The sequence below is a fragment of the Pantoea sp. X-Soil-MYKO-1785 genome (genome assembly GCF_059730675.1).
On record NZ_AP036000.1, the window covers coordinates 3833135 to 4063820 of the forward strand.

The 230686-nt window shown below is 57.6% G+C and carries 204 protein-coding genes, 3 tRNA genes, 3 rRNA genes and 2 riboswitches (2 of these 212 cut by a window edge); of the genes, 85 read left to right on the plus strand and 125 right to left on the minus strand.

Annotated elements, in window-relative coordinates; genetic code table 11:
* From dam to pilM, 9 genes are all read right to left on the minus strand, one after another.
* Positions 1-543: the 5' portion of an adenine-specific DNA-methyltransferase gene (gene dam / locus AC6I8D_RS18245; RefSeq protein WP_312054376.1), read on the minus strand. Its footprint begins 273 nt before the window's first position; only the first 543 of its 816 coding nucleotides appear in the window; its start codon is at positions 541-543; its stop codon lies beyond the left edge, outside the window.
* 95 nt (positions 544-638) lie between these two features.
* Positions 639-1676: an SPOR domain-containing protein gene (locus AC6I8D_RS18250; RefSeq protein ID WP_497820553.1), complete on the minus strand. Its 1038-nt coding sequence runs from the start codon at positions 1674-1676 to the stop codon at positions 639-641.
* A gap of 72 nt (positions 1677-1748) precedes the next feature.
* Entirely contained in the window at positions 1749-2837 is a 1089-nt protein-coding gene (gene aroB / locus AC6I8D_RS18255) for a 3-dehydroquinate synthase (protein ID WP_312054373.1), read from the minus strand.
* Positions 2838-2875: 38 nt separating this feature from the next.
* Entirely contained in the window at positions 2876-3397 is a 522-nt protein-coding gene (gene aroK / locus AC6I8D_RS18260) for a shikimate kinase AroK (RefSeq protein WP_003852989.1), read from the minus strand.
* A 363-nt stretch (positions 3398-3760) separates the two neighbouring features.
* The gene (gene hofQ / locus AC6I8D_RS18265; RefSeq protein ID WP_497820554.1) at positions 3761-5032 is read right to left on the minus strand and encodes a DNA uptake porin HofQ; all 1272 of its coding nucleotides are present in this window, start codon (positions 5030-5032) and stop codon (positions 3761-3763) included.
* Positions 4971-5354 carry a HofP DNA utilization family protein gene (locus AC6I8D_RS18270; protein ID WP_312054371.1) on the minus strand — a complete coding sequence of 128 codons (384 nt, stop codon included), beginning with the start codon at positions 5352-5354 and terminating at the stop codon, positions 4971-4973. The genes hofQ and AC6I8D_RS18270 overlap by 62 nt, the downstream gene beginning before the upstream one ends.
* Positions 5344-5847 carry a HofO family protein gene (locus AC6I8D_RS18275; protein ID WP_312054370.1) on the minus strand — a complete coding sequence of 168 codons (504 nt, stop codon included), beginning with the start codon at positions 5845-5847 and terminating at the stop codon, positions 5344-5346. The genes AC6I8D_RS18270 and AC6I8D_RS18275 overlap by 11 nt, the downstream gene beginning before the upstream one ends.
* Positions 5840-6382, minus strand: a complete 543-nt coding sequence (locus AC6I8D_RS18280) for a PilN domain-containing protein (RefSeq protein ID WP_497820555.1) — start codon at positions 6380-6382, stop codon at positions 5840-5842. The genes AC6I8D_RS18275 and AC6I8D_RS18280 overlap by 8 nt, the downstream gene beginning before the upstream one ends.
* Positions 6382-7188: a type IV pilus biogenesis protein PilM gene (gene pilM, locus AC6I8D_RS18285; protein WP_312054367.1), complete on the minus strand. Its 807-nt coding sequence runs from the start codon at positions 7186-7188 to the stop codon at positions 6382-6384. Before pilM ends, AC6I8D_RS18280 begins: the two co-directional genes overlap by 1 nt.
* Before the next feature lie 116 nt (positions 7189-7304).
* Here pilM and mrcA point away from each other — a divergent pair, with 116 nt between their 5' ends.
* Entirely contained in the window at positions 7305-9848 is a 2544-nt protein-coding gene (gene mrcA, locus AC6I8D_RS18290) for a peptidoglycan glycosyltransferase/peptidoglycan DD-transpeptidase MrcA (protein WP_312054366.1), read from the plus strand.
* 89 nt (positions 9849-9937) lie between these two features.
* On the opposite strand, the gene nudE is transcribed toward mrcA, so the two are convergent.
* Positions 9938-10504: an ADP compounds hydrolase NudE gene (gene nudE / locus AC6I8D_RS18295; protein ID WP_497820556.1), complete on the minus strand. Its 567-nt coding sequence runs from the start codon at positions 10502-10504 to the stop codon at positions 9938-9940.
* 390 nt (positions 10505-10894) lie between these two features.
* Here nudE and AC6I8D_RS18300 point away from each other — a divergent pair, with 390 nt between their 5' ends.
* From AC6I8D_RS18300 to pckA, 5 genes are all read left to right on the plus strand, one after another.
* Entirely contained in the window at positions 10895-13030 is a 2136-nt protein-coding gene (locus tag AC6I8D_RS18300) for an intracellular growth attenuator family protein (protein ID WP_312054362.1), read from the plus strand.
* Between the two features lie 53 nt (positions 13031-13083).
* Positions 13084-13734, plus strand: a complete 651-nt coding sequence (yrfG, locus tag AC6I8D_RS18305) for a GMP/IMP nucleotidase (RefSeq protein WP_312054360.1) — start codon at positions 13084-13086, stop codon at positions 13732-13734.
* A 13-nt stretch (positions 13735-13747) separates the two neighbouring features.
* On the plus strand, positions 13748-14149 hold the full coding sequence (gene hslR, locus AC6I8D_RS18310) for a ribosome-associated heat shock protein Hsp15 (RefSeq protein WP_312054358.1): 402 nt from the start codon (positions 13748-13750) through the stop codon (positions 14147-14149).
* A gap of 50 nt (positions 14150-14199) precedes the next feature.
* Positions 14200-15066: an Hsp33 family molecular chaperone HslO gene (gene hslO / locus AC6I8D_RS18315; RefSeq protein WP_312054356.1), complete on the plus strand. Its 867-nt coding sequence runs from the start codon at positions 14200-14202 to the stop codon at positions 15064-15066.
* 352 nt (positions 15067-15418) lie between these two features.
* Complete coding sequence (pckA, locus tag AC6I8D_RS18320; protein WP_497820557.1) at positions 15419-17038, plus strand: phosphoenolpyruvate carboxykinase (ATP); 1620 nt, start codon at positions 15419-15421, stop codon at positions 17036-17038.
* A 37-nt stretch (positions 17039-17075) separates the two neighbouring features.
* Here pckA and envZ read toward each other — a convergent pair whose 3' ends face one another.
* A complete protein-coding gene (gene envZ, locus AC6I8D_RS18325) occupies positions 17076-18443 on the minus strand; it encodes a two-component system sensor histidine kinase EnvZ (RefSeq protein WP_031375655.1) in 1368 nt (455 codons plus the stop codon).
* Entirely contained in the window at positions 18440-19159 is a 720-nt protein-coding gene (gene ompR / locus AC6I8D_RS18330; protein WP_001157751.1) for an osmolarity response regulator transcription factor OmpR, read from the minus strand. The genes envZ and ompR overlap by 4 nt, the downstream gene beginning before the upstream one ends.
* A 72-nt stretch (positions 19160-19231) precedes the next feature.
* Here ompR and AC6I8D_RS18335 point away from each other — a divergent pair, with 72 nt between their 5' ends.
* The 5 genes from AC6I8D_RS18335 (at position 19232) to AC6I8D_RS18355 (ending at position 24842) form a co-directional block, all read left to right on the plus strand.
* Positions 19232-19474: a hypothetical protein gene (locus AC6I8D_RS18335; RefSeq protein ID WP_497820558.1), complete on the plus strand. Its 243-nt coding sequence runs from the start codon at positions 19232-19234 to the stop codon at positions 19472-19474.
* Between the two features lie 221 nt (positions 19475-19695).
* A complete protein-coding gene (gene yjbE / locus AC6I8D_RS18340) occupies positions 19696-19938 on the plus strand; it encodes an exopolysaccharide production protein YjbE (RefSeq protein ID WP_312054351.1) in 243 nt (80 codons plus the stop codon).
* Between the two features lie 186 nt (positions 19939-20124).
* Positions 20125-20601: a transcription elongation factor GreB gene (gene greB / locus AC6I8D_RS18345; protein ID WP_312054349.1), complete on the plus strand. Its 477-nt coding sequence runs from the start codon at positions 20125-20127 to the stop codon at positions 20599-20601.
* A gap of 100 nt (positions 20602-20701) precedes the next feature.
* Positions 20702-23029: a Tex family protein gene (locus AC6I8D_RS18350; RefSeq protein ID WP_312758883.1), complete on the plus strand. Its 2328-nt coding sequence runs from the start codon at positions 20702-20704 to the stop codon at positions 23027-23029.
* 127 nt (positions 23030-23156) lie between these two features.
* On the plus strand, positions 23157-24842 hold the full coding sequence (locus tag AC6I8D_RS18355; RefSeq protein WP_497820559.1) for a sugar phosphorylase: 1686 nt from the start codon (positions 23157-23159) through the stop codon (positions 24840-24842).
* Here AC6I8D_RS18355 and AC6I8D_RS18360 read toward each other — a convergent pair whose 3' ends face one another.
* Positions 24843-25112 (minus strand): YdgH/BhsA/McbA-like domain containing protein, encoded by a 270-nt coding sequence (locus AC6I8D_RS18360; protein WP_312054344.1) that lies wholly within the window; start codon positions 25110-25112, stop codon positions 24843-24845.
* A 168-nt stretch (positions 25113-25280) separates the two neighbouring features.
* Positions 25281-26057, minus strand: a complete 777-nt coding sequence (gene bioH, locus AC6I8D_RS18365) for a pimeloyl-ACP methyl ester esterase BioH (protein WP_497820560.1) — start codon at positions 26055-26057, stop codon at positions 25281-25283.
* 34 nt (positions 26058-26091) lie between these two features.
* Here bioH and gntX point away from each other — a divergent pair, with 34 nt between their 5' ends.
* Together gntX and nfuA are read left to right on the plus strand one after the other, a co-directional pair.
* Positions 26092-26772 carry a DNA utilization protein GntX gene (gene gntX, locus AC6I8D_RS18370; RefSeq protein WP_312054342.1) on the plus strand — a complete coding sequence of 227 codons (681 nt, stop codon included), beginning with the start codon at positions 26092-26094 and terminating at the stop codon, positions 26770-26772.
* 58 nt (positions 26773-26830) lie between these two features.
* Positions 26831-27406, plus strand: a complete 576-nt coding sequence (gene nfuA, locus AC6I8D_RS18375) for a Fe-S biogenesis protein NfuA (protein ID WP_031375648.1) — start codon at positions 26831-26833, stop codon at positions 27404-27406.
* A 38-nt stretch (positions 27407-27444) separates the two neighbouring features.
* Here the strand turns inward: nfuA and malQ are convergent, their stop codons facing one another.
* The 5 genes from malQ to glpE all read right to left on the minus strand — a co-directional run bounded on the left by malQ (position 27445) and on the right by glpE (position 34063).
* The gene (gene malQ / locus AC6I8D_RS18380) at positions 27445-29514 is read right to left on the minus strand and encodes a 4-alpha-glucanotransferase (RefSeq protein ID WP_497820561.1); all 2070 of its coding nucleotides are present in this window, start codon (positions 29512-29514) and stop codon (positions 27445-27447) included.
* Positions 29515-29522: 8 nt separating this feature from the next.
* Positions 29523-31928: a maltodextrin phosphorylase gene (gene malP, locus AC6I8D_RS18385; RefSeq protein ID WP_312054339.1), complete on the minus strand. Its 2406-nt coding sequence runs from the start codon at positions 31926-31928 to the stop codon at positions 29523-29525.
* Between the two features lie 158 nt (positions 31929-32086).
* Positions 32087-32845, minus strand: coding sequence for a DeoR/GlpR family transcriptional regulator (locus tag AC6I8D_RS18390; protein ID WP_312054338.1), 759 nt, complete (start codon positions 32843-32845; stop codon positions 32087-32089).
* Between the two features lie 40 nt (positions 32846-32885).
* On the minus strand, positions 32886-33707 hold the full coding sequence (glpG, locus tag AC6I8D_RS18395; RefSeq protein ID WP_497820562.1) for a rhomboid family intramembrane serine protease GlpG: 822 nt from the start codon (positions 33705-33707) through the stop codon (positions 32886-32888).
* 29 nt (positions 33708-33736) lie between these two features.
* Positions 33737-34063: a thiosulfate sulfurtransferase GlpE gene (gene glpE, locus AC6I8D_RS18400; RefSeq protein ID WP_069729423.1), complete on the minus strand. Its 327-nt coding sequence runs from the start codon at positions 34061-34063 to the stop codon at positions 33737-33739.
* A 241-nt stretch (positions 34064-34304) separates the two neighbouring features.
* Between glpE and glpD the strand changes: the two genes are divergently transcribed.
* The 9 genes from glpD (at position 34305) to mdcH (ending at position 43306) form a co-directional block, all read left to right on the plus strand.
* On the plus strand, positions 34305-35810 hold the full coding sequence (gene glpD, locus AC6I8D_RS18405; protein WP_312054334.1) for a glycerol-3-phosphate dehydrogenase: 1506 nt from the start codon (positions 34305-34307) through the stop codon (positions 35808-35810).
* A gap of 430 nt (positions 35811-36240) precedes the next feature.
* Complete coding sequence (mdcA, locus tag AC6I8D_RS18410) at positions 36241-37896, plus strand: malonate decarboxylase subunit alpha (protein ID WP_497820563.1); 1656 nt, start codon at positions 36241-36243, stop codon at positions 37894-37896.
* Positions 37896-38759, plus strand: a complete 864-nt coding sequence (locus AC6I8D_RS18415) for a triphosphoribosyl-dephospho-CoA synthase (protein WP_497820564.1) — start codon at positions 37896-37898, stop codon at positions 38757-38759. Before mdcA ends, AC6I8D_RS18415 begins: the two co-directional genes overlap by 1 nt.
* 8 nt (positions 38760-38767) lie before the next feature.
* Complete coding sequence (mdcC, locus tag AC6I8D_RS18420) at positions 38768-39067, plus strand: malonate decarboxylase acyl carrier protein (RefSeq protein WP_031375640.1); 300 nt, start codon at positions 38768-38770, stop codon at positions 39065-39067.
* On the plus strand, positions 39060-39893 hold the full coding sequence (locus AC6I8D_RS18425) for a biotin-independent malonate decarboxylase subunit beta (RefSeq protein ID WP_031375639.1): 834 nt from the start codon (positions 39060-39062) through the stop codon (positions 39891-39893). Before mdcC ends, AC6I8D_RS18425 begins: the two co-directional genes overlap by 8 nt.
* Positions 39893-40693 carry a biotin-independent malonate decarboxylase subunit gamma gene (gene mdcE / locus AC6I8D_RS18430; RefSeq protein WP_312758874.1) on the plus strand — a complete coding sequence of 267 codons (801 nt, stop codon included), beginning with the start codon at positions 39893-39895 and terminating at the stop codon, positions 40691-40693. The genes AC6I8D_RS18425 and mdcE overlap by 1 nt, the downstream gene beginning before the upstream one ends.
* A gap of 132 nt (positions 40694-40825) precedes the next feature.
* On the plus strand, positions 40826-41785 hold the full coding sequence (locus AC6I8D_RS18435; RefSeq protein ID WP_312054325.1) for an AEC family transporter: 960 nt from the start codon (positions 40826-40828) through the stop codon (positions 41783-41785).
* A 1-nt stretch (position 41786) separates the two neighbouring features.
* The gene (locus tag AC6I8D_RS18440; protein WP_497820565.1) at positions 41787-42407 is read left to right on the plus strand and encodes a malonate decarboxylase holo-ACP synthase; all 621 of its coding nucleotides are present in this window, start codon (positions 41787-41789) and stop codon (positions 42405-42407) included.
* Positions 42404-43306 carry a malonate decarboxylase subunit epsilon gene (mdcH, locus tag AC6I8D_RS18445; protein WP_312758870.1) on the plus strand — a complete coding sequence of 301 codons (903 nt, stop codon included), beginning with the start codon at positions 42404-42406 and terminating at the stop codon, positions 43304-43306. The genes AC6I8D_RS18440 and mdcH overlap by 4 nt, the downstream gene beginning before the upstream one ends.
* Here the strand turns inward: mdcH and AC6I8D_RS18450 are convergent.
* The 8 genes from AC6I8D_RS18450 to AC6I8D_RS18485 all read right to left on the minus strand — a co-directional run bounded on the left by AC6I8D_RS18450 (position 43287) and on the right by AC6I8D_RS18485 (position 55808).
* On the minus strand, positions 43287-44222 hold the full coding sequence (locus AC6I8D_RS18450) for a LysR family transcriptional regulator (protein WP_031375635.1): 936 nt from the start codon (positions 44220-44222) through the stop codon (positions 43287-43289). The two genes, mdcH and AC6I8D_RS18450, sit on opposite strands and share 20 nt — an antisense overlap.
* A 311-nt stretch (positions 44223-44533) precedes the next feature.
* Positions 44534-46981: a glycogen phosphorylase gene (gene glgP, locus AC6I8D_RS18455; RefSeq protein WP_312054318.1), complete on the minus strand. Its 2448-nt coding sequence runs from the start codon at positions 46979-46981 to the stop codon at positions 44534-44536.
* A gap of 19 nt (positions 46982-47000) precedes the next feature.
* Entirely contained in the window at positions 47001-48434 is a 1434-nt protein-coding gene (gene glgA, locus AC6I8D_RS18460; protein ID WP_312054316.1) for a glycogen synthase GlgA, read from the minus strand.
* Between the two features lie 62 nt (positions 48435-48496).
* Positions 48497-49789 carry a glucose-1-phosphate adenylyltransferase gene (gene glgC / locus AC6I8D_RS18465; RefSeq protein ID WP_031375633.1) on the minus strand — a complete coding sequence of 431 codons (1293 nt, stop codon included), beginning with the start codon at positions 49787-49789 and terminating at the stop codon, positions 48497-48499.
* A gap of 10 nt (positions 49790-49799) precedes the next feature.
* Entirely contained in the window at positions 49800-51782 is a 1983-nt protein-coding gene (gene glgX / locus AC6I8D_RS18470) for a glycogen debranching protein GlgX (RefSeq protein ID WP_497820566.1), read from the minus strand.
* Positions 51779-53962 carry a 1,4-alpha-glucan branching enzyme gene (gene glgB / locus AC6I8D_RS18475; protein ID WP_312054313.1) on the minus strand — a complete coding sequence of 728 codons (2184 nt, stop codon included), beginning with the start codon at positions 53960-53962 and terminating at the stop codon, positions 51779-51781. The genes glgX and glgB overlap by 4 nt, the downstream gene beginning before the upstream one ends.
* A 365-nt stretch (positions 53963-54327) precedes the next feature.
* The gene (asd, locus tag AC6I8D_RS18480) at positions 54328-55437 is read right to left on the minus strand and encodes an aspartate-semialdehyde dehydrogenase (RefSeq protein WP_312054312.1); all 1110 of its coding nucleotides are present in this window, start codon (positions 55435-55437) and stop codon (positions 54328-54330) included.
* A 35-nt stretch (positions 55438-55472) separates the two neighbouring features.
* Entirely contained in the window at positions 55473-55808 is a 336-nt protein-coding gene (locus AC6I8D_RS18485) for a hypothetical protein (RefSeq protein ID WP_312054430.1), read from the minus strand.
* On the opposite strand from AC6I8D_RS18485, the gene AC6I8D_RS18490 reads away from it, so the two are divergent.
* Positions 55699-56250: a YhgN family NAAT transporter gene (locus AC6I8D_RS18490; protein WP_312054428.1), complete on the plus strand. Its 552-nt coding sequence runs from the start codon at positions 55699-55701 to the stop codon at positions 56248-56250. The genes AC6I8D_RS18485 and AC6I8D_RS18490 overlap by 110 nt on opposite strands.
* A 71-nt stretch (positions 56251-56321) precedes the next feature.
* On the opposite strand, the gene gntU is transcribed toward AC6I8D_RS18490, so the two are convergent.
* The 4 genes from gntU to AC6I8D_RS18510 all read right to left on the minus strand — a co-directional run bounded on the left by gntU (position 56322) and on the right by AC6I8D_RS18510 (position 60135).
* Positions 56322-57662, minus strand: coding sequence for a gluconate transporter (gntU, locus tag AC6I8D_RS18495; RefSeq protein ID WP_010253270.1), 1341 nt, complete (start codon positions 57660-57662; stop codon positions 56322-56324).
* A 2-nt stretch (positions 57663-57664) separates the two neighbouring features.
* Positions 57665-58201 carry a gluconokinase gene (gntK, locus tag AC6I8D_RS18500; protein ID WP_233986880.1) on the minus strand — a complete coding sequence of 179 codons (537 nt, stop codon included), beginning with the start codon at positions 58199-58201 and terminating at the stop codon, positions 57665-57667.
* Between the two features lie 140 nt (positions 58202-58341).
* Positions 58342-59337: a gluconate operon transcriptional repressor GntR gene (gene gntR / locus AC6I8D_RS18505; protein ID WP_312758862.1), complete on the minus strand. Its 996-nt coding sequence runs from the start codon at positions 59335-59337 to the stop codon at positions 58342-58344.
* 102 nt (positions 59338-59439) lie between these two features.
* Positions 59440-60135: a pirin family protein gene (locus AC6I8D_RS18510; RefSeq protein ID WP_312054305.1), complete on the minus strand. Its 696-nt coding sequence runs from the start codon at positions 60133-60135 to the stop codon at positions 59440-59442.
* Between the two features lie 499 nt (positions 60136-60634).
* Here AC6I8D_RS18510 and AC6I8D_RS18515 point away from each other — a divergent pair, with 499 nt between their 5' ends.
* Positions 60635-61918, plus strand: a complete 1284-nt coding sequence (locus tag AC6I8D_RS18515) for an HAAAP family serine/threonine permease (protein WP_312758860.1) — start codon at positions 60635-60637, stop codon at positions 61916-61918.
* Between the two features lie 60 nt (positions 61919-61978).
* Positions 61979-63346, plus strand: coding sequence for an L-serine ammonia-lyase (locus tag AC6I8D_RS18520; protein WP_497820567.1), 1368 nt, complete (start codon positions 61979-61981; stop codon positions 63344-63346).
* Positions 63347-63425: 79 nt separating this feature from the next.
* Here the strand turns inward: AC6I8D_RS18520 and AC6I8D_RS18525 are convergent, their stop codons facing one another.
* Positions 63426-63869 carry a helix-turn-helix domain-containing protein gene (locus AC6I8D_RS18525; RefSeq protein WP_312054300.1) on the minus strand — a complete coding sequence of 148 codons (444 nt, stop codon included), beginning with the start codon at positions 63867-63869 and terminating at the stop codon, positions 63426-63428.
* Positions 63870-64531: 662 nt separating this feature from the next.
* Between AC6I8D_RS18525 and AC6I8D_RS18530 the strand changes: the two genes are divergently transcribed.
* Positions 64532-65026, plus strand: a complete 495-nt coding sequence (locus tag AC6I8D_RS18530) for a GNAT family N-acetyltransferase (protein WP_312054298.1) — start codon at positions 64532-64534, stop codon at positions 65024-65026.
* A gap of 422 nt (positions 65027-65448) precedes the next feature.
* Here the strand turns inward: AC6I8D_RS18530 and ggt are convergent, their stop codons facing one another.
* Entirely contained in the window at positions 65449-67200 is a 1752-nt protein-coding gene (gene ggt / locus AC6I8D_RS18535) for a gamma-glutamyltransferase (RefSeq protein WP_312054296.1), read from the minus strand.
* A 206-nt stretch (positions 67201-67406) separates the two neighbouring features.
* Here ggt and AC6I8D_RS18540 point away from each other — a divergent pair, with 206 nt between their 5' ends.
* Positions 67407-67688, plus strand: a complete 282-nt coding sequence (locus AC6I8D_RS18540; RefSeq protein ID WP_312054427.1) for a DUF2756 domain-containing protein — start codon at positions 67407-67409, stop codon at positions 67686-67688.
* Here the strand turns inward: AC6I8D_RS18540 and ugpQ are convergent.
* From ugpQ to AC6I8D_RS18590, 10 genes are all read right to left on the minus strand, one after another.
* A complete protein-coding gene (ugpQ, locus tag AC6I8D_RS18545; RefSeq protein WP_312054293.1) occupies positions 67685-68428 on the minus strand; it encodes a glycerophosphodiester phosphodiesterase in 744 nt (247 codons plus the stop codon). The two genes, AC6I8D_RS18540 and ugpQ, sit on opposite strands and share 4 nt — an antisense overlap.
* Complete coding sequence (locus tag AC6I8D_RS18550) at positions 68425-69498, minus strand: sn-glycerol-3-phosphate import ATP-binding protein UgpC (protein WP_312054292.1); 1074 nt, start codon at positions 69496-69498, stop codon at positions 68425-68427. Before AC6I8D_RS18550 ends, ugpQ begins: the two co-directional genes overlap by 4 nt.
* Before the next feature lies 1 nt (position 69499).
* On the minus strand, positions 69500-70345 hold the full coding sequence (gene ugpE / locus AC6I8D_RS18555) for a sn-glycerol-3-phosphate ABC transporter permease UgpE (RefSeq protein ID WP_312054290.1): 846 nt from the start codon (positions 70343-70345) through the stop codon (positions 69500-69502).
* The gene (ugpA, locus tag AC6I8D_RS18560) at positions 70342-71229 is read right to left on the minus strand and encodes a sn-glycerol-3-phosphate ABC transporter permease UgpA (protein WP_312054288.1); all 888 of its coding nucleotides are present in this window, start codon (positions 71227-71229) and stop codon (positions 70342-70344) included. The genes ugpE and ugpA overlap by 4 nt, the downstream gene beginning before the upstream one ends.
* A gap of 57 nt (positions 71230-71286) precedes the next feature.
* Positions 71287-72603, minus strand: coding sequence for a sn-glycerol-3-phosphate ABC transporter substrate-binding protein UgpB (gene ugpB, locus AC6I8D_RS18565; protein ID WP_312758849.1), 1317 nt, complete (start codon positions 72601-72603; stop codon positions 71287-71289).
* Between the two features lie 623 nt (positions 72604-73226).
* On the minus strand, positions 73227-73940 hold the full coding sequence (gene livF, locus AC6I8D_RS18570) for a high-affinity branched-chain amino acid ABC transporter ATP-binding protein LivF (protein ID WP_312054284.1): 714 nt from the start codon (positions 73938-73940) through the stop codon (positions 73227-73229).
* A gap of 1 nt (position 73941) precedes the next feature.
* On the minus strand, positions 73942-74709 hold the full coding sequence (gene livG, locus AC6I8D_RS18575; RefSeq protein WP_312054282.1) for a high-affinity branched-chain amino acid ABC transporter ATP-binding protein LivG: 768 nt from the start codon (positions 74707-74709) through the stop codon (positions 73942-73944).
* Complete coding sequence (locus AC6I8D_RS18580; protein WP_497820568.1) at positions 74706-75977, minus strand: high-affinity branched-chain amino acid ABC transporter permease LivM; 1272 nt, start codon at positions 75975-75977, stop codon at positions 74706-74708. The genes livG and AC6I8D_RS18580 overlap by 4 nt, the downstream gene beginning before the upstream one ends.
* Positions 75974-76900, minus strand: a complete 927-nt coding sequence (livH, locus tag AC6I8D_RS18585) for a high-affinity branched-chain amino acid ABC transporter permease LivH (RefSeq protein ID WP_312054279.1) — start codon at positions 76898-76900, stop codon at positions 75974-75976. Before livH ends, AC6I8D_RS18580 begins: the two co-directional genes overlap by 4 nt.
* Before the next feature lie 133 nt (positions 76901-77033).
* Positions 77034-78146: a branched-chain amino acid ABC transporter substrate-binding protein gene (locus AC6I8D_RS18590; RefSeq protein WP_089561860.1), complete on the minus strand. Its 1113-nt coding sequence runs from the start codon at positions 78144-78146 to the stop codon at positions 77034-77036.
* Between the two features lie 397 nt (positions 78147-78543).
* On the opposite strand from AC6I8D_RS18590, the gene panM reads away from it, so the two are divergent.
* Entirely contained in the window at positions 78544-78939 is a 396-nt protein-coding gene (gene panM, locus AC6I8D_RS18595; protein WP_312054275.1) for an aspartate 1-decarboxylase autocleavage activator PanM, read from the plus strand.
* A 62-nt stretch (positions 78940-79001) separates the two neighbouring features.
* Here panM and rpoH read toward each other — a convergent pair whose 3' ends face one another.
* The 4 genes from rpoH to ftsY form a co-directional block, all read right to left on the minus strand.
* The gene (gene rpoH, locus AC6I8D_RS18600; RefSeq protein WP_031376708.1) at positions 79002-79859 is read right to left on the minus strand and encodes an RNA polymerase sigma factor RpoH; all 858 of its coding nucleotides are present in this window, start codon (positions 79857-79859) and stop codon (positions 79002-79004) included.
* A 241-nt stretch (positions 79860-80100) separates the two neighbouring features.
* The gene (ftsX, locus tag AC6I8D_RS18605) at positions 80101-81087 is read right to left on the minus strand and encodes a permease-like cell division protein FtsX (RefSeq protein WP_312054273.1); all 987 of its coding nucleotides are present in this window, start codon (positions 81085-81087) and stop codon (positions 80101-80103) included.
* Complete coding sequence (ftsE, locus tag AC6I8D_RS18610; protein WP_031376707.1) at positions 81077-81745, minus strand: cell division ATP-binding protein FtsE; 669 nt, start codon at positions 81743-81745, stop codon at positions 81077-81079. The genes ftsX and ftsE overlap by 11 nt, the downstream gene beginning before the upstream one ends.
* 5 nt (positions 81746-81750) lie before the next feature.
* Positions 81751-83421 (minus strand): signal recognition particle-docking protein FtsY, encoded by a 1671-nt coding sequence (gene ftsY / locus AC6I8D_RS18615; RefSeq protein ID WP_497820569.1) that lies wholly within the window; start codon positions 83419-83421, stop codon positions 81751-81753.
* Positions 83422-83654: 233 nt separating this feature from the next.
* Between ftsY and rsmD the strand changes: the two genes are divergently transcribed.
* Entirely contained in the window at positions 83655-84254 is a 600-nt protein-coding gene (gene rsmD, locus AC6I8D_RS18620; protein WP_312054270.1) for a 16S rRNA (guanine(966)-N(2))-methyltransferase, read from the plus strand.
* Positions 84244-84516 (plus strand): DUF1145 family protein, encoded by a 273-nt coding sequence (locus AC6I8D_RS18625; protein ID WP_312054269.1) that lies wholly within the window; start codon positions 84244-84246, stop codon positions 84514-84516. The genes rsmD and AC6I8D_RS18625 overlap by 11 nt, the downstream gene beginning before the upstream one ends.
* 28 nt (positions 84517-84544) lie before the next feature.
* On the opposite strand, the gene AC6I8D_RS18630 is transcribed toward AC6I8D_RS18625, so the two are convergent.
* On the minus strand, positions 84545-84901 hold the full coding sequence (locus AC6I8D_RS18630) for a DUF2500 domain-containing protein (RefSeq protein WP_312054268.1): 357 nt from the start codon (positions 84899-84901) through the stop codon (positions 84545-84547).
* Positions 84902-85053: 152 nt separating this feature from the next.
* On the opposite strand from AC6I8D_RS18630, the gene AC6I8D_RS18635 reads away from it, so the two are divergent.
* On the plus strand, positions 85054-85683 hold the full coding sequence (locus AC6I8D_RS18635; RefSeq protein WP_312054267.1) for a lysoplasmalogenase: 630 nt from the start codon (positions 85054-85056) through the stop codon (positions 85681-85683).
* 84 nt (positions 85684-85767) lie between these two features.
* Positions 85768-88050, plus strand: coding sequence for a zinc/cadmium/mercury/lead-transporting ATPase (locus AC6I8D_RS18640; protein ID WP_312758840.1), 2283 nt, complete (start codon positions 85768-85770; stop codon positions 88048-88050).
* A gap of 51 nt (positions 88051-88101) precedes the next feature.
* Here AC6I8D_RS18640 and tusA read toward each other — a convergent pair whose 3' ends face one another.
* Complete coding sequence (gene tusA, locus AC6I8D_RS18645) at positions 88102-88353, minus strand: sulfurtransferase TusA (RefSeq protein ID WP_031375242.1); 252 nt, start codon at positions 88351-88353, stop codon at positions 88102-88104.
* A gap of 204 nt (positions 88354-88557) precedes the next feature.
* Between tusA and AC6I8D_RS18650 the strand changes: the two genes are divergently transcribed.
* Complete coding sequence (locus AC6I8D_RS18650) at positions 88558-89223, plus strand: 7-cyano-7-deazaguanine/7-aminomethyl-7-deazaguanine transporter (RefSeq protein ID WP_312054265.1); 666 nt, start codon at positions 88558-88560, stop codon at positions 89221-89223.
* 118 nt (positions 89224-89341) lie between these two features.
* The gene (locus AC6I8D_RS18655) at positions 89342-89896 is read left to right on the plus strand and encodes a DcrB family lipoprotein (RefSeq protein ID WP_031375244.1); all 555 of its coding nucleotides are present in this window, start codon (positions 89342-89344) and stop codon (positions 89894-89896) included.
* A gap of 78 nt (positions 89897-89974) precedes the next feature.
* Here AC6I8D_RS18655 and iolE read toward each other — a convergent pair whose 3' ends face one another.
* The 3 genes from iolE to iolD all read right to left on the minus strand — a co-directional run bounded on the left by iolE (position 89975) and on the right by iolD (position 93933).
* Positions 89975-90871: a myo-inosose-2 dehydratase gene (iolE, locus tag AC6I8D_RS18660; RefSeq protein ID WP_312054426.1), complete on the minus strand. Its 897-nt coding sequence runs from the start codon at positions 90869-90871 to the stop codon at positions 89975-89977.
* Positions 90872-90918: 47 nt separating this feature from the next.
* The gene (gene iolG, locus AC6I8D_RS18665; RefSeq protein WP_497820570.1) at positions 90919-91929 is read right to left on the minus strand and encodes a bifunctional inositol 2-dehydrogenase/D-chiro-inositol 1-dehydrogenase; all 1011 of its coding nucleotides are present in this window, start codon (positions 91927-91929) and stop codon (positions 90919-90921) included.
* 63 nt (positions 91930-91992) lie between these two features.
* The gene (iolD, locus tag AC6I8D_RS18670) at positions 91993-93933 is read right to left on the minus strand and encodes a 3D-(3,5/4)-trihydroxycyclohexane-1,2-dione acylhydrolase (decyclizing) (protein WP_312054262.1); all 1941 of its coding nucleotides are present in this window, start codon (positions 93931-93933) and stop codon (positions 91993-91995) included.
* A gap of 546 nt (positions 93934-94479) precedes the next feature.
* On the opposite strand from iolD, the gene AC6I8D_RS18675 reads away from it, so the two are divergent.
* Together AC6I8D_RS18675 and AC6I8D_RS18680 are read left to right on the plus strand one after the other, a co-directional pair.
* Entirely contained in the window at positions 94480-96393 is a 1914-nt protein-coding gene (locus tag AC6I8D_RS18675) for a bifunctional 5-dehydro-2-deoxygluconokinase/5-dehydro-2-deoxyphosphogluconate aldolase (protein ID WP_312758835.1), read from the plus strand.
* Between the two features lie 305 nt (positions 96394-96698).
* Positions 96699-97541 carry a MurR/RpiR family transcriptional regulator gene (locus tag AC6I8D_RS18680; RefSeq protein ID WP_046289370.1) on the plus strand — a complete coding sequence of 281 codons (843 nt, stop codon included), beginning with the start codon at positions 96699-96701 and terminating at the stop codon, positions 97539-97541.
* An 83-nt stretch (positions 97542-97624) separates the two neighbouring features.
* On the opposite strand, the gene iolB is transcribed toward AC6I8D_RS18680, so the two are convergent.
* Both iolB and AC6I8D_RS18690 read right to left on the minus strand, forming a co-directional pair.
* Positions 97625-98443 (minus strand): 5-deoxy-glucuronate isomerase, encoded by an 819-nt coding sequence (gene iolB / locus AC6I8D_RS18685; RefSeq protein WP_312054256.1) that lies wholly within the window; start codon positions 98441-98443, stop codon positions 97625-97627.
* A 136-nt stretch (positions 98444-98579) separates the two neighbouring features.
* Positions 98580-100085: a CoA-acylating methylmalonate-semialdehyde dehydrogenase gene (locus AC6I8D_RS18690; protein ID WP_312054254.1), complete on the minus strand. Its 1506-nt coding sequence runs from the start codon at positions 100083-100085 to the stop codon at positions 98580-98582.
* A gap of 437 nt (positions 100086-100522) precedes the next feature.
* Here AC6I8D_RS18690 and AC6I8D_RS18695 point away from each other — a divergent pair, with 437 nt between their 5' ends.
* The gene (locus AC6I8D_RS18695) at positions 100523-101338 is read left to right on the plus strand and encodes a TIM barrel protein (protein ID WP_497820571.1); all 816 of its coding nucleotides are present in this window, start codon (positions 100523-100525) and stop codon (positions 101336-101338) included.
* A gap of 128 nt (positions 101339-101466) precedes the next feature.
* Here AC6I8D_RS18695 and AC6I8D_RS18700 read toward each other — a convergent pair whose 3' ends face one another.
* The gene (locus AC6I8D_RS18700) at positions 101467-102684 is read right to left on the minus strand and encodes an MFS transporter (RefSeq protein ID WP_312054250.1); all 1218 of its coding nucleotides are present in this window, start codon (positions 102682-102684) and stop codon (positions 101467-101469) included.
* 283 nt (positions 102685-102967) lie between these two features.
* On the opposite strand from AC6I8D_RS18700, the gene AC6I8D_RS18705 reads away from it, so the two are divergent.
* The gene (locus AC6I8D_RS18705) at positions 102968-104023 is read left to right on the plus strand and encodes an AI-2E family transporter (RefSeq protein WP_312054248.1); all 1056 of its coding nucleotides are present in this window, start codon (positions 102968-102970) and stop codon (positions 104021-104023) included.
* On the opposite strand, the gene AC6I8D_RS18710 is transcribed toward AC6I8D_RS18705, so the two are convergent.
* A complete protein-coding gene (locus AC6I8D_RS18710) occupies positions 104012-104698 on the minus strand; it encodes a FadR/GntR family transcriptional regulator (protein WP_497820572.1) in 687 nt (228 codons plus the stop codon). The two genes, AC6I8D_RS18705 and AC6I8D_RS18710, sit on opposite strands and share 12 nt — an antisense overlap.
* 138 nt (positions 104699-104836) lie before the next feature.
* On the opposite strand from AC6I8D_RS18710, the gene uxuA reads away from it, so the two are divergent.
* The 6 genes from uxuA (at position 104837) to AC6I8D_RS18740 (ending at position 112156) form a co-directional block, all read left to right on the plus strand.
* Positions 104837-106021 (plus strand): mannonate dehydratase, encoded by a 1185-nt coding sequence (gene uxuA, locus AC6I8D_RS18715; RefSeq protein ID WP_497820573.1) that lies wholly within the window; start codon positions 104837-104839, stop codon positions 106019-106021.
* Between the two features lie 338 nt (positions 106022-106359).
* Positions 106360-107943 (plus strand): EAL domain-containing protein, encoded by a 1584-nt coding sequence (locus AC6I8D_RS18720; RefSeq protein ID WP_497820574.1) that lies wholly within the window; start codon positions 106360-106362, stop codon positions 107941-107943.
* Positions 107927-108094 carry a hypothetical protein gene (locus AC6I8D_RS18725; protein ID WP_164092189.1) on the plus strand — a complete coding sequence of 56 codons (168 nt, stop codon included), beginning with the start codon at positions 107927-107929 and terminating at the stop codon, positions 108092-108094. Before AC6I8D_RS18720 ends, AC6I8D_RS18725 begins: the two co-directional genes overlap by 17 nt.
* A gap of 374 nt (positions 108095-108468) precedes the next feature.
* Positions 108469-109974 (plus strand): glycine betaine/L-proline transporter ProP, encoded by a 1506-nt coding sequence (gene proP, locus AC6I8D_RS18730; RefSeq protein WP_312758826.1) that lies wholly within the window; start codon positions 108469-108471, stop codon positions 109972-109974.
* Between the two features lie 126 nt (positions 109975-110100).
* Positions 110101-111078, plus strand: coding sequence for a porphobilinogen synthase (hemB, locus tag AC6I8D_RS18735; protein WP_312054243.1), 978 nt, complete (start codon positions 110101-110103; stop codon positions 111076-111078).
* Positions 111079-111187: 109 nt separating this feature from the next.
* Positions 111188-112156, plus strand: a complete 969-nt coding sequence (locus AC6I8D_RS18740; RefSeq protein ID WP_312054241.1) for a GGDEF domain-containing protein — start codon at positions 111188-111190, stop codon at positions 112154-112156.
* 41 nt (positions 112157-112197) lie between these two features.
* Here AC6I8D_RS18740 and AC6I8D_RS18745 read toward each other — a convergent pair whose 3' ends face one another.
* Positions 112198-113220 (minus strand): alpha/beta fold hydrolase, encoded by a 1023-nt coding sequence (locus AC6I8D_RS18745; RefSeq protein WP_497820575.1) that lies wholly within the window; start codon positions 113218-113220, stop codon positions 112198-112200.
* A gap of 374 nt (positions 113221-113594) precedes the next feature.
* Between AC6I8D_RS18745 and AC6I8D_RS18750 the strand changes: the two genes are divergently transcribed.
* A complete protein-coding gene (locus AC6I8D_RS18750; RefSeq protein ID WP_312054239.1) occupies positions 113595-114092 on the plus strand; it encodes a helix-turn-helix domain-containing protein in 498 nt (165 codons plus the stop codon).
* On the opposite strand, the gene AC6I8D_RS18755 is transcribed toward AC6I8D_RS18750, so the two are convergent.
* The gene (locus tag AC6I8D_RS18755) at positions 114093-114752 is read right to left on the minus strand and encodes an epoxyqueuosine reductase QueH (protein WP_031375263.1); all 660 of its coding nucleotides are present in this window, start codon (positions 114750-114752) and stop codon (positions 114093-114095) included.
* Positions 114753-115021: 269 nt separating this feature from the next.
* Here AC6I8D_RS18755 and AC6I8D_RS18760 point away from each other — a divergent pair, with 269 nt between their 5' ends.
* Entirely contained in the window at positions 115022-116410 is a 1389-nt protein-coding gene (locus AC6I8D_RS18760) for a sugar porter family MFS transporter (RefSeq protein ID WP_312054237.1), read from the plus strand.
* Between the two features lie 15 nt (positions 116411-116425).
* On the opposite strand, the gene AC6I8D_RS18765 is transcribed toward AC6I8D_RS18760, so the two are convergent.
* Positions 116426-117106, minus strand: a complete 681-nt coding sequence (locus AC6I8D_RS18765; RefSeq protein ID WP_497820576.1) for an SDR family oxidoreductase — start codon at positions 117104-117106, stop codon at positions 116426-116428.
* 15 nt (positions 117107-117121) lie between these two features.
* Here AC6I8D_RS18765 and AC6I8D_RS18770 point away from each other — a divergent pair, with 15 nt between their 5' ends.
* Positions 117122-117364 (plus strand): hypothetical protein, encoded by a 243-nt coding sequence (locus AC6I8D_RS18770; protein ID WP_497820577.1) that lies wholly within the window; start codon positions 117122-117124, stop codon positions 117362-117364.
* Entirely contained in the window at positions 117361-118380 is a 1020-nt protein-coding gene (locus AC6I8D_RS18775; protein WP_312054233.1) for a LacI family DNA-binding transcriptional regulator, read from the plus strand. The genes AC6I8D_RS18770 and AC6I8D_RS18775 overlap by 4 nt, the downstream gene beginning before the upstream one ends.
* A 31-nt stretch (positions 118381-118411) precedes the next feature.
* On the opposite strand, the gene AC6I8D_RS18780 is transcribed toward AC6I8D_RS18775, so the two are convergent.
* Positions 118412-119239, minus strand: coding sequence for a hypothetical protein (locus tag AC6I8D_RS18780; RefSeq protein ID WP_497820578.1), 828 nt, complete (start codon positions 119237-119239; stop codon positions 118412-118414).
* 1 nt (position 119240) lies between these two features.
* Positions 119241-119438, minus strand: coding sequence for a hypothetical protein (locus AC6I8D_RS18785; protein ID WP_031374840.1), 198 nt, complete (start codon positions 119436-119438; stop codon positions 119241-119243).
* Between the two features lie 286 nt (positions 119439-119724).
* Between AC6I8D_RS18785 and AC6I8D_RS18790 the strand changes: the two genes are divergently transcribed.
* On the plus strand, positions 119725-120711 hold the full coding sequence (locus AC6I8D_RS18790; RefSeq protein ID WP_497820579.1) for an aldo/keto reductase: 987 nt from the start codon (positions 119725-119727) through the stop codon (positions 120709-120711).
* Between the two features lie 9 nt (positions 120712-120720).
* Here the strand turns inward: AC6I8D_RS18790 and AC6I8D_RS18795 are convergent, their stop codons facing one another.
* Positions 120721-121905, minus strand: coding sequence for a BaiN/RdsA family NAD(P)/FAD-dependent oxidoreductase (locus tag AC6I8D_RS18795; protein WP_497820580.1), 1185 nt, complete (start codon positions 121903-121905; stop codon positions 120721-120723).
* 243 nt (positions 121906-122148) lie between these two features.
* Here AC6I8D_RS18795 and pitA point away from each other — a divergent pair, with 243 nt between their 5' ends.
* A complete protein-coding gene (gene pitA, locus AC6I8D_RS18800) occupies positions 122149-123651 on the plus strand; it encodes an inorganic phosphate transporter PitA (RefSeq protein WP_312054424.1) in 1503 nt (500 codons plus the stop codon).
* Positions 123652-123688: 37 nt separating this feature from the next.
* Here pitA and uspB read toward each other — a convergent pair whose 3' ends face one another.
* Positions 123689-124024 carry a universal stress protein UspB gene (uspB, locus tag AC6I8D_RS18805; protein WP_031374844.1) on the minus strand — a complete coding sequence of 112 codons (336 nt, stop codon included), beginning with the start codon at positions 124022-124024 and terminating at the stop codon, positions 123689-123691.
* 417 nt (positions 124025-124441) lie between these two features.
* Here uspB and uspA point away from each other — a divergent pair, with 417 nt between their 5' ends.
* Positions 124442-124879 carry a universal stress protein UspA gene (gene uspA, locus AC6I8D_RS18810; RefSeq protein ID WP_031374845.1) on the plus strand — a complete coding sequence of 146 codons (438 nt, stop codon included), beginning with the start codon at positions 124442-124444 and terminating at the stop codon, positions 124877-124879.
* A 50-nt stretch (positions 124880-124929) separates the two neighbouring features.
* On the opposite strand, the gene rsmJ is transcribed toward uspA, so the two are convergent.
* Positions 124930-125682 (minus strand): 16S rRNA (guanine(1516)-N(2))-methyltransferase RsmJ, encoded by a 753-nt coding sequence (rsmJ, locus tag AC6I8D_RS18815; protein WP_497820581.1) that lies wholly within the window; start codon positions 125680-125682, stop codon positions 124930-124932.
* An 8-nt stretch (positions 125683-125690) separates the two neighbouring features.
* Positions 125691-127733: an oligopeptidase A gene (prlC, locus tag AC6I8D_RS18820; RefSeq protein ID WP_312054222.1), complete on the minus strand. Its 2043-nt coding sequence runs from the start codon at positions 127731-127733 to the stop codon at positions 125691-125693.
* Between the two features lie 424 nt (positions 127734-128157).
* On the opposite strand from prlC, the gene AC6I8D_RS18825 reads away from it, so the two are divergent.
* Both AC6I8D_RS18825 and AC6I8D_RS18830 read left to right on the plus strand, forming a co-directional pair.
* A complete protein-coding gene (locus AC6I8D_RS18825; protein WP_312054221.1) occupies positions 128158-129000 on the plus strand; it encodes a 23S rRNA (adenine(2030)-N(6))-methyltransferase RlmJ in 843 nt (280 codons plus the stop codon).
* Positions 129001-129063: 63 nt separating this feature from the next.
* Positions 129064-129882 carry a CPBP family intramembrane glutamic endopeptidase gene (locus AC6I8D_RS18830; RefSeq protein WP_497820582.1) on the plus strand — a complete coding sequence of 273 codons (819 nt, stop codon included), beginning with the start codon at positions 129064-129066 and terminating at the stop codon, positions 129880-129882.
* Here AC6I8D_RS18830 and rnz read toward each other — a convergent pair.
* Positions 129879-130790: a ribonuclease Z gene (rnz, locus tag AC6I8D_RS18835; RefSeq protein WP_497820583.1), complete on the minus strand. Its 912-nt coding sequence runs from the start codon at positions 130788-130790 to the stop codon at positions 129879-129881. The two genes, AC6I8D_RS18830 and rnz, sit on opposite strands and share 4 nt — an antisense overlap.
* A 128-nt stretch (positions 130791-130918) precedes the next feature.
* Between rnz and gorA the strand changes: the two genes are divergently transcribed.
* Positions 130919-132271: a glutathione-disulfide reductase gene (gene gorA / locus AC6I8D_RS18840; RefSeq protein ID WP_312054217.1), complete on the plus strand. Its 1353-nt coding sequence runs from the start codon at positions 130919-130921 to the stop codon at positions 132269-132271.
* Positions 132272-132370: 99 nt separating this feature from the next.
* Here gorA and AC6I8D_RS18845 read toward each other — a convergent pair whose 3' ends face one another.
* The 4 genes from AC6I8D_RS18845 to AC6I8D_RS18860 all read right to left on the minus strand — a co-directional run bounded on the left by AC6I8D_RS18845 (position 132371) and on the right by AC6I8D_RS18860 (position 136412).
* Complete coding sequence (locus AC6I8D_RS18845) at positions 132371-133267, minus strand: alpha/beta hydrolase (RefSeq protein WP_312758810.1); 897 nt, start codon at positions 133265-133267, stop codon at positions 132371-132373.
* 168 nt (positions 133268-133435) lie between these two features.
* On the minus strand, positions 133436-133774 hold the full coding sequence (locus AC6I8D_RS18850) for a hypothetical protein (protein WP_312054214.1): 339 nt from the start codon (positions 133772-133774) through the stop codon (positions 133436-133438).
* Positions 133775-133794: 20 nt separating this feature from the next.
* Positions 133795-135141, minus strand: coding sequence for a cation:proton antiporter (locus AC6I8D_RS18855; protein WP_312054213.1), 1347 nt, complete (start codon positions 135139-135141; stop codon positions 133795-133797).
* 62 nt (positions 135142-135203) lie between these two features.
* Complete coding sequence (locus tag AC6I8D_RS18860; RefSeq protein ID WP_312054211.1) at positions 135204-136412, minus strand: MFS transporter; 1209 nt, start codon at positions 136410-136412, stop codon at positions 135204-135206.
* A gap of 93 nt (positions 136413-136505) precedes the next feature.
* On the opposite strand from AC6I8D_RS18860, the gene AC6I8D_RS18865 reads away from it, so the two are divergent.
* Complete coding sequence (locus tag AC6I8D_RS18865; RefSeq protein WP_312054209.1) at positions 136506-137465, plus strand: LysR family transcriptional regulator; 960 nt, start codon at positions 136506-136508, stop codon at positions 137463-137465.
* Positions 137466-137514: 49 nt separating this feature from the next.
* Here AC6I8D_RS18865 and AC6I8D_RS18870 read toward each other — a convergent pair whose 3' ends face one another.
* From AC6I8D_RS18870 to AC6I8D_RS18910, 9 genes are all read right to left on the minus strand, one after another.
* Positions 137515-138018, minus strand: coding sequence for a TIGR00645 family protein (locus tag AC6I8D_RS18870; RefSeq protein ID WP_031377731.1), 504 nt, complete (start codon positions 138016-138018; stop codon positions 137515-137517).
* 54 nt (positions 138019-138072) lie between these two features.
* Positions 138073-140748, minus strand: coding sequence for a two-component system sensor histidine kinase KdpD (gene kdpD / locus AC6I8D_RS18875; protein ID WP_497820584.1), 2676 nt, complete (start codon positions 140746-140748; stop codon positions 138073-138075).
* Between the two features lie 16 nt (positions 140749-140764).
* Positions 140765-141331: a potassium-transporting ATPase subunit KdpC gene (gene kdpC, locus AC6I8D_RS18880; RefSeq protein WP_312758802.1), complete on the minus strand. Its 567-nt coding sequence runs from the start codon at positions 141329-141331 to the stop codon at positions 140765-140767.
* A 10-nt stretch (positions 141332-141341) separates the two neighbouring features.
* The gene (gene kdpB / locus AC6I8D_RS18885; protein ID WP_312054203.1) at positions 141342-143390 is read right to left on the minus strand and encodes a potassium-transporting ATPase subunit KdpB; all 2049 of its coding nucleotides are present in this window, start codon (positions 143388-143390) and stop codon (positions 141342-141344) included.
* Positions 143387-145075, minus strand: coding sequence for a potassium-transporting ATPase subunit KdpA (gene kdpA / locus AC6I8D_RS18890; protein ID WP_497820585.1), 1689 nt, complete (start codon positions 145073-145075; stop codon positions 143387-143389). The genes kdpB and kdpA overlap by 4 nt, the downstream gene beginning before the upstream one ends.
* The gene (gene kdpF / locus AC6I8D_RS18895; protein WP_010253443.1) at positions 145075-145164 is read right to left on the minus strand and encodes a K(+)-transporting ATPase subunit F; all 90 of its coding nucleotides are present in this window, start codon (positions 145162-145164) and stop codon (positions 145075-145077) included. Before kdpF ends, kdpA begins: the two co-directional genes overlap by 1 nt.
* A 108-nt stretch (positions 145165-145272) precedes the next feature.
* Positions 145273-146439 carry an HD-GYP domain-containing protein gene (locus AC6I8D_RS18900; protein WP_312054199.1) on the minus strand — a complete coding sequence of 389 codons (1167 nt, stop codon included), beginning with the start codon at positions 146437-146439 and terminating at the stop codon, positions 145273-145275.
* Positions 146440-146626: 187 nt separating this feature from the next.
* Positions 146627-147583, minus strand: coding sequence for a 2-hydroxyacid dehydrogenase (locus AC6I8D_RS18905; RefSeq protein ID WP_312054197.1), 957 nt, complete (start codon positions 147581-147583; stop codon positions 146627-146629).
* Positions 147564-148955, minus strand: a complete 1392-nt coding sequence (locus AC6I8D_RS18910) for an MFS transporter (protein WP_312054195.1) — start codon at positions 148953-148955, stop codon at positions 147564-147566. Before AC6I8D_RS18910 ends, AC6I8D_RS18905 begins: the two co-directional genes overlap by 20 nt.
* A gap of 420 nt (positions 148956-149375) precedes the next feature.
* On the opposite strand from AC6I8D_RS18910, the gene AC6I8D_RS18915 reads away from it, so the two are divergent.
* Positions 149376-150293: a sugar ABC transporter substrate-binding protein gene (locus AC6I8D_RS18915; RefSeq protein ID WP_497820586.1), complete on the plus strand. Its 918-nt coding sequence runs from the start codon at positions 149376-149378 to the stop codon at positions 150291-150293.
* A 45-nt stretch (positions 150294-150338) separates the two neighbouring features.
* Here AC6I8D_RS18915 and AC6I8D_RS18920 read toward each other — a convergent pair whose 3' ends face one another.
* Complete coding sequence (locus AC6I8D_RS18920; protein ID WP_312054192.1) at positions 150339-150839, minus strand: GNAT family N-acetyltransferase; 501 nt, start codon at positions 150837-150839, stop codon at positions 150339-150341.
* A 72-nt stretch (positions 150840-150911) separates the two neighbouring features.
* Here AC6I8D_RS18920 and AC6I8D_RS18925 point away from each other — a divergent pair, with 72 nt between their 5' ends.
* On the plus strand, positions 150912-152744 hold the full coding sequence (locus AC6I8D_RS18925) for an ABC transporter ATP-binding protein (RefSeq protein ID WP_497820587.1): 1833 nt from the start codon (positions 150912-150914) through the stop codon (positions 152742-152744).
* Here the strand turns inward: AC6I8D_RS18925 and AC6I8D_RS18930 are convergent.
* Entirely contained in the window at positions 152741-153865 is a 1125-nt protein-coding gene (locus AC6I8D_RS18930) for a GNAT family N-acetyltransferase (RefSeq protein WP_497820588.1), read from the minus strand. The genes AC6I8D_RS18925 and AC6I8D_RS18930 overlap by 4 nt on opposite strands.
* Positions 153866-154007: 142 nt before the next feature.
* Here AC6I8D_RS18930 and AC6I8D_RS18935 point away from each other — a divergent pair, with 142 nt between their 5' ends.
* The 3 genes from AC6I8D_RS18935 to AC6I8D_RS18945 all read left to right on the plus strand — a co-directional run bounded on the left by AC6I8D_RS18935 (position 154008) and on the right by AC6I8D_RS18945 (position 156576).
* Complete coding sequence (locus tag AC6I8D_RS18935) at positions 154008-154907, plus strand: LysR family transcriptional regulator (RefSeq protein ID WP_497820589.1); 900 nt, start codon at positions 154008-154010, stop codon at positions 154905-154907.
* 99 nt (positions 154908-155006) lie between these two features.
* The gene (locus AC6I8D_RS18940) at positions 155007-155948 is read left to right on the plus strand and encodes a glutathione S-transferase family protein (RefSeq protein ID WP_031377158.1); all 942 of its coding nucleotides are present in this window, start codon (positions 155007-155009) and stop codon (positions 155946-155948) included.
* Positions 155949-155970: 22 nt separating this feature from the next.
* Complete coding sequence (locus AC6I8D_RS18945; RefSeq protein WP_497820590.1) at positions 155971-156576, plus strand: alpha/beta hydrolase; 606 nt, start codon at positions 155971-155973, stop codon at positions 156574-156576.
* 16 nt (positions 156577-156592) lie between these two features.
* Here the strand turns inward: AC6I8D_RS18945 and AC6I8D_RS18950 are convergent, their stop codons facing one another.
* The gene (locus AC6I8D_RS18950; protein WP_497820591.1) at positions 156593-157411 is read right to left on the minus strand and encodes a sugar phosphate isomerase/epimerase family protein; all 819 of its coding nucleotides are present in this window, start codon (positions 157409-157411) and stop codon (positions 156593-156595) included.
* 139 nt (positions 157412-157550) lie between these two features.
* A complete protein-coding gene (gene crcB / locus AC6I8D_RS18955) occupies positions 157551-157928 on the minus strand; it encodes a fluoride efflux transporter CrcB (protein WP_031377156.1) in 378 nt (125 codons plus the stop codon).
* Positions 157929-158020: 92 nt separating this feature from the next.
* Positions 158021-158096, minus strand: a riboswitch (Fluoride riboswitch).
* Between the two features lie 127 nt (positions 158097-158223).
* Between crcB and AC6I8D_RS18960 the strand changes: the two genes are divergently transcribed.
* On the plus strand, positions 158224-159165 hold the full coding sequence (locus AC6I8D_RS18960) for a nucleoside hydrolase (RefSeq protein ID WP_497820592.1): 942 nt from the start codon (positions 158224-158226) through the stop codon (positions 159163-159165).
* Here the strand turns inward: AC6I8D_RS18960 and AC6I8D_RS18965 are convergent.
* On the minus strand, positions 159150-160178 hold the full coding sequence (locus tag AC6I8D_RS18965; RefSeq protein ID WP_497820593.1) for a zinc-binding alcohol dehydrogenase family protein: 1029 nt from the start codon (positions 160176-160178) through the stop codon (positions 159150-159152). The two genes, AC6I8D_RS18960 and AC6I8D_RS18965, sit on opposite strands and share 16 nt — an antisense overlap.
* A 138-nt stretch (positions 160179-160316) precedes the next feature.
* Here AC6I8D_RS18965 and AC6I8D_RS18970 point away from each other — a divergent pair, with 138 nt between their 5' ends.
* Both AC6I8D_RS18970 and AC6I8D_RS18975 read left to right on the plus strand, forming a co-directional pair.
* On the plus strand, positions 160317-161219 hold the full coding sequence (locus AC6I8D_RS18970; RefSeq protein ID WP_497820594.1) for a GntR family transcriptional regulator: 903 nt from the start codon (positions 160317-160319) through the stop codon (positions 161217-161219).
* Between the two features lie 169 nt (positions 161220-161388).
* The gene (locus AC6I8D_RS18975) at positions 161389-162741 is read left to right on the plus strand and encodes an MFS transporter (RefSeq protein WP_312054179.1); all 1353 of its coding nucleotides are present in this window, start codon (positions 161389-161391) and stop codon (positions 162739-162741) included.
* A 21-nt stretch (positions 162742-162762) separates the two neighbouring features.
* On the opposite strand, the gene AC6I8D_RS18980 is transcribed toward AC6I8D_RS18975, so the two are convergent.
* The 4 genes from AC6I8D_RS18980 to AC6I8D_RS18995 all read right to left on the minus strand — a co-directional run bounded on the left by AC6I8D_RS18980 (position 162763) and on the right by AC6I8D_RS18995 (position 167100).
* Positions 162763-164154: a hypothetical protein gene (locus AC6I8D_RS18980; RefSeq protein WP_312054177.1), complete on the minus strand. Its 1392-nt coding sequence runs from the start codon at positions 164152-164154 to the stop codon at positions 162763-162765.
* The gene (locus AC6I8D_RS18985) at positions 164147-165058 is read right to left on the minus strand and encodes an alpha/beta fold hydrolase (RefSeq protein ID WP_312054175.1); all 912 of its coding nucleotides are present in this window, start codon (positions 165056-165058) and stop codon (positions 164147-164149) included. The genes AC6I8D_RS18980 and AC6I8D_RS18985 overlap by 8 nt, the downstream gene beginning before the upstream one ends.
* A 63-nt stretch (positions 165059-165121) precedes the next feature.
* Positions 165122-166036 carry a LysR family transcriptional regulator gene (locus tag AC6I8D_RS18990; protein ID WP_312054173.1) on the minus strand — a complete coding sequence of 305 codons (915 nt, stop codon included), beginning with the start codon at positions 166034-166036 and terminating at the stop codon, positions 165122-165124.
* A gap of 2 nt (positions 166037-166038) precedes the next feature.
* Positions 166039-167100 (minus strand): dipeptidase, encoded by a 1062-nt coding sequence (locus AC6I8D_RS18995; RefSeq protein WP_409519777.1) that lies wholly within the window; start codon positions 167098-167100, stop codon positions 166039-166041.
* A 191-nt stretch (positions 167101-167291) separates the two neighbouring features.
* On the opposite strand from AC6I8D_RS18995, the gene AC6I8D_RS19000 reads away from it, so the two are divergent.
* From AC6I8D_RS19000 to AC6I8D_RS19025, 6 genes are read left to right on the plus strand one after another with little or no spacing between them, the layout of a single operon-like run.
* Positions 167292-168887: an ABC transporter substrate-binding protein gene (locus AC6I8D_RS19000; RefSeq protein WP_312054170.1), complete on the plus strand. Its 1596-nt coding sequence runs from the start codon at positions 167292-167294 to the stop codon at positions 168885-168887.
* On the plus strand, positions 168887-169897 hold the full coding sequence (locus AC6I8D_RS19005) for an ABC transporter permease (RefSeq protein WP_312054168.1): 1011 nt from the start codon (positions 168887-168889) through the stop codon (positions 169895-169897). Before AC6I8D_RS19000 ends, AC6I8D_RS19005 begins: the two co-directional genes overlap by 1 nt.
* The gene (locus AC6I8D_RS19010) at positions 169894-170793 is read left to right on the plus strand and encodes an ABC transporter permease (protein WP_312054166.1); all 900 of its coding nucleotides are present in this window, start codon (positions 169894-169896) and stop codon (positions 170791-170793) included. The genes AC6I8D_RS19005 and AC6I8D_RS19010 overlap by 4 nt, the downstream gene beginning before the upstream one ends.
* The gene (locus AC6I8D_RS19015; protein ID WP_312054164.1) at positions 170794-171633 is read left to right on the plus strand and encodes an ABC transporter ATP-binding protein; all 840 of its coding nucleotides are present in this window, start codon (positions 170794-170796) and stop codon (positions 171631-171633) included. It begins immediately after the preceding gene.
* The gene (locus tag AC6I8D_RS19020; RefSeq protein WP_312758764.1) at positions 171630-172370 is read left to right on the plus strand and encodes an ABC transporter ATP-binding protein; all 741 of its coding nucleotides are present in this window, start codon (positions 171630-171632) and stop codon (positions 172368-172370) included. The genes AC6I8D_RS19015 and AC6I8D_RS19020 overlap by 4 nt, the downstream gene beginning before the upstream one ends.
* Positions 172367-173890, plus strand: coding sequence for a serine hydrolase domain-containing protein (locus AC6I8D_RS19025; RefSeq protein WP_312054162.1), 1524 nt, complete (start codon positions 172367-172369; stop codon positions 173888-173890). The genes AC6I8D_RS19020 and AC6I8D_RS19025 overlap by 4 nt, the downstream gene beginning before the upstream one ends.
* Before the next feature lie 21 nt (positions 173891-173911).
* On the opposite strand, the gene AC6I8D_RS19030 is transcribed toward AC6I8D_RS19025, so the two are convergent.
* From AC6I8D_RS19030 to mntP, 11 genes are all read right to left on the minus strand, one after another.
* Positions 173912-174748: a fumarylacetoacetate hydrolase family protein gene (locus AC6I8D_RS19030; protein WP_312054160.1), complete on the minus strand. Its 837-nt coding sequence runs from the start codon at positions 174746-174748 to the stop codon at positions 173912-173914.
* A gap of 113 nt (positions 174749-174861) precedes the next feature.
* Positions 174862-175683, minus strand: a complete 822-nt coding sequence (locus tag AC6I8D_RS19035; RefSeq protein WP_312054159.1) for a M55 family metallopeptidase — start codon at positions 175681-175683, stop codon at positions 174862-174864.
* Positions 175680-176741 (minus strand): DmpA family aminopeptidase, encoded by a 1062-nt coding sequence (locus AC6I8D_RS19040; RefSeq protein WP_312054158.1) that lies wholly within the window; start codon positions 176739-176741, stop codon positions 175680-175682. Before AC6I8D_RS19040 ends, AC6I8D_RS19035 begins: the two co-directional genes overlap by 4 nt.
* A gap of 2 nt (positions 176742-176743) precedes the next feature.
* On the minus strand, positions 176744-177625 hold the full coding sequence (locus AC6I8D_RS19045) for an ABC transporter permease subunit (RefSeq protein ID WP_312054157.1): 882 nt from the start codon (positions 177623-177625) through the stop codon (positions 176744-176746).
* A gap of 9 nt (positions 177626-177634) precedes the next feature.
* Complete coding sequence (locus tag AC6I8D_RS19050; protein WP_312054156.1) at positions 177635-178555, minus strand: ABC transporter permease; 921 nt, start codon at positions 178553-178555, stop codon at positions 177635-177637.
* Positions 178556-178639: 84 nt separating this feature from the next.
* Positions 178640-180184, minus strand: a complete 1545-nt coding sequence (locus AC6I8D_RS19055) for a glutathione ABC transporter substrate-binding protein (protein WP_312054154.1) — start codon at positions 180182-180184, stop codon at positions 178640-178642.
* A gap of 22 nt (positions 180185-180206) precedes the next feature.
* On the minus strand, positions 180207-182069 hold the full coding sequence (locus AC6I8D_RS19060; protein ID WP_312054152.1) for an ABC transporter ATP-binding protein: 1863 nt from the start codon (positions 182067-182069) through the stop codon (positions 180207-180209).
* Positions 182070-182085: 16 nt separating this feature from the next.
* Positions 182086-183051, minus strand: a complete 966-nt coding sequence (dgcA, locus tag AC6I8D_RS19065; protein ID WP_312054150.1) for an N-acetyl-D-Glu racemase DgcA — start codon at positions 183049-183051, stop codon at positions 182086-182088.
* 1 nt (position 183052) lies between these two features.
* On the minus strand, positions 183053-184060 hold the full coding sequence (dgcN, locus tag AC6I8D_RS19070) for an N-acetyltransferase DgcN (protein ID WP_312054148.1): 1008 nt from the start codon (positions 184058-184060) through the stop codon (positions 183053-183055).
* Positions 184061-184309: 249 nt separating this feature from the next.
* Entirely contained in the window at positions 184310-184387 is a 78-nt protein-coding gene (gene azuC, locus AC6I8D_RS19075; protein WP_122983632.1) for a stress response protein AzuC, read from the minus strand.
* Between the two features lie 119 nt (positions 184388-184506).
* Positions 184507-185082, minus strand: coding sequence for a manganese efflux pump MntP (gene mntP, locus AC6I8D_RS19080; protein ID WP_031377046.1), 576 nt, complete (start codon positions 185080-185082; stop codon positions 184507-184509).
* 317 nt (positions 185083-185399) lie between these two features.
* Here mntP and AC6I8D_RS19085 point away from each other — a divergent pair, with 317 nt between their 5' ends.
* Positions 185400-185642, plus strand: coding sequence for a DUF1158 domain-containing protein (locus tag AC6I8D_RS19085; protein WP_312054145.1), 243 nt, complete (start codon positions 185400-185402; stop codon positions 185640-185642).
* Here AC6I8D_RS19085 and pdxR read toward each other — a convergent pair.
* On the minus strand, positions 185632-187104 hold the full coding sequence (gene pdxR, locus AC6I8D_RS19090; RefSeq protein WP_497820595.1) for a MocR-like pyridoxine biosynthesis transcription factor PdxR: 1473 nt from the start codon (positions 187102-187104) through the stop codon (positions 185632-185634). The genes AC6I8D_RS19085 and pdxR overlap by 11 nt on opposite strands.
* 59 nt (positions 187105-187163) lie before the next feature.
* Between pdxR and AC6I8D_RS19095 the strand changes: the two genes are divergently transcribed.
* The 4 genes from AC6I8D_RS19095 (at position 187164) to AC6I8D_RS19110 (ending at position 192250) form a co-directional block, all read left to right on the plus strand.
* Complete coding sequence (locus AC6I8D_RS19095) at positions 187164-187619, plus strand: carboxymuconolactone decarboxylase family protein (protein ID WP_497820596.1); 456 nt, start codon at positions 187164-187166, stop codon at positions 187617-187619.
* The gene (locus tag AC6I8D_RS19100) at positions 187616-187849 is read left to right on the plus strand and encodes a hypothetical protein (RefSeq protein WP_497820597.1); all 234 of its coding nucleotides are present in this window, start codon (positions 187616-187618) and stop codon (positions 187847-187849) included. The genes AC6I8D_RS19095 and AC6I8D_RS19100 overlap by 4 nt, the downstream gene beginning before the upstream one ends.
* A 278-nt stretch (positions 187850-188127) precedes the next feature.
* The gene (mqo, locus tag AC6I8D_RS19105) at positions 188128-189741 is read left to right on the plus strand and encodes a malate dehydrogenase (quinone) (RefSeq protein WP_312054141.1); all 1614 of its coding nucleotides are present in this window, start codon (positions 188128-188130) and stop codon (positions 189739-189741) included.
* 124 nt (positions 189742-189865) lie between these two features.
* Positions 189866-192250, plus strand: coding sequence for a phosphoketolase family protein (locus AC6I8D_RS19110; protein WP_497820598.1), 2385 nt, complete (start codon positions 189866-189868; stop codon positions 192248-192250).
* On the opposite strand, the gene AC6I8D_RS19115 is transcribed toward AC6I8D_RS19110, so the two are convergent.
* Positions 192247-192834: a LysE family translocator gene (locus tag AC6I8D_RS19115; protein WP_089561892.1), complete on the minus strand. Its 588-nt coding sequence runs from the start codon at positions 192832-192834 to the stop codon at positions 192247-192249. The genes AC6I8D_RS19110 and AC6I8D_RS19115 overlap by 4 nt on opposite strands.
* Positions 192835-192968: 134 nt before the next feature.
* Between AC6I8D_RS19115 and AC6I8D_RS19120 the strand changes: the two genes are divergently transcribed.
* On the plus strand, positions 192969-194456 hold the full coding sequence (locus AC6I8D_RS19120) for an aminotransferase-like domain-containing protein (protein WP_497820599.1): 1488 nt from the start codon (positions 192969-192971) through the stop codon (positions 194454-194456).
* Here the strand turns inward: AC6I8D_RS19120 and AC6I8D_RS19125 are convergent.
* Entirely contained in the window at positions 194423-195046 is a 624-nt protein-coding gene (locus AC6I8D_RS19125; RefSeq protein ID WP_312758751.1) for a glutathione S-transferase family protein, read from the minus strand. The genes AC6I8D_RS19120 and AC6I8D_RS19125 overlap by 34 nt on opposite strands.
* Before the next feature lie 108 nt (positions 195047-195154).
* Between AC6I8D_RS19125 and AC6I8D_RS19130 the strand changes: the two genes are divergently transcribed.
* Positions 195155-196003 (plus strand): PhzF family phenazine biosynthesis protein, encoded by an 849-nt coding sequence (locus tag AC6I8D_RS19130; protein ID WP_312054134.1) that lies wholly within the window; start codon positions 195155-195157, stop codon positions 196001-196003.
* Between the two features lie 45 nt (positions 196004-196048).
* Here AC6I8D_RS19130 and AC6I8D_RS19135 read toward each other — a convergent pair whose 3' ends face one another.
* Complete coding sequence (locus AC6I8D_RS19135) at positions 196049-196807, minus strand: SDR family NAD(P)-dependent oxidoreductase (RefSeq protein ID WP_312758749.1); 759 nt, start codon at positions 196805-196807, stop codon at positions 196049-196051.
* Between the two features lie 115 nt (positions 196808-196922).
* On the opposite strand from AC6I8D_RS19135, the gene AC6I8D_RS19140 reads away from it, so the two are divergent.
* The 3 genes from AC6I8D_RS19140 to AC6I8D_RS19150 all read left to right on the plus strand — a co-directional run bounded on the left by AC6I8D_RS19140 (position 196923) and on the right by AC6I8D_RS19150 (position 200490).
* Positions 196923-197822, plus strand: coding sequence for a LysR family transcriptional regulator (locus AC6I8D_RS19140; protein ID WP_497820600.1), 900 nt, complete (start codon positions 196923-196925; stop codon positions 197820-197822).
* A gap of 45 nt (positions 197823-197867) precedes the next feature.
* Positions 197868-198881, plus strand: a complete 1014-nt coding sequence (gene yhjD / locus AC6I8D_RS19145; protein WP_312054130.1) for an inner membrane protein YhjD — start codon at positions 197868-197870, stop codon at positions 198879-198881.
* Between the two features lie 277 nt (positions 198882-199158).
* Positions 199159-200490 (plus strand): MFS transporter, encoded by a 1332-nt coding sequence (locus AC6I8D_RS19150; RefSeq protein WP_312054128.1) that lies wholly within the window; start codon positions 199159-199161, stop codon positions 200488-200490.
* Positions 200491-201134: 644 nt separating this feature from the next.
* On the opposite strand, the gene ilvC is transcribed toward AC6I8D_RS19150, so the two are convergent.
* On the minus strand, positions 201135-202610 hold the full coding sequence (gene ilvC / locus AC6I8D_RS19155) for a ketol-acid reductoisomerase (RefSeq protein ID WP_312758747.1): 1476 nt from the start codon (positions 202608-202610) through the stop codon (positions 201135-201137).
* 162 nt (positions 202611-202772) lie between these two features.
* Between ilvC and ilvY the strand changes: the two genes are divergently transcribed.
* Positions 202773-203654: an HTH-type transcriptional activator IlvY gene (gene ilvY / locus AC6I8D_RS19160; protein ID WP_312758745.1), complete on the plus strand. Its 882-nt coding sequence runs from the start codon at positions 202773-202775 to the stop codon at positions 203652-203654.
* On the opposite strand, the gene ilvA is transcribed toward ilvY, so the two are convergent.
* The 6 genes from ilvA to ilvL all read right to left on the minus strand — a co-directional run bounded on the left by ilvA (position 203655) and on the right by ilvL (position 210214).
* Positions 203655-205202 (minus strand): threonine ammonia-lyase, biosynthetic, encoded by a 1548-nt coding sequence (ilvA, locus tag AC6I8D_RS19165; RefSeq protein ID WP_312054126.1) that lies wholly within the window; start codon positions 205200-205202, stop codon positions 203655-203657.
* 1 nt (position 205203) lies between these two features.
* Positions 205204-207054 (minus strand): dihydroxy-acid dehydratase, encoded by a 1851-nt coding sequence (gene ilvD / locus AC6I8D_RS19170; RefSeq protein ID WP_497820601.1) that lies wholly within the window; start codon positions 207052-207054, stop codon positions 205204-205206.
* 62 nt (positions 207055-207116) lie between these two features.
* Positions 207117-208046, minus strand: coding sequence for a branched-chain amino acid transaminase (locus AC6I8D_RS19175; RefSeq protein WP_031377328.1), 930 nt, complete (start codon positions 208044-208046; stop codon positions 207117-207119).
* An 18-nt stretch (positions 208047-208064) separates the two neighbouring features.
* A complete protein-coding gene (gene ilvM / locus AC6I8D_RS19180) occupies positions 208065-208322 on the minus strand; it encodes an acetolactate synthase 2 small subunit (protein WP_008926359.1) in 258 nt (85 codons plus the stop codon).
* On the minus strand, positions 208319-209965 hold the full coding sequence (gene ilvG / locus AC6I8D_RS19185) for an acetolactate synthase 2 catalytic subunit (protein WP_497820602.1): 1647 nt from the start codon (positions 209963-209965) through the stop codon (positions 208319-208321). The genes ilvM and ilvG overlap by 4 nt, the downstream gene beginning before the upstream one ends.
* Positions 209966-210115: 150 nt before the next feature.
* On the minus strand, positions 210116-210214 hold the full coding sequence (gene ilvL, locus AC6I8D_RS19190; RefSeq protein WP_082097622.1) for an ilv operon leader peptide: 99 nt from the start codon (positions 210212-210214) through the stop codon (positions 210116-210118).
* Between the two features lie 330 nt (positions 210215-210544).
* On the opposite strand from ilvL, the gene AC6I8D_RS19195 reads away from it, so the two are divergent.
* A complete protein-coding gene (locus tag AC6I8D_RS19195) occupies positions 210545-212065 on the plus strand; it encodes a YifB family Mg chelatase-like AAA ATPase (RefSeq protein WP_497820603.1) in 1521 nt (506 codons plus the stop codon).
* A gap of 25 nt (positions 212066-212090) precedes the next feature.
* Here the strand turns inward: AC6I8D_RS19195 and AC6I8D_RS19200 are convergent, their stop codons facing one another.
* Entirely contained in the window at positions 212091-212429 is a 339-nt protein-coding gene (locus AC6I8D_RS19200; RefSeq protein ID WP_094121630.1) for a MaoP family protein, read from the minus strand.
* A gap of 120 nt (positions 212430-212549) precedes the next feature.
* Here AC6I8D_RS19200 and hdfR point away from each other — a divergent pair, with 120 nt between their 5' ends.
* On the plus strand, positions 212550-213383 hold the full coding sequence (gene hdfR, locus AC6I8D_RS19205; RefSeq protein WP_312054117.1) for an HTH-type transcriptional regulator HdfR: 834 nt from the start codon (positions 212550-212552) through the stop codon (positions 213381-213383).
* Between the two features lie 118 nt (positions 213384-213501).
* On the opposite strand, the gene AC6I8D_RS19210 is transcribed toward hdfR, so the two are convergent.
* The 8 genes from AC6I8D_RS19210 to btuB all read right to left on the minus strand — a co-directional run bounded on the left by AC6I8D_RS19210 (position 213502) and on the right by btuB (position 221908).
* Positions 213502-213577: transfer RNA gene (locus AC6I8D_RS19210), tRNA-Trp, on the minus strand.
* An 8-nt stretch (positions 213578-213585) separates the two neighbouring features.
* Positions 213586-213662 (minus strand) — tRNA-Asp (locus AC6I8D_RS19215).
* An 87-nt stretch (positions 213663-213749) separates the two neighbouring features.
* Positions 213750-213865: ribosomal RNA gene (gene rrf / locus AC6I8D_RS19220) — 5S ribosomal RNA — on the minus strand.
* A 131-nt stretch (positions 213866-213996) separates the two neighbouring features.
* A 23S ribosomal RNA gene (locus tag AC6I8D_RS19225) occupies positions 213997-216900 on the minus strand.
* A gap of 230 nt (positions 216901-217130) precedes the next feature.
* Positions 217131-217205 (minus strand) — tRNA-Glu (locus AC6I8D_RS19230).
* A gap of 89 nt (positions 217206-217294) precedes the next feature.
* Positions 217295-218836, minus strand: a 16S ribosomal RNA gene (locus AC6I8D_RS19235).
* The 16S, 23S and 5S rRNA genes sit together here with 3 tRNA genes alongside, the layout of an rRNA operon.
* Positions 218837-219231: 395 nt before the next feature.
* Entirely contained in the window at positions 219232-220083 is an 852-nt protein-coding gene (murI, locus tag AC6I8D_RS19240) for a glutamate racemase (protein WP_312760531.1), read from the minus strand.
* A complete protein-coding gene (gene btuB / locus AC6I8D_RS19245) occupies positions 220028-221908 on the minus strand; it encodes a TonB-dependent vitamin B12 receptor BtuB (protein ID WP_497820604.1) in 1881 nt (626 codons plus the stop codon). The genes murI and btuB overlap by 56 nt, the downstream gene beginning before the upstream one ends.
* 70 nt (positions 221909-221978) lie before the next feature.
* Positions 221979-222161: riboswitch (cobalamin riboswitch) on the minus strand.
* Between the two features lie 110 nt (positions 222162-222271).
* On the opposite strand from btuB, the gene trmA reads away from it, so the two are divergent.
* Entirely contained in the window at positions 222272-223375 is a 1104-nt protein-coding gene (gene trmA, locus AC6I8D_RS19250; protein WP_312057266.1) for a tRNA (uridine(54)-C5)-methyltransferase TrmA, read from the plus strand.
* Positions 223376-223420: 45 nt separating this feature from the next.
* Here the strand turns inward: trmA and AC6I8D_RS19255 are convergent, their stop codons facing one another.
* Complete coding sequence (locus AC6I8D_RS19255; protein ID WP_312057265.1) at positions 223421-223774, minus strand: YijD family membrane protein; 354 nt, start codon at positions 223772-223774, stop codon at positions 223421-223423.
* 14 nt (positions 223775-223788) lie between these two features.
* Positions 223789-224436 (minus strand): HTH-type transcriptional repressor FabR, encoded by a 648-nt coding sequence (gene fabR, locus AC6I8D_RS19260; protein WP_003851200.1) that lies wholly within the window; start codon positions 224434-224436, stop codon positions 223789-223791.
* 192 nt (positions 224437-224628) lie between these two features.
* On the opposite strand from fabR, the gene sthA reads away from it, so the two are divergent.
* Positions 224629-226029 (plus strand): Si-specific NAD(P)(+) transhydrogenase, encoded by a 1401-nt coding sequence (gene sthA, locus AC6I8D_RS19265; protein WP_233986297.1) that lies wholly within the window; start codon positions 224629-224631, stop codon positions 226027-226029.
* Here sthA and oxyR read toward each other — a convergent pair.
* Positions 226012-226929 (minus strand): DNA-binding transcriptional regulator OxyR, encoded by a 918-nt coding sequence (gene oxyR, locus AC6I8D_RS19270; protein WP_031377635.1) that lies wholly within the window; start codon positions 226927-226929, stop codon positions 226012-226014. The two genes, sthA and oxyR, sit on opposite strands and share 18 nt — an antisense overlap.
* A 125-nt stretch (positions 226930-227054) precedes the next feature.
* Between oxyR and AC6I8D_RS19275 the strand changes: the two genes are divergently transcribed.
* Complete coding sequence (locus tag AC6I8D_RS19275; protein ID WP_312760526.1) at positions 227055-227789, plus strand: glutathione peroxidase; 735 nt, start codon at positions 227055-227057, stop codon at positions 227787-227789.
* A 119-nt stretch (positions 227790-227908) separates the two neighbouring features.
* Here AC6I8D_RS19275 and argH read toward each other — a convergent pair whose 3' ends face one another.
* The 3 genes from argH to argB all read right to left on the minus strand — a co-directional run.
* A complete protein-coding gene (gene argH, locus AC6I8D_RS19280) occupies positions 227909-229282 on the minus strand; it encodes an argininosuccinate lyase (protein WP_497820605.1) in 1374 nt (457 codons plus the stop codon).
* A 90-nt stretch (positions 229283-229372) separates the two neighbouring features.
* On the minus strand, positions 229373-230590 hold the full coding sequence (locus AC6I8D_RS19285) for an argininosuccinate synthase (protein WP_031377640.1): 1218 nt from the start codon (positions 230588-230590) through the stop codon (positions 229373-229375).
* A 24-nt stretch (positions 230591-230614) separates the two neighbouring features.
* Positions 230615-230686, minus strand: the end of a protein-coding gene (gene argB / locus AC6I8D_RS19290; protein WP_497820606.1) for an acetylglutamate kinase. It continues 705 nt past the right edge of the window; only the last 72 of its 777 coding nucleotides appear in the window; its start codon lies off the right edge, out of view; the stop codon is at positions 230615-230617.

Genomic DNA, 230686 nt, shown 5'->3' on the forward strand with positions numbered 1-230686 from the left:
ATCACAATATACCACCGAGCCTTTAGCGGCATTGGTCAGGGTAACATCGTACGATTCACAGACAAACGTCGCTTTTTGCGCGCGCTCGGCAAACCATAACAGTTCTGCTTCCGGAAAGTAGGGTTTGCGATAGCGGCCAAACGGCACGTTGAATTCACCACGCAGGTTATAGCGGCATAAGCCGTTGTAACAGTGACGATTCAGATAGAGGAAAAGCAGCGCGCGCTGATAGGCATCGGTGCTGAGATTAAATTCGGTACGACGCAGGTAATAGCAGGCTTCGTTGTTCCCTTCCGGGGTAAACAGCAGCTGCGCGTCACGAATAAAATCCGCCGTGCGCGTTTTGACAATGTTGTAGAGATTGATCAGATCGCTGTTGATATCGGCAAGATGGTAGCGATCGAAGTCGGTATTGAGAAACACCGATCCCGCACCAACAAACGGCTCAATCAAGCAGTCGCCTTGCGGCAGGTAGCGATGGATCTCTTCTACTAAGGGAAATTTCCCCCCTGCCCATTTCAGGAAAGCGCGATTTTTTTTCATGCTGTCGTGGTTATTACATCTTATTGTGAGGCTGTGGCTGGACCGACAGCAGATCTGCGCTTAAAACGGGGCCAGTAACGCTGGCCCCACATCAATTATTGACTGGCTTCTTTCTTAACCTGGCTAACCGGTTTAACCCACGGATTCTGTGCCCGGACTTCCGCTGGCAGCGATGCCACAGCGCGTTTGGCATCCGCCGGTGTTGCGTATGATCCACTCACCAGCACGTACCACGACTGACCGTTGCGGGTGGTTTTGTAGACGTGATACGCACTCAGATTCTGTTTTTTCGCCCAGGCATTCAGGCTTTCCGCTTTGGACGCGCCGCTCAGTTGCAGCGTATAGCTGCCGCCTGGCAGTGATTTACTGGCTGAACCGCTGCTGGCTGCGGCCGTACTGCTGGCCGCGGTATTGCCGGCTGGCGTACGGGCCGGCGTGGTATGCGTCCGGCTGTCACTGGTCGCAGGCTTCGAAGCGGTCTTATGGCCGGCATCGTGCGCAGGTCGCGTCGGCGACGTCGTTTTGTTCGGCGTCTGACGGCTGACCGGGGCAGTGACCGGATTTGCTGCAGTGCCGGCATTGCCACTGACGGTGGCGGGCGCAGTCGGCAGCGAGCTGCCATTTTGCGCGCCGGTCGCGGCACTGTCGACCTGCTGCTGCTGATTCGTCAGCGCGCTGTTGAGATCGCCTGGTAAGGTGACGCGCTGCTGATTGGCTGGCGTATCTACCGGGGCTGCCTGAGTTGGCGTTGAGGCCACCGGCGGCATTGAGACATCGCGCTGCGGATTGCTGGCGGCATCACCACTGGCCGGCGCACTGTTTTCCGCCGCCGTCGGCGAAGTCTGTCCGCCCGACATTGAGGAGGAGCCGGTCAGATCGATATTTTTCTCGCTGTTCGATCCACCGCCAGTGGCGGGCGCATTGCTGCCGGTCGCAGGTTTTTTATCGTCCGGGCCATTCAGCGCCGAACCAATGCCCAGCACCAGTAACAACAGCACCAGAATGCCCACACCCATCATGATGCGCTGGCGCGAAACCGGTATTTTGGCTGCGGTAGACGCCTTACGTGGGCGCGAGGGACGACGGTCACTGGCGTCAGGTTTTAACTCGTCTTCCGGTTTGAACTCATCCATTATGCCTCCTCCGTAAAGCGGCATTCCGCACTGCGCACCCGGCGCGCCGCGTCACCACTTAACTGCTTAATTTCAAGATTTCTGGCAATCGTTAATTGCAGCCAGCACCATATCATGCGCCACGCCGCCACGCACTTCAGAGCGGCCAATCGACAGCGGAAGCACCAGCCGTAATTCACCCGCCAGCACTTTCTTGTCGCGCATCATATGGGGCAGGTACATCTCTGCGCTCATCTCCTGCGGACCGTGCACCGGTAAACCGGCACGCTGCAGCAGCGTGATAATACGTTCAGTCTGCTGTGGGCTGAACTGGCCCAGACGTTCAGCGGTACGCGCGGCCATTACCATGCCTGCAGCAATCGCTTCACCGTGCAGCCAGTTGCCGTAGCCCATCTGCGCCTCAATGGCATGACCGAAGGTATGGCCGAGATTGAGCAGTGCACGCTGTCCGGTTTCCCGTTCATCGGCAGCCACCACCTCCGCTTTCAGTTCACAACAGCGACGGATGCAATAAGCCAGTGCCGATTCATCCAGCGCCAGCAAGGCGTCAAGATTCTGCTCCAGCCACTGGAAAAACGCACCATCAAGAATAATGCCGTACTTAATCACTTCGGCCAGACCGGACGCCATTTCACGTGCCGGCAGCGAGCGCAAACACGCGGTATCAATCACCACCGAAGCGGGCTGATAAAACGCGCCAATCATGTTTTTGCCGAGCGGATGGTTTACGGCTGTTTTGCCGCCAACCGAAGAGTCAACCTGCGACAGTAAGGTAGTCGGCACCTGAATAAAGCGCACACCACGCTGATAACTGGCTGCAGCAAAACCGGTAAGATCGCCAATCACGCCACCGCCTAAGGCGATTAGCGTGGTATCACGACCGTGCGGTTTTTGCAGTAAAGCGGTAAAGACCTGATCCATCACGGCCAGCGTTTTGTACTGCTCGCCGTCGGGTAAAATCACCTGATCCACTGTCACACCCGCCGCCGTCAGCAGCGCTGACAGTTTGTCGAGATAAAGCGGAGCCAGCGTCTGGTTAGTCACCACCATGGCGTTTTCGCCCGCGGTCAGCGGCCAAAAAGAAGCCGGATCGTTAAACAGTCCGGCGGCGATAGTGATGGGGTAACTGCGTTCCCCCAGTGAGACGGTGATCTTCTCCATGATGCTCGATACCTGTTAAAGAGCCTTCGAACGTTGGATCAACTTTTTTCCAACATGTGGATAATCTGATTCGCCACCACTTTCGCACTTTGATCATCTGTGCGAATAGTCACATCGGCGATCTCTTCGTAAAGCGGGTTACGTTCGCCAGCCAGCGCTTCAAGCACTTCACGCGGCGGTGAATCCACCTGCAGCAACGGACGTTTTTTGTCACGCTGGGTGCGCGCCAGTTGCTTTTCGATGGTGGTCTCAAGATAAACCACGACGCCGCGGGCGGAGAGACGATTACGCGTTTCCCGGGATTTGACGGAGCCACCACCTGTTGCCAGGACGATGCCTTGCTTTTCAGTCAGTTCGTTAATGATTTTTTCTTCGCGATCGCGAAAGCCAGCTTCGCCTTCGACGTCAAAAACCCAGCCCACATCCGCTCCGGTGCGTCGCTCAATTTCCTGATCGGAATCGAAGAACTCCATGTTGAGTTGCTGAGCCAACTGACGACCAATAGTGCTTTTGCCGGCACCCATCGGCCCAACCAGAAAGATATTGCGTTTCTCTGCCATTTTGTCGGTATTACTAAGAATTCGTTAATGATACCCCGCGTTCAGCATTTGCTGGCGGGACAGGAACTGAGACCTCATGAGCGTTAGCAAGAGTCAGACGAAAAATTATCTCAACACTCAAGGCTGTTTGGCAACCGATTATATTGCCTGCAGCTGATCCATTTCTGAATTGGCCTGTGGTTCGCGAAACTGTAACGCGCCAGCGCTGCGTCTTTACAACGCTGCTCACAGAGGAATTTTCTGATCTGTTTGCTGGGATTTACCCAACATAGACGGTTACACCGTATTGAAAATCGCTAAACCTTGTAAGCTAATTCCTGCCCTGCGTCAATTCGGAAGGCCTTCTGGGACGCATTTTCCGTTTTATCCAGCCGTAAGCGCTGCTTCCCTGACCAATCGCGGCGTAATGAAGATGACCAGCTCCCTTTTTTTGCGCTGCTCTGATTGCTGACGAAACAGCCCGCCGATCAGCGGCAGCTTACCCAGTAACGGCACCCGGTTTTCGCCCCGGGTTCGCTGCTGTTGAAAAATGCCGCCCAGCGCCAGCGTCTGCCCATCCCTGACCGTGACCTGAGTTTCAATTTCCTGTTTATCAATCGAGAGCACCTCGCTATCACCGGTCCGGATGCTGCGGCCCGGCATGTTCTGGCTGATGTGAATATTGAGCTGGATACGGCCATTGCCGGAAATGCTGGGCGTGACTTCCATGCCCAGTACCGCTTCTTTAAATTCAATACTGGTGGCGCCGCTGTTGCCCGCCGACACTTCATACGGAATTTCGGTGCCCTGTTTGATCGAAGCCGTTTGCTGATGGGAGGTAAACAGACGCGGGCTGGCGATAATTTCGATCTGGTTCTCCTGTTCCAGCGCACTTAACTCCAGGTCCAGCAGCTGTCCACCGATGCGTGCCAGCGCCACTCCGACACTCACGCCAGGCGAACTTAGCGCCAGCGGAATCGCCAGCTGCGGATGATGAAGCGCCTCAGTCACCGCCGCCTCGCCCGCCTGTAATCCCCAGTTCACGCCGAGCTCATGTAAATGCTCTTCGCTGATGGTGACGATATGCGCCGCCAGTTCAATCTGCTCCAGCGGCAGATCCAGCGCCTTAAGCCAGCGCTCTGTCTGCTGTAACGCCGCCGCCGTATCACGCAGTAACAGCGTGTTGGTGCGTTTATCGACCGTCACGCTGCCACGCGGAGTCATCAGTGACTGACGCTCAGCCAGCAGGCTGCGGTGTATCTCGCTGGCACTGGCATACTGCAGCAGCACCGCGCGCTGTTGCAGCGGCAGCTGTTGCAACCGCTGCTGCTGTTCTTCATCGCGGGCTTGCCGTTGCGCCTGCTGCCAGCTTGCCGGATAGACCAGCAGCACATTCTCGTGCTCAACCAGCGTCAGCTTTGCCATGCGTGCCACCAGCTCCAGCGCCTGCTGCCACGGCACGTTATCCAGCCGCAGCGACAACGATCCCTCAACCTCCGGCGCAATAATCAGGTTGATCTGCTGGTAGTCTGCCAGGGCCTGTAAAATGCGTTCAACCGGCGCATTATCAAAGGCCAGGCTGAGGCGCTGCTCGTCAGCGGCCCAGGCCGGCGACAGGCAGCTTATTGCCAGCAATAACGTCATAATCCTTCTCATGCGGGCTTCCTTTTAAATAAAATGAATGGCGTTGCCCACTGCAGCTGTTTTTTATCGCCAGAGTCAGGCTGCGCCGGTCGATGGCGATAAGCTGCCACGGCGTCAGGGCAAAAGGTTGTTCGGCGCGTATCGCCCTCACCTGCCCCTGCGGCGTAATCAGCCAGCCGTGAAAACGGGATTCCCGGCCAACGATTCCCTGCAGCCGCCAGCCGGTCAGCGGTTCCACCGCTGGCAGGCAGGCGGCCCCGGCAAGCGGCTGAAACGGATCGCGGGCCGGCGCGCTGCCGCAGCACAGCAACAGAATCAGCAGGCTACGGCGCATCGTCAGGCTCCAGCCAGAGTTGCGCCACCAGATGCTGTGGCTGAGCCAGCAGCAGGAAATGCAGCGGAAACGGAGCCGCCGCCTGCGCAAGGTCAGCAAACAGCGGCTGAAATTCCAGCCATTGCAGATGCAGCGTCAGGGTGCGTGGCTGGATATCGGGCTGCCACTGTTCAAGCTGGTCGCGTCGTGAAGTGAGGAGAATTTCAATCGCCTGCCCTGATGTCGCTGATGCTCCTGACGCAGGGCGCGCTGCGGGCGGTATCAACTCTGCCTGAAGCCGCGCATTCGGCGGATTCTGCTGCCACTGCTGCTGGCGTAGCTGCAGCTTCTTCGTCAGTGGCTTCAGCCGCTGCTGTTCCGCCGCCAGCGCCGTGAGTTCCGGCCGCAGCCACACCAACCAGCTCAGCATCAGTAAGCCGACAGCCACTGCCGCCAGCGTGCCGTAGCGGGCAATGCCCTTCAGCTGCCACCAGCCCGCCCACCACTCACTCACCGCCAACCGCCCGCAGCTGCGCCCGCAGGGTAAAATGATATCCCCCGCCAGGCTGACGCTGAACGCGGCCCTGCGCGACCCGGCTGAACAGCGCCAGCGCTGCCAGTCGTTGACGAAATTGCCGTATCGCCTGCATATCCTGCGCCTGGCCGTCCAGCGTGAACTGTCTGTCGCGTTTCTCCAGCCGCTTCAGCCAGGCGGTCTCAGGCAGCAGCACGGGTAAATCCAGCCAGAATTGCTGCCAGGCGGCCCGCTGCATCGCCTTTTCCTGCTGCTTATTATGCCGCTTTTGCTGAGCCGCCAGCTGTTCCATCAGCGCTTTCTGCCGGGATAAGCGTGCGAGAATATCGTCCAGCGCCAGCTGCACCGTGGCGGTTTCCGCTGCGGCCAGCTGCTGCAGTGCCTTTATCCGCCACAACGGCAGAATCACTATCAGTATCAGACTGACGGTGACCAGCAGCAGTACCGTCAGGCTTTGCCGCTGCTGCCGCGCTGCGCGTCGCTGTCGCCAGGGCAGCAAATTGACCGCCACCATCAGCAATCCTTAATCCGCAGCGCCAGACCGGTCGCCAGCGCGAAGGCACCTGGATTGGCGGGTAACGGCGGCTGCTTATACTGGAACAGATCAAAGGGTGAGAAGGGCGTCACGGCTGCAGGCCAGGTCACCGGCTGCGAGGCACAAGCCAGAATTTGTGAGGCCTGCGGAAATGCCTGCTGTTGCAACGCCTCAATAGACACTGCGTCTCCCGCATCCGCAGCGGTTTGCCCATCGCTCCACAGCCAGCGCTCATCCTGTTGCAATAGCAGCACGCTTCCGGCAGGTAACCGGGCCTGTTGGGCCAGCCGCTTCAGTGCCCCGGTGGTCAGTTCAAACACCTGAGGCGTTAGGCCAGCCTGCAATAGCGGCGCGGCCCACTGGTCGATCACCTCCAGCCGGGCGGCGGTAACGCAAAGCTGACCGCCGACGTCGTCATGCCGGTAATCCAGCGCCAGCGCGTCAGGCTCCAGCGGGAAAAGACGCCGTGCTGCCGCCTGCACATAGTGCCCCAGAGCCGGCTCGTGCAGTGGCTGTGACGGAAGCGATAACCGGCGCTGTAATACCAGCTGAACCGGCAAACCGACACGCAGCGAATAGCGCCGTGGCAGGCGCTGCCGCCAGGCGGTTAAGACCGCCAGTAATTCAGGCGAAGATTGCAGCATGCCGTTTCTTAACGTATCTTGCGGCAGCCGCTGCTGCCACCAGTGGCGTAGCTGCCAGCCATCGCGTTGAGGCTGGAGGGCCAGGGCACAAATCTGCCTATTCTGAATATCCAGCCCAATTTGCCAGGTATGAAAAGCCATGCGCGCGATCTCCTTATCGTCCGGGAAAATGGACATATCAAAGCGTCTGGCTTGCCTTTATACTACCGCGCGGTTGTTTATAAACTGCTCAAACGACAACAGATGGGAAATTCCAGGTGAAGTTCGTAAAGTATTTATTGATCCTTGCAGTGTGTTGCATGTTGTTGGGAGCAGGCTCGATTTATGGTTTGTACAAATACATAGAGCCCCAGTTGCCCGATGTGAACACGCTGAAAGATGTGCGGCTGCAAACGCCGATGCAGGTTTACAGCGCTGAGGGCGAATTGATCGCTCAGTACGGTGAAATGCGCCGTATTCCTTTAAAGCTGCAGCAAATCCCGCCTGAGATGGTAAAAGCGTTTATTGCGACTGAAGATAGCCGTTTTTATGAACATCACGGCGTCGATCCGGTCGGCATCTTCCGTGCCGCCAGCATTGCGCTGGTGTCGGGCCACGCCTCGCAGGGCGCCAGTACCATTACTCAGCAGCTGGCACGTAACTTCTTCCTGAGTCCGGAACGCACCCTGATGCGTAAAATAAAGGAAGCGTTTCTGGCAATTCGCATTGAGCAGCTGCTGAATAAAGATGAAATTCTTGAGCTCTACCTCAATAAAATTTATCTCGGCTATCGCGCCTACGGCGTCGGTGCTGCCTCGCAGGTCTATTTTGGTAAGCCGGTCGATCAGCTGTCGCTGAGTGAAATGGCGATGATTGCCGGTCTGCCGAAAGCGCCGTCGACCTTCAACCCGCTTTACTCGCACAGCCGCGCCTTATCACGTCGCAACGTGGTGCTGGCGCGCATGCTGGATCAGCACTACATCACCCAGCAGCAGTATGAAGAGGCACGTAATACGCCGCTGGTGGCGAAGTATCATGGTCCGGAAATCGCCTTCTCCGCCCCTTATCTCAGCGAGATGGTGCGCCAGGAGATGGTGAAACGCTACGGTGAAAATGCCTATACCGACGGTTACAAGGTTTACACCACGGTAACCCGTCGCCTGCAGCAGGCGGCGCAGACCTCAGTGCGCAATAACGTAATGGCCTACGACATGCGTCACGGCTATCGCGGCCCGACCAGCGTGCTGTGGAAAGTCGGCGAACCGGCCTGGGATCAGACGCAGATCGAGAAAGCCCTGAAGACGCTGCCGGTCTACGGTCCGCTTCAGCCGGCGGTGGTTACCGAAGCACGCAGTGATGAAGCGACCGTGATGATGAAAGATGGCAGCAATGTCTCGCTGACGTTAGCGGGCGTTCGATGGGCGCGTCCTTATAAATCTGACACCGTGCAGGGCCCGACGCCGAAAAGCGTTAGCCAGGTGTTACAGCCTGGTCAGCAGATTTGGGTGCGCAAGGTCGACGATGCGTGGTGGCTGGGTCAGGTTCCGGATGTGAACTCCGCGCTGGTCTCACTCGATCCAAATGATGGCGCAGTACGTGCGTTGGTCGGCGGGTTCGATTTCAACCAGAGCATGTTTAACCGTGCCACTCAGGCGCTGCGTCAGGTGGGGTCGAACATCAAACCTTTCCTGTATACCGCCGCGATGGATCGTGGCCTGACGCTGGCTTCGATTCTTAATGATGTGCCGATTTCACGCTGGGATGCCGGTGCAGGTGCTGACTGGCGTCCGAAAAACTCCCCGCCAACCTATGATGGTCCGATTCGTCTGCGTCAGGGCTTAGGCCAGTCGAAGAACGTGGTGATGGTACGTGCGATGCGGGCGATGGGCGTTGATTATGCCGCAGAGTATCTGCAGCGCTTCGGCTTCCCGGCGCAAAACATCGTGCATACCGAGTCGCTGGCGCTGGGTGCGGCCTCGTTTACCCCGCTACAGGTGGTGCGCGGCTACTCGGTAATGGCTAACGGCGGATTCCTGGTCGATCCTTACTTCATCACCCGAATCGAGAATGAACAGGGCGGCGTGGTATTCGAAGAGAAACCGAAAATTGCCTGTCCACAGTGCAATCTGCCGGTGATCTACGGCGATACCAAAAAAGCGCTGGCGCTGAACGAAGAGAGCGTTGAGAACGTCGCGGCTTCTGATAAAAACCAGAATCAGGCGGTGCCACAGCCAGAACTGGAGCAGGTACCCACTCCGCCTGAGCAGGGCAACTATGCGCCGCACGTGATCAACACACCGCTGACCTTCCTGATCAAGAGCGCACTGAACTCGAATATCTTCGGTGAGCCAGGCTGGATGGGCACCGGCTGGCGTGCCGGTCGCGATCTCAAGCGTAATGACATCGGCGGCAAAACCGGCACCACCAACAGCTCGAAAGATGCCTGGTTCTCCGGTTACGGTCCGGGCGTGGTGACGTCGGTATGGATTGGCTTTGACGATGCCCGCCGCACTTTAGGGCGCAGCACGCTGTCAGGCGCGATCCCCGATCAGATTTCAGGCTATGAAGGCGGCGCGAAGAGCGCGCAGCCAGCATGGGATGAATTCATGAAGAGTGCGCTGGATGGCGTGCCGGTGCAGCCGTTAACGCCGCCAGAAGGCATTGTCACGGTGACCATCGATCGCAGTACCGGCAAGCTGGCCAACGGCGGCGGCAACACCCGTCAGGAGTACTTCATCGAAGGGACTCAGCCAACCGAATATTCGGTACATGATGTCGGCACCACCATTATGGATAATGGCGAGAGCCACGAACTGTTCTGATGTGAAACGCAGATCATAAAAGGCCGACAGTTGTCGGCCTTTTTTTATGCAAAACGGTTTATGCAAAACGTTTACTCAGCGCCTTTGACTCAGTAAATAAGACGCCTCTGCTTCACCAGCCATTCGCGCGCCATAAACAGCGCACTGACATTACGTGCCTCGCGGAAATCAGGCTCCTGCAACAGCGACAACATGTCGCTCAGCGGCCAGCGATGTACAATCAGCGGCTCTGGCTCATCCCCTTCCAGCTTTTCGGCATACAGCCCTTCGGCGATCACAATATTCATTTTGCTGGAAAAGTAGGAGGGTGCCATCGTCAGCTTGCCCAGCGGGGTCAGCTGACCCGCGCCAAACCCCACTTCTTCTTTAAGTTCGCGGTCGGCGGCCTGATTAACCGTCTCACCGGCATCGATCAGTCCTTTGGGAAAGCCTAGCTCGTAGCTTTCCAGCCCCACTGCATATTCCTGAATCAGAATAAGGTGGTCATCAATGATCGGCACAATCATGACCGCCTCACGTTCTGACGGTTTCATCCGCTCATAAACGCGCCGCGCACCATTGCTGAAGGCCAGATCGACCGATTCGATGGTAAACAACCGTGAACGCGCCACGGCGGTTACATTGAGGATGTCAGGTTTTTTTAACGGGTTTTTCATATCAGCCTCAAACTTTACTGCGCCGGCTCTCAGGAACGAATTAGCATACCTAACCGCAGACAATTGTGCGACAGTCAGACCACGAGGTTATCGTTACACCGTTTATGGCGGGTGACTCGCCCCCTGGGGTTATCAGTATGAAAAAATTTGCATTAGTCAATACGCCCCGATCAGTTTCAGATAATACCGATATTTAATTCAGTCTCAGACGGTTACCATTCGGACAAGGCAGGGTTTAACAAATGCTAATTTAATGATTTTCAGTACTATTTTTTTGTATGCTTGACTCGTCAGAGTTGTTTAACCCCCCATAATTTGTCTTAAATAATGGGCGTATCCGGGAGCGTAAGTTTAAAGTGAAGGCAGCATTTTGGCTGAGTTGAGCAGAGTATGAGCACAATCTTTACGATATTGGCCATAGTGCTAACCTGTTCAATTCTGGCAGGCATTGGGTTTTGGTACGCTATGCGGCATCGTCCGCCGTTGGCGAAACCACTGCCATTTATCAGTCCGCCCTGCCGCAAACTGTCTGATCAGGAACGTAAAGCGGTCGATAAGTATGTCGCTGCGCTGGAAAAGCAACCGCGCACCACCGTTACCAGCGACAAACGCGCCGCGCCTGAACGTCTGACCCTGACCGCACAAAGTAATAACGTCTATCCGGTCACCCGCGCGATTACCCGCTATGGCCTGTCGACCGACGATCCGCATAAATGGCGCTACTACCTCGATGAGGTCGAAGTTCATCTGCCGCCGCTGTGGGAGCAGTACATCACCGATGAAAACTACGTTGAACTGATCCGGACCCAGTCAATCCCGCTGGTGATCTCCTTAAACGGTCATTCACTGGTCGATTACGCCGTTGATCAGCAAAGCCTGCCGACGCTGATGCGTCCGGTCTCAACCAATGCGTCAATCCGCAAAGCGGAAACCGAGAGCGTTGAACTGCTTAAGGTGCGTAAAGAGACGCCGGAAGAGTATCGTCTGTCACGCCCGGATGGCACGCGTGAAGCGGTCATTATCTCGCTCGCCCTGTTGTTATTCTTCTTCAGCCTGCTGGTGCCGGCCACCCTGATGATCTGGCTGGTGCTGGCTGGCGCCGCGATGATTGCCGCCAGCCTGTGGCTGCTCTATCGCGTTCCCGGTGAACGCGGCCTGCGTGATATTCACTGTCTGCGCGGCGCGCCGAAGCGCTGGGGTCTGTTTAGCGAGTCCAATCAGGAGCAGAGCAACATCACGCTGGGGATTATCGATCTCGCCTACCCGCCGCACTGGCAACCTTATGTGGCGCACGATCTCGGTCAGGTTACCGACGTGGAAATCTACCTGAACCGCCAGGTAGTGCGTCAGGGCCGGTTCCTGTCGCTGCAGGATGAGGTGAAAAACTTTCCCATTCAGCGCTGGCGTAAAAATGTAGTGCTGGCCTGTGGTTCGCTGGTGGTACTGGCTCTGCTGGTGACGTGGATCCCGCTCAGTATGCCGATCAAACTCAGTCTGGCCTGGGCCAAAGGCACTGATAGCCTGGAAGTAAACAGCGTTGATAAGCTCAGCAGCGTGGCATTGAATATCGGTGACAACCTCAAGGTCACGGGCACCGGCATGTGTTCGGTGCCTGACAACTATCAGAGCAACCGCACTTACGCCTTTATGCCGTTCGACTGCTCGGCGGTGTACTGGAATAACGCGACGCCTCTGCCGCAGCCGCAGTCGGACATCATCGACAAGGCCACAGCCCTGCTGGATACCACCAACCGGCAGCTGCACCCGGAAACTAACACCGATCCTAAACTGAACCCGCAGCTGGCCTCAGCGATTCAGAAATCCGGCATGATCCTGCTGGATGATTTCTCCGATCTGGTGATGAAGACTCAGGATTTATGTAATCAGCCGCAGGATTGCGTACGGCTGAAGAACGCGCTGGTTAATTTAGGCAACGCGAAAGACTGGGAAGCATTGGTGCGCCGAGCCGATTCGGGTCAGCTGAACGGCATGAATGTGCTGCTGCGCCCGGTCAGTGCCGAGGCGCTGGAAAATCTGGTGAATACCGCCACCTCAACCTTCTTCTTTCGTGAAACCCGGCGCGCAGCGGAAAATCTTAACAGCCCACCGCCAGGCGGTTTCCTGATTGTCAGCGATGAGGGTCGCCAGCTGGTGAATCAGCCTCAGCCGACCGTTTCCCTGTTTGACCTCGATCCGCCGTCTCAGTGGCGCGAGTTGCAGCGTATGTCCGCCATGCTGCTGCATACGCCGTTCAGCGCCAGCGGCATCATCACCAGCCTGTCGACCGATGCCAACGGTACGCGCCACATCGCGCTGCATAATGAACCGGATGCGATGGCGCAGTGGCGTTATCTCGGCACCGCCCTGCTGCTGCTGGTGCTGGTCGCCTGCGCCGTGATTAACGGTCTGCTGGCGCTGCGCCGCATGCACCGTAATCGTCAGCGGATGATCGACATCCAGCACTATTACGACAAGTGCTTCAACCATAACCTCGGCACTTTGCAGGGCGTGCGCTCGTTATTCTGAGCCCTGCCCTTTTGTGCTACCCTGTCGCCCGGTTTTTTACAGGGTGAGACACCATGATCGTCGACTGGTCTGAGATTGATACCGTACTGCTGGATATGGACGGCACGCTGCTGGATTTGGCGTTTGACCGTCATTTCTGGCTGGAGCATGTGCCTGCAGTCCTCAGCCAGCAACGCGGCATCACGCCGGATGAGGCGCAACAGATCATCGCGGAAAAGTATCAGGCCGTAGCCCATACGCTAAACTGGTATTGTCTGGATTACTGGGCGCAGGCACTGGCGCTGGATATCCGCACCATGACCTGGGAACTGCGCAGCCGCGTGACGCTTCGTGCCGATACGCTGCCGTTTCTGCAGGCGCTGCGACGCGCAGGCAAGCGCACCATCCTGCTCACCAATGCGCATCCTTACAATCTGGACGTCAAACTGGCGCAGACAGGTTTAGCGCCACACCTTGATTTATTACTTTCTACCCATACCTTTGGGTATCCGAAAGAAGACCAACGTTTATGGCAGGCGGTACAACAGCACACTGGCTATTGCGCACGGCGTACGCTGTTTATCGATGACAACGAAGTGATTCTGGATGCGGCGACGTTAGCCGGCATCGGCTGGTGCTTAGGCGTAAGTAATCCCGATTCGGGCCGTCCTGAGCAAATCTTCGAGCGTCACGTCGCGGTGAGCGATTACCAGACGCTGATCTGAGTCAGGAGCAGCAATGAAAGAGAAAAGCAGCGAAGGCGTGCGCCTCGATAAGTGGCTGTGGGCAGCCCGCTTTTACAAAACCCGTGCGCTGGCGCGCGAGATGATTGAAGGCGGCAAGGTGCACTACAACGGTCAGCGCAGCAAACCCGGCAAGCTGGTGGAGTTGAATGCAGAGCTGACACTCCGCCAGGGCAACGATGAACGGACGGTAGTGGTCGCGGAGATCAGCAATCAACGTCGCCCGGCCAGTGAAGCCCAGCAGCTCTACCGGGAAACGGATGCCAGCATCGAAAAACGCGAGAAAGTGGCGCAGGCGCGCAAGATGAATGCCCTGACGATGCCACATCCCGATCGGCGACCAGATAAGAAAGAGCGTCGCGATTTGATGAAGTTTAAATTATCGGGCGATGAGTAGCGCCGTCTTAACAGACGCGTCACCGCCCCGCCCCAACGAGAGAAAAAAATATGTCAGTCCAGGATCAACTGCACCGTTATCTGTTTGAAAATGCCGCGGTACGTGGCGAGCTGGTGAACGTCTCTAACACCTGGCGCGAAACCGTGAAGAATCACGACTATCCGGCCGCGGTGAATACCCTGCTGGGTGAGATGCTGGTCGCGACCAGCCTGCTGACCGCCACGCTGAAGTTTGACGGCGAAATCACCGTGCAGCTGCAGGGTGACGGTCCGTTGTCGCTGGCGGTGATTAACGGCAACAACAACCAGGAGCTGCGCGGCGTGGCGCGGATTAAAGGCGAGATTCCGGCCGACAGCACGCTGAAAAGCATGGTCGGCAACGGCTATCTGGTGATCACCATCTCGCCGGAGAAAGGTGAACGCTATCAGGGCGTGGTCGGGCTGGAAGGCGAGACGCTTGCCGAATGCCTGGAAGATTACTTCATGCGCTCAGAGCAGCTGCCGACGCGGCTGTTTATCCGCACCAGCGAGAAAGGCGCAGCCGGTATCCTGCTGCAGGTTATGCCGGCGCAGGAGACTGAGAAAGAAGCGTTCGACCATCTGGCAACCCTGACCGAAACCATCAAAACCGACGAGCTGATCGATCTGCCAGCCAATGAAGTGCTGTGGCGTCTTTATCACCAGGAAGAAGCGACCCTTTACGATCCGCAGCCGGTGATCTACAAATGCACCTGCTCACGTGAGCGCTGTGGCGAAGTGCTGAAAACGCTGCCGCAGGAAGAGGTCGATGAGATCATCGCGGAAGATGGCAAAATCGACATGCACTGTGATTATTGCGGCTCAAACTACGTGTTTGATGCTGTCGATATTGCCGGCATCCGTAGCCATTCACTTGAGAACAGCGACCGTCTGCACTGATTTATCGGGCGGCTTTGGCCGCCCTTTCCCGCCCCGCTCCGCCTATCCCCATAATTTTCTTGAGAAATTATCTTTTTTTACTTTCATAACATCTTCAAAACGTTCGAAACATAGTCTTAACGCGCCCTGAGTCGCATTTTTAGATCGCCAGACTTTTTCCCGAAACGCAGAGGAGTAAACTGCGCGCGATCGTGCAGCCGCCCATAATCCAGAGGCAGATGCCTGAACCAGCCTGCTTTTCGGACGCGGCAAGCTGGCGACTCGCTGTTAATCCTCAATGAAGGGTGTCGGGCGGCACGATCCCAACCTATCTCTGCTTTGCAGAACAGACACCGATTTAAGGAGCAGTAAAATGCGCGTTAACGGCCTGACCTCGCAAGACCTTGCCGCTTTGGGCATCGTGGATACCACGGAAGTGGTCTACAACCCTGATTACGACACGCTGTTTCAGGAAGAGACACGCCCGGACCTCGATGGTTTTGCACGCGGCACCCTGACGCAGAGCGGCGCGATTGCTGTGGATACCGGGATATTCACCGGGCGATCGCCAAAGGATAAGTACATTGTGCGTGACGACACCACGCGCGATACCCTGTGGTGGAATGACCAGGGCACCGGCAAAAACGACAATCAGCCGCTGTCCCAGGAAACCTGGAACGCGCTGAAAGCGTGCGTCACCCGCCAGCTTTCCGGCAAGCGCCTGTTTGTGGTGGATGCTTTCTGCGGGGCCAATGCCGACTCCCGTCTGAGCGTGCGCTTCGTCACCGAGGTGGCCTGGCAGGCGCACTTCGTGAAAAACATGTTTATCCAGCCGGATGAGACGGAGCTGGCCAGCTTTACTCCCGACTTCGTGGTGATGAACGGTGCGAAGTGCACTAACCCGGACTGGCAGGCGCAGGGGCTGCATTCAGAGAACTTCGTCGCCTTTAACCTGACCGAGCGCATGCAGCTGATTGGCGGAACCTGGTACGGCGGCGAGATGAAAAAAGGGCTGTTCGCAGTGATGAACTACCTGCTGCCGCTGAAAGGCATCGCCTCAATGCACTGTTCCGCCAACGTCGGCAAAGCGGGCGACGTCGCGGTGTTCTTTGGCCTGTCCGGCACCGGCAAAACCACGCTCTCTACCGACCCGGATCGTCAGCTGATTGGCGATGATGAGCACGGCTGGGACGACGACGGAGTGTTTAACTTCGAGGGTGGCTGCTACGCCAAAACCATTAACCTCTCTGAGCAGGCCGAGCCGGAAATCTACCGTGCAATTCGCCGCAATGCGCTGCTGGAGAATGTGGTAGTGCGCGAAGATGGCACTGTCGATTATGCCGACGGGAGCAAAACCGAGAATACCCGCGTCTCCTATCCGATCAACCACATCGACAACATTGTGCGGCCGGTCTCCAAAGCGGGCCACGCGAAGAAAGTGATCTTCCTGACCGCCGATGCCTTTGGCGTGCTGCCACCGGTCTCCCGCCTGACCCCGGAGCAGACCCAGTATCATTTCCTGTCGGGCTTCACCGCCAAACTGGCCGGTACCGAGCGCGGTGTGACTGAGCCGACCCCAACCTTCTCCGCCTGCTTCGGCGCGGCGTTCCTGACGCTGCATCCGACGCAGTACGCCGAAGTGCTGGTGAAACGGATGGAAGCGGCCGGGGCACAGGCTTATCTGGTTAACACCGGCTGGAACGGCAGCGGCAAACGTATCTCTCTGAAGAATACCCGCGCCATCATCAATGCGATCCTGGCCGGTGAACTGGATGATGCACCGACAGAAACCCTGCCGATTTTTAATCTGCAGATGCCGGTGAACCTGGGTGAGCTGGATGCCGCTACGCTCGATCCGCGCCGCAGCTGGGAAAGTGAGGAGCAGTGGACCGCGGCAGCCGAGGGTCTGGCGCAGCGGTTTATTGATAATTTCGCTAAATATACCGACAACCAAGTCGGCGCGGCGCTGGTAAAAGCCGGTCCGCAACGCTAACAATAACCGGCGCGGCAGCCTGCCCGCGCCGGTTTTATCAGCCTGAAACGCTGTTGCTGCTGTTGTTATGGCTCAGCGCCAGGGTCTCGACTAACGGCAGCCAGGCACGGATGCGTAACCCGCCGCGTTCACTCTCGCCAATCTCCAGCGATCCCTGATGCGCATCGATAATACGCTGCACAATCGCCAGTCCCAGCCCGGTGCCGCTGGTGCTGCGGGCGCTATCACCGCGCACAAACGGCTGGAACAGATGCGCCAGCTGATCCGGCTTAATACCCGGACCATCATCTTCCACCTGAAACCAGGCGCGATGCAGTTCCCGTCCGCTACTGACCTTGATCCAGCCATTCCCGTAGCGCGCCGCGTTGACCACCAGATTCGCCAGCGCGCGTTTGATCGACAGCGGATTGATATCCAGCATCAGCTCTTCCGGCATCACCGCATTTTCAATCTCACGTTCATATCCGCTCTCCGCGGCCACCACCTCACCCAGCACGCTGTTGAGATCGGCGCGCTCGGTCTGCATCTCCTGACCGGTACGCAGGTAGTCGATGAACTGCTCAATGATGGCGTTGCACTCTTCGATATCTTTATTAATCGACTCGGCCAGGTAACCATCCTGCTCGCTCATCATCTCGGTGGCGAGACGAATGCGGGTCAGCGGGGTACGCAAATCATGGCTGACGCCCGCCATCAGCAGGGTGCGATCGTCGGCCAGCTGCTTGACGCCTGCCGCCATCTGGTTAAAGGCGCGGGTAACCGAACGCACCTCCGAGGCGCCATATTCGCGCAACGGCGGCGGAATAATGCCGCGTCCGACCTGCAAGGCGGCGTGCTCCAGATCGACCAGCGGTCGGTTCTGAATGCGAATAAACAGCCAGGCACCGCCAATCGCCAGCAGCATAATCGCCAGGGTGTAGCGGAACAGCGGCGAAAAATCGCCCTGATGGATTTCGGTCAGCGGCACCCGCACCCAGATGTCGGGTGACAGCCAGGTTTTCAGCCACACCACCGGCGAGTTCTTGTTAACTTCCACTCGCACATCGGTCGGACCGCCAAGCTGCTGGCCCATCTGCTCGCTCAGGAATTCATAGTGCTGCGCCCATCGCAATCCGCTCTCCTCTGCTGCTGCATTGGTATAGAGCGAGATCCCCAGTTCGCGGTAGATTTCCCGGCGAAACGCCGGTGGCACTTCCAGCTGCGTGCCATCTTCCAGCTGCAACCGGTCGGTCATCAGCATACGCACTTCGTAGGCCAGCACCTTATTGAACTGTTGCAGACTGGGAAGAATGGCGAAGTTCAGCACCACCAGGTAGGTCGTGACCAGGCTGACAAACAGCAGGGTCACGATCAACAGCAGAGTGCGGGCAAACGAACTGCGTGGCGAGAAGCGCAGTCGCCTCATGCTTTACTGCCGTCCGGCACAAAGACGTAGCCCAGGCCCCAGACGGTCTGGATATAACGCGGATGCGCCGGGTCCTCTTCCACCATACGACGCAGGCGGGAGATCTGTACGTCGATCGAGCGTTCCATGGCGCTGTATTCGCGGCCACGTGCCAGGTTCATCAGCTTATCGCGCGACAGCGGCTCACGAGGATGGCTGACCAGCGCTTTCAGCACCGCGAACTCGCCGCTGGTGAGCGGCATTGGCTCATCTTCACGGAACATCTCACGGGTCCCCAGGTTAAGCTTGAACTTACCAAAGGCGATGACCGCCTCTTCCTGCGAAGGTGCGCCAGGCAGTTCATTGGCCTGACGACGCAGTACCGCCCGGATACGGGCCAGCAGCTCACGCGGGTTAAACGGTTTCGGGATGTAGTCATCCGCGCCAATTTCCAGCCCGACGATGCGATCTACTTCTTCGCCCTTGGCGGTCACCATGATGATCGGCATCGGATTGCTCTGGCTGCGCAGACGGCGACAGATCGAAAGACCATCTTCGCCAGGTAACATCAGGTCGAGCACCATCAAATGAAAAGATTCACGGGTTAACAAACGGTCCATCTGCTCGGCGTTAGCAACACTGCGCACCTGAAAGCCCTGCTCGGTGAGATAGCGTTCCAGCAGTGCACGCAGACGCATATCATCATCGACGACCAGAATTTTGTAGTTCTCTTGCATTTTCAACTCCCAAAGGCGCTATTGCCTGAGCCAACATTGTTAAAAAAAGATGCCTTATAGTGACAGTCATTAATGGTTTATATTCTAGCCGAAATTGTTACAAAGCATATTAAACAGCAGCTTATATTTAATTTATCCGCATCAGGTCCGGGATATAACCGCTTTTCAGCCGGGGATAACAGAATTACGGCAATTCCGAAATATCGCCCCGTTTTCTCTTCATCGCTGGCGTCAGAAGCGCGCCAGCTTTTATTCAGTCAGCAAATTCAACAGGTTAACAGAGAATTTGACTTAAACATCAGCCATCATTATTGATTAGCTCCAGATAATCTACAGCATTGCCGCTTTCGCAGCATAAAATCCCAGCAAACCGTTTATTCCCGCCTGACTCCTCTCGGATTAATTTGAGCGACGCCTTTAGCAAGGCCATTTAAAAATAAAGTGCATTAAATCAATCAGTAAAGCCAACTTTTCGCCCCGGATAATTTCAACCAGACTGCTCTGGCATCAATTGACGTCTCAACGGGGATAACACAATGAAAAAAACAATTTTACTGCTGAGCGCGCTGGCATTTAGCAGCGTCAGCCCAACTTACGCCGCCACCGCGACCGGTGAAGCGGCGGGCGCTCAGGCGACCACCACTGCCCAGGGGAACTCTAATGCCATCGGCGTCGGCGCGGTTGCCGCCCTGCTCGGTGTTGCACTGGCTACCGCCGGTGGCGGCGGTGACGGACACGGCAGCACCTCGACGACCACGGCGACCCACGCCGGAAAATAATTCTTACCCTCTGCTTTATTGGCTTCGGCCGCTCTCAGCTTCAGACACGCTTTTGCAGCAACCCTTTTCGCCGCCGGGGAAGTCAACGCGGGTTTTTAGACTTTAAAAACCCTTTCCCCGACTCTTTTTTGCCACGCCCCCTTTGCCTTACACTGACGCTCTTTGACTCTTTCTGGCCAGTGCAGCATGAAAACCCGACTGATTACCCGCGAAGGCTTCGATAAGCTGAAAGCAGAACTCGACTACCTGTGGCGTGAAGAGCGACCGGAAGTGACCAAAAAAGTCACCTGGGCTGCCAGCCTCGGCGATCGCAGTGAAAATGCCGACTATCAGTACAATAAAAAGCGTCTGCGTGAAATCGATCGCCGTGTGCGTTACCTGACCAAAAGTCTGGAGCAGTTGCGCATCGTTGACTATTCGCCGCAGCAGGATGGCAAAGTGTTCTTTGGTGCCTGGGTCGAAATTGAAAACGATGACGGTGACATTAAGCGCTTTCGCATCGTTGGCTATGATGAGATTTTCGGCCGCAAAGATTACATCTCCATTGACTCGCCGATGGCGCGAGCGCTGCTGAAAAAAGAGGTCGGTGATGCCGCTACCGTCGAGACGCCAGCCGGTCCGGCGCTGTGGTATGTCAATGAAATCCGCTATCAGGAAGGGTGATTCAGAATATCGCTGAAAGCCGGCCGCATCTCTGGCATTTTCAACCATCAATCCGTATAACTGTCGGCTATTTCTCAACCCCGAAAGCAAGACAGTCCTGATGATGAAAGTTCTGAGCCAGATAATTGCCAGTGAGCTACAGGCGCGGGCAGAGCAAGTTGATGCCGCCGTTCGCCTGTTGGATGAAGGGAATACCGTGCCGTTTATCGCACGTTATCGTAAAGAGGTCACCGGTGGGCTGGATGACACCCAACTGCGCCAGCTGGAAACCCGCCTCAGCTATCTGCGTGAACTTGAAGAGCGCCGTCAGTCGATTCTGAAGTCGATTGACGAGCAGGGTAAACTCACCGACGACCTTGCTCGCGCCATCAATACCACCCTCAGCAAGACCGAGCTTGAAGATCTCTATCTGCCGTATAAACCGAAGCGCCGCACCCGTGGCCAGATCGCGATTGAAGCCGGTCTGGAACCGCTGGCCGATACCTTATGGCAGGATCCGTCCCACTCGCCTGAACAGCTGGCTGAACGCTACGTCGACGCCGATAAAGGCGTGGCCGACGTGCGCGCTGCGCTGGATGGCGCCCGCTATATCCTGATGGAGCGGTTCGCCGAAGACGCCGCCCTGCTGGCCAAAGTGCGTAACTACCTGTGGAAAAATGCCCATCTGGTCTCGCGCGTGGTGGAAGGCAAAGAGGAAGCGGGTGCCAAGTTCCGCGACTATTTCGATCACCATGAAGCGCTGAGCAGCGTGCCGTCGCACCGCGCGCTGGCGATGCTGCGTGGCCGTAACGAAGGCGTACTGCAGCTGTCGCTCAACGCCGATCCGCAGTTCGATGAAGCGCCACGTGAAAGCCATGGCGAAACGCTGATTGCCGAGCACCTTAACCTGCGTCTGAATAACGCTCCGGCGGACAGCTGGCGCAAAGCGGTGGTCAGCTGGACCTGGCGCATCAAGGTGATGCTGCATCTGGAAACCGAGCTGATGGGCACGGTACGCGAGCGTGCTGAAGATGAAGCGATCAACGTTTTCGCCCGCAACCTGCACGATCTGCTGATGGCGGCACCGGCCGGCATGCGCGCCACCATGGGTCTCGATCCGGGTCTGCGTACCGGTGTCAAAGTGGCGGTCGTGGATGCGACCGGCAAACTGGTGGCGACCGACACCGTCTATCCGCACACCGGCCAGACGGCGAAAGCGGCTGCCGCCGTGGCCGCGCTCTGCATCAAACATCAGGTTGAGCTGGTGGCGATTGGCAACGGGACCGCATCGCGCGAAACCGAGCGTTTTTTCCTCGATCTGCAACAGCAGTTCCCGCAGGTCACGGCGCAGAAAGTGATTGTCAGCGAAGCCGGTGCCTCGGTTTACTCGGCGTCTGAACTGGCGGCGCTGGAGTTCCCGGATCTCGATGTTTCGCTGCGCGGCGCGGTCTCCATTGCGCGTCGTCTGCAGGATCCGCTGGCGGAGCTGGTGAAGATCGACCCGAAATCGATCGGTGTCGGCCAGTACCAGCATGACGTCAGTCAGAGTCAGCTGGCGAAAAAACTGGATGCGGTGGTGGAAGACTGTGTCAACGCCGTCGGTGTGGATCTGAATACCGCCTCGGTGCCCCTGCTGACCCGCGTTGCCGGCCTGACGCGAATGATGGCGCAGAATATTGTCGGCTGGCGTGATGAGAACGGACGGTTCCAGAATCGTCAGCAGCTGCTGAAAGTCAGCCGTCTGGGCCCAAAAGCCTTTGAACAGTGTGCCGGCTTCCTGCGCATTAATCATGGCGACAACCCGCTTGATGCCTCGACCGTCCACCCGGAAGCCTATCCGGTGGTGGAGCGGATTCTGGCCGCCACCGAACAGGCGCTGAGCGACCTGATGGGCAACGCTGGTAGCCTGCGTAACCTGCGCGCCCACGATTTCACCGATGAGCGTTTCGGTTTACCGACCGTAACCGACATCATGAAAGAGCTGGAGAAACCGGGCCGCGACCCGCGTCCTGAATTTAAAACCGCGCAGTTTGCTGAAGGCGTCGAAACGCTGAACGACCTGACGCCGGGCATGATTCTGGAAGGTGCAGTAACCAACGTCACCAACTTCGGCGCGTTCGTCGATATCGGGGTGCATCAGGATGGTCTGGTACACATCTCGTCGCTCTCCGACCGCTTCGTCGACGATCCTCATCAGGTGGTGAAAGCGGGTGATATCGTCAAAGTGAAGGTGATGGAAGTCGACCTGCCGCGTAAGCGAATTGCCCTGACGATGCGTCTGGATGAGCAGCCCGGTGAAGGCAACGCCCGTGGTGGCGCGAAGAACGCCGCGCCGCGCGACGACAAACGGCCCGCCGGCGGCAAAGGACGTCCTCGTCCCGCCAGTCAGCCAGCCGGTAACAGCGCGATGGGCGATGCGCTGGCCGCCGCATTCGGTAAAAAACGCTAGGTTTTTCAGGGGGGCGCAGCTTGCCCCCCTTTCAATCTCACTCCCTCAGTGGAAAATCCCCGCCGTAACGCTACGCTAGAAAGACGCCTGTCATAAAAACAACACCTGCTGTGGCACCCAACTCACGATGGAAACGATCACCGATCTAATCGATAAGATTTATGCTGGCACTTTTCCCGCGGCAATGCGTACCCAGCTGCTGGCGGATATTGCGCAAGCGCGCGATGCCATTAAGCTGCCGCGTAAAGCGCACTGGGATGAACAGGACGTGGTGCTAATCAGCTACGCCGATCAGTTTCGCGAAGCCGACAAACCGACGCTCAGCACCTTTTCGCGCTTTTATCAGCAGCACCTGCAATCTATTTTCCCGCTGGTGCATCTGCTACCGTTCTTCCCCTGGTCGTCTGACGATGGCTTCTCGGTGATTGATTATCATCAGGTTGATCCGCTGTGTGGCGACTGGCAGGACGTTGCACGGCTGCATCAGGAAACCCGGCTGATGTTTGATTTTGTCTGTAATCATATGTCGTCGCACAGCGCGTGGTTCAGACACTTTCTGGCGCAGGACCCCGGCTGGGATGACTTCTTTATCAGCATGCCGCCCGCCACCGACCTCAGCGCGGTAACGCGGCCGCGCACCTCACCGCTGCTGACGCCGTATCAGATGGCCGATGGTGAAACCCGCTTTATCTGGACCACCTTCAGCGCCGATCAGATTGACCTCAACTTTGCCAATCCGGCGGTGCTGCTGCGGATGGTCAACGTGCTGCTCGACTACCTGAAACGCGGGGCCGATTATGTGCGGCTGGATGCGGTGGGCTACATGTGGAAAACGCCCGGCACCCGCTGCATTCATCTGGAAAAGACCCATCAGCTGGTGAAACTGTTCCGTGCCATCGCCGACATTGTCGCGCCGGGCACGGTAATTATCACCGAGACCAATGTGCCGCATCAGGACAACATCAGCTATCTGGGCAACGGCCATGATGAGGCGCAGATGGTCTACCAGTTTTCACTGCCGCCGCTGGTGCTGCACGGCATCCATACCGGCTCGGCGCGCGCCCTGCGGCAGTGGGCCAGCAGCCTCGATCTCAGCAGTAATGACACCACCTTTTTCAACTTCCTGGCGTCGCACGACGGTATCGGGCTGAATCCGGCACGCGGCATTCTGAGCGAGGTAGAGATCGTGGCGCTGGTGCGCGATCTGGCGCTGGAGGGCGCGCTGGTCTCCTATAAAAACAACCCGGACGGCAGCACCAGCCCGTATGAAATCAACGTCACCTATCTGGATGCGTTAAACCGCGAAACCGATGATGACGCGACCCGCCTGCAGCGATTTTTACTGGCACATGCCATTCTGCTGGCCTTCCCCGGCGTGCCGGCTATCTATATTCAGAGCATTCTTGGCTCACGCAACCACTATGATGGCGTGCGGGCGGCAGGACATAACCGGGCGATAAACCGTCAAAAGTACCCTCTCAAAGAGATTGAGGCGGCGCTGGCAGGAGGTGACTGGCTGCGCCAGCAAATCTATACCCAACTGGGTAAACTGATTCAGCTGCGTCGTCGTCAGCCGGCGTTTCATCCCGATAACCCGATGACGCTCTACGACAGCGAAAATGCGCTGCTGGTGATGCGGCGGCATCAGCCAGAAAGCGGTGACGGATTACTGTGCGTGTTTAATCTCAGCGGACGCCCGATAGAGACGAGGTTGCCGGTAGCACATACGTTGCAGGATGTGGTGAGCGGCAGAAAGATTGATGGCACCCAGCCGGTGAGGCTGGATGCCTGGCAGTTTATGTGGCTACGCTAATTATTTATAGACGTCAGCCGTGGCGCTGAATTTACCGTGCTCGCGGCCTGCGATGACCAGGAAGTATTTCCCCCCTTTCTCATCAGCAAGCTGTGACAGCACTTTTTTCGCATCCATTGGCGAGGTGGTTTCCGCCGTGGTATTAACCGTACCAATTTTCTGCAGGTTCATCGTTTTAACTTCTTCTTTGGTGACCTCTTTCGCTGCCATTGCAGAAAATGAAATCGCGCCCATCATCATTGAAGCCACAACCCATTTAAAAACCTTCATTATGTTTACCCTCATTCATGGTCCATTGTGAGATGTAAGCAGCCGCGAATCGCGTAAGGCAGCATGGAACGGCATAGTCCTCCGTGACTAATCACATAAAAATGCAGCGGCCTTGCTCACGAAGAGAAGTATTACCGCTACCGGCAATTTTGCCAGTCACTGGCGCAATTATGTCAGCAAATCGTTGATGAACTTCATAATCTGCTGACAAAACGCCTCTGGATGGGAAATAAAAGGCGCATGGGCCGCCTTGTCTATCACCCACGAAGGCGAAGCGGGCAGCGTCTGATCGAGGCGGGCAGCAATGCTGCGCGGCACCAGGCCATCCAGTGCGCCATACAGCCGCAGGAACGGCAGGTCGATCTGCGGCAGCGCGCTACGCAGATCGACCTGCCGCAAAATATCCAGTCCGCTATCCAGCACCGCCACCGGCGGCATCGGCTGCGACAGTACCACCTCTTTCAGCTGGCGCGCATCGGCCCGGGCGGTCTCTGTTCCCAGCGTCTGCAGCGCCAGAAAGCGCTCGACCGTGCGCTGAAAATCATTGCTGAGCAGCTGCTGAAAATTGTGCAACGTATCAGGTTTGATACCTGGCCACTCTGCGGTGGCGGTGAAGCAGGGGGAGGAGGCGACGGTAATCAGCGCACGCAGCCGATCCGGCACGGTCAGCGCCAGCTGGGTTGCCACCAGTCCTCCCAGCGACCAGCCTGCGACGATCGCCTGCTGCGGCAGCATTGGCAGTAACTGCTGCGCCATTTCGGCCAGCGTCAGCGCGCCGAAGTCCTGGCTGCGACCATAGCCGGGCAGATCGACCAGATGCAGGCGATAGTGCGGGCTGAGTCGAGGAATAATGCTTTGCCAGACTTCCGCATTCAGTCCCCATCCGTGCAGCAGTACAAGATCAACATTCCCTGTTCCACAGGTGTGCCAGTAAAGCGACGTCATCAGTTACTATCCCGAAAATGATAAGGAGGTCGCTATGCTATCAATGCCTGCCCTGTGTTGGCTATGCCGGTTACCGTTGCGGATCGCGCAACACGGCCTGTGCAGCCGCTGTTTACGCCAGCTGCCCGCCCTGCCGCTGCTCTGCCCGCGCTGTGGATTACCGGCCGGTAACCTGCGGCTGCCCTGCGGACGCTGTCTGCTGAAGCCGCCGCCGTGGCAGGCGCTGATCTGCGTTAACAGTTACTGTCCGCCGTTCAGTCGCTGGGTTAATCAGCTCAAATTTTCTCGCGTTACCGCACTCAGGGTGATGCTGGCGCGGCTGCTTTTGCTAAGCTGGCAGGATAGCTACCGACGTGGCAACCTGCCACGCCCTGACCTGCTACTATCGGTCCCGCTGCACCCGCGACGATGCTGGCAGCGCGGCTACAACCAAACCGATCTGCTGGCCGCACCGCTGGCACACTGGCTGGGTTGCGAGCGGGGGATGGGATTGCATCGTCAGCGACAAGGGGCGTTACAGCATCAGTTGAACGCCCGCCAGCGCCGCAGAAACTTACGCGGTGCCTTCCGCCTTGAAATGGCGGTGCACGGACGCCATATCGCCCTGCTGGATGACGTAGTCACCACCGGCAGTACGGTAGAAGAAATCAGTCGCCTGTTACTGGCGCAGGGCGCGGCCAGCGTGCAGATCTGGTGCCTGTGCCGTACCTTGTAGAGCGTCATTGATGGGCGTATTATAACCAACTAAATTAGTCAACTATTGAGCAATCGACATGATCCGAATTACTGATTCTGCCCAAGAGCATTTTTCCAAACTGCTATCCAAACAAGAAGATGGCACCCAGATTCGCGTATTCGTGATTAACCCGGGTACGCCAACTGCCGAATGCGGTGTCTCTTATTGCCCACCCGATGCGGTTGAAGCGACGGATACCGAGCTGAAGTTCGAAAAGCTCTCCGCCTACGTTGACGAACTGAGCGCGCCGTATCTGGAAGACGCTGAAATCGATTTCGTCACCGATAACCTCGGTTCGCAGCTGACGCTGAAAGCGCCTAACGCCAAAATGCGTAAGGTCTCTGACGATGCGCCGATGGTAGAGCGCGTTGAGTATCTGCTGCAGGCGCAGATCAACCCACAGCTGGCTGGCCACGGTGGTCGCGTGTCGCTGATGGAGATCACCGATGACGGTTACGCCATCCTGCAGTTCGGCGGCGGCTGTAACGGCTGTTCCATGATCGACGTCACCCTGAAAGATGGCATCGAGAAAGAGCTGCTGGCCGCCTTCCCGGAGCTGAAAGGCGTGCGCGATATCACCGAGCATCAGCGCGGTGAACACTCTTTCTATTAATGATCAGGCGCGACAGCCCGGCTGTCGCGCTGATCTGTTCAGCCAGGCTTACGCTGCTTGCTGACCGCTTTAAGCAGCTTATTCACTTCCTCGTCAGCAAACATCTCTTCCAGCGTTTTACTCAGTTTGCGCCGCCAGTTGGGGTATTGCTCAACCGTGCCCGGCACATTCACCGGCGTGGTCATGCCGAGCCAGTCCTCCGGCTGCAGGCCCAGCAAGGCGCTGTCGGTATCGGCCAGAAAGCGATGTATCGCCCGATTCAGCGTCGGCGTCATCGCCAGCTTATCGGCTTTTTTCGGGCTGCGAGCCGGTAGAGCGCCCGCCTGATGCAGCGCATCAAGCAGCGCCTGCTTCTGCTCTGCCCGCTGCTGATGCAGCGCCTTAACCGCATCCCCCGGATAGAGGCCAATCTTCTCACCCAGTGACAGATCGCCCTGCTCCCAAAACCCGGTCAGCGTAGGCAAATCATGGGTACTGGCGCTGGCAATTGACTGGCGCGGATAGGCCGCCGGTGCGCGATAGCTGCCGTTTTTCTCCTGCTCAAACCACAGCACCTTCCACGAAAACACCCCGCTTTTACGCAGCAGGCTGACGATCTCTTTCGGTACGGTGCCAAGATCCTCCCCGATCACCATACAGCGCAGCCGGTGGCTCTCCAGCGCCAGAATGCCGAGCAGATCATCAACCGGATAGGCCACGTAAGCCCCTTTATCGGCCGTTTCCCCGGCCGGCACCCACCACAGACGCAGCAGCGACATCACATGGTCGATACGCAATGCGCCGCAGTCGCGCATATTGGCACGCAGCATGTCGATAAACGGCTGATAACCCCGCGCCTGCATGACGTGCGGATCCATCGGCGGTAAGCCCCAGTACTGGCCCAGCGGACCGAGGCGGTCGGGCGGCGCGCCAATTGATGCCTGCAGACGATACAGTTCCGGATCGTGCCAGGTTTCGGCACTGCCTTCCGCCACGCCGACCGCCAGATCGCGGTAGAGACCCACGCTCATCCCCAGCGCCTGGCTGCGCGACCAGCAGCGGGAGAACTGCTGCTGTGCCAGCCACTGCAACCACTGCCAGAAGGCGATTTCCTCTTCATGCTGTTCGCACCAGTGCTGCACCTCCGGCAACTGACTGTTACGCCAGCCTTCCGGCCACGCGAGCCAGCCCCAGTGCTGCGCATTGCCCGCCCGCCGCTCAAGCTGGATGCCATCATAGGCCGCCTGATAGCGCAGGCTGTCTCCGCCCTCACGGACAAAGGCCGCCCACGACTGTTTATCTTCGCTCTCTGCATCCCGCGCCTGGAAGTGTGCCCAGGCGAGGCGCAGCGCGGCCAGCTTAAGCGCCATCACCGCCTCATAATCGACCAGCTCCGCCTCACGCGCTTTGCTCAGCGCCCGCTGCGTTTTGGCGCTTTTCCACCATTTCTGCGCCGCCGGGCTTTGCTGGAAGTCGACCACCTGACCGACGTCGATATAGATAATGTTCAGCCAGCGACGCGACGATGGACTGTAGGGGCTGGCAAAATCGGCGCTGGCCGGATAGAGCGCATGCAGCGGATTAAGCCCGACGAAATCGCCGCCGCGGGCCGCCAGCTGCTCCAGCAGCGTCTGCAGATCGCCGAAGTCACCGATGCCCCAGTTGTGCGCCGAACGCACCGTATAGAGCTGTACCAGTGCGCCCCAGCGCTTCTCGCCCGCGTCCAGCGCCGGCGGCAGATAGCAGCGGCGCGGCGTGACAATGATCCGGGTCTGCCACTGCTTTTTTCCCTTACTCAGCGTCAGCTGGTGATAGCCCTGCGCCAGCGGACCCGGCAACGTAAAGGGTTGGCCGGCCGTCAGTTCACCGCTGAGCTGCTTGCCCTTCTCGGTCTGGAGCTGCCAGTGATAAACACCGCTGCCCTGCGGCGTGAGCTGACGTTTACCGCTGCCGCTGAACACCGCGACCGGCGGTAAGGGTGACTTCTTTGCATCATGAGGATCGCCCATCACCGCCAGCAATGCGCGTTTGGTGTCGTCGCCGATCGCTTCCTTCTCGCCGTTAACGTTGATGTAATCCAGTGAAATACCGGCCGCATGGGCGGCCTGATCAAGTGAGTTCTGTTTCATGCTGCTCCTTAGCGCGCTGCCTGCCAGATACGTTGCTGATAATCCCGAATAGCGCGATCCGAGCTGAACATGCCGGTTCGCGCGGTGTTAAGGATGGCGGCTCGGGTCCAGCTCAGCGGGTCGCGCCACAGCGCTTCTACGCGTTGCTGTGCCTCGATGTAGGCCTGAAAATCTGCCAGCACCAGCCACGGATCGCCATTTTTGGTCAGGCTGGCCAGCATCAGGTCAAACGCCTGTTTGTCCCCGTCGCTGAATTTGCCCTTCTCCAGCGATTTAAGTAACGCGTCGAGCTGCTTATTCTGCTTGCGCACTTTTTTCGGGTTATACCCGGCGGCTTTCAGCGCTTTCACCTCATCCACGCGGTGACCGAAGATAAAGATATTCTCCTCGCCGACCTGTTCAGCGATTTCAACATTAGCGCCGTCGAGCGTGCCGATGGTCAGCGCACCGTTCAGCGCCAGCTTCATATTGCCGGTCCCGGACGCTTCATAACCGGCGGTGGAGATCTGCTCAGACAAATCTGCGGCCGGGATCATCATCTCGGCCACGGTGATGCGGTAGTCGGGAATGAACACCACTTTGAGCTTGTCGCCGACCCGCGGATCGTTGTTGACCACCTCCGCCACTTTATTGATAGCGTAGATAATATTTTTCGCGAGGTAATAGCCGGGAGCCGCCTTGGCACCAAACAGGAAGACCCGCGGGATGAAACGCGCATCGTCCGGGTTATCAAGCAGGGTCTGATAACAGTGCAGAATATGCAGCAGGCTGAGGTGCTGACGTTTGTACTCATGTAAGCGTTTGATCTGCACATCGAACATCGCATCCGGGTTGACGATAATGCCGGTGTGCCGCGCGATGTAGTCGGTCAGCCGCGCTTTATTCTGTTGCTTGATGCTGCGGTAACGCTGACAAAATGCCGGATCGTCGACATAGGCTTCCAGCCCTTTGAGCGCATCAAGGTTATTGACCCACTCCACCTTCAGCGTGTCATCAATCAGGGACGCCAGCGCCGGATTGCACTGTTTTAACCAGCGGCGTGGCGTAATGCCGTTGGTGACGTTATGGAATTTCTGCGGCCACAGCTGGTAATACTCCGGAAACAGATCGGTCACCACCAGGCTGGAGTGCAACGCCGCCACGCCGTTTACCGCGAAACCGCTGACCACGCAGAGGTTCGCCATCCGTACCTCACCGTTCGCCACCACCGCCAGCTTGTGCCATAGCGCTTTGTCATCCGGCCAGCGCTGCTTCACCTGCTTTTTCAGCCACTGGTTGATCTGTTTGATAATCAACATGTGACGCGGCAGCAGGCTGCGCATCAGTTTTTCATCCCAGCGCTCCAGGGCTTCGGGCATCAGCGTATGGTTGGTATAGGCGAATAACCGGCTGGTGATATGCCAGGCCTGATCCCAGCTCAGTTGATGCTCGTCCAGCAACCGCCGCAGCATTTCGGGGATGGCGATGGTCGGATGGGTATCATTCAGCTGGATCACTTCGAAATCGGGCAGGCTGTGAATGCTGCGCCCCGCCAGATGATGGCGGCGCAGAATATCGGCCACCGCACAGGCGCACTGGAAATATTGCTGCATCAGGCGCAGGCGTTTGCCGGCCTGATGGTTGTCGTTGGGATAGAGCACCTTCGTCAGTTTTGCCGCATCAATGCCGGGCTGCTCCGCCTGCAAAAACTGACCGTCGTTAAAGCGGGTCAGATCGAAAGGATGGGCGCTGGTCGCCTGCCACAAACGCAGCGGCAGCGTGGTGCCATTGCGGTAGCCGGTAACCGGCAGATCCCACGCCTCGCCGCGCAGATAAAAATCGGGCTGCCAGCGCACGCCGCCCTGCTCCAGTTTCTCCACGCTGCCGCCCATCGCGACCTCAACGTCCAGCGCCGCATTGTGGCGAAACCACGGATAGCGTTCGCGCTGCCAGTCATCCGGCGCTTCAATCTGCTGCCCCTGATCGAAAGACTGGCGAAACAGGCCGTACTGATAGTTGAGTCCATGGCCGGTGGCCGACTGACCGACGGTGGCCATCGAGTCCATGTAGCAGGCAGCCAGTCGGCCCAGCCCGCCGTTGCCGAGCGCCGGGTCAACCTCCTGCTCCAGCAGCTCGGTTAAATCGATTTGCTGCTCCGCCAGCAGCGCTTTCAGGTCGTCATACCAGCCAAGATTGAGCAGGTTGTTGCCGGTCAGACGGCCGATCAGAAATTCCATCGACAGATAATTAACGTGGCGCTGCCGCTCAGAGACGCGGGGAGCCGGTTGCGCAGCCAGTAATTCCGCCAGCGCAGCGCTAATCGCCTGCCACCACTGGTGCGTGGTCATCTGTTGTGCGGAGGTGAGACCTAAGTGCTGCCATTGACGGGTTAATGCGGCGTTGAAACGGGCTTTATTGAATTTTTGCTGCGGCATATCACTCCCTTCTGTTACGCAATGAGGTGAAGCAAAACGAGCAAGCGCACGTCGCTGGCAACAGGGTGCCAGCGACGTGTTAAGTAAAGACGGGAGTGGGGAAAAAAGCGACAGTAATCAAATAAAAACGCCAGCCGGGCAGCTGGCGATGGGAGAAATCAGCAGAGTTCGAGGTGAACCTCATGCTGCTCAATCACTTTCATCACGCTGGCTGGCGGCATTTTATCGGTGTAAAGATGATCCAGCAGGCTCATGTTGCCGAGGTTAACCATCGCGTTGCGGCCAAATTTAGAGTGGTCCGCAACCAGCATTACGCAGCGTGAATTTTCAATGATGGCGCGCTTGGTTCGCACTTCGTGATAGTCGAACTCCAGCAGTGAGCCATCCATATCGATTCCGCTGATGCCGAGAATGCCGTAATCAAGGCGGAACTGAGAGATAAAATCGAGCGTGGCTTCCCCCATTACCGCCCCATCACGGGTACGCACTTCGCCACCGGCGATGATCACCCGGAAATCGGGTTTCCCCATCAGCAGCATCGCCACGTTCAGGTTGTTGGTCACCACCCGCAGATCGTTGTGGTTCAGCAGCGCGTGCGCCACCGCTTCTGGCGTGGTGCCGATATCAATAAACAGCGTGGCACCATCCGGGATCTGGCTGGCCACCCGCTGCGCAATCCGCGCTTTTTCCGCCGACAGCATCATTTTACGATCGTGCCAGGCGGTGTTTTCAGAACTGGAGGGAAGCGCCGCGCCGCCGTGATGGCGCTGAATCTTATTTTGATCGGCCAGATCGTTCAGGTCGCGACGAATGGTCTGCGGGCTCACCTCGAAATGATCTACCAGCTCCTCAGTACTGACATATCCCTGACGTCGGACTAAATCGATAATCGCGTCATGACGTTGCGTCTGCTTCACGTTCCTCTCCTGTTGACTCGCTTAATCCTGAAATGCCCGACTAACGGCGCGCGATTTTTCGCGTATCGACCAGCGCCATGGCTAAGCCGACCACCAGACCGGCGACGTGCGCCGCGTTAGCGATCGCCAGACCAAACGCGCCAAACCAGCCAATCACCAGCCAGACCAGCGCGAAGCCGATTAAACCACGTTCCAGATAGATGCCGCTGTCGGGATCGCGTTCGCCGCGCAGCCAGCAATAGCCCATCAGGGCATATACCACACCCGACAGACCGCCAAACCAGATGCCGCTGAATTTGGCCTGCATCCAGCCGCTCAGCAGCGCGGAGATCAGCATAATTACGAACAGCTTGCCGCTGCCGAGCCGCTTCTCTACCGCCCCGCCCAGATACCACCACCACATCAGGTTGAACAGAATGTGCAGCAGTGAAAAGTGCAGCAGCGCGTGGCTGAACCAGCGCCAGACCTCAAGATGCTGATCGGTATCCGGCCACGCCAGCCAGTACATCACGGTGCGATCGCCGACAATCTGCATCAGAATAAAAACCGCAATGCACAACAGCATCACCGTCATGGTCAGCGGACCGGCGCGCTCGCGGATGTTGGTCCAGATGTTGCTGCGCTCGTAGCGTAAGCCGCTGTCGGTTTTGCCGCTGTGCCAGCTCGCCGCCTGATAGCGCGGATGGTTAGGATCCTGCACAAACTGCTGAAGTTCGTTTTCGACCATTTCCAGCTGGCTTTCATCATCCAGCATGATGACGTAGTGGCTTTCACGCTCAATGCGCAGCGTGACGCCGCGCGTTGCCATGTAGTCAACAAACGCCTGCGCCATGCGCGGCTGGTTAAATTGGGTAATGCGCATCAGTAACTCTCCATGTGACGAGCGGCAATTTATTCGCTGCCGTGAGCAACCTGCTGGGGAAAAGCGGCACGCCAGGCGTCAAAACCGCCATCTATGCTGTAGGCGGCGCTGAATCCCTGTCCCAGCAGAAATTGTGCGGCACCTTTACTGCTGTTGCCGTGATAACACATCACCAGCACCGGCAGGCTGTGGTCCGCGCCGGCGACAAAGTCGCTGAGATTGCTGTTGGTCAGATGCAGCGCGCCAGCGGCATGACCGAGGGCAAAGCTTTGTGGGTCACGGATATCGACCAGCAGGGCACCCTGCGCCAGACGGTCCTGCGCCTGCTGCACATTAATACATTCAAACGTTTCCATGGTGTCTCTCATAACATCGTCACAATGACGCCTACACAATGACGCCTAGTGTAACCCGATAATCAACGCCTATAACCTGACAATCATTGCGGCTTTGTAATTTTTTCACCGGCAGAATGTTAGCTATATCACGCAAAATTGTTTTTACCTGGTTAAAAGCTGGCATCAATGTTGGTTTGCGATTATGATTATGCTCGAAAACGAACATTAATGAACTATTCCGAACATCGGAGGAGATGACGTGGAAACCAAAGACCTGATCGTGATCGGCGGCGGCATCAACGGTGCCGGCATTGCAGCAGATGCTGCAGGACGCGGACTGTCGGTGCTGATGCTGGAGGCGCGGGACCTGGCTTGCGCGACCTCCTCTGCCAGTTCAAAACTGATTCATGGCGGCCTGCGTTACCTGGAACACTATGAGTTTCGTCTGGTGAGTGAAGCGCTGGCCGAACGTGAAGTGCTGCTGAAAATGGCCCCGCACATCGCTTTCCCGATGCGCTTCCGCCTGCCGCATCGTCCGCACCTGCGTCCGGCGTGGATGATCCGCACCGGTCTGTTTATGTATGATCATCTGGGTAAACGCACCAGTCTGCCAGGCAGTAAGAGTTTGCGTTTTGGCGCGGATTCGGCCCTGAAGCCAGAAATCACGCGCGGATTCGAATACTCAGACTGCTGGGTAGATGATGCCCGCATGGTGGTACTGAATGCGCAGGAAGTGGTGAAGCGTGGTGGTGAAGTGCGTACCCGCACCCGCGTGACCCGCGCCTGGCGTGAAGGCGGTTTGTGGATGGTCGAAGCGGAAGATGTCGACAGCGGCAAAACCTACACCTGGCGCGCTAAAGGCCTGGTCAATGCGGCAGGCCCGTGGGTTAAACAGCTGTTCGATGACAGCCTGAAGCTGAAATCGCCTTACGGCATTCGCCTGATCAAAGGCAGCCACATCGTGGTGCCGCGTGTGCACACCGAGAAGCAGGCTTACATTCTGCAGAACGAAGATAACCGTATCGTGTTTGTGATCCCGTGGATGGATGAATTCTCTATCATCGGCACCACTGACGTTGAGTACAAAGGCGATCCGAAAAACGTTCACATCGACGACAGCGAAACCGACTACCTGCTGAAAGTGTTCAATGGCCACTTTAAAAAGCAGCTGACCACGGACGATATTGTCTGGTCTTACTCCGGTGTGCGTCCGCTGTGTGATGACGAATCGGATTCACCGCAGGCGATTACCCGTGATTACACGCTGGATGTACGTGACGATAACGGCCAGACACCGCTGCTGTCAGTGTTCGGCGGCAAGCTGACCACCTACCGTAAGCTGGCGGAACATGCGCTGGAGAAACTGGCGAAGTACTACCCGAATGCCGGTCCGGCCTGGACGAAGAACTGCGTGCTGCCGGGCGGTAATATCTCCGGTACCCGTGAAGATTACGCCGCCAGCCTGCGTCGCCGTTATCCGTTCATTAGCGAAAATATGGCACGCCATTTCGCCCGTACCTACGGCAGCAACACCGAAACGCTGTTGGCTGGCGCGAAGAGTCTGGAGGATTTGGGTGAGAACTTCGGTCACGAGTTTTACGAAGCAGAATTACGCTACCTGGTGCAGCATGAATGGGTGCGTGAAGTTGACGATGCTATCTGGCGCCGTACCAAGCAGGGCATGTGGCTGAGCAAAGATCAGCAGGCCCGCGTGGCAGAATGGCTGGCGCAGAAAGCCAAACCCACGCTGTCGCTGGCGTCATAAGCTGGCAATATTGAACAAAGCAGGCTGCGGCCTGCTTTTTTTTGCGCCGCAACCAGGTTGCGGCAGCAGGCTTTCGCGCTAAGCGTCAGTCGCGCATTGTCACGTCAGTGCTGCGGTTATTTAACGGTAATATAACTGTCATGCTGACACCGCTAATAAGCCGCATTAGCAGAAGATCTGCTTTTTATTAAATTTTTATTAATCCTGTCAGATTCACGCCAATATTAACCCCGATCAATATTTATTCATTTAATTTCTGAATTACCGCCTAAACTCAAACTTTCCTGTTTCGGTTATCCCGGCCACGCCGCACCCATTGTTACCTTAAATCTAACGTTCGTGAGTTTTGCTTAATTGAACCACGCATTAAGAAAGTCCAGACTTCTGTTAGCAAAAACGACATATCCGTTATTTTAATCAGGAGGTTGAAATGAACACAGGCCAAACGCCTGCCCGGGAATGGAACACACGCCGCAGTGAGAAAGCGCGGCGTCTGGCATCTTTCCCTGTTGATGGCAAAGTCATTCCTACTGAAAGAGCTGTTGAAGCATTTGAAAAACTGATTGCGCCCGGTGACCGGGTCGTGCTGGAAGGTAATAACCAGAAACAGGCAGATTTTTTATCGCGTACCCTGGCGAACGTTAATCCGGCCAAAGTCCACGACCTGCATATGATTATGCCGAGCGTCGGTCGCAGCGAACATCTTGATATTTTCGAGAAAGGCATCGCCCGCAAACTCGATTTTTCTTTTTCCGGCCCGCAAAGCCTGCGTATTTCCCAGCTGTTAGAAGATGGACAACTGGAAATAGGCGCGATCCACACCTACATCGAACTCTATTCCCGCCTCTACGTTGACCTGAGCCCTAACGTCGCGCTGATTGCCGGTTATAAAGCTGACCGCAAAGGCAATCTGTATACCGGCCCGAGCACCGAAGATACGCCGGCGCTGGTAGAAGCTGCCGCGTTTCGTGACGGTATCGTGATTGCTCAGGTGAATGAACTGGTCGATGACGAAACCGACCTGCCGCGCGTCGATATCCCCGGTTCCTGGATCGACTATATCGTCGTCGCCGACAAACCTTTCTTTATCGAACCGCTGTTCACCCGCGACCCACGCCTGATCAAGCAGGAACATATCCTGATGGCGATGATGGCGATCAAAGGGATCTACGCCGAACACCAGGTGCAGTCGCTCAACCACGGCATTGGTTTTAACACCGCCGCGATTGAACTGCTGCTGCCGACCTACGGTGAACAACTCGGCCTGAAAGGCAAAATCTGTAAGCACTGGACGCTGAACCCACATCCGACGCTGATCCCGGCGATTGAAAGCGGCTGGGTTGAGAGCGTGCACTGCTTCGGCGGTGAGCTGGGGATGGAAGAGTACATCCGCGCCCGTCCCGATATCTTCTTCACCGGCAGCGACGGTTCAATGCGCTCTAACCGCGCCTTCTGTCAGCTGGCAGGTCAGTATGCGGTGGATATGTTTATCGGTGCCACCCTGCAGGTCGATGGCCTGGCAAACTCCTCTACCGTGACCCGCGGTCGTCTTTCCGGCTTCGGCGGTGCGCCTAACATGGGCCACGATCCGCACGGCCGCCGTCATGCTTCGCCTGCCTGGCTCAATATGATCACCGAGCCAGACCCGATGCAGCGCGGTAAAAAACTGGTGGTTCAGATGGTTGAAACCTTCCAGGCCGGTGCCAAACCTACCTTCGTTGAAACGCTGGATGCGGTTGAAGTGGCAAAATCGACCGGCATGCCGCTGGCACCGGTGATGATTTATGGCGATGACGTTACCCACGTGCTGACCGAAGAGGGTATTGCCTATCTCTATCGGGCAGAAAGTCTCGAAGAGCGCCGCGCGATGGTCGCTGCGGTGGCCGGGATTACCGATATCGGTCTTGGCGTTGATGCGGCGCGCGTAGCGGCCCTGCGTAAAAGCGGCAAAGTCGTCTATCCGGAAGACATGGGCATCCGTCGTTCAGATGCCACCCGCTCGCTGCTCGCCGCCAGCAGTGTCTCTGACCTGGTTGAATGGTCGGGCGGTCTTTATAACCCACCGGCAAAATTCCGGAGCTGGTAATGAAACTCCTGTCGCAGACTCAACCCGAGGCGCAGGCCAGCCTGCTGGCGATCACAGCGCGCGATTGTCTGACCGATGAAGCGCGGCTGAGTCCCAAGCCGGGTCTGGTCGACAGCCGGGGCAACGGCGCGCATCAGGACCTGACGCTGGCCCTGATGGAGCGCTCCGCCGAAAGTCTGGTGCCGACCTTCCTGGCGCTGGCCCGTCAGAGCTGGATGCGGCCAGCCGACATCGCCCTGCGCGAAACGGTGGGTCGTCTGGGACGTGAGGGCGAGCGGCAGATGATGGCGGCCACCGGCGGCGTGAATACCCATCGTGGTGCTATCTGGGCGCTGGGTCTGCTGGTCAGCGCGGCCGCAATGCACGGCGGTCACGCCACGGCTGACAGCCTGACGCAGACAGCCGCAATGCTGGCAAGCCTGCCCGACCGGGCGGCACCGAAAGTGTTCAGCAAGGGGCTGAAAGCGAGTCACCGCTATCAGGTACCCGGCGCACGTGAGGAGGCGCAGCAGGCTTTTCCTCACGTGATGAAGCTGGCGCTGCCGCAGCTGTTGCGCAGCCGCGCAGCCGGTGCCAGCGAAAGCGAAGCCCGCCTGGATGCGCTGATGGCGATCATGACCTCACTCAGCGATACCTGCGTGCTGTCACGTGCCGGCATGACCGGACTGGAAACCATGCAGCGCGGCGCCCGCGCGGTGCTGCTGGCCGGTGGCTGCGGAACCGCTGAAGGTCAGGCCGCCCTCGCCCGCCTGGATCACCGCATGCTGGCCCTGAACGCCTCCCCGGGCGGTGCCGCCGATTTGCTGGCCGCGACGCTGTTTGTCGACAGGGTATGTCCGGCCACCAACCACTCTTTTAATTAGAGGTCGTTATGGAACACATCACATTATCTTTCCCTGCTAACCGCGCACTCAGCGGTAAAGCCCTGGCAGGGGTCGTTGGTTCCGGTGATATGGAAGTGCTGTACACCGCAACCGAAGGGCAAACGCTGAATATTGATATCACCACTTCACTGGATAACAGCGACGCCCGCTGGAAGGCGCTGTTTGACCGCCTGAATTTGATCAGCGGCCTGCCCGCCGGACAGCTGGTTATTCACGACTTTGGCGCAACGCCCGGCGTCGCGCGTATCCGTATTGAACAGGTATTTGAAGAGGTGAGCCATGCGTAACGATGCCAGTTTTATTGAATTACGTGCCCGTGAGCGCGCTCGTGCGCTGCTGGACGATGGCAGCTATCGCGAACTGCTGGATCCCTTTGAAGGCATCATGTCACCGTGGCTGGCACCGCAGGGTGTGGTGCCGCAGTCTGATGACGGCATGGTGGTGGCGCGCGGTACGCTGAACGGTCAGCCAGCGGTGGTGATTGCCATCGAAGGCACCTTCCAGGGCGGCAGCATGGGCGAAGTCTCCGGCGCGAAAATGGCCGCGGCGCTCGAACTGGCCGCTGAAGACAATCGCAACGGCATTCCGACTCAGGCGGTGCTGTGCCTCGAAACCGGCGGCGTCCGTTTGCAGGAGGCTAATCTGGGACTGGCGGCGATTGCCGACATCCATGCGGCGATTGTCGACCTGCGTCGCTATACCCCGGTTATCGGCATCATTGCCGGCACCGTCGGCTGCTTTGGCGGTATGTCTATCGCTGCCGCGCTCTGCAGCTACCTGATCGTTACCCGCGAAGCACGCCTCGGCCTTAACGGACCACAGGTTATCGAGCAGGAAGCGGGCATTGAAGAGTATGACTCCCGTGACCGTCCGTTTATCTGGAGCATGACCGGCGGCGAAATCCGCTACGCCAGCGGCCTGGTGGATGCGCTGGTCAGTGATGGCGTCAATGCGGTTAAAACTGCGATGAATGACTTCATTGCCAAAGGCGTACCGGCGCAGCATCGCAGTGATAAATATGCGGATTTCCTGCCACGGCTGAGCAACTTCGACACCCGTCAACAGGCCGATACCGCCACGATTAAACAGCTTTTCGCCCGGGAGGATAAATAATGACCCAGACCAACAGCCGCGGTGCAACATGGCTGGCAAAACTCGCACCCGATGCGCAGCGCCTGAGTGGGCTGTGCCCCTCTGTTCAGGTCGCTGACGGCGAACTTAATGGCGAAAGCGTCCGCTTTATCGCCGTAGTCCCTGACGCAGACAATCACTATCCCCGTGCCGCCAGAGGTGAAGTCGGCCTGCTGGAAGGCTGGACGCTGGCGAAAGTGGTGAATGAAACCATCGACGCTGACAGCAACAGCGCGGTGAAACGTCCGATTGTGGCGGTGATCGATGTGCCGAGTCAGGCTTATGGCCGCCGTGAAGAGGCGTTTGGTATTCACCAGGCGCTGGCCGGTGCCGCCGGTGCCTATGCTAAAGCCCGTCTGGCCGGTCACCCGGTGATTGGCCTGATTGTCGGTAAAGCGATGTCCGGCGCATTTCTGGCGCACGGCTATCAGGCAAACCGGCTGATCGCGCTCAACGACCAGGGCGTGCTGGTGCACGCAATGGGTAAAGAGTCCGCTGCGCGCATCACGCTGCGTACCGTCGACGCGCTGGAAAAACTGGCGGCGACCATTCCGCCGATGGCCTATGACGTCAGCAACTTCCACACCCTGGGCCTGCTGTCCGACCTGCTGACCGTGGCCAATCCTGATGCGCCGTCAGATGCCGATCTGGCGATGGTTGAGATTGCCCTGCAGAAAGCTATCGCTGATGCCCGTCAGGATCCAAGCCTGAAAAACCGGCTGGGCGCTGAAAATCGCCGCAGCTCCTCGCTGGTCCGTGAGCGGATGCGCGCCAGCTGGTAAACCCGACTACAAAACAAAAAAACCTGCCGGAAACGGCCTGGACGGGGCGGATGACCGCCCCGCAATAAGGGCCGCTTTTAGAATTATAAACATCGTGTTAGCCAAGAATTCTTCTTAAAATACAGGTGATTTATGATTTATATAATTGTTCATGCCCTTGCTCCAATCTTTGTGATCATGCTGCTGGGTTTCTGGGCCGGTAAGGCTGGAATGGTCAACAACAAAGACGTTTCACTGCTCAATATTTTTGTGATGGATTTTGCCCTGCCCGCTGCCCTGTTCAGCGCGACAGTACAGACGCCCTGGCCAGGCATCGTGGCGCAATGGCCGTTAATCGTGGTGCTTACCGGTGCCATGTGGATCACCTATGCGGGGATCTATTTTACCGCCACTAAAGTTTTCAAAAAGTCGCCGCAGGATGCCGCAGTGCTGACGCTGACCGTTGCACTGCCAAACTACGCGGCACTCGGTCTGCCGATTCTCGCCAGCGTACTGGGTGAAAACCCCACAACGTCGCTTTCTGTCGCGGTATCTATTGCCTGTGGTTCAGTCCTGTTGACGCCGCTGTGCCTGCTGATTCTGGAACGCGAAAAAGCCTTTGCGGCGGGAACCGCACACGGTTCGACCCTGACCATGCTGCCAGTCCTGATGTGGCGTTCAGTAAAGAAACCGATCGTGATGGGTCCGTTGATTGGTGTGGTGCTGTCGGCGCTGGGCGTTAAAATGCCGGATCTGGTGCTGGCGGCGATTAAACCGCTGGGCCTGGCGGCGACCGCAGCCGCGCTGTTCCTGACCGGGGTGATCCTCTCTGCGCGTAAACTGAAACTCAACGCCGTGGTGGGTGTCGGCACAATTACCAAACTGCTGATTCAGCCCTTTATTGCCTGGGGTCTGGTGCTGGCGCTGGGTCTGAGTGGTCCGGTGGCGATTACTGCGATTCTGATGATTGCGCTGTCAGCCGGCTTCTTTGGCGTGGTGTTTGGTAACCGCTTCGGTGTGCAGTCGCCGGATGCTGAAGCCGTGCTGCTGTTAAGTTCGATTCTGTGTATTTTATCGTTACCCCTGTTCATTACTCTGACTTCCGGAATGTAATATGACGTTCACACCGCGCCCCCACGATCTCCTCTGGCTGCGCTCAGACAGCGCGCTGTTAGCCATCAGCGACGCCTGGGTCAGCCAGCACTGGCAGCACGCTTTCCCAGTGGTGGTGCGGCGCGATGTGAATCAATCGGGGCTGATTCCGGTCGGCGTGCGCGGTGAAAAACGTGAACAGCGCGCCGCCGGATGGACAGACGCGGCCGATATTGAACGCGTCGTCACACCGGAGATGCTGGCTGATCGCAGCCATTTGCTCGCGTCGCCGTTTGTTGATTATCCGCCGGTCAGGGCGGCAATCGCGCTCAGCGACAGCGACTGGCCATGGCGCTGGGGCGTCACCGGCAGCACCGGTTATGCACTGGCGACACAGCGGCCGACGCTGCACGCCGCCAGCGATCTGGACTTACTGATTCGTGCGCCGCAGCCGCTGGCACGCGACGCGCTGCAGCAGTGGCAGAGCCAGACTGAAACGCTGCCCTGCCGCGTCGATACTCAGGTGGAAACACCGCTCGGCGCTTTTGCCCTCAACGAATGGCTGCGTGAAGGCCGCGTACTGTTGAAAACCGCCACCGGTCCGAGACTGACCGCGTCACCCTGGAGCAGAGATCCCGCATGAAAATCCTTTTTACTTTTCCCGGCCAGGGCACCCAGCGGGTCGGTATGTTGCAACATCTTCCCGACGGTGAGGCGCTGTTAAACAGCGTGCGCGCCGTGCTTGGTGAAGAGACCGACCAGCTCGACAGCGCTGATGCGCTGCGCCATACCCGCGCCGTCCAGCTCAGTCTGCTGATTGCCGGCGTAGCCTGGGCGCGTGAGCTGATCAGACACGGGCTGAAGCCGGACATTGTCAGCGGCCTGTCGATTGGCGCTTATCCCGCCGCGGTGATTGCTGGCGCACTCGATTTCAGCGATGCGCTACGGCTGGTGGCTCTGCGCGGCGATCTGATGGAGCAGGCCTATCCGCAGGGCTACGGCCTGACCGCAATTACCGGACTGACGCTCAGCCGGCTGGAGAAGCTGCTGGTCGACAGCAATACCTATATTGCCAACCTCAATGCAGAAACGCAGATCGTGATTGCCGGACGGGATGAGGATATGGCGCGGGTGGCGCAAAAAGCGCTGGCGGCCGGTGCCAGCAAAGCGGTCAGGCTGGCGGTCAGCGTGCCATCTCACTGCGCACTGCTGGATAAGCCTGCTGCTGAACTGGCTGCCGCGTTTGAATCTGTCAGCCTGTCACGTCCTGGCTGCGCTTATCTGAGCGGTTCGACCGGGCGGGTAATCTGGGAGCCGGGTAAAATTGCCGACGACCTCGCCTATAACATGGCGCGCACGGTGCAGTGGAATGATGCGGTGATTTCAGCCAACCAGCGCGATGCCCGCCTGGCGATTGAAATGCCGCCAGGCAATGTGCTGACCGGCCTCACCCTGCAGGCAGGCTGGCAGGGCGAAGCCATTTGCATGGAACGCAACAGCGTTGAGGTGGCACTGCATCTGGCTAAACGGCTGAGTCAGTAAGACCGCGGGCGTACATCCGCCCTTCTGCGGCCAGCGCCAGCAGCTCCTGGTCGCGTTCGCGGCGGTGTGAGTAGACAATCGAAATCTGCTGACGCATCTGATAAGGCTCGGCCAGGCTGACCAGCTGGATATTGTTTTCGTAGACTTTTTTCATCCGACCCGGAATTAACGCCAGCCCCATGCCAGCCTGCACCAGACTGACCATCGAAAAAATGTCATTCACCTTCGTTACCACTCTCGGTTCAAAGCCGGCCACCTGAAACGCCTCCTGAAAACCGGCATAGGTGGCAAAGCCTTCGGCCAGCGAAACGAAATCACGATCGGCATAGTCGCGCAGATCCGCCGGGCGGCTCAGATCCAGCGTTTCACCGGCCGGTGCGGCCAGGAAAATATCGTCATAAAACAGCGGCACCACATCGAACAGCGAATCGCTGAACTCGCCGTTGTTGGTGGCGATCAGGATTGCATCAAGCGCATCATCCTCCAGCATGTTGAGCAGCATCTGATTTGAGCCCATGGTGAGATCAAGCTCGAGCGTCGGCCGGCGCAGCTTCATGCCCATGATCAGTCGCGGGATGGTTTCCAGCGTCAGCGAGTAGAGCGTGCCGATCCGCAGACGACCACAGCCGACGCCAGCCACCAGCCGTGCTTCTTCGATCCCTTTTCCCATCAGCGCCGTCACATCCCGGCAATACTCCAGCAGCGTCCAGGCGGCGGGCAGCGGCACCAGGTTGCGGCCTTTATGGATAAACAACGGACAGTCGATGCCTTCTTCCAGTGTGTGCAGCGCGCGATGGACGCTGACGCTGCTCAGTTCCAGCGCTTCTGCGGTGCGAGCGATATTGCCTTTGGTCATAAACATCATGAAGACGCTGAGCTTGCGAAAGGTAATCTCGTGATTAATGTTGTCACTCATTGTCTGTTCTGCCTGTCTGGTCAAAAGATGAAACGCATGTAAGCCGGGCTGCATAATAGCCGATACCTCAGCGAGGGCGTTATGATCTGGCATGTCTGTCGCGGTAGTTCTGCCGGGGAGTCAATCGGGCGGGATCGGCGATCCGCTGCCGTCACGGCAAAGCGGGATGAGTGCAGGTATCAGCCTGATCAGGGGAAGCGCTGAACGACACGGTGGATCGGCGGTAGCGGAAATGACGGGCGTGAAGCAGTGCGGCCGCTCCCTCGGCCGCCGCGAATGATAACGTCACCGCGGGCGGTGACGTGCGCGTCTTATAATCTTATCGGCGAAATATTCCAGATCTCATCGGCATACTCCTGAATGGTGCGGTCCGACGAGAAATAGCCCATGCCGGCAATGTTCATCGCGGCACGCCGCTGCCATTCGTCCGGCTGGCGATAGAGCGCATCCACCTTGTCCTGGGTATCGACATAACTGCGGTAATCCGCCAGCAGCTGATAGTGATCGCCGAAGTTCACCAGCGAATCAAACAGGTTACGGTAGCGACCTGGCTCCTGCGGGCTGAATACGCCAGAGGCCAGCTGGGTCAGCACCTGATGCAGCTCCGGGTCCTCTTCGTAGTACTGACGCGGGTTATATCCGCCTTTACGCAGCGCTTCAACCTGCGGCGTGGTGTTACCGAAAATGAAGATATTCTCCTCGCCGACGTGATCCAGCATCTCAACGTTGGCGCCATCCAGCGTACCGATGGTCAGCGCGCCGTTGAGCGCAAACTTCATGTTACTGGTGCCGGAGGCTTCGGTACCGGCGGTAGAGATCTGCTCTGAAAGATCGGCCGCCGGGATGATGATCTGCGCCAGGCTGACGCTGTAGTTCGGAATGAAGACCACCTTCAGCTTATTTTTCACCTGCGGATCGTTGTTGATCACTTTCGCGACATCGTTGATCAGATGAATGATGTGCTTGGCGACGTAATAGGCCGAGGCGGCTTTGCCGGCAAAGATATTGACGCGCGGCACCCAGTCCGCCTGCGGATCGGCTTTGATGCGGTTATAGCGGGTGATCACATGCAGCACGTTGAGCAGCTGCCGCTTGTACTCATGGATACGTTTAATCTGCACGTCAAACAGCGCATTCGGGTCCAGCACCACATCAAGGTTTTTCGCCACCCAGTCAGCCAGCCGACGTTTGTTCTGATGTTTGGCGACCGCCACTTTTTCGATAAAGGCCGGATAATCAATCTGCGCTTTCAGCTCGCCGAGCTGGCTGAGATCGGTACGCCAGTTGCGGCCGATCTCCTCATCCAGCACTTCAGAGAGCGCCGGGTTCGCCAGCGCCAGCCAGCGACGCGGCGTCACGCCATTGGTCTTGTTGCAGAAACGGCCGGGGAACAGCCGCGAGAAATCAGCAAACAGCGACTGCACCATCAGGTTGGAGTGCAGTTCAGAGACGCCATTGACCTTATGGCTGACCACCACCGCCAGCCACGCCATGCGAATCCGGCGGCCGTCGTTCTCATCGATGATCGAAATGCGCGACAGCAGATCCCAGTCATCCGGGTAGTAGTCCTGAATGGTTTTCAGGAAGAAGTCGTTAATCTCGAAAATGATGCTGAGATGACGTGGCAAAATTTTGCCAATCATATCGACCGGCCAGGTCTCCAGCGCTTCGGTCATCAGCGTGTGGTTGGTGTAAGAGAACACCTGGCAGCAGACGTCAAACGCGTTGTCCCAGCTGAACTTATGTTCGTCAATCAGCAGACGCATCAGTTCGGGGATCGCCAGCACCGGGTGAGTGTCATTCAGGTGGATAGCGATTTTATCGGCCAGGTTGTCCCAGGTCTGGTGCATCCGCCAGTGACGATTAAGAATGTCCTGTACGGTGGCGGACACCAGGAAATACTCCTGACGCAACCGCAGTTCACGGCCGGAATAGGTTGAATCATCGGGATAGAGCACGCGGGAAACGTTCTCGGAGTGGTTTTTATCTTCCACCGCCGCGAAATAGTCGCCCTGGTTAAATTTACCGAGGTTGATCTCGTTACTCGCCTGCGCGCCCCACAACCGCAGGGTGTTGGTGGCATCGGTGTCGAAACCCGGGATGATCTGGTCATACGCCATCGCCAGAATCTCTTCTGTCTCCAGCCAGCGCACCTTCGCCCCTTCATGCTGCACCCGGCCGCCAAAACGCACTTTGTAACGGGTATTGAAGCGCTGGAATTCCCACGGATTACCGTACTCAAGCCAGTAATCCGGCGACTCTTTCTGCTCACCTTCCACAATGTTCTGTTTGAACATGCCGTAGTCATAACGAATACCGTAGCCGCGGCCGGGCATACCCAGCGTCGCCAGGGAGTCGAGGAAACAGGCCGCCAGGCGACCCAGACCGCCGTTACCGAGGCCAGGATCGTTCTCTTCTTCCATCAGCTCGGCCAGGTCCAGCCCCATCTCATCCAGCGCCTGGTTCAGATCGTCATAAATCCCCATCGCCAGCAGCGCATTGCCCAGCGTGCGACCCATCAGGAACTCCATCGACAGGTAATAAACCTGCCGCACGTCCTGTGACAGCTGGGCACGGCTGGAACGCAGCCAGCGCTCAACCATCCGGTCGCGCACCGCCAGCAGCGAGGCGTTAAGCCACTCATGCTTATTGGCGATAGAAGGATCTTTACCGATGGTAAACATCAGTTTGTAGGCAATCGAATGCTTTAAGGCATCAACCGTCAACGTTGGTGAGGCGTAAGTGAAAGGTGCATTCATATCCAGTTTTCCCAATCCGTTACATCAAACGTTGGTAGAGATCACGGTAGGCTTGTGCCGCCACCTGCCAGCTAAAATCCATCCCCATGGCCTGGCGCTGAACGTAACGCCACAACGAAGGACGAGACCACAATACAAACGCACGCCGGATGGCCCGCAACAGCGACCAGGCGTTTGCATCTTCAAAACTGAAGCCACTGGCGATACCGTCCGCCAGATTCTCTAATGAACTGTCATTGACCGTATCGGCCAGACCGCCGGTACGTCGCACTAACGGCAACGTACCATACTTCAGGCCATAAAGCTGAGTCAGGCCACACGGCTCGAATCGGCTCGGCACCACAATCACATCCGCGCCGCCAACGATGCGGTGTGAGAACGCTTCGTGATAGCCAATCTGCACCCCGACGCTGCCAGGATGTTCTGCCGCCGCGGCCAGGAATCCCTGTTGCAACTCGGCATCGCCCTGCCCCAGCAGCACCAGCTGTCCGCCCTGCGCCAGCAGGCCCGGCAGCGCTTCCAGCACCAGGTCCAGCCCTTTCTGTTTGGTCAGACGGCTGATGACGCAGAATACCGGGGCCTTATCATCCACCTTCAGCCCCATCGCCACCTGCAGCTGGCGTTTGTTTTCCGCCTTGGCTTCCAGCGTGTCGCGGTTATAGCGCGCGTTGAGCAGCAGGTCATGCGCCGGATCCCAGATTGACGGGTCCACGCCGTTCAGAATGCCGCTCAGGCGACCTTCACGCATACGCTGCGCCAGTAAGGTTTCCATGCCATAACCGAACTCGGCCGAGGTGATTTCATGCGCGTAGGTCGGGCTGACCGCCGTGACGTGATCGGCGTAATAGAGACCCGCTTTGAGGAAAGAGATCTGACCGAAAAATTCCAGTCCGTACATGCTGAAAAACGACCACGGCAGACCAATCTCTTCCATGTGATGCGCCGCGAACAGCCCCTGATAAGCCAGGTTATGCACGGTGAACACCGATTTGGCCGGACGACCACGCGCTTCCAGATAGGCGCAGGTCAGGCCAGCATGCCAGTCGTGGGCGTGAACAATATCCGGACGCCACATTGCATCCAGCCCACACGCCAGCTCACAGCCCATCCAGCCGAGCAGCGCGAAGCGCAGGTAGTTATCGACGTAGGCAAACTGCGACTCATCATGATACGGACTGCCCGGACGGTCATAGAGCGCCGGCGCATCAATCAGGTAGATACCTACCCCGTTAAACTCACCAAACAGTAATCGTACATGTCCGGCAAACGTATCCAATTCTGTTACCACCTGAAGATCAGGTATGCCCTTGCGCAATGCTGGAAAAGCGGGCAATAACACCCGCGTATCCGTGCCACCCGCAATTTGTGCTTGAGGTAATGCCCCGACTACATCAGCCAGTCCGCCCGTTTTGAGCAGCGGGAAAAGTTCTGAACAGACATGTAAAACCTGCATCCTCGACCTCATTAAGTTATCAGGCACGATCCGCGTGCCGATTGCGTGTGTTCCGCTATCGCTTACTGCCCCGCATTGGCCAGTTTAGCCAGCATGGCGCGGGTAACCAGTACGATGCCTTCATCCGAACGGTGAAACCGGCGACTGTCTTCATCTGGGTTTTCGCCGATGACCATTCCTTCTGGCAGCTCGCAGGCGCGATCGATCACACAGCGGCGCAGACGGCAGGATCGGCCAACCACCACATCGGGCAGCAGCACGGTTGAATCAATGTTGCAAAACGAGTTAACGCGAACCCGGGGAAACAGCACCGAGTTCACCACCACCGAGCCGGAAATAATGCAGCCGCCCGATACCAGTGAGTTCATGGTCATGCCGTGACTGCCTGAGCGATCCTGGACAAACTTGGCGGGCGGCAGCGGCTCCATATGGGTGCGAATTGGCCAGGTCACGTCATACATATCCAGTTCCGGCATCACCGAGGCCAGGTCGAGGTTCGCGCGCCAGTAAGCTTCCAGCGTGCCGACATCGCGCCAGTAAGGCGGTGCTTTGTCGTCGTTCTGCACGCAGGAAAGCGCAAAGGAGTGCGCGTAGCCTTCACCGCTCGCCACGATTTTCGGCAGAATATCTTTGCCAAAATCGTGATTTGAGCCGGGGGTCTGCAGATCTTCTTCCAGCAACGCATAAAGATAGTCGGCGTTGAAGACGTAGATCCCCATACTGGCCAGCGCCTGGGTGTCATCACCCGGCATGGTCGGCGGTTTTGGCGGCTTCTCAACGAAGTCGATCACCATGTTCTCTTCGTTAACCGCCATCACGCCAAACGCGGTGGCCTCATGCACCGGCACCGGCAAACAGGCGATGGTACATTTCGCCTCGTTGACCACGTGATCCAGCAGCATGCGCGAATAATCCATCTTATAAATGTGGTCCCCGGCGAGGATCACGATGTACTGCGCCTGATAACGGCGAATCACATCAAGGTTTTGCGTTACCGCATCGGCGGTGCCGCGATACCACTGTTCGGTGGAGAAGCGCTGCTGCGCTGGCAGCAAATCCACAAACTCATTCATCTCTTCATTGAAGATCGACCAGCCACGCTGGATGTGCTGGGTCAGGGTGTGGGACTGGTACTGGGTAATCACGCCAATGCGGCGGATACCGGAGTTAACGCAGTTGGACAAGGCAAAGTCGATAATGCGGAACTTGCCGCCGAAGTGCACCGCCGGCTTGGCACGTTTTGCTGTCAGGTCGACCAGCCGTGTACCGCGTCCACCGGCGAGGATCAGAGCAACCGTTTGTGTAGGGAGCTGGCGCGCCAGCATCAGGTGATCTGTTCTGTCTAATTTAACCATGTCTGACTCCTTATGATTGCTTTTGGAACACGCACACACCGTGTGCGGGACCATGCCAGACAGTTAACAGGATGGGGTTATCGTCCCCGGCGAAAGGAGGAAGGGCACGCCATTCTCCGTCTGGTAACACGATGTCATTCACCGAGTCCGTGGCGTTTATTGTTATTAACCAGCGGCCGGACAGCAGGATCTGCAATCTGTGCGTCCCCTGTGCCCATTCATCGTGTTGCAGTGGCTGGCCACCGGCATTGAGCCACTGCACATTGCCATCACCTTCCTGCCACCAGCGATCCGCCGTCAGCGCCGGAATTTGCTGACGCAGCCGGATCAGGGCCGCAGTGAATCCGACCAATCCTTTCTCATCCGCCCGCCAGTCAAGCCAGCTCAGGGCGTTATCCTGACAGTAGGCGTTGTTGTTACCGTGCTGCGTGTGGCCGCGCTCGTCGCCCGCCAGCAGCATCGGTGTGCCCTGCGACAGTAACAGGGTGGTGAGCAAGCCCCGCACGCTGCGACGGCGGCGCTCAATCACATCGAAGCTGACGTTCAGCCCCTCTTTGCCATGGTTATGGCTGTAGTTATCGCCGTGTCCGTCACGGTTATCTTCCCCGTTGGCTTCGTTGTGTTTGCGTTCAAAGCTCACCACATCCCACAGCGTAAAGCCGTCGTGAGCGGTGATCAGGTTGACGGTGGCGTGTGGCTGCCGGTCCTCTTGCTGAAAAAGATCGCTGGAGGCGGCAAAGCGACGGGCAAACTCGCCGTTGCTCATTGCACCGTGCAGCCAGTAACGTCGCGCGGTGTCGCGGAAGCGATCGTTCCATTCAGCAAACGGCGCAGGAAACTGGCCGACCTGGTAGCCATTGGGTCCGATATCCCAGGGTTCGGCAATCAGCTTGACCTTGGACAGCAGCGGACAGGCGCGTATCGCCTCAAACAGCGGCGCATCGCGCTGGTAATCGGGCGTGCGCCCCAGCACCGGTGCCAGATCAAAGCGGAAACCGTCGACGTGACAAACCCGCACCCAGTAGCGCAGCGCATCCAGCACCCACGCCATCACCTGCGGATGATGCAGATTGAGCGTGTTGCCACAGCCGGTCCAGTTCTGGTAGTCGCCCTGCTCATCCAGCCAGTAATAGCTGGCGTTATCGATGCCGCGCATTGAAATGGTCGGACCGATGGCGTCCAGTTCGGCGGTGTGGTTAAACACCACATCCAGCAGCACTTCTATCCCCGCCGCATGCAGGTTTTTGACCGCCTGCTGAAACTCCTGCAGCGGCGTCAGCCCATCCTGTCCGGCGGCGTAGCGCGGATCGACCGCCCAGAGGGCAAACGGGTTATAGCCCCAGTAATTGCTTAGCCCAAGCTGAAGCAAACGCGGCTCGCTGGCAAAATGGGCCACCGGCAGCAGCTCAATCGCCGTGATACCGAGACGGCGCAGATAATCCACCATAACAGGATGGCCGAGCGCCGCGTAAGTGCCGCGTAGCGTTTCCGGAATTTCCGGATGCTGCCGGGTCAGGCCGCGCACGTGCGCCTCATAAATCACGGTGTTGCCCCACGGGGTGCGCGGCGCAACATCGTCCTGCCAGTCGAAATCTTCCGCCACCACCAGCGACTTCGGCGCGATCGCCGCGCTGTCGTGCGGATCAGGCTCGCTGATACCGCCGTGAAAACGGGCATCGTCCGGCACGTCGCCTTCTACCGCGCGGGCGCATGGGTCCACCAGCAGCTTCGCCGGGTTAAAACGATGCCCCTGACGGGGCGCCCATGGACCGTGGACCCGAAAGCCGTAACGCTGCCCTGGCTTTAGTGTCGGAACATAGCCATGCCAGATATCGCCGCTGCGGCCCGGCAGATCGCTACGCTGCTCCACGCCGTTTTCATCAAACAGGCACAGCTCAACGCGGCTGGCATGCTGTGAAAACAGGGTGAAATTGACGCCCTTGCCATCGTAACTGGCACCAGGCGGCTGCGGATCGCCGGCCGTTATGGTCATTCGCCCTCCCGCACCAGCCACAGCGTTGCCAGCGGCGGCAGATTCAGGCTCAGCGACTGCGGTCGCCCATGGCTCGGCTGCTGATCGGTCTGCACGCCGTGGTTGCGCACGTCGCTGCCGTGGTACTCATGCTGGTCGGTATTCAGCACTTCGCGCCACTTGCCGGGCTGGTTCACGCCAAAGCGGTAACCCGGCCGCGGCACCGGCGTAAAGTTACTGACCACGATCACTTCATTGCCTTCACGATCGCGACGGACAAAGGCAAACACCGAATGCTCCGCATCGTCGACCACCAGCCACTCAAATCCCTGCGGATCGAAGTCGAGCTGATGCAGCGGCGTGTAGTATTGATAGGTATGGTTAAGATCGCGCACCAGACGCTGAACGCCGTGGTGCCAGTTGTCACCGCCTTCCAGCAGATGCCAGTCGAGGCTGACGTCATGATTCCACTCGCGGCCCTGGGCGAACTCATTGCCCATAAACAGCAGTTTCTTGCCCGGGAAGCCCCACATCCAGCCGTAATAGGCGCGCAGGTTGGCGAACTTCTGCCACGCGTCGCCCGGCATGCGGTCGAGAATCGAGCGCTTACCGTGCACCACTTCGTCGTGTGACAGCGGCAACACAAAATTCTCGGTGTAGTTGTACATCATGCCGAAGCTCATCAGGTTGTGATGATAACGGCGATGAATCGGATCGAGTTTCATGTAGTCGAGCGTGTCGTGCATCCAGCCGAGGTTCCACTTGAACCAGAAGCCCAGTCCGTCGCCTTCGGTCGGCCGCGTCACGCCAGGGTAATCGGTCGACTCTTCCGCCATGGTGACCGATCCGGGTGCCACGGTGCCCAGCGTGCGGTTGGTGTAGCGCAGAAATTCAATCGCTTCGAGGTTTTCGCGCCCGCCATACTGGTTAGGCACCCACTCGCCTTCCGCGCGGCTGTAGTCGCGGTAAATCATCGACGCCACCGCATCGACGCGCAGACCATCAATGCCAAAACGTTCAACCCAGTAGAGCGCATTGCCCGATAGGTAGTTGCTGACTTCACGGCGGCCAAAGTTATAGATCAGGGTGTTCCAGTCCTGATGAAAACCTTCACGCGGATCGCTGTGTTCGTACAGCTCGGTGCCATCAAATTTTGCCAGACCAAAGTCATCACTCGGGAAGTGGCCCGGCACCCAGTCCAGCAGCACGTTCAGGCCGGCGGCATGGGCGCTGTCGATAAAGGCGCGGAATTCGTCACGGGTCCCGAAGCGACGGGTCGGCGCATACATGCCCAGCGGCTGATAACCCCAGCTGCCATCAAACGGGTGTTCGTTGATGGGCAGCAGTTCGATATGGGTAAAGCCCATCTCTTTGACGTAGGGCACCAGCTGTTCAGCCAGCTCTTTGTAGCTCAGCCAGAAGTTATTGTCGGTATGACGTCGCCATGAACCGAGATGCACTTCATAAATCGAGATCGGTGCATCAAAGGCGTTGGCCGCTTTGCGCGCATCTTTCATTTCGATGGCATCGGGCAGGCCACAAATCATCGAAGCCGTTTGTGGTCGCATCTGCGCCTCAAAAGCGAACGGATCCGCTTTAATGCGCAGCTGACCATTGGCATCGATAATTTCAAATTTATACAGCTGCCCGTTAACCGCGCCAGGCACAAACAGCTCCCAGATGCCCATCTCTTTACGCAGGCGCATCGGGTGACGGCGGCCATCCCAGAAGTTGAAATCCCCCACTACCGACACGCGACGGGCATTGGGCGCCCAGACGCAGAAACGGGTACCGGTGACGCCATCAATCACGTCACCGTGGGCGCCCAGCGTTTCGTAAGGGCGCAGGTGGGTGCCTTCGGCCAGCAGCCACAGGTCCATCTCCTGCAGCAGCGGGCCAAAGCGGTAGGCATCGTCGATCAGGTTCTGCTGGCCGTGCCAGTTCACCGCCAGCTGATAGCGGAAACGGTTTTTACGGCGTGGGATCACCCCGCTGAAGAAGCCGCGTGCATCTTCGCACGCCAGCTGCGCAAGTTTGCGCCCGGTGGAGGTTTCGATTACCCACACCTCAAGCGCTTCAGGTAACAAAGCCCTGACTTCCAGGCCTTGCTGAGTCTGGTGCATCCCCAGTAACGCAAACGGGTCAGAATAATTACCTGCAAACAGGGCATTGATCGCATCGCGATCGGGAAGCTCTGACATGACTTTCTTCCTGTGATATTTGGCAGGCGAAATGAACAACACGACACGACTTGTCGCGCTTCACATGCACTGCTCTTCATTGAGCCATACGTACGACGACAAAAGGAGTCAGGCCATTCCATGGGAAAAGTGTCTTTGCCGTGTACAACAACCATTTAGTCCGGAAAGCAAAACAGTCAACCTGCGGCACATCATGGTTAAATCATAGCTTGGTAGCGGCAGTTGCCATGGCTGAAAACAAAAAATTATTCACCGAGCGGTAAAAAAGGGAAGCTGATCACTGAGTAAGCGAAACGGCAGCTCAGATATGCTGCGACAAAAACAAAAAAGGCCGGATAAATCCGGCCTTTGACGAGCGTCATCGGTTAGTTGGTTAACAACCGCAGCATACGGCGTAGCGGTTCCGCTGCACCCCAGAGTAACTGGTCACCGACGGTAAAGGCCGAGAGGTACTCCGGCCCCATATTCAGTTTACGCAGACGGCCAACCGGCGTGGTCAGCGTGCCGGTCACCGCCGCTGGCGTCAGCTCGCGCATCGTGCGTTCGCGATCGTTCGGCACCACTTTGACCCACTGATTGTGCGCAGCCAGCAGCTGCTCGATTTCGGCCAGCGGCAGGTCGCGTTTCAGCTTCAGGGTAAACGCCTGGCTATGACAGCGCAGCGCACCGACGCGTACACACAGTCCATCAACCGGAATCACGTTACGGGTGGCGAGGATCTTGTTGGTTTCCGCCTGCCCTTTCCACTCTTCACGGCTCTGACCGTTATCCAGCTGCTTGTCGATCCACGGGATCAGGCTGCCAGCCAGCGGCACGCCGAAGTTATCGGTCGGCAGGGTACCGGAGCGGGTGAAGTCGGTGACGCTACGCTCGATATCGAGAATGGCCGAGGCCGGATTCTGCAGCGCAGGCGCCACGTGATCGTGCAGCATGCCCATCTGGGTCAGCAGCTCACGCATATGACGCGCACCGCCGCCTGACGCCGCCTGATAGGTCGCCACCGAGGCCCACTCCACCAGATCCTGCGCAAACAGCCCGCCGAGTGACATCAGCATCAGGCTGACGGTGCAGTTTCCGCCGACAAAGGTCCTGATGCCGCGATCGATACCTTCACGGATCACCTGATGGTTAACCGGGTCGAGGATGATGATCGCATCGTCTTTCATCCGCAGCGTAGAGGCGGCATCGATCCAGTAACCCTGCCAGCCACTCTCGCGCAGCTTCGGATAGACCTCGCTGGTGTAGTCACCGCCCTGGCAGGTGATGATGATATCCAGCGCACGCAGCGCCTCGATATCAAACGCATCCTGCAGAACACCCTGCTGCTTACCGCCAAAAGCCGGGGCCGCCTGGCCGTGCTGCGACGTCGAGAAGAACACCGGATTGATGAGATCAAAATCGCGCTCTTCGCTCATGCGGGACATCAGCACTGAGCCGACCATACCGCGCCAACCAACAAAACCTACATTCTTCATGTCGTGTCCGTCTCAGGCGGTTTCACACCTGCTTTTCATTTCAGAGGAGGGAACGACGTGTTATTTTCACGCCGCTCTGCGTAATAATAAGATTTAGCTGTGACTACCAACTCTACAAAATGCAGGCTTTCTGGCAAGTGAATTAATTCGATTACGCTAACTTTTTCAGCAGCGTAACTAATAACAGCCCTTTTTAGCTCACGAGACGGCGCAAAACGAATGACTGAAATGATTTCAGCAACCCTATTATTGTTGTTAATTATGGACCCACTGGGCAATTTGCCCATTTTTATGTCGGTTTTAAAGCATCTGGAACCGAAACGGCGGCGAGTGGTTCTGATACGCGAAATGCTGATTGCGTTAATCATCATGTTGCTGTTTCTGTTTACCGGTGAACGCATTCTGGCGTTTCTGAATCTGCGTACCGAGACGGTGTCGATTTCTGGCGGGATAATTCTGTTCTTAATCGCTATTAAGATGATTTTCCCATCGGAGGAGAGCAGCAGCACCGGCTTATCGGCAGGTGAAGAACCGTTTCTGGTGCCGCTGGCGATCCCGCTGGTCGCCGGACCGTCGCTGCTGGCGACCCTGATGCTGTTGTCACATCAGTACCCGCACCAGATGACGCATCTGGTGGGTGCGCTGTTGATTGCCTGGGGCGTTACGGTCGGCATTTTGCTGCTGTCGGGCCTGTTCCTGCGCCTGCTGGGCGATAAAGGAGTCAATGCGCTGGAGCGGCTGATGGGATTGATTCTGATTATGCTGGCGACCCAGATGTTCCTTGATGGGATTCGGGCCTATCTGAAGCTGTAGTGAGTCGCTGTCATCAGCTCCGTTCTTCCCCCCGTCACAGCAGGGAAGAACGGAACCGGAGAGCGGCACCGTTACGATAACAACGTAAAGGCGATCATCCCCACCACCGCGCCAACGGTGCCGAGAATGGTTTCCATCAGCGTCCAGGTTTTCAGGGTCTCTGCTTCGCTGGCCCCGGTGAAGCGGCCAAACAGCCAGAAACCGGCATCATTGACGTGACTGATAATAATCGACCCGCCGCCGATACAGATCGACAGTGCCGCCAGCTGAGCGCCGCTGTAGTGCAGCGGTTCAATCACCGGCATAATCAGGCCGACCGTGGTCAGACAGGCGACCGTCGCCGACCCCTGAATCACCCGCACTGCGCCCGACAGGATAAAGCAGGCCAGCGCAATCGGCAGTCCCGCACCGGTCAGGGCGTTACCCAGCACCGGGCCGACGCCGGAATCCACCAGCACCTGCTTAAACACCCCGCCCGCACCAATCACCAACAGGATAATACCCGCCGGTTGCAGCGCACTGCCGCACACCTGCATCACCCGCTCTTTGTCCATGCCCTGACGGTAGGCCAGACCATAAATCGCCACCAGCAACGCCAGCAGAATGGCGGTAAACGGGTGGCCGATAAACTCCAGCCACTCATATAAGGTGGTGCCTTCGGTGGTGAAGCGCGCGCCGATAGTTTTCAGGCCGACCAGCACCAGCGGGAACAGAATCAATGACAGGCTGAAGCCAAACGAGGGCAGCTTACTCTCATCGACATCCGGCTGATGATCTTCCGGTGGCGCGCTGAAGGAGACGTGATTCCCGATGAAATTGCCGAACAGTGGACCGGCAATCAACATGCCGGGGATCGCCGCGCACAGACCAAGCAGGATCATCCAGCCAAAGTCAGCGTGCATCTGCGAGGCCAGCAGCATCGGTGCCGGACCCGGCAGCAGGAAGGCGGCCGCGGCGGCAACCCCGGCAAACAGCGGGATCACCAGCTTAACCAGGTTGCCACCGGTACGCCGCGCCACGGCAAAAGCGATACTGATTAGCAGCACCACCGCCACTTCAAAAAACAGCGGCAGCGCGCAGATCAGGCCGGCAATGCCCATTGCGTAATGAGCGCGACTCTGACCAAAGGTTTTCAGCATCCGGATAGCGATCTGATCGACGGCGCCGGTTTCGTGCAGGATTTTGCCGAACATCGCGCCCAGCGCCACCACAATAGCGAGGAAGCCGAGCGTGCCGCCCATCCCCTTCTGCATGGTTTCGGCGATCTGATTCAGCGGCATACCGGAGAATAACCCAGCGCCAATCGACACTAACATCAGGGCGACAAAGGCGTGCATGCGCGCTTTCATCACCAGAAAAAGCAGCAGCAGGACAGAGCCTGCTGCAGTCAAAACAAGTGTTGCGGTATTCATCTCTAACCCTGGCTGATTGCGTCCCTGATAGTCGCAACCGTAGCCGCCACAACCTCGTCGAGTGAATGATCGATATCCACCACCAGTACATCCGGCTCATCGCTGCCGGGCTCTTCCAGCGTCGCAAACTGAGTGACCAGCATTTGCGGCTTGAAGAAGTGACCCTTACGCGCTTTGAGACGGGCTTCGATGGTGTCGAAGTCGCCTTTCAGATAGACGAAACGCAGGTTGTCATTCCCCTGACGCAGAATATCGCGATAACTTTTTTTCAGCGCTGAGCAGACAATCACCGAAATCGCCTGGGTACGTTGCATCGCAAAAGCGGCATCGTTCAGCGCCTGTAACCACGGCTGACGGTCGTTATCATCCAGCGGATGACCGTCGGCCATTTTCAGGATGTTGGCGCGCGGGTGGAGAAAATCACCGTCGAGAAAGGCGGTATTCAGTTGATGTGACACCTGGTTGGCGACGGCAGACTTACCGCTGCCTGAAACGCCCATCAGGATAAAAACGTGATGCGACGGGGATTGCGTTGTCATTTTTCTGCTCCGGCAGGGATGAGTTTGCCAATGTTACCGATAACAATGTCGTTTCTCATTGTCTTGACCGCTTAACAGCCTGGCAACCTTTTTACCGGGAAAAGCACGAAAGTGTGAGCTGACTCATAAAATCGCCAGAATCAGATGCTGCCACCTTCACTGATTTCAAAACCGACATCGAGCGGTTGATTCACGCTGCTGTCACCGGCGATACGCGCCAGCAGCAGCGCCGCCGCTTCACGTCCCATCCGGTCGCGCGGCGTCAGTACCGTTGCCAGTTGCGGCGTCACCACCTGACTGATGTCGTGACCGTGAAAACCAGCAATCGCCATCTGGCTCGGCACCTGCAACCCTTGCCGCTGGCATTCAAACATCGCGCCAACCGCCAGGTCATCATTGGTACAGAACAGGCTGTCGGTTTCAGGATAGAGTCGTTGCGCTTCTCGCAGCAGATCGCAACCGGCGCTGAACGACGAGGCATCTTCCATCATTACGCTGCGCGGCGTCAGCCCCGCTTCGCGCATCGCCGCTTCATAACCGCGCTGCTTTTGCAGCGTACGTTCATCCAGCCGCGCGCCAAGGTAAACCGTATAACGATGGCCTTTACGCAGAATAGCCTGGGTCATCTGACGTGCCGCTTCCACGTTGTCGAAGCCTACTGCCATATCCAGGCAGGGCGTCACGCTGTCCATCATCTCAATCACCGGAATGCCGGCCACCTCCAGCATCCGCAGCGTGCCCGGAGTATGGGTGCGTTCGGTCAGGATCACCCCATCAATGTTCCAGCCGAGCAGCGAGCGCAGCTGTAACTCTTCTTTTTGCGGGTTATAGCCGAAGTGAGCCACCAGCGTCTGGTAGCCCGCCTCATCGGTGACGGCTTCAATGCCGCGCAGAACGTCGGCGAAAACCTGGTTGGTGAGCGACGGCAGCAGCACGCCAATGGCGCGGCTGGTCGCATTAGAAAGCATGTCGGGTGCGCGATTAGGGATATAACCCAGCTCATCCAGCGCCACGGCAATCTTATCGCGCAGGGCAATGGAGACCTGCTCAGGATTGCGCAGGTAACGGCTGACGGTCATTTTAGTAATGCCGACGCGATCGGCAACGTCCTGTAATACCGGTCTTTTCTTCTTCATCGTAGCGCCTGGGATCGCCCTCATAGCTTAAGTACGATGAGTCTATCACTTTTCTGTCACCAGATTGCCAACCGGGCGCGACGTTGCGCGCCCGTAACCGAATCAGACCGGTGGCAGATCAAACAGCAGCACTTCGGCGGCGCTGCTGGCCTCGATGGTCAGTGCACTTTCATCCCAGATAGCCAGCGCATCGCTGGTGGTAACCGCCTGACCGTTGACGGTAACATCACCTTTAACCACCTGAATCCAGATGCGTCGACCGGCATCAATTGCGACGTTGTCCTGCTCACCTGCCGCCAGCACCCAGCGTGATAAGGTCATATCCTGATAAACCTTCAGCGAGCCTTCTCGCGCATCCGGACTCAGCACCAGCTGACGTCCCTGCACATCCGGGAAGCGACGCTGATCGTAGCGAGGCTCAATGCCGGTACGCTCAGGAATGATCCAGATCTGGTAAAGATGCAGCGGCTCGGTGGCACTGGCGTTGTACTCCGAGTGACGCACACCGGTACCGGCGCTCATAATCTGGAATTCCCCGGCCGGGATCTGCTCTTTGTTGCCCATGCTGTCCTGATGCTCAACCGTGCCGGAGAGCACGTAAGTCAGAATTTCCATATCTTTATGCGGATGGGTACCAAAACCCTGGCCGCCTTCCACCACATCTTCATTGATCACCCGCAGCGCGGAGAAACCCATAAAGTTAGCGTCGTGATAGCTGGCGAAGGAAAAGGTGTGCCAGCTATCAAGCCAGCCGTGGTTAGCGTGACCGCGTTCTTCAGCTTTACGTACATAAATCATGTTCAAATCTCCTCAATGTTTTTTATAGTCTCTCCCTGAGGCGCGTTGATTGATAGCTGAAAAACTTCACGCCTCTGTTCAAAATCATTGAACAAAAGCGGACTTATCACTGAAACAGATCGAACGAACGCCGTTGGTGAAGGGTTGAGGCAATGAAGGGAGAGCGCGGACATACCGGAAAGACGGATAAATCTGCCGGATAATGAAAGCGGGATAATCAGTTTTGACTTTATTTTTTCTTTTTACCGGCCCGGGCATATTCAGGCTAAATTTAAGGTGTTAGAGAAATAATTAACGCATTAAAAATGATACTTTAAAAATAACCCTTAATAAGGGATGACTTTTGATACCTTAAAAGTTTATTTATAAAATGAATAATGTGATCGCTGTAAACGCCCCGCCCACTCAAACCCTACTAAAATAGCCAGCAAATAAAAAGCCTGTGGCTTTAAATACTCTCCGATTCATTTTATTTCTGATTATTATTAGGAACCCAATTATGGATGCCGTTCAAAATACGCTGATATCAGATGAAACTCCACGCTGGAGAAAAAGCGATACCGTCTGGATGCTGGGACTGTATGGCACAGCAATTGGTGCTGGCGTTTTGTTTTTGCCGATCAATGCCGGCACTGGCGGTTTACTGCCGTTAATCATTATGGCGCTGCTGGCTTTCCCGATGACCTTCTTTGCTCATCGTGGGCTCACCCGTTTTGTTCTTTCCGGCAAGAATCCTGGAGAAAACATTACTGAAGTGGTGGAGGAACATTTTGGAACCGGCGCGGGAAAACTGATCACCCTGCTCTATTTTTTTGCTATTTACCCTATTCTGCTGGTGTACAGCGTCGCGATTACCAACACCGTCGACAGCTTTCTCACCCACCAGCTTCATTTAATATCGCCACCGCGTGCGGTACTGGCTTTCATTCTGATTGTCGGCATGATGGCGATTGTGCGCTTCGGCGAAAAAGCGATTGTGAAGGCGATGAGTATTCTGGTGTTCCCGTTCGTGGCCGCCCTGATGCTGCTCGCGCTGTATCTGATCCCGCAGTGGAACGGAGCCATTCTGGATACGCTCTCGATGAAGGGTTCCGAAACCACCGGCGGCGGATTATGGCTCACGCTGTGGCTGGCCATTCCCGTGATGGTGTTCTCCTTCAATCACTCGCCGATTATTTCATCGTTTGCAGTGGCCAAGCGTCAGGAGTACGGCGATCAGGCGGCGTCAAAATGTTCACGCATTTTGGCTTGCGCCCATATCATGATGGTCCTCACCGTGATGTTCTTCGTCTTCAGCTGCGTCCTGAGTCTCTCCCCGGCAAACCTGGCGGAGGCGAAGGCGCAGAATATTTCCATCCTTTCCTACCTCGCTAACCATTTTAATGCCCCGTTGATTGCCTGGATGGCCCCGATTATCGCCATTATCGCGATCACCAAATCCTTTCTCGGCCACTATCTGGGTGCGCGTGAAGGTTTCAACGGCATGGTGATTAAATCGCTTCGCAGCAAAGGTAAGTCGATCGAAATTAATAAACTGAACCGCATCACCGCCTTCTTTATGCTGGCCACCACCTGGCTTGTTGCCACCCTGAACCCCAGCATTCTTGGCATGATTGAAACGCTGGGCGGACCGGTTATCGCCATGATCCTGTTCCTGATGCCGATGTACGCCATCAATAAAGTCCCGGCGATGCGTAAATATAGCGGTCATCTGAGCAATCTCTTTGTCGTCATCATCGGCCTGATTGCTATCTCCGCCATCGCCTTTTCTTTACTGAACTAATGCCGTCGCTTGCCATACCGGTCAGCACCTCGTTTATATTGCAATCCGCATGGGTGAATCATGATTAGCGTTTTCGATATTTTTAAAATCAGCATCGGGCCATCCAGTTCGCATACCGTCGGGCCGATGAAAGCGGGTAAACATTTCGTTGATACGCTAAAGGAAAAGGGCCTGCTGGATAGCATGACCCGGCTGGTGGTGGATATTTATGGCTCTCTTTCCCTGACGGGAAAAGGTCATCATACCGATATTGCGATTATTCTCGGCCTGAGTGGCTATCTGCCCGACACCGTGGATATCGATCAGATCCCAGCCATCATTCGCGACGTGAATACTCTGCAACAGTTGCGCATCAAAGAAGGCCAACGGGATATCGCCTTCCCGGTGGCAGAGTGCATGCGCTTTCACAGTGAGTTTCTGCCGTTACATGAAAACGGCATGAGCATCACCGCCTTTTGTGACGGCAAAAGCGTTCACGCCCAGACCTATTATTCTGTCGGAGGCGGCTTTATTGTCACCGAAGACGATTTTGGTAAAAACCTGGATAGCGAAGTCGATATTCCCTTCCCCTTCTACTCCGCCCGTAACCTGCTGGCGCATTGCCATAATAACAACCTGTCGATTTCGGCCGTGATGATGAAAAATGAGATAGCACGCTATGGCCGCCGGGAAGTCGAAGACAATATGGCACAACTGTGGCAAACCATGCGCAATGCGATCACCCGTGGCATCAGTACTGAAGGCGTGTTACCCGGCCCGCTGAAGGTGCCGCGTCGCGCCTCTTCTCTGCATCGCATTCTGGCCCCCCAGAGTCAGTCTATTACTCCGCTAAGTGCGATGGACTGGGTGAATATGTTCGCGATGGCGGTAAGTGAGGAAAATGCCGCGGGAGGACGGGTGGTCACCGCCCCCACCAATGGCGCATGCGGCATTATCCCGGCGGTACTGGCTTATTACGATCGCTTCATCAAGCCGGTAACGCCTGAACTCTATATGCGTTATTTCCTGACGGCAGGCGCAATTGGCATTCTCTATAAGATGAATGCGTCGATTTCTGGCGCTGAGGTCGGCTGTCAGGGAGAGGTCGGCGTGGCCTGTTCGATGGCGGCGGCGGGCCTGGCCGAACTGCTGGGCGCCGATGCGGAGAAAGTCTGCATCGCGGCTGAGATCGGTATGGAGCATAATCTGGGTCTGACCTGCGATCCCGTTGCCGGTCAGGTCCAGGTGCCCTGTATAGAACGGAATGCGATTGCGGCCGTCAAAGCCATTAACTCAACCAGTATGGCGATGTACCGCACCAGCGATCCCAAAGTGTCGCTGGATAAGATCATTGAAACCATGTTTGAAACCGGCAAAGACATGAACGCTAAATACCGTGAAACAGCGCGTGGCGGTCTGGCGATCAAAGTCGCGGTCTGCGAAGCGTAATGACCTGAAAACCGCTGGCAGTCAGGCTGGCGGTTGCTTGATTAACCCGGCACTGACCGGGTCTATGCTGTGAGCGGGGTTATTTTGCTTCGCTTTCGGTGGCCAGATCTGACCAGACCATGCTGCGCACTTCAGAAGAGGTATACCATTCATTTATGGTTGCGCTGGCAGGCTGCTCAGCCACTGATTCCGTGTTATCCGCCACCGGAGACGGGCAGCGCTGTTTTTTCCGGATACGAATGCGGGCCGGTGACGCGGCGGTAAACTGCGCGTTAAAGGTTCGCATGTGTGAATCGGACAGAATTGACTCCAGCTGATGCAGCCGCCCAAGACCACGTAAAATACCGATTAACGTACTCAGGGTGACTGATTCACCCAACTCTGCCCGTTTAATGGTGGCGGTGCCGACGCGCGCGCGTTCAGCAAGTTCAATCTGCGAGAGCCCAAGCTGCATACGGGTTTCTTTAATTCTGCTGCACAATTCAGAAATAATTGCGCTATCGGACAGGGTATTAAAACGCATATCAATACCTCATTGCGGGATATACAGAATAAATTATTGAGTAAACCAGCGGCTAAATAAAGCGGATAATTTCAGAATAACAGCATCCGCATCAAGGTAAGTTATTTATTAACCAGGTGCAGCGGGTATGGAGCAAGTGTGATGTTAACCGCTATTAATAAACCCATCGCACTGGCTTTATTTTTCTGGTTCATCAATGCCGTTTCGCATCGGTCTTTCAGGGCGCAGTAAAAACCGCCGCAGAAGTTTTTTATTAACAACTGACACCACCTGATATAACTTTCTGGCTTTATTTTTAATTGAATTATTGCCGTTGCAGCAGCAGTAGCTGCAGGGAAAGATTGTCATTGCCGGGCACAACATATTAACCACAGGATCACCCGCAGATCCGGTGAGGAGAGTACTGACCGCCCGCCTCCGCCAATCGGTGAGTGGCAGCCAAAAAAAAAGCCAGCACCCGGGCTGGCTAAAGTAATACTGGAAGCAATGTGAGCAATGTCGTGCTTTCTCAGGCTGTCGGGCGACTACCCGAGAACGCATCGCAATAATAATCATTATCATTCGCGTCTGTAAAGCGATTTTGCCGATTTTTTTGTTGATTATTGGCGTGAATCCCTTGATGTTAAAAGGGATTTACCCATTTAATTCGCCGGGGAGGCACCATGAGTGAGATAACCATTCGCCACGTTATGCCGGAAGATGCGGCTGCACTACAGAGGATTTATAGTCAGCCCGATACCCAGGCGAATACGCTACATCTGCCCCACTCGTCGTTACAGATGTGGCAAACCCGGCTCAGCACTCCCCAGCCAGGCGTACGTCTATTGGTCGCCTGTATGGATGACGAGGTGGTCGGGCAATGCGCCCTGGAAGTGCCCGAGCGCGCCCGACGGCGTCACTCCGCCACGCTGGGCATGGGGGTCGACGAACGTTACCGCCAGCGCGGTGTGGGCCGCGCCCTGATGCAGGAGATGGTTAGCTTGTGCGACAACTGGCTGCAGGTCTCGCGGATGGAACTGACGGTGTTTGTTGATAATGCGCCGGCCATCGCCCTTTATCGTCGTTTCGGTTTTGAGATCGAGGGAACGGCTAAGGGCTTCGCAGTGCGGCACGGTGAACTGATCGACGCGCATTATATGGCGCGGCTGAAATCCTGACGCCTCAGAATAAAAAAGGGCACTCTGAGGTATGATGCTCGTCAGTTAAGGTTAAATTTGTAAAGGCTGTCACGGTCAAACGTGGCAGCTTTTTTACTGGGCGAGCGTGCCGGAATGCGGGCCTGAGCGCCACTCTCATGCTCTTTCAACAGCACACACCGAAGCTTCAGAGCAGGCGGGTGCCGATCAGCGGCAGGCAATCCGCAGCGCTGAACAGAATGAGTCTGCCAGGAGAGCCCGCAGGACGCGGGCGAAAGGCGGGGCGGCACAGGATGAGCCATCTCCGGCGGTCCGTCAGGCAGACGAATGAAGTGAAGGAACCGCGCAGCGGCGCGAGGACCGCCAGCCCCTGAGCGGCGCCAGACTGCGTTATCACCTGCTGCTTAACTGACGAGCATTACACCCCAGGGTGCCCTTGTGCCTTAATAACCGGCGCTGAGATCGTCGATGCTGCGCGGATCGGACGCGCCATACAGCATGCCGTCCGGCCCAATCATAATGCTCTGGGTGCTGCCCATCGCCGGCAGCACTTTCACATGCTGGCCTTTGCTTTCCAGCAGACGCAGCGTATCCGGGCTGAAGCCTTTCTCAACGCGCAGCTGATCCGGCAGCCACTGATGATGAAAACGCGGTGCATTGGTGGCTTCGGCGACGTTCATCCCGAAATCAATGCTGTTCACCACCATCTGCAATACCGTGGTGATGATACGGCTGCCGCCCGGACTGCCGGTGACCAGCCAGGTTTTACCGCCTTTAGCCACGATGGTCGGTGACATGGAAGAGAGCGGACGTTTCGCCGGCTGCACCGCATTGGCTTCACCGCCGACCAGCCCATAGACGTTTGGCGTCCCCGGTTTCGCCGAGAAATCATCCATTTCGTTATTCATCAGAATGCCGCTGTTGCCCGCCACAATCCCACTGCCGAAATAGGTATTCAGGGTGTAAGTGACCGCCACCGCATTGCCCTGTTTATCCACCACCGAGAAATGGGTGGTCTGGTTACTTTCATAGGGTTCGAGCTTGCCGGGTTTGATCTCGCTGGAAGGACGCGCTTTGGCGACATCAATCTGCTGCGCCAGGGTTTTGGCGTAGGCTTTGCTGGTTAACGCCTGCCACGGCACCTTAACGAAATCGGGATCGCCAAGGTATTCAGAGCGGTCCGCATAGGCATATTTCTCCGCTTCGGCCATCACCTGCATCGCATCAGCACTGCCAAAGCCCATCTTCGCCAGATCGAAGTTTTCGAGGATATTGAGGATCTGCACGATGTGGATGCCACCGGACGACGGCGGTGGCATCGAGAAGACCTCATAACCACGGTAGGTGCCGCTGATCGGCTTACGTTCAACCGCGCGGTAGGCCGCCAGATCGGCTTTATTGATCAGGCCGCCGTGCTGCGCCATCTCGCCCGCAATCTCATCGGCGATAGCGCCTTTATAAAAAGCATCCGGTCCCTGACGGGCAATTAATTGCAGGCTGTGGGCGAGGTTTTTCTGCACCAGCCGGTCGCCCTGCTGCCACGGCGTGCCGTCCGCTTTGTAGAAGATCGCTTTGCTGTTGGGATGGTTAATCAGCACTTCTTTGCCGTAGGTTTTCAGGTCATCCGCCAGCGCATCATTGACCACGATGCCATCACGCGCCAGTTTTATCGCCGGAGCCAGCAGCGTACTCAGCGGCAGCGTGCCATATTTATGGGCGGCCAGCGCCAGCCCCGCCACCGTGCCGGGTGTGCCGGAGGCCAGATGCGAGGTGAGCGACAGCTTACTGTCGGCATTTCCCTGCTTGTCGAGGAACATGTCACGCGAGGCGTGGCCCGGAGCCATTTCACGGAAATCGATGGCGCTGGTGCGTCCGGAGGCCGTGCGCAGCAGCATAAAGCCGCCACCGCCGAGGTTACCGGCCTGTGGATGGGTGACGGCCAGCGCAAAGCCCACCGCCACTGCGGCATCAACGGCGTTGCCGCCCTGACGCAGAATCTCGACTCCGACCTGGGTTGCCATCGCATCAACCGACGCCACCATGCCGTGCTGTGCTTTTACCGGGTGGAAGGTGTCGCTGTCGACGCCGTAGGAAACCGGCGGTGCCTGCGTCGGGGCCGCATTCGCCCCCGCCACCACGGTAAAGCTCATCACCAACGACCAGCCGAGCTGGCGCACTGTTGCCTGCATTTTCATCCCGCCACCATCCTTATTTGTTATTTACATTTTTTTATCATTTCCGCAAGTGGCTACAAATACAGCAAATTAGTCAGGGTTAAGTCAAATCAGGAATACATCTGAAGGTAAGGTCTGTGATATCGCGTAAACTTATGCATGCGACCCTGGACGCCGGACGATGGCGTTCAGCATCCAGCACCTGTCGCTTTCAGGAAGGAGGAATGATGAAGAAGTGGATTATTGCTTTGGCGGCTCTGCTGCCCTTCGCCACGCTGGCGAATACGCTGAACAGTACCAACGATCCTAACCGGCCCGGCTATAACCCGAGCCAGCAACGGATGCAGAACCAGATGCAGACGCAACAGCAGCAACAGCAGATGAAGCTGCGCCAGGATCAGCAGCGTCAGACGCAGGATATGCAGCGTAAGATGCAGGAGCAGCGCAACAGCGCCCAGCAGCGGGTGATCACCTCCCAGCCGGGCCAGCAGAACCAGAATCAGAACTAGCTAAAATTGGGGCCGATGATGTCGATGCAGTCGGTACAGATGGCATCAACGCCCCATTTCAGCAGTTCCCGCGCCCGCTCCGGGCGGTTAACGGTATAGGCGAGAATTTTCAGGCCCGCCGCTTTCAGCTCCGCCACCCGCGCTTCGGTCAGCACTTTGTGATTGAGATGGATTGAAACGCAGGCCAGCGCCGACGTCTTCTCGCGCCATTGCTCATCCCAGCTGTGCGACAGTAAACCGCGCGGCAGCTGCGGTTCGGCCTGCATCGCTGCCTCCAGCGCAATGTAAGAGAACGACGAGAGTAACGGCGGCGTTTGCCCCTGCCACAGGCTGGCTGCTGCCTGCGCCACTGCCTGTCCGGTTTCCGCCTCGCTGCCGGTGGTCGGTTTTATTTCGATATTCGCCATCATCTGATGCTGACGACAGCGATCCGCCACCTGATCCAGCCGCGCCAGCTTCTCGCCGTTAAACGCTTTACTGAACCAGCTGCCGGCATCCAGTTGCGACAGTTTATCCCACGGCAGCTGCCCTGCAACGCCCCAGCCGTTGCTGGTGCGGTCCAGCGTGTCGTCGTGCAGCAGGAAAATCTGCGCATCGCCCGATAATTTGGCATCAAATTCAATCATCTGATGGCCATATTTCGCCCCGACGTCAATTGCCGCCAGGGTGTTTTCAGGTGCCAGGTTGCCGCCGCCGCGGTGCGCGACGATGTGCGGATAGGGCCAGTGTTGTGTGCTCATTCCAGACGCTTTCCATGGGTTGAATCGAAGAAGTGTAACGCATCTGCCGGCAGATGCAGCCACAGCGTGCTGCCGGGCTGTGGCCGCTCGCTGTGGCCTAAGCGTACCACCAGCGGCGTATCTCCGATGCGGCCATGGGCAAGATTGTCAGCCCCCAGCATTTCCAGCGTATCAACCCGCAGCGGCACCCCGCCCTGCTCACGGCTGCTGAGCCGGATATGTTCCGGCCGGATACCCAGCACCACCGGACGGTTGGCCCACTTCGCTTTGCTTTCGCTTAGCGGCAGGGCGAACGACGCGTCCAGATTAAAACGGCTGCCATCACTGTTGAATGCGCCTTTCAGCAGGTTCATCGCCGGTGCGCCGATAAACGAGGCGACGAACTGACTGGCGGGACGCTCGTAAACCTCAACCGGCGTGCCCAGTTGCTCGACCACGCCTTTGTTCATTACCATCACCCGCTGCGCCAGCGTCATCGCTTCAACCTGATCGTGGGTGACATACAGGCTGGTGGTCTGCAAACGCCGATGCAGCTGTTGCAGCTCCAGACGCATCTGCACCCGCAGGCGCGCATCAAGGTTGGAGAGCGGCTCATCGAACAGAAAGACCGCCGGTTCACGCACAATCGCGCGGCCCATGGCAACGCGCTGACGCTGCCCGCCAGAGAGCTCACGCGGCCGGCGGGTCAGCAGATGATCCAGCTCAAGGCTGCGCGCGGCGTCCAGCACCCGTAGCCGAATCTGTTCTTTGCCCATGCCGCGGATCTTCAGGCCATAGGCCATATTCTCTTCCACTGACATATGGGGATAGAGCGCATAGTTCTGGAACACCATCGCAATGCCGCGATCTTTTGGCTCTTGCTGGGTAACGCGTTTGTTGTCGATGTAGATGTCGCCGGAGCTGACGCGCTCGAGGCCCGCTACCATCCGCAGCAGAGTCGATTTACCGCAGCCGGAGGGGCCCACCATCACCATAAATTCGCCATCATTTACCGTGACGTTCAGCGGCTGAATGATCTGATTTTTACCGTCGTAGGACTTGGTCACTGCCTGAAGGGTTACGCCTGCCATCTTATTTCTCACTCTCAACCAGGCCGCGCACAAAGGCACGCTGCATGACTAACACCACCACCACCGGTGGGATCAGGGTTAATAACATCGCCGCCATCACTTCGTTCCACTGGGTCGGTGAACCGCTGGTGGAGATCATGCTTTTAATCCCCGCCACCGCCGTGCCGAGGCTGGGGTCATTGATGATCAGCAGCGGCCAGAGATACTGATTCCAGCCGTAGATAAAGGTGATAACGAACAGCGCCGCCAGATTGGTTTTCGACAGTGGCAGCACGATATCGCGGAAGAAACGCAGCGCGCTGGCACCATCAATCCGGGCGGCTTCCACCAGTTCATCCGGCAGTGACATAAAAAACTGGCGGAACAAAAAGGTGGCGGTCGCCGATGCCATCAGCGGCAGGGTCAGGCCGCTATAACTGTCGAGCAGATTCAGCTCGGCGATCACCTGCACCGTCGGGAAAATACGCACCTCGACCGGCAGCATCAGGGTGATGAAAATCAGCCAGAAGAACAGCGTCCGCAGCGGAAAGCGGAACCAGACCAGCGCAAATGCCGAGAGCATCGAGACGGTGATTTTGCCGACGGTGATCCCGAGCGCCATGATGGTGCTGTTCAGCAGCATCAGGCCGAATGCCGGGCCGTTGCCGTTCACGCCGTGGGTCCAGATGCGCGAGACGTTTTCCCACAGGTGGCTGCCGGGTACCAGCGTCATCGGCACCTGATAGACCGCATCGTTATCCAGCGTTGCCGCCACGAAGGCGACGTAGAGCGGGAACAGGATGGTCAGCACGCCCAGGATCAGCACGATGTGGCTGAAGATATCCAGCCCGCGTCGGTTCTCAATCATTGGTATTGCACCTTACGTTCAACGAAACGGAACTGAATCACCGTCAGACCGATCACCAGCACCATCAGCACCACCGACTGGGCAGCAGATGAGGAGAGATCCAGACCGGTGAAGCCTTCGCGATAGATTTTGTAGATCAGCGTGGTGGTGGCCTGCACCGGTCCGCCGCCGGTGGCAGCATCGATCACCGGGAAGGTATCGAAGAAGGCATAAATCAGGTTCACCACCAGCAGGAAGAAGCTGACCGGCGTAATCAGCGGTAATGAGAGCTGAAAGAAACGCCGCACCGGCCCGGCACCGTCAATCGCGGCGGCTTCAACCAGCGATTTGGGGATCGACTGCAGCGCGGCGAAAAAGAACAGGAAGTTGTAGCTCATCTGCTGCCAGATTGACGCCAGCACAATCAGGAACATCGCCTGGCCGCTGTTTTGCGCGTAGTTCCAGTTGTAGCCGATGTGGTTCAGCAGGTAGCTGAACAGGCCAAGGCCGGGATTAAACAGAAACATCCACAGCACCGCCGCCACCACCGGCGCGACGGCATACGGCAGCAGCAGCAGCGTCTGATAAAGTTTGCGCAGTCGCACCACGTAATCCACCAGCGCCGCCAGCAGCAGCGACAGCACCATGCCGCACACCGTGACCAGACCGCTGAATTTGATGGTGGTCCAGAATGAATCCAGATAGTAAGGATCGGCAAACAGCCGTTTAAAGTTATCCAGCCCGACGAAGGTGCTGGAGATGCCAAAAGGATCGAGGCTTTGCAGCGAATACCATAAGGCTTCGCCAGCCGGCCAGAGAAAGAAGATGGCGGTGATCACCAGTTGCGGCAGCACCAAAAGATAGGGCAACAGGCTGGTGCGAAATACCGGACGAGATGAGGACATGGCGTACTCTGATTCAGAAAGAGAAAGGGCCAGCCGGTGCTGGCCCGATACAGCGGATTACTTCACCTGCTGCTGGAAACGACGCAGCAGTTCATTGCCGCGTTTAACCGCATTATCCAGTGCGCCCTGCGGCGACTGTTTGCCGGTCCAGACGCTTTCCAGTTCCTCATCCACCACAGTACGAATCTGTGGCATGTTGCCAAGACGCATCCCTTTGGTAAACGGTAACGGCGGCTTGTTCAGCATCTGACGGGTCGCGATATCGGCACCCGGATTTTTATCGTAGAAGCCCTGCTGTTTGCTCAGCTCATAGGCAGCCGTGGTGATCGGCAGATAGCCGGTTTTCTGATGCCATTCAGCAGCGATTTCTGGCTGGGCGAGGAACTGCATAAACTCAGCCACACCTTTGTAAGTGGCCGCATCTTTGCCCTTCATTACCCACAGGCTGGCCCCGCCGATGATGGCGTTTTGTGGTGCCTCAGGGACGGTGTCGTCATACGGCATCATGCCTACGCCGAAGTTAAATTTGGCGTAGTGGCGAATATCCGCCAGCGAGCCGGATGAGGCGGTGGTGATACCGCAATCGCCGTTATAGAACTTGGCGGTGGACTCATCTTTGCGGCCAAAATAGGTGAAGTCGCCCTGTTTATTCATCTCTTCCAGCATCTGGATATGACGAACCTGCACCGGCTTATTGAACTCCAGTACCGCATCGCGCCCGTCAAAACCGTTGTTTTTGGTCGCTACCGGCAGCGCATGCCAGGCACTAAAGTTTTCGATCTGAATCCAGCCCTGCCAGCCGCTGGCGTAACCACAGCTCATGCCCGATTTACGCAGCGCCGCCGCATCTTTCGCCAGCTCCTGCCAGGTTTTAGGCGGCTGGTCCGGATTAAGACCCGCTTTTTTGAACGCGTCTTTGTTGTAGTAGAGCACCGGCGTCGAGCTGTTGAACGGCTGAGAGATCAGCTGACCGTTGCTGTCGCTGTAGTAGCCCGCCACCGTCGGCACAAACTGTTTTTCATCAAACGGAATACCGGCATCTTTAAACACCTGATGCACCGGCACAATCGCCTGCGACGCCATCATGGTGGCGGTACCGACTTCATACACCTGCAACACGGCGGGTGCTTTGCCGGTGCGCACGGCCGCGATACCTGCCGCCAGGCTCTGCTCGTAGTTACCTTTGTAGGTCGGAACAATTTTGTAATCGGGATGGGCCTGGTTAAAGCGTTGCGCCAGCGAGTCAACTTCTTTGCCTAACTCGCCTTCCATAGAGTGCCAGAACGGGATCTCAGTGGCGGCCAGCGCCTGGCCGCTGAGCGCCAGGCTAAGCAGTGCGCCGATCAGGCTACGACGATAGGTAACGACGGACATAGAATTTTCCTGTGCAGGTAAATACGCGTGAAATCACGCATTTGTGGTTCGCGAAGTAACATGACACGGGAAAATGAAGGATTAATAACGGGCAGATGACAGCCAGATGACAGGCTTAAGCGTGGAAAAGACGGAGCGGCTACCGGCCGGGCTGAGATTTTTGATAAGGTCTGGCCTGGTTGCTGTAAGACTGAGCCCTGCACAGAGAACACGGTCAGATCGGAAAGACGCTAAAGCCAATCCATGACACGCTCGACCCGCGCGATTACGCACCCATTTTGATGGCCGTCAGCGGCGCAGCGAGCATTTATATCGAAGGCCGTTGGCGGCGCAGGCAGGTTGCGGGCGGACAGCGCGCAGTAACCGGAGCGTACATTCAGTACGTGAGGATTACGAGCACTGCCCAACCACAACCTGACCAGCAAGCCAGGCTGTGCACCAAAGCGCGCAGTAACCGGAGCGTATATACATACGTGAGGATTACGAGCACTGCCCAACCACAACCTGACCAGTAAGCCAGGCCGATGCACCAAAGCGCGCAGTAACCGGAGCGTACATTTAGTATGTGAGGATTACGAGCACTGCCCAACCACAACCTGACCAGCAAGCCAAGCCTCTGAATATTAAGCTCCGAGGTATGCGCTTCGGACGGCTTCATTGGAAAGCAGCGCGGCCCCGCTATCCTCCAGCACTACGTGGCCGTTTTCCAGCACGTAGCCACGATCAGCCAGCTTCAGCGCCTGGTTGGCGTTCTGCTCCACCAGGAAGATGGTCATTCCTTCGCTGCGCAGCTGTTCGATGGTGTCGAAGATCTGCTGAATAATAATCGGTGCCAGACCCAGCGACGGTTCATCCAGCAACAGCAGGCGGGGCTGGCTCATCAGCGCACGGCCAATCGCCAGCATCTGCTGCTCACCGCCGGACATGGTGCCGGCACGCTGGATTTTGCGCTCCTCCAGCCGCGGGAACAGTTGATAAACGCGCTTAATCCGCTCCAGATATTGCGGGCGGCTGGCAAAAAAGCCGCCCATCGCCAGATTCTCTTCCACCGTCATACGCGAAAACACCCGCCGGCCTTCCGGCACGATGGCGATAGCTTCACGCATGATACGTGCCGTTTGCCAGTCGGTAATGGTTTTACCGTCAAAGGTGATGGTGCCGTGGCTGGCTCGCGGTTCGCCACACAGCGTACCCAGCAGCGTGGTTTTTCCGGCACCGTTGGCCCCAATCAGCGTGACGATCTCGCCCTGATTAATGTAAAGGCTGACGTTATGCAACGCCTGGATTTTGCCATAGTGAGCGCTCACGTTATCAATGGTTAACATCGCATTTGCCATCTTACGCCTCTCCTAAATAGGCACGGATCACGTCCGGATTATTGCGGATCTCTTCCGGCGTGCCGTTAGCCAACGGCGTTCCCTGATTGACCACGTAAATGCGATCGGAAATACCCATCACCAGCTTCATATCATGTTCTATCAGCAGCACGGAAACTTTGTGCTCGCCACGCAGTTCGGCGATCAGCTCATCAAGCTCGTGCGTCTCTTTGGGGTTAAGACCGGCCGCCGGTTCATCCAGCATCAGGATTTCCGGGCGGGTCACCATGCAGCGCGCAATCTCCAGACGACGCTGCTGACCATAAGCCAGGTTACCGGCCTGACGGTTAGCCAGATCCAGCAGACCGACCCGCTCCAGCCAGTTGGCTGCGCGATCGAGCGCCTCGCTTTCACTGCGACGAAACGCCGGTGTTTTGAGCAGGCCGGCAAACAGCCCGCTCTTCAGATGTTGATGTTGCGCCACCAGCAGGTTTTCAATCACCGTCATTTCACGAAACAGCCGCACGTGCTGGAAGGTGCGCACAATCCCCATCCGCGCAATCTTCTGGCCGGGCAATCCTTCCAGATGCTGCTCACGCAGTTTAATGCTGCCGCCGGTCGGCTTGTAGAAGCCGGTCAGGCAGTTAAACACCGTGGTTTTACCGGCACCGTTCGGCCCGATTAGCGAGACGATTTCCTGCGGATGCAGCGCCAGCGCCACGTTGTTAACCGCTAACAGGCCGCCGAAGCGCATCATCAGGCCTTCAACGGCTAATAAAGGCTGACTCATGCCTGTTCTCCTTGTTTACCTTGTCTCAGCTTCAGATGCGGACGCTTCATCGGCAACAGTCCCTGCGGACGCCAGATCATCATCAGCACCATTAAGCCTCCCAGCACCAGCATGCTGTACTCATTGAGATCACGCATCAGCTCGCGCGACACCACCAGCAGAATGGCGGCCAGTATCACCGCAAACTGCGAGCCCATGCCGCCGAGTACCACAATCGCCAGCACAAAAGCCGATTCGACAAAGGTAAAGGATTCCGGGCTGACAAAGCCCTGGCGCGCGGCGAACAGGCTGCCGGCAAAGCCGGCGAAGGCGGCGCTGATGGTGAAGGCAGTCAGTTTAATCCGGGTCGGGCTGAGGCCAAGCGAACGGCAGGCGATTTCATCCTCACGCAATGCTTCCCAGGCGCGGCCCAGCGGCATCCGCAACAGACGGTTAATCACAAACAGCGTCAGCACCACCAGCAGCAATGCCACCAGATAGAGGAAGATAATCCGGTCACTGGGATCGTATTTCAGGCCAAAGAAATGGTGGAAGGTATCCCAGCCGCCTTCACGCGGCGTCCGGCCAAATTCCAGACCAAAGAAGGTCGGTTTCGGGATCTGGCTGATGCCGTTCGGACCACCGGTCAGGGCGGTATTGTTGAGCAGCAGAATACGCACGATCTCACCAAAGCCCAGCGTCACAATTGCCAGATAGTCGCCGCGCAACCGCAAGACCGGGAAACCCAGCAGCAGACCAAACAGCGCGGCCACCATGCCCGAGAGCGGCAGGCATTGCCAAAAGCCCAGCCCGTAATAGTGATTCAGCAAGGCGAAGGTATAGGCGCCGATGGCATAGAAGCCGCCGTAACCTAAAACCAGTAAGCCCGACAGGCCGACCACCACGTTCAGCCCGAGACCGAGCATCACGTAGATCAGCGTCATGGTGGCAATATCGACCGTGCCGCGCGACACCAGGAAGGGCCAGGCGAGCGCCGCCACGATCATTACCGCCATCACCAGTTTTTGCTTCGGCGTTGAGCCATCAATGCCTGGCAACACCAGCGCCGGACCCGAGATTTTCTTCAGGCCGCTCTGCCAGACCGGCCGCAGCAGCTGGAACAGAAATACCACCACACAGGCGACCGCAATACAGTTCCAGCGCACGCTGCCGGCGTTTTGCACCACCAGGTTAGTGCCGTCCAGATTCAGGCGCAGCCCCATAAAGAAGCTGGCGAGCAGCAGCAGCATCAGCGACGAAATCAGGGCGTTGAGTAAGGAAGACTTCATACTTTTTCCACCTCCGGACGGCCCAGAATCCCGGTCGGCATCACCAGCAGTACCACAATCAGTAAGGCAAAGGAGACCACATCTTTATACTCGGTGCTCAGATAGGCGGAAGTCAGCGCTTCGGCGATTCCCAGCACCAGGCCACCAATCATCGCGCCCGGAATACTGCCAATGCCGCCCAGTACCGCAGCGGTGAACGCCTTCATGCCGGCCATAAAGCCGATGAACGGGTTGATCGATCCGTAAAACTGGCCCAGCAACACGCCCGCGACCGCCGCCATGGCGGCACCGATGACAAAGGTCAGTGAGATGACGCGATCGGTATTGATGCCCAGCAGGCTGGCCATTTTCAGATCTTCGGCACAGGCGCGACAGGCGCGGCCCATACGCGAATAGCGAATAAAGGTGGTCAGCGCCAGCATCGCCAGGAACGTCACCACCCAGATCACAATTTGCATGGTGGAGATGGTGGCGGCAAAGCCGTTGCTCTCGCCGACGGTCCACTGACCGGTAATCAGGCTCGGCAGCGCCAGGTCGCGCGATCCCTGGGTCAGGCTGACGTAGTTTTGCAGGAATATCGACATCCCGATGGCGGAGATCAGCGCAATCAGGCGCTTAGAGGAGCGCACCGGCCGGTAGGCGACGCGTTCAATGCTCCAGCCGTAGGCGCTGGAGATAATTACCGCCATCACAAACCCGGCGGCAATCATCAGCCAGCTGGTGTCGATGCCCATCATCATCAGGGCGGCAATCACGATAAAGGAGACGTAGCTACCGATCATGTAAACCTCGCCGTGGGCGAAGTTGATCATGCCGATGATGCCGTAAACCATGGTGTAACCGATGGCGATCAGCGCATAGGTGCTGCCGAGGGTAACACCGTTGAACATCTGCTGGATAAAATAGAGGAACTGCTCGGACATACCTTAACCCTTACTTATCCGCTCGTGACCGAACGGAGTACAAAAAACGCCTGGCAGCACAGACCAGGCGTTAGTGTTGCAGGGGAGCAGGCAACGGTTACCCGCTACCTGACCCGCCAGTAAACAGCCTGATTTACTTCACAGCGGTCGAGGTACCGTCGGCATGCCATTTGAAGACACCGAACTCAAAGCCTTTCAGATCGCCTTTCTGATCCCAGCTCAGGTTGCCCATCACGGTTGGCACCGCAGCGCCTTCCTTCAGGTTTTTCACGATATCTTCCGGCTCTGCGCTCTTGCTGCGCTCCATCCCGGCCGCCAGCGATTGCAGGGCAGCATAGGTGGTCCAGACGAACGGACCGGTTGGATCGAGTTTCTTCGCTTTCAGCGCATCAACGATCGGTTTGTTGGTCTCAACCTGATCGTAGCGTTTCGGTAAGGTCACCAGCATGCCTTCAGAGGCGGCACCGGCGATGTTGGACAGCGAGGCGTTACCGACCCCTTCCGGCCCCATGAACTGGGTTTTCAGACCGGCAGCACGCGCCTGGCGAACAATCTGGCCCATCTCCGGGTAATAACCGCCGAAGTAGACGAAATCGACGTTCTCTTTCTTAAAGCGCGCCACCAGGGTGGAGAAATCTTTATCGCCTGCGGTGATACCTTCAAACATCACGATGTTGGCGCCCTGCTTTTTCAGGCTATCCTGCACTGAACGCGCCAGGCCTTCGCCATACTGCTGCTTGTCGTGAACCACGGCGATCCGCTGCGGCTTCAGTTCGGTCATGGCATATTTGGCTGCAGTCGGGCCCTGATCGGAGTCGAGACCGGTGGTGCGCATAATCAGTTTATAACCGCGGGCGGTGAGATCCGGTGCGGTGGCGGCAGGGGTAATCATCAGCACGCCTTCATCTTCATAGATGTCGGACGCCGGCTGGGTCGATGAGGAGCAGAGATGGCCGATAACATAGCGGATGCCGTCGTTGATCACTTTGTTGGCTACCGCCACCGCCTGTTTCGGGTCGCAGGCATCGTCATATTTCACCGCAACCAGTTTGTTGCCGTTGACGCCGCCTTTGGCATTAATATCTTCAATCGCCTGAGTCGCTCCGGCAAACTGCATGTCGCCATACTGCGCAACCGGGCCAGACATCGCCCCAACAATCGCCACTTTAATATCTTCAGCCAGCGCTGCATGGCTCATCGCCAGTGCTACGCATCCCGCCAGTAATGCGCGACCTTTCATTTTCATCCGGACTACCCCATGTGTTATGTCGTGTATGTGTGAGTGCAAACTGCCAGATAAAGATCAAAAACTGATTAAGCAATAATGAGTTAGCGCACTTTTCTGGCATTTATTAGTAATAAGGCTTTATTTTTCAGGTTATTAAACAGGAAGTTTCTTCTGTAAATCAACTGACATATTCAGAATTGCCTGAGTGCAACAGCATAATACACTGGATGCAACGGCCGGTTTTTCACCACTTTGCCAGCGGGTTATGCTGGATTGATCGCATCCGGGGCCTGTTTACAACTATCATCCTGGCAGCCAGGCCATCTTTTGACCTGTTTTATTGATGAAAATGTGTCAGCGCTCTGGTTGTATACTTTCGCTACACTTTCCCCTTTTACAAGTACAGGTGTTTGTCATGAAGCTCACCATCCAGCGTTTAACCGCGCTGACGCCGCAGGACCGCATTGATCTGGCAAAAATCTGGCCGGATCTGGAGATTGATAGTCTGGAACAGAGCCTGAATGAACGGCATCGCATTTACGCGGCGCGCTTCAACGATCGTCTGCTGGGTGCGTTGCAGCTGGAGATTTCAGGCATTCACGGCAAGATTCATCGGCTGGCGGTGCGCGATGTCACTCGTCGACGGGGAGTCGGACAATACTTGCTGGAAGAGACCATCAGGCAGAACGGCTCATTAGCGGACTGGTGGATGGCAGATGATGGCAGCGACGATCAGCAGGTGCGGGCGGCGTTTATGCAGGCGTGTGGTTTCAGGGCGCAGGCGGATGGCTGGGTATTAGCGGTCGGTTAGGCGGACGCAGAAAACAAAAAGGGCGACATCATGATGTCGCCCCTGAAGGTTACCTTAGGGTATTACGCTTCGATCGCCATGCGCAGTTTTTTCATGGCGTTCTTTTCCAGCTGGCGGACACGTTCCGCCGAGACGCCGTATTGATCGGCTAACTCCTGCAGCGTGGTTTTGTTGTCTTCATCCAGCCAGCGGGCGCGGATGATATGCTGACTACGCTCATCCAGACCTTCCATCGCATAGCTCAGCTTGTCTGCGGCGTGGGCATCCCAGTTATCCTCTTCGATGCCGTCGGCAAAGTCAGAGGTTTTATCCTGCAGATAGAGCACCGGTGCCATTGATTTGCCTTCGCCGCTCTCATCGTCGGCCGACATATCAAAAGTCATATCCTGCGCTGCCATACGTGATTCCATTTCACGCACGTCTTTACTGCTCACGCCCAGCTCGCGCGCCACCATCTCGACTTCATCCTGGTTGAACCAGCCCAGACGCTGCTTGGTTTTGCGCAGGTTAAAGAACAGCTTACGCTGTGCTTTAGTGGTCGCGACTTTCACGATACGCCAGTTACGCAGCACGTATTCATGAATCTCGGCTTTAATCCAGTGCACGGCAAATGAGACCAGGCGCACGCCCACTTCAGGGTTGAAGCGACGCACTGCTTTCATCAGGCCGATGTTACCTTCCTGAATCAGGTCAGCCTGCGGCAAGCCGTAGCCGGAGTAGTTACGAGCGATATGAACTACAAAGCGTAGGTGAGACAGGATCAGCGTCTTTGCCGCATCCAGATCGCCCTGGTAATGCAGCCGTTCAGCCAACGCTTTTTCCTCTTCTGCCGAGAGCATCGGCCAAGTATTGGCAGCCCGGACGTAAGACTCCAGGTTACCAAGAGGAGCAATAGCTAAAGTTTGCATTTCTTTGGTCATTCAAACCCTCACAAATTCAGTGGAATTGCCGCACATTTCCTTGCGCAGACGATACAGTATGTCAACGTCGCGCGAAATCCGAAAGCAATCTGTGCTACCGGGACAACAAAGTTATCCACAACAACAATTATAGCAGTGAATATTTTACACACAGATGACAGGAAGGGAAGCGGGTAATGCGTCCTCTGCATCCTATCTTCGGTAGCAGAGGACTATTATAACAAAAAAATGTTGCAGGCGTTTACTGGGGCGTAAATCGGCGTAAATGTTGTACCGTCGCCAGCCAGGCGGCCACCCAGCCGATGATAGCGGCAATCAGTAATAACAACAGCGCCTCATCCCAGGAGAACCCTTCCAGTGAGAAGGTAGTGCCGAATACGGTCGCCACGTGGGCCACCACCGACTGTAACCGCAGCACCAACACTTCTGACAGTACCAGCGACAGTACCGCGCCGCTGAAGCCCAGCAACGCGCCGCCATACAGGAACGGCCGCAGGATAAAGCCATCGGTCGCGCCAATCAGCTTTTGTACGTTGATGGTATCGCGGCGGGCAAAAATGCTGAGCCGTACGCTGTTACCGATCACCAGGAACACCGCCACAATCATCAGCACGCCGATCATTGAAGCAATCTGCCCTACCAGTCCGGTCAGCGCCGCCAGCCGTGCGAACCAGCTGTCGTCCATCCGCACTTCATCCACGCCCTGCACTTTGGTGACCCTATCGCGCAGGCTCTGCATGGTGTCAGAGTTCTGGAAATTAAGCTTCGGCGTGATAATCGCCACCGCAGGCAGCGGATTCTGCTCCAGCATATCCATTGCACCGCCAAAGCCTGACCAGTTGCGGAACTCGTTGAGCGCCTCTTCCCGCGTCAGGTAATTGACGTTATCCACGCCATCAACCTGTTTGAGCTGCGCCACCACGTTTTCCGCAGCAGTGTCATCCAGCGCTTTGTCGAGATAGACCGTCAGCTGCGGTGCCGGATACCACTGCGTCGCCGCCTGACTGACGTTTTTCCACACCATATAGCAGACGCTTGGCAGGGTCAGCGAAATGGCGATTACCATCACCGTCAGCAGCGTCGCCAGCGGCTGACGCCACATGTCAGACAGGGTACCGCGCAGCGCATAGCGCCACTGCTCCTGCCAGCCGCCTTTCAGCGCTTTGCTTTTCGACGGCGACTGCTTCGCTTTCTGCGCCGTCGGGCGTTTATTGCGTTTATTGACCATCGTGGCCTCCGTGCAGGCGTCCCTGATTCAGCGTCATGACGCGGTAGTTACGACGGGCGATTAAGCCGTTGTCGTGCGTCGCCATTAATACCGTGACGCCAACCCGGTTGAACTCTTCGAACAGCCGCAGAATATCTTCCGACAGCGCTTCATCAAGGTTACCGGTCGGTTCATCCGCCAGCAGCACCGCCGGTTTGTTTACCACCGCACGGGCGATACCGACACGCTGCTGTTCACCGCCTGACAGCTGAATCGGGTAACTTTTCGCTTTGTCGAGCAGGCCGACTTTATCCAGCGCTGCCGAGACGCGACGACGGATATCTTCGCCGCTGGCACCGGAGATAATCAGCGGGATCGCCACGTTGTCATACACCGAACGATCCATCAGCAGGTGGTGATCCTGAAAGATCATGCCGATCTGACGGCGCAGGAAAGGCACCTCACTGTTACGCAAGCGGGAAATATCGTGGCCGCTAAACCAGATTTGTCCGGCACTCGGACGCTCAATGCCACAAATCAGCTTCAGCAACGTACTTTTACCGGCACCGGAGTGGCCGGTCAGGAACGCCATTTCGCCGGGACGCAGATGGAAATCCACCCCCTGCAGTGCCTGACGTCCGCCGAGATATGCCTTACTGACCTCTTCAAAGCGAATCATCCTAATTAGTCCTCTCGGGCAAACAGTGCCTCAATAAAATCGTCCGCCTTAAACGGTCGTAAATCCTCGATGCCTTCCCCGACACCGATATAGCGAATCGGAATGCCGAACTGATCGGCGATCGAGAAGATCACGCCGCCCTTGGCGGTGCCATCCAGCTTGGTCAGCGCGATGCCGGTTAAACCCACCGCTTCATCGAACAGTCTGGCCTGGCTGACCGCGTTCTGCCCGGTGCTGGCGTCAAGCGTCAGCATCACTTCATGCGGCGCATCTTCGTCCAGCTTCTTCATGACGCGGGTAATTTTCTTCAGCTCTTCCATCAGGTGCGATTTGTTCTGCAGACGACCGGCGGTATCCGCGATCAGCACATCCACACCGCGTGATTTGGCCGCCTGAATCGCGTCGAAGATGACCGACGCGGAATCCGCACCGGTATGCTGGGCAATTACCGGAATATTGTTGCGCTGACCCCAGACCTGCAGCTGCTCGACCGCAGCGGCACGGAAGGTGTCACCGGCAGCCAGCATCACCGATTTGCCCTCGGCCTGATACTGCCGCGCCAGTTTACCGATGGTGGTGGTTTTCCCCACCCCGTTGACGCCAACCATCAGGATGACAAACGGCGTTTTGCCGGAGACATCCAGCGGCGCATCGACTTTGGCCAGAATCGAGGCCATTTCGGCTTTCAGCAAGCCGTAGAGCGCTTCTGCGTCACGCAGCTGCTTACGGTTCGCCTGCTGCGTCAGATGGGTAATGATGCGGCGGGTCGTATCGACGCCGACGTCGGCAATCAGTAACTGCTCTTCCAGCTCATCAAACAGGTCATCATCAATCTTTTTGCCACGGAACAGACTGACAAAACCGGAACCAAGGTTCTGACGGGTTTTCACCAGGCTGCGCTTCAGACGAGCAAAGAAGCCCTCCTTGCTGGGACGTTCCTGCTCCTGCGTGATGATTGGCGCCGCGGCTAACGGCAGATCGCTGACGGTATCCGGCACGCCATCGGCTTCTTCGCTTTCCGCCAGTGCTTCCAGCTCTTCATCGCTCAGCGGCGCGTCGGCCGATGGCGTTTCGATGATTTCCGCATCGCCCAGCGCCAGGGCTTCCAGCTCTTCGTCGCTCAGTGGCGCGTCGGCCGCTGGCGTTTCGATGATCTCCGCCTCGCCCAGCGCCAGCGCGTCCAGCTCTTCGTCGCTCAGTGGCGCGTCGGCCGCTGGCGTTTCGATGATCTCCGCCTTGCCCAGCGCCAGCGCGTCCAGCTCTTCGTCGCTCAGTGGCGCGTCGGCCTGATGCAGTTCAGCATCAGCCGCCGGCGTGATAACGGCGTCAGCCTCGACGACCGGGGCAACGTCAGCCTCCGGCGCGATCTCCGTTTCCAGTAAGGCTTCCGGGTCAGCCTGAATCGGCTCCGGCTCCGCCAGGGCTTGCGGCGCGGCTTCGTGCGGCGCAGCGGCCGTCACATCCGCATCACGCTGCTGTCCGGCCACCGTTTCGGTGATGGCGACAGTCTCTTCCGCTTGCGCTTCAGCCTGGGTTAAGGTTGCGGCTTGCTGCTCTGACTGCTGCTGAGCAGACTCAGCCGCCTGCTGCGCCTGCTCCTCCGCAGAGGGTTGCTTCTCTTCTTCTTTGCCAAATCCCAGCCAGGAAAAAAAGCCACGTTTTTTCTCTTTTGCCATTGTGTGACTACACTCCTCGATGGCTTTGTCCCGGTCGCACGTCGTTTCCAGGGGTGAATCAATTAAAATTGGCTAACGCCAGACCGGCGTAAAACCGCAGAATACTGCATGACTTCAGCAACTCAGTAGTCTAACACTTTCCAGCCAGCTCACCACAGCACCCTTTTTTAACGTTTCTTCTCACCGATTCGCCCGTTAAACTACGCAACAAATTATGACGAGTTGTGAGCAAGATGACTAAAAACCCCCGCAGTACCGGCGGTGCCGGCCAGATCCGCATCATCGGCGGACAATGGCGCGGACGCAAATTGCCGGTGCCCGATAGTGCCGGACTGCGCCCGACCACCGATCGGGTACGTGAAACGCTGTTTAACTGGCTGGCGCCGGTACTGCCCGACGCACGTTGTCTCGACTGTTTCGCCGGCAGCGGCGCGTTAGGTCTGGAAGCGCTGTCGCGTTACGCTGAATCGGCTACGCTACTGGAGCTGGAGCGTCCGGTGGCACAGCAACTGATGAAGAACCTGCAGACGCTTAACGCCTGCAACGGCAAGGTGATTCAGACCAATGCACTCAGCTTTCTGGCCCAGCCGGGCCAACCGTTTGACGTGGTGTTTATCGATCCGCCGTTTCGTCAGGGCCTGCTGGAGCAAACGCTGCAACTGCTGGAACAGAACCACTGGCTGGCAGACGAGGCGCTGATCTACGTCGAAAGTGAAGTGGAAAATGGCGCGCCGCCGGTGCCGCCAGAGTGGAACCTTTATCGCGAGAAAATAGCCGGACAAGTGGCTTATCGTTTATATCAACGTCAACTGGAGACGCAGGATGTTACTTAATTTGGGGCGTCTGTTGATGCTGTGCGTGTGGGGTTTTTTACTGGTTAACGTAGTCCATCCCTACCCGAAGCCGCTGACCTACTTCATTAATGTCGCGCTGTTTTTCATGATCATGATGCACGGCCTGCAGCTGGTGTTACTGCGTGCCACACAGACCAAAGATGCCCCGCCAATCGACCGCCTTACCCAGGCGAAAGTGTTTGTGTTTGGCGTATTTGAGCTGGTCGCCTGGCAGAAAAAACACTTCCCGCGGAAAAAGTAGTCTTCAGAGCGGGCACCCTGCCCGCTGATTACTGCGCTGGCGTAAAGCTGATAAAGCGCGTCCCCTGCATTTTCAATTCACCCCTCGCCCCTTTATCCAGCTGATGATACTGCGCTTCCTGAAGCTGCACTTTTATGTCGCTGGCTCCGTTAAGCGGGTGAAACAGCGCCTCGTAACGCATCTCTTCGCCGGCAATCACTTCACGCTGACGTGAGCGCCGATTGGGTGCCGGAAATTCCCGTTTGGTTTTAACCTGCGCCGTCAGGGATCGTACCGGAGAGGCGTCATTGACCGCGCTTTCCCGGCGCTGTTTGATGAACTGACGGGTGGCCAGCACGGCGATAATTGCCAGAACGATAATAAAGATTAGCGGTGGTTTGCTCATAGTTCTCTCGTGCTTAAAGGGTGCGGATGGCGTTAACTGCGCGGCAAAGCATACAACCAGAGTTGCCTGATTGTCACATCGTCGGGACGTAACCTAAACTGGAAGGGATATTTTGGGATCTTTCACCATTTGGGTTAAAAAAGGGAGAAACAATGCTCTGGTCTTTCCTCGCTGTACTTTTCTCCGGCTGGCTCTACGTTGATGCCACCTATCGCGGTCCGCAATGGCAACGCTGGCTGTTTAAACCGGTCACGCTGCTGCTGCTGGTCGGCCTGGCCTGGCAGGCTCCGACGCTGAATACCACTGACTATCTGATTCTGGCCGGCCTGATCGCCACGCTGGTCGGTGATGCGCTGACGCTGTTGCCCCGTCAGCAGATGCTCTATGCGATTGGCGCATTTTTCCTTTCACATCTGCTGTATACCCTCTGCTTCGCCGCCAGTATGACCATGACCTTTTTCTGGCCGATTCCGCTGACGCTGCTGGTTATCGGCGCGGTGCTGATTGGTATTCTGTGGAGCAGGCTGGAAGATTTGCGCTGGCCGATCTGTACCTTTATCGGCATGACGCTGGTGATGACCTGGATCGCTACGGAGCAATACTTCTTCCGCCCTACCGATTACAGCTTCTCAATCATGGTCGGTGCAGGTCTGCTGCTGCTGGCTAACATTGTCTGGTTTATCAGCCACTATCGCCGTCGTTTCAGTGCCGACAGCGCTATCGTTGCAGCCTGCTACTTTGCCGGTCACTTTATGATCGTCCGTTCACTGTGGGTGATTTAAAAAATTGACCTTGACTCTGGAGTTCACTCCAGAGTGTAGGATAGCGGGATGGGCAGCTTCGTCCATCCCTTTTCCGGAGGTCATATGCATCAACAAAACGCCTGTGGCTGCGGCTGCGGCAAACCGCGTGCCAGCCACGCCGCAGCCAAACCCCTGTGCCAGCTCCCTCAGTCCCGTCCCCTGACGCTCTCTATTCAGGCCGCTACTCCGGTCACGCCCGACAGCGCAGGCTGCTGCTGCGACAGTAACAGCAGCCCCGGCAACGACGCCGATGAGGAGAGTGACCGGCGACGCGTCGGCAGTCTCCCTTTTAGCTGGCAGGTCAGCGGGATGGATTGTCCCGGCTGCGCCCGCAGCATTGAAACCGCCGTTCAGCAGGTCGCGGGCGTCACCGAAGCGCGCGTCCTGTTCAGCAGTGAAAAACTGGTGGTCAATGCGGACAGCGACGTGCGGCAGGCGGTGGAGCAGGCGGTCAAAAAAGCTGGCTTCCGGCTCAGTACCCAGACCGAAACGACAGCCGATAGCCCACGCTGGCAGCATAACCGCATGCTGATTGCGCTGGCGCTGCTGGTGCTCGCCAGCAGCCTGCTCAGCCATTTCGCGCCGCTGTGGGGCGATCGCCTGTTTGTCGTCACCACCCTGGTCGGCCTGTTCCCGGTGGCTCGCAGCGCCTGGCAACGGCTGCGCAGCGGCTCGCCTTTCACTATCGAAACCCTGATGACGCTGGCCTCAGCGGGTGCGCTGATCATCGGTGCCCACGCTGAAGCAGCGATGGTGCTGGTACTGTTTCAGCTTGGCGAACAGCTCGAAAGCTATGCCGCCTCGCGGGCGCGCAGTGGCGTGACCCGTCTGATGGCGCTGCGGCCGGAATCGGCAATCCGACTTGAGCAGGGTCGGCGCAGCGAGGTGCCACTGGCTGCGCTGCAGCCCGGCGATCAGATTGAAGTGGCAGCCGGCAGCCGTCTGCCGGTCGATGGCCGCCTCATTACGCCGCTCGCCAGCTTTGATGAAAGTGCGTTAACCGGCGAGTCGCTGCCGGTAACACGCAACAGCGGCGAAAAAATACTGGCTGGTGCCACCAGCATTGACCGGCTGGTGACGCTGGAAGTGGTCTCGAAACCGGGCGAAAGCGCGATTGACCGGATACTGCAGCTGATTGAAGAAGCGGAAACCCACCGCGCCCCGGTTGAGCGCTTTATCGATCGGTTCAGCCGTCTCTATACGCCGCTGGTGATGCTGCTGTCGCTGCTGGTGATGGTGGTGCCTCCGCTGCTCGGCGCGGGAGAATGGCAGCCGTGGATCTACAAGGGCCTGACCTTACTGCTGATTGGCTGCCCCTGTGCGCTGGTGATCTCTACGCCAGCGGCGATTACCTCCGGGCTGGCTGCTGCCGCACGTCAGGGCGCGCTGATCAAAGGCGGTGCGGCCTTAGAACGTCTGAGTTCCCTGCGCATGATGGCGTTCGATAAAACCGGCACTCTGACCGTTGGCAAGCCGCAGCTCACCGGGATTCTGCGCTTTGGCGAGACCGGCGACGCGGAGATGCTGGCGCTCAGCGCGGCGGTTGAACAGGGCGCGACGCATCCGCTGGCCAGTGCGATTGTGGCGGCCGCTGAGGCACGTAAGCTGACCATCCCGGCCGCCCGCGATCAGCAGGTTCAGGCCGGATGTGGCATTACCGCGGTGGTCGATGGTCAGCCGATCCGGTTGCTGACGCCCGCGCAGATGACCGGACTGACGGTGCAGCAAACCGAACAGATTACCCAGCGTGAAGCGGCCGGTGAAACGGTGGTGGTGCTGACCCGCAATGGCGAGGCGCTGGGCGCGCTGGCCTTGCGCGATCAGCTGCGCAGCGATGCGATCGCCGCACTACAGGCGCTGAAAAAACTGGGCATTGAGAGCCTGATGCTGACCGGCGACAACCCGCGGTCCGCGGCAGCCATCGCCCGGCAGCTGGGCATTGAGTACCGTGCCAGCCTGCTGCCGGCCGATAAGGTGGCGGCGATAGCAGAACTGAGCCAGCAGCAGCCGCTGGCGATGGTCGGGGATGGCATTAATGATGCGCCAGCGATGAAAGCGGCGACGCTGGGGATCGCGATGGGCAGCGGCACCGACGTTGCGCTGGAGGCGGCCGATGCCGCGCTGACGCGCAATCAGCTCAGCAATCTGGCACCGATGATTGTGCTGGCGCGCCGTACGCGCCGCATCATTCGGCAGAACCTGACCATTGCGCTGGGGCTGAAGGCGGTATTTCTGGTCACGACCCTGCTGGGGCTGACCGGATTGTGGCTGGCGGTGCTGGCGGATTCCGGCGCAACGGCGCTGGTCACCGCCAACGCGCTGCGATTACTGCGCAACCGAAGCTGAAGACGAGCGGCCGGTCAGATGACGGGCCGCGAAGCCAATTGGCATCCAGCGTTACTCCGCCATGCCTTTCTGGATCAGGAACTGATACGGCAGGTTATCGGTCTGCTGTGCCAGCAGGCGATGCTCCATAAAGCGGCAGAAGCCGGGAATATCGCGGGTGGTGGCCGGATCGTCGGCAATGATCAACAGCGTATCGCCATCCTGCAGGCTGCGAACGGTTTTGCGCACCATCATCACCGGCTCCGGACAACGCAGGCCACGGGCATCCAGTTGATGGTCGGCAGAGGAAAAAGCATCGCTCATAATGGACTCGGTTCAGGGTTAGGGCGCTCATTCTAGCGCGTAGTGCCAATGACGCAAGGCGATAACGATTGCGCTAAAATTAACCATTGCATAAATAGCACAACGCGGTAAGATGCCGCCGCTTTTTGCTCATAAAACTGCCAGGCGCTGCCCGAACGGCGTCCCGCAATGGGTTCCCTCACCCCAACATTAAAAAGGTTGATTATGCTCGCATTCTCTTCGCGTCAGCGCATGCATGCGCTGTTCTGGTTATCGCTGTTTCACCTGCTGGTGATCACCTCCAGTAACTACCTGGTGCAGCTGCCGATTTCAATTTTCGGCTTCCACACCACCTGGGGCGCGTTCAGCTTCCCGTTTATCTTCCTGGCAACCGATCTGACCGTGCGCATCTTTGGCGCGCCGCTGGCCCGACGCATTATTCTGGCGGTGATGATCCCGGCGCTGTTTATCTCCTATGGTGTCTCGTCGCTGTTTTATCAGGGCGAATGGCAGGGCTGGGCAGCACTGGAACAGGTCAATCTGTTTGTCGCGCGTATCGCCTGTGCCAGTTTTATGGCTTACGCGCTGGGTCAGATCCTCGACGTTCACGTCTTCAACCGTCTGCGCGCCCTGCCTCAATGGTGGATCGCCCCGGGCTGCGCCATGTTTCTCGGCAACATCAGCGATACGCTGGCCTTTTTCTTCATCGCCTTTTATAAAAGCCCTGATGCGTTTATGGCCCAGCACTGGGTCGAGATTGCCCTGGTGGACTACAGCTTCAAAGTGCTGATCTGCATGGTGTTCTTCCTGCCGGCCTACGGCGTATTGCTCAATGCCGCGCTGAAACGGCTGGCTGAGCGCCGTGCCACCAGCCAGATAAATTTCGGCTAACCCGCCATACCGGTTTACGCCATTACCCGCTAAGATCTGCTGACAATCATCAGGTTGCGTTTGCAACCTGATTCCTGTTGTATTAACGGCTGACTGGAAACTTAAAAAAGGGATTCTGATGCGCAACCTGGTGAAATATGTAGGAATGGGCTTACTGGTGCTCGGCTTAGCCGCCTGTGACCAGAAGAAAGATGACGCGGCGAATGACAACGGCGTCAGCGCCAGTCAGTCGGCGCAAACCGTAACGCTGATGGATGGCAAACTGAGCTTCTCGCTGCCGCCGGGCATGTCGGATAAGAGCGGTAAGCTTGGTTCGCAGACTACCAATATGCACGTGTATGCTGATGAAACCGGTGCGCGCGCGATTATTGTGATTGCCGGTGAGCCGACCAGCGATGGGCTGGACGTGCTGTCACAGCGTATGGAGCAGCAGCAGCGCAACCGCGATCCGCAACTGCAGGTGGTCTCGAACAAAGCGGTCACGCTGAAAGATCAGCCGGCACAGCAGCTGGATACGGTGATTTCTGCCAACAACCAGACCTCATGGTCATCGGTGATTCTGGCTAAAGTTGACGGCAAACTGGTGACGCTGCAGATTACTCTGCCAGGCGACAACCAGCAGCAGGCACAAAGCGATGCCGACAACATTGTGAAGAGTATTGCGCTGAAATAAGGCCGGGCGACCGCCCTGCTGGCTTGCGGCTTCCCCTCTCCGGGGAAGCCGGTTTATCTCACGGTTTCCCGCCTGCGCTTACAATCCTGCGTTCTCACGAATATATTTGCGCGCTTTCACCGCATATTCAAACGGGTTAGCCAGCGCCGGGTCCTGCTCCGCTTCCACCACCATCCAGCCTTTGTAGCCGTAATCGTCGAGGATTTTGAACACCGGTTTGAAATCGATCACGCCATCGCCCGGCACGGTGAAGGTGCCCTTTTTCACCCCTTCCAGGAAGGAGAGATGATTGTCGCGTACCTCGGCGACCACCTCGTCACGCACGTCTTTCAGATGAACGTGGAAGATACGCGGCAGATATTTTTCCAGCACCGCCAGCATCTTCTGCTGCGAGCCTTCAGAGTAATAGACGTGACCGGTGTCATACAGCAGGCCAACCTGATCGTCGGTCAGGGCCATAAAGCGGTCTATCTCTTCAGTCGTCTGAATACCGGTCCCCATATGATGATGCAGCGTGACCCGCATCCCCTTCTCAGCCGCAATCCGCGCCAGTTCGTTGTAACCTTCTGCCGTCAGCTGCCACTCTTCATCACTGAACACCGGTTTCTGCTCAAACACCGCCAGCGTGGTGCCCTGAATACTTTTGCTCTGTTCTGAACAGCCAATTACCCGCGCGCCCATCGCATGCAGGAAGTTCATGTGGTTAATGAACTCGTCGATGGTTTTGGCTTTGTCGCCGTTGGCAAAAAAGGTGCTGAACCAGGCGTTGCATATCTCAATGCCGCGAATGTCGAGCATCGGTTTCAGGATTGCCGGATCGCGCGGATATTTACTGCCGACTTCGCTGCCGGTAAACCCGGCCAGCGCCATCTCACTCACCGTCTGCTGGAAGGTGTTCTCACTGCCGAGATCCGGCATGTCATCGTTGGTCCAGCCAATCGGGGCGATAGCGAGTTTTACATGGTCTTTGTTCATCATTTTATTCCTGAGCCGGGGCGGTCATCCCGCCGGACTGTGCTGAATTAAGAGTAGAAAGCAGGACGTGGCGGCATCTCTACCGTTTCAATCGCACCGCTGTTTTGCGCTTTGATACAGGCATCGGCGGCCACTGAGGCGGCAAAGCCATCCCAGGCAGACGGACCGGTCAGCGTGCCCGCTTTCACGTCATTGATGAACGCCTGCAGCTCCACGTCATACGCTTCGATAAACCGATCTTTCCAGTCAACCAGAATGGTGTTCGACAGTCGGGCATCTTTACGCAGCTGCACCGACGACGGCTCAGGCAACCGGGCAATGCCCTCTTCCCCGATCACTTCGCACTGGATGTCATAGCCATAGGCGCAGTTGACGAAGATCTCGACGTCGATGCGCACCCCTTTCTGGGTTTCAAACAGCACAATCTGCGGATCTTTCAGTTGGGCATGGGATTTTGAGGTGACGCGCGGGAACACCACCTGCACCGTTTTATAATCGTCATTGGTCAGCCAGCGCAGCACGTCCAGTTCGTGGATCAGCGTGTTGGTGATCGCCATGGGCGTGGTGTAATTTTCCGGCACCGTCGGGTTTCGGTGCGCGCAGTGCAGCATCAGCGGCTCGCCGATATCCCCGTCGGTAATCACTTTTTTCAGCGCGCGATAGCCGGCATCGTAAGGCCGCATAAAGCCGACCTGCACCAGCCGTTTGCCGGCCTGAATTTCAGCGTCAACCACCCGGCGGCAGCCTTCGGCGCTCATCGCCAGCGGCTTCTCGCAGAACACCGGTTTGCCGGCGGCAATCGCAGCTAAGGTGAACTCTTCATGGGTCGGGTCCCATGACGTCACCAGCACCGCATCGACGTTTGGCGACTGGATCACGTCATGTCCGTTCTGAAACACTTCCGCCTCGATGTTCAGGCGCTGCAGCGCGGCGCGCGCGCCGTCAACGTTGATATCCGAGACGGCAACTACCTGCGCGCCCTGCAACACGTGATTGCAGCGGCGAATATGTTCCTGACCAATTGCACCGGTACCGATGACGCCAAGTTTCAAAGTCATAATTACACCTGTGTAGGGTTCGTGCTGAGATAAGAGGAAAGGGGCCGGGATCCGGCCCTGAAATTAGTATTTACGCGCCTGATCCAGATGGGTTTTCAGCTTGTCTGCTACCGCCTGAACCCGTTCAGAATCGGAGGCCTGCGCGACGCCAACGTGCCACCAGCTGAAATATTTGTGGATCATGGTTTTTGGCAGCACTTTGATATCAATAAGCGTGGAAACGGTCTGCGTTCTGGCATCTTCCAGCGCGGCTTTTAACTGCTCCAGCGTGGTGACGCGGTAGGTTTTACAGCCGTAACCTGCCGCGATGGCGGCGAAATCAACCGGCACGAAACCGCCGTCCAGCTTGCCGCCTTCCGGATTACGGAAGCGGAACTCGGTGGTAAAGCTGTCCATCCCGTGTTCCATTTGCAGGTTATTGATGCAGCCGTTGGTCATGTTATCCAGCAGCACCACGTTGATCTTCGCCCCTTCCTGAATCGAGGTCACCAGCTCGGAATGCAGCATCATGAAAGAGCCGTCGCCGACCAGCGCATAGACTTCACGCTGCGGCTGCGCCAGTTTTGCGCCCAGCGCGGCGTTAACTTCATAACCCATACAGGAGTAGCCGTACTCTACGTGATAGGCGTTGTAATCTTTGGTGCGCCAGACGCGCTGCAGATCGCCGGGCAGGCTGCCTGCCGCCGCAACAATCACCGCCTCTTTGGGTAACTGTTCGTTCAGCGTGCCGAGCACGCTGCTTTGCGTCAGGACTGACTGAGTCAGGCGGTTAAACTCGGCGAACACCGCTTCACGATCGAGATGGTCAGCAATCTCCGGCACAAAGTCCTGTTGGTGATACTCAACCTGATAGACACGCTGGGTCTCTTTCAGCAGTTTGCTCTGCGCCTGCTCAATCTGGCTACCCCAGTCGTTACTGTAATGCTGTGACGCCAGCGCAGCGGTCAGCGCGGTCAGCCCTTCACGGGCATCGGCCAGCAGCTGTACGCCATCCAGCTTGTAGCTGTCGAAGTTGCTGACGTTGATATTGAGGAAGCTGACCTCCGGATTCTGGAAAATCCATTTCGAGGCGGTGGTAAAGTCGGTGTAACGGGTACCAATGCCGATGACTAAATCGGCCTCTTTTGCCAGCAGGTTCGCCGCCAGACAGCCGGTTTCACCGACGCCGCCGACGTTAAGCGGATGGTCAGAGATCACCGTGCCTTTGCCGGCCTGCGTTTCGGCAAACGGAATCTGATAACGCTCGGCGAACTGGCGCAGCGCCTCGCCCGCTTCAGAGTATTTAACCCCGCCGCCACAGACGATCAGCGGTTTGCGCTTACGACCGATCAGCGTCAGGGCATCGGCCAGCTGCGCCGCAACCGGCAGACGCCGATCCAGTCGGTGCACCCGCTTCTGGAAGAAATAGTCCGGGTAATCCCAGGCTTCACCCTGCACATCCTGCGGCAGTGACAGCGTTACCGCGCCGGTTTCGGCCGGATCGGTCAGTACGCGCAGGGCATTAATGCAGGCCGACATCAGCTGTTCCGGACGGCTGACGCGGTCCCAGTATTTGCTGACGGCCCGGAAAGCGTCGTTGGTGCTGATGCTGAGATCGTAGCTCTGCTCAATCTGCTGCAAAACCGGATCGGGCTGGCGGGTAGCGAACACGTCGCCGGGCAACAGCAGCAGCGGAATACGGTTCGCGGTGGCGGTGGCGGCCGCGGTAATCATGTTGGCGGCACCGGGTCCGACTGACGAGCTGCAGGCGATGATCTGACGACGCAGTGACTGTTTAGCAAAGCCGGTGGCAGCATGCGCCATGCCCTGCTCATTGCGACCCTGATACACCACCAGATCGCCGCTGTCCTGCTCCAGCGCCTGTCCCATCCCCAGTACGTTGCCATGACCGAAAATGGCGAAGATGCCTTTTACAAACTTTGTCTCAACGCCATCAACATCAATGTATTGATTATCAAGAAATTTAACCAGCGCCTGTGCAGTGGTCAGTCTGATTGTGCCCATATGCTCTTCCTTTACATGCTGGTGGTACCTGACTCCGGTACAACGCGCCAGGCGAAGTCATACAGCGGAAAAGGCGACCGGTATAATTGAAACATGAGGCGATTATAAACAAATATATTTTTCATAAAATACAATTACAGAAGAAACATTTCATTTTGCGAGTGAGATCAAATTTAGTGACGCTGCCGGGGCTGGCAGGCGATACGGGTCGGGAAAACTGGAACGTTTTACGGACATCATAGAACGATGAAAAAATTCATTTCACTTCAGTAGCTTCCTCTGTTAGCAAGGAGATTCCTGCGATCTCTCTCACAACCCTGATATGCCGGGCACCGCCAGCCTGCTTACGACTATCGCTGAGCGGGATCAGGAGTTTTACCTGGTTCACAAAATCGCGATGGATATTTCATTTCATATTGAACTTGGAATTTTTATTCCTCATACTGCCCTCATAGCCAATCAGGCACCTATAGACCCGGAAGCAAACCGCGCGTCGTCGGGCTTTTTGCCCGCAGTGTCTGCTAATCACAGAAGGAAACCACAGGTATGAGTACACAACAGAAGCGGCTTGATGTGATTTGTATCGGGCGCATCGCCGTCGATTTTTATGGTCAGCAGATCGGGGCGCGGCTGGAGGATGTCACCTCATTCGCCAAATATCTGGGCGGTTCCTCCGGCAACGTCGCCTATGGCACCGCGATTCAGGGGCTGAAATCGGCGATGCTGGCGCGGGTGGGAGATGAGCACAATGGTCGCTTTCTGCGCGAAGAGCTGCAGCGCGTCGGCTGTAATACCGATGCCTTAATCACCGACGAAAAACGCCTGACCGGCATGGTGATCCTCGGTATTAAAGATGAAGAGACTTTTCCGCTGATTTTCTACCGTGATAACTGCGCCGATATGGGCCTGGTGCCGGACGACGTGCAGGAAGATTTTATCGCCTCTTCGCGCGCAGTCGCGGTGACCGGCACCCACTTATCTCACCCGCAGACCCGCGAAGCGGTGCTGAAAGCGCTGGATATTGCCCGCCGCAACGGCCTGCGCACCGCGCTGGACATCGATTATCGTCCGGTGCTGTGGGGACTGACCTCGCTCGGCGATGGTGAAACCCGTTTCATTGAATCGTCGCAGGTGACGCAGCAGCTACAGGAAGTGGTGCATTATTTCGATTTAATCGTCGGTACCGAAGAAGAGTTTCATATTGCCGGTGGCAGCACCGATACGCTGACCGCCCTGAAGAACGTGCGTCAGGCCAGTCAGGCGACGCTGGTCTGCAAACGCGGTCCGCTGGGCTGCGTGGTGTTTGAAGGTGAGATCCCGGATAGCTGGGAACAGACCCGGCTGCACAGCGGGGTGCAGGTCGAAGTGTTAAACGTGCTGGGCGCAGGCGATGCGTTTATGTCCGGCCTGCTGCGTGGCTGGCTGAACGATGAGGGCTGGGAACAGGCGTGTCGCTACGCCAACGCCTGCGGCGCACTGGTGGTGTCACGCCATGGCTGCGCGCCCGCCATGCCGACCAAAGCGGAGCTGGATGATTTTCTGAGTCGCGATAATGAGGTGAAACGGCCCGATCTCGACAGCCGCCTTAACCATCTGCACCGCGTGACCACCCGCAAACAGCAGTGGCCGGAACTGAACGTGTTCGCCTTTGACCATCGCAAACAGTTGGTGGACATGGCGCGCGAAGCGGGCGTCGATGACAGCAAAATTCCACAGCTAAAACTGCTGCTGCTGAAAGCGGCCGAGGAAGCGGCGCAAACCGCCGGGCTGGAGAACAAAAGTGGTATTCTGGCGGATACCACTTACGGCCAGAAAGCGCTGAATGCGATTACCGGTAAACAGTGGTGGATTGGTCGCCCGATTGAACTGCCGGGTTCGCGCCCGCTGCGGCTGGAACATGGCAACATCGGCTCACAGCTAATCGACTGGCCAGCCGAGCACGTGGTGAAATGCCTGGTATTTTATCATCCGCACGACAGCGCCGAACTGCGTAAAGAGCAGGATGAGCAGGTTCTGGATGTCTGGAACGGCTGTAACAAAAGTGGCCATGAACTGCTGCTGGAAGTGATTTTGCCGGAGAGCAACCCGGATCGTAATGAAGGTTACTATTTTGATATTCTCAGCCACTTCTACAGCCTCGGCATTCAGCCGGACTGGTGGAAACTGCCGCCGCTGTCAGCCGAAAGCTGGCAGGCGATCAGCGGATTGATTGAACAGCAGGACCCGCACTGCCGCGGCATTCTGCTACTCGGTCTGGACGCACCGGAAGAGCAGCTCAAAGCCGGTTTCGCCGCTGCGGCAAAAGCGCCATGGGTAAAAGGATTTGCCGTCGGCCGGACGATTTTTGGTCAGCCATCGCGCCAGTGGTTACAGGGCGAGCTGGACGATCAGTCGCTGATCGACACCGTAAAAGGTAATTACCTGCGGCTGATTGAGTACTGGCGCGCCGCCCGCGCCTGATGCAGCCCGCCAGACGCCATCCTCAGAGCCTGAGGATGGCTTTTTTATATCTCCCACCGTTATTCTTCTGCTCATCCGCCCTGCTATCCTCACTCTGATCTCCCTGACCGTCGCGAATCCGCGCCGTTTCCTGCTCGCGCGCCACCGGTTGCCTCTCCAGCTGGCCGCGTCGGGACATTCTGTGAAGCAATTCATAAAGCCATGAAATAAACCGCTCTGTTGACGCAAACAAATGAAATTTTCCATCCATCTGGTACTATAGCGCTCATTATCCAGCCATTATTCTTATTACACGGGCAGAAGTAATGACCAATAATCCCACCCAACTTTCTTTATTGCAGGACGATATTCGTCGCCGCTACGAAACGCTGAGCAAACGTCTTAAACAGGTTGCGCGTTACATTCTTGATAACAGCAATAGCATTGCCTTTGATACCGTGGCCTCTATCGCCCAGCAGGCTGATGTTCCGCCATCAACCCTGATTCGCTTTGCCAACGCCTTTGGCTTTAGCGGCTTCAACGAAATGAAACAGGTTTTTCGTCAGCACCTGATGGAAGAGACGGTTAACTACACTGAACGCGCCCGTCTGTTCCGCCAGACCTCAACCGATGACAGCGCCAGTGCGCCCGAAAGCCCGGCTGAGATCCTCAACGTGTTTACCATGGTTAACAGCCAGGCGTTACAACAGCTGGCGATGCAGGTTAATCCAGAGCAGCTGAACAAAGCGGTGAAGTTGCTGAACGAGGCCGAGAATATCTATGTGATTGGCCTGCGCCGTTCTTTCAGCGTTGCCTCTTATCTGGTGTATGCGCTGCGCCATCTTGAGCGTCGGGCCTTCCTGATCGACGGCCTCGGCGGCATGTTTACCGAACAGCTCAGCCTGGTGAATCCTAAAGATGTGGTGATTGCCATCAGCTATTCGCCGTATGCGCGTGAAGCGGTTGAAGTGGTTGAAATGGGTGCCAAGCGCGGTGCGCATCAGATCGCCATCACCGACAGCCAGGTCAGCCCACTGGCCGCCTTCAGCGACGTCTGTTTTGTGGTGCGTGAAGCGCAGGTAGATGGCTTCCGGTCGCAGGTTGCATCACTTTGTCTGGCGCAGACGCTGGCAGTATCACTGGCACTGAACAATGCGGAAACGCCCTGATTCAGGCAATTAAAAAAGGCAGCCAACATGCTGCCTTTTTTATTGGTCGGCGGTGAGCTGAGTCACCGCCAGCGGTGGAGCGGTTATGACTGACGCGGATAGTCGTCGCTGTTGACCCAGGCGTGATCTTTCTCCCAGGTAAACTTCCACAGCCGCACCGGTCCGGCCATCACGTTCAGGTAGTAGTTGTTGTAACCCGCCAGCGTCGCCACCGGATGATAGCCACGCGGCACCATCACCACATCGCGATTGTAGGGCGCCATGCAGGCGTCCAGCGAGCGATCGTCGGTGTAAACCCGCTGCATGGCGAAGCCCGGTTCCGGATCGAAACGGTGATAATAGGTCTCTTCCAGATAGGTTTCGTCTTCGCTCTCTTCCTGATCGTGCTTATGGCTGGGATAAGAGCTGGTATCGCCCTCATTGGTATAGACTTCCACCACCAGCAAGCTGTCAGCCGGTTTATTATCCGGCAGAATATTGTGAACCAGCCGCTGGTTACGCCCTTTCCCGCGATGCTCAACCCCGACATCTTCCGGCGCAATCAGCCGCGCAGGCAGATTACCGTGACCCGGCGCGCTACAGACCGCCAGTTCCAGATCGCTGTCGGCCTGCACCTCGACTTCATCGTCATGCGGGACATAGACTGACCACGGCGGCACGCGTTCAAACGGCGACATGCGCTTTCCGATGCCAGGGAATTCTGCATGGCGGGTTTTCACCGAGGCCAGCCCGGCGACTAACACCAGGCACAGCTCTTTATCACCGCTGCTGAGACGCAGGGTTTCACCTTTTTTCAGCAGATAAGCGTCGAAGCCGACATAACGCCAGCCAGCGCGCTCCGGTGTGACATGCTGAATACGGCCCTGGCTATCAGGTGCTTGTGCTTTCGAAAGTAAAGACATCCCATTCCTCCTCTCTGCATGATGGATGCGTTCGCCGCCGCAGTAGCCCGGATTTAACCAGGCGCCTGAAACCGCTAACCGGCAGGCCATTGTAATGCAGCCTGCCGGTCGGGCATCTCAAACAGAGTTCATTGAATTAACTTAGCGTAGGCATACTGAATTCTGAAACGGTCTGCTGACCCGCTGGCCAGCGCACCGTGGCGGTTTTCATTCGGGTGTAGAAACGCACACCGTCCGGACCGTGGACGTTAAGCGCGCCGAACACCGAACGCTTCCAGCCACCAAAGCTGTGGAAAGCCATCGGCACCGGAACCGGCACGTTTACCCCGACCATGCCGGCTTCAACGTTCTGAACAAATTCACGCGCGGTGTTGCCGTTGCTGGTGAAAATGGCGCTGCCGTTGCCAAACTCATGGCTGTTAACCAGCTGCAGCGCGCTGTCGTAGTCCGGCGCACGCATGATGCTCAGCACCGGGCCAAAAATCTCTTCACGCCAGATCACCATCTCAGAGGTGACGTTATCAAACAGCGTGCCGCCGACGTAGTAACCTTCGGCGTGACCGGCTACCTGAATCGTGCGGCCATCCACCACCAGCTTCGCGCCTTCCTGCTCGCCTTTATCGATGTAGCCGAGCACTTTCTTCTGATGCGCCGCCGAAACCACCGGCCCCATCTCATTCTCTTCAGCGCCTTTATTGATGCCAGGCCCGACACGCAGCGCTTTCACCAGCGGCGTCAGGCGGGCAATCAGTTTGTCAGCCGTATCATCACCGACCGCGACCACCACCGGCAGCGCCATGCAGCGCTCGCCCGCAGAGCCAAACGCGCCGCCCATAATGGCGTTCACGGTGGCATCCAGATCGGCGTCCGGCATTACGATGGCGTGGTTTTTGGCGGCGCCAAACGCCTGGACTCGCTTACCGTGAGCGCTGGCCGTTTTGTAGATGTGTTCTGCTACGCCGGATGAACCGACAAAGCTCACCGCCGCGATGCGCGGATCTTTGTACAACTGTTCAGCATCTTCATTTGAGCTGTGTACCACATTAAATACGCCATCTGGCAGACCCGCTTCGGTAAGCAGTTCCGCCATGCGGACCGCGGCAGACGGATCGAGCGCCGGCGGCTTCAGGACGAAGGTATTGCCGCAGGCAAGCGCGATCGGGAACATCCACAGCGGTACCATCGCCGGGAAGTTGAACGGCGTGATGCCCGCCACGACGCCGACCGGCTGCATCAGCGAGTAGCTGTCAACGCCACTGCCGACATTCGGTGAGTATTCCCCTTTCAGCAGGTGCGGGATACCGCAGGCAAACTCAATCACCTCAATGCCGCGGGTCAGTTCACCCAGCGCATCAGACCAGACTTTGCCATGTTCGGAGACAATCAGCGCCGCCAGTTCATCGCGATGTTGTTCCATCAGCGCTTTGAAGTTGAACAGCACACGGGCACGGCGCAGCGGTGAGGTTTTTGACCAGGCCGGGAAGGCGTTGTGCGCAACCTCAATCGCATGAGCCACTTCGTCAGCAGTACTCTGCGTCAGTTCACGTACCACTTTTCCGGTTGCCGGATCGTAAACCGGGATAGTTTCGTTGCTGGCGCTGAAGGTGGTTTTACCGCCAATAAAGTTTCCTGTGATAGTCATGATGTTGCCTCTTTAAATGGTTAAGTTCCCTGCAGACTTACTGTGCGGCCTCTGTACGGCCTGTCCCGCAGCCTGATCAGGCAAACCTGAAAGCGTGCTATGAAACTATTACAGTGGAACAAATTTTTCAAATGGATATTTTTAGAAAATTTCCTTTTAGCGGCACAGATCGCATTTTTTTGGTCCCCCGGCCGATGCCCCTGCAAATCGGGCCAGCGCCAGCCTGTCAGGCTCTTTACGGCCGTTGACAAATCCGTTCGGCAGGCAAAAAGGCGACGTTTCTTGCAGGCGAGATCCACTTTTACCGGTCCGCAGTGAAACGGAATATGAAATTAATGCGAGGCTGATCTAATAATTACCATTTCATAATTCATAAATAATGAAATAAATGTTCTCTTTAGCCCTATCTTCCTCTTCCCTGTCACCGGAGTCGCAGCATGGCCATCGATCCCACCCGCTTCTGTATTAATCGCAAAATCGCGCCCCGTCTCTCACTGGAGGCTTTTTTCCAGCTGGTCCAGCGCCTGGGGCTGAGCAAGGTAGAGCTGCGTAATGATATGCCGGGCGGCAGGGTCACTGACGGCCTCACTGCTGAACAGCTGCGCGCGCTGACCGACAAATACCACATTGATATCGTCACCATTAATGCCCTCTATCCTTTTAACCGCATTGATGACGATCTGCTGACCCGGGCGGAAGCATTGTTACAGCAGGCGCAACGGATTGGTGCCCGCGCGCTGGTGATGTGCCCGCTGAATGAGGGCATCGACATATCGCCGCAGCAGACCGTGGCGGCAATGCAGCAGCTGGCTCCGCGCTTTGCCCATTATGGGATTGAGGGGCTGGTCGAGCCGCTGGGGTTTCCGGTCAGCTCACTGCGTTCGGCTGTGCAGGCACAGCAGCTGATTGCTGAGGCCGCGGTGCCGTTTAAGCTGGTGCTGGATACCTTCCATCATCATCTGTATGAGCAGGCTGAACAGGAGTTTCCGCTGGGCATTGATGTTGAGCAAATCGGGCTGGTGCATCTCTCTGGAGTGGAAGATCTGCGCCCGACGGCGGAACTGACTGATGAGGAACGGGTGATGTTAAGCGACAGTGATGTCCTGAACAGCGTGGTGCAGGTCAAACGGCTGGAGATGCTCGGTTACAAGGGAATTTACGCGTTTGAACCGTTCTCCAGCCAGCTGGATAGCTGGACGCCGGCTGAGATTGAACGCCAGATTCGTTACAGTATCGAACTGCTGCAGGCCTGAACCTGCGCGTCACCTGTCACCGCGCGAACACAGCCTTAAACATAGTCCTGAACATAGTCTTACACATAGTCCTGAACATAGTCTTATCTGTGTCTGAAAAGACGTTTGGCCCCGGTCGGGGCCTTTTTTTATCCCTGATGCGGCTCTGTGGCCGGTTGCCTGAACTGCAGACGCAGCGTGCAGACGCATGCCAGACAGACCAGCAGTGCCGTCAGCAGGTAAACCTGAGAAACCCCGGCATAGCTCATGATCAGCCCGGCAATCGGCCCGGTAATGCCAAGCGACAGATCCATAAAGGCGGTGTAGGTTGCCAGCGCGCTACCCTGATTTTGCTGCGGCACCACTTTCACTGCCACCACCCCCAGCGCCGGGAACACCAGCGAGAAACCGGCACCGGTGAGAAAGGCACCCGCTTTGGCCATCCACGGATCGCCAGCGGCGGCCACCAGAAACAGCCCGATCGCTTCCACCGCCAGACAGAGACTGGCAACCCGCAAACCGCCGTGCCGGTTGATGGCGTTCGGAAACAACAGCCGCGCCCCGACGAAAGCCCCGCTGAACAGCGACAGCGCAAAGGCGGCACCTTCCCAGCCTTTATCCTGATAAAACAGAGTAATAAAGGTAGCAATCACGCCGAAACCGGCAGAGCCCATCGCCAGAATCGCGCCGAAGCCAGCGATTTTCCCCAGTACCGCGCGAAACGGCAGCGGTCTGGCTTTACTGCCTTTGACGGCCGGGCGCGGCAGTGCCCCGGCAATCCCCACCAGACAAATGGCGATGATAATCCCCGACAGCCACAGCAGTCCGCCGAGTCGGTAGATCAGCACGCCGAGCGGCGCGCCAATTGCCATCGCGCCATAGGTGACGATGCCATTCCATGAAATCACCCGGCCAATGTGCAACGAACCGACCCGCGCCACGCCCCACAGTGAAGTGCCGGTGCCGGTGAAACTCTGCCCGACCCCGAGGATCAACCGGCCGATGCACAATAACGTCAGGCTCAGCAGCGGACTGTCGAGCGTCAGCGCCGCCAGCAGGATACAGACGCCGCTGATCAGACAACCCACCAGCCCGATCACCACCACTTTCTTGGGTCCCCAGAGATCGGCATAGCGTCCGGCATGCGGCCGGCTCAGTAATGTCGCCACATACTGCAGGCTGATCACTAACCCGGCCCAGAAGGCGCTGAAGCCGAGAGTGTCGTGCACCCAGCCCGGCAGAATCGCCAGTGGCAGACCAATAGTGAGATAACTGGCAAAGTTATAGATCACGATAGAGAGGATCAGCAGAGAAATTTTTACGCTACCGGATGCGGTAGTCGGCTCCGCTGCAGGTTGGTCAGGCATCAGTCCTCACGTGCGTAGTTAGCTGAAAGGTAACGGTTAACTGTTAACTATACCCGCTTTCACCGACAACGCATCCCGGCAGCGATCGGTGGTTGTCATTTTTGTCATCCACGCTAACGCTGCCAATGTCGGGTCAGGGCGATCGGGTTTTTATCGGCTGGCGTATCAGAGATTATGATGGACTCAAATCCGGCGGCTGTTTTTACCGTTTCTCTGATAAATCAGCTTGTTAATTTTACTTCAGCTACACTTTCCTCAGCCAATTTGTGTGACGGGAGAGGGAATGAGCGAGCTGCAACGGGAAAAAATCGGACAAAATATTTTGATCAAACTGGCGATGCTGGTGATTATCCTCGCCGGCGTGCGCGCCGCGTCCGATATTCTGGTGCCACTGTTGCTGGCGGCCTTTTTTGCTATTGTGCTTAACCCGCTGGTCACCATGCTGATGCGGCGCGGTTTTCGCCGTGGGCTGGCGATTACGCTGGTTATCACGGTGATCTTCTTCGTCATCCTGCTGCTTGGCGCGGTACTGGCCAGCTCAATGAGTGAGTTCTCCGATCTCTATCCGCAGCTGCGCGCCACCATGGAGCAGAAAATGACGGTGCTGCAGCATCTGGCGGCCGGCTTTCACCTCAACATCTCGACCGATGTGTTAATTCAGCGCTTCGACCCGAACACCATGATGAACCTGGCAACGGTGGCGCTGAGCGGCTTTTCGGGCGCGATGACCAATACGGTGCTGCTGATCCTGACCGTGGTGTTTATGCTGTTTGAAGTGCATCACCTGCCCTACAAAATGCGTAACGCGCTGGTTAACCCCAAGATCCGTATCGCCGGACTGCACAAAGCGCTGAAAGGGGTAACGCACTATCTGGCGCTGAAGACGCTGGTGAGTGTGATAACCGGTCTGGCGGTGTGGCTCAGCCTCTATCTGCTGGATGTGAAATTTGCGCTGCTGTGGGGTGTGGTGGCGTTTATCCTCAACTTCATTCCCAATATCGGCCCGATCATTGCCGGCATTCCGCCCTTTCTACAGGCGTTATTACTCAACAGCCTGTTTGATGCGGCGATGGTAGCGGCGCTGTTTACCGCCATCCATATGGTGTTTGGCAATATGCTGGAGCCGCGCCTGATGGGCCGGGGACTGGGTTTATCCACCCTGGTGGTGTTTCTGTCGTTGGTGTTCTGGGGCTGGCTGCTCGGTCCGGTCGGTATGCTGCTGTCGGTGCCGCTCACCAGCATTACCAAAATCCTGATGGAGACCACGCCGGGCGGCAGCCGGCTGGCGATTATGCTGGGTACCGGACGACCGAAACGGGCGCGCGGCTTAACCAAGTAGCCGCTGCTGAACGTGGCGCAGATGATTCTCCATCGCCTGACGGGCCGCTATTTCGTCACCGGCCACAATAGCGTTAGCGATCTGCTGATGATCGGCGTTCATCTCAAGGGCAAAACTGTTATCGGCAAAATGGCGCTCCAGCCGCTGCACATGCGGGCTGTGGCGCTTGTTCCATAACTGTTCCAGCAGCTCACGCAGCAGGTCGTTGCCGCTCATCTCACCAATCAGCAGATGAAAGCGCTTATCCTGCTCCAGAAAGGCAGCATCATTTTCAGCATGCTGTTGCAGTTCCGCCGTCAGCACTAACAGGGCGGCGCGCTGCGCCGTAGTGCCGTTGCGCGCGGCAAATCCCGCCAGCATTCCTTCAAACGCTTCTCTGGCCTGCAACAGGTCCTGCAGGCTACAGGCTTCGCTCTCCTGCGGCGTGGCCGCCGCCTCAGGCAACGGCTGGGAGACATAGACGCCGGTGCCGGTGCGGATATCGACCCAGCCGGTTATCTCCAGCGCAATCAACGCTTCACGCACTGAAGAGCGGCTGACCCCCAGCTGCTTCGCCAGCTCACGCTCCGGCGGCAGCATCCCACCGGCGACAAACTCGCCGCGTTCAATGCCCGCCATAATGGCGTTGGCAATCTGACGATAGAGACGTTCGGTTTTTACCACTGGCAGCGCCATCACCCTCTCCTGTTATCTGGCTGAGCCGCGGGTGCAGTTTGTCATGCTGCGATCCGGATCACGGCCCCATTTTGCTGACTATCATACTCTTGGTCCAGCGGCCTGACCACTGGGCCACATCACAGTTGAGGAGTAAATATGGAACATACATGGCGATGGTACGGCCCGAACGATCCGGTCTCGCTGGATGATGCCCGTCAGGCTGGCGCAACCGGCATCGTAACCGCGCTGCACCATATTCCTAACGGCGAAATCTGGCCGGTCGAGGAGATTAAAACCCGCCAGGCGCTGCTGGCGGAAAAGGAGCTGGTCTGGTCGGTGGTCGAGAGCATCCCGGTGCATGAATCGATCAAGACCCAGCGCGGCGACTACCTTCGCTATATTGCTAATTATCAGCAGTCGATACGCAACCTGGCCGCCTGTGGCATTGATACCGTCTGCTACAACTTCATGCCGGTACTGGACTGGACCCGCACCGATCTCGCCTGGACGCTGCCGGACGGGGCGAAAGCGCTGCGTTTTGACGCCGACGCCTTTGCCGCCTTTGAACTGCATCTGCTGCAACGGCCGGGTGCCGAACAGGATTACAGCGCCGCCGAGCAGCAGGCCGCCGCCCGGCTGTTCGCCGCCATGAGCGAAGAGGAAAAAAACACCCTGGTGCGCAATATTATTGCCGGTTTGCCGGGTGCCGAAGAGGGTTACACTCTGGAGCAGTTCCAGGCGCAGCTGTCGCAGTATGACGGCATAGATAAAGCCCGGTTACGCGAGCATATGGCTACCTTCCTGCGCGCCATTGTGCCGGTGGCGGAAGAGGTGGGTATCAAACTGGCGGTGCATCCGGACGATCCGCCGCGCCCGATTCTCGGCCTGCCGCGCATTATCTCGACTCAGGAAGATATGCAGTGGCTGAAACAGACGGTCGATAGTTTGCATAACGGCTTCTGCTTCTGTACCGGCTCGTATGGCGTTCGCGCCGACAATCCGCTGGTTGAGATGGCGGAAGCCTTTGCCGACCGGATCAATTTTGTGCACCTGCGGGCCACCAAACGTGAGGACAATCCCAACAGCTTCCACGAAGCCGCCCACCTTGCAGGCGACGTCGATATGGTTGGGGTAATCAAAGTGATTCTGGCTGAAGAGCAGCGTCGGCGGCAGGCAGGCAACCATCGGGCTATCCCGATGCGGCCCGATCACGGACATCAGATGCTGGACGATCTGCACAAACGCACCAACCCCGGCTACTCTGCCATTGGACGTCTTAAAGGACTGGCGGAATTACGTGGTGTCGAAGTGGCCCTGAAACAGATCTATTTTAACCACTGAGTTAACCCGACTGGCCCTGGGTTCGGCCTGCTGCCGGCCGGGGCCGGTGTCACCGTTGAGCGTTCCGTTCTGCCGCCATCTTGTCCTGCCCCGCCCTGCCTCAGCAACCGGCGTTGCCGTCCGGCGACCTGCCATTGTGGTCGGAATACGTTTAAAATCATGTCTGAATGCCAGCAAAAGCAAAACATTGTCAACTAATGCATTCTCTGGACGATAATTGACCTTAATCAGTTCTGTTGATGGCCAAAACGCTAACCTGCATCGCCCGGAGACATGCTATGCTGCGCCGATTGATTAGCACCTCCTCATAACGCCTATAACACTCAGAGGATTTTGCGGTGCCGATATTGCAACGAAAACGCGATTACGCCAGGCTGATTATCATCGTATCCGGCGTGTTGCCCTTAATACTTGGCATTTTTTTCACCGCCCTCGATGCTCGTCATACGGTCCACCAGCAGCAGGTGAGCGCCGCCAATACGCTTTTATCTCAGGCCGAGAAAATGAGCGACAGCGCCTGGGATATGATCAGCTCACTACGCCAGTTCCAGAATCAGCCCTGCAGCCAGATTGAAGATACCCTGCAGCGACTCGGCACGCTCAACGCCTATTTCCGGGCCATTGGTAAACTGGAAAACGATCAGATTGCCTGCTCTTCCGCCTACGGGTTAAATTCTGGCTCGCTAGCAGAAATGATGATGCGCGATGTGCCGGTGACCGGCAAAGCCTGGTGGAGTTTGTCGATCGCCGGGACGTACGCGGTGCCGGATCGTCCGGCGGTGCTGTTCGTGCGTGAACTGCCGGGCGGAGAAGGTTTCTGGGCGGTGATTGATGGCCAGTATCTGATCGATTTTATGCGGGCGATTGGCAGCGCACGCGGCTATCAGCTGAGCATGCAGTTTAGCGGCGGCGCGCCGATCGCTTATGGCGCAGCGCAAACCACCGCGCAGGGCTGGTTTGAACCGCTGGTTTACCAGGCCACTTCCCGGCGTTATCCGCTGAGCGTTACGGTGGTCGCGCCGCCGGGCGAACTGATAACGGCCTGGCGACAGGTGCTGTTTATCTTCCTGCCGATGGCGGCCATTTTTTCCATTCTGCTGATGATCCTGACCTCCAACTGGCTCCGACGCCGTATCTCCTGGCGTGATGAGATCCGTCGCGCTATCGCTGGCGGCCAGTTCAGGGCGCACTATCAGCCGGTTTATGACGATCGATTGCAACGCTGCAGTGGCGTGGAGGCGCTGTTGCGCTGGACCATGCCCGATGGCATTGGCGTGCGGCCGGACATTTTTATCGGTGCTGCCGAAGCCGAAGGGATGATTGTGCCGCTGACCCGTCATCTGCTCGATCTGATTGCGGAGGATGTGCAAGGCTGGCAGGTGCCTGCGCACTTCCATCTGGCGATTAATGTTGCCGCCGATCATCTGCAGCATCCTGAATTTGTCAGCGATATGCTGCATTTTGCCGAGCGGGTGAAAGAGAAGCAGTTCGTGATCACTCTTGAGCTGACGGAGCGCAGCCTGATTAAAGATGGCGAAGGTGTGGCGCGTAAGCTGGAACAGCTGCGGCAGATCGGCATGAAGGTGGCGATTGATGACTTCGGTACGGGCAACTGCTCACTGAGCTATCTGCAGACTTTCGCACTGGACTACCTGAAAATCGATCGCGGCTTTATTAACGCCATTGAATCGCTGGACGGTGAAACGCCGGTGCTGGACGCCATTATTAACCTCAGCCATAAACTGCAGCTGCAGGTGCTGGGCGAAGGGGTTGAGACCGCCCTGCAGTTCCGCTATCTGCAACAGCGTGGCGTGGTGTTTATTCAGGGTTACTACTATGCCCGCCCGATGGATAACGTTGCGCTGATCGCCTGGCTGGAGCAACACGGACAGCGCCCGTTACAGCATGACGATCCCCTCTGACATCCCACGGTTGCCAGCCAGTTATCAGCGCGAAATATCGGCGACCCTGGCTGCCGTTTCGCCAGCCTCAACCCGCCAGCCGGCTTCACCGCGCTGCGCGCTGCTGCTGATCTTTTCGCCAGCGCTCGGCTCATCCGGTAAATGTATCTGAATGTTTCAGCATCGCTGACACCCGCCCCCTATCCGCAGTAAATCGCCTGAAAACTAACCGAAGCGGCAGAAATGGCGGCAACTCTGCTGAAAAAAGCGTCATTCATCACGCAGAGTGATTATTTTTTTCAGGGTGATAAACAGGGTAAACTAGTGGCCCGACGGCTCACTTTTAGGCCAAACATGACAGATATAACCTAAAAACGGTATACTCTGCCGCTTAATGCAATAATCCCGGCACTAATTATTGCGTTGGCTAGCCGATAAAATGCACCTGTTTACGGCTATGCTTTAATTTCCTCAACGCCGCGGTCTGAACGATTCCGCTCGGTTCGCGCCGTTGAGGACTTTCATGTTCCATTACAGGGTAATTCTATGAAATTGCGTAGGAAGCGTGTAAAACCAATTGGCATTGATGATGTGACTATCATCGATGATGCCCGTTTACGTAAAGCCATCACCGCGGCCTCTCTGGGTAACGCGATGGAGTGGTTTGACTTCGGTGTGTATGGCTTTGTGGCTTACGCGCTGGGTAAAGTGTTTTTCCCGGACGTCTCGCCGGGCGTGCAGATGATTGCGGCGCTCGCCACCTTCTCTGTTCCCTTCCTGATTCGCCCGCTGGGTGGGCTGTTCTTCGGTATGCTGGGCGACAAATATGGTCGTCAGAAAATCCTCTCCATCACCATCATCATCATGTCGGTCAGTACCTTCTGTATCGGCCTGATACCCTCCTATGCCTCGATCGGCATCTGGGCACCGGTTCTGCTGCTGTTAGCCAAGATGGCGCAGGGCTTCTCGGTCGGCGGTGAATATACTGGCGCCTCAATCTTTGTGGCCGAATATTCGCCTGACCGCAAACGCGGCTTTATGGGAAGCTGGCTCGACTTTGGTTCGATTGCCGGTTTCGTGCTCGGTGCGGGCCTGGTGGTGCTGATTTCCTCCATTATCGGCGAAGAGAGTTTCCTTGAGTGGGGCTGGCGTCTGCCGTTCTTCGTCGCGCTGCCGCTGGGGATTATCGGTCTTTACCTGCGTCATGCGCTGGAAGAGACGCCGGCATTCCAGCAGCACGTGGACAAACTGGAACAGGGCGACCGCGAAGGCCTGCAGGATGGCCCGAAAGTGTCATTCAAAGAGATTGCGACCAAACACTGGCGCAGCCTGCTCTCCTGTATCGGTCTGGTGATTGCCACTAACGTCACCTACTACATGTTGCTGACGTACATGCCGAGCTACCTGTCACATAACCTGCACTACAGCGAAGATCATGGCGTGATGATTATCATCGCCATCATGATCGGTATGCTGTTCGTCCAGCCGATGATCGGCATGATGAGTGACCGTTTCGGCCGTCGTCCGTTTGTCATCATCGGCAGTATCGCCCTGATGATCTTCGCGATTCCGGCCTTTATGATGATCAACAGCGGTGTGCTGGGGCTGATTTTTGCTGGTCTGCTGCTGCTGGCGGTGATCCTCAACGCCTTCACCGGCGTGATGGCCTCGTCGCTGCCGGCGATGTTCCCGACCCACATCCGCTACAGTGCGCTGGCCAGTGCGTTTAACATCTCGGTATTGATCGCCGGTCTGACCCCGACTCTGGCCGCCTGGCTGGTAGAAACCACCAGCAACCTCTACATGCCAGCCTACTATCTGATGGTGGTTGCGGTCATTGGCCTGATTACCGGTCTGTTCATGAAAGAGACCGCCAATAAACCGCTGAAAGGTGCAACGCCAGCCGCCTCTGACATGGAAGAAGCGCGCGAAATCCTGCAGGAGCATCACGATAACATCGAGCACAAAATCGAAGATATCGACGAAGAGATCGCCCGCCTCGAAGCGAAACGTAAAAACCTGGTGCAGCAGCACCCGGACATTAACGAGTAATCGTCTCCCTCTCCCGCCGCCCGGCGGGAGAGTTTTTTCCCGCGCCGTTACCGCACACAAACCTTCATACCTCCCCGCCAAAGGGAGTAAACTGTTGTCACTTTTTTCACCTGCGTAAGAATGAATATGCCTGATTATTCCCTTATCCAGCGCCCAAGAAGATTGCGCGCCAGCGCGTCAATGCGCGAAATGTTCCAGGAATCTTCCCTCAGCCTGAACGATCTGGCTCTGCCGATTTTCGTTGAAGAGGGTGTTGACGATTACAAAGCGATTCAGGCGATGCCTGGCGTGATGCGTATTCCGGAAAAACGTCTCGCCTATGAGATTGAACGCATCGCGAAAGCCGGTATCCGCTCGGTGATGACCTTTGGAATTTCACACCATACCGATGCCACCGGCAGCGATGCCTGGAATGAAAACGGCCTGGTGGCGCGGATGTCGCGCATCTGCAAAGAGACCGTGCCGGAAATGATCGTCATGTCCGATACCTGTTTCTGTGAATACACCAGTCACGGTCACTGCGGCGTGCTGTGCGATCACGGCGTGGATAACGACGCGACGCTGATCAACCTCGGCAAGCAGGCGGTAGTGGCGGCCGCGGCGGGCGCGGACTTCATCGCCCCTTCTGCAGCGATGGATGGCCAGGTGCAGGCGATTCGTCAGGCGCTGGACGCGGCGGGCTTTACCCAGACCGCCATCATGTCTTACTCGACTAAGTTCGCCTCGTCGTTTTACGGTCCGTTCCGTGAAGCAGCGGGCACCGCGCTGAAAGGCGATCGTAAGACCTACCAGATGAATCCGATGAATCGTCGTGAAGCGATCCGTGAATCACTGATTGATGCGGCGGAAGGCGCAGATTCGCTGATGGTGAAACCGGCAGGTGCCTATCTGGATATCCTGCGTGACATCCGCGAGCGCACTGAGCTGCCGCTGGCGGCCTATCAGGTGAGCGGTGAATACGCCATGATCAAATTTGCTGCGCAGGCCGGTGCAATTGATGAACGCAATGTGGTGCTGGAAAGCCTGGGTGCAATTAAACGTGCCGGTGCGGACCTGATTTTCAGTTATTTCGCGCTTGATCTCGCCGAACAAAAAGTGCTCTGATCCCCTCCTCAATAAGACAGTGAATTGAATCGCTTCGATCACTGTCTTTTTTCTTTGCCGTAAGGCACACACCAGAACCTGGCTTCACCAAAAAATAAAGGGCTCTGCGATGAAAGCACCCGAGATCGCTGCCGATGAGGCACAACGTTTATCGCAGTTGCGTGCGTTGAATATTATGAATACCCCTGCAGAAGAGCGTTTCGATCGTCTGACCCGTCTGGCGCGCCGCCTGTTTGACGTTCCGATTGCCTTAGTCAGCCTGCTGGAAGCCGATCACCAATGGTTTAAATCTTCCCAGGGTTTTGAGCCCGCCGGATCGCCCCGCAATATCTCATTTTGCGGCCATGCCATCCTGCAGGATGAGATCATGATCGTCGAAGATGCCGCCGCCGATGAACGCTTTTATGACAATCCGCTGGTGACCGGCGAGCCGCACATTCGCTTCTATGCCGGCTGCCCGCTGCGGGCACCGGGCGGCGCGAAAATGGGCACGCTGTGCATCATTGGCCGTGAGCCACGCCAGTTCGACGAGGAAGATCGGGCCACGCTACGCGACCTGGCGGCGATGGCCGAAGCGGAACTGGTGGCGTTTCAGGCCGCAACCTGCGATGAGCTGACGCAGATTACCAATCGCCGTGGCTTTATGACGCTGGGTGAGATGGTGCTGAACGAGTGCCGGATGAAGAACCGGCCTGCCTGTCTGACCTTTCTCGACCTGGATAAATTTAAGCAGATCAATGACTCACTCGGCCATCGCGAGGGCGACCGGGCGCTGATGGATTTTGCTGATGCGATGAAAGTGGTGTTTAAACATTCTGATCTGTTCGCCCGCTTAGGCGGCGATGAATTTGTGGTGCTGTTTAACGGCCTGCAACAGCAGCAGACGGAAGCGCTGCTGCAGCAGTTTGCCCGCTACTTAGCCCAGCAGTCGGTCAGCCTGAACCGCCGCTACCATCTGCACTTCTCCTATGGCGTGGTGGAGTTTGATGCGGCCCATCCGCGATCGCTGGAGCAGCTACTGCATGACAGCGATGAGCAAATGTACCGCAATAAAAAACAGAAGCGCGCGCTGCTGTAACGGCAGGCGCCCGTGCGCCTGACCGATTACGCCTGAGGGGGTTACTGTCGCGCCAGGTCGTCGAGCAGGGTCTGATTAAACTTCGCCGGCTCTTCCATCTGTGGCGCATGACCCATTCCCGGGAATTCAATTAACCGCGCGTCCGGAATCCGCTTCGTCACCTCTTTACCCAGCACAGTGTAATCACCGAGCCGCGCTTTGACCGCTGCAGGCGCGATATCGCTGCCAATCGCGGTGGTGTCGGCGGTTCCGATCATCAGGGTGGTGGGCACCGTCAAATCGCTGAATTCATAGAACACCGGTTGGGTGAAAATCATGTCGTAGATCAGCGCTGAGTTCCATGCCACCTTCTGGTGTCCAGGCCCGCTGTTCAGGCCCGCCAGCATATCGACCCATTTGTCATACTCCGGTTTCCAGCGTCCGACATAGTAGGTCTGCTGCTCATATTTCTTAATCCCTTCGGCACTCAGCTTCAGTTCGCGCTGATACCACTGATCGACAGACCGCCACGGCGCGCCTTTGGCCTTCCAGTCTTCCAGCCCGATCGGGTTGACCAGCACCAGCTTCTGCGTCCCGGCCGGATACATCAGCGCATAGCGTGTTGCCAGCATCCCGCCGGTGGAGTGGCCGATGATCACCGCTTTTTCTACCCCCAGCTGCGCCAGTAGCTGATGAGTGTTCTCTGCCAGCTGCTGAAAACTGTACTGATAATGGGCCGGTTTGGTTGAACTGCAGAAACCGATCTGGTCGGGCGCTACCACGCGGTAGCCTTGCTGGCTGAGTGCGCGAATCGTCTCTTCCCAGGTCGCGCCGCAGAAATTTTTACCGTGCATCAGCACCACGGTTTGTCCGTTGGCTTTTTGCGCCGGTTTCACATCCATGTAGCCCATGCTCAGCGGTTGCTGCTGGGAGGAAAAATTGAAATGCTGCAGAGGGTAAGGATAATCAAATCCTTCCAGCTGCTCGCCGTAAACGCTGGCGGCGAGTGCCGGTGCCGTGCTGAGTAAAGCCAGCGAGGTGAGCAAGGCGGCAAGCGGTTTCTTCAACGCGTATGTCGGGCTCATCCAGAGTTCTCCAGTTAAAGGTAAGTTAAAAGTAAGGTTAACGGTGCGGCTTAAGCCTGGCATGAAGCACCGAAAAGTGTATTGATGGGCTGTGCGATGTCAGTGATTCGATTGCCGCTGATTAGCTTCGCTATCGGTAAAATTGCGCTAAGCGAAACCGTTTAATTAAAATTACGCTTTCCGCTTATTCACTCTACTAATTTCACCCACTTCATCAACATTATAATTACAAACAAACCATCCCCATTATCAAATGATTATTAAAACAGCGCTGGCGGAGATAACGATTCATTTCCTGATAAATCTTTACGTAACAAATGGGCAGAAAAAGATAAGTTATTTTAAACTGCGCCGACGATAACAAGGGGGATGTTATGAATGAGCGTAAATATAATGAAAGTGTGATCTTCTCTGTCACCGAGTGGATTGATAACAATCTCGATCAGCGGTTAAGCGTTGATGATATTGCGGAAAAAGCCGGGTATTCAAAATGGTATTTACAGAAATTATTTGCACGCTATCACAATGAAACACTGGCGCGTTATATTCGCAAGCGCAAGCTGGCTGCCTGTGTCAATGATTTGAAAAATAGCCGCACGCCAATTATTAGCCTGGCGCTAAAATACCATTTTGAAAGCCAGCAATCGTTCACCCGCTCATTTAAGCAGGTGATGGGCTGTACGCCGAGCGTCTGCCGTCGGCGTCATCTGGATGAGGCGGCGCGGCAGCAGTTATCTGAAGCCGCCAATCCCTGCGCGTTATGCCGCTATGCCCGGCCCGAAACCCGTGAAAAAAGCGGCTGCGGCATCACCCAGAACATTAGCTTGTCTGCTCATCACTATGGTGCGGCAGAGTCAGCCCGCAGCCTGTGATCAGATATCGTCCGGCTGATAATATTGCACACCAATCTGAATTCGCTCACGGCCCTGCGTAACGCGATGACGATTGGTGTCGCGCAGTGAATAAACGCAGCCGCAATATTCCTGCTGATAAAAACTTTCGCGCTTGCTGATTTCAATCATCCGCGCCGATCCGCCGCCCTTACGCCAGTTAAATTCCCAGTAAAGCAGGTCGGGATAGTGGGCCGCCGCACGCACACCGCAATCATTTATCTGCTGCATATTCTTCCAGCGTGAAATACCCAGCGAACTGGTGATCACCGGAAAACCATTTTCATGGGCATATAACGCAGTACGTTCGAAGCGCATATCAAAGCACATGGTACAGCGCTCGCCGCGCTCCGGTTCCCATTCCATGCCGCGCGCCCGTTTAAACCAGTCATCACGGTCATAATCAGCATCCACAAACGGCACGCCAAATTTTTCTGCAAAACGAATATTTTCCTCTTTGCGCAGCTCATATTCTTTAAGCGGATGAATATTTGGGTTGTAGAAATAGATAGTGTAGTCAATGCCGGATGCCAGCATCGCCTCCATTACTTCACCGGAACAGGGCGCACAGCAGGAGTGCAAAAGGACTTTTTTGTGGCCGCCAGGTAACGGCAGCGGCTGGCGCTGATAAGGCTGAGACATAAGCACCTTCAATCATTGGCTGAAAAAACGCAGTGTAATCGCGCACGCTACCGGTTGCAAAATTCCCCGGCAGACGGCGCTTTTGAGTATTTGTGCGCTGTTATCAGTCGGCGCGTTGACCGCCATGCCGCGCGCCGCCGGGCTACTGGCGCGGTTCCGCTGTTTAATCAGGCTGCGAATGCGCAAACTGTGACCGGTAACACACTGCCATCGACTATGTTTACATAACATTAACAATATTGACAAAGTCTCAAGGCAAGGAGTTAAGCATGGCTGCAGCAAAGAGATCGGGGGAGGGGCAGAACCGCTTTACCTGGTTCGTCTGTTTTATGGCCGCGCTGTCCGGCCTGTTGTTTGGCCTGGATATCGGCGTGATTGCCGGCGCGCTGCCGTTTCTCGCCAAAGATTTGCAGATCACGAATCATCAGCAGGAGTGGGTGGTCAGCTCCATGATGTTTGGTGCTGCGCTGGGGGCGCTGGGTGCCGGCTGGATGTCATCAAAGCTGGGCCGCAAGAAAAGCATGCTGGCCGGAGCCACGCTGTTTGTGATCGGTTCACTGTGGTCGGCGTTTTCACCGGATGTCGAATCGCTGGTCTGCGCCCGGGTGATACTGGGCCTGGCGGTCGGCATCGCCTCTTACACCGCCCCGCTCTATCTGGCTGAAATTGCGCCTGAGCGTATTCGCGGATCAATGATTTCGATGTATCAGCTGATGCTGACCACCGGCATTGTGGTGGCGTACCTCTCCGATACCGCCTTCAGCTATAGCGGTAACTGGCGCGGGATGCTGGGCATTATCGCCATTCCGGCGGTGATTCTGTTTGTCGGCGTGCTGTTTCTGCCCAACAGCCCACGCTGGCTGGCCGCGCATGGCCGCTTTAATGAGGCACAGCGGGTGCTGGATCGGCTGCGCAACACCAGCGAACAGGCCCGCCAGGAGCTGGAAGAGATCCGTGAAAGCCTGCAGGTGAAGCAACGCGGCTGGTCACTGTTTCGCTCTAACAGCCACTTCCGCCGCGCCGTGTGGCTCGGCATGCTGTTGCAGATTATGCAGCAGTTCACCGGCATGAACGTGGTGATGTATTACGCGCCGAAAATCTTCAATATCGCCGGCTTCTCCAGCACCCGCGAGCAGATGTGGGGCACCGTTATCGTCGGACTGGTCAACATGCTGGCGACGCTGATTGCCATTTTCCTGGTTGACCGCTGGGGACGTAAACCGATGCTCACCACCAGTTTTCTGGTGATGGCGATCGGCATGGGCGTGCTCGGGACGTTACTGCATCTGGGCGTGGAGACTGACTTCCGCAAATATTTCGCCATTGCCATGCTGCTGATGTTTATCGTCGGTTTCGCGATGGCTGCCGGTCCGGTAATCTGGCTGCTGTGCTCAGAGATCCAGCCGCTGAAAGGGCGTGATTTCGGCATTACCGCCTCTACCACCACCAACTGGGTCGGTAACATGATTGTCGGTGCCACCTTCCTGACCATGCTCGATCAGCTGGGCAACGCCAATACCTTTTGGTTCTACGGCGCGCTCAATCTGCTGTTTATCGTGCTGACCATGCTGCTGGTGCCAGAGACAAAGCACGTCACGCTGGAGCATATCGAACGCAACCTGATGAAGGGCAAAGCCTTGCGTGATATCGGGGCGTAACCGCCCCGCCGGTGATTACCATTGCAGCGTTTTACCGGTGTAATCAATGTAGTGATGACCGCCACGGCCCTGCCAGGCGGTCAGCTGCCGGACAATACCGTCCGCACTCTCTTCAGCGGTTAACGGCGCAGCATCGCCTCCCATATCGGTTTTTACCCAGCCCGGATGCAGCGTCACCAGCGTGCCGGCCTGGGCTTCAACCTCCTCAGCCAGCGACCGGCTCAGCATATTCAGCGCCGCTTTACTGGCGGAATAGAGCGGCATGTCGGCGCGCGGATTTTCGCTCAGGCTGGCCAGCTGTGATGAGGTGATCGCCAGCACGCCCTTCTGCTTGCTAAGCAGCGGCAGCAAAATTTCGGCACTGCGTACCGGTGCCACCGCATTGGTCAGAAACAGCTGAGCCAGCTCCTGCGCCTCACTCTGCGCCAGCGTCTGGTGCGCCGGACCATAGATGCCGGCATTAATCAGAATCGCATCAAACGTCTGTCCGGCGAGCTGGTCTGCCAGTTGCTGCACCGCCGACGATTCGGTCATATCCAGCGCATGCCAGGTGACGCCCGGCTGTTCGCCCTGTGCCGGAATGCCGCTGCGATGCGTGGCGATAACCGGCCAGCCCTGGGCGGCAAATGCCTGCAACACCGCCAGACCAATACCGCGTGATGCGCCGATCACTAATGCTTTACCTTGCTGAGCCATATTGATTCCTCATTGATGATGTCATCTATCAGCTTAACGGCAAATCTGTCCTGCCAGCAGCCGCAGGTGCTATTTCGTCCGGCGACCGCACAGCCGGTAAAATGCGCCCGCCGGGCAGCTAAGCCAGCGGGGCCGTTTCTCTTGATGGTTTTCCATCAATATTTCGCTTTATCTTTTACTTTTAACCGGTTAGAAGATATCGATTGCGTGGCAGGCTGTGCGATGTTCGCCCGCTTCTTTCACGTGGAGTCTGAATGAAAAAGCTCACCTTAGACACGGTAGCAAAAATGGCCGGGGTCGGTATCGCGACGGTTGATCGGGTGCTGAATGAACGTGGCGGCGTGTCGCTGGACACCACCCGCAAAGTGCTGAAAGCAGCGCGCGAAGTCGGCCTGAAGCGCCTGTTACCGGAGGAGTATCAGCATCCATGGCAAATAGAGGTGTTCCTCAGCAACAACGGCTCCTCGTTTTTCCAGCAGCTGACCGCCCACTTCAGCGACGTCGCCAGCCAGCTCGGCTATCGCCGTCTTAAGCTGCACAAAACCCTGGTGACCGAAGCGCAGCCCGAAAAGCTGGCGCAGAGCATTATTGCCCGCAGCGCCAATCGCGACGGCATCATTGTTTTCGCCCACGATTCGCCGCCGATCTATCGCGCACTGGCGCTGTGTCGCAGCCGTAACGTGCCGGTGATCACCATCGTGACCGATCTGCCCGCCGCCGATCGCCTGTGCCATGTCGGTATCGACCAGTATCAGGCGGGACGGACAGCCGGGTTGCTGATGAGTAAAACCGCTCATCAGCCCGGCGATATCGTGATGGTCAGCGGCCGTTTCGATTACCAGGCACACCGGCAGCGCATCGCCGGTTTCCGTGAAGTGATGAGCCAGCGCGCGCCGCAGCGGCACCTGCGTGAAGTGCTGCTGGGTCAGGACGACCGCGGCACCATCCGCAGCCTGCTGGCGCGTAATCTGACCCAGTCGCAGGCGATTGCGGGCGTCTACAATACCGGCATGGGCAATACTGACGTCAGCGAAACGCTGCGCGCCCATCAGCTGCTGGGCCGCTGTACTTACATTACCCACGAGCTTTATTCAGTGACCCGTCAGCTGCTGCTGAATGATGAAGTGGCGTTTACCCTCGATCAGCACGCCCGGCAGCACGCCCGGTTGTCGATTGACCTGCTGCTGCGGCATCTGGAAACCGGTTATCAGCCGGATGTCTATCAGCAGGGTAAAGTCGCGTTCCGGCTGTTTACGGCGGAGAATATGGTGTAAGCCCCTCACGCAGTAAGGGGCCAGCACAAGGTTACTGCGGTGGCTCCCGGCTCTCATCATCCGGACTCTTATCGTTATCGCTGCCCTGGCTCTTCTCGACTTCCTGGGGATGGCCCATCGATAGCGCAGTGGCGCTGGCCGGGTCAAACAGTGACAGGCTTTCAATCTGATCGACCATAATTACTTTACGAAATGACATCGCGTCTTTCGGCGTAGAGTCCAGCGTAATGTCATGCTCGGCATACCACTTGCTGTAGTTATGCTCTACCGCCAGCTTCAGCGTTTTGCTGTCGCGATAGCCGCTGAGCATCGGGATCAGAACGATATTTTTGGTGCTTTCATACTCAAAGGTTGAGGCGTGCACCATTCCGATGTAAATGCGGCGGGACTTGAGCGTAATCCACGCCAGTTCACCCTCTTCCATACATTGAAACAGCAGCTGCTCAACGCCATTCGAGCGCGACAGTTGCTGATAGAGATCTTTACGCCCGGAGACGTTAAGTCGTGCACTGCCCGCCCAGTTCGAGCGATACAGGCAAAACAAAATGGCAAACGCCAGCATGATCACAATCGGTGCCTGGATGCCGAGGAAGCTCCAGTTCATAAACTCCATCTGCCATTTGAGATGGACGCCCGGGATCATCTGTACCGCGTTGGCAATAGCAGAGATGGCGAGCAGCAGTAACCAGACAATGCCGGTGGCAAACACGCCCTGCAAAACAAAAATACAGCCGTACAAGGCAACCAGAAAATAGACATCCCAGCCCGACGAGCGGCGGATTTTAAAGCGGCTATTCAAATCGCGGCTGGTGTACCAGTAACCACTGACCATTAACACCATGAATATTGCGGTACCCACCTCAGACTCCCTTTAACGTATTCACATGGCGGGCAAAATCTTCGTGCACTTCTTCACTAAGGGTGTTGACCGAGATATTGCCGTTCTCGTCAATGATGATGCGTTCACCTTCAGCGATGGAGTCGTTGATGTCCTGGCGGGACATGATCTGCAGAAATTTCTCGGGACTGGCAAACAGCGATTTAACAAATTTGAACATGGCGATCCACTTATCGGGTTTAAAAGAGAAAGTATGTGACCGAAACGGCACTCTCGCCTGGTTAATTTCAGGTGAAATTTCTTAAAATCAATTAATTAGCGAAGCGGCTATCGTTCATCTCCGGCCGCATTTTGCCGAAATAGCCAGCATAACCAGTAGATTGGCGGTGTCGTCTGCCCTTTTTCAGCGTAGCAGTCTGTGACCGGGCGTCATCCCTTCCTCGCCGGTTAGCGCTAAGCTCAATCTTTGTCAGCTTACTGTCACCCCTGTATTGAGGAAGATTCAGATGAAACAACGCACGTTAGGTCGTACCGGTCAGCGCGTCTCGGAGATTGGCTTTGGCGCATGGGCGATTGGCGGGACCTGGGGAGAAGTCAGTCAGCAGGATGCCGAGGCCGCGCTGCACGCGGCGCTGGATGCTGGCATCACCTTTATTGATACTGCCGATGTGTATGGTGACGGCCGCTCTGAAAAGATTATCGCCGGGGTGCTGAATCAGCGGGGCGGTGAACGTCCGTTTGTGGCGACCAAGCTGGGCCGGCGGCTGTCGCCGCACGTTGCTGACGGTTATAACGCCAGCAACCTCAACGCGTTTGTTGACCGCTCGCGTGAGAACCTGCAAACCGACACGCTGGATTTAGTGCAGCTTCACTGCCCGCCAACCGAGGTCTATTACAATCCGGAGGTGTTTGCAGTGATGGATGAGATGGTTGCCGCCGGGAAAATTCGTCATTACGGCGTGTCGGTAGAAAAAGTCGAAGAGGGACTGAAGGCGCTGGAATTTCCCAACGTCTCATCCATTCAGCTGATCTACAACATCTTCCGCCAGCGTCCGGCGGAACTGCTGCTGCGAGAGGCGAAACGGCGTAATGTCGGGATTATCGCCCGCGTCCCGCTGGCATCCGGCTTGCTGACCGGAAAAATGGGCCCGGACAGCCAGTTTGCTGCCGACGACCACCGCGCTTTCAACCGCAATGGCGAAGCCTTCGATAAAGGCGAAACCTTTTCCGGCGTACCGTATGAGGTGGCGCTGGAGGCGGTAGAGGAGATTCGTCGTTACGTGCCGGGCGACATCAGCATGGCGATGCTGGCGCTGCGCTGGGTCCTGATGAACGACGATGTCAGCGTGGTGATCCCCGGCGCGAAAAATCGCCAGCAGGCGGCAGACAATGCCCGCGCCAGCAGCGTTGACGCGCTGTCTGACCAGACTATGGCGGCGCTGCAGCAGATTTATCAGGCGAAGATTGCGCCTTACGTGCATCAGCGCTGGTAGTCGTACGATTTACAACGCCTGGGCGCACGCCCAGGCGGAACTCCACGCCCACTGGAAGTTATATCCCCCCAGCCAGCCGGTCACATCCACCACTTCACCAATGAAATAGAGGCCCGGTACCGTCCGTGCTTCCATGGTTTTCGAAGAGAGCTGGGTGGTATCCACGCCGCCCAGCGTCACTTCAGCAGTGCGATAGCCTTCGGTTCCGTTTGGCTGAATACGCCAGGCGTGCAGCGTCTGCACCAGCTCTGCCTGCTGCTTGCTGTTGAGCTGCTTCAGAGTGATATCCGGCACCACCTTCAGCGTTTGCAGCACTTCCACCAGCCGTTTCGGCAGAATTTTTGCCAGGCTGTTCTTCAGGCTAAGGTTCGGATGCGCCTCACGCTGAACGGTCAGAAAGGCATCAAGCGGCGTGGCAGGCGACAGATCGATGGTGACGAACTCACCCGGCAGCCAGTAGCTGGAGATCTGCAACACCGCCGGGCCAGAGAGCCCACGGTGGGTAAACAGCATCGCCTCTTTAAAGCGGGTGCCGTCCTGCGCGTCGATGGTGGTTTCCAGTGCTACGCCGGACAGCGTCTGCAGCTGTTCCAGCAGCGGCTTATGCAGGGTAAACGGCACCAGCGCAGCGCGCGTCGGGAAAACAGTCAGACCAAACTGTTCAGCAATTTTATAGCCAAACGGCGACGCGCCCAGGCCGGGCATCGACAGGCCGCCGCTGGCAATCACCAGTTTTTCCGCCTGCACCGTGCTGCCGTTCAGTTGCAGGGTGTAGCCGCTGTCGTCACGCGTCACGTTCAGTACTTCACTGCGTAACCGCAGCGTCACCTGGCCCTTTTCACACTCGGCCAGCAGCAGATCGACAATCTGCTGGGCGGAATCGTCACAAAACAGCTGGCCGAGGGTTTTCTCATGCCAGGCGATCTGGTGACGATTAACCAGATCGATAAAGTCCCACTGGGTATAACGCGCCAGCGCCGACTTACAGAAATGGGGGTTATGTGACAGATAGGCTGCCGGTTCGGTGTACAGATTGGTGAAGTTGCAGCGCCCGCCGCCTGACATCAGGATCTTTCGTCCCGGCTTTTTGCCGTTATCCAGCAGCAATACGCGACGCCCGCGCTGTCCGGCCTGGGCAGCACAGAACAGCCCTGCGGCCCCGGCACCAATGATGATAACGTCAAACTGTTCCACGGCGGTTTACTCACTTAATCGGAAAGGCGCAGATTGTAGTGATCTGCTCACTGAGACGCCAGTGTCAAAAATTTGCCGTAAATGTGTCATAATGTAACTGACTAATATCTGGGCCTTTTTACCCCTTTAACCCGGCTACGTTACTGCTAAAGGTCAAATTAAGGCTATATTTTCCTTTCCCATACAGCACGTTGTCGCGGATAATGCGCCGCGTTCATGTCCTCCAAAAATGGCGTAACGTTTATGCTACATCTGTTTGCTGGTCTAGACCTCAGTACTGGCCTGTTATTGGTTCTTGCCCTGCTGTTTGTATTGTTTTACGAAGCAATCAACGGCTTCCACGACACGGCCAACGCAGTTGCGACGGTCATCTATACGCGTGCCATGCGTGCCCAGCTTGCTGTGGTTATGGCTGGCGTGTTTAACTTCTTTGGCGTGCTACTCGGTGGATTGAGTGTCGCCTATGCCATTGTTCATATGCTCCCCACCGATCTGTTGTTGAATGTTGGATCGGCTCACGGTCTCGCCATGGTGTTTTCTATGCTGCTGGCGGCGATTATCTGGAATCTCGGCACCTGGTATCTGGGTCTGCCGGCGTCCAGCTCCCATACCCTGATCGGCGCCATTATTGGTATCGGTCTGACCAACGCCCTGATGACCGGTACCTCGGTGGTTGATGCGCTCAACATCCCGAAAGTGCTGAACATCTTCCTGTCTCTGATCCTGTCGCCGATTGTCGGCCTGGTGATTGCCGGTGGCCTGATCTTTATTCTGCGCCGTTACTGGAGCAGCACTAAAAAACGTGCCCGCATTCATATGACGCCAGCCGACCGCGAAAAGATCGACGGCAAGAAAAAGCCGCCGTTCTGGACCCGCATCGCCCTGATTGTTTCGGCGATCGGCGTCAGCTATTCGCATGGCGCGAATGACGGCCAGAAAGGCATTGGTCTGATCATGCTGGTGTTGATTGGCGTGGCACCGGCCGGCTTCGTGGTGAACATGAATGCCTCAGGCTACGACATCACCCGCACCCGCGATGCGGTTAATCATCTGGAGCAGTATTATCAGCAGCACAACGCTTCGCTGACGCATATTATCCAGATGGCACCGCCTAAGCTGCCAACGCCGGAAGAAGTGCCATCCACCAGCCCGCAGGAGTTCCACTGTGACAGCGCCCGCGCGTTACAGGCGGTTCAGCGCGCACAGGTGTTGCTGAATAACCTGCAAAGTTACGATCAGCTGACGGTCGAACAGCGCGGCCAGATGCGTCGCCTGCTGCTGTGTATCTCAGACACGGCGGACAAAGCGGCCAGGCTGCCGGAAACCACCCCGGACGACAAACGCTTCCTTAACAAGCTGAAAAGCGATCTGCTTGGCACCATCGAGTATGCGCCAATCTGGATTATCGTTGCGGTCGCGTTAGCGCTGGGCATCGGCACCATGATTGGCTGGCGTCGTGTTGCCACCACCATTGGTGAGAAGATTGGTAAAAAAGGCATGACCTATGCGCAGGGAATGTCAGCCCAGGTTACGGCAGCGCTCTCTATCGGCGTCGCCAGCTATACCGGGATGCCGGTTTCCACCACCCACATCCTCTCTTCGTCAGTCGCCGGTACCATGCTGGTTGACGGCGGCGGATTGCAGAGCCGGACCATCAAAAACATCGCCATGGCGTGGATCTTCACGCTGCCGGTGTGTATTGTGCTGTCAGGTTCGCTCTACTGGATTGCGTTAAAACTGGTGTAATGCCAGCCAGACCAGAGGGCGACGAAAGTCGCCCTTTTTAATGCCAGATCGCCATCGCCACCAGGCTGATCACCACCAGTCCACACAGCGCGCTGGTCAGCATAAACTGTCCTCTTACCCGCTCGCAGCGACGAATGAATTCGTCATCATGATGATCAAGATAGCGTTTCGCCCAGATATAGGTCACCAGCCGCACCTGCTTGCTGGGCTGCCCATGAGAAGTGAAAAATCCCGCCCCGTCGACATACTGATACAGCAGCGGATCGCAACCGCGTAATACCGCCAGCAACGCACGCAGAGAAGAAAAATAGCGCGCCATATTCACAATACACACCACACAAAGCGCCCAAAAAAGCGCAATAGTACTGATCATATTCTCCCCTCCTGGCTGGAGCCGCAGGAACAGACGCAGCGGGAAAACGCTGAGCACGCCCACAGAAATAGCCAACCTCTGAATCACCCAACTGCGATAGTGTTCTGAACGCCTGGGCGGTAACAAACCAGACCGCCTTTTTTCAGTGTAGGAGAAATGTTTAAATTTTTTCCAGCGATGAATTTCGTTTGGTGCGAGTAAAATTTCCGCATCGTTGATCTTATTCACAAGCCAGGCGGCAACGGCAGCATTTGCCCGCAGAGAAGGCTATACTCAGAAACATAACAACATGACCACCTGCACCGCAGGTACACACTTTGGTGGCGCTCATCGCCCGCTCGCGCAAAGGATTTCGCTAAGCTGTGACGCGGCAGGAACCCCGGATGCCATCCTTAATCTCGTGAAAGGAGTTTTATCATGGCTTATAAACATATCCTGATTGCAGTAGACCTTTCTCCCGAAAGCCAGTTACTGGTGGATAAAGCCGTTTCGCTGGCCCGCCCTTACGACGCCAAAATTTCCCTGATTCACGTTGATGTGAATTATTCCGATCTCTACACCGGCCTGATTGATGTCAACCTCGGCGATATGCAGAAGCGTATTTCTGAAGAGACGCACTCTGCTCTGAAAGGTCTGTCTGATTCCGCGGGCTACCCGATCAGTGAAACCCTGAGCGGCAGCGGCGATCTCGGCCAGGTGCTGGTGGATGCGATTAAAAAGTATGACGTCGATCTGGTGGTATGTGGTCATCACCAGGACTTCTGGAGCAAGCTGATGTCGTCGGCGCGCCAGTTGATCAACACCGTGCATATCGACATGCTGATTGTGCCGCTACGCGATGAAGACGAAGCCTGAGTGACGCTCAAAGACCATAAAGCCGGCTGATTGCCGGCTTTTTTATCGGGTTAACTGACCAGCGGCGGGTAGATATCGAAACGATGGCTTTTGGTCACCACCGCCGCCTGGGTGATCACGCCTGCCAGCGGCGGCGCATAGTCGGGCCGCTTCACCACGATCCGCTTCTTTGCCAGCCGGCGGGCCGGTTCCAGCAGCGCGTCAGCATCCTCATCAGCACCGACCAGCGACTGAAACACCCGCATCTCCTTTTTCACCAGCGCGCTTTTCTGCCGATGCGGATACATCGGGTCGAGATAAACCACGTCCGGCTGCGGGGTGATATCGCTCAGCGCCTCGGCGCTGGCGGCGTGAATCAGCGTCAGCCGCTGACGCAGCCAGCCGCCGATTTCCGCATCCTGATAGCCGCGCTGTAAACCATCTTCCAGCAGCGCTGCCACCACCGGATGGCGCTCCAGCATTCGCACCCGGCAGCCCAGCGCCGCCAGAACAAAGGCATCGCGTCCGAGTCCGGCGGTGGCATCCACCACATCCGGCAGATAGTCACCTTTAATCCCGACCGCTTTTGCCACCGCTTCACCGCGTCCGCCGCCAAAACGGCGTCGGTGCGCCATCGCACCCGAGACAAAATCGACAAAAACGCCGCCCAGCTTCGGCTCATCGCGCTTACGCAGCTCAAGATGCGTCGGGGTTTGTACCAGCGCCAGCAAGGCGTTCTCGTCGTGCTCCAGCTGCCAGCGCTGCGCTAAACGTGATAAGGCGCCGTCTCCGGCGCCTGATTCATCGAGCAAACAGATTTTCACCTGATGACTTATCCCTGAATACCGTAATGTTCCAGCATGGCGTCGAGCTGCGGTTCACGGCCGCGGAAGCGTTTGAACAGCTCCATCGGCTCTTCGGAACCGCCACGCGTCAGGATATTGTCGAGGAACGACTGGCCGGTTTCGCGGTTGAAAATGCCCTCTTCTTCAAAGCGTGAATAGGCATCCGCCGCCAGCACATCCGCCCACAGGTAGCTGTAGTAACCGGCCGCATAGCCACCGGCGAAGATGTGGCTGAAGGCGTGCGGGAAACGGCCCCATTCCGGACTCGGCACCACCGCAACGCGGCTTTTCACTTCACGCAGCGTCTCAAGAATTTGTGCCCCTTTGGCCGGGTCAAATTCGGTATGCAGACGGAAGTCGAACAGGCCGAACTCCAGCTGACGCAGAATAAACAGCGCCGCCTGGTAGTTCTTGGCCGCCAGCATTTTATCCAGCAGCGCCTTCGGCAGCGGTTCACCGGTTTCATAGTGACCGGAGATGAACGCCAGCGCATCCGGCTCCCAGCACCAGTTTTCCATAAACTGGCTTGGCAGTTCGACCGCATCCCACGGCACCCCGCTGATGCCGGAAACGCCAGGTACTTCAACCCGGGTCAGCATATGATGCAGACCGTGACCAAACTCATGGAACAGGGTGATCACTTCGTCATGAGTGAACAGCGCCGGTTTGCCCTGCACCGGACGGTTAAAGTTACAGGTCAGGTAGGCGACCGGCTTCTGCAGGCTGCCATCGGCTTTACGCATCTGGCCGACGCAGTCATCCATCCAGGCTCCGCCGCGTTTGTGTTCACGCGCATACAGATCCAGATAGAAACTGCCGCGCAGTTCGCCGGTTTCATCGAACAGATCGAAGAACTTCACGTCAGGATGATAAACTTCCACATCGGTACGCTGTTTTGCCGTGATGCCGTAAATACGCTTAACCACTTCGAACAGGCCAGCCACCGCCCGGGATTCCGGGAAGTAAGGGCGCAGCTGTTCATCGCTGATGGTGTAGAGATGCTGCTTCTGTTTTTCACCGTAATAGGTGAGATCCCACGGATTAAGCTCGGTCACGCCGTGCTCTTTTTGCGCAAAGGCGCGCAGCTGCTCCAGCTCTTTTTCACCCTGAGGACGGGCGCGTTCCGCCAGATCGTTAAGGAAGTCGATCACCTGAGACGGGCTTTGCGCCATCTTAGTCGCCAGCGATTTATCGGCGTAGGAGTCAAAGCCCAGCAGCTGCGCCAGTTCATGACGCAGCGCCAGCTCTTCCGCCATGATCGGGCCGTTATCCCATTTACCGGCATTCGGCCCCTGATCGGACGCGCGGGTCGCGTAGGCGCGATACATCTCTTCGCGCAGCGCAGCGTTATCGCAGTAGGTCATCACTGGCAGATAGCTGGGGATATCCAGCGTCAGCAGCCAGCCTTCCTGACCTTTGGCTTCCGCCTGGGCCCTGGCCGCAGCCATCGCGCTTTCCGGCATGCCCGCCAGATCGTTTTCATCGGTGATCAGCTTGCTCCAGCCCATGGTGGCATCCAGCACGTTGTTGCTGTAAGCCGATCCCAGTTCGGAGAGGCGGGCAGCAATTTCGCCGTAGCGCTGCTGTTTATCTTTCGCCAGGCCGATACCGGAAAGTTCGAAATCGCGCAGCGCATTATCGACCGCTTTCTTCTGCGCCAGATCCAGCGCGGCGTACTGGTCACCCTCTTTCAGGTTGCGGTACGCCTGATACAGGCCTTCATGCTGGCCGACCCAGGTGCTGTATTCAGACAGCAGCGGCAGCGTCTGCTCATAGGCTTCACGCAGTTCCGGGCTGTTTTTAACCGAGTTCAGGTGGCTGACCGGGGAAAAAATGCGGCTCAGACGGTCATCGCTCTCCGCCAGCGGCTGAACCAGGTTGTCCCAGCTATAGGGTGCGCCTTGCGCCACCACTTTTTCGACCATCGCGCGGCAGTCGTTCAGGACTTCCGTAACGGCAGGAACCACATGTTCAGGCTGGATGGCAGAAAAAGGGGGAAGCGTAAAAGATGTCAGTAGCGGATTGGTCATAGCGCAGTCCTTTATTGATGTGTGGGGCGCGATGGGTCGCGCAACGCAATCTAAGTAACATGCGGCTAAGTGTAGCGAAAATCAATGGGGCCTGGCTTCGCTGCGGAAGAAACGAGCGGAATGCCATCGCCGATCGACCGGCAGAATTTGCGTTGCATCAAAGCGCAGCCGCTGCGGTTAGGGTCTAATGCCGCCGTTGCGACAGCTGTCGGCTTTCCACCTGCAGCGTGCGGCCCCGGCGGGATTAGTTATCATGCTTTCGACCCATCGGCGGGACATCCCTGATATAATCGCCCGCTTAATGGTTCTCATGCTGTTCCTGCGTCGGTTGCTGTGCGTCGTTCTGTGGGTAATACGTGAGGTAATAATTGGTATAAATTGATTTTCCATCAATTAAAACCTTATACATTCAACAGGATAAACAATGCTGAGTTATCGCCATAGCTTCCATGCTGGCAACCACGCTGACGTGCTGAAGCACACCGTACTGAGCCTGATCATCACCGCGCTGAAAGAGAAAGAGAAACCGTTCTTTTATCTTGATACCCACGCGGGTGCAGGACGTTATCAACTGAGCGGTGAGCACGCTGAGCGCACCGGCGAGTATCTGGAAGGCATCGCCCGCATCTGGCAGCAGCCGGACGCGCCAGAGCTGCTACAACCTTACTTCGACGCCATCCGTGCGCTCAACCGTAACGGAACGCTGCGTTATTATCCCGGTTCGCCGCTGATTGCCCGCCATCTGCTGCGTGAAGATGACCGCCTGCAAATGACCGAACTGCACTCCAGCGACTACCCGCTGCTGCGTAACGAGTTCAGCAAAGACAGTCGCGCGCGCGTAGAACGTGGCGACGGCTATCAGCAGTTAAAAGCCAAACTGCCGCCGCCATCCCGTCGCGGTCTGGTTCTGATCGATCCGCCGTATGAGATGAAAAGCGATTATCAGGCGGTGGTGAAAGGGATTCAGGAAGGCCATAAGCGATTCGGGACCGGCGTATTCGCGCTATGGTATCCGGTGGTATTACGCCAGCAGATCAAGCATATGCTGCGCGATCTGGAAGCGACCGGCATTCGCAATATTCTGCAGATCGAACTGGCCGCCCGTCCCGACAGCGACCAGCGCGGCATGACCGCATCCGGCATGATTGTGATTAACCCGCCGTGGAAGCTGGCTGCCCAGATGAACGAGCTGCTGCCGTGGCTGCATAAAAAACTGGTTCCGGCTGGCACCGGCCACTTTGTGGTCAACCAGATCGTACCCGAATAACTCTCTTCTCCTTTTACGCCGCACACTGCCGGTGCTGCGGCGTGGTACTGCAGGTCTGTCACCATGTGGATCATACTGGCTGGCGCGCTAGCCGCGCTGCAACCGGCCCGGCGGCTGGCACTATTATTACTGGCGCTCGCCACGCTGCTGGGGTTTTATCAGGACGTATTAGCGTGGCCCGCGCTGCTGCTGTTCGCGGTCACCGCCGGCGTGGTGGCATGCCGTATTTACGATCGTGACCATCATCGGCGGCAAATGCTGACTGAAGCGGTGCTGGTGCTGATCGCCATCGGCTTATTCCTCCATCTGTTCCCGGGTTTTGATAATCCACGCAAACTTGATGAGGTGCAGGTCGGCGCCCGCAGTGTGGCTTTCGGCTTCTCGTTTAATTTCGATAAAGCGCTGATCCCCTTTGTGCTGCTGGCCGGTCTGCCGACGCTGTTTCGCGCCCCGGCCCGCCCGCCGCGTTATAAGCTGCTGGCCGCGCTGGCGCTGGTCGCCGCCGTTCCGCTGCTGTTATACAGTGCCGTATTACTGGGTGGATTAGCGTTTGAACCGCACTTCCCGGCCTGGCTTGGCACCTTTATGCTCGCCAACCTGTTCTTTGTCTCGCTGGCGGAAGAGGCGCTGTTTCGTGGTTATCTGCAACAGAAATTAACGCTGGCACTGGGCGGCATACCCGCGCTGGTGCTGAGTGCGCTGCTGTTTGGTCTGGTGCATCTGAGCGGCGGTCTGCTGCTGGTGATCTTTGCGACCCTCGCCGGACTGCTGTATGGGCTGGCGTGGCACTGGAGCGGCCGGTTATGGATTTCGACCGCCCTGCACTTTGGACTCAATATGACCCATTTACTGCTTTTCACTTATCCGGCACTGCATCACTAAAGCGTAAACACCGCCAGATCATAGGCCAGCTCGGTAGCGGGGAAGATGGTCTGGCATTCAGCCAGCAAACGGGGCATATCTTTCGCCAGATAGCGTGAACTGAAGTGCGTGGCGATCAGCCGTTTTGCACCGGCGTGCTTCGCCACTTCCGCCGCCTGCAAGGTGGTCGAATGGCCGCGTCCGTTGGCCTTCTCAATCATCGCCGCTTCCAGCGTGGCTTCGTGCACCATCAGATCCACGTTGGCCGCCAGCTGCAATGCCACCTCCGTTGGCGCGGTATCACCAAAAATCGCCAGCGTTTTGCCTTTAATCGCCGGGCCCAGATAGTCCGCGCCCTTGATCACCCGGCCATCCTCCAGCGTCACGGTTTCGCCCTGCTTCAGCTGCTGATACCACGGGCCGCGCGGCACGCCTTCCGCCTTCAGGCGCGGCGCATCGAGAAAACCCGGTTTATCATGCTGCTCAATCCGATAACCCAGACATTCCAGCGTATGATTCAGCGGCCAGGCACTGATGCGGAACTCACCATCATCCAGCGTCCAGCCCGCCTCAATCTCAACAATCGTCAGCGGATAATCGGTGTAAGAGCCACTGATCGACAGCGCGGTTTCAACGAAGCGCTTTAAGCCCCGGGGGCCATACACGGTCATCGGCGTGGTCAGCCCGGCCATAGAACGGCTGGTGAGCAAGCCCGGCAGCCCGAAAATATGGTCGCCATGCAAATGGGTGATGAAGATCTTATCCAGCTTGCCCGGTTTGAGATCGGAACGCATAAACTGAAGCTGTGTCCCCTCGCCGCAGTCGAACAGCCAGCTTTCGCCGCTCTGCGCCCGGGTAAAGGCGATAGCGGTCACGTTACGCTGCAGGCTGGGCGCACCGCCGCCGGTGCCGAGAAAAGTAAGGTGCATGGTATGCTTCCCTGTCAGTGTGAGAAAAAACAGAACCCTATTACAATCATAGGCGCAAACTTTGCGTCAATTCGACCCGCAGCGTTACACTCTATGCCAATTTTTCATGCAACCGGATGGATACTTCAATGACCCGACATTTCGACTATCTCGCCATCGGCGGCGGCAGCGGCGGCATCGCCTCGATTAACCGTGCGGCCATGTATGGCCAGAAATGCGCCCTGATTGAAGCCAAAGAACTGGGTGGCACCTGCGTTAACGTAGGCTGCGTCCCGAAGAAAATCATGTGGCATGCTGCGCAAATTGCCGAAGCTATCCATCTGTACGGGCCGGACTACGGCTTCGATACCACCGTTAACCGCTTCGACTGGGCCACGCTGGTCAAAAACCGCAGCGCCTATATCGATCGTATCCACACCTCGTACGACAACGTGCTGGGTAAAAACAAGGTTGAAGTGATCAAAGGCTTCGCCCGTTTTGTCGATGCGCACAGCGTCGAAGTGAACGGCGAGATCATCACCGCTAACCATATTCTGATTGCCACCGGCGGCCGTCCCAGCCATCCATCGATTCCGGGCGCTGAGTACGGGATTGATTCCGACGGTTTCTTTGAGCTGGACGCGCTGCCGAAGCGTACTGCGGTCATCGGCGCGGGTTACATCGCCGTTGAGCTGGCGGGCGTGGTGAATGCACTGGGCTCGGAAACCCACCTGTTTGTGCGTAAGCATGCCCCGCTGCGCAGCTTCGACCCGCTGATCACCGAAACGCTGGTAGAAGTAATGAACAGCGAAGGCCCGACGCTGCACACCGAAGCGATTCCGAAAGCGATCGTTAAAAACGACGACGGCAGCCTGACGCTGCAGCTGGAAAACGGCAGCGACTATACCGTCGATTGCCTGGTATGGGCGATTGGCCGTGAACCGGCCAATGACAGCCTGAACATTGCGGCGGCGGGCGTGGCGCTGGACGAAAAAGGCTACATTAAGGTCGATAAATTTCAGAACACCAACGTGTCAGGCATTTATGCGGTCGGTGATAACACCGGTGCGGTAGAACTGACACCGGTGGCGGTGGCAGCCGGCCGTCGCCTGTCTGAGCGCCTGTTTAACAACAAGCCGGACGAGCATCTCGACTACAGCAACATCCCGACCGTGGTTTTCAGCCACCCGCCGATTGGCACCGTCGGCCTGACCGAACCGCAGGCGCGGGAACAGTATGGCGACGACCAGGTAAAAGTGTATAAATCAGCGTTTACCGCCATGTACACCGCTGTCACCCAGCATCGCCAGCCGTGCCGGATGAAGCTGGTCTGCGTCGGTGCTGACGAGAAAATCGTCGGTATTCACGGCATCGGATTTGGCATGGATGAGATGCTGCAGGGCTTCGCGGTGGCACTGAAGATGGGTGCCACCAAAAAAGACTTCGACAATACCGTGGCGATTCACCCGACGGCAGCGGAAGAGTTTGTCACCATGCGCTAAGCCGCCGCGGCGGTGTGCTTCAGACAGGCGACTCCGGTCGCCTGTTTTTTTTGCCTGCGCCAGGCACAGCGGTGCAGGCCTGCACCGCCATAGGGCAACTTAGCTCACGCGATCCAGCCAGCGCACATAGGCCTGATCCCATAACGCCGCCGGCGTCCCGGCCTTACCAAGCCCGAAACCGTGACCGCCTTTGCTGATCTGAATCAGCTCGACCGGCACGCGATTGCGGCGACAGGTATCGTGCATCAGTTCGGTGTTAAACGGATTCGAGGTGTGGTCATCTTCAGCCTGCGCCAGAAAGGTCGGTGGATACTGGCGGGTAACGTAGTTTTGTACCGACCAGTTCGCTTCATCCTGCGGCGTAGCGTTTTTACCGACCATCATCAGATGGGTATTGGTGTGCTGATAAGGGGATTCCAGCGTAATCACCGGATAGATCAGGCCCACGCTGTCGACTTTTGGCACCACCTCATCCAGCGGATCGATGGCCGGATAAGATTCAAAGCTGGGGCGCGCGGCCGCCATACCCAGCAGGTGCCCGCCGGCCGAGAAGCCGAGTACATGGACCTTACGCTCAAACGAGCGCACCAGGCGAATGGCGCGCTGTGCATCCTGCAGCGGGGCAAGCCGGCCGGCCTGCCACTTCTCATGCGGCAAGCGGTAGCTGAGCACATAGGCGGTGTAGCCGTTGGCGTTCAGCCAGCGCGCCACCGGCCAGGCTTCGCGTCCCATGCCAATCCAGCGATAGCCGCCGCCGGCAGCAATCAGCACCGCCTCACCGTTAGGATTTTCCGGTTTAAAGCGCTGGATCGCCGGGCTGACAATATTCGACCACGAGCCGCTGGCATTAACATGCAGTTCGCCCGATGGGCCGCCGCCGCCGGGCGGATCATCCGGCCAGAGAGGAATAATGTCATCGCGGGCAAATATTTTGCCGGTGGTCATGGAGAGCCCAAGCGCTCCCGTGCCGAGAATAAAACGTCGACGCGTAATCATGATGCCTGTTAAGTGATATCAAAACGCTCAGCCAGCCGTTGCGGTGGGCTGCAGGAAAAAGTGTGATGCAAGTCCGGTGCCAGAGGCTGGCGATTATGTACGCAATGCGGTGCCAAAATCCATAAAAAAACGCGCCCGGGTGGCGCGTTTTTGCCTTGACTGAGGGAATTAATCTTCCTGCTGGAACTGGGCCATCACCGCCTGTTCACACTGCTGTTCATTGACCCGCAGTTTGGCGCGCTCGTCATCGCCCAGCTGCAGCCAGGCGCTGGCCACTTCACGCGCGGTGTCTTCATCAAAACCAGGCTGATTCATCGCCGTCGATGACTGGCTGCGCGCCACGTACGATTTCATCTGCTCAACATATTGATCGGCACTGGCGACCTGTTTTTCACTGCTGACGATGTGACACAGCTGGCTGGCATAGACATTCTGTTCGCTATCGTCTGCCGCCAGGGCGCTGCCAGAGGCCAGTGCGCTCAGCAGCAGTATGTGGGTCACTTTCATTCTCTACTCCTGTTTTCAGGTTAAACCTTGCGCTGAAGGGCTTCCAGACGCTTTTGACGCCAGTTTAGCAGGGGCGACACGGTTGTGCCGTGTATTACCACGCTACAGACCACCAGGGTTAACGCCATATTGGTCATGATCTCCATCTGTGGCCCTTCCATGCCGTGCGTCCAGGCATAGGCGATGTAGTTCAGACTGCCGATGCCGCGAATACCGAGCCAGCCAATCAGCAACCGCTGCCCCATCGGCAGGCCGGCGCGCAGCGTCACCAGCCAGACGGCCAGCGGACGCACCACGACAAACAGCACCAGTCCCAGCAACACGCCATAGATGTTCCAGTGCTGCGCCAGCGTGACGCCGAGAACCACCATCATGCCCGCCGCCAGTAACCGTTCAATGGTGTCGCCAAACGACAGCGCGTCGCCGACCACAAAGCCGATCGACTTGACCATGCTGTTATCGCCCTGATGCGCCAGGCGCTTATTCGGATTGACCAGCGCCTCGGAAGGCAGCACCCGCTCATCCTCTGACAGATCCTCGGGCTGATGACGCCGGAAAACGCCCAGCTCAGCGCGGCGCAGTCCCAGACCGGCCGCGAACGCCGCCAGGAAACCGGAGGCACCCAGCCACTGCACCAGCGAATAACTCAGTGCAATCAGCGCCAGCGCCAGAAAATCGTTGGGTGCGACGTCGCCATTGGCGTTACGCAATTTGGTGGCCAGTACGCCGATTAAGCGGCCCAGGCCGAAGCCGATCGCCAGCCCGCCGCCAATCGCCCAGATCACCTCTTTTGCGCCCCAATGGGTCAGCAGCGATCCGCTCAGGCTTTCGCCATTGAACAGCAGCAACGCCAGCACCAGCAGCGGCAGGGCCGAGCCATCATTCATGCCGGCTTCGCTGGAGATGGCGACGCGCAGCGAATCGTCATCCTGCGCATCGTTGACCGAAATTAAGCTCGCCAGCACCGGATCGGTTGGCGCGACAATCGCGCCAAACGCCAGCGCAATCGGCCAGTCCAGCCCGACCAGCCAGTGTGCCAGCAGCGTCATCGCCGCCACCGTCAGCAGCATGGCGGGAAAGGCCAGCCGCAGGCCGGTGTGCCAGCAGTTATTCTGTAGCGGCAGACGCAGCTTCAGGCCGGTGATAAACAGCGAGGCGGCCATGGTGATTTCAGTGATGTGCGCCACCGCTTCTGAATGGGTGACGATATCGATGTGCAGCACGTCAAATCCCCACGGCCCACATAACATCCCGGCGATAAGAAACAGGCCAAAAGAAGTTACCGGCCCCCGGTGTATCCAACCGGAAGCCAGTGACATCAGCAGCAGCAGGCCGCCTGTTGCGGCTGTCCAGGCTAAAAAGCTCATAATTCTCCAGGTAATTTTGGGTTTATGAATAAGCCTGGCACATTTTTTGACGGCTGCGAAAATCAGTTCTTAAGATGGCGGCTGGCGAAGCGCACCGCAAGGCTGGCTGCACCCGCAAGGGTTGATAGCGCGACCACCCCATTCCAGCCCCAGTGCGCCAGCGCCAGGCTACCCAGTGCCGCACCGCTTGCCATGCCGATAAACACCACGGTAAACAGCAGCGCATTCAGGCGACTGCGCGCTTCCGGTGCCAGGCCATACACCAGCGTCTGGTGCGCCACCAGCGTCGCCTGCACCCCTAAATCGAAACCGATGGTGCTGACCACAATCAACGCCAGCTGAGCCGGCAGCGGCAGTAACGGCAGCAGGAACATCAGGGCAAACGAGACGGTCACCAGCGCGGCGCCGGCCTGGGTCACTCTGGCCGGGCCGATGCGGTCGGCAAAGCTGCCAGCCAGCGGCGCGGCCATCGCACCGGCCGCTCCGGCTAAACCAAAGGCCCCGGCGACCGCACTGTCGAGATGAAAACGCTCACTGAGCATTAACGCCAGCGTTGACCAGAAGGCGCTGAAGCCGACCGACAGCAGCCCCTGAGCCAGCGCGGCGCGGCGCAGCGTCTGATGATGACGCCACAGATGGGCCAGCGACAGCAGCAGGCGCGGATAGCTGACCGAGGTGCCGGGCGTAAAGCGCGGCAGCACCCGCCACAGCGTCAGGCTGATCAGCAGTACCGCCAGCGCCGCCACCATATACATGGTGCGCCAGCCGAAATACTCAGCCACCACGCCACTGACCACCCGCGACAGCAGAATGCCAACCAGTAGTCCGGTCATCACCGTACCGACCGTTTTGCCACGGCTGCGTTCCGGAGCCAGCGCCGCCGACGCCGGCACGATATCCTGCGCCACCGTGGCGGTCAGGCCGGTGACGAAACTGGCGATCAGTAACGCGCTTAGCCCGCCGGAGAAACCACACAGCAGCAACGCCGCCACCAGCAGTAATCCTTTGATAAAAATAATAGTGCGGCGGTCATGACGATCGCCAAGCGGAGCCAGCAGCAGAATGCCAAGGGCATAACCCGCCTGGGTCAGCATCGGCACCATGCCGACTGCGCCAACGCCGACGTTAAACTGTTTACTGATGATATCCAGCATCGGCTGGCTGTAGTAAATCGATGCCACGCTCAGACCGGCGCCTGCCGCCAGGGTAAAAACCAGCGGAGCGGGGAGCGTTTCGCTCGAAGAAGTGGTGATACTGCGGGTCGCTGACATGGTGTGATCCTCATAAATGCGTAACGATATTAGCGCATACTGCGGCCATACGCGGTAGACTGCTGTCAGACAAAACTGTTATACGTGGTGCGTATGAGCAACCCTAATACCAGCGACCGCATCGAACTGATGCAGACTTTTATTCGTATCGTTGAGAGCGGCAATTTATCGGCCGCCGCCGCCCAGCTTGGGACCACCCAGCCGACCATCAGCCGGCGGCTGCAAACGCTGGAGCAGCGGCTCGGCCTGAAGTTAATCCTGCGCACCACCCACGCGCTTAAGCTCACCGATGATGGTGAGCGCTGTTACGCTCAGGCGCGGCAACTGCTGGCGACCTGGCATGCGCTGGAAGATGAACTGACCGGTGCCAGCGACGATCCGGTCGGCACGCTGCGGGTCCGCGCGCCGCACGCATTTGGTCAGGATCAGCTGATCGCCCCGCTGGTCGACTACCTGCGCCGCTATCCGCGGCTCAATATTGAGTGGATGCTGAATGACCGCACGCCCGACTTTATGGCCGAGAATGTCGATTGCGCCATTCAGGTCGGTGCACCAACCGATCCGTCAGTGGTGGCGATTCTGCTGGCCGAAGTGCCGCGCATCGTGGTTGCGTCGCCCGATCTGCTGGCCCGCCAGCCGCCGATTGAGCTGGTTGAACAGCTGCGCGATCTGCCGTGGCTGGCGCTGACCAGCTTTTATCGTAATGAAGTCGCATTACAGAAGATTGACGACGGCCAGCCGGTTAACCTGGCGATAACCCCAAGGCTGAGCAGTGACAGTCTGTATGCGGTGCGTAAAGCGGCGCTGGCGGGAATGGGCGCGGCGATCGTGTCGTCGTGGGTGGTACAGCAGGATTTAGCCGAGGGGCGACTGATTCAGCTGACGCCGCAGTGGCAGGCGCCGCCGCTGCCGATCTGGCTGACCTATCCGTGGGCCAGCTACTACCCGGCCAGGCTGCAGCATTTCTTTAGCATGATTAAAGCGGTAATGCCGCAGCTGGCGGGCACCCGGCCGGCCACGGCTGCGCGCCGTCAGGCAGAACCAGGGGAATAAGCTGCTGCTGCGGGCGAAAAAAAAGCGGGTGCCTGTGCACCCGCCTTTATCAGTGGCCTTTCTTATCGCCACGCGACATATTGTCCAGCCAGCCCATCACAAAGGCCGACAGCACAAACGTCAGGTGGATAATCACGTACCACATCAGTTTGTCGTTGGCGACGTTGCGCGCCTCCATGAACACCCGCAGCAGGTGAATCGAGGAGATGGCCACAATCGACGCCGCGACTTTGTTCTTCAGCGAGCCGGAATCCATCTTGCCCAGCCAGCTCAGCTTCTCTTTGCTTTCGTCGATATCGAGTTTAGAAACAAAGTTCTCGTAGCCCGACAGCATCACCATCACCAGCAGCCCGCCAACCAGCGTCATGTCGACCAGCGACAGCAGCAGCAGGATCAGATCGTTTTCCGCAATGCTGAAAATGTTGGGCAGCAGGTGGAAAATTTCCTGGAAAAATTTGATGGTCAGCGCCAGCAGGCCGAGTGAAAGTCCAATGTAAACCGGAGCCAGCAACCAGCGCGATGCATACATCAGGTTTTCGGTAAAACGTTCCATAAATTCCCAATAATAATCAGACAGGTCGGGCAGTATAACTGATCAACTGTGAAGTTATTTCAGCCCTTCGTCAGAAATTTCCGGAACCGGCGGCAGCGGCAGCGACAGACGAAATACGGCACCGCCTTCCGGCCGATTTTCAGCCCAGATTTGCCCGCCATGACTTTCGATAATGGTCTTACAGATCGCCAGCCCCAGCCCAACGCCCGGCACGGCGGACTCCTTATCTCCCCGGGTAAACTTGTCAAAAATCCGGCTTAAATCCGCCTCCGCAATGCCGGGTCCGCCATCCCAGAGCGCAATCTCCAGCCGCGTTCCGGCACGCCAGGCACCAATCCCGCGCGGCGCACAGTTACCGGCATACTTCAGGCTGTTCTCAATCAGGTTGGTAAAGACCCGCTCCAGCAGGCTGCTGTCGCCCTTGATCAGCACCATGTCGTCCGGCAGGTCGAGCTGCACCTCGTGCCCTTTCAGCGACGGTGCCATGCTGCTCAGCGCCCCGCCGATCACCTCTTCCAGCGACAGCCACTCCTCACGCAGGTTCAGCCCGCCCGACTGAATGCGCGCCATATCCAGCATGTTACTCACCAGCCGGATGGTGCTCAGCGTCTGCTCACGGATCTGGCTGGCCTGCGGCACATATTTTGAGTTGTCGTTAGCGAGGTCGAGCATCAGCATTTCCGCCTGGCCAAACAGCACGGTCAGCGGGGTGCGCAGGTCGTGTGACAGCGCCGACAGCAGCGCATTGCGCAGTTGCTCACGCTCCGCCGACAGTCGCGATGCCGCCTCGCTGTGCGACAGCGCCATCCGCTCCAGCGCGTTGGCGATCAGCACGGTAAAGGTTTCCACCAGCCGCTGCTGCTCGGGGATCATCAGCTGACGCAGATTTTGCGGCTCCACCACCAGCAGGCCACGGCAGTGCGTGCCGCTTTTTAACGGCAGGATTTGATACGGCACCGCCGGTAAGGTGTCGGTTCCGGCACCGGCCGGCTGGCCTTTGCTGTAGCTCCACTTAGCGATGGCGCGGTCAGGCTCACTGGCGGGTAGCGCATCGCCCACCGGTTGCAGTTCGCCCTGCTCATCCGGCAGCAGCAGCAGACAGCGCGCCTGCAGGGTGGCGTCCAGCACCCGCTGACTGGTGGCAGCGATATCCTGCGGCGTTAACGCGCTGCCGAGCGATTTGGCCATCTCATACAGCTGACGCGCACGCTGCTCGCGGTAGCGCGCCACCCGCGCCTGATAACGCACCCCGGCCGTCAGGTTGCCGACGATCACCCCCACTGCCAGCATCACGCCAAAGGTCACCAGATATTGCAGGTCGGAAACCGCCACCGTGCCGGTAGGGGCCACAAAAAACAGGTCGAAGGCGAGGATATTCATCACCGTGGCGATCACCGATGGCCAGCGGCCATAGCGCAGCGCCACGATCACCACCGCCAGCAGATAGATCATCACGCAGTTGGCCGGATCGAAACCGATCAACAGCGACTGGCCGGCGACGGTCACCGCGATGCACAGCACCAGCGCCATCATCACGCCGCGCAGCTGCATACGCCACTTGTCGCTGCTGACCCGCCCGTCCGCCAGCGGATGCGGCGCGTCGTGCAGCGGCTCATCCAGCGCCACCACCAGCAGATCGAGATCGGGGCCGAGCTGGCCGAGCCGTTCGGCAAAACTGTCACGCCGCCAGCGCCGCAGCGGACGACGGCCGGTGACGATTTTGCCAAGATTGTGTTCGCGCGCGTAGCGCAGCACCGCTTCCGCTTCGTCAGGCTCAGAGAGCGTGGCGGTTTCCGCACCCAGCTCCTGCGCCAGTTGCAGGGTTCGCAGAATCGCCCGCCGCCGTGCTTCCGGCAGCCGGTTCAGCCGGGGCGTCTCAACATACACCGCATGCCATTCACTGCCCAGCCGCGCCGCCAGCCGCGCGGCGGTGCGCACCAGTTTTTCGCTGCCGGTATCATCGCCGATGCACAACAGAATCGCATCGCGGGTGTGCCAGACGCGATCCCGCCCCTGCCGATCGCGCCAGGCGCGCATCTGATCGTCTACCCGGTCCGCAGTGCGGCGCAGCGCCAGTTCACGCAGGGCGAACAGGTTGCCCTTGCGGAAAAAATTTTCAATCGCCCGTTCGGCGCGGTCGCCGATATAGACTTTGCCCTCTTTCAGCCGCTGCCGCAGATCGTCAGGCGGCAGATCGACCAGCACCACCTCATCGGCGCTGTCGAAAAAGGGATCGGGCACGGTTTCCCGCACCTGAATACCGGTAACGCCGCCCACCACGTCATTGAGGCTCTCCAGATGCTGAACGTTGACGGTGGTCAGCACGTCGATGCCCGCCTCCAGCAGCTCCTCAATGTCCTGCCAGCGTTTGGGATGGCGCGAACCCTGAACGTTGGTGTGCGCCAGCTCGTCCATCAGGATTACCGCCGGATGGCGGGCCAGCGCCGCATCAAGGTCAAACTCGGCATGGCGCGAGCGGCCGGTCGCCCGGCGCGGCAGCAGGGTTAAGCCGGTCAGCAGCTGCGCCGTTTCCGGCCGGTCGTGGGTCTCCACCACGCCGATCAGCACATCCAGCCCCTGCGTCCGCAGCCGTTGTGCCTCCTGTAGCATGGCGTAGGTTTTTCCGACGCCCGCGCAGGCGCCAAAGTAGATTTTCAGCCGGCCACGATGGCTGTCGCGGTTAGCCTGCAACAGGGCATCGGGATCGGGGCGCATCGGTTCGTGGTTCATAGGGTCCTTGTCGGCATTACAGATCGCTGAGCGCCAGGTTGAGCTGCAGCACATTGACCGTCGGATCGCCGAGGAACGGCATCAGCGGCCGGTGGGTCTGCTGCTCAATCAGCGCCTCTACCTGGGCTAACGGTAACTGACGGCTGGCGGCGATGCGAGGAGCCTGCCAGCGCGCCGCGTCAGGTGAAATATCCGGGTCCAGACCGCTGGCCGAGGCGGTCACCAGCTCAACCGGCACCGCGGTCGGCGCCTGCGGATTGGCGGCCCGCAGCGCGGCAACCCGTTCGGCGACGGCTTTATCCAGCGCCGGGTTACTGGCGGCCAGATTGCTGCCGCCCGACGCCAGCGGGTTATAGGGCCGATCGCCAGTGGCAGAAGGACGACCCCAGAAATAGCCGGGCTGGGTAAAGTTCTGCCCAATCAGCGCCGACCCGCGCGCCACACCCTGTTTCTCCAGTAACGAACCGTTGGCCTGCGCCGGAAACAGCCATTGCGCCAGGCCGGTGGTGAGCAAAGGATAAACCACGCCGCTGATAACGGTAAGCAGCAACAACAGTAAAATCGCCGGACGTAACTGACTCATTTTCTTCTCCTCAGGCCATGCCTGTCAGGACTAACAGCAAATCGATCGCTTTGATGCCGACAAACGGCACCAGCAGGCCACCCAGCCCGTAGATCAGCAGGTTGCGGCGCAGTAACGCCGCTGCGCTCAGCGGGCGATAGCTGACGCCCTTCAGCGCCAGCGGAATCAGAAACACAATCACCAGCGCGTTAAAGATCACCGCCGACAGAATCGCGCTGGCCGGTGAGTGCAGATGCATCACGTTGAGCAGGTTGAGCTGGGGATAGGTGGCGGCAAACGCGGCCGGAATAATGGCGAAATACTTGGCCACGTCGTTGGCGATACTGAAAGTGGTCAGTGAACCGCGCGTCATCAGCATCTGCTTACCGATGTGCACCACTTCCAGCAGTTTGGTCGGGTTAGAGTCAAGATCGACCATGTTGCCCGCCTCTTTCGCCGCCTGAGTGCCGGAGTTCATCGCCACCGCCACATCCGCCTGAGCCAGCGCCGGCGCATCGTTGGTGCCGTCACCGGTCATCGCCACCAGCCGTCCTTCCGCCTGGTACTGACGGATCAGCGCCAGTTTGGCCTCGGGCGTCGCTTCAGAAAGAAAGTCATCCACGCCGGCTTCGGCGGCAATCGCCGCCGCCGTCAGCGGGTTATCGCCGGTGATCATCACGGTTTTGATGCCCATCTTGCGCAGCTCGGCAAACCGCTCTTTGATGCCGCCTTTGACGATATCTTTCAGCGCCACCACGCCCAGCACTTTCGCCCCTTCTGCCACCACCAGCGGCGTGCCGCCGGTGCGCGCCACCTCTTCGACCCGGGCGTTCACCTCGGCCGGAAACGCGCCGTGGCTGGCTTCAATATGACGACGTACCGCATCGACCGCGCCTTTACGGATCAGCCGATCCTGCACGTTAACCCCGCTCATCCGGGTCTGCGCCGAGAACGGAATGAAGCTGGCACCCATGCTGCTGAGATCGCGTTCACGCAGGTTAAACTGCTGTTTCGCCAGGATGACGATGCTGCGGCCTTCCGGCGTCTCATCCGCCAGCGAGGCGAGCTGTGCGGCATCCGCCAGCTGCTCTTCGCTGACGCCCGGTGCCGGCAGAAACTGGGTCGCCTGACGGTTACCGAGGGTAATGGTGCCGGTTTTATCCAGCATCAGCACATCAACATCGCCCGCGGCTTCCACCGCGCGGCCGCTGGTGGCGATCACGTTGGCACCAAGCATGCGGCTCATTCCCGCCACGCCAATCGCCGACAGTAAGCCGCCAATGGTGGTCGGGATCAGACAGACCAGCAGCGCCACCAGCACCGTGACGCTGACCGGCGTCCCGCCCCACGCCGAGAACGGCCACAGGGTCACGGTCGCCAGCAGAAACACGATAGTGAGCGACACCAGCAAAATGGTCAGGGCGATCTCATTCGGGGTTTTACGGCGTCTGGCGCCTTCCACCATGGCGATCATGCGGTCGAGGAAGGTCTCGCCGGGATTCGCGCTACAGCTAATCACCAGCCAGTCAGAGAGAATGCGGGTCCCGCCGGTCACCGAAGCAAAATCACCGCCCGATTCACGGATCACCGGCGCGGATTCGCCGGTAATTGCGCTCTCATCCACCGACGCGCCGCCTTCCAGCACTTCGCCGTCGCACGGAATGATATCGCCCGCTTCCACCAGCACCGCATCGCCTTTGCGCAGCTGATCGGCTGCGACCTGCTGCCAGTCCGCGCCGTAACGTGCTGCCGACAGTTTTTTCGCAAAGCTGGTCTTTTTCACCCCTTTCAGGCTGCTGGCCTGGGCTTTACTGCGCCCTTCTGCCAGCGCCTCTGCCAGATTGGCAAACAGCACGGTGAACCACAGCCAGACCGCAATCGCACCGGTAAAACTGGCGCTGCCGTTCAGCTTGCCGGCCAGCATAGCCAGCGCCAGTAAGGTGGTCAGCACGCTGCCGAGGTAGACCACAAACATCACCGGATTACGAAATTGCACCCGCGGATCGAGCTTTTTCAGCGCATCCCAGGCTGAAGTACGCAGCAGCGCCGCGTCAAATAATGCCTGTTGTTGACGACTCATGAGGATTGTCCCTGAACAAGTTGCAGATGCTCAGCCACCGGGCCCAGCGCCAGAGCAGGAATAAAGGTCAGCGCACCAACCAGCAACACGGTGCCGACCAGCAGCGCAATAAACAGCGGCCCGTGCGTGGGCAGCGTGCCGTTGCCCACCGGCTGCACTTTTTTCACCGCCATCGCACCGGCAATCGCCATCACCGGGATGATGATGCCGAAGCGGCCCAGCAGCATGCAGCTGGCCAGCAGCAGGTTCCAGAACGGGGTGTTGGCACTCAGTCCGGCAAACGCGCTGCCGTTGTTATTGGCCGCCGAGGAGACCGCGTACAGCACTTCACTGAAGCCGTGAATGCCGGGGTTAGCCATCGCGCCCCGTCCGGCGTCGGTCATCATCGCCAGCGCAGTGCCGATTAACACCAGCGCAGGCGTCACCAGAATCGCCAGCGCGGTCATTTTCATCTCCCAGACGTCGATTTTTTTACCGAGGAATTCCGGGGTACGACCGATCATCAGCCCGGCGATAAACACCGCCAGCAGCACAAACAGCAGCATGCCGTACAGGCCAGCCCCGACGCCGCCGAACACCACTTCACCCAGCTGCATCAGCCACATCGGCACCATTCCGCCCAGCGCGGTAAAGGAGTCGTGCATGGCGTTAACCGCGCCGCATGAGGCAGCCGTGGTGATCACCGCAAACAGGCTGCTGTTAAGCATGCCAAACCGGGTCTCTTTGCCCTCCATGTTGACCGCGCTGTCGGCGCCCAGCGTCAGCAGATGTGGATTGCCGCGCAGTTCTGCCCACATCACCACCGCCACCGCCACCACAAACATCAGCGCCATCGCCCACAGCAGCATGTTGCCCTGACGGCGATCGCGCACGCTTTCACCAAAGGCAAAGCAGAGCGCTGCCGGGATCAGGAAGATGCTCAGCATCTGTATCAGGTTGGTCAGCAGCGTCGGGTTTTCAAACGGATGCGCGGAGTTGGCGTTGAAGAAGCCGCCGCCGTTGGTGCCGAGCATTTTGATCGCTTCCTGCGAGGCCACCGGGCCCATCGCCAGCGTCTGCTGTGTGCCTTCCAGCGTGGTGAGCGAGTGGTACGGCGACAGCGTCTGGACGCTGCCCTGGCTGACAAAGATCAGCGCCATCAGCAGGCTGATCGGCAGCAGCACATAGAGCGTGATGCGCGTCAGGTCACGCCAGGCGTTGCCGAGCGTCCCGCCTCCGCGATGGGCAAATCCGCGAATCAGCGCAAACGCAACCGCAATACCGGTGGCCGCCGACAGGAAGTTCTGCACCGTCAGCCCCACCATCTGGCTGAAATAGCTCAGGGTGCTTTCGCCGCTGTAGGACTGCCAGTTGGTGTTGGTTACAAAGCTGACCGCGGTGTTCAGCGCCAGATGCCAGCTCAGACCCGGCAGTCGCTGTGGGTTAAGCGGCAGCGTGCCCTGCAGCAGTAAAATCGCCAGCAGCAGCGCAAAACCGAGCGCGTTAAACAGCAGAATCGCCAGCAGGTAGTGCGGCCAGCGCATCACGCTTTGCTGTGCGCCCAGCAGCCGCCACAGCGGCGCTTCAACCCGGGCGAACAGCGGCTTATCGGCCACCAGCGCCGCCAGGCCACGCCCGAGCGGTTGCGCCAGCACCATTAGCAGCAGCAGATAACATCCGATGAGTAAAAAAGCATTGGCCGCCATCAGAAAGCCTCCGCATTTAACAGGGCATAGATCAGATAGCCCAGTAACAACACCACCAGCACAATGCCGGTTATTACGCCCACGCTCACAGGAACCTCCAGAGGTTTGGATTTGCTGATTAGCTTGCGCGGCGGCGTATAAAGAAGGGGTTAAAATGCAGCGAGCGGGCGTAAAAATAGTGTAAAAATGGCGAAATATCAGGCGACTTCCAGCGCCCAGATGCGGTTGAGATCGACATTGCCCCACAGCGTGCTGTCTTCCGCCCCGACGATGCTGTCGGTACAGAAGCTATCGCCGAGGTCGAGTTCTTCCGGTTTGACTTCGCGCTGAGCGTGCAGCGACCAGAAGACGTGGACACAGGGCTTTAGCAGCGATTTATCACCCGCTTTGACCACCAGCGCCACCCGGCCTGACGCCAGCCGCACCAGTGAGCCGACCGGATAAATACCGATGGTGCGGACAAAGGCGTGCAGCAGGCCGTTATCGAAGTGGCCGCGCCAGCTCAGCATCTGATGCATCGCCTCGGCGGGGGTCCAGCCGGTGCGGTAGACGCGCGTCGAGGTGATAGCGTCATAGACATCGCACACCGCCGCCATGCGGGCATACAGCGAAATCTCCTCGCCTTTCAGACCGTGCGGATAGCCGCTGCCGTCATATTTTTCATGGTGGTGCAACGCAATATCCAGCAGATCGGCATCGGCATTGGCCTCCATCAGCATCTGCGCGCCGACGATCGGATGCTGACGCATGATGGTAAACTCGTCGTCGTTCAGCTTGCCGGCTTTGTTAAGGATCTCCAGCGGTACGGCCGCTTTGCCGACGTCGTGCAGCAAGCCGCCCATCCCGACGCGCCGCAGCTGGATCTCATTCAGCCCGAGTCTTTTACCCAGCGAAATCATCAGCCCGCAGACCGCCATCGAATGCAGATAGGTGTAGTCATCGTGATTTTTCAGCCGCGCCACGCTCAGCAGTGCAGAGGGTTCACGCCGAATCGATCCGGAGATTTCATCCACCAGATCGATCATATAATCCAGGTTAAGGCTGTTACCGAGGCGCGCTTCGTTGAACATCGCCAGCACTTTGGATTTGCCCTGCTGAAAAATCTGCTGCGCCTGATCCAGCTCCTGAAAAAACGGCGTCCGGGCTATCGATCTTTTTGCCACGACCGGCGCGATCGGGGCCTGCACCGATCGATCGAGGTCGATCCACAGCTGCTGGATCCCTTCGTTGCGTAACATAGCGATTTGTCGTGGATCGGTGATCAGCATCTGGTTGCGAATACGTTTGTCTTTTATCCACCAGACCTCCAGCTTGTGGATAAACATGCCTGGACGTAGTTCGTCAACGGTAATCAGCTTTATCACGATATCACTCCTTAATATCAGTGGGTGGTAAGGTGATATCGGCAGCTGCGCAAAATTTCTTCAGGCCGTTTTGTGCGGAGTGTGTGGTCGGAGGAGGCAGGATTGTTCGGGGCAACCGGCTGGTTCACCGGTTGATACGGCCACCACGGCGATGCCGGTTGCGGCATCGACCGTGAGGCGAACAGCGCTAGGTGACCGGAGTCAGCAACGGTTTGCCAGCGGCGAACGCCAGCATGTTTTCAAACACCAGATCGGCCATCGCCGCCATGGTTTCGCTGGTGTTGCTGGCGATGTGCGGGGTGATCACGACCTTGTCGCACTGACGCAGCGCCGCAGGCACCTGCGGTTCCTGCTCAAACACATCCAGCCCGGCCCCGGCGATCTGGCCGCTTTCCAGTGCTGCAATCAGCGCCTGCTGATCGACCACGCTGCCGCGCGCAATGTTAATCAGATAACCCTGCGGTCCCAGCGCCTGCAGCACCTCAGCGTTGATGATCTGCCGGGTGGCCGCCCCGCCGGGCAGGGTCAGCACCAGAAAATCAGCCTGCTGTGCCAGCGAGACGAGGCTGTCGTGACGGGTATAGGGCACATCCGGACGTGAACGCGGGTTGTAGTAGTGAATCGCCATATCAAACGCCTGCGCCCGCTTCGCCACCGCCTGGCCAATATTACCCAGCCCGACGATGCCGCACACCTTGCCACTCACTTTACGACTGAGCGGAAAACGCCCCTGCTGCCAGTGACCGGCGCGGGTGAAGCGGTCCGCTTCACTGATGCGCCGCGCCACATCCAGCAGCAGCGCCATACCGAGGTCCGCGACGCACTCATTGAGTACCTCCGGCGTATTGGTCACCGCAATGTTGCGCGCCCGGGCCGCCTCAATATCAATACTGTCATAGCCAACCCCGTTACTGCAGATCGCCCTGAGGTTGGGCAGCGCCGCAATCAGCGCGGCCGATGCGCCCATCACCGCATTGCCGCTGGTGACCAGCAGGTCGATTTTTCCCCCCATTTCCGCCAGAAACGCCGCTTCGTCTTCCGCTTCCCACAGCCGAAAGGCGGTAAAAGTGTTTTCGATCTTCTCTATCAGCTGCGGTGGCAGAAACTTTCCCTTAATCAGTACATTACATTGCTTCAATGCCATCTTCTTTCCCCTGTTTTTCATACGATGCCGGACGTTCACTCTGCTCGCCGACCCGTTCGATCGGACCCATTACCAGCAGGAACAGCAGTGCCGCGACCACACAGTGAGCGGCAACGAATGCCAGCCCGATGCCGTAGCTTCCGGTCAGGCCGACGATGATGCCGAACAGCAGCGGCGTGGTGAAACCGGCGATATTGCCGATGCCGTTAAAGATTGAGCCCGCCAGGCCAACCGCTTCTTTCGGTGCGGTGTCGCTGATAACCGTCCAGGTACCGGCCCCCGCCGCCACCCCTTTGCCATAAAAGGCAAATGACATGACGGCGATAATGCCGGCGTTGCTGGGGATCACCGCCGCCAGTACCAGGCTGGCCGCCATCAGCATGCCGACGATATAGGGCGTTTTGCGCGCCCAGGAGACGCTCCAGCCGCGGGCGATCAGTTTGTCCGAGATATAGCCGCCGCTGATGCCGCCAAGGAAGCCGAATACCGCCGGTGCAATGGTGGCGAAACCCGCTTCCATAATGTCCATGCCCCGCGCCTGCACCAGATAGATCGGAAACCAGGTAATAAAGAAGTAGCTCAGCGCGATAATGCAGTACTGACCGAGGTAGGCGCACCACAGCATGCGGTTGGTCAGCAGCTTTTTGAACATCGCTTTACTGACCGGTGGACGCGCCCGGAGGGTCTGTTCGGCGTCGATATCCACCAGCCCGCCGCCGTTAATAATGTGCTGCAGTTCGGTTTCCGATACGCCGGGATGGTTGCGCGGCTCGCGCATATAGGCGGCCCAGACAAACACCGCCAGCACGCCGATACCGCCCAGCACGAAGAACGGCCACTCCCAGCCGAAGCGCGAGACCAGCCAGCCCGACAGCGGCGAGAAGATGGCGACGGCGAAATATTGCGACGAGCTGAACAGCGACGAGGCGCGACCCCGCTCTGCGCCGGGGAACCACATAATGACCACCCGTGCATTGGCCGGAAAGCTCGGGGCCTCAATCAGTCCCAGCAGAAAGCGCAGGCCGAACATCAGCATCAGTGCGCCGGTCAGGCCGCTGGAGAACTCGCCGACAAAGCCCATCGCCAGCGTCGAGATTGACCAGAGCGCCAGCGTCACGCCATAGACCTTTTTGGCACCAAAGCGATCGAGAAACAGCCCGCCGGGGATCTGCCCGATCACGTAGGCCCAGCTGAACGCGGAGAGGATCAGGCCGAGCTGGATCGCCGACAGCCCAAACTCCTCTTTAATGGCCGATCCGGAGATCGACAGGATCGACCGATCGGCATACGCCACTACCGAAAGCAGCAGGATCAGACACAGGATCCAGATGCGGACATGGGTAGTGCGGGTGGTCATTTTGTCTTTAACCATGAGGTGAATTCCTTAAAAAGCGGCCAGTTATGCCGCGAGGTTTTTTTCAGGAATACCGCTGAGATTCCCCTGTTGAGGAAATATAGATAGGAGGCTAACCATTGGTCATTGTGCGAATGTTGAGATTGCTTACGCTGATTTAGCTTAATTCTGGCAACCGCCACAAACCGCAGTGCGGCGCTGCACAAAAGCAGAAAAAGCCGCCGCGCTGTGCAGAAGAATGTGCGCAGGATCGAAGTATTAGCGCCAGGCGACAGCTATAGCGGCGCTATTTTTCCGCAAAATGTGGTCTCGCCTGCAAGTGTGAAAACGCCCGATTGTCAAACTCCGCCGCCCTTCGTAGGCTGCAAATGATCGCATTTATCCATTTTCAAAATAAATGAAAAATAAATTCCAACCTTTCACCCCTGGGAGTCTGCAATGAAAAAAAGTGCATGGGCAATGCTGTGTCTGCTGTCGCTCTCCACCCCGGCGCTGGCAGAGAAAATTGGCGTCTCAATGGCCTATTTCGATCAGAACTTCCTGACCATTATCCGTCAGGCGATCGATAAGGAAGCCAAAGCGCGCAAGCTGGATGCGCAGTTCGAAGATGCGCGCGGCGATGTCGGCCGTCAGACCGATCAGGTGCAGAGTTTTATCAGCGCCGGGGTGGATGCCATCATTGTCGATCCGGTGGACTCGGCCAGTACGCCCGCCCTGACCCACCTGGCGCAGCAGGCCCACATCCCGCTGGTCTATGTTAACCGCACGCCGGGCGATAAAACCCTGCCGCCTGGCGTAGTGTTCGTCGGTTCAGATGAGCGTGAATCCGGCACGCTGCAGATGGAGGCGCTGGCAAAGCAGGCCAACTATCGCGGCAACGTCGCCATCATGATCGGTAACCTGACTGACGCCGGTGCGCTGCAACGGACGCGGGATGTGGAGCAGGTGGTGGCGAAATATCCCAACATGAAAGTGGTACTGAAGCAGACCGCCAACTACGCCCGCAATGAGGGCATGGACCTGATGCTCAACTGGCTGTCGAACGGGGAAGATATCGATATTGTTGCCGCCAACAACGATGAAATGGCGATTGGTGCCACCATGGCGATCGCCCAGGCGAAACCGAAAAAAACTATTCTGGTCGGCGGCATTGATGCCACGCCGGATGGCCTGAAAGCGCTGGCGAGTGGCAAATTGGCGGTGACGGTGTTCCAGGACGCCGTGGGTCAGGGCAAAAAATCGGTAGAGGTGGCGCAGCAGATGATCAAAGGCGAAAAGGTCGATTCCCACCAGTGGATCCCGTTTGAGCTGGTAACACCGCAAAACAGGCAGCATTATCAGGATAAAAATCCGTAAGGCTGGCAGGCGCGGCAGCGATGCCGTGCCTGCTCATCTGGTCTGTCACGCCTGATGCAGTAGTTTCGCCATCACCACCACATCATGCAGCTTACCGTCACGCAGCGCCGCCTGACGCAGCACCCCTTCGCGCTCAAACCCCAGACGATGATAGAGCCGCAGCGCCCGTTCATTGTCGTGGAACACCTCCAGCTGCATGCGGCTGATGCCGAGCCAGTTACGCGAATAGTCGAGCGCGGTGCGGATCAGCCGTTCGCCTACGCCGCGGCCGCTGAAAGCCGGATCCACGCCCAGCCCAAAACTGATGCTGTGGCGGGTGCGCGGTTTATTGTCGACAAACAGCGTCAGTTCACCGGCCATTTCTCCGTCGATTTCCGCCACAAACGCGATATAACCTTCAGCATCCATTTTCAGGAACTTCTTCTCCCAGGTCGCGACGCTGGGAAACGGCAGCTGTAGCGTCCAGGGGTAGACATCAGGATGGCTGTAGAGCCGCTGATAGGCGGCGGCATCGTGAGGCTCTCGTCCCCGGATGGTAATTTCCATATTTTCTCCTGTTAGCCGAACGGGTGTGATGCACTAAGCTGTACCTCTTCATCGGACGGAAAGAGTACTGCTATGTTGTATCGCCGTTTTGAACGTTTTATCAATATTTTTCATGACGCCCCCAGCGATTCACCCCCTGCTACGGTCTGGTCCTTTTACGCCTACTATCTGCGTCAGGTCTGGCCGAGTTTTGCTGCCCTGCTACTGGTCGGGCTGGCGTCAGCGCTAATCGAAGTGGCGCTGTTCAGCTACCTGAGCCGCATTATCGACCTGGTGAATCATTCGACGCCCGCCACCCTGTTCAGCGACAACTGGCCGCTGCTGCTGTGGATGGGCGCGGTGGCGCTGATCCTGCGACCGATTTTCATCGCCCTGCACGACATGCTGGTGCACCAGAGCATCAGCCCGAGCATGACCAGCATGATCCGCTGGCAGCATCACAACTACGTGCTGCGTCAGAGCCTGAACTTCTTTCAGAACGATTTTGCCGGCCGTATCGCACAGCGCATTATGCAGACCGGCAGTTCGCTGCGGGATTCATCCGTGCAGCTGGTCGACGCCATCTGGCACGTGCTGATCTACTCGGTCACCTCGCTGGTGCTGTTTGCCGAAGCGGACTGGCGACTGATGATCCCGCTGGTGCTGTGGATTCTGGCCTACAGCGCCTCGCTGCGTTTCTTTGTGCCGCGCGTTAAGGCGCGCTCGGTGGTTTCATCAGAAGCGCGCTCTAAGCTGATGGGAACCATCGTCGACGGCTACACCAATATCACCACCATCAAACTGTTTGCCCATAGCGATCTGGAGCGCCGATACGCACGCGAAGCGATTCAGGAGCAGACCGACAAAACCCAGCACGCCAGCCGCATGGTCACCAGCATGGATCTGACGCTGTCGGCGCTGAACGGCCTGCTGATTGTCTCGACCTCCGGACTGGCACTGTGGCTGTGGAGCCAGTCGCTGATTAGCGTCGGGGCGATTGCGCTGGCCACCGGTCTGGTGATCCGTCTGGTGAACATGTCTGGCTGGATCATGTGGGTGGTGAACGGCATTTTCGAAAACATCGGCATGGTTCAGGATGGCCTGAACACCATTTCTCAGCCGCTCAGCGTGCAGGATGCACCCGGCGCGAAGCAGCTGAAGGTGACGCGTGGCCAGATCCGCTATGAAGATGTGCGCTTTGACTACGGCGGCGGACGTCAGGTGATTAACCAGCTCAACCTCGATATCAAACCCGGCGAGAAGATTGGCCTGATCGGCCCGTCCGGTGCCGGTAAATCGACGCTGGTTAATCTGCTGCTGCGGCTGTATGACCTGAACGGTGGCAGGATTGTGATTGACGATCAGGATATCGCCACGGTGACTCAGGAGAGTCTGCGCAGCCAGATCGGCATGATCACTCAGGACACCTCGCTGCTGCACCGTTCGATACGTGAAAATCTGCTCTACGGGCGTCCCGATGCCAGTGAAGCGGAGTTGCAGATGGCGATTCGCCGCGCCCGTGCTGACGAGTTCATTCCGCTACTCTCCGATCCGCAGGGCCGTACCGGGCTTGATGCGCACGTCGGGGAACGCGGCGTGAAGCTGTCAGGCGGTCAGCGTCAGCGGGTGGCGATTGCCCGCGTACTGCTGAAGGATGCGCCGATCCTGATCATGGATGAGGCGACGTCAGCGCTGGATTCGGAAGTGGAAGCGGCGATTCAGGAGAGCCTGGAGTCACTGATGCAGGGCAAAACCGTCATCGCCATTGCGCACCGTCTGTCGACCATCGCGAAGATGGACCGGCTGGTGGTGCTGGATAAAGGCGGGATTGTCGAGACCGGCAGCCACGCTGAGCTACTGGCGCACAACGGCTTGTATGCGCGCCTGTGGCAGCATCAGACCGGCGGTTTTGTCGGCGTCGATTAATCGCCGCGTCGGTAAGGCAAGGCGTCGCGTGCTTCTTCGGCCCAGCCGCGCACGCCTTCCCGCTCCTGCTGCAGAAAATCCGCCACCGCATCGCGTAAGCCAGGATGCAGCAGATAGTGCCAGGAGTGGGTAATCTGCGGCTCAAAGCCGCGTACCAGCTTGTGTTCGCCCTGCGCTCCGGCATCAAACCGCGTCAGGCCGTGCTCAATCGCAAAATCCATTCCCTGATAAAAACAGGTTTCGAAGTGCAGCCGATCGAACTCCGCCAGGCAGCCCCAGTAGCGACCGTATAACGCCTTCTCATCCCGCAGGTAGAACGCCATCGCCGCCGGTTGCTGCTGCAGGCGTGCAATCACCACCATGATGTTGTCCGGCATCCGTTCCGCCAGCAGGCTGAAGAAATCCCGCGTCAGATAGGGCTGCTGACCGCGCACCGCGTAAGTGTTGGCGTAGCAGGTGTAGACAAAATCCCACTGATCTTCGCGCAGCCGATCGCCACGGTAGCGCTCGAACACAAAACCGCTTTGCATCACCTGTTCACGCTCTTTGCGCAGCTGTTTACGCTTACGCGACATCAGCGTGTCGAGGAAATCCTGAAAGTCCCGGTAGCCGCGGTTGTGCCAGTGGTACTGACAACCGAGCCGCGCCAGCCAGTCCGGCTGTTCGGCCAGCAGCTGGTTGGCCTGCGCATCGGTAAAGTTAATGTGCGCCCCGCTTAACCCCTGCTGCTGCAACCTTTCCGGTAACGCCGCCAGCAACTGCGCCGCAGCCACGCTGTCGCCCAGCAGGCGCGCCCCGCTGACCGGGCTGAAGGGAATAGCTCCCAGCCATTTAGGGTAATAGCGGATGCCGGCCCGCTGGCTGGCGTCTGCCCAGGCGTGATCGAACACATACTCGCCCCACGAATTGCGTTTGCGGTAGCCCGGCAGCGCGGCACGGGTGACGCCGCCGTCACGCCACAGCAGATGATCCGGCTGCCAGCCCGATTCGGGCCGCACGCTGCCGCTCTGTTCCAGGGTAAGCAAAAAAGCGTGGCGCAAAAAAGGCTGATCGTCAGGCAACAGCGCATCCCACTCGGCGGCGGCGATCTCCGCCAGCGAAGTCAGGTGAAACAGCGACATGAAAAACTCCAGACAGCAACGGGCGAACGATCAGTCAAGCAGGTTTTCTGCGCCAGCGAAAGGGTGAAGGCACGCAATGTGAAGGCTGCACAGCCTGCCCGCACGCCCTATACTGCGATTTTGCCTCCTGACTGGAATCGCCATGGATCGACTCGAGTGTGACCGGATGTTTGTCACGGTGCTGGAAACCGGCAGTTTTTCGGCGGCGGCGTTACGGCTGGGCACCAGCAGCAGCCAGGCCTCCAAGCGGGTATCGAAGCTGGAACAACAGCTTGGGGTTCAGCTGTTTAAACGCAGCACCCGCGCCCTGTCGCCAACCGACGTCGGGCGCAGCTATTACGAGCGGGTAAAAAACCTGCTGGATGCCTTTGATGCACTGGATACCAGCGTGCGCGAAAGCGCCAATACGCCCACCGGCCGGCTGAAGATCAGCGCACCCGGCTCTTTCGGCACCGCCGTGTTGTCGCCGGTGCTGGTGGCGTTCGCCCGGCGCTATCCGCTGATTGAACTCGACGTCAGCTTTTCCGATCGTGCGGTGAACATCGTCGATGAGGGATTTGATCTGGCGATTCGCATCGGCAACTTAAGCGACAGCAGCCTGGTGGCGCGTAAGCTGGGCGAGGTCCATGTGCGCATCGCCGCGTCACCGGTTTATCTTGAGCAGTTCGGTAAACCGCAGCACTGGCAGGATATCCGCCAGCATCAGTGCATTATCGACACCAACTTTCGCGATCCGCTGCACTGGCCGTTTGCCGATGGCAGCGGCGAGATGGTCAGCATCCCGATTCAGGGCCGCCTGCGCTTCGCCAATACCGAAGCCTGTTTGCAGGCGGCGATTGCCGGGCTGGGCATTGCGCGACTGCCGGGGTTCATCGCCGCGCCCGCGCTGCGGCGCGGTGAGATCGTCCGATTGCTGGAGAACTTTGATATTCCGCCGCTCGGCCTGTTTGCTGTCTATCCGCCAGCCCGCCATCTGGCGCACCGGGCGCGCCTGCTGATTGACTTTCTCGCCACCCATTTCAGCGAGGTTCCGCCAGATTGATTCCGTCCATAATGGAATAAATGATTGTCTTTTTGGCTGGATTATCACTCATTCTGTCATCAGTTAAGCTACTGCTCAGATCAACAGAGGAGTGGCATCATGTTAGTAGCGGGGAAATGGAGTGGTGACTGGCATCCGGTGCAGGCTACCGATAAACAAGGCGGCTTTGTCCGTCAGGATGCCGGTTTCCGGCACTGGATCAGCCACGATGGTTCAACGGAATTTGCTGCGGAACCGGACCGCTATCATCTCTATGTGGCGCTGATCTGTCCGTGGGCCTCGCGCGCGCTGATCGCCCGTAAACTCAAAGGACTGGAATCGCTGATTAGCGTGACGGTGGTCGAGCCGCAGCTCGGCGCGCAGGGCTGGCGTTTCGGTGAGGCGACCGCTGCTGACCGCGATCTGCTGGACGGGGCGCACTATCTGCATCAGATTTACACCCGCGCCGCGCCCGATTTTACCGGCCGGGCCACCGTTCCGGTGCTGTGGGACAAGAAAACCGCCACCATCGTTAATAACGAGTCGGCTGACATCGTGCGGATGTTTAACAGCGGCTTCGGCGATCTGGCGGACAACCGCCTCGATCTCTATCCCGCCGCGCTGCGTGCAGAGATTGATGCGCTCAATGCCAGTCTCTATCCCCGGCTTAACAATGGCGTGTACCGCGCCGGCTTCGCCACCACCGCGAACAGCTACCAGCAGGCGTTCAGCGAGGTGTTCAGCCAGCTTGACGAACTGGAGTTGATGCTCAGTGATGGCCGCACCTTCCTGCTCGGTGAACGTTTGACTGAAAGCGATATCCGGCTGTTCGTCACCCTGATTCGCTTTGACGTGGCCTACCATGGCCTGTTCAAATGCAACCTGCGCCGGGTGCGCGATTACCCGTTGCTCAATCGCTATCTGAAAAGCATGCTGTCAGTCTCCGGCATCCGTGAGACCGTCAACATTGAACACATCAAACAGGGTTATTACTCGATTTCGGCGCTGAACCCGAACGGAATTGTTCCGGCAGGCCCGGATCTAAGCGAGTACGGTTTATAAAGCCCCTTTTTAAGGAACAGCAATGGCAAAAGCACTGGTGATATTTCTGCATGGCGTCGGCAGTAACGGCGACGATCTGGCACCGATTGGGCGTCACTGGGCGGCCTTATTACCGGATGTGGTGTTTGCATCGCCGGATGCGCCTGCAGCGTTTGATGGCGGTTTTGGCTATCAGTGGTTCAGCCTGGCCGGCGTTACGCCAGAGAACCGTCCGGCGCGGGTACGGGCGGCGCGGGCAGCGTTTGACGCCACTCTCAGCAATATTATCAGCCAGCACGGCTTCGCCGAACGCTGGCACGAGGTGGTGCTGGTGGGCTTTTCGCAGGGGTCGATTATGGCGCTGGATGCGCTGGCAACCGGCCGTTATCCGCTGGCGGGCGTGGTGGCATTTTCAGGGCGTCTGGCGTTTGACGGCGAGCTGACGCCGCAGCCTCATCTGCCGGCCATGCTGATCCACGGCCATGCCGATGAGGTGATCCCGTGGCAGGAGAGCGAATCCGCGGCTGCGCGGCTGAAACAGGCGGCAGTGCCGGTTGAAACCCTGTTTGAGCCAGCGACCGGCCACACCATTTCAGCACAGGGCGCTCTGCATGCCGCCGCGTTTATCGGGCAATGCCTGCAGGACTAAGTCTCTCTCGGGTTAATCACGACGACCAGTAGCGGGTTAACGCCTGCCACGCCTGCCGGGCAGCCACCTCAGGCGGCAGGCGTTTCAGCGTATCATTAAACACTTCAATGCCAACCGGACCCTGATAACCGGCACTTTTCAGCTTATCCACAAAGCGTCCGATGTCGATAATGCCGTCACCGGGCAGCAGGCGCTGATGACGCGCGATGTCGATCAGACTCTGCTTATCCTGCGGCGGAACGGCAGCCATATCACACAGTTGCACCTCGTAAATCCGCTCGGCAGGAATGCCATCCAGCTGTGAAGCGTCGCCGCCCAGCGCACAGATATGGAACAGATCGACCACCAGCCCGATGTTGGGCTGATCGAGACGCTGCAATCGCTGCCACGCCAGCGGCAGGGTGTTATCCACGCTGCACCACGCCATCGGCTCATACATGATGCGCATGTTGTAGCGCGCGGCTTCCGACGCCATCCAGCGCAGGTCATCATCAATCTGATCGGCGCGGCAATCCTCACGGGTACTGGCCGGAGCCTGAATGGTGTCACACCCCAGCGCCTGGGCAATGTGGATAAACTGACGCAGCTCTTCGCGCTTCTGCCCACGCAGCGCGCTGGGCGCGCCGGTGAAATCACGCAGCACCTGCAGATTGGTAAAGCCGGGTCCCTGCTGAGCGGCAATCCGGGCCAGCGCCGCGGCACCGCCGTCGCAGGCCTCCACGTCCTCACGCCAGATTTCGACCTGGTCAAAACCGGCATTATGCGCCGCCTGTAGCTTCTCTTCGGGCTCACCGTTTAACAACACCAGGTTAAGGAATGTTGGATTACGACTCATCTCTCTGCTCCTTAATCGTCCGGAATAATCGGTGAAGAATAATCAGCTGCAACGCCGCACACCTTGCGGCCTGGGCAACATCGCAGCTAAAACAGTATCTACCTCTTAAGCGTTATGGCAAGCCGCGATTCACGGTCCGTCAGGCCAGCAGCGTCATCAGTGCGAAACCGGCAAACGCCATCAGCAGCGAGCCGATGACATGCACCAGCGCACTGGCCATCGCCCAGAGGTACTTACCTGATTGTAGCAATACCATTAATTCTGCCGTAAACGAGGAGAAGGTGGTCAGCCCGCCGCACAGGCCGGTGATGATCAGTAGCTTCCACGCCGGGTCAATTTCCGGATGGCGGACAAACCAGGCCATCGCCGCGCCAATGATCAACCCGCCGATCAGATTAACCAGCAGCGTGCCGGGCGGCAGGTTGGGAAATAAAGCATTGAAACGTACCGCGAACAGCCACCGCAGCACACAGCCAGCAGAGCCGCCAATCATGACGGCGAACAACGGTTTCAACATGTCTTGCTCCTGATTGCAGATTTCACGCCGGGCTGAGGGGAGAGGCAGAGATAAACCGCGCCTGACACCTCAGCTCCCGCGAAAGGATACACCGAGTGTCAGGCGTCATCAGCCGGGGTAAAGCCCGCCGGCGGTTGGGGAAGGTGGCACGCCATCACCTTAAGCGAAGGATAATACGATGCGACTCTCCGGCTGGCAACTGAGTGGCCACCGCAGCGGTTGCCGCTGAAAACCTTGACGACGGCGCGGCGGTCAGGGTAATACTGAGCGTTGAAGGCAGCGACCCGGAGAGTCTATGCGTACCCTGATTATTGATACTGACATTGGCGTCGACGATGCGTTTGCGCTGGCCTACGCGGCACGCACCCAGCGGCTGCTGGGCATCACCACCGTTTTTGGCAACGTGGCGGTGGGCCAGGCGGTGAAAAATGCCCGGCTGTTCTGCCAGAAAATGGCGATTGAGGCGGACGTTTATCGCGGCTGTTCCCGGCCGCTGGCGCAGCGTATGAGTGCGCCCGCCACGCTGCACGGCGAAGATGGGCTGGGCGATGCGTTTGATAACCCGTTCAGCGACGCAGCGCCCAGTGCGGTGCAGTTCATTATCGACAGCGTGCGGGCCCATCCGCAGCAGATCACTCTGGTGGCGATTGGCCCGCTGACCAACATCGCCAGCGCCATTAATCAGGCACCGGACATTATTCCGCTGGTTAAAGAGCTGGTGATCATGGGCGGCGCATTCGGTACCGGCGGCCATAGCGGCAACGTGACGCCGTTCAGTGAATTCAACATCTGGAAAGATCCGCACGCCGCCGATCAGGTGCTGACGTCGGCGCTGAAGGTGGTGGTGATACCGCTGGATGTCACCCACCAGGTGCTGATCACCGGCGATGACGTTCAGCGGCTTAACCAGCCGGTTCTGAGCGCCATCTGCCGGCCCTATCTTGCTTATAGCCTGGCGAAAGAGGGCTTTGCCGGCATGGCGCTGCACGACACGCTGGCGCTGGCGTGGCTCAGCCTGCCGGAGGCCTTCACCTTAACGGAAAGCCCGCTGCGGGTGATCACCGAGGGCATCGCCTGCGGCCAGACGGTGCGTAAGCTGAGCGCGCTGGCCTCGCGTCACGATCCGTTTGCTGGCTTGCCGTCTCAGCGCATCGCGCTGGCGGTGGACGCCGGGGCGGTACGGTCACACTTCTTTCAGACCCTGACGCTGCTGCAAAGCGATCAGCGATCGAAGTGAATCACGCCTTTGATCAGTTCGCGGTTGTTGATCACCTGCGGCTCAAAGGTCTCCGCCAGGGTTGAAAAGTCGAGATGGTGATTAAGCATCATTTCAGCCCGCAATGCGCCGCTGGCCATTAACTCACGTACCCGATCAAAATCTTCGCGGGTGGCGTTGCGGCTGCCCATCAGGGTGGTCTCTTTTTTGTGGAATTCGCTGTCCGGAATCGTCAGATCGCCTTTATGCAGCCCGACATAAACGATGGTGCCACCATGACGCATCAGGTTCACCGCGTTGTTCATCGCCGCCGGGCTGCCGGTGGCGTCGATCACCTTGAGCGCCAGACGCCCGCCAAACTGCTGGCGTAGCGCAGTGTAAAAATCCTCGTCCGCCGGATTAAGCGCCGCCAGACCGAGCTGGTCAGCCACGTGCTGGCGACGGAACGCGCTGGTATCGGCCACTACCACCTCCGCGCCACTGGCGGCCGCAATCGCCGCCACACCGAGGCCAATCGGACCCGCACCGACCACCAACACCTGCTCACCGGCCACGATCGTGGCACGTCTTACCGCATGGGCGCTGATGGCGAACGGCTCAATCAGCGCGGCGGCTTCCGGCGCGACGTCATCAACCGCCAGCAGCGTGCTGGCCGGTACGCTCAGGTAGTCACAAAAACCACCATCCTGATGGACGCCAATCACCGAAATCTGCTCGCAGCAGTTGGTCTTGCCGCTCTGACAGGCGTCGCAGCGCAGGCAGGAGATGTAAGGCATTAACGCGACGCGCTGGCCCGGTTCAACCCCGCTCGCACCGCTGCCCAGCGCCACCACTTCAGCACAGAGTTCATGGCCCAGCACCCGCGGATAGCTGAAGAACGGCTGGTTGCCGGACCAGGCGTGAATATCGGTGCCACAGATACCGGCGGTGAGGATTTTGATTAGCGCTTCACCGGCGCCGGGTGTTGGTTGTTCGCGCGTGGCCCATACCATCTTACGTGGCTCGGCGATGACCAGTGCTTTCATTGTTGTCATGGTGATTCTCCGGGTTGTCCTGCACGCAGTTATGGCGAATCCTGCCTGCGGCGCGGGATTCGGTAGCGGGAAGTGTGAAGCACAACGATTTTTTTGGGCTTTGAATGGTTTTTAATGCGTAAAAAACCGGAGGACCGGATGAGCCGCAGCCAGAATTTACGTCACAACGTGATTAACCAGATGCTGGAAAGTATCGCCCAGCGCCATATTCAGTCGCCGCTGCCGCCGCAGGCGGCGCTGGCTGAGATGTTCAATATCAGCCGCACCACGGTGCGTCACACCCTGCACTATCTGCATCAGCGCGGCGTGCTGGAAAAGGTCGATCAAACCTGGGTAATCGTGCGCGATCCGAGTGAAGAAGACGGGTTCAGTGCGCTAACGCCGCCGATTGAGCAGCAGGCCAGCCACTTCGAACAGGTGTTTTTTAACATGATTAATCAGCGCCAGCTGGTGCCTGGCGACACCTTCAGCGAGCTGCAACTGGCTCAGCAGGTCAAAGTCAGTCCGGTGGTGGTGCGGGAGTTTCTGCTGCGCTTTATGCGGTACGATCTGCTGGAGACGGTCAAACGCGGCCAGTGGCGGATGAAGAAATTCAGCCAGGACTACGCGGAGAAGCTGTTTGAGCTGCGGGAGATGCTGGAAACCCACGCGCTGAGCCGTTTTTTAAATCTGCCGGCCAGCGATGAGCGTTGGATCCAGGCGCGGGATCTGCTGGATCGTCACCGATCGATGCGTGACACCATCGCCAGCAACTACCGCCACTTTGCCGCCCTGGATCGGCAGATGCATTCACTGATTTTATCCGCCGCCAATAATCCGTTTTTCAACCAGTCGCTGGAGATTATCTCAGTGATATTTCACTCACATTATCAGTGGGATGAGAGCGATCTGAAGCAGCGAAATATTGTGGCACTGGAGGAGCATATGGCGATTCTGACCGCGCTGATTGGCCGACAGGATGTCGATGCGCTTTGTGCATTACATAACCATCTGGCGACCGCCAAAACCTCGATGGTGCGCTCGATTAGTCAGTACAATTAAAAACCGATTAAAAACCACAAAGCATTAGCTCCCGCACGATTCAGAAACATCTTTGCAACATCTCTTCTCCTTTGCTCTTAGTCTCGACTGCAACGTCATGGCGGCCACTTGCCGCTGCGCGAACCCCCTCTTCACCATAACGATAACGACCCAGCTTCGGGAGTGTGCAATGGAAAAGACATCAGTGACCGGCCACGACAACGTGTCCGGCGGAGCGGCACCAGGCCAGGATTACGTTCCAATGCGCGGCGATATCGTCCGCTCACCGCGTATCCGCAAAATTCAGGTGACAGCCATGCTGTTGCTGCTGTTCGCCGCCATTATCAACTACCTCGACCGCAGTTCGCTGTCGGTGGCTAACATGACCATCCGCGAGGAGATGGGCCTGAGCGCCACTGAAATCGGCTTCCTGCTCTCCGCCTTCTCGCTGGCCTACGGCCTGGCGCAGCTGCCGTGCGGTGCGCTGCTGGACCGTAAAGGGCCGCGCATTATGCTCGGCATCGGCATGTTTATCTGGTCGCTGTTTCAGGCGGCATCGGGTCTGGTGCATAACTTCACCCAGTTCATCCTGGTGCGTATCGGCCTCGGCATTGGTGAAGCACCGATGAACCCGTGCGGCGTTAAAGTGATCAACGACTGGTTCAATATCAAAGATCGCGGCATGCCGATGGGGATGTTTAATGCCGCCTCAATGATTGGCCTGTCGGTGGCACCGCCGGTTCTGGCAGCGATGATGCTGGTGATGGGCTGGCGCGGTATGTTTGTCACCATCGGTATCCTCGGGATGTTTCTCGCTATCGGCTGGTACATGATCTATCGCGACCGCAACAACAGCACCCTGAGCGCGGAAGAGATCCACTATCTGCAGGCGGGCAGCGTTGCCTCGCGTAAAGAACCGATCAGCTTCAAAGAGTGGCGCGGCCTGTTTAAGCAGCGCACCATGTGGGGCATGATGATTGGCTTCAGCGGCATCAACTACACCGCATGGCTCTATATCGCCTGGCTGCCGGGTTATCTGCAGTCGACCTATCATCTGGATCTGAAAAGCACCGGCCTGCTGGCGGCGATTCCGTTCCTGTTTGGTGCGGCGGGGATGTTGCTGAATGGCTATGTGGTCGATTCACTGGTGCGCCGTGGCTTTAACGCGGTGAAAACCCGCAAGGTCTGCATCGTCAGCGGTATGCTGCTGTCCGCCGGCTTTACCGCCGTAGTGACCCGCGCCACCGACACCACCAGTGCCGTTACCCTGATTGGCATGGCGCTGTTCTGCATTCACTTCGCTGGCACCTCATGCTGGGGCCTGATTCACGCCAATGTGACGGCCCGCATGACCGCGTCGGTCGGCAGTATTCAGAACTTCGCCAGCTTTATCTTCGCCTCCTTCGCACCAGTGATCACCGGCTGGGTGCTCGACACCACCAAATCGTTCAGCATGGCGTTGATGATTTGTGCCTGCGTGACGCTGGTTGGCGCACTGGCCTACCTGCTGCTGGTGCGCAAACCGATCACCGACGGCGAGTAATCCCGCCTGACGGCGCAGGCGTTAGGTCAGCGCCGTCAGGGTCACTCCGTGTTTCGCGCCATAACGCTGGATGCCGGTGATCACCTTCTCCACGCTCAGCGGCGGCGGCGGCGGTAACAGCGGCGCGCGTTCCCGTAACGCTGAGTCAAAGCGGGCGAAAGTGGCGAAATCGCGCGGGAAGCGCTCCTCATCCACGCCAATCAATGCCCCCTCCTCCCGGGCATACCCCAGCAGCGCCTGCCAGCGCGCAATCTCCGCCAGCCCGATGCTGTCGGTGCCGTGCGAAAACAGCATCATGTCGATGTTGCGAAACGGCGGCTGTTTCTCAAGGAAACGCTGCAGTGTCGCAGCGGAAGGCTCGGTGCAGAACACCAGCCAGAACGGAATGGCGTGCTGCTGCATGCTGCACCACGGGTCCATCAGCAGAAAACTGTCCACCGTCAGGCGGGTCGGTAAAATGCCGGCGGCCAGATACCAGTCGCGGTAGATCTCCGCCACCACATAACTCAGCGCTTCCGGATCTTCATAACGAATCTCCATCAGCGTCAGGCCCTGCGCCTGCGCCAGTTTTTTCAGCGGCGAGATCAGATAACCATCCAGTCCCCATTCCGCTTCCGGCACGTGATCGGTAATGGCAGGCGGCGTCCAGCGTTCGCGGTCAATGCCGTAGCGCGCCAGGTATTCCGCCACCCGCGGCCCCCCCTGTAAGTACTCTTTTTCAGTTGCGCCGCCGAGCGCGCCAAACTGAAAGAACGAGCGATCGCTGGTGCGGGTCACCGGCCACTGCCGGGTGCAGTGGTTGATAAACAGCGTTGATCCGGCCGGCAGGCTGCCCATCAGGAATTCGTTGAACGCCAGCGGCAGCGCGCGCAGTTTCAGCCGGAAGTAACGCATCTGATCGAGCATCAGCCGATCCTGATTCGGGTCCTGCATGTGATGCACCGCCAGCCGTGGCCAGGCCGCCAGCAGCGCGGCGGCAATCTCCTTGCCCTGCTCAAAGCTTGCCTGCGCATCATCCGGATCGTTATTGGCGGCTCGCACCGGGCAGAGAAACGTCTGGGGCAGCCAGGGCACGCCCATCGCCGCCGCCAGATGTATCAGCGCGCCGTTCGAGGAGCCGATAAAGGCCGCCGGATAGTCCTGCTGCGGGTATTCACTCACCATCCATTCGGCGATCCCTTCTACATCCAGCTCACCGGCCTGACGTAGCGTGATGCCTTCCGCCATGCCGCCCAGCGCGTAGCCCCACTCGCGCAGTCCGGTCGGCAAGCGGTTAAGCGACGGCAGCAGACGATCCAGCGTCGGTGACTGACTGGGGCTGGCGAAGGGCCGATCGTGCAGCGCATTGGCCAGCGCCAGCAGCATCGCCGCGGCAGAGTCGAAGCGGGCAATCCCTTTCGGTGGTTTACTCATGCTGATCCTCCTGCTGGATACGCGCCAGGAACGGGCGGATGGCGCTACAGAAACTCCACGGATAGACATAATGCAGGGTGTGCGTCCCGTCGCGCAGCGTGAGGGTTTCGCTGTGCGGCATCAGGGCGGCGAGTTCATCCAGCCAGCGCGCCGGACAGACCGGGTCACGCGAGCCGCGCAGCAGCAGGGTCGGCGCGCTAATGTACGTCAGGCGATGCTCAATATGGTCACGCATCATGGCACGCATGGTGCCGAAGGCACGCCGCAGACCGGCTTTGGCGTAATCAATGCGCGCCAGCGGTCCCGGCGGACGACGTGCTTCCAGTCGGCCGTTACGCCAGTCGCGCCAGATCTGACGCGGCAGGCTGCGGGCGTGACGATCGACCGTCGGCCCCTGCAGCACCAGTCCCGCCACCGCCTGCGGATATTTCACCGCCAGCGCCGCCAGAATCTGGCAGCCAAACGAGTTGCCCACCCAGATGGCGCGCTGGAAACCGTTGTGCTGCAGCCACAGCCACAGCGCGTCGGCCAGTTGATCCACCGACATTACCGGCGCCGACGCTGGCAGCGCACTGGCCCCGAAACCCGGCAGGTCGGGCACCAGCACGTGATAATCACGGCTTAATGCCAGCGCCAGCGGTTCCATCGCCCGGCCGGACATCACCAGACCGTGCACCAGCACCACCGGCAGCCCCTGATTTTCATTCGGTGTGACGCGGGTAAACATCCGCCAGTCGCCAACCTGCTGATAATAACCGGCCAGCCCGGCATGGTGACTGCGTGGCGACACCGGCGGCGTCTGTTTCAGCTGCTGCCAGCGTTTCATGCCCCACAGTGTGGCCGCCACACCTAACCCAACGCCTGCCACGATGGCCGCCTGTTTTCGTCGATGCTTCTGGATCATCCGCTGCTCCTGTTTCGGGGGGGATAACTCAGTGTAGGACGGGATTTCGCAGCAGGCGGGTTATCAGATTAACGGTGTGACAAATTGCGCTTCACACTGACGCGCAATCGCCCACAGCTGGCTGCGGATGACCTGCTTCAGATGCAGGGTAGATTGCGACTGTGGCTGGTCACGACGGCTGATCAGCATTACTTCAAACGGCAGCGGCTGGGCCACCGGCAACAGCGTTAATTGATCGGCATAACGGCAGGCGGTAAACAGATCGACCACCCCGACGCCACCGCCCGCCAGCACCATATCGGCAATCACCGAATAGGTTTTGATCGACAGGGAGTGTGCCGAATGCAGCTGCCGATCGCGCAGTGCCCGGTGCAGAACCCGACCCAGCGGGTCCTGCTGCTGCATCATCAGCAGATTATTACCGCACAGCCACTCCAGCGTCACCGGCCCGCGCAGCGCGGTATCGCGCGGCAGCAGCGCCACCATTGACGACTGAAACAGCGGCTCAGCCAGCAGATCGGCATCGACCTGCTGACCAAATACCAGCGCAAAATCAAGCTGGTTATCGAGAATCGCACTGCACAGCGTGCTGAAGTGTTCGGTGACCAGTTCGACATTGACCCGCGCAGCCTGCTGGCGAAACGCGACCAGCGCCGGTGCCAGCACGCTCTGCCCAAACGCATGGGCGGCACCGACCCTCACCCGCTGTCCTTCACCGCGCCGCAACTGTTCAGCCAGCTGGGTGATCGCCTGCAGGCGTTGATAAAGCTCATCCACCTCCGGCAACAGGCGCCGCCCTTCTTCAGTGATCACCATTCCCTGCGCGCGCCGCTCAAACAGCGCGAACCCGAGTTGCTGCTCGGCGTGATTCAGTACCCGACTGACGTTGGGCTGCGACACGTTAAGCAGCCGCGCCGCACCACTGATGGAGCCGGTCTGGACAATTGCCTGAAACACTTCGATGTGGCGCAGCCGCATTGTCAGCCGCCCCAGGTAGCGTCGAGTACGCGTAACCAGTTGCCGTAACAGATTTTGTTCAGCAACGTCTCTGAATAGCCACGCTGCGCCAGTGCGCTGACCAGATGGGGAAAACCCGCCACATCTGCTAAATCGCCCGGCATGGTGGCGCCGTCGAGATCGGAGCCAAACCCCACGCCATCCTCACCGACTTTTTCCAGCAGGTATTCCACCTGTCGCACGATCTGGTCAACGCCGGTGGGCGCATCACGATCGCCATCTTCTCGCAGGAAAGGGACGGCAAAGTTCACACCGACAAAACCGCCGGTTTCCGCAATCGCCGCCAGTTGACGATCGGTGAGGTTACGCGACTGCGCGCTCAGGGCATGTGCGTTGGAGTGGCTGGCCACCAGCGGCGCATCACTAATGCTGGCGGTCTGCCAGAAACCCTGCTCATCCATGTGCGACAGGTCAACCAGAATGCGGCGGCGATTGCAGTCGCGCACCAGCTGTTTACCGGCTGCCGTCAGGCCGTCGCCAAGGTCCGGAGAGGAGGGATAGCGGAACGGGACGCCGTAGCCGAACTGATTGTTCCGGCTCCACAGCGGCCCCAGCGAGCGCAGACCGCTGGCGTAGAGGATATCCAGCAGCTCGCCCCCGGTGTCCAGTGCTTCGGCCCCTTCAATATGCATTACCACTGCCAGCACGTTGTGGGCCATGCAATGACGAATCTCGCGCACCGATCGGCAGATTTTTACCTGACCGTCGGAGGCGGCCTCAATGCGTAGCAGCAGGGCCAGCATCGAAAAGGTGGCTTCGCGAGCAGCGTTAATAATTTCCTGAGGAAAATGAGTGGGATCTGGCTCACTTCTTGCAATAACCGGATGTGAAGGCACCCAGACAGCAAAAATACCGCCCGCCATTTTTCCCTGTCGGATACGCGGAAAATCGAGCTGGCCGGTGGCGGTTCCCTGCAAAAAGGCGTTAACCGGGTCCGCCAGATGGTGCTGCCACAGCCGGCTTAACACATCGTTATGACCATCGAATACCGGGATTGCAGCAGCATGTCTATCAGACATATTCATCGATTCCGTTAATGACAGAAATGACGCAAACGATGCCAGCCCGCAGGGCGATCGCACCATAAAGAGGCAGTTCCAGCCGCGCTGAAACCGCATGAGATTTCTATTAATCCTCTGCTCAGGGTGGGATGTCAAGACAATAACGCGACGTTACAGCTTAACTTTACATTTATAATCAATTGCTTGGAGATAGCATGGTCACCAGAAGACGTTTTCTCGCAGGATGCAGTGCCGTTCCCGTGGTTTGCTGGCTGAGCCAGAATTCGGCCTTCGCCGCCGCCCCCGCCAGCATGCTGGTGATGGCAATGCAGCTGGACAATATGACCAGCCTCGACCCACATGAAAGCTTCGAAGCGACCGGCGGGCAGATCTGCGGCAATCTCTATCAACGTCTGGTGATGGCTGACCCGGTACAGGCTGATAAAGTGATTGGCCAGCTGGCGAAAAGCTGGCAGGTCAGCAGCGACAGCCGCGTCTTTACCTTTTTCCTCGATCCCGCAGCGACCTTTGCCGATGGATCGGCCGTGACGGCGGAGGATGCGGCTTTTTCCCTGCAACGCATCGTCAAACTGGATAAGAGTCCGGCGTTTATTATCAATCAGTTCGGCTTTACAAAAGAAAACGTCGATCAGCGGGTGACGGCAAAAGATGCGCATACGCTGGAAATGACCCTTGAGGCGCCCGCCTCTGAAACCTTTCTGCTCTACTGCCTCTCCGCCACCGTCGGCAGCATTGTGTCGAAGCAAGCCTGTCTGGCGAATCAGCAGCAAAATGACCTCGGTAATGGCTGGCTGAAGCAGCATAGCGCCGGGTCTGGTGCCTTTACACTGCGCGGCTGGAAAGCCAGCGAAAGCGTAATTCTCGAACGCAATCCCCACTTTGCCAGCCCGAGCACCATCAAACGGGTGATCCTGAAACATATTGCCGACCCGGCTGCCCAGGCGCTGATGCTCAAAAAAGGCGATGTCGATGTGGCTTACGATCTCACCACCGAACAGCTCAAACCGCTGACTCAGGATGCCAGCGTCGCACTGGTCAGGCAGCCGCTGTCGGCGATTATGCTGATCTCCTGCAACACTACGCATCCCGAACTGGCAAAGCCGCAGGTCTGGCAGGCAATCAAGTGGGCGCTGGACTATGACAGCATCCAGAAAAATATTCTGGCGCTGACCTACACCGTGCATCAGAGCTTTTTGCCGCTAGGGTTTCCTGCTGCACTCGACGACACACCGTTTCATAAAGATGTCGGCAAAGCCAAAGCGTTGCTGGCGGAAGCGGGTTATCCGGATGGGTTTGAAATCACGCTCGACCACTATTCGATGCAGCCTTATCCGGATATTGCCCAGGCGGTTCAAACCCAGCTGGCGGCAATTGGCATTAAGGTGTCGCTGATCGCCTCTGAAAATCGTCAGGTGCTGACCAAAATGCGCGCCCGTCAGCATCAGCTGGCGATCACCTCCTGGGGCGCGGATTACTTCGACCCCAACTCCAACACCGAAGCGTTCTGCGTCAACACCGATAACAGCACTAACGCACGTAACCGTACGCTGGCGTGGCGCTGCGGCTGGTCTGACGATCGGTTCAACCAACTGACGCATCAGGCATTGCATGAAAGCGACGCCGCGAAACGCATCGCGCTCTATCAGCAAATTCAGCAGCTCGGTCGTGAAAAGAGCCCGTTCATTTTTATGATGCAGCAGGTACAAACCGTGGCCAGCACCAAAAACGTCTCGGAGGTGCATCTTAGCGTGCTGGAGCAGTGGCCTTATCAGCAGGTGAAAAAAGCCTGATGCCGGCGTTAAAACAGGGCCTCAATACGCTGGGCAGCCTGATGCTGACGCTATCTGGTCTGGCGGTGCTGACCTTTTTCATTGGCAGAGTCATGCCCACCGATCCGGTGCTGGCTGCGGTCGGTGATAACGCCCCCCAGGCAGTGGTGGAACGGGTGCGGGCGGAGATGGGGTTGGATCAGCCGCTCTACGTCCAGTTTGGGCACTACCTCAATCAGCTGCTGCACGGCGATTTGGGGCGTTCGGTGCTGACCTCGAATCCGGTACTCAGTGACATTGCGCGCTTTTTTCCGGCCACCATGGAGCTGGCAACCGCGGCCATTATTCTCGCGGCGCTGACTGGCATTCCGCTCGGCGTGTGGGCTGCGGTGCGCCAGCATTCATGGATTGACCAGACTATTCGCGTGATCTGCCTTGCCGGTCACTCCTTACCGGTGTTCGTGCTGGCGCTGCTTAGCCTGCTGCTGTTTTACGCGGTGCTGGGCATCGCGCCGGGACCGGGGCGGCAGGATATTATCTGGCAGGATATGGTGCCGCAGGTGACCGGTTTTCTTACCATCGATTCGCTGCTGGCGGGAGAATATGACGCCTTTTGGGACGCGCTGGCGCATATGGCGCAGCCGGTACTGATCCTCGCTTATTTCAGCATGGCGTACATCACCCGCATGACCCGCACCTTCATGCTCAATGCATTAAGCGGTGAATTCGTCATTACCGCTCGCGCCAAGGGATTATCTTCGCGACGCGTGATCTGGCGGCACGCCTTTCCGACGGTGGCAGTGCAGCTGGTGACGGTACTGGCGCTGACTTACGCCGGGCTGCTGGAGGGCGCGGTAGTCACTGAAAATGTCTTCTCCTGGCCCGGCCTTGGCCAGTATCTCACCACCTCACTAATGAATGCCGACATGAACCCGGTGGTCGGCGCAACGCTACTGGTGGGGGCGGTGTACGTGCTGCTGAATCAGCTGGCTGACCTGCTCTATCGACTTTGGGATCCTCGCGTAAAATGACTTTTTTCTCCCGTAGCTGGCTGCTTGATGACAGCCCCGCGAATCGCCGTCAGGCGGTGTGGGGCCGTCGCTATCGCCTGTGGCTTAACCTGCGCAGTAATCCGCTGGCCGTCGCCGGTCTGGTGGTGATTCTGCTGATGCTGATGCTGGCGCTGTTCGCGCCGCTGCTGAGCGGCGGTGAGCCGGGTGCGCAACATCTGGAAAACCGCCTTGCCGCTCCGTCAGCGGAGCACTGGCTGGGTACGGATGAACTGGGACGCGATGTCTGGACCCGCATTATCTATGGCGGGCGCACCACGCTCGGTATGGTGATTGCCGTGGTGTTGCTGACGGCCCCACTCGGCCTGCTGATTGGCTGCGTTGCCGGCTACTGCGGCGGCGTGATCGACAAAGCGCTGATGCGCATCACCGATATCTTCCTGGCGTTTCCGCGTCTGATTCTGGCGCTGGCGTTTGTCGCCGCGCTGAAGCCGGGCGTCGAAAGTGCGATTCTGGCCATCGCCCTGACTTCCTGGCCGCCCTATGCCCGGCTGGCCCGCGCCGAAACCCTGCAGTTTCGTCACAGCGACTTCATTGCCGCCAGCCGGATTACCGGCGCGTCACCGCTGCGCATTATTCTGCGTCACATTATGCCGCTGTGCGTGCCCAGCCTGATTGTGCGCGTCACGCTGGATATGAGTTCCATTATTATCACCGCCGCCAGCCTGGGCTTTCTCGGGATGGGTGCCCAGCCGCCTTCGCCGGAATGGGGCACGATGATCGCCACCGCGCGCCGCTTTTTGTTCAGTGAATGGTGGGTGCCGCTGATGCCCTGCATCGCTATCTTTCTGACTTCGCTGGCGTTTAATTTTCTGGGCGACGGTCTGCGCGACGTCCTCGATCCAAAGGAGCGCTAAATGCTGGTTGAAATTGAAAACCTGCGCGTGGCCTTCCGCAGTCGCAGCGAAACCGTGGAGGCGGTGCGCGGCGTCAGCTTCAGCGTCGGCAAAGAGAAGTTTGCCATCGTCGGTGAAAGTGGCTCGGGTAAGTCGCTCACGGCCCGCAGCCTGATGCAACTGCTGCCGGGCCAGGCGGAGGTGAGCGCCGATGTGCTGCGCTTTGACGGCATCGACCTGCGCGGTGCCAGTGAAAAAGTGATGCGCACCCTGCGCGGTAAGCGCGTCGGGTTTATTCTGCAGGACCCCAAATATTCGCTTAATCCGGTGATGACCATTGGTCAGCAAATCGCTGAAGCCTGGCGGGAGCATAAAGGCGGTAACCGTCGAGCTGCGATGCTGGCGGCCATCGGCCTGCTTGAACAGGTGAAGATTCATGATGCGGCAGCCGTCGCGAAACGCTATCCGCATGAAGTTTCAGGCGGGATGGGTCAGCGGGTGATGATTGCGATGATGCTGGCCCCCGATCCCGAACTACTGATTGCCGATGAACCCACCAGCGCGCTAGACGCTACGGTGCAGGCGGAGATCCTCAAACTGATCGATGAACTGGTGTCCGCCCGCGGTATGGGGCTGATTCTGATCAGCCATGATTTACCGCTGGTGTCGCACTTCTGCGACCGGGTGGCGGTGATGTATGCCGGTCGGATTGTCGAGCTGCTGAATGCCGGCGAACTGCATCAGGCGCGCCATCCCTACACCCAGGGACTGCTGGCCTGCCTGCCTTCCCTGCGCCATCCACGGGCGCGTTTACCAGTATTACAACGCGATGCGGCCTGGCGCGGTGAGGAGGCGACATGATAGACATTGATGATTTGCGCGTCGCCTTTGCCGGGCAGGAGGTGGTGAAAGGCGTGAGTTTTACGGTGGCTAACGGCGAAAGCTTTGGTCTGGTGGGCGAAAGCGGTTCGGGTAAATCGACCATTCTGCGCGCGCTGGCCGGACTGAACCACGCCTGGCGCGGCCGCATGACCTTTGGCGGTCTGGCGCTGGATGCGCGTCGTGGCCGCAATTTTTATCGTCAGGTGCAGATGGTGTTTCAGGACCCTTACGGATCGTTGCATCCCCGTCAGACCCTTGACCGCATCCTGCACGAGCCGCTGCTGGTTCACCGTATCGATCGCGCCGAGCAGCGTATCAGTCAGGCGCTGAATGAAGTGGGATTGCCCGCCGCACTGCGCTTTCGTTATCCGCATCAGCTGTCTGGCGGCCAGCGCCAGCGCGTCGCTATCGCCAGGGCGCTGATCGCCGAGCCGGAAGTGCTGTTACTGGATGAACCGACCTCCGCGCTGGATGTGTCGGTGCAGGCGGAAATCCTCAACTTGCTCAGTGATTTGCGTACTGAACGTAAATTAACCTACATTATGGTGACACATAATCTGGCGGTGGTGGCGCACCTGTGTCAGCGGATTGGCGTAATGCAGCACGGTAAAATGGTCGAGCAGTTAAGCACAGACGACCTGCGTGCCGGGCGTATTCAGCATCCGCACACTGCCCAACTTTTTGATCTCAGCATGACGCTTGAGGAGCCGGCATGACAGCCCACTGGCAACGCGCAGCAGACGTCGCCCAACAGATTACCCAGCGCTGGCAGCAGCCTGGTGCGCCCGGCGGCGCAATCGTGCTGTTTGATGCCGGGCAGATACACAGCGCCCACTGCGCCGGACTGGCGGATCTGGCCCAGCAAACCCCGTTCAGCCTCGATAGCGTGGTGCGCGTCGCCTCGATCACCAAGCATCTGTTTAGTGCGCTGGTGACCGGCCCCGGCCGCCATTACCTATCGCTTGAGGATAAACTGGTCGATCATCTGCCGCAGCTACAGGGCGCAAACGGCCAGGTTACCGTCGGTCAGGCGCTGGATATGAGCAGCGGCCTGCCCGATACCCGCGAAAGTCTGTCGCTGCTGGGATTGTCACTCTATAACGCCACCCAACCTGACGTGCTGCTGCGTTATATCGCCAGTGAGGGCGCGCTGAACTATCCGCCAGGCAGTGAGATCTCTTACACCAATACCGGTTACCGGCTGGTGGAGGCGGCGCTGAATGCCAAAAGCGTCAGTTTTGATGCGCTGCTGCAACAGTATATCTGCGATCCGCTGGGCATTGAGCTGACCGCCGCTGACAGCTGGTTTGACGTGGTGCCGGGGCTGGTGCCGGGGTACTGGCATGATGGTCAGCGCTGGCTGCTGGCCAGTGCCGGACTGCATCTCTCCGCCTCCGGCAGCGTGGCGGGCAGCCTGCGTCACCTGACGCGCTGGCTGCAATCTCTGCTGGCCGACAGCGGACCGGGCGCGGGCGTACTGCAACGTCTTAGCGCCCCGCGCCTGCTGACCGATGGGCGCACCAGCGGCTATGGCCTTGGGCTGACCAGCAGCACGCTTGGAAGTCAGACGGTGTTTGGTCATGGCGGCTCACACGCCGGCTATAAAAGTTATTTTCTGCTGCATCCGGAGTTGCGGCTCGGGGTGGCACTGGTTTCCAATCGGGAAGATACGGTGACCTCAGAAAATGCCCTGCGGGTGATGGCGGCCCTGCTCAATCGCTCTTTACCGCAACAGGGTCACGATCTGCGGCCAGGGCTGTATGTCGCTGAGGCACCCCAGGCGGACTGGCTGGAGATCGCTGGCGACACCGCGACCTGGCTCGGCGCGAGCGACACGCTGCGGCGTGATGAGGTGCACGGCGATGCCATTTCACTCTCCAGTACCTTTCCGCTGCGATTGCGCCAGCAGGGCACGGCGGTTGTCGGCGAGATCGGTCATGTCGCCCGGCGCTTTCTGCCGGTGCAGCCAGATGATGCTGACATAGCGGCGCTACAGGGTCGCTGGTATGCGCCAGCACAGCAGGCAGAACTGCAGGTGACCGGCGATCGTCTGACGATGGGAATCGGCCCGGCAGCACAGACCGCCACGCTGCGGTCGCTGGGGCAGGATCGGGTACTGGCCAGCGGCAAAGATGGCCCGTGGCAAAAACGCTTTGTGATTCAACGTCACGAGGACCGCATCCGGCTCCAGCTGAGCCGGAGCCGGGTGGTCACTTTTCAGCGCTCACCCGAATGAAGCGGGCGGCCACTGTCGCGATCAGGCAATGGTATTGCGCAGGCGGCCGATCTTCTCAATTTCGACTTCCACCACATCGCCGGAGAACATAAACAGCGGCGGGGTGCGTTTTTTACCGACGCCACCCGGCGATCCGGTAATAATCACATCGCCGGGCGACAGCGGACTGAAGGCCGAAATATATTCAATAATTTTTGCTACCGGGTGCACCATACTGCCGGTGGTATCATTCTGCACTTCCCGCCCGTTTAGCCAGGTTTTGATCGCCAGCTGCTGCGGATCGGGGATGACATCCGCAGTGGTCATCCACGGGCCAAAGCCGCCGGTCTGCGGCCAGTTTTTGCCGGCGGTAAACCAGGTAAACTGCATGTCGCGCACCGTTGCATCCATAAAGCAGCTATAGCCCGCCACCGCCTCCAGCGCGTTGGTGGCGCTGACCTGATGGGCTGCTTTGCCGATGATCACCGCCAGCTCACCTTCAAAGTCGAACTCCTGAGTAGTAGCAGGCTTTTGCAGCGGCTGCTGATGCCCGGTGAGCGAGTCGGCGAAACGCACAAACAGCGTCGGCGCATCGAGCGTCTCGGCAAACTCTTTTCGTTTATCGGCGTAGTTCATCCCGACGCAAAACACCTTGCCCGGGTTCTCAATTACCGGCAGAAAGCGGATGGCGCTAAACGGATAATCGACCGGCACGGCGTGAAAAGCGCTGAGATCGGCCAGCGATGAACGGGTCAGAAAGGTTTTGAGATCCGGGCAGGCGGAACCGAACCGCAGACCCAGATCGACCACGCCCTCCTCCAGCACGAGGCCGAAACTTTTTTTGTCCTGGTCAGGAAGATAAAAACTGCAAAGCTGCATTGCTGCCTCGTTGTAATCGCGTATTTTCAGATTTTACTGAGCAAAGAGCCGCGCAGGGTAACAAATGTCGCGCAGAAAATCGTACAGAGTTCTGCTCATCGGATCTCCGGTGTTTAATTCTGGGTGCTGGCGAGGTAAGAAAATGCACTCAGTAACCCGATCAGCGTTGCCATCGCGTCAGCCTGATAACCGACCGTGACCGCATCGAGCCGCGTCACGCCGGGGATCAGGCTGAACAAATCGGCCAGCACCGGTTTACTGGCCTGCAGCCGCAGCTGATACGGCGCGGTCAGTAACGAGACTGGCTGGCGGTCAGCGCGACGCACCGCCTGTTCAGCCGCCGTGCGGATTGCCTGCTGCGCCGCCTGCGGACTGAGTGATTCAGCGCAGGTGTGGGAAATCGCCCGTTTTACCGCCACATAATCCACCGCAGGATAGTGCTCGCCGATCCAGCGTTGCAGACAATCGTCGCCGCTTACCAGCCACAGCGGGGTACCGTACTCTGCGGCGACGGTGGCATAGAGATCGCTCTCTCCCATCACCCGACCGTTGACCTCAATACGCCAGAATGCCCGCCCGTTGATGGTGTGTGCCAGCACGCCAGCTTCGCCGGCGGCGCTGTGAAAGCCAATAAACATCATGCCGTCGAAGCGTTGCTGTTGCAGCCCCTCCACCATCGACAGGCCGCGCGGTTTACCCTGTACCAGCCGGGCGCGGCTGTCGATCTGCTCTGCCCGCAGGTTGGTCATCTGCGCATGGCTGTCGGCCACCACCACCTCGGTTGCTCCGGCGGCAAAGGCCCCGTCGATGGCGGCATTCACCTCCTGCTCCATCAGGCCGCGTGCCAGCTGATGTTCGGCATGGCCCGGCGCACACTGTTCCGGGCGCATCACCCCGGCAATTCCTTCAATATCGGCAGAAATAAAAATTCTCATCGCATCGCTTCTCCGTGTGAAACCAGCTGATCCAGCACCTCAGACAGCGCCGGACGATGATGACCGCGAAAGCCGGTCACTGCAGTGGCGCAAAGTAAGGCATCCAGCACCGCCTGCTCGGTGGCATCCGCCGCGGCGGCCAGCAGCGGCTCCAGCCTCGCATCGTCAGGTGGCTGGGGTGACGGCTGAGTGGAAAAGGCGACGGCAATATCTCCGGAGCCGTGACCCCAGTAGCTGCCGAGACGGCCTAAACCGGCCCCGGCCCGACGCGCCAGCCGTTTCAGCTGACGCGCATCCAGCGCCGCATCCGTCGCCATGATGATAATGATCGAGCCGGCATCCCGCTGAGGTGCCAGTTCGGGCAACAGTGGCGCAATCATCTCGCCGAGGCGAACGCCGTCCAGGGTTAATGCCGTCAGCGCGCCGAAGTTAGCCAGCACCAGTACCCCGAGCGAAGCGTTAAGCGGTTCAATGCAACGTGAAGCTGTGCCAATCCCGCCTTTCAGACTGAAACAGCTCATGCCGCGACCGGCCCCGACGCTGCCACGGGCAAACTCCACGCTGGCACTCGCCATCGCCTGCTGCGCCATCGTTTCAGTGATCGCCAGCGCCTGAATGTCGTTGAGCCAGCCATCGTTGCACTCCAGCGCCAGCGGATTCACCGTGGGTAAACTGCGGCCCAGCTCGGGATTGCGCCGGATAGCATCCCGTACCAGAGTGGTGAACAGCGTGCCAACGGCCAGCGTGTTACTGAGCAGAATCGGCGTTTGCAGCAGCCCTAACTCCTCCAGCTGCACCAGTCCTACCGGCTTGGCAAAGCCGTTAAATACCGCCGCGCCACAGGGTAGCGGCTGACTAAACAGGTTATCGCCCGGCGGCATGATCGCCGTCACCCCACTCTGTTGCTCACCCTGATCCAGCGTAAAATGGCCGACGCGCACGCCTGGCACATCGCTGATCCGATTGTGTTCACCTGGCGTGCTGCGCGGCAGGCCAAGCTGACGCTCGCTGCGCCAGCGTTGTAGCAGCACATCACGCTGCATCTGTTGAAAATTCATCCTCAGCTCTTCAGTTTCGGGTCCAGCGTGTCTCGCAGGGCATCGCCCAGCAGGTTAAACGCCAGTACGGTGATAAAGATCGCCAGCCCGGGAAAGACACTGACGTGCCAGGCACCCGCCATCATCATGCTGCGACTCATGGCAAGAATGTTGCCCCATTCCGGCACATCCGGCTCCGGTCCGAGGCCGATAAAACTTAACCCGGCGGCGGTGAGAATGCTGGTGCCGATACGCAGGGTGAAATAGACAATAACGTTAGGCAGCGTACCCGGCAAAATATGGCGCAGCAGAATCACCCGATCCGGCGCACCGGCGCAGCGCACTGCTTCAACGTAGGCCGCCTGCTTTAGCGACAGGGTGGAGGCCCGTACGATGCGCGCAAACACCGGCACGCTGAATACCGCGACGGCAATGATCACATTGTTCAGACCAGGCCCAAGAATCGCCACCACTGCAATTGCCAGCAGCATGCCCGGAAAAGCGAACAGCACATCCGAGCCGCGCATGATCAGCATATCTACCCAGCGGCCGTAGTAGCCAGCCAGCAGGCCCAGCACGATCCCCACCAGCATGCCGAGCGTGACAGAGACCACGCCGACGTAGAGCGAGATGCGCGCGCCGTAGATAATCCGGCTCATCACGTCGCGCCCCAGGTCGTCGGTGCCCATCCAGTGCGCGGCGGAAGGCGGCGCTGACAGGGCCATCCAGTCCGGTGCCATCGGATCCCAGGGTGCCAGCCAGGACGCGAATAGCGCCACCAGCAGCAACAGCAGCACAAATCCGCCAGAGACCAGCGCCAGCGGGTTACGCACCAACGCATGCAGAAAATCGCGCCACGGCGACCGAATCGCTTCCGGCACCGCAACAGAGAGAGTTTCGCTCATCAGCGTCTCCTATTTCAGACGAATCGCGGGATTGACCACCGCGTAAAGCAGATCAACCAGCAGATTGATGGCGATAAATTCGAACACGAACAGCATCACCAGCGCCTGGATCACGGGCTGATCCTGCGACTTGATCGACTCGATCAACAACCAGCCCAGTCCGGGCCAGTTGAAGACGCTTTCGACCACGATCGATCCCCCCAGCAGAAAACCAAACTGCAGGCCAAGCATGGTGATCACCGGGATCAACGCATTACGCATCACGTGTTTCCAGGTGACCAGCCGCTGACGTAAACCTTTCGCCCGGGCGGTGCGTACGTAGTCCTCCTGGGCGACTTCAAGAAACGCCGAGCGGGTGAAACGCGCCATCACCGCGGCGACCGACGAGCCGAGCGTAATCGCAGGCAGGATCAAATCGGATGGCTGACTGAAGCCACTGACTGAGAACAGGCCAAACGGCATGGCGACGAACTGAATCAGCAGCAGTCCGAGCCAGAATGCGGGCATTGAGATCCCGCCAACCGCCAGACTCATCAGCGTCCAGTCGAGCCACTTGCCACGCCGCAACGCCGCGATAACGCCGAGCATCAGGCCCAGCAGCACCGACCAGCTGAAACCCGCCAGCGCCAGCCACAGCGTGGGCATAAAGCCCTGCCGGATCACCTCGGTTACCGGCTGTTGAGTGCGATAGGTGACGCCCAGGTCGCCGCGCAGCAGGCCCGCGATCCAGTGCAGATACTGCTGCGGCAGCGGATCGTTAAGGCCGAGATGCTGACGGGCAGCTTCCACCGCCTCGATTGGCGCATCCGGCCCGGCATAGATGCGCGCCGGATCGCCTGGCAGCAGTTTAATAAAGCCAAAAACCAGTAATGAAACCACCAGCAGAACCGGGATCATTTCCAGCAGTCGTCGGAGGATATAGGCGAACATGGCGATCCTTTCGGTTGACTCAGTGAAAGCCGCTATGCACGGTTGCCCGCTGGCGCTATCAGCGGCGGGCGGCCGCACACTCACTTATTCAAACGCGGCCTGGTTAAACAGCAGGTTACCGTCCGGCAGCATCGACACGCCGTTCAGCCCTTTGCGTTTGCCGACTAAGTTATCGGGCGTACCAAGGAAGGCGATGGGGGCCGCTTTCCACAGCAGGGTCTGCGCCTCAGCGTAAGCAGCGGCGCGTTTTGCCGGGTCGGCGGTAGCCAGTCCGCCGGCGATCGCTTTATCCACAGCCGGATTGCTGTAATAGGAGACGTTATAGGAGGTCGGCACCCAGGATTCGGTGGCGAACAGCGGACGCAACGCCCAGTCAGCATCGCCGGTTGAGGTCGACCAGCCACCGTAATAGAGGTCAAACTCCGCCTGCTTTGGATCCTTCACACCCCACAGCTTCGCGTTGCGGCTACCGGAATCCATCGGGGTGACCGTGACGCGGATACCGACCGTCGCCAGTTGCGCCTTCAGGAACTGCGCAGCCCGGACGCTGGCCGTGGCATTGGTACACCACAGTTTAAGGTCCAGTCCCTGACCGTAACCCGCCGCCTGCAGCAACTTTTTGGCTTCATCCGGCGCATAGCGATAGTTGGGCTCGCTCTGTGGCTGATAGAACTGGACACCCTCGGGGATGGCTGAACGGGCGGGCGTGCCCATTCCGGCGAAACCGACTTTCAGCCACAGCGAGCGGTCGATGGCGTAGTTAATCGCCTGACGAACCCGCACATCAGCCAGCGCTTTGTGTTGGGTATTGATCGCCATGTAGTAGAGGTAAATGCTGGGATCGCGCTGAATAGCCAGCTTCGTGTCGCTCTGCACCGTGCCAATCAGGTCTGACGGCAGCGGATAGATCGCATCAACCTGGCCGGACTTCAGTGCCGCCACCCGGGTCGCATCTTCCGGACTCGGCGAGAAAATTACCTTGTCGACTTTCGGCCAGCCGGTTTTCCAGTAGCCGTCATATTTCACCATGCTGACGGTTTTGCCCGGCTGCCACGCCACAAACCGGAACGGACCGGTGCCGACCGGATGCAGCCGCAGCTGTGCCTCCTGCGGATACTGGCTGAGGATCGCCGGGCTCCACATCACCGCTGATGGATGCGCCAGCGTATTAATAAACGCACCAAATGACTGGTTAAGGTCGATCTGCACTTTATCGGGTGCCAGCACGGTAACGGTTTTAATCATGCGATACAGGCTATTACGCTTCAGCCCTTTGCTCTGGTCGGCCAGGCGATCGAGGTTGGCTTTCACCGCCTCCGCATTAAAGGGGGTGCCATCCTGAAACGTCACGCCCTGCCGCAGCGTGAGGGTGAACCGGGTAGCATCTTCATTACTGGTGTAGCCGGTCGCCAGCCAGGGGGTTAGCGTCATTCGGGCATCGAACTGGAACAGACGTTCGAAAATGCCGCTTTGCACCGAGTAGCTGATGTTGTCGGAGGTATCGTGCGGATCCAGACCGGTAATATCGGCATACATTGAAATGCGCAAATCCTGTGCCTGCGCGGCGACGGTGGCCAGAGACAATAGCAATCCCGTGGCAAGAGTAGTGCGACGTAATAATGGCTTCATGGTGTCTCCTGGTATTGATGAATTAACGCAACAAAGGGGATTCGGCCACCCAGTGATCGGGCGCGACCTGGCGGTAACGGTTTTTTTCTACCGTCTCTCCTGCCCTGCGCAGCGGCGAGGGGATTTCACTGTCATCAAACTGACGAACCGGACGGCTGAGCGGATCGGCCACCGGCACCGAGGCCAGCAGTCGTTGGGTATAAGGATGCTGTGGCTGGTTAAACAGTGACTGACGCGGGCCAATCTCGACAATCTGCCCGAGGTACATCACCGCCACACGGTTGGCGATGCGTTCCACCACGGCCATATCGTGCGAGATGAAAATCCATGCCACGCCGGTTTGCTGTTGCAGATCCATCATCAGGTTCACCACCTGTGCCTGTATTGACACATCCAGCGCGGACACCGCTTCGTCGGCGATGATCACTTTGGGCCGCAGCGCCATGGCGCGGGCAATGGCGATACGCTGACGCTGACCGCCGGAAAACTCATGGGGATAACGTTGGGCGTGCTCAGGGGACAGACCGACACTTTTCAGCAGTGCCTCAACCTGCGGTGTGGCTTCGCTGAGCGAGGAGACCAGCCCGTGCAACAGCAGCGGTTCGGCAATGGTGAAGCCAACGGTCAGCCGGGGATTGAGTGAGGCATAAGGGTCCTGAAACACCATCTGTATTTCACGACGCAGCGGCTGAAACTGCGCCTCCTTCAGCGTGGCGATTTCGTTGCCCTGAAAATAGATGCTTTCCGCCTCGCTGGTCAGCAAACGCATCAGCGCCCGTCCGGTGGTCGATTTACCGCAGCCACTTTCACCGACAATTGCCAGCGTTTCACCTGGCCACAGCCTGAAGTCAATCTGCTCCACCGCGTGAACCCGATGCGTCAGCGCTGAGAAAATGCCGCTTCGAACCGGGAAGTACACTTTCAGGCCGCGCACGTCGAGCAGCGGCTGCTGGTCATAGCGGGCGGTTTTCTGGCTGCCGGCGGGCGTCGCGGCCGCGCCCAGCAGCGGGAAACGTTGCGGCCAGGCATGCTCGCGCATATCACCCAGCTTCGGCACCGCGGCTAATAACGCTTTGGTGTAGTCATGCTGAGGCGCGCTGAAGATCTCCGCTACCGGGCCCTGTTCGACCACGTTACCGCGATACATCACCACCACCCGATCGGCGACCTCTGCCACCACGCCCATATCATGGGTGATAAACAGCACCGCCATCTGCTTCTGCTGCTGCAAATCGCGCAGGATGTGCAGGATGCGCGCCTGAACGGTGACATCCAGCGCGGTAGTCGGCTCATCGGCGATCAGCAATTGCGGATCGCAGGCCAGCGCCTGCGCAATCATTACCCGTTGCCGCATGCCGCCGGAGAGTGCGTGCGGGTAACTTTTCATCACCCGATCAACATCTGCTATCCGTACCTGCTGCAGCAATGTTCGGGCCCGCGCTGTCGCCTGCGCGTTATCGCACAACTGGTGATCGCGCAGCGCCTCCGTCAGCTGGTCGCCTACCCGCAATACCGGATTCAGCGAGGTCATCGGCTCCTGAAAGATCATTGCCATTTCGCGGCCGCGCAGCTTGCGTCGTTGTTCTTCGCTGAGGGTGCTGAGATCGTGCTGCTTACCGCTGCGATCGCGAAACAGAATTGAGCCGCGTTCGGTGCGCGCTGAGGCGGCTAACAGCCCCATAATGGCCAGCGATGTAACAGATTTTCCCGATCCGCTTTCCCCCACTACCGCGACGATTTCGCCAGGGTTGATCTCAAACGAGATGCCATTCAGCGCCCGGTGTACGCCGCTGCGTCCGCGGAAACTGACGCAAAGATTGTCAATGGTGAGAACCGGCGCAGCGGCACTCCGGGCGGTCGGATTAAGAGAAGAAGTGTCCGTCATCGTTGCTCCGGGTGCGTTAAAGCCAGATACGGCCTTGCGAATACGAGAGGAAGGGCGAGCTGTCAGCCGCCAGCCAGATTGGCCCATCAAGATCGACATACTCTGCGCCGATTGCTACCGGCAGTGCCGCCTCCATCGCCAGCGATGAGCCAAGCATGCAGCCCACCATCAGGCGCATGTGCTGCTGTTGGGCGGCGGCCACCATCGCCAGCGCCTCCGTCAGGCCGCCGCACTTGTCGAGCTTGATGTTGATCATTTCGTAGCGATGCCGCAGCGCGGCGATATCCGCCACGGTATGGCAGCTTTCATCAGCACAAACGGGAATCGGATGGGGAAAATCCAGTAACTCGCTATCCTGACCCGCTGGTAAGGGCTGCTCAATCATGGCGATGTCATACGCCTGTAGGGCGGTGAAGAGCGAAGGCAGATCGAGACCGTGCCAGGCCTCATTGGCGTCGATAATCAGCGTCGCCTCGGGAGCAGCGGCGCGGATGGCCGCCACTTTCCCGACAATGTGCTGGTGGTCGAGTTTGATTTTCAGCAGCAGTGCGCCCCGTGATACGGCGTCCGCGGCGGCACTCGCCATGCGTTCAATGCTGTCCAGACTCAGGGTCTCCGCTGTTACCACAGCATGTGGCTTTTCACGGCCGGTTTGCTGCCAGAGCGTCTCTCTGGCCCGGGCGGCATTGAGCCGCCACAGGGCACAGTCCAGCGCGTTGCGCGCCGCGCCTGCCGCCAGTCGATTCTGTAACGCCGCACGGCTCAGTCCGGCTTCGATTTCGCTTTGCAGTGCCGCCAGCTGCGCACTGACGCTGGCGATACTTTCGCCGTAGCGCGGCGTCGGCGTGCACTCGCCGAGACCAATAAAACCGTCCTGCTCCAGCGTGACGCGAATCACCGTGACGGCAGTGCGGGTGCCGCGTGAAATTGCAAAGGGCTTCGCCAGCGGCAGTTCAGCCACCGCGATCTGCATGCGGCGCATCTCAGCCACGTTCCTGCAACAGTGCCGCGATGGCATCAATACCAAACCGCACCGGATCGGTAGCCGGCACGCCAAATTCTGCACTGACCTGTGCGCAATAGTCGCGGGCCTGCTGTTCACCGTAACCGGAGGTGTTGAGGGCGAATCCGGCCAGCTTCACCTGATCACTGGTTACGCTGGCCGCCCGCAAATTGGCTTCCACACACTCTGCCAGACTGACCATCGGCTGATGCGGCAGGTGGCGCATATGCGGACGTCCCATCTCATGACACATCACCAGCCAGTGCGGCTGCGCACCGTGAATCAGCCCCATGCTGACGCCCGCATAAGAGGGGTGAAACAACGAGCCCTGACCTTCGACAATATCCCAGTGATCGTCTTCATTCGCCGGTGACAGCGCTTCGGCGGCCCCGGCGATAAAGTCAGCGATCACTGCATCAATCGCGATACCCTCACCGGCTACCAGAATGCCGGTCTGGCCGGTGGCGCGGAAATCCGCCTTCATGCCGCGATCGCGCATCGCCGCTTCCAGGGCCAGTGAGGTGTACATCTTGCCAACAGAGCAGTCGGTGCCCACCGTTAGTACCCGTTTGCCGCTACGTTTTTTACCGCTGCCGACCGTCAGTGCTGGCCGCATATGGCGGATATCAAACAACGCCACCCCGTGTTCTGCCGCCAGCGCCACCAGTTCCGGCTCATCGGCCAGACGATGGTGCAAACCGCTGGCCACGTTCAGGCCCGCTTTAATTGCGCCGGTCACGGTTTCAAGCCAGTGTGCCGGTAGATAGCCACCGGCATTAGCGGTTCCCAGTACCAGCGTTTTCGCACCGCGCGCTTTGGCACTGACAATGTCCAGCGTCTCAAGTCCCAGACTGACGGTACAGCCGGGCAGGGACATTTCGCCAACGCACTGTTCCGGACGCCAGACCTGAATGCCGCGCGCCGTTTTCGCCGCCAGCGGATCGGTGACATCGCCAAGGAAAAGTAGATAGGGTTGAGGGATCAGCATGACGTTTCTCTTTTTCAGACAGGTGATAGGGCCTGAGCTGAATATTTCATGCGGATGACAGCGAGACGAATGCTTGTTTAATGCTGGGGTATAACCTGAGGGTATAGTCAGAGGCGACGCTTATGACAACAGCCGATAAGCGAATCAGAACAGCAGAATGAGGCTAACCAGAGAGGCTGGAACAGAAGAAAAAGTGATAATCATCGGTCGATCCCTGACCGCGATTATCGAGGGTTTCTTGCGGAGTGCTTAGTACATCGCACCCGGCGGTACGTGTTTGAAGGTCTCGACGTAAGCGCGGAACACGTAGTTAAAAATGCGTTTCATGTGACACCTGATGCAAAATTAGTTGAAGAAATACGCGAAAAGTATAACTTCAGCGCGTTTTATCGGCAATAAATTTTGAACCGGATCACAAAATTGCGCTTTTTATGCGCAAAAAGCCGTTAAGCAGCCTGACCGAGATGCTGCAGCAGGATGGTCGCACCGACGGCTATCAACACCAGACCGCCGAGCACTTCCGCCCATTTGCCGAGTACCGGACCAATAAAGCGTCCCACCAACACGCCGGTGGTGGCCATAACGGTGGTAGCGGCTCCGATGGTCAGCGCAGTGGTAATAATGTTGACCTGCAGGAAGGCCAGGCCCACACCGACCGCCAGCGCATCAAGGCTGGTCGCCACTGCGGTGGTGGCCAGTACCATAAAGCCATGGCTTTGCGGCGCTTCACAGGGTTCAGCGACGGCGGTCTGACGAAAACCTTCCATCATCATCCGCCCGCCTAAAAACGCCAGCAGAATAAAAGCGATCCAGTGGTCCCACGCCATGATGTAACGACTGGCGGCCAGGCCAAGCGCCCAGCCAATCAGCGGCGTTAAGGCTTCGATTGAGCCAAAAATCAGACCGGTGCGCAGCGCTTCTTTAAAACCAGGACGATGCAAGGTGGCACCTTTGCCCAGTGCAGCAGCAAACGCGTCCATCGACATACCCAGGGCAAGAATTAAGGTGGCAATAAAGGTCATGATTTATTCACCTGGGGCGAAAAAGCGGCAATTCACGCTGTATTCACCACACAAAGTGTTCAGTAATGAAAAAGTGCGCGCAGTCTACCACGCAACCGCAAAGATAAAAAGACAGTAAAATCATGGATTTAAGTATAGCCAAGGCTATAACTTTTATCATTCGCTATGTTTCGCGCTAAGTCGATGGTGGCAAAGCATTTTCTGATGGTTTTCCGGGCGGATTTCGGGCTTGTCTGGCCGCAGCGTCTGCATTCCCTGATTGAACCCCAGCGCGGATTGCCGGAAAATGCCCGGCTTATTATTACCGGATGCCCGTTATGAATAACCCTTTTGAAACGTTAATCGTGCCTGGCGGCATTTTGCTGTTGGGGTTTCTCTCTGCCCTGCTGCTGCCTGCGCCAGCCTTTAGCCTGTCAATGGCACAGCACCTGCAGCAGATGCTGCATTTGCAGGATCTTAACCAGCTCTACACCCTGGTGTTCTGTATCTGGTTTTTACTGCTGGGCACGGTGGAGTTTTTTGTGATTCGCTTCGTCTGGCGTCGCTGGTTCAGCAGCTGAGTCGGGCGGTATGCGCATCGACCAGCGCTTTCAGGCGGGCTGCGCTGCGCGCATAGCCGTCTCGCGGTAACTGAGCCGCTCCGAGCAGCAGTCCGGCGCAGCGTTGTTCGTCGCGCTGATACCAGATCGACAGCGGTGACGGGGCCATACCATAGGCCAATGCTTGCTGCGCAATCAGCCGATCCGGCGTACCGGCCGGCAACCTGACAATCACCGACAGCCCGGCACGTTGCACCGCGGGAAAATGGGGTTGCAGAGCGGCCATCATCTGCTCCAGTCGTTCATGGTAGACCCGCTTCATGCGCCGCAGATGCCGCATGAAGTGCCCTTCCCGCAGGAACACCGCCACCGCATCATGAAGCAGTCCCGACGATGCCGGGGCTAACAGCGCACTGACATCCGCAAAGCGCGAGACCAGAGCGGGTGGCGCCACTAAAAAGCCGAGCCGCAAGCGCGGCGTCAGCGATTTGCTGAAGGTGCCGATATGCAGCACCCGGCCCTCACTGTCGAGCGCCGCCAGCGCCGGTGCAGCCCGGTGGCCGGGCTGCAGTTCGCCCAGATAATCATCCTCAATGATCCAGCGCTGCTGGCGGCTGGCCCAGTTAAGCAACGCATGGCGGCGTGCCGGCGACATCGTTACGCCGAGCGGTGCCTGCTGGCCCGGCGTGACCAGCGCAAACGCCGCATCCGGTGCCCGCGCCAGACCTTCCTCAACCTGCAAACCTTCGGCGTCGACCGGCACGGCAACCGGCCTTACCCGCAGGGTTTCTATCGCCCGCCGGGCGACCATAAAGCCTGGATCTTCCAGCCACGCCTGTTTCCCCTGAAAATCCATTGCCAGGCCAATCAGGCCCATCGCCCCGGCATAGCCGTTGGTGATAAAAATTTGATCGGCATGACAGCGTACCCCGCGCGCCACCGCCAGCCAGGCAACCAGTGCCTGACGCAGTGCCGGCGTGCCGCGTGGATCGGGGTAACTGGCCGGTTTACCGACCAGCGCCCGTGTCTGACGTTGCAGAATGCGCAGCCAGACTTTGGCCGGAAAGCTGTCGCTGGCCGGGATGCCCATCTGGAACGTCAGGGGCGGCGAGTCGTCATTCTCTTCGCCCTCGCGCAGTGACAGCGGTACTGCATGCACACCAGCCTGCACTTTTGTCTGTGCACCAGCCGTCTCACTCAGCATCGGCAGCGGGTTCACAAAGGTGCCGGCCGCGCCCCGGGTCTGCAGAAACTGGCGATCCACCAGCATGTCATAGCTGGCGCGCACCGTACCGCGTGCGACGCCGAGCTGGGCCGCTAAATCACGGCAGGAAGGAAGCCGTGCGCCCGGCGGCAAGCGCCGATCGATTATTGCCTGCTCAATCTGCTGCCGCAGCTGCTCACTCAGTCCCCGCGCCTGCCCGCGTTTCAGCGTTAGCGTAGTGAAGATCGATGGGTCAGTTAAATCGTCATTTTTTGGCACTTTTACTGTTCCATGGAAAAACCGACAATCGCCTCAATCCACATCAATGAGGCAAAAAAATGAGTGAACGTATCGATTTTAATCAAGTGGCCCCGGCCGGGATGAAAGCGCTCGGTGGTGTTTATCACTATCTGACACAAACCGACCTGTCGTTAACCCTGCTGGAACTGGTGTTCCTGCGTATCTCGCAGCTTAACGGCTGCGCCTACTGCATCGACATGCACAGCAAAGCATTGCATAAAGCGGAGGTGAGCTGGGATAAAATTGTGCTGACCGCAGTGTGGAATGAATCGGGGAATTTATTCAGCGATCGCGAGAAGGCGGCCCTGCGCTGGGCGGAGTGCCTGACGCTGATCGCCAGCGCGGGCGCACCCGATGAGGATTATGCCGCCCTTCAGGCCTGCTTCAGCGACAAAGAGATAGTCGATTTGAATATCGCCATCGGTCTGATGAACACCTACAACCGCATGGCAATCAGTCTGAAAAAGCTCCCGGCAGCTGTGTCCGGTCAGTGATCCCGTTCGATGCGTGCGCCGTGGCGCGCGCATTTCATCCTCACAAAAATGTAACATTATTTTTACACCAGGCGCCTGAAACCGCCGTTGATGCACTTTTAGACTATTCCTTACCCGCCGATAACTGCCTGAAATTCAGTGAATTAAATAATTCCTCTCGGTTACCCGCGCAGCAGGCGCTGCACCACAATGGCGCGTTCCTGCAACAACCGATTCCGTTAACCCACTGAGTTATCGATAAAAATCCGCTTATACTGCCGCGACCGCTATGATTAATTCTTATGCTGAATCATTTCTGCATTTAAAAAATAAACAAATGTTTAATTCAGATGCGAGAATGTTATATTCGCATGACAAAGCATAACGTGCAGTTAACCCGTTATCACCGCTTTAACCTATACCTGAGTCTTAACCTTTGAGAAATAGCGCAACGCGCTCGAAAGAAGCGTGACTATTTCGCCTGCAAAACTGTTGAGCTTCAGGTCAACAGAAGAGGAGATGTCGCCTCATGTGCAATTCAGCTGTAAACCTTGCGCTCGCGATGAGTGCCATGGCAAAGGACACCACTACCGCGCAGGAGCGCAAAGACGTTGACGTGTTGCTGATTGGCGCGGGCGTGATGAGCGCCACCCTGGGCGCATGGCTGCAGGATCTGGAACCGGACTGGTCTATCGAAATGGTAGAGCGGCTGGACAGCGTGGCAGAAGAGTCATCCAATGGCTGGAACAATGCAGGCACCGGCCATGCCGCGCTGGCCGAGCTGAACTATACGCCACAGCGTGCCGATGGCAGCATCGACATCTCCAAAGCGGTGACGATCAACGAATCGTTCATGATTTCCCGTCAGTTCTGGGCCTCACAGGTTCAGAAGGGCAACCTGCGCAATCCAAAAAGCTTTATCCACAGCACGCCGCACATGAGCTTTGTCTGGGGCGACGACAATGTCGCGTTCCTGCGCAAACGCTTTCAGGCATTGCAGAAAAGCACCCTGTTCCGTGGCATGGCCTACTCCGAAGATCCGCAGCAGATTGCCGAATGGATCCCGCTGGTGATGAAAGGCCGTGACCGCAGTCAGAAAGTGGCGGCCACCTGGACCGAAATGGGAACCGACGTCAATTTCGGTGAAGTGACGCGCCAGCTGATCGCTTCTTTAGAAAAGAAAGACAATTTTCGTCTGCGTCTGCGTCAGGAAGTGCGTGAACTGACGCGGCTGAGCGATGGCCGCTGGCAGGTTACGCTGCAGTGTCTGGCAAGCGGCACCCGCCGTACCCTGACCGCCAGAAATATCTTTATCGGTGCTGGCGGCGCGGCGCTGCCGCTGTTGCAGAAAGCAGGCGTACCGGAAGCCAACGGCTATGCCGGTTTTCCGGTGGGCGGCTCATTCCTGGTGACTGAAAATCCGCAGGTGGTGGCGCAGCACATGGCCAAGGTCTACGGCAAAGCCAGCGTCGGCGCACCGCCGATGTCGGTACCGCATGTCGATACCCGCGTGCTGGATGGCAAGCAGGTGCTGCTGTTCGGGCCGTTTGCCACCTTCTCCACCAAGTTCCTGAAGCAGGGTTCGTTGCTGGATATGTTCACCTCGCTGAACAGCAGCAATATGCTGCCGATGGTTAAAGTCGGGCTGAAAAGCTTTGATCTGGTGAAATATCTGATGGATCAGGTGCTGCAAAGCGATCGCGATCGGATGGATGCCCTGCGCGCCTATGTGCCACAGGCGAAGCAGGAAGACTGGCGTTTAGTCACCGCCGGTCAGCGCGTGCAGATCATCAAAAAAGATGAGAAAGAGGGCGCGGTACTGCGTCTTGGCACCGAAGTGGTTGCCTCGCAGGATGGCTCGATTTCGGCGCTGCTGGGTGCTTCGCCAGGAGCCTCAACGGCTGCGCCGATCATGCTGGAGCTGCTGCATAAGGTCTACCCTGAGCAGATGGCATCGCCAGAATGGCAGAATAAAATCCGGGCCGTTATTCCGTCCTGGGGCCGCAAGCTGAACGGTGACGTGGCGCTGACCGAGAAAGTGCTGGCGGAAACCAGCCGTATTCTGCAGCTCGATTACACCCCGGTCACGCCGATGGCGGCCAACGATGAAGGGCGCGAAACCGCGTTTGTTGTCGGTAAGTAATTCAGTCCCTGCTCTCTCAAGGCCCCCGCTGTGGGGCCTTTTTGTTTGCCGCTCGCCTGGTTGACTGCCCTATTCTCTATTAGGGTTAAGAGATCGTTTAGCTGAACTTTCAGAAGGAAACGGCATGTCTCAACCCAACGTTGCACCGGAATTCGAGCTTCTTGACCGCTACTGGCGCGCGGCTAACTATTTGTCTGTCGGGCAGATTTACCTGATGGACAATCCACTGCTGCGCGAACCGCTGAAGCCAGAGCACATCAAACCCCGCCTGCTGGGTCACTGGGGCACCACGCCCGGTCTGAATTTTATTTATGCTCACCTCAACCGGATTATTCGCCAGCGCGATCTGAATCTGATCTATGTCTGCGGACCGGGTCATGGTGGTCCCGGCATGGTCGCCAATACCTGGCTGGAAGGCAGCTACAGCGAAATTTATCCGCATGTCAGCCAGGATGCAGCGGGTATGCAACGCCTGTTTAAGCAGTTCTCCTTTCCAGGCGGTATTCCCAGCCACGCGGCACCGGAAACGCCCGGCTCCATTAATGAAGGCGGCGAACTGGGCTACTCGCTGGCGCATGCGTTTGGCGCAGCATTTGATCATCCGGAACTGATTGTGCCGTGCGTGATTGGCGACGGCGAAGCGGAAACCGGGCCGCTGGCCTCCAGCTGGCACGGCATTAAATTCCTCAATCCTGCGCGGGACGGTGCGGTGCTGCCGATTCTGCATCTCAACGGTTACAAGATTGCCAATCCGACCCTCCTCGGCCGCAGCAGTGATGAAGACCTGCGCCAGCTGTTCAGCGGTTACGGCTATGAGCCGCTGTTCGTCAGCGGCGATCGGCCTGAAGAAATGCACCCGCTGATGGCGCAAGCGCTGGATAACGCATTCAGTAAAATAGCCGCCTTCCAGCAGCAGGCGCGCGCGGGCAAAGCCAGCAGCGGCGTTCCGCGATGGCCAATGATTGTGCTGCGCAGCCCGAAAGGCTGGACCGGCCCCAAAACCGTGGATGGCAAAAAAGTGGAAGGTTTCTGGCGGGCGCATCAGGTGCCGGTCGCGGCCTGCCGTGAGGATGAAGGTCATCGTCAGATTCTCGAAGCCTGGATGCGAAGCTATCAGCCTGACGATCTGTTTGACGAGCAGGGACGGCTGAAACCGGAGCTGCAGGCGCTGGCTCCGCAGGGCGATAAGCGCATGGGCGCCTCTCCATATGCCAACGGTGGCCTGCTGCGTCGCGAGCTGGATACACCGGACATTGCCGAATTTGCCTTCGATACCGGCGAGCCGGGCTCGCAGATGGCGCAGGCCACCGAGCAGCTCGGCCGCTATCTGCGGGTCCTGTTTGAGCGTAACCTCGATAACTTTCGCCTGTTTGGCCCGGACGAAACCGCCTCTAACCGCCTGACGCCGGTGTTTGACGCCACCAGCCGCACCTGGCTGGAAGCAATAGAACCTTACGATGAGCAGCTGGCACGTGATGGCCGGGTGATGGAGATCCTGAGCGAGCACCAGTGTCAGGGCTGGCTGGAGGGCTATCTGCTGACCGGCCGTCACGGCCTGTTCAACTGCTATGAAGCCTTTATTCATATCGTCGATTCGATGTTTAACCAGCATGCCAAGTGGCTCAAAGTGACGCGCAAACTGGGCTGGCGTAAACCGGTCTCATCGCTCAACTACCTGCTCTCTTCTCACGTCTGGCGTCAGGATCACAATGGTTACAGCCATCAGGACCCAGGCTTTATCGATCATGTTGCCAACAAAAAAGCCGATATCGTACGCATCTACCTGCCGCCCGATGCCAATACGCTGTTATGGGTTGGCGATCACTGCCTGCGTACCTGGGATCGGATCAACGTGATTGTGGCCGGTAAGCAGCCCGCGCCACAGTGGCTGGATATGGCGAGCGCCATTCGCCATTGCGAAGCGGGTATGGGAGAGTGGCGCTGGGCCGGTACCACGCCGGATGATGCCGAACCGGATGTGGTGATGGCCTGTGCCGGCGATGTGCCAACCATGGAGACGCTGGCGGCGGTCGACCTGCTGCGTGACTATCTGCCCGAGCTGCGAATCCGGGTAGTCAACGTGGTCGATTTAATGGCGCTGCAGACCCAGGATCAACATCCGCATGGCAAGTCAGACCCGGAGTTTGATGCGTTGTTTACCGTGGATAAACCGGTGATTTTTGCCTTCCACGGCTACCCGACGCTGGTGCATCGGCTGACGTATCAGCGCAATAACCACCGTAACTTCCATGTGCGCGGCTTTATTGAAGAGGGAACCACCACCACGCCTTTTGATATGACGGTGCTGAATGAGCTTGACCGTTATCATCTGGCGCAGGAGGCGATCCTGCGCGTGCCGGGGCTGGCCGATGCGCATCCTGAACTGCTGGACGATCTGCAGGAGCGCATCGCTGAACATCATCGCTATGTGCGTGAACACGGTGAAGATGTGCCGGAGGTGCAGAACTGGAAATGGCCTTCGGCAACGGCACCCGGCGCACCGGATTAAATGGCCTGCAATGCGTCCGTCAGCATCCAGACGGTGGTCGCCACCAGCGACAGCGCCATCAGGCTGTTAAAGAGCTGACGCTTCCAGGCAATTTGCAGATGGCTGCGCAGGCGATCGCCGAGCGCAGCCCAGATCAAAATGCAGGGCAGATTCAGCAGCATAAAGCCGAGCATCACCGTCAGCACGCCGCTGCTGGCGCTGTACAACAACGCCACATTGGTCGCCATCAGCCAGGCTTTGGGATTGATCGCCTGGAAACAGGCGCCGCCCAGTAACGTCATTGGCTGCGGTTTGCTGCGCGCTTCCGGTGCCGCAGCCCGAAAAATCTTCCACGACAGCCACAACAGATAGGCACAGCCTGCCAGCGTCAGCGGCAGACGAATCGCCGCCATCCAGTGCAGTAATACCTCCAGCGCGACCCCGGCGATCACCGTTTGCAGCGCGCAACCCACCAGAATGCCAAACACCATCGGCAGCGTGCGGCGCATGCCGAAATTGACGCCTGAGGTCGCCAGCAGCAAATTATTCGGGCCAGGCGTAATCGACATAACGGTCACGTAACTGAAAAAAGAGGGATCGAGCATGATGGCACTCCTGATTATCAACAGAGCTTCATGCTACGGCGGGAAAAGGAATGGTAACAGTGACACAAAATCATTATTGTGATGGTTACAGTTTCGATTAACAGCAATTGTACCCATCGCGTCCGGAGGCTATTGTGTCCCTTGCTCCTTCACCCGATCAGCGGCTCTATCAGCAGCTGGCTGACAACTTCGCTGAGGCGATCCATCAGGGCACGCTGAAGCCCGGCAAACGCCTGCCTGCCATCCGGCGCGTGGCGCAATCGCACCAGGTCAGCGTCAATACCGTGCTGAACGCCTGGCAGCTGCTGGAAGATCGCGGCCTGATTGAGGCGCGTCCCCAGTCGGGCTACTACGTGCGCGGTGTGCTGCCGGCGGTGACCCGGCACGATTCGCATAAAGCCCGGGTGCGCGATCCCAGCAGTGAAAAACTCGACCTGATCGATAAGGTGTTTGCCGCCCAGAATCATCCCGACTACATCAATATCTCGCTGGCCTGCCCGCAGGATAGTGAGCTGTTTCCTGCGGCGCGTATTGGCCGGATAACCGCCGCGCTGCTGCGCCGTCATCCCAATATGATTGGGCGCTATGCGCTTCCGCCCGGTAGTGAGCGCTTACGGGAGGAGATCGCGCGGCGGGCGCTGCACGCCGGACAGACGCTGACCGCCGATGAGATCACCCTGACCCACGGCTGCATGGAGGCGTTGCAGCTGGCGCTGCGTGCCGTGACGCAACCCGGTGACTGCGTCGGGCTGGAGTCGCCGACCTACTTCTTTCTGTTTCCGCTGCTGGCGTCGCTGGGCCTGAAGGCGCTGGAAATCCCGACCGATCCACAGCATGGCCTGTCGCTGGATGCGCTGGAGATGTTGCTACAGGAGCAGCGTATTAAGGCGTTAATCGCCATGCCGAGCGCCCAGAATCCGCTTGGCTACTGCATGTCGCTGGCAAACAAGAAGCGGCTGGCGAAGTTAGTGAATACTTACCACGTTCCGCTGATTGAGGATGGACTGTATGACGAACTGCAGTTCGACTGGCCGCTCTCACCGGCGGTAAAAGCCTTTGATCGCGATGGCTGGGTGCTCTACTGCACCAGCTTTACCAAAACCGTGGCACCCGATTTTCGTATCGGCTGGATCGCCGCCGGGCGCTTCCACAGCGCCATTGCCCGGTTAAAAGCGGTGTCGTCGATGGCGGAATCGGCGCTGCTGTCGGAAACGCTGGCGGAATTTCTGGCAAACGGTGGCTACGATCACCATCTGCGCACCCTGCGCCGTCGCTATGCCGCCAATCTGGATCAGGCGCGCGGATTAATCGCCCGCCACTTCCCGCAGGGCACCCGCGCCACGCTGCCGCGCGGTGGCTTTGTCTTCTGGGTCGAACTGCCGGGCGGCGTTAATACTACCGAGATGTTTGATCGGCTGTTGCAGGAGCAGATTTGCGTCACGCCTGGCGCCCTTTACTCGCTCAGCGAACGCTATAACCACGCGCTGCGCCTCTCCTGCTGCTATCCGTTTGACGATCGCTACAGCTGGGCAATCCGCCGCGCCGGTGAAATAGCCTGCGAGTTAGCCGGCCTGCCCTCTGGCGAGGATCACGGGGTGCCGTTGCGGCCCCAGACGGTGTAGCCGTGGCGCTCGGTCAGGCGCTCGTAATAGTGGCGCACCGCCGGATAATCAGGATGGTCGAGCGGCGTTTCGAACCAGCGGTTCACCGCCAGGCCAACCGGTATATCCGCCAGGGTGAAGTTGCGCCCGGCGACGTAGCGGCCGGTTTTTTCCAGCTGCTGGTTGAGAATACTCATGGTATGCGACCAGCCTTTGCAGGCTGCCGCCAGCAGGCGCGGGTCCTGATGGGCCGGCGAGTGACGCACCAGTGACATAAAAGCGTAGCGCCATGAGGTGTTGAGCTCGGTAGACTGCCAGTCCATCCACTGATCGATCGGCGCACGCGACTGCGGGTGGAGCGGGTAGAGCCATTCGCCGCCATAGGCGTTTGCCAGATAGCGCAGGATGGCGTTGGATTCCCAGATCACCAGCTCGTCATCTTTCAGCACCGGGATCATCGCATTCGGGTTAAGCGCCATAAATTCAGGTGAGTGGGTTGACTGAAAGCCATCGCCCCACTCTTCCCGCAGGTAATCGAGGTCAAGCTCGTCGCAGAGCCACAACACTTTGCGTACGTTAATAGAAGAGGTACGTCCGAGGATGGTTAACATTCACAGTCTCCAGTGAAATCTTTAACTTATTCATAGTCCTGTTACCTGCTATAAGCAATCATCCGGCAGAGAAAAGGCCAGTCTGACCACAATAAGCAAGGAGTGACAATGAAGGTCGCGTTTAAGCAAGTCGATGTGTTTACCTCATCCGCCTTTAACGGTAATCCGCTGGCGGTGATCATGGATGCCCAGGGGCTGAGCGACAGCCAGCTGGCGGCCATTGCCCGCTGGACCAACCTGTCGGAAACCACCTTTGTGCTGCCGCCCCAGGATGCCCAGGCAGATTATCGGGTGCGCATTTTTACCGTCGAGGGTGAACTGCCGTTTGCCGGTCATCCGACGCTCGGCACCGCGCATGCGCTGCTGGAAGCGGGCTGGCCGACCCGGACGCCGGGCGAAATTGTGCAGCAGTGCGGCGTCGGTAACGTGCGGATCAGGATTGCCGCAGACGGCGCGCTGGCGTTTGCCGCCCCGACAGCCACCATTACGCCATGGCAGGACGCCCTGATGGGCAATGCGTTAAACAGCGACGCGTTCGATCTGACCCAAAGCCCGACGGTGGTGGATATGGGGATTCGCTGGCTGCTGGTGCCGATGGTCAGCGCCGACGCGGTGCTGGCGCTTCAGCCCAACGTCAGCGATCTGCAGCGGCTGCTTAAACATGCCGGCGTGACGGGGGTGATGCCCTTCGGCCGTTTGCCACAGGGCGAAAGTGAGCAGTATGAAGTGCGCGGCTTGCTGGTTGAACATGGCAGCCTGACCGAAGATCCGATCACCGGCAGCGCCAACGCCTGCCTGGCCCGTTACTTCGCGGCGGCCGGCCAGACCACCGATTACCGGGTGCGTCAGGGCACCGTACTGCAACGCGCGGGTCGGGTGCAGGTCTCTTTTGCCGGAGATGAAATCTGGATTGGCGGCAATACCGTGACGGTGATTGACGGTACTATTTCACTCTGACACGCCGCGGCCCGGTGGATTTCCTGTCCGCCAGGCCGACGGCGATTAAATTCCCTGGCCGCCTGACGCTTCGATACGCTGGGCGGTGATCCAGCCGGTTTCGTCACTCAGAATGGCGCTGATGGCGTCACCAATGTCATCCGGCAATCCCACCCGACCCAGTGCAGTCAGGCCGGCAATCTGATCGTTAAGCTCTTTGGTGTCACGCACCCGACCGCCGCCGAAGTCGGTTTCAATTGCGCCCGGCGCCAGGATATTGACGCGGATCCGCCGCGCACCCAGCTCTTTCGCCTGATAACGCGTCAGGACCTCCATCGCCCCTTTCATCGCCGCGTAGGTGCCGGAACCCGGATACACCAGCCGCGTCAGACCACTGGAAATATTGAGGATGCGGCCGCCATCCTGTATCAGCGGCAGTAGCTTCTGCGTCAGGAAGTAAGGCCCTTTAAAATGGACGTTAACCAGCGCGTCAAACTCCTGTTCGGTGGTGTCGGTGAAGGCTTTGTAATGGCCATGACCGGCGTTGTTCACTAAATAGTCAAACCGCTCGCGCTGCCAGTGCTGCTGCAGCTGCTGGCGGACCTGCTCAACAAACGCATCAAAGCGGCTGCTTTCACCGACATCCAGCGCCAGCGCCACCGCGCGGGCTCCCAGCGCTTCAATTTCTTTCACTACCGCCTGGGCCTCGTCGGCGTGACTGCGATAGGTCAGTATGATATCAACGCCTCTGGCAGCCAGTTTTAACGCCCCATTGCGGCCTAAACCGCGGTTTGCTCCGGTAATCAACGCAATTTTATGATTCATGTTGCACACCTGTTGGAAAATTGAACACGGTTTAAAGATATTCCTGAATAATTGATCTATAAACAGATCGAAATAGAGATCACTGTTTCATTAAGAACAACAATCGGTGCACAACATGGATAAAATTCACGCAATGCAGGTGTTTGTTCGGGTTGCTGAAATGGGCAGTTTTACCCGCGCCGCAGAAAGTTTAGGTTTACCCAAAGGCAGCGTATCGCGGCAGATTCAGGCGCTGGAAAATCAGATGGCGACCCGCCTGCTGCATCGCACTACCCGCCGGGTACAACTGACGCAGGATGGCCTGGTCTATTACGATCGCTGCCTTGATTTGCTGTCGATGATTGACGATATGGACAGCCTGTTTCAGCACGATCCCGCCACGCTCAGCGGCAAACTGCGGGTCGATATGTCAGTGGCGATGGCGACCGGCTTTATCCTGCCGCGGCTGCCGGAGTTCTTGCAGCACTATCCGGGCGTGGAGATTGAGCTGAGCAGCAGCGATCGTCAGGTCGATGTGATCCGCGAAGGATTTGACTGCGTGATTCGGGTCGGCGAGCTGAAAGATTCAGGTTTAATTGCGCGAAAAATTGGGACTTACACCTTGATCAATTGCGCCAGCCCCGGCTACCTTTCGCGCTTCGGCAGGCCAATCCGGCTGGAAGAGTTGTCGCAGCACGCCATGGTGCACTACAGCCAGCAACTGGGTCAGCCGTCGCCAGGGTTTGAATATTTTGACGGCAGGCAGTGCCACTATGTGCACACCGGTGGCGTAGTGACGGTGAACAGTACCGAGACCTACCGCGCCGCCTGTCTGGCCGGCTTAGGCATTATTCAGGTGCCGGCGATCGGCATTCAGAAGCTGCTTGAGCAGGGTGAACTGGTTGAAGTACTGCACCACTTTCCCGCCAGGCCGATGCCGATCCACCTGCTCTATCCGCATCGGCGCAACGTCGCCCGACGGTTGCGGGTATTTATGGAGTGGCTGAGTCAGGTACTACAGGAGTACGTCACCTGAGCGGCTATACTTTGATTTTAATGATAAACAGGACAGTGAAGGTCTATGACAGACAAGCAGGAAAATTCACAGGATACGCAGCCGCCAAAGCCGCTGATCGATATTAAAACCGGCAACCATTCTGTTGACCAATCGATTGTGCGCGTTTCGCGCTTTGCCGCCTGGTTTCAGGCGATTCCGGCGGTGGCACATTTTATTCGCGCGCTGGAGCGGTTTAACGATCGGCTCGGCAGCCAGTTTGGCGCAGCGATTACCTACTTCTCCTTTTTATCGCTGATTCCGATTCTGATGGTGTCGTTTGCCGCCGTCGGTTTTGTGCTGGCATCGAACCAGGATTTGCTGACCGATATCATCAACAAAATCGTCAGCAGCATCAGCGATCCGACGCTGGCCACCACCCTGAAAAATACCGTCAATACAGCGATTCAGCAGCGCGCCACCGTCGGTATTACCGGGTTACTGCTGGCGCTCTATTCGGGTCTTAACTGGATGGGGAATCTGCGGGAAGCGATCCGCGCCCAGTCGCGCGACGTGTGGGAACGCAAACCCGACGATAAAGAGAAAATCTGGAAACGCTATATTCGCGATTTCCTGTCGCTGACCGGCCTGATGCTGGCGCTGGTGATTACGCTGTCGCTGACCTCGGTTGCCGGTTCGGCACAGGCGATGATTGTCAGCGCGCTGGGACTGGATGGCATCGACTGGCTCCGCCCGGCGATGACCATTATCGCCACCTCGATTTCAGTGCTGGCTAACTACCTGCTGTTCTTATGGATTTTCTGGATCCTGCCGCGTCACAAGCCGCGCAAGAAAGCGCTGTTCCGCGGTACGCTGCTGGCGGCGGTCGGTTTCGAGGTGATCAAATTCGTTATGACGCTGACGTTGCCGAAGCTGGCGACCTCACCGTCTGGCGCGGCGTTTGGTTCGGTGCTCGGTCTGATGGCGTTCTTCTATTTCTTTGCCCGCCTGACGCTGTTCTGCGCCGCCTGGATCGCTACCGCCAAATATAAAGACGACCCGCAAATGCCACAGGCCGGTCGCTCTTCGCATCCGCAATAATCACTATCAGTTAACAACAGCGGAAAATATCACCCCGAGGCTATTTTTTATCCATGTAACAGGATGAATAGCTGAGGGGTCACTTTTATTTAGCCCTTTCGTAGAGTATCCCGCCAGATTTAGCCCGGTTTACCCCGACATCCTCCGACATTCCCCGGACCTCAGAAATTATCCTCTCTTTGCCCGGCGAAGCCAGTAACGACGCGGGTTTCAGCATTGAATGACGTCTGGCAGGTGCGTAAGATTCTTTATCTGTATTTACAAATAAGAAACAGTTATGCAAGCCTCCATCTCAGAAACACTCGACAAGCAACAGGACCCCACGCCGGTTAATTCGCGCAGCAAAGTGGTGATCGCCTCGTTGGTCGGTACGGCCATTGAGTTCTTCGATTTTTATATTTATGCCACTGCCGCGGTCATCGTTTTCCCGCACATCTTTTTCCCGCAGGGTGACGCCACCGTCGCCACGCTACAGTCACTGGCGACCTTTGCGATCGCGTTTATTGCACGCCCGATTGGTTCGGCGGTGTTTGGTCACTTTGGCGATCGCATTGGCCGTAAAGCCACTCTGGTCGCCTCGCTGCTGACCATGGGGATCTCGACCGTGGTGATCGGCCTGCTGCCGGGTTATGAAACCATTGGCGTGCTGGCTCCGCTGCTGCTGGCGCTGGCACGATTTGGTCAGGGTCTGGGACTCGGCGGAGAATGGGGCGGCGCGGCGCTGCTGGCCACTGAAAATGCCCCGGCGAAGAAGCGCGCACTGTATGGGTCGTTCCCCCAGCTGGGTGCTCCGATTGGCTTTTTCTTCGCTAACGGGACCTTCCTGCTGCTGTCATGGCTGCTGACCGATGAGCAGTTCATGCAGTGGGGCTGGCGCGTGCCGTTTATTCTGTCTGCGGTGCTGGTGTTGATCGGCCTCTATGTGCGCGTGTCGCTGCATGAAAGCCCGGTGTTTGCCAAAGTGCAGAAAGAGAAAAAACAGGTGCGGGTACCAATTGCCGCACTGCTGAGTAAGCACCTGACCGCCACCATTCTCGGCACTTTTATCATGCTGGCGACCTATACCCTGTTCTACATCATGACCGTCTACTCGATGAGTTACGGCACCACGCCGGCACCGGCCGGACTGGGTATTCCGCGTAACAATATGCTGTGGATGCTGATGTTAGCCGTGATTGGCTTTGGCGTAATGGTGCCGATTGCCGGTCTGCTGGCTGACCGGTTCGGTCGTCGTAAAACGATGATCACCATTACGCTGATGATTATTGCCTTTTCATTCCTGTTCCCGACGCTGTTAGGATCGGGTTCACAGGCGCTGGTGATGGGCTTCCTGCTGCTGGGTCTGAGCATTATGGGTCTGACGTTCGGTCCGATGGGCGCGCTGCTGCCAGAGCTGTTCCCGACTGAAGTACGTTATACCGGCGCATCGTTTTCCTACAACCTGTCGTCGATTCTCGGTGCCTCTGTCGCGCCCTATATCGCCACCTGGCTGAATGCCAATTACGGTTTGCAGGCGGTAGGGTTGTATCTGGCTTCGATGGCGGTGCTGACGCTGATTGCGTTGATCGCCTGTAAAGAGACGCGCAATCAGACGCTGTATGACGTCTAATCCCGTTATGAAGGACAGTGAAAAACCCGGCAGCCGCCGGGTTTTTTTATGGCTCTCGCCTGGCGCTGGCATCATCAGGTAGAAAAACGGCAGGCTGAAGGCTCAGGTTAATGCGCAGCCCTAAAGGCGTCGTGTTGAGGTTAGTGCGCAGGCTCAGGGCGCATACGCCTTTCGCAAAGACGCAAAAGACGCCATCCCTGGCATGCTCAGCGCGGGCCATCCCTGGCCCGCGATGCTTTGCTACAGGCGTATGCGCCCATCGCGTTGACTTCGGCATACGTTTCAGGCGGTCAGCGGAATGCTTCAGACCGCCGACCAAACCCAATCAGGGTAGATCTGGCCGCAACAAATAAACCCAATGCGCAGACAATACGGATAGAGGAGGAAAGCATCCCATACCCGGGAAACAACCGCCAGGCATTGGCCCGGCGACGATCGACCCTCAGGGATGAGGTGCGTAATCGCACCAGCCAGGCGTGTCAGGGAGGACGGATTTTGCGTCTTTCCGATCTGTTCTGCGCAGACGCGCGCTCACAGTGAAGCGATCAGACCATGGCCACGACCGCAAGATATGGCCATCAATTGATAAACAAAAAACCCCGGCAAGCCGGGGTTTGTTTTGCTGAAAACTGTGTTGACGGTAATTAGCCGGCGACAGCGATGCGCTTCATGTCAGTCATGTAGCCACGCAGTTTGCGGCCGACCGCTTCAATTGGATGCTGGCGAACGGCTTCGTTGACGTCACGCAGCTGCGCGTTATCCACCTGCGTTCCTTCAACCGCTTTACCCAGGTCACCCGGCTGCAGCGTGGTCATGAACTCTTTCAGCAACGGCACCGCGGCGAATGAGAACAGGTAGTTGCCGTATTCAGCGGTATCGGAGATAACCACGTTCATTTCATACAGGCGCTTACGGGCGATGGTGTTCGCGATCAGCGGCAGCTCGTGCAGCGATTCATAATAGGCTGACTCTTCGATAATGCCGGCATCAACCATGGTTTCAAACGCCAGCTCAACGCCCGCTTTAACCATCGCTACCATCAATACGCCTTTGTCGTAGTACTCCTGCTCTTCAATTTTACCTTCATACTGTGAGGCCGTTTCGAACGCAGTCTGGCCGGTCTCTTCACGCCAGGTCAGCAGGTTTTTATCGTCGTTGGCCCAGTCAGCCATCATACCGGAAGAGAACTCACCCGAAATAATGTCATCCATATGCTTCTGGAACAGCGGTGCCATGATGGTTTTCAGCTGCTCTGACAGTGCATAAGCACGCAGTTTTGCTGGATTAGAGAGGCGATCCATCATCAGCGTGATGCCGCCGAACTTCAGCGACTCGGTGATGGTTTCCCAGCCAAACTGAATCAGTTTTTCGGCGTAGGCCGGATCGGTTCCTTCTGCCACCAGCTTATCGAAACATAACAATGAACCCGCCTGCAGCATGCCGCACAGGATGGTCTGCTCGCCCATCAGGTCAGATTTTACTTCTGCCACGAAGGAGGATTCCAGCACGCCAGCACGATCGCCACCGGTCGCAGCCGCCCAGGCTTTGGCAATCGCCATGCCTTCGCCTTTAGGATCGTTTTCCGGGTGAACCGCGATCAGCGTCGGCACACCAAAACCACGTTTGTATTCTTCACGCACTTCGGTGCCCGGGCACTTCGGCGCTACCATCACTACGGTGATGTCTTTACGGATGGTTTCACCTACTTCCACGATGTTGAAACCGTGCGAGTATCCCAGCGCTGCGCCATCTTTCATCAGAGGCTGAACCGCCTGAACCACTGCGGAGTGCTGCTTGTCCGGCGTCAGGTTAACGACCAGGTCCGCCTGCGGGATCAGCTCTTCGTAGGTACCCACTTTGAAACCGTTATCGGTCGCTTTGCGCCATGATGGGCGTTTTTCCGCAATCGCTTCGGCACGCAGTGCGTAGGCGACATCCAGACCGGAATCACGCATGTTGAGACCCTGATTCAGGCCCTGCGCGCCACAGCCAACGATAACGACTTTTTTGCCTTTCAGGAAACTGGCGCCATCAGCGAACTCTTCGCGCGCCATGAAACGACATTTACCTAATTGCGCTAACTGGTTGCGCAAGTTCAATGTGTTGAAATAGTTAGCCATGGGTACTCCAGTGAGGTTGTGTTTGCTTTTTTTGTTCAGGGACGGCGTGTGGTGCAGCGCCGCGAATGACCCCATCATATGACAGGAATTCTGTTGCTTAAATTGATATATTAACAACGTCACATTGCAATAAATGCAACATCACGTTAAGGCGACGCGCATATGGATTTACGAGATCTGAAACTGTTTCTTCATCTGGCCGAAAGCTGCCACTTCGGCCGCACCGCGCGTGCGATGCACGTCAGTCCCTCCACGCTTTCGCGCCAGATTCAGCGGCTGGAGGAGGATGTCGGTCACGCGCTGTTTCTGCGTGATAACCGCACCGTCACGCTGACAGAAGCGGGTGAACGCCTGCGCCAGTTTGCACAGCAGACGCTGTTGCAGTATCAGCAGCTGCGCCACGTGATGGATCTTAACGGCCCGTCGCTCAGCGGCGAGCTGCGCCTGTTCTGCTCGGTGACCGCAGCCTACAGCCATTTGCCGCCGATCCTCGACCGTTTTCGTGCTGAGCATCCGCAGGTAGAAATCAAACTTAACACCGGCGATGCCGCCGATGCGGTTGAAAAAGTGCACTCCGGCGAAGCCGATCTGGCGATTGCCGGACGACCTGAAACCTTACCGGCCAGCATCGATTTTATGCCGCTCGGGCTGATTCCGCTGGTGCTGATTGCGCCAGCGTTGCCCTGCGCGGTGCGGACTCAGGCCACCCAGGCAGTGCCGGAGTGGTCGCAAATCCCGTTTATCCTGCCGGAGCAGGGACCGGCGCGCCGGCGTATCGATTTATGGTTCCGCCGTCATCGCATTGCGAATCCGTTAATTTACGCCACGGTATCGGGCCATGAGGCGATTGTTTCCATGGTGGCGCTGGGATGCGGTATCGCCCTGTTGCCGGACGTGGTGCTGGAGAACAGCCCGGAACCGGTGCGCAACCGCGTCATGATGCTGGAGAATGTTGAATCAGTGGCACCGTTTGAACTCGGTGTCTGCGTGCAGAAAAAGCGGCTCGGCGAGCCGCTGATCAGTGCTTTCTGGAGTCAATTGTAATCAGCTGCCCGCCAGGAAGAAGCGGAATGCCGGGTTCTGCGTTTCATCGTGAAAGTCATAACCCAGGTCGGTGAGATGCTCTTCAAAGCGCGGCTCATCGTTGCCCAGCTCAAACGCCGTCAGTACCCGACCGTAGTCAGTTCCGTGGCTGCGGTAGTGGAACAGCGAAATATTCCAGTGGGTGCCGAGCGTTTGCAGGAATTTCAGCAAGGCACCTGGCGCTTCCGGGAATTCAAAGCTGAACAGCCGCTCACGCAGCGGCTTGGAGGGCCGTCCGCCGACCATGTAACGCACGTGCAGCTTGGCCATCTCATCATCAGAAAGATCGACCACCTGGTAACCGCTGTCGGTGAGCTGGCTGATGATTTCGCTGCGCTCTTCCAGACCGCGGGTCAGCCGCACGCCAACAAAAATGCAGGCTTTGTCGGCATCGGCATAGCGGTAGTTGAACTCGGTAATCGATCGTCCGCCCAGCGTCTGACAGAACCGCAGGAAGCTGCCCTGCTGTTCCGGAATGGTCACCGCCAGCAACGCTTCGCGCTGTTCGCCCAGTTCGCAACGCTCAGAAACGTAACGCAGTCCGTGGAAATTGACGTTAGCGCCCGATAAGACGTGCGCCAGCCGTTCGCCTTTGATGTCGTGCTGCTGGATGTACTTTTTCATGCCCGCCAGCGCCAGCGCGCCAGAGGGTTCCGCCACGGCCCGCACATCTTCGAACAGATCTTTCATCGCAGCGCAGATTGCATCGCTGTCGACGGTAATGATGTCGTCGATATAGGCCTGACACAGCCGGAAGGTTTCACTGCCGATACGTTTGACCGCGACGCCTTCAGCGAACAGTCCGACGCGCGGCAGATCGACCGGATGGCCCGCCTCCAGCGCCGCTTTCAGGCAGGCGGAATCTTCAGACTCCACTGCAATCACTTTGATTTGCGGCATCAGCTGCTTAATCAATACCGCCACGCCAGCCGCCAGGCCGCCGCCGCCAACCGGAACAAACACCCGATCCAGATGCGCGTCCTGTTGCAGCAGCTCCATCGCCAGCGTTCCCTGCCCGGCAATCACTGCCGGGTGGTCAAAAGGCGGCACAAAGGTGTAGCCCCGCTGCTCTGACAGCTCAATCGCTTTGGCTTTTGCCTCGTCAAAGTTGGCGCCAAACAGATAAGCCTCACCGCCAAATGCGCGCACTGCATCAACCTTGATATCGGCTGTCGCCAGCGGCATTACAATCAGCGACTTAATGCCCAGCTTGCTGGCGGAGAGCGCCACGCCCTGCGCATGGTTGCCGGCTGATGCCGTCACCACGCCGCGCGCTTTTTGCTCTTCGTTCAGTCCGGCGATCATCGCGTAGGCCCCGCGCAGTTTGAAACTGTGCACCGGTTGACGATCTTCACGCTTCACCAGAATAGTGTTGCCCAGACGCGATGAAATTTTTTCCATAACCTGCAGTGGCGTTACCTGTGCCACTTCATACACCGGCGCACGCAGCACGGCGCGCAAATACTCGGCGCCACAGGGCGCCTCGGGTAGCGGTTGAGACTCGGCCATTTTAGCCTCCCAGCTTGCTCTTATCGCGGACCGCACCTTTGTCAGCACTTGTCGCGAGTAATGCGTAGGCACGCAGCGCAAAAGAGACTTCACGCTGACGATTGACTGGCGTATACGCCGCATCACCGCGCGCTTCCTGTTCCTCACGGCGGGCGTGCAGTTCGTTATCCGGCACGGCCAGCTTAATGCCGCGGTTAGGGATATCGATTTCAATAGTGTCGCCATCTTTGACCAGCGCAATGGTGCCGCCGTTGGCTGCTTCAGGCGAGGCGTGACCGATAGAGAGGCCGGATGTTCCGCCAGAGAAACGGCCATCGGTGATCAGCGCGCAGCTTTTGCCCAGTCCCATCGACTTCAGATAGGTGGTTGGGTAGAGCATCTCCTGCATGCCAGGACCGCCTTTAGGCCCTTCGTAGCGGATCACCACCACGTCGCCCGCCACTACTTTACCGCCCAGAATCGCTTCAACCGCATCATCCTGGCTTTCATAGACTTTGGCCGGACCGCTGAAGGTGAGGATCTCTTTATCCACGCCGGCGGTTTTAACGATGCAGCCATCTTCCGCGATGTTGCCGTACAGCACGGCCAGGCCGCCATCCTGTGAATAAGCGTGCTCGCGGGTGCGGATACAGCCTTCTGCGCGGTCGTCATCCAGCGTATCCCAGCGGCAATTCTGCGAGAACGCCTGGGTGGTACGAATACCGGCCGGACCGGCGCGGAACATATCCTTCACTGCCTGATCTTTGGTTAGCATGATGTCGTACTGATCGAGCGTTTCACGCATGGTCTGCTGCAGGATATTACGGGCGCTGCTGTCGAACAGGCCGGCACGATCCAGCTCGCCGAGAATGGCGAAGACGCCACCCGCGCGATGCACATCTTCCATGTGGTATTTCGGGGTACTTGGCGCCACTTTACACAGCTGAGGTACTTTGCGTGACAGGCGATCGATGTCGGAGATATTAAAGTCGATCTCGCCTTCCTGTGCCGCTGCCAGCAGGTGAAGCACGGTGTTGGTGGAGCCGCCCATCGCGATATCCAGCATCATGGCGTTCTCAAAAGCGGCCTTGTTGGCGATGTTACGCGGCAGCATGTTGACATCATCCTGCTCGTAGTAGCGTTTGGTCAGGCTGACGATGCGCTTACCGGCGTTGATAAACAGCTCTTTACGATCGGCGTGGGTCGCCAGCAGTGAACCGTTGCCTGGCTGTGACAGGCCAAGCGCTTCGGTCAGACAGTTCATCGAGTTGGCGGTGAACATACCGGAGCAGGAGCCGCAGGTCGGGCAGGCTGAACGTTCAATCTGCTCGCTGTCGGCGTCGCTGACGTTCGGGTTGGCACCCTGAATCATCGCATCAACCAGATCCAGCTTGATGATCTGATCGGAAAGCTTGGTTTTACCCGCTTCCATCGGTCCGCCGGAAACGAAGATCACCGGAATATTCAGGCGCAGCGACGCCATCAGCATTCCCGGAGTGATTTTGTCGCAGTTAGAGATGCAGACCATGGCGTCGGCGCAGTGCGCGTTGACCATGTACTCGACGGAGTCAGCGATCAGCTCACGCGAAGGCAGTGAATACAGCATGCCGCCATGACCCATGGCAATACCGTCATCCACCGCGATGGTGTTGAACTCTTTGGCCACACCGCCTGACGCTTCGATCTGCTCGGCGACCAGTTTGCCGAGATCGCGCAAATGAACGTGGCCGGGTACAAATTGGGTGAATGAGTTAACCACTGCGATAATCGGTTTACCGAAATCGTCGTCGGTCATTCCTGTCGCGCGCCATAAGGCACGGGCACCCGCCATGTTACGGCCGTGGGTGGTGGTGGCGGAACGGTACTTAGGCATGCTCTATTTACTCCAGTAAGAATAGGCTCGCGGGCGTCAGATAACGCCCGCGCTGAATCTGATTACGGGTTTACCGGATCTAACCAGCCCCATTTGTCTTCGGTTTCGCCAGTGAACAGACCAAAGAAGGCCTGCTGGATACGGGCAGTAATCGGGCCACGTTTGCCTTCGCCAACCTGAATACGGTCAACGCTACGCACCGGCGTGATTTCTGCTGCGGTACCGGACATGAAAATCTCATCCGCCAGATAGAGCGATTCGCGTGACAGCGTCTGCTCGCGAACTTCGATACCCATGTCGATCGCCAGTTTGATGATGGCGTCGCGGGTGATGCCTGGCAGCGCTGAAGAGGTAAATGGCGGGGTGAACAGAATGCCATCTTTTACTTCAAACAGGTTTTCACCGGCACCTTCCGAGATGTAGCCGTTGGTGTCCAGCGCAATGCCTTCCTGATAGCCGTGGCGACGGGCTTCACTGCCCACCAGCAATGAGGAGAGGTAGTTACCGCCGGCTTTAGCCGCCGTTGGCAGGGTATTCGGGGCTACGCGGTTCCACGAAGAAACCATCGCATCAATACCATTTTCCAGCGCTTCGGCACCGAGGTAAGCACCCCATGGGAAGGCGGCAATGATTACATCGGTGCTGAAACCGTCTGGCGGGTTCACACCCAGGCCCACGTCACCGACAAACGCCAGCGGACGGATATAGGCACTTTTCAGTTTATTGACGCGGATGACTTCGCGGCACGCTTCCATCAGCTCATCAACGCTGCTTTTAATCGGGAAACGATAGATTTTGGCGGAGTCGTGCAGACGTTGCATGTGTTCGCGATGACGGAACACAACCGGTCCTTTGTGAGAGTCGTAGCAGCGCACGCCTTCAAATACCGACGTACCATAGTGCAACGCGTGGGACATGACGCTAACCTTCGCCTCTTCCCACTTAACCATCTCGCCATTGAACCAAATAAAGTCTGCTTTCTTCGTGCTCATTTTTATTCCCTCTCGCGGCTAGGCGCGGATTTGTTGTGTTGTCTGTTGTTGAATCTGAACGCAGGCGACATCGATCAGTTTGCTTAACTGCGAAGACAGTAAATCGACGGAGCGCTGGCTGGCAACGGTCATTTCGATATTAATGTTTTCAGCGTTGGCCACTGAGGCCATGTTCATTGAGCAAACCTGAAAACCGCGGTGACGCACCACGCGTAAGATGCGCTCCAATATTTCAGGGCGAAAGCGGGCTTCGATAGACAATTGATGCTGGTTCATACGGTTTTCTCCATCATGTTTGCATTGCTGGCACCCGGCGGTACCAGTGGCCAGACGTTTTCATGCTCATCAATTGCAACATGCAGGAAGTAGGGACCTTCGCTGTTCAGCAGAGCATCAAGTGCGGCGTCGACCTGTTCTTTACGGGTGATGCGCTGGCCGGGGATATTGAAGGCGCTGGCCAGCGTCAGGAAATCGGGATTATCGGACAGATTGGTTTCGCTGTAGCGACCATCGAAAAACAGCTGCTGCCACTGGCGGACCATACCGAGACGCTGATTATCCAGCAGCACGATTTTGACCGGCAGCTTGCCGCGTTTGATGGTGCCCAGTTCCTGGATATTCATCATGATTGAGCCATCGCCAGAGACACAGATGACGGTGTCCTGCGGCCGGGCGACCTGCGCGCCAATGGCGGCCGGTAAGCCGAATCCCATGGTGCCTAAGCCGCTGGAGGTGATGAAATTCTCTGGCGCGCTAAACGCCATATGCTGCGCCGCCCACATCTGATGCTGACCGACGTCGGTCGTCACCACCGCGCTGGCGGGCTTGCGATCGGAGAGCTGCTTCAGCAACAGCGGCGCATAGATGGCGTCACCCGGATGATCGTAGCGCCAGCTGTGGCTGGCTTTGAGCGCTTTAACCTCATTGCGCCAGGCATCGATGTGCAACGGCTGGCTCAGCGCTGGCAGCAGATGGTTAAGATCACCCTGCAGGGAGACGTGGGCGCGGCGTAATTTGTTCAGTTCAGCCGGGTCGATATCAAGGTGAATGACGCTGGCGTGAGGGGCGAAGGTGTCCAGCTTGCCGGTTACCCGGTCGTCAAAGCGCGCACCGACCGCGATCAGTAAGTCACAGCTCTGCACCGCCAGGTTGGCCGCTTTGGTGCCGTGCATACCCAGCATACCGAGATAGAGTTCGCTGTCGGCATCGACGCTGCCCAGCCCTTTCAGGGTTGCTACGGCAGGGATGCCGGTTTCTTCAGCCAGCGCACGCAACGCCGGCACTGCCTGCGCCATCCCGACGCCGCCACCGATATAGAACATCGGTTTTTTTGCCTGCGCCATCAGCGCACGGGCTTCGATAATCGCCTGATGCGGCAGGTCTATCCCCTCTTCTACCGGCACCAGATGCGGCACAGGCTCACCCTGTGCAATCTGAATATCCTTAGGAATATCAACCAGTACCGGACCCGGACGGCCCGACTGCGCCAGGGCAAACGCTTCGGCCATGATCGCAGGCAACTCATCTAACGACTCGACCAGAAAGCTGTGTTTGGTGCAGGCCAGCGATAAACCCAGCACGTCGATTTCCTGAAACGCGTCGGTGCCAATGAAGGCGGAAGAGACCTGGCCGGTTACCGCCACAACGGGTACCGAGTCCATCATCGCATCGGCCAGGCCGGTGATCAGGTTGGTTGCGCCTGGTCCGGAGGTTGCAATGCAGACACCGGTTTTACCGGTCGAACGCGCATAACCAATCGCGGCCATCACTGCGCCTTGCTCATGACGACACAGTAGGTGTTCCACGCCGCCATCGTAGAGCGCGTCGTATACCGGCATGATGGCACCGCCAGGGTAACCGAATACGGTATCGACACCCTGCGCGCGTAAAGCCTGAACTACCCACTGTGCACCTGTCATCGCTATTCTCCTGTGTCCTGACCGGAACAACAGAATTTTATGCTACTGTTCATTGTTTGTTCCTTGTGGATTTACTGATATTTTGCCTGGTCAAAAAAAAACCCCCGGACCTTTCGGTGCGGGGGTTTTTTCGGATTCGAGGCTTGATTTTTAAGCCTTTCTTTCTCCAAGTGTAGCCCCGCACGGTAGGTTAATAATCACCACCACGCTAATCACAACCAGGCTAATCACTTGTAGAAGGGCTTTCATGTGTTATTCAATTCTTATTCGTGTTCGAAGTAATGCCTACAGAGTTAACATAGTCAGGGGCACTTACACAACATTTTTTGTCTGCTTTTTTCAGTGACCGGGGGTAGTTATTGACCTATCGGTTTGTAATAAAAAGGATAATTTGCGGATGATAAATATTCATCACTTTAGTGCCGTAATAATATTTTGCTGAATTTGCGCGCAGTCCCGTGACGTTTTGTCACGGTGTGCAACGATTAACGATCTGCTGTGCTTCACCCCGCAACAGGCCGATCAGGCTTTCGCTTTTCTTTTTGACTGACCGCAGACTGGCAGCCTTAAGGAGCGAGTATGTCATTATCAAAAGTCCTGACCCGCGCTGCATTGGGGGTAAACGCCCCCCTGGTGACTATCGAAGCACATATCAGCAATGGTCTGCCCGCGCTGACGCTGGTCGGCCTGCCAGAGACTACGGTAAAAGAGGCGCGTGAGCGGGTACGCAGCGCCATCATCAATAGCGGGTTTGTGTTTCCGGCTAAAAGGGTCACCATCAACCTGGCGCCGGCGGATTTACCTAAAGAAGGCGGACGCTATGACCTGCCGATGGCGATTGCCATTCTGGTTGCCTCTGAACAGCTTCCTGCGGACAAGCTGACCCGCTATGAGTTTCTGGGGGAGCTTGCCCTTGATGGCGCGCTCTGTCGTGTTCAGGGCGCGATTCCTGCGGCGATGGTGGCGATGCAGGCCGGGCGACAACTGGTGCTCTCAAGCGAAAACCAGCCCGATGTCGGACTGATTCGTCAGGATGCATCACTGATTGCTTCGCATCTCAGTGAGGTGTGCGCCTTTTTGCATAATCAACTCGTGCTGCCGGTCGCCGCCTATCCTGACGACCAGAATGAAGCGCATGGCGACGATCTGGCTGACATTATTGGACAGCAGCAGGGTCGCAGAGCGTTAGAGATTACCGCCGCGGGTGGGCATAACCTGTTGCTGATTGGCCCGCCCGGCACCGGCAAAACCATGCTGGCGACCCGGCTACCAGGTATTATGCCGCCCTTAAGCGATCAGGAAGCACTGGAGTGTGCGGCGATCGCCAGCCTGGTCAACAGCCATCTTTCACATCGACAGTGGCGTACAAGGCCGTTCAGGTCGCCTCATCACAGCGCCTCACTCTATGCTCTGATTGGCGGCGGCTCGTTACCGCGGCCCGGTGAAATCTCTCTGGCACATAATGGTGTGCTGTTTTTAGATGAATTGCCGGAATTTGATCGCAGGGTACTCGACTCACTGCGCGAACCGATAGAATCGGGGCTGATTGCCATTTCCCGTGCCCGGGCAAAAGTGACCTACCCGGCGCGGTTTCAGCTGATTGCCGCGATGAATCCCAGTCCCACCGGACATTATCAGGGGCAACACAATCGCTGCTCACCCCAGCAGGTACTGCGTTATCTCAGTAAATTGTCGGGGCCTTTTCTTGATCGCTTTGATCTCTCGCTGGAAGTTCCGCTGCTGCCCAGCGGGATGCTGCGTCAACAACGCCGGACAGCAGAAGGATCGGCGACAGTACGTCAGCGGGTCGTCGCTGCACGCACGATCCAGCTGGCGCGCGCAGGCAAGATTAATGCTCATTTGAACAACGCAGAAATTCTGCGCTGGTGTCAGATTGGCAAAGAAGATGCTGAATGGCTGGAGTCGGTGCTGGAGAAGCTGGGGTTATCGGTCCGGGCATGGCAGCGAATTTTGAAAGTGTCTCGTACGCTGGCCGATCTGGCGGGAGAAGCAACAATAAACCGTACCCATTTACAGGAGGCAGTTAGCTATCGCAGCATTGACCGGTTAATGATCCATCTGCATAACAGCCTGCAATAAAAAAAGGGGCATAAGCCCCTTTTTATTAGTCGTCGCTGTCGCTGAAATCTTCGACAGTATCCATCTGCGGTTTCCCGCCAGACAGAGTGTGAAAACGCTTCGGACGCTTGATGCGTGTAATGTATTTGGTCCATACACGCTCAGCTTCTGTTTGCGGCTCACGCTGACCACGACACACTTCGATAAATAACCGTTCTTCTTCTGTTGCAGGTTCACGCTTTGATAAATCAAGCTCATTAAAGGCGAAACCGTGGCGTTCAAGAAGCTGGGCTTCTTTAATCGTAAAATCACCGTGACGTGAAAAACCACGTGGGTAATGTTTGTTATCAAAGAAACGATTTTCGGTTAAGAAGCTTTCCGCCATGTTACACGCTCCTGATTCTATTAAGCCTTACTATTTATGGCGCGGAGTATTAGATAGGCTTGACAGAGTGTAAAACAAAACATTTAAATCTATACGACAAACAATTTTTGGGAGAACGCTGTGGATACGGAATTACTGAAGACTTTCCTGGAAGTGAGCCGCACACGCCATTTCGGGCGTGCTGCGGAAGCACTTTACCTTACGCAATCTGCTGTCAGTTTTCGCATCCGTCAGCTGGAAAATCAGCTTGGTGTTAATCTTTTTACCAGACACCGCAACAACATACGGTTGACGGCAGCAGGCGAACGGCTATTGCCGTATGCCGAGAGTCTGATGAGCACCTGGCTGATGGCTAAGAAGGAGGTCTCCCACACTCAGCAGCATCATGAGCTGTCAATTGGTGCCAGTGCTTCGCTCTGGGAGGCTTATCTCACTCCGTGGCTGCAGACGCTGTATGAGAACCGGGAGAGCCTGCATTTAGAAGCACGTGTGGCACAGCGTCATTTGCTGGTTAAGCAGCTGCATGAGCGTCAGCTGGATCTGCTGATCACCACAGAAGCCCCTAAAATGGATGAGCTGACCAGCCAGCAGATTGGCCATATCTCACTGGCGTTGTTTTGCGCGCGCCAGAGTGAGAAACGTGAGAAGTATGACTATATTAAGCTGGAATGGGGTGCCGACTTTCATCAGCATGAGAGCTATCTCTCGGGCGGGGATGACGTGCCGGTTCTGACCACGACATCGGCGCATGTGACACGAGAGCTGTTACACACCACCGGCGCCTGCGCCTTTCTGCCTGACTTCTGGCATGGCCTTTACAGTGAACTGATGGTTATTCCCGATACGCCGGTCGCGGTACGCCCGCTGTATGCCGTCTGGTTACAGAACAGCGATCAGCAAGCGCATATTCGTCAGCTGCTGAAGTTTCCGGTTCTGGTGAGGCAAAACAACTGAATTAACAGCAGGAAGGTGGGATAAATACGCGTCAAAAGCCAGTGCATTTTAGCTGGTTTTTTGTTTTGGGCTTTTTACAGGCAAAAAAAATCCTTTGCCGAAGCAAAGGATCGTTTTCTGGCAGGGGCGGAGGGACTCGAACCCCCAACACCCGGTTTTGGAGACCGGTGCTCTACCAATTGAACTACGCCCCTAAATAGGGTGGCGGAACGGACGGGGCTCGAACCCGCGACCCCCTGCGTGACAGGCAGGTATTCTAACCAACTGAACTACCGCTCCACCGATTCTTTCACAGCTATCAGCTACTGGCTGATACCCGTCTGTTCCTGCTGCTTTCCTTGTCAGGGGAAAAGGAACAAATTTGATGCCTGGCAGTTCCCTACTCTCGCATGGGGAGACCCCACACTACCATCGGCGCTACGGCGTTTCACTTCTGAGTTCGGCATGGGGTCAGGTGGGACCACCGCGCTACAGCCGCCAGGCAAATCTTGGTGCACGGAACGAATCTTTTACGTCATGGCCGTGCTGCCATGCCGCAGAATCCTTCGTTCCCGCTAATTTTTATCCGGTAACAAGCTGAAAATCTGTCCCTCAAAAACGCCTCTGGCGTTGTAAGGTTAAGCCTCACGGGTCATTAGTACCGGTTAGCTCAACGCATCGCTGCGCTTACACACCCGGCCTATCAACGTCGTCGTCTTCAACGTCCCTTCAGGACCCTTAAAGGGTCAGGGAGAACTCATCTCGGGGCAAGTTTCGTGCTTAGATGCTTTCAGCACTTATCTTTTCCGCACTTAGCTACCGGGCAATGCCATTGGCATGACAACCCGAACACCAGTGGTGCGTTCACTCCGGTCCTCTCGTACTAGGAGCAACCCCCCTCAATTCTCCAGCGCCCACGGCAGATAGGGACCGAACTGTCTCACGACGTTCTAAACCCAGCTCGCGTACCACTTTAAACGGCGAACAGCCGTACCCTTGGGACCTACTTCAGCCCCAGGATGTGATGAGCCGACATCGAGGTGCCAAACACCGCCGTCGATATGAACTCTTGGGCGGTATCAGCCTGTTATCCCCGGAGTACCTTTTATCCGTTGAGCGATGGCCCTTCCATTCAGAACCACCGGATCACTATGACCTGCTTTCGCACCTGCTCGAGCCGTCACTCTCGCAGTCAAGCCAGCTTATGCCATTGCACTAACCTCACGATGTCCGACCGTGATTAGCTGACCTTCGTGCTCCTCCGTTACGCTTTAGGAGGAGACCGCCCCAGTCAAACTACCCACCAGACACTGTCCGCACCCCGGATCACGGGGCCACGTTAGAACATCAAACATTAAAGGGTGGTATTTCAAGGTTGGCTCCACGCAGACTGGCGTCTGCGCTTCAAAGCCTCCCACCTATCCTACACATCAAGGCTCAATGTTCAGTGTCAAGCTGTAGTAAAGGTTCACGGGGTCTTTCCGTCTTGCCGCGGGTACACTGCATCTTCACAGCGAGTTCAATTTCACTGAGTCTCGGGTGGAGACAGCCTGGCCATCATTACGCCATTCGTGCAGGTCGGAACTTACCCGACAAGGAATTTCGCTACCTTAGGACCGTTATAGTTACGGCCGCCGTTTACCGGGGCTTCGATCAAGAGCTTCTCCTTGCGGATAACCCCATCAATTAACCTTCCGGCACCGGGCAGGCGTCACACCGTATACGTCCACTTTCGTGTTTGCACAGTGCTGTGTTTTTAATAAACAGTTGCAGCCAGCTGGTATCTTCGACTGGCTTCGGCTCGGGGAGCAAGTCCCTCCACCTACGCGCCAGCGTGCCTTCTCCCGAAGTTACGGCACCATTTTGCCTAGTTCCTTCACCCGAGTTCTCTCAAGCGCCTTGGTATTCTCTACCTGACCACCTGTGTCGGTTTGGGGTACGATTTTGTGTTACCTGATGCTTAGAGGCTTTTCCTGGAAGCAGGGCATTTATCACTTCAGCACCGTAGTGCCTCGTCGTCACGCCTCAGTGTAAAGTGAACCGGATTTGCCTGGAACACACACCTACACGCTTAAACCGGGACAACCGTCGCCCGGCCGATATAGCCTTCTCCGTCCCCCCTTCGCAGTAACACCAAGTACAGGAATATTAACCTGTTTCCCATCGACTACGCCTTTCGGCCTCGCCTTAGGGGTCGACTCACCCTGCTCCGATTAACGTTGAACAGGAACCCTTGGTCTTCCGGCGAGCGGGCTTTTCACCCGCTTTATCGTTACTTATGTCAGCATTCGCACTTCTGATACCTCCAGCAGCCCTCACAGGCCACCTTCGACGGCTTACAGAACGCTCCCCTACCCAACAACACATAGTGTCGCTGCCGCAGCTTCGGTGCATGGTTTAGCCCCGTTACATCTTCCGCGCAGGCCGACTCGACCAGTGAGCTATTACGCTTTCTTTAAATGATGGCTGCTTCTAAGCCAACATCCTGGCTGTCTGTGCCTTCCCACATCGTTTCCCACTTAACCATGACTTTGGGACCTTAGCTGGCGGTCTGGGTTGTTTCCCTCTTCACGACGGACGTTAGCACCCGCCGTGTGTCTCCCGTGATAACATTCTTCGGTATTCGCAGTTTGCATCGGGTTGGTAAGCCGGGATGGCCCCCTAGCCGAAACAGTGCTCTACCCCCGAAGATGAGTTCACGAGGCGCTACCTAAATAGCTTTCGGGGAGAACCAGCTATCTCCCGGTTTGATTGGCCTTTCACCCCCAGCCACAGGTCATCCGCTAATTTTTCAACATTAGTCGGTTCGGTCCTCCAGTTAGTGTTACCCAACCTTCAACCTGCCCATGGCTAGATCACCGGGTTTCGGGTCTATACCCTGCAACTTAACGCCCAGTTAAGACTCGGTTTCCCTGCGGCTCCCCTATACGGTTAACCTTGCTACAGAATATAAGTCGCTGACCCATTATACAAAAGGTACGCAGTCACCCCATAAAGAGGCTCCCACTGCTTGTACGTACACGGTTTCAGGTTCTGTTTCACTCCCCTCGCCGGGGTTCTTTTCGCCTTTCCCTCACGGTACTGGTTCACTATCGGTCAGTCAGGAGTATTTAGCCTTGGAGGATGGTCCCCCCATATTCAGACAGGATACCACGTGTCCCGCCTTACTCATCGAGCTCACAGCCTGTGTGTTTTTGTGTACGGGAGTATCACCCTGTACCCTGCGACTTTCCAGACGCTTCCACTAACACACAAGCTGATTCAGGCTCTGGGCTGCTCCCCGTTCGCTCGCCGCTACTGGGGGAATCTCGGTTGATTTCTTTTCCTCGGGGTACTTAGATGTTTCAGTTCCCCCGGTTCGCCTTGCAGCACTATGTATTCATGCTGCAATGATGCACTGAGTGCACCGGGTTTCCCCATTCGGACATCGACGGCTGTAGCGGTTCATATCACCTTACCGTCGCTTTACGCAGATTAGCACGTCCTTCATCGCCTCTGACTGCCAGGGCATCCACCGTGTACGCTTAGTCGCTTAACCTCACAACCCACAGGCGTTTTTCAACGCTGCGTGTTGCAAGCATTTGAGAGACTCGAACATGTCGTGGCTTTCATTCTTATTACGGAGAATGAAAACGACATGTCGTTTCAATTTTCAGCTTGTTCCGGATTGTTAAAGAGCAAATATCTCAAACGCGGCTCGGCTGCTCACGCAACTGAATCGGTTTTGAGATACTTCGTGGAGACACCTTTCACCTGTCACCAAGCAAGTGGCGTCCCCTAGGGGATTCGAACCCCTGTTGCCGCCGTGAAAGGGCGGAGTCCTAACCGCTAGACGAAGGGGACACAAAGGTGTCACGACTTCGCAGCCGTCTTGCTCATTACTTTTCTATCAGACAATCTGTGTGAGCACTTCGCGGGAAGGTATCTTCAGGTAAGGAGGTGATCCAACCGCAGGTTCCCCTACGGTTACCTTGTTACGACTTCACCCCAGTCATGAATCACAAAGTGGTAAGCGCCCTCCCGAAGGTTAAGCTACCTACTTCTTTTGCAACCCACTCCCATGGTGTGACGGGCGGTGTGTACAAGGCCCGGGAACGTATTCACCGTGGCATTCTGATCCACGATTACTAGCGATTCCGACTTCACGGAGTCGAGTTGCAGACTCCGATCCGGACTACGACGCACTTTGTGAGGTCCGCTTGCTCTCGCGAGGTCGCTTCTCTTTGTATGCGCCATTGTAGCACGTGTGTAGCCCTACTCGTAAGGGCCATGATGACTTGACGTCATCCCCACCTTCCTCCGGTTTATCACCGGCAGTCTCCTTTGAGTTCCCGACCGAATCGCTGGCAACAAAGGATAAGGGTTGCGCTCGTTGCGGGACTTAACCCAACATTTCACAACACGAGCTGACGACAGCCATGCAGCACCTGTCTCAGCGTTCCCGAAGGCACCAAGGCATCTCTGCCAAGTTCGCTGGATGTCAAGAGTAGGTAAGGTTCTTCGCGTTGCATCGAATTAAACCACATGCTCCACCGCTTGTGCGGGCCCCCGTCAATTCATTTGAGTTTTAACCTTGCGGCCGTACTCCCCAGGCGGTCGACTTAACGCGTTAGCTCCGGAAGCCACTCCTCAAGGGAACAACCTCCAAGTCGACATCGTTTACGGCGTGGACTACCAGGGTATCTAATCCTGTTTGCTCCCCACGCTTTCGCACCTGAGCGTCAGTCTTCGTCCAGGGGGCCGCCTTCGCCACCGGTATTCCTCCAGATCTCTACGCATTTCACCGCTACACCTGGAATTCTACCCCCCTCTACGAGACTCAAGCCTGCCAGTTTCAAATGCAGTTCCCAGGTTAAGCCCGGGGATTTCACATCTGACTTAACAGACCGCCTGCGTGCGCTTTACGCCCAGTAATTCCGATTAACGCTTGCACCCTCCGTATTACCGCGGCTGCTGGCACGGAGTTAGCCGGTGCTTCTTCTGCGGGTAACGTCAATCGACGCGGTTATTAACCGCATCGCCTTCCTCCCCGCTGAAAGTACTTTACAACCCGAAGGCCTTCTTCATACACGCGGCATGGCTGCATCAGGCTTGCGCCCATTGTGCAATATTCCCCACTGCTGCCTCCCGTAGGAGTCTGGACCGTGTCTCAGTTCCAGTGTGGCTGGTCATCCTCTCAGACCAGCTAGGGATCGTCGCCTAGGTGGGCCATTACCCCGCCTACTAGCTAATCCCATCTGGGTTCATCCGATAGTGAGAGGCCCGAAGGTCCCCCTCTTTGGTCTTGCGACGTTATGCGGTATTAGCCACCGTTTCCAGTGGTTATCCCCCTCTATCGGGCAGATCCCCAGACATTACTCACCCGTCCGCCACTCGTCACCCAAGGAGCAAGCTCCTCTGTGCTACCGTCCGACTTGCATGTGTTAGGCCTGCCGCCAGCGTTCAATCTGAGCCATGATCAAACTCTTCAATTTAAGTTTGATTTGCTTAAACAAGTTAAGCGGTGCTCATCTGTAAAACGTCATAATGAATTTCATTATGTGTTCACTCGTGAGACTTGATATTTTTTACGTCCGGAGACGCTGATATCAATCCTGCGAGTGCCCACACAGATTGTCTGATAAATTGTTAAAGAGCAGTGCCACATACTTCGTGTGGCGCGGGTTGCGTATAATACGCTTTCCGCATTGTCAGTCAAGCGTTTATTTTGCTTAACTCACTGGTTCGTATGATTTCGAACCTACTTAACCCGGCGCTTCGTAAGCCGTTGTGCCGTGTCAGTGGAGGCGCATTATAGGGAGTTTCCGGAGGCTGACAAGTGCTAATTTCAAATAAAATTCTGAGTGCTGATTTTTTCAACTAAAAGCCGTCAAACCGCCAGTTTTTCCAGCAATGGGAAGCCATAACGCTGTAGAACGGGTAATAACTGAACAGCTTCTCCATCCAGTTCGGTACAAAATGCCACATTTTGTTGCGAAGAACGTACTTCGGGCGCTTCGTGTTCCAGTAGCCATACCGTACGGCGCGCTATCGCCGCACCTGAATCAATCAGGCGGGTGCCTTCCGGTAATACCTGCTGCAGCTCGTCACGCAATAAAGGAAAGTGGGTACAGCCCAACACCACAGTATCCGGCGGCTCCGCCATGCGCAGCCACGGCTGAACAATCCGGCGTACGGCTTCCAGCGCAACCTCTGCACCATGCAACTTGGCTTCTGCCAGTTCCACCAGCTCCGCCGAGCCCAGCATTTCGATGTTGCAGGCACCCGCAAACTGCGCCACCAGTTCGTGAGTATAAGGACGACGCACCGTCGCGCGCGTCGCCAGCAGGCCCACCACGCCATTACGCGTCATACGCGCCGCCGGTTTAATCGCCGGCACTACCCCGACCACCGGAAAAGCAAAGCGCTCACGTAACGCCGGCAGGGAGACGGTGCTGGCCGTATTACAGGCGATGATCACTAAAGAGAGCGGATAACGCTGGGTAATGGCATCAACAATCGCCACCACGCGTTCCACAATAAAGGTTTCGCTTTTCTCGCCATAGGGAAAGCCGGCGTTATCGAAGGCGTAAAGATAGTGAAGATCCGGCAGCAGTTGCCGGACCTCATCATAGACGGAAAGCCCACCGACGCCGGAGTCGAATACCAGCACGGTGGGTCGCAAATCAGAAGCTGTAGCTGCCGCTGAGGTAATATTCTCGTCCTGGGGTTTGATAGCCATACACTGTCTCGTAATCTTTATCGAACAGGTTGGCAATTCTACCACGAACCGTGAGTTGTGAAGTGAGCGGATATGAGACCGCCACATCCCACAGGCTGACACCGCCCAGCTTCACCCGACGGCTGGGGGAGCTGTTGAAGTCGGTATCATAACGATCGCCCAGATAGTGATACGTCACTGACCAGTCGAAATCATACAGCGTCCAGTCGAGTTGATACTTCACCTGCTGTTTAGCCCGACGGATTAGCGGCTGATTGGTGCTGCCATCACGAGCATCGACATAATCGTAAGAAAGCTGGTGCGCCAGCGGCCCGGTATCAAATGAAGCGGTCGCTTCCACACCTTTAATACGCGCCTGCTTAATGTTGTAGTAGCGATAGGTCGCCGGGTCGCTATCAATCAGGTTATCAATGTCATTTCGATAGCCGGAAATCCGCCAGTTAAGCGGCCCGGTCAGACCTTCAAACCCGCCTTCCCACTGCTTACTTTTTTCCGGATCGAGATCGCGGTTACCATAAAAAGGACTGTAAACCTGAGAGAGGTTCGGTGCCTTAAACGCGGTACCGTAAGAGGCAAAAGCGCGATACCCGGAGATAAATTCCCAGGCAGCTGCCGTCTGCCAGGTGTTATGCCAGCCAAACTGGTTGTTATCATCACCGCGTACCGCACCTTCAAGCGTCACGCTGCCAAACTGCTGCTGGCCGGTCAGATAAAACCCGGTGTTACGCTGTTCATAACTGTCTGCCAGATAGTTGGTCCCCGGTTGCGTCGTCTCTTTCTGCCAGTCAACCCCGGCGCTGATGGCGCCCTGCCCAATCTGCACGCTGTTGCCCCATTGCAGATTGTATTGGGTCACGTCGTCGAAAGTCGACGCCGCCCCGTAGCGTCCGTTGCGCGGATCGTAATTGATATCTTTGGTACGCCCATAGCTGGCAATAAGCTGGGTCGAATAGACATCATGATTGAAGCGCAAACCCGTGTCCCAGGTCTGGCTATAGAGCTGTCGGGTATCAGCCAGGCCGATAATGTTGCTGTAGCTGGCATCATAACTATCTGACCCGTCGTAGGCGGTACGGTTATCAAAACCGTATCCACGCACAAAGCCGCTGAGTTCATCACTGAACTGATGCTCCAGATTGCCGTACAGGGTTTTGCTCATGAACCCATCGCGATCATGCTGTGCCGGACCATACGCGTTGGGATAACCGGCCACCACGTCATACCCTTTGGTATAGGTATAGTTACCGGCGAGGGTCAGCCTGGTCGCGTCGCTCAACTTCTGCTGGGTGGAACCCTCGTATGATTGATAACCGTTGGACCCGACGCCAGCCGACAGAGTGGTGCCCGGTTGCGCACGGCCTGTAATGATATTGACCACGCCGCCTATCGCATCCGAACCGTAGACTGCCGAACGCGCGCCGCGGATATATTCAATGCGTTGCACCAGCGAAAGCGGAATCTGGCTGAGGTCGGATGATCCGGTAATGCCGGCCTGGTTGAGCCGGATACCATCGATCAGAATCAGCACGTGCCGGGACTCAGTGCCGCGGATAAACAGCGAGCTTTGCTGTCCTATGCCGCCGCTTTGGGTGATATCGACGCCGGGCAGGCGGCGCATCACATCCGTCAGGCTTTTGGCTTGCCAGCGGTCAATCTCGTTACGCGTCACCACCGTGACAGGGGCCAGCACGCTGGATACCGGCTGAGCGAAACGATTGGCAGTTACTATTTGCGTATCATCATTCCCCTGAGCAAAACCGTTTTGTGCCCAGAGAGAAACCGCCGTTGCACTAAAGGCGAACAGCGATGCGGTCGTTTTAGTCATTTTTTAATCGCATCCAAAAGACAAAGCAGGATGCCGCAGGCATACAATCAATAGCACGCGATGATTGTACGAGTAGCGACGTACACCGGCAGGTCTTCGGGCTGGGAACCATAAGTGGTGATGACTTCCCATCCCGCAGGACAGTGTCTGCAATTGCACTCACCACGACATTCCTTACCGCTGCGCGTCAGCTCCAGATTCACACTGGATTCCCTATTATCTCGGGCTTGAGGCCGGCGAACGCAGTCTACGGAGTGGCACTACGGAAGTCCAGACTTCCAAACTTCTTATCGCTGCGGGACTGGACATCAGCAAGTGAATCCCTACAATCGCCCGCTGGTAAGCTATTAATCAGGACGGAACATGACACCCGAACATCTCCCTATTGAACAATATGACGCGCAACTGGCGGAAAAAGTCAGTCGTTTAGCGACGATGATGACGCCGTTTGCTGCGCCCGAGGTGGAGGTGTTCCGTTCACCGGTCAGCCACTATCGCATGCGTGCAGAGTTCCGCCTGTGGCACGATGGCGATGACATCTATCACATCATCTTTGATCAGCAGACCCGCGAGCGGATCCGCGTCGATCAATTCCCTGCCGCCAGTGAATTGATCAACCAGCTGATGCCCAAAATGATCGCGGCGATCCGCGACAATCGTACACTGCGCCATAAGCTGTTTCAGATTGACTATCTGTCGACCCTGAGCAATCAGATTGTTATCTCGCTGCTCTACCACCGTAAGCTGGATGACGCGTGGCAGCTGGCCGCCAGCGAACTGCGCGATCAACTGCGCGCAGAAGGCCTGGATGTGCAGCTGATTGGCCGCGCCACCAAAACCAAAATCTGCCTCGATCGGGATTATGTGGATGAACGTCTGCCGGTGGCGGGACGTGAGATGATCTATCGTCAGGTTGAGAACAGCTTTACCCAGCCAAACGCAGCGATGAATATTCAGATGCTGGAGTGGGCGCTGGATGTCACCCAGGGTTCGCAGGGTGACCTGCTGGAACTTTACTGCGGCAACGGCAACTTCTCACTGGCGCTGGCGCGTAATTTCCGCCGGGTGCTGGCGACCGAAATTGCCAAACCGTCGGTGGCGTCGGCGCAGTACAACATCGCCGCTAACCAGATTGATAATGTGCAAATCATCCGTATGGCCGCCGAAGAGTTCACCCAGGCGATGACCGGCGTGCGCCGTTTTAATCGGCTGGAAGGGATTGATCTGACCAGCTATGAATGCGAGACCATCTTTGTTGATCCGCCGCGCAGTGGACTGGATGATGAGACGGTGAAGATGGTGCAGGCTTACCCGCGCATCCTTTACATCTCCTGCAATCCGCAAACGCTGAGTGAAAATTTGCAGACGCTGTCGCAGACGCATGACGTAACGCGACTGGCGCTGTTCGATCAGTTCCCTTATACCCACCATATGGAATGCGGCGTACTCCTGACGCGCAAAGCCTGAAAAAAAACGGGAACCCTGAGGTTCCCGTTGTTTCATCTGTCGCCCTTACTGATTGCGATTGCGCTTAAAGCGCGTCGCAATCCAGAACACCAACGCCACCATCAAAATGGTCGGGATGAAGTTCGAACCGATATCCGGATATTCTGCCCGCACCAGTGCGCTATAAACCAGAATCCCCAGCAGGAAAAACGCCGCTGCCAGTCCCGGCATACCGTCAGGCATGTTGGTGTTCAGATAACGCTGATGCAGACACCAGGCAGCCAGGCCGAGCGCGATCAGCGGAAAAATCGAAAACGGAACAAAAGCGCTGAACAGCACGGAAAACGAGCCGTTAATCGCTAAACCGGTAATAAAAGCCAGTAATAATGTGCCTTTATCGCGGGAACTCGGGTGGGTCATGGCCTGATCCTTATTCATTGCTCTTCGGGTTTTTCCAGGGTGACCGCCAGTCTTTCTTGTTCACGGCGGTACCAGTAATAGGCGCCTTTGGCGATCATGCGGAGTTGCAATACCAGACGATCTTCCAGCTTGCGGCGCTGTTCGGCATCGACATCCAGCGCTTCTGCCCCGGCGCTGAAGACGATAGTTACCATCGCTTCGGCCTGCGCTTCGGTAAAACTGCGCGGCATGCGGTTTTCGACCTCAAGATAATCCGCCAGTTCAGCGATAAAATGCTGAATTTCACGCGCAACCGCGGCACGGAATGCGGCAGAGGTGCCGGAGCGTTCCCGCAGTAACAGACGAAAGGCATTGGGGTTATTGCCGATGAATTCCATAAAGGTGGAAACCGAGGTTTTAATGATGCTGCCGCCCTTGGCAATCCGCTGGCGCGCCTGGCGCATCAGCTGTCGCAACATCAACCCGCTTTCATCCACCATGGTCAGACCCAGCTCATCAACATCCTTAAAATGACGATAAAACGAGGTCGGGGCGATGCCCGCTTCACGCGCAACTTCTCGCAAACTCAGGCTGGCAAAACTGCGTTCGGCGCTGAGCTGACTGAAAGCTGCTTCAATCAGTGTGCGTCGTGTACGTTCTTTTTGTTGCGCTCTGACGCCCATTCTCTCTGCCTTTTGCGGTGTTGAGGAGGCACTATAACAAAATTTTCAGCGTACAGAGCGTCAAACTTTGTCACTGCCTGTGAACCTCACTCTTTGCCAAACTGTGATGAAAATCGCTGATAGAATTCAGAAGTGCGCGGCGAGATGTTAGAATCTCGTTGTAAAAATGTATAAATAATAGGACGTATCGGTATGCAAAAGTCTTACGATTACGATGCCATTGTGATTGGCTCAGGACCCGGCGGTGAAGGTGCGGCGATGGGGCTGGTGAAGCAGGGAGCGCGCATCGCAGTGATCGAACGCTACCACAACATCGGCGGCGGATGTACGCACTGGGGCACCATTCCTTCTAAAGCACTTCGCCACGCCGTCAGTCGCATCATCGAATTCAACCAAAATCCGCTCTACAGCGACCACACCCGACTGCTCCGCTCCTCTTTCGCTGACATTCTTAATCACACTGAAAACGTGATCAGCCAGCAAACGGCGATGCGTCAGGGTTTTTATGAGCGTAACCGCTGTGAGCTTTATCAGGGTGATGCCCGTTTTGTTGACGCTAACACCATCGAAATTGAACAGCCTGACGGCACGCGTGAACGTCTGACTGCGGAGAAGTTTGTCATCGCCTGTGGTTCGCGTCCTTATCATCCTGATGACGTCGACTTTACCCATCCGCGCGTCTACGACTCAGATTCGATCCTTAACCTGCATCACGAACCGGGCCACGTAATCATTTATGGTGCCGGGGTGATTGGCTGTGAGTATGCGTCAATTTTCCGCGGCCTGAACGTCAAGGTTGACCTGATCAACACCCGCGATCGTCTGCTGGCGTTTCTCGATCAGGAGATGTCCGACTCCCTCTCTTATCACTTCTGGAACAGCGGCGTGGTGATTCGTCACAACGAAGAGTTTGAGAAGATTGAAGGGGTGGAAGATGGCGTGATTATTCATCTGAAATCGGGCAAAAAGGTCAAAGCAGACTGTCTGCTGTATGCCAACGGCCGTACCGGCAACACCGATTCGCTGTCGCTGGAAAATGTCGGACTGGAAGCGGATGGCCGTGGCCTGCTGAAAGTGAACAGCATGTACCAGACTGCACAGCCGCACATCTATGCGGTCGGTGACGTGATTGGGTATCCGAGCCTGGCGTCGGCTGCTTACGATCAGGGCCGGATTGCCGCACAGGCCATCATTAAAGGAGAAGCCTCAGCGCACCTGATCGAAGATATCCCGACTGGCATTTACACCATTCCGGAAATCAGCTCCGTGGGTAAAACCGAGCAGCAGCTGACGGCGATGAAGGTGCCTTATGAAGTGGGTCGTGCGCAGTTTAAGCATCTGGCGCGGGCGCAGATTGTTGGTATGAATGTGGGCAGCCTGAAGATTCTGTTCCACCGCGAAACCAAGGAGATTCTGGGTATTCACTGCTTTGGCGAGCGGGCGGCCGAAATTATCCACATCGGCCAGGCGATCATGGAGCAGAAAAACGGTGGCAACACGATTGAGTACTTCGTGAATACCACCTTTAACTACCCTACCATGGCCGAAGCCTATCGCGTGGCGGCTTTAAACGGCTTAAACCGCCTGTTTTAACGCCGTGTCGAAATGATGTTGCATGTGGGTTTTAATTGCCTCTGCCAGCTGTTCATAACGGCTGCGCAGAGGTGAGCCCGGCCGGTAGACCAGCGCGATAGTGCGCTGAGGGACCGGTTTGTAGCAAGGCAGATAGCACACGCCATCGCGAATACGTTCTGGCGGTACCGCCAGCGCCGGAAGCAGCGTAATGCCGCTGCCTGCCGCCACCATATTGCGCAGCGTTTCCAGACTGGTGGCCCGGAAATGGGTATCTTCATCCGCGCCCGCCTCAAAACAGAAGCCCATCGCCTGGTCGCGCAGACAGTGACCATCTTCCAGCATCAGCAGTTTCTCGCCGGCCAGATCGGACATCGGCACCCGATCGCGATCGCGCCACGGATGATCGGCATAGACCGCCAGCTTCATTGGCTCATCAAATAGCGGCACCTCGATAAAGGCTTCACTCTCTTTGACCAGCGCCAGAATTGCGCAGTCCAGCTTGCCGCTGTCGAGCTGTGCCAGCAGTTGCTGGGTTTGCGCCTCATGCAGATACATTTCCAGTTTTGGAAAAGTCTGATGCAGCATCGGAATAATTTGCGGCAGCAGATAAGGACCGGTGGTTGGAATAAGGCCGATATGCAGCGGGCCTGACATCGCTTCCCCTTGCTGACTGGCCATCTCTTTCAGCACTTTCACTTCCCGCAGCACCGTGCGTGCCTGATCCACCAGCAGCAGGCCCGCCTGAGTGAACAGCACCTTACGACTGGTGCGTTCCAGCAGCATCACACCCAGCTCATCTTCCAGCTTGCGGATCTGCCCGCTTAACGTGGGCTGGCTGACATGACACGCATCCGCAGCGCGGCGAAAATGACGGTGTTCAGCAAGCGAAACCAGATATTCAAGATCACGAATATTCATTATTACCCTCCAGACCACGATAGTCCGTGGCGATAGATAGAATAGCAATGAACGATTAGCCCTATCAAGGGTGGGCGGGAATAATGCACGCATCAAAATAAGCGGTTCGCCATTAAGGAGAAAAAATGTTTGCAAGTCAGGAAGGTAAAGCCGTTCCGCAGGTCACTTTTCATACCCGCCAGGGCGATCGCTGGGTCGATGTGACCACCGATGAGCTGTTTAACAACAAAACGGTGATCGTTTTTTCTCTGCCAGGCGCGTTTACTCCTACCTGCTCATCCAGCCATCTGCCGCGTTACAACGAGCTGTCAGGCGTTTTTGCGCAGCACGGTGTAGACAGCATTCTGTGTGTCTCGGTTAATGACACCTTTGTGATGAATGCGTGGAAAGCGGAACAGCGGGCGGAAAACATTACCTTTATCCCTGATGGCAACGGCGAGTTTACCCGCGGCATGGAGATGCTGGTTGAGAAAGCCGATCTCGGCTTTGGCCCACGCTCATGGCGTTACTCGATGCTGGTGCGTAACGGCGTAGTTGAGAAAATGTTTGTTGAGCCGAACAAGCCAGGCGACCCGTTTGAAGTGTCAGATGCCGATAGCATGCTGCGTTATCTGGCACCGGAATTTAAAGTACAGGAATCAGTGTCGGTCTTTACCAAACCGGGCTGCCCGTTCTGCACCAAAGCCAAACAGCTGCTGATGGACCACGGCATTCAGTACGAAGAGATCGTGCTGGGACAGGATGCCACCACCGTCAGCCTGCGTGCCGTCTCCGGCCGGGCAACGGTGCCACAGGTATTTATCGGTGGCCGTCATATTGGCGGCAGCGATGACCTTGAGCAGTTCCTGCTGTCAGCGTAAACCTATCTCTGTGTCAGCCGGGAGTGCTGGCCCTTTGATGATGTGCCTATAAAAAAAGTAGTAATTCTGAAGCTAGAGGTTGGCGGGCATGTACATGCCCGCTTTTTTTTGTCTGTGTTTTATGCCAGACGCTGCTTCGCCTCGTCGATGGCACGGGCAACCTGCTGTGGTGAAACGCCACCCTGCGCATTACGCTTATCCAGACAGGATTGCAGTGCCAGAATCGGATAGACATCCTCTTCAATTACCGCGCTAAATGACTGTAACTGCGCCAGTGACAATGCTTCCAGCGCCACGCCCTGTTTGATCGCCTCGACCACCACTTCCCCGACAATGTGGTGCGCTTCGCGGAACGGCACCCCTTTGGCCACCAGATAATCAGCCAGTTCAGTAGAGTTGGCATAGCCCTGCTCGGCCGCTTCCTGACAACGCGGACGCTTCACCTGCAGGCCATCCAGTACCAGCGCCGACATCTGCAGACAGTCGAGCCAGGTATCGAGCGCATCGAATAATCCCTCTTTGTCTTCCTGCATATCCTTGTTGTAAGCCAGCGGCAAGCCTTTCAGCGTCATCATCATGCCGGTCAGCGCGCCCTGTACCCGGCCGCATTTGCCCCGGATCAGCTCCAGCGCATCCGGATTTTTCTTCTGTGGCATCAGTGATGAGCCGGAAGTCACCTTGTCGGAGAGTTCGATAAAGCCCGCTTCACCGGTGTTGAAAAAGATCATATCTTCGGCGAAGCGCGACAGATGGACCATACCGATCGCGGCGTCAGAGAGCAGCTCCAGTACATGATCGCGGTCAGAAACCGTATCCAGACTGTTGCGGGTCGCCGAGGCGAAGCCTAACCAGCCCGCCAGCTGCTGACGATCAATTTCATAGGCGGTGCCGGCCAGCGCGCCGCAGCCCAGCGGGCTGACATCCAGCCGTTTCAGGGTATCCTGCAGGCGGCTTTCATCACGCGCCAGCATTTCGACATAGGCCAGACACCAGTGCGCAAATGTGACTGGCTGCGCCCGCTGCAAATGGGTATAGCCTGGCATTACTGCATCCTGGTTCGCTTCTGCGGTCACTACCAGCGCCTGCTGCAGCTCACGCGTTGCGCCCAACAGCGCCTCAACCTGCATTTTGCACCACAGCTTGAGATCGGTAGCGACCTGATCGTTACGGCTCCGGCCGGTGTGCAGTTTTTTGCCCAGCGCACCCACTTTGTCGATCAGCTGACCTTCAACCCAGCTATGGATGTCTTCGGCGTCGCTCTGCAAAATCTGTTCAGGATTAGCGCGCACCTCCGCCAGCAAGGCAGTCAGTGCCGCTTCCAGCTGCTGCTGCTCATCCCCGGTCAGGATATTCACCGTCACCAGCGCTTTGGACCAGGCGACAGAACCTATAATGTCCTGCTCCGCCAGGCGGTAATCGAAGCGCAGCGAGTCGTTGAACTGTTTGAAACGTTGATCTGCTGCCTGGGTAAACCGTCCACCCCAAAGTGCCATGGGAAAACTCCTTCAAATCATTAAACAAAGGGCGGCATAAATGCCGCCCCTGAGCTCAAACGGTGAGACGAGGCGCACCTCGCCTGAGAATTACTTCTTCTGCTCGTTCAGGGCGCGGATGCGCGAAGAGAGCGAGAACAGACGGATAAAGCCGCCAGCATGGCGATGATCGTACACTTCGTCTTCGCCAAAGGTCGCAAACTCTTCCGAGTAGAGGCTGTTCGGTGAACGCTTCTGCGTCGCCGTTGCCTGGCCCTTGTAGAGCTGCAACACCACTTCGCCATTCACTTCTTCAGCCAGTGATTCTGCCGCGGCCTGAATTGACTTACGCAGCGGGGCGAACCAGCGACCGTCGTAAACCACGTAAGACATCTCCTGGCCCAGCTGCTCACGCCATTTGAAGCTATCGCGATCCAGAACCAGCTGCTCAACCGCACGCAGCGCGTTGACCATGATGGTGCCGCCCGGGGTTTCATAGCAGCCACGTGACTTGATGCCGACCAGACGGTTTTCAACGATATCGATCCGGCCTACACCGTGTTTCGCACCAATCACGTTGAGTTTTTCCAGGCACTGGAACGGGCTCAGTTTTTCGCCGTTCACTGCCACCACCCGACCTTTCTCCACGGTCACGGTCACTTCTTCCGGCTGATCCGGTGCCTCTAAAGGATCGACGGTCCAGACCCAGCAATCTTTATTTGGTGCATTGGCCGGGCTTTCCAGCACGCCGCCTTCGGTGGAGATGTGCCAGGCGTTTTCATCGCGGCTGTAGATTTTTTCCAGCGACGCAGTGGTCGGAATATTGCGCTCTTTCAGGTAGTCCAGCAGCGCTTCACGCGACCGCAGGTTCCATTCACGCCATGGCGCGACCACTTTTAGCTGCGGGGCCAGCGCGGTGTAGGTGGTTTCGAAACGCACCTGATCGTTACCTTTACCGGTTGCGCCGTGGCAGAGAGCATCCGCCCCGACTTTCAGCGCCAGCTCAACCTGGGCTTTGGCGATAATAGGACGCGCCATCGAGGTGCCCAGCAGATAGGTGCCTTCATACAGTGCGCCGGTCTGCAGCACTGGATAAACGTAATCGCTAATGAACTCTTCGCGCAGATCAACCACGTGACACTCAGAGGCACCGGACTGCAGCGCTTTCTTCTCTACGCCTTCCAGATCGCTGCGCTCCTGACCGATATCGGCCACAAACGCCACCACCTCACAGCCGCCGTAGTTCTCTTTCAGCCATGGAATGATGGCGGAAGTATCAAGACCACCGGAGTAAGCCAGAACGATTTTTTTGATGCCTTGCGTTTGCATTTCGTAATCCTTGAATCAGAGTCGTTAAGCGAGAATCCGGGTGCCAATCGGCACGCCGTTAAACAGGTCAGGCAACCGCTCAGCGTGACGCCAGCT

Excerpts from the sequence above, each read along its gene's own strand:
- AC6I8D_RS18250 (WP_497820553.1), bottom strand. The coding sequence starts at position 1,676 with ATGGATGAGTTCAAACCGGAAGACGAGTTAAAACCTGACGCCAGTGAC.
- aroB (WP_312054373.1), bottom strand. The coding sequence starts at position 2,837 with ATGGAGAAGATCACCGTCTCACTGGGGGAACGCAGTTACCCCATCACT.
- aroK (WP_003852989.1), bottom strand. The coding sequence starts at position 3,397 with ATGGCAGAGAAACGCAATATCTTTCTGGTTGGGCCGATGGGTGCCGGC.
- hofQ (WP_497820554.1), bottom strand. The coding sequence starts at position 5,032 with ATGAGAAGGATTATGACGTTATTGCTGGCAATAAGCTGCCTGTCGCCG.
- AC6I8D_RS18270 (WP_312054371.1), bottom strand. The coding sequence starts at position 5,354 with ATGCGCCGTAGCCTGCTGATTCTGTTGCTGTGCTGCGGCAGCGCGCCG.
- AC6I8D_RS18280 (WP_497820555.1), bottom strand. The coding sequence starts at position 6,382 with ATGGTGGCGGTCAATTTGCTGCCCTGGCGACAGCGACGCGCAGCGCGG.
- pilM (WP_312054367.1), bottom strand. The coding sequence starts at position 7,188 with ATGGCTTTTCATACCTGGCAAATTGGGCTGGATATTCAGAATAGGCAG.
- nudE (WP_497820556.1), bottom strand. The coding sequence starts at position 10,504 with ATGAAAAACCCGTTAAAAAAACCTGACATCCTCAATGTAACCGCCGTG.
- AC6I8D_RS18300 (WP_312054362.1), top strand. The coding sequence starts at position 10,895 with ATGAGCACAATCTTTACGATATTGGCCATAGTGCTAACCTGTTCAATT.
- yrfG (WP_312054360.1), top strand. The coding sequence starts at position 13,084 with ATGATCGTCGACTGGTCTGAGATTGATACCGTACTGCTGGATATGGAC.
- hslR (WP_312054358.1), top strand. The coding sequence starts at position 13,748 with ATGAAAGAGAAAAGCAGCGAAGGCGTGCGCCTCGATAAGTGGCTGTGG.
- hslO (WP_312054356.1), top strand. The coding sequence starts at position 14,200 with ATGTCAGTCCAGGATCAACTGCACCGTTATCTGTTTGAAAATGCCGCG.
- pckA (WP_497820557.1), top strand. The coding sequence starts at position 15,419 with ATGCGCGTTAACGGCCTGACCTCGCAAGACCTTGCCGCTTTGGGCATC.
- envZ (WP_031375655.1), bottom strand. The coding sequence starts at position 18,443 with ATGAGGCGACTGCGCTTCTCGCCACGCAGTTCGTTTGCCCGCACTCTG.
- ompR (WP_001157751.1), bottom strand. The coding sequence starts at position 19,159 with ATGCAAGAGAACTACAAAATTCTGGTCGTCGATGATGATATGCGTCTG.
- AC6I8D_RS18335 (WP_497820558.1), top strand. The coding sequence starts at position 19,232 with ATGGTTTATATTCTAGCCGAAATTGTTACAAAGCATATTAAACAGCAG.
- yjbE (WP_312054351.1), top strand. The coding sequence starts at position 19,696 with ATGAAAAAAACAATTTTACTGCTGAGCGCGCTGGCATTTAGCAGCGTC.
- greB (WP_312054349.1), top strand. The coding sequence starts at position 20,125 with ATGAAAACCCGACTGATTACCCGCGAAGGCTTCGATAAGCTGAAAGCA.
- AC6I8D_RS18350 (WP_312758883.1), top strand. The coding sequence starts at position 20,702 with ATGATGAAAGTTCTGAGCCAGATAATTGCCAGTGAGCTACAGGCGCGG.
- AC6I8D_RS18355 (WP_497820559.1), top strand. The coding sequence starts at position 23,157 with ATGGAAACGATCACCGATCTAATCGATAAGATTTATGCTGGCACTTTT.
- AC6I8D_RS18360 (WP_312054344.1), bottom strand. The coding sequence starts at position 25,112 with ATGAAGGTTTTTAAATGGGTTGTGGCTTCAATGATGATGGGCGCGATT.
- bioH (WP_497820560.1), bottom strand. The coding sequence starts at position 26,057 with ATGACGTCGCTTTACTGGCACACCTGTGGAACAGGGAATGTTGATCTT.
- gntX (WP_312054342.1), top strand. The coding sequence starts at position 26,092 with ATGCTATCAATGCCTGCCCTGTGTTGGCTATGCCGGTTACCGTTGCGG.
- nfuA (WP_031375648.1), top strand. The coding sequence starts at position 26,831 with ATGATCCGAATTACTGATTCTGCCCAAGAGCATTTTTCCAAACTGCTA.
- malQ (WP_497820561.1), bottom strand. The coding sequence starts at position 29,514 with ATGAAACAGAACTCACTTGATCAGGCCGCCCATGCGGCCGGTATTTCA.
- malP (WP_312054339.1), bottom strand. The coding sequence starts at position 31,928 with ATGCCGCAGCAAAAATTCAATAAAGCCCGTTTCAACGCCGCATTAACC.
- glpG (WP_497820562.1), bottom strand. The coding sequence starts at position 33,707 with ATGCGCATTACCCAATTTAACCAGCCGCGCATGGCGCAGGCGTTTGTT.
- glpE (WP_069729423.1), bottom strand. The coding sequence starts at position 34,063 with ATGGAAACGTTTGAATGTATTAATGTGCAGCAGGCGCAGGACCGTCTG.
- mdcA (WP_497820563.1), top strand. The coding sequence starts at position 36,241 with ATGAACACAGGCCAAACGCCTGCCCGGGAATGGAACACACGCCGCAGT.
- AC6I8D_RS18415 (WP_497820564.1), top strand. The coding sequence starts at position 37,896 with ATGAAACTCCTGTCGCAGACTCAACCCGAGGCGCAGGCCAGCCTGCTG.
- mdcC (WP_031375640.1), top strand. The coding sequence starts at position 38,768 with ATGGAACACATCACATTATCTTTCCCTGCTAACCGCGCACTCAGCGGT.
- AC6I8D_RS18425 (WP_031375639.1), top strand. The coding sequence starts at position 39,060 with ATGCGTAACGATGCCAGTTTTATTGAATTACGTGCCCGTGAGCGCGCT.
- mdcE (WP_312758874.1), top strand. The coding sequence starts at position 39,893 with ATGACCCAGACCAACAGCCGCGGTGCAACATGGCTGGCAAAACTCGCA.
- AC6I8D_RS18435 (WP_312054325.1), top strand. The coding sequence starts at position 40,826 with ATGATTTATATAATTGTTCATGCCCTTGCTCCAATCTTTGTGATCATG.
- AC6I8D_RS18440 (WP_497820565.1), top strand. The coding sequence starts at position 41,787 with ATGACGTTCACACCGCGCCCCCACGATCTCCTCTGGCTGCGCTCAGAC.
- mdcH (WP_312758870.1), top strand. The coding sequence starts at position 42,404 with ATGAAAATCCTTTTTACTTTTCCCGGCCAGGGCACCCAGCGGGTCGGT.
- AC6I8D_RS18450 (WP_031375635.1), bottom strand. The coding sequence starts at position 44,222 with ATGAGTGACAACATTAATCACGAGATTACCTTTCGCAAGCTCAGCGTC.
- glgP (WP_312054318.1), bottom strand. The coding sequence starts at position 46,981 with ATGAATGCACCTTTCACTTACGCCTCACCAACGTTGACGGTTGATGCC.
- glgA (WP_312054316.1), bottom strand. The coding sequence starts at position 48,434 with ATGCAGGTTTTACATGTCTGTTCAGAACTTTTCCCGCTGCTCAAAACG.
- glgC (WP_031375633.1), bottom strand. The coding sequence starts at position 49,789 with ATGGTTAAATTAGACAGAACAGATCACCTGATGCTGGCGCGCCAGCTC.
- glgX (WP_497820566.1), bottom strand. The coding sequence starts at position 51,782 with ATGACCATAACGGCCGGCGATCCGCAGCCGCCTGGTGCCAGTTACGAT.
- glgB (WP_312054313.1), bottom strand. The coding sequence starts at position 53,962 with ATGTCAGAGCTTCCCGATCGCGATGCGATCAATGCCCTGTTTGCAGGT.
- asd (WP_312054312.1), bottom strand. The coding sequence starts at position 55,437 with ATGAAGAATGTAGGTTTTGTTGGTTGGCGCGGTATGGTCGGCTCAGTG.
- AC6I8D_RS18490 (WP_312054428.1), top strand. The coding sequence starts at position 55,699 with ATGGACCCACTGGGCAATTTGCCCATTTTTATGTCGGTTTTAAAGCAT.
- AC6I8D_RS18485 (WP_312054430.1), bottom strand. The coding sequence starts at position 55,808 with ATGATGATTAACGCAATCAGCATTTCGCGTATCAGAACCACTCGCCGC.
- gntU (WP_010253270.1), bottom strand. The coding sequence starts at position 57,662 with ATGAATACCGCAACACTTGTTTTGACTGCAGCAGGCTCTGTCCTGCTG.
- gntK (WP_233986880.1), bottom strand. The coding sequence starts at position 58,201 with ATGACAACGCAATCCCCGTCGCATCACGTTTTTATCCTGATGGGCGTT.
- gntR (WP_312758862.1), bottom strand. The coding sequence starts at position 59,337 with ATGAAGAAGAAAAGACCGGTATTACAGGACGTTGCCGATCGCGTCGGC.
- AC6I8D_RS18510 (WP_312054305.1), bottom strand. The coding sequence starts at position 60,135 with ATGATTTATGTACGTAAAGCTGAAGAACGCGGTCACGCTAACCACGGC.
- AC6I8D_RS18515 (WP_312758860.1), top strand. The coding sequence starts at position 60,635 with ATGGATGCCGTTCAAAATACGCTGATATCAGATGAAACTCCACGCTGG.
- AC6I8D_RS18520 (WP_497820567.1), top strand. The coding sequence starts at position 61,979 with ATGATTAGCGTTTTCGATATTTTTAAAATCAGCATCGGGCCATCCAGT.
- AC6I8D_RS18525 (WP_312054300.1), bottom strand. The coding sequence starts at position 63,869 with ATGCGTTTTAATACCCTGTCCGATAGCGCAATTATTTCTGAATTGTGC.
- AC6I8D_RS18530 (WP_312054298.1), top strand. The coding sequence starts at position 64,532 with ATGAGTGAGATAACCATTCGCCACGTTATGCCGGAAGATGCGGCTGCA.
- ggt (WP_312054296.1), bottom strand. The coding sequence starts at position 67,200 with ATGAAAATGCAGGCAACAGTGCGCCAGCTCGGCTGGTCGTTGGTGATG.
- AC6I8D_RS18540 (WP_312054427.1), top strand. The coding sequence starts at position 67,407 with ATGAAGAAGTGGATTATTGCTTTGGCGGCTCTGCTGCCCTTCGCCACG.
- ugpQ (WP_312054293.1), bottom strand. The coding sequence starts at position 68,428 with ATGAGCACACAACACTGGCCCTATCCGCACATCGTCGCGCACCGCGGC.
- AC6I8D_RS18550 (WP_312054292.1), bottom strand. The coding sequence starts at position 69,498 with ATGGCAGGCGTAACCCTTCAGGCAGTGACCAAGTCCTACGACGGTAAA.
- ugpE (WP_312054290.1), bottom strand. The coding sequence starts at position 70,345 with ATGATTGAGAACCGACGCGGGCTGGATATCTTCAGCCACATCGTGCTG.
- ugpA (WP_312054288.1), bottom strand. The coding sequence starts at position 71,229 with ATGTCCTCATCTCGTCCGGTATTTCGCACCAGCCTGTTGCCCTATCTT.
- ugpB (WP_312758849.1), bottom strand. The coding sequence starts at position 72,603 with ATGTCCGTCGTTACCTATCGTCGTAGCCTGATCGGCGCACTGCTTAGC.
- livF (WP_312054284.1), bottom strand. The coding sequence starts at position 73,940 with ATGGCAAATGCGATGTTAACCATTGATAACGTGAGCGCTCACTATGGC.
- livG (WP_312054282.1), bottom strand. The coding sequence starts at position 74,709 with ATGAGTCAGCCTTTATTAGCCGTTGAAGGCCTGATGATGCGCTTCGGC.
- AC6I8D_RS18580 (WP_497820568.1), bottom strand. The coding sequence starts at position 75,977 with ATGAAGTCTTCCTTACTCAACGCCCTGATTTCGTCGCTGATGCTGCTG.
- livH (WP_312054279.1), bottom strand. The coding sequence starts at position 76,900 with ATGTCCGAGCAGTTCCTCTATTTTATCCAGCAGATGTTCAACGGTGTT.
- AC6I8D_RS18590 (WP_089561860.1), bottom strand. The coding sequence starts at position 78,146 with ATGAAAATGAAAGGTCGCGCATTACTGGCGGGATGCGTAGCACTGGCG.
- panM (WP_312054275.1), top strand. The coding sequence starts at position 78,544 with ATGAAGCTCACCATCCAGCGTTTAACCGCGCTGACGCCGCAGGACCGC.
- rpoH (WP_031376708.1), bottom strand. The coding sequence starts at position 79,859 with ATGACCAAAGAAATGCAAACTTTAGCTATTGCTCCTCTTGGTAACCTG.
- ftsX (WP_312054273.1), bottom strand. The coding sequence starts at position 81,087 with ATGGTCAATAAACGCAATAAACGCCCGACGGCGCAGAAAGCGAAGCAG.
- ftsE (WP_031376707.1), bottom strand. The coding sequence starts at position 81,745 with ATGATTCGCTTTGAAGAGGTCAGTAAGGCATATCTCGGCGGACGTCAG.
- ftsY (WP_497820569.1), bottom strand. The coding sequence starts at position 83,421 with ATGGCAAAAGAGAAAAAACGTGGCTTTTTTTCCTGGCTGGGATTTGGC.
- rsmD (WP_312054270.1), top strand. The coding sequence starts at position 83,655 with ATGACTAAAAACCCCCGCAGTACCGGCGGTGCCGGCCAGATCCGCATC.
- AC6I8D_RS18625 (WP_312054269.1), top strand. The coding sequence starts at position 84,244 with ATGTTACTTAATTTGGGGCGTCTGTTGATGCTGTGCGTGTGGGGTTTT.
- AC6I8D_RS18630 (WP_312054268.1), bottom strand. The coding sequence starts at position 84,901 with ATGAGCAAACCACCGCTAATCTTTATTATCGTTCTGGCAATTATCGCC.
- AC6I8D_RS18635 (WP_312054267.1), top strand. The coding sequence starts at position 85,054 with ATGCTCTGGTCTTTCCTCGCTGTACTTTTCTCCGGCTGGCTCTACGTT.
- AC6I8D_RS18640 (WP_312758840.1), top strand. The coding sequence starts at position 85,768 with ATGCATCAACAAAACGCCTGTGGCTGCGGCTGCGGCAAACCGCGTGCC.
- tusA (WP_031375242.1), bottom strand. The coding sequence starts at position 88,353 with ATGAGCGATGCTTTTTCCTCTGCCGACCATCAACTGGATGCCCGTGGC.
- AC6I8D_RS18650 (WP_312054265.1), top strand. The coding sequence starts at position 88,558 with ATGCTCGCATTCTCTTCGCGTCAGCGCATGCATGCGCTGTTCTGGTTA.
- AC6I8D_RS18655 (WP_031375244.1), top strand. The coding sequence starts at position 89,342 with ATGCGCAACCTGGTGAAATATGTAGGAATGGGCTTACTGGTGCTCGGC.
- iolE (WP_312054426.1), bottom strand. The coding sequence starts at position 90,871 with ATGAACAAAGACCATGTAAAACTCGCTATCGCCCCGATTGGCTGGACC.
- iolG (WP_497820570.1), bottom strand. The coding sequence starts at position 91,929 with ATGACTTTGAAACTTGGCGTCATCGGTACCGGTGCAATTGGTCAGGAA.
- iolD (WP_312054262.1), bottom strand. The coding sequence starts at position 93,933 with ATGGGCACAATCAGACTGACCACTGCACAGGCGCTGGTTAAATTTCTT.
- AC6I8D_RS18675 (WP_312758835.1), top strand. The coding sequence starts at position 94,480 with ATGAGTACACAACAGAAGCGGCTTGATGTGATTTGTATCGGGCGCATC.
- AC6I8D_RS18680 (WP_046289370.1), top strand. The coding sequence starts at position 96,699 with ATGACCAATAATCCCACCCAACTTTCTTTATTGCAGGACGATATTCGT.
- iolB (WP_312054256.1), bottom strand. The coding sequence starts at position 98,443 with ATGTCTTTACTTTCGAAAGCACAAGCACCTGATAGCCAGGGCCGTATT.
- AC6I8D_RS18690 (WP_312054254.1), bottom strand. The coding sequence starts at position 100,085 with ATGACTATCACAGGAAACTTTATTGGCGGTAAAACCACCTTCAGCGCC.
- AC6I8D_RS18695 (WP_497820571.1), top strand. The coding sequence starts at position 100,523 with ATGGCCATCGATCCCACCCGCTTCTGTATTAATCGCAAAATCGCGCCC.
- AC6I8D_RS18700 (WP_312054250.1), bottom strand. The coding sequence starts at position 102,684 with ATGCCTGACCAACCTGCAGCGGAGCCGACTACCGCATCCGGTAGCGTA.
- AC6I8D_RS18705 (WP_312054248.1), top strand. The coding sequence starts at position 102,968 with ATGAGCGAGCTGCAACGGGAAAAAATCGGACAAAATATTTTGATCAAA.
- AC6I8D_RS18710 (WP_497820572.1), bottom strand. The coding sequence starts at position 104,698 with ATGGCGCTGCCAGTGGTAAAAACCGAACGTCTCTATCGTCAGATTGCC.
- uxuA (WP_497820573.1), top strand. The coding sequence starts at position 104,837 with ATGGAACATACATGGCGATGGTACGGCCCGAACGATCCGGTCTCGCTG.
- AC6I8D_RS18725 (WP_164092189.1), top strand. The coding sequence starts at position 107,927 with ATGACGATCCCCTCTGACATCCCACGGTTGCCAGCCAGTTATCAGCGC.
- proP (WP_312758826.1), top strand. The coding sequence starts at position 108,469 with ATGAAATTGCGTAGGAAGCGTGTAAAACCAATTGGCATTGATGATGTG.
- hemB (WP_312054243.1), top strand. The coding sequence starts at position 110,101 with ATGCCTGATTATTCCCTTATCCAGCGCCCAAGAAGATTGCGCGCCAGC.
- AC6I8D_RS18740 (WP_312054241.1), top strand. The coding sequence starts at position 111,188 with ATGAAAGCACCCGAGATCGCTGCCGATGAGGCACAACGTTTATCGCAG.
- AC6I8D_RS18745 (WP_497820575.1), bottom strand. The coding sequence starts at position 113,220 with ATGAGCCCGACATACGCGTTGAAGAAACCGCTTGCCGCCTTGCTCACC.
- AC6I8D_RS18750 (WP_312054239.1), top strand. The coding sequence starts at position 113,595 with ATGAATGAGCGTAAATATAATGAAAGTGTGATCTTCTCTGTCACCGAG.
- AC6I8D_RS18755 (WP_031375263.1), bottom strand. The coding sequence starts at position 114,752 with ATGTCTCAGCCTTATCAGCGCCAGCCGCTGCCGTTACCTGGCGGCCAC.
- AC6I8D_RS18760 (WP_312054237.1), top strand. The coding sequence starts at position 115,022 with ATGGCTGCAGCAAAGAGATCGGGGGAGGGGCAGAACCGCTTTACCTGG.
- AC6I8D_RS18765 (WP_497820576.1), bottom strand. The coding sequence starts at position 117,106 with ATGGCTCAGCAAGGTAAAGCATTAGTGATCGGCGCATCACGCGGTATT.
- AC6I8D_RS18770 (WP_497820577.1), top strand. The coding sequence starts at position 117,122 with ATGATGTCATCTATCAGCTTAACGGCAAATCTGTCCTGCCAGCAGCCG.
- AC6I8D_RS18775 (WP_312054233.1), top strand. The coding sequence starts at position 117,361 with ATGAAAAAGCTCACCTTAGACACGGTAGCAAAAATGGCCGGGGTCGGT.
- AC6I8D_RS18785 (WP_031374840.1), bottom strand. The coding sequence starts at position 119,438 with ATGTTCAAATTTGTTAAATCGCTGTTTGCCAGTCCCGAGAAATTTCTG.
- AC6I8D_RS18790 (WP_497820579.1), top strand. The coding sequence starts at position 119,725 with ATGAAACAACGCACGTTAGGTCGTACCGGTCAGCGCGTCTCGGAGATT.
- pitA (WP_312054424.1), top strand. The coding sequence starts at position 122,149 with ATGCTACATCTGTTTGCTGGTCTAGACCTCAGTACTGGCCTGTTATTG.
- uspB (WP_031374844.1), bottom strand. The coding sequence starts at position 124,024 with ATGATCAGTACTATTGCGCTTTTTTGGGCGCTTTGTGTGGTGTGTATT.
- uspA (WP_031374845.1), top strand. The coding sequence starts at position 124,442 with ATGGCTTATAAACATATCCTGATTGCAGTAGACCTTTCTCCCGAAAGC.
- prlC (WP_312054222.1), bottom strand. The coding sequence starts at position 127,733 with ATGACCAATCCGCTACTGACATCTTTTACGCTTCCCCCTTTTTCTGCC.
- AC6I8D_RS18825 (WP_312054221.1), top strand. The coding sequence starts at position 128,158 with ATGCTGAGTTATCGCCATAGCTTCCATGCTGGCAACCACGCTGACGTG.
- AC6I8D_RS18830 (WP_497820582.1), top strand. The coding sequence starts at position 129,064 with ATGTGGATCATACTGGCTGGCGCGCTAGCCGCGCTGCAACCGGCCCGG.
- rnz (WP_497820583.1), bottom strand. The coding sequence starts at position 130,790 with ATGCACCTTACTTTTCTCGGCACCGGCGGCGGTGCGCCCAGCCTGCAG.
- gorA (WP_312054217.1), top strand. The coding sequence starts at position 130,919 with ATGACCCGACATTTCGACTATCTCGCCATCGGCGGCGGCAGCGGCGGC.
- AC6I8D_RS18845 (WP_312758810.1), bottom strand. The coding sequence starts at position 133,267 with ATGATTACGCGTCGACGTTTTATTCTCGGCACGGGAGCGCTTGGGCTC.
- AC6I8D_RS18850 (WP_312054214.1), bottom strand. The coding sequence starts at position 133,774 with ATGAAAGTGACCCACATACTGCTGCTGAGCGCACTGGCCTCTGGCAGC.
- AC6I8D_RS18855 (WP_312054213.1), bottom strand. The coding sequence starts at position 135,141 with ATGAGCTTTTTAGCCTGGACAGCCGCAACAGGCGGCCTGCTGCTGCTG.
- AC6I8D_RS18860 (WP_312054211.1), bottom strand. The coding sequence starts at position 136,412 with ATGTCAGCGACCCGCAGTATCACCACTTCTTCGAGCGAAACGCTCCCC.
- AC6I8D_RS18865 (WP_312054209.1), top strand. The coding sequence starts at position 136,506 with ATGAGCAACCCTAATACCAGCGACCGCATCGAACTGATGCAGACTTTT.
- AC6I8D_RS18870 (WP_031377731.1), bottom strand. The coding sequence starts at position 138,018 with ATGGAACGTTTTACCGAAAACCTGATGTATGCATCGCGCTGGTTGCTG.
- kdpD (WP_497820584.1), bottom strand. The coding sequence starts at position 140,748 with ATGAACCACGAACCGATGCGCCCCGATCCCGATGCCCTGTTGCAGGCT.
- kdpC (WP_312758802.1), bottom strand. The coding sequence starts at position 141,331 with ATGAGTCAGTTACGTCCGGCGATTTTACTGTTGTTGCTGCTTACCGTT.
- kdpB (WP_312054203.1), bottom strand. The coding sequence starts at position 143,390 with ATGAGTCGTCAACAACAGGCATTATTTGACGCGGCGCTGCTGCGTACT.
- kdpA (WP_497820585.1), bottom strand. The coding sequence starts at position 145,075 with ATGGCGGCCAATGCTTTTTTACTCATCGGATGTTATCTGCTGCTGCTA.
- AC6I8D_RS18905 (WP_312054197.1), bottom strand. The coding sequence starts at position 147,583 with ATGGCATTGAAGCAATGTAATGTACTGATTAAGGGAAAGTTTCTGCCA.
- AC6I8D_RS18910 (WP_312054195.1), bottom strand. The coding sequence starts at position 148,955 with ATGGTTAAAGACAAAATGACCACCCGCACTACCCATGTCCGCATCTGG.
- AC6I8D_RS18915 (WP_497820586.1), top strand. The coding sequence starts at position 149,376 with ATGAAAAAAAGTGCATGGGCAATGCTGTGTCTGCTGTCGCTCTCCACC.
- AC6I8D_RS18920 (WP_312054192.1), bottom strand. The coding sequence starts at position 150,839 with ATGGAAATTACCATCCGGGGACGAGAGCCTCACGATGCCGCCGCCTAT.
- AC6I8D_RS18925 (WP_497820587.1), top strand. The coding sequence starts at position 150,912 with ATGTTGTATCGCCGTTTTGAACGTTTTATCAATATTTTTCATGACGCC.
- AC6I8D_RS18930 (WP_497820588.1), bottom strand. The coding sequence starts at position 153,865 with ATGTCGCTGTTTCACCTGACTTCGCTGGCGGAGATCGCCGCCGCCGAG.
- AC6I8D_RS18935 (WP_497820589.1), top strand. The coding sequence starts at position 154,008 with ATGGATCGACTCGAGTGTGACCGGATGTTTGTCACGGTGCTGGAAACC.
- AC6I8D_RS18940 (WP_031377158.1), top strand. The coding sequence starts at position 155,007 with ATGTTAGTAGCGGGGAAATGGAGTGGTGACTGGCATCCGGTGCAGGCT.
- AC6I8D_RS18945 (WP_497820590.1), top strand. The coding sequence starts at position 155,971 with ATGGCAAAAGCACTGGTGATATTTCTGCATGGCGTCGGCAGTAACGGC.
- AC6I8D_RS18950 (WP_497820591.1), bottom strand. The coding sequence starts at position 157,411 with ATGAGTCGTAATCCAACATTCCTTAACCTGGTGTTGTTAAACGGTGAG.
- crcB (WP_031377156.1), bottom strand. The coding sequence starts at position 157,928 with ATGTTGAAACCGTTGTTCGCCGTCATGATTGGCGGCTCTGCTGGCTGT.
- AC6I8D_RS18960 (WP_497820592.1), top strand. The coding sequence starts at position 158,224 with ATGCGTACCCTGATTATTGATACTGACATTGGCGTCGACGATGCGTTT.
- AC6I8D_RS18965 (WP_497820593.1), bottom strand. The coding sequence starts at position 160,178 with ATGACAACAATGAAAGCACTGGTCATCGCCGAGCCACGTAAGATGGTA.
- AC6I8D_RS18970 (WP_497820594.1), top strand. The coding sequence starts at position 160,317 with ATGAGCCGCAGCCAGAATTTACGTCACAACGTGATTAACCAGATGCTG.
- AC6I8D_RS18975 (WP_312054179.1), top strand. The coding sequence starts at position 161,389 with ATGGAAAAGACATCAGTGACCGGCCACGACAACGTGTCCGGCGGAGCG.
- AC6I8D_RS18980 (WP_312054177.1), bottom strand. The coding sequence starts at position 164,154 with ATGAGTAAACCACCGAAAGGGATTGCCCGCTTCGACTCTGCCGCGGCG.
- AC6I8D_RS18985 (WP_312054175.1), bottom strand. The coding sequence starts at position 165,058 with ATGATCCAGAAGCATCGACGAAAACAGGCGGCCATCGTGGCAGGCGTT.
- AC6I8D_RS18990 (WP_312054173.1), bottom strand. The coding sequence starts at position 166,036 with ATGCGGCTGCGCCACATCGAAGTGTTTCAGGCAATTGTCCAGACCGGC.
- AC6I8D_RS18995 (WP_409519777.1), bottom strand. The coding sequence starts at position 167,100 with ATGAATATGTCTGATAGACATGCTGCTGCAATCCCGGTATTCGATGGT.
- AC6I8D_RS19000 (WP_312054170.1), top strand. The coding sequence starts at position 167,292 with ATGGTCACCAGAAGACGTTTTCTCGCAGGATGCAGTGCCGTTCCCGTG.
- AC6I8D_RS19005 (WP_312054168.1), top strand. The coding sequence starts at position 168,887 with ATGCCGGCGTTAAAACAGGGCCTCAATACGCTGGGCAGCCTGATGCTG.
- AC6I8D_RS19010 (WP_312054166.1), top strand. The coding sequence starts at position 169,894 with ATGACTTTTTTCTCCCGTAGCTGGCTGCTTGATGACAGCCCCGCGAAT.
- AC6I8D_RS19015 (WP_312054164.1), top strand. The coding sequence starts at position 170,794 with ATGCTGGTTGAAATTGAAAACCTGCGCGTGGCCTTCCGCAGTCGCAGC.
- AC6I8D_RS19020 (WP_312758764.1), top strand. The coding sequence starts at position 171,630 with ATGATAGACATTGATGATTTGCGCGTCGCCTTTGCCGGGCAGGAGGTG.
- AC6I8D_RS19025 (WP_312054162.1), top strand. The coding sequence starts at position 172,367 with ATGACAGCCCACTGGCAACGCGCAGCAGACGTCGCCCAACAGATTACC.
- AC6I8D_RS19030 (WP_312054160.1), bottom strand. The coding sequence starts at position 174,748 with ATGCAGCTTTGCAGTTTTTATCTTCCTGACCAGGACAAAAAAAGTTTC.
- AC6I8D_RS19035 (WP_312054159.1), bottom strand. The coding sequence starts at position 175,683 with ATGAGAATTTTTATTTCTGCCGATATTGAAGGAATTGCCGGGGTGATG.
- AC6I8D_RS19040 (WP_312054158.1), bottom strand. The coding sequence starts at position 176,741 with ATGAATTTTCAACAGATGCAGCGTGATGTGCTGCTACAACGCTGGCGC.
- AC6I8D_RS19045 (WP_312054157.1), bottom strand. The coding sequence starts at position 177,625 with ATGAGCGAAACTCTCTCTGTTGCGGTGCCGGAAGCGATTCGGTCGCCG.
- AC6I8D_RS19050 (WP_312054156.1), bottom strand. The coding sequence starts at position 178,555 with ATGTTCGCCTATATCCTCCGACGACTGCTGGAAATGATCCCGGTTCTG.
- AC6I8D_RS19055 (WP_312054154.1), bottom strand. The coding sequence starts at position 180,184 with ATGAAGCCATTATTACGTCGCACTACTCTTGCCACGGGATTGCTATTG.
- AC6I8D_RS19060 (WP_312054152.1), bottom strand. The coding sequence starts at position 182,069 with ATGACGGACACTTCTTCTCTTAATCCGACCGCCCGGAGTGCCGCTGCG.
- dgcA (WP_312054150.1), bottom strand. The coding sequence starts at position 183,051 with ATGCGCCGCATGCAGATCGCGGTGGCTGAACTGCCGCTGGCGAAGCCC.
- dgcN (WP_312054148.1), bottom strand. The coding sequence starts at position 184,060 with ATGCTGATCCCTCAACCCTATCTACTTTTCCTTGGCGATGTCACCGAT.
- azuC (WP_122983632.1), bottom strand. The coding sequence starts at position 184,387 with ATGAAACGCATTTTTAACTACGTGTTCCGCGCTTACGTCGAGACCTTC.
- mntP (WP_031377046.1), bottom strand. The coding sequence starts at position 185,082 with ATGACCTTTATTGCCACCTTAATTCTTGCCCTGGGTATGTCGATGGAC.
- AC6I8D_RS19085 (WP_312054145.1), top strand. The coding sequence starts at position 185,400 with ATGAATAACCCTTTTGAAACGTTAATCGTGCCTGGCGGCATTTTGCTG.
- AC6I8D_RS19095 (WP_497820596.1), top strand. The coding sequence starts at position 187,164 with ATGAGTGAACGTATCGATTTTAATCAAGTGGCCCCGGCCGGGATGAAA.
- mqo (WP_312054141.1), top strand. The coding sequence starts at position 188,128 with ATGTGCAATTCAGCTGTAAACCTTGCGCTCGCGATGAGTGCCATGGCA.
- AC6I8D_RS19110 (WP_497820598.1), top strand. The coding sequence starts at position 189,866 with ATGTCTCAACCCAACGTTGCACCGGAATTCGAGCTTCTTGACCGCTAC.
- AC6I8D_RS19115 (WP_089561892.1), bottom strand. The coding sequence starts at position 192,834 with ATGCTCGATCCCTCTTTTTTCAGTTACGTGACCGTTATGTCGATTACG.
- AC6I8D_RS19125 (WP_312758751.1), bottom strand. The coding sequence starts at position 195,046 with ATGTTAACCATCCTCGGACGTACCTCTTCTATTAACGTACGCAAAGTG.
- AC6I8D_RS19130 (WP_312054134.1), top strand. The coding sequence starts at position 195,155 with ATGAAGGTCGCGTTTAAGCAAGTCGATGTGTTTACCTCATCCGCCTTT.
- AC6I8D_RS19135 (WP_312758749.1), bottom strand. The coding sequence starts at position 196,807 with ATGAATCATAAAATTGCGTTGATTACCGGAGCAAACCGCGGTTTAGGC.
- AC6I8D_RS19140 (WP_497820600.1), top strand. The coding sequence starts at position 196,923 with ATGGATAAAATTCACGCAATGCAGGTGTTTGTTCGGGTTGCTGAAATG.
- yhjD (WP_312054130.1), top strand. The coding sequence starts at position 197,868 with ATGACAGACAAGCAGGAAAATTCACAGGATACGCAGCCGCCAAAGCCG.
- AC6I8D_RS19150 (WP_312054128.1), top strand. The coding sequence starts at position 199,159 with ATGCAAGCCTCCATCTCAGAAACACTCGACAAGCAACAGGACCCCACG.
- ilvC (WP_312758747.1), bottom strand. The coding sequence starts at position 202,610 with ATGGCTAACTATTTCAACACATTGAACTTGCGCAACCAGTTAGCGCAA.
- ilvY (WP_312758745.1), top strand. The coding sequence starts at position 202,773 with ATGGATTTACGAGATCTGAAACTGTTTCTTCATCTGGCCGAAAGCTGC.
- ilvA (WP_312054126.1), bottom strand. The coding sequence starts at position 205,202 with ATGGCCGAGTCTCAACCGCTACCCGAGGCGCCCTGTGGCGCCGAGTAT.
- ilvD (WP_497820601.1), bottom strand. The coding sequence starts at position 207,054 with ATGCCTAAGTACCGTTCCGCCACCACCACCCACGGCCGTAACATGGCG.
- AC6I8D_RS19175 (WP_031377328.1), bottom strand. The coding sequence starts at position 208,046 with ATGAGCACGAAGAAAGCAGACTTTATTTGGTTCAATGGCGAGATGGTT.
- ilvM (WP_008926359.1), bottom strand. The coding sequence starts at position 208,322 with ATGAACCAGCATCAATTGTCTATCGAAGCCCGCTTTCGCCCTGAAATA.
- ilvG (WP_497820602.1), bottom strand. The coding sequence starts at position 209,965 with ATGACAGGTGCACAGTGGGTAGTTCAGGCTTTACGCGCGCAGGGTGTC.
- ilvL (WP_082097622.1), bottom strand. The coding sequence starts at position 210,214 with ATGAAAGCCCTTCTACAAGTGATTAGCCTGGTTGTGATTAGCGTGGTG.
- AC6I8D_RS19195 (WP_497820603.1), top strand. The coding sequence starts at position 210,545 with ATGTCATTATCAAAAGTCCTGACCCGCGCTGCATTGGGGGTAAACGCC.
- AC6I8D_RS19200 (WP_094121630.1), bottom strand. The coding sequence starts at position 212,429 with ATGGCGGAAAGCTTCTTAACCGAAAATCGTTTCTTTGATAACAAACAT.
- murI (WP_312760531.1), bottom strand. The coding sequence starts at position 220,083 with ATGGCTATCAAACCCCAGGACGAGAATATTACCTCAGCGGCAGCTACA.
- btuB (WP_497820604.1), bottom strand. The coding sequence starts at position 221,908 with ATGACTAAAACGACCGCATCGCTGTTCGCCTTTAGTGCAACGGCGGTT.
- trmA (WP_312057266.1), top strand. The coding sequence starts at position 222,272 with ATGACACCCGAACATCTCCCTATTGAACAATATGACGCGCAACTGGCG.
- AC6I8D_RS19255 (WP_312057265.1), bottom strand. The coding sequence starts at position 223,774 with ATGACCCACCCGAGTTCCCGCGATAAAGGCACATTATTACTGGCTTTT.
- fabR (WP_003851200.1), bottom strand. The coding sequence starts at position 224,436 with ATGGGCGTCAGAGCGCAACAAAAAGAACGTACACGACGCACACTGATT.
- sthA (WP_233986297.1), top strand. The coding sequence starts at position 224,629 with ATGCAAAAGTCTTACGATTACGATGCCATTGTGATTGGCTCAGGACCC.
- oxyR (WP_031377635.1), bottom strand. The coding sequence starts at position 226,929 with ATGAATATTCGTGATCTTGAATATCTGGTTTCGCTTGCTGAACACCGT.
- AC6I8D_RS19275 (WP_312760526.1), top strand. The coding sequence starts at position 227,055 with ATGTTTGCAAGTCAGGAAGGTAAAGCCGTTCCGCAGGTCACTTTTCAT.
- argH (WP_497820605.1), bottom strand. The coding sequence starts at position 229,282 with ATGGCACTTTGGGGTGGACGGTTTACCCAGGCAGCAGATCAACGTTTC.
- AC6I8D_RS19285 (WP_031377640.1), bottom strand. The coding sequence starts at position 230,590 with ATGCAAACGCAAGGCATCAAAAAAATCGTTCTGGCTTACTCCGGTGGT.